This is a genomic window from Ciceribacter lividus, assembly GCF_003337715.1.
Classification (GTDB): domain Bacteria; phylum Pseudomonadota; class Alphaproteobacteria; order Rhizobiales; family Rhizobiaceae; genus Allorhizobium; species Allorhizobium lividum.
In genome coordinates this window covers 360353-591038 of sequence record NZ_QPIX01000001.1, presented here as the reverse complement: position 1 = coordinate 591038, position 230686 = coordinate 360353, and the positions used below count along the sequence as shown (strand labels likewise).

206 protein-coding genes, 1 tRNA gene, 2 other RNA genes and 1 riboswitch (1 of these 210 only partly in view) are annotated in these 230686 nt (G+C 64.3%); of the genes, 94 read left to right on the top strand and 115 right to left on the bottom strand.

What is annotated here, in order from left to right:
• Both DFR48_RS02825 and pepT read left to right on the top strand, forming a co-directional pair.
• Window positions 1-877, top strand: the 3' portion of a protein-coding gene (locus DFR48_RS02825; protein WP_114361601.1) for a TerC family protein. It extends 113 nt beyond the left edge of the window; only the last 877 of its 990 coding nucleotides appear in the window; its start codon lies off the left edge, out of view; the stop codon is at window positions 875-877.
• Window positions 878-1013: 136 nt separating this feature from the next.
• Window positions 1014-2255: a peptidase T gene (gene pepT / locus DFR48_RS02820; RefSeq protein ID WP_114361600.1), complete on the top strand. Its 1242-nt coding sequence runs from the start codon at window positions 1014-1016 to the stop codon at window positions 2253-2255.
• A gap of 37 nt (window positions 2256-2292) precedes the next feature.
• On the opposite strand, the gene DFR48_RS02815 is transcribed toward pepT, so the two are convergent.
• From DFR48_RS02815 to DFR48_RS02785, 7 genes are all read right to left on the bottom strand, one after another.
• A complete protein-coding gene (locus tag DFR48_RS02815) occupies window positions 2293-3819 on the bottom strand; it encodes a helicase HerA domain-containing protein (protein WP_114361599.1) in 1527 nt (508 codons plus the stop codon).
• Window positions 3820-3993: 174 nt separating this feature from the next.
• A complete protein-coding gene (locus tag DFR48_RS02810) occupies window positions 3994-5286 on the bottom strand; it encodes a hemolysin family protein (protein WP_114361598.1) in 1293 nt (430 codons plus the stop codon).
• Window positions 5287-5431: 145 nt separating this feature from the next.
• Entirely contained in the window at window positions 5432-6235 is an 804-nt protein-coding gene (murI, locus tag DFR48_RS02805) for a glutamate racemase (RefSeq protein ID WP_114361597.1), read from the bottom strand.
• Complete coding sequence (locus DFR48_RS02800) at window positions 6216-7043, bottom strand: RNA methyltransferase (RefSeq protein ID WP_114361596.1); 828 nt, start codon at window positions 7041-7043, stop codon at window positions 6216-6218. The genes murI and DFR48_RS02800 overlap by 20 nt, the downstream gene beginning before the upstream one ends.
• A 65-nt stretch (window positions 7044-7108) precedes the next feature.
• Window positions 7109-7672, bottom strand: coding sequence for a hypothetical protein (locus DFR48_RS02795; protein WP_114361595.1), 564 nt, complete (start codon window positions 7670-7672; stop codon window positions 7109-7111).
• Window positions 7669-8199: a hypothetical protein gene (locus DFR48_RS02790; RefSeq protein WP_114361594.1), complete on the bottom strand. Its 531-nt coding sequence runs from the start codon at window positions 8197-8199 to the stop codon at window positions 7669-7671. The genes DFR48_RS02795 and DFR48_RS02790 overlap by 4 nt, the downstream gene beginning before the upstream one ends.
• Window positions 8200-8222: 23 nt before the next feature.
• Entirely contained in the window at window positions 8223-8753 is a 531-nt protein-coding gene (locus DFR48_RS02785; RefSeq protein ID WP_114361593.1) for a hypothetical protein, read from the bottom strand.
• Window positions 8754-8982: 229 nt separating this feature from the next.
• Between DFR48_RS02785 and DFR48_RS02780 the strand changes: the two genes are divergently transcribed.
• Together DFR48_RS02780 and DFR48_RS02775 are read left to right on the top strand one after the other, a co-directional pair.
• On the top strand, window positions 8983-10197 hold the full coding sequence (locus tag DFR48_RS02780; protein ID WP_114361592.1) for an NADP-dependent isocitrate dehydrogenase: 1215 nt from the start codon (window positions 8983-8985) through the stop codon (window positions 10195-10197).
• 126 nt (window positions 10198-10323) lie between these two features.
• Window positions 10324-10947, top strand: coding sequence for a glutathione S-transferase family protein (locus DFR48_RS02775; protein ID WP_114361591.1), 624 nt, complete (start codon window positions 10324-10326; stop codon window positions 10945-10947).
• A 28-nt stretch (window positions 10948-10975) separates the two neighbouring features.
• Here DFR48_RS02775 and DFR48_RS02770 read toward each other — a convergent pair whose 3' ends face one another.
• From DFR48_RS02770 to recA, 3 genes are all read right to left on the bottom strand, one after another.
• Window positions 10976-12223, bottom strand: coding sequence for a GGDEF domain-containing protein (locus DFR48_RS02770; RefSeq protein WP_147273501.1), 1248 nt, complete (start codon window positions 12221-12223; stop codon window positions 10976-10978).
• 89 nt (window positions 12224-12312) lie between these two features.
• Window positions 12313-14976, bottom strand: a complete 2664-nt coding sequence (alaS, locus tag DFR48_RS02765) for an alanine--tRNA ligase (RefSeq protein WP_114361589.1) — start codon at window positions 14974-14976, stop codon at window positions 12313-12315.
• Window positions 14977-15132: 156 nt separating this feature from the next.
• The gene (gene recA, locus DFR48_RS02760) at window positions 15133-16221 is read right to left on the bottom strand and encodes a recombinase RecA (protein WP_112685073.1); all 1089 of its coding nucleotides are present in this window, start codon (window positions 16219-16221) and stop codon (window positions 15133-15135) included.
• A gap of 243 nt (window positions 16222-16464) precedes the next feature.
• Here recA and DFR48_RS02755 point away from each other — a divergent pair, with 243 nt between their 5' ends.
• Window positions 16465-17409: a carbohydrate kinase family protein gene (locus tag DFR48_RS02755; RefSeq protein WP_114361588.1), complete on the top strand. Its 945-nt coding sequence runs from the start codon at window positions 16465-16467 to the stop codon at window positions 17407-17409.
• A gap of 28 nt (window positions 17410-17437) precedes the next feature.
• Entirely contained in the window at window positions 17438-18364 is a 927-nt protein-coding gene (locus DFR48_RS02750; RefSeq protein ID WP_114361587.1) for a pseudouridine-5'-phosphate glycosidase, read from the top strand.
• A gap of 129 nt (window positions 18365-18493) precedes the next feature.
• Here DFR48_RS02750 and cckA read toward each other — a convergent pair whose 3' ends face one another.
• On the bottom strand, window positions 18494-21094 hold the full coding sequence (cckA, locus tag DFR48_RS02745; protein ID WP_114361834.1) for a cell cycle histidine kinase CckA: 2601 nt from the start codon (window positions 21092-21094) through the stop codon (window positions 18494-18496).
• Between the two features lie 278 nt (window positions 21095-21372).
• Between cckA and DFR48_RS02740 the strand changes: the two genes are divergently transcribed.
• Complete coding sequence (locus tag DFR48_RS02740) at window positions 21373-22638, top strand: flagellar biosynthetic protein FliO (protein ID WP_114361586.1); 1266 nt, start codon at window positions 21373-21375, stop codon at window positions 22636-22638.
• A 95-nt stretch (window positions 22639-22733) separates the two neighbouring features.
• Here the strand turns inward: DFR48_RS02740 and dksA are convergent, their stop codons facing one another.
• Window positions 22734-23153: an RNA polymerase-binding protein DksA gene (dksA, locus tag DFR48_RS02735; RefSeq protein ID WP_112685083.1), complete on the bottom strand. Its 420-nt coding sequence runs from the start codon at window positions 23151-23153 to the stop codon at window positions 22734-22736.
• 273 nt (window positions 23154-23426) lie between these two features.
• Between dksA and DFR48_RS02730 the strand changes: the two genes are divergently transcribed.
• From DFR48_RS02730 to DFR48_RS02715, 4 genes are all read left to right on the top strand, one after another.
• Window positions 23427-23936, top strand: a complete 510-nt coding sequence (locus DFR48_RS02730; protein ID WP_114361585.1) for a SixA phosphatase family protein — start codon at window positions 23427-23429, stop codon at window positions 23934-23936.
• A 135-nt stretch (window positions 23937-24071) separates the two neighbouring features.
• Entirely contained in the window at window positions 24072-25547 is a 1476-nt protein-coding gene (locus tag DFR48_RS02725; RefSeq protein WP_114361584.1) for a YcjX family GTP-binding protein, read from the top strand.
• On the top strand, window positions 25544-26632 hold the full coding sequence (locus DFR48_RS02720; protein ID WP_114361583.1) for a YcjF family protein: 1089 nt from the start codon (window positions 25544-25546) through the stop codon (window positions 26630-26632). Before DFR48_RS02725 ends, DFR48_RS02720 begins: the two co-directional genes overlap by 4 nt.
• A gap of 127 nt (window positions 26633-26759) precedes the next feature.
• Window positions 26760-27311 carry a hypothetical protein gene (locus DFR48_RS02715; RefSeq protein WP_114361582.1) on the top strand — a complete coding sequence of 184 codons (552 nt, stop codon included), beginning with the start codon at window positions 26760-26762 and terminating at the stop codon, window positions 27309-27311.
• Here DFR48_RS02715 and folK read toward each other — a convergent pair whose 3' ends face one another.
• A complete protein-coding gene (folK, locus tag DFR48_RS02710) occupies window positions 27312-27830 on the bottom strand; it encodes a 2-amino-4-hydroxy-6-hydroxymethyldihydropteridine diphosphokinase (protein ID WP_114361581.1) in 519 nt (172 codons plus the stop codon).
• Window positions 27831-27832: 2 nt separating this feature from the next.
• The gene (gene folP, locus DFR48_RS02705) at window positions 27833-28693 is read right to left on the bottom strand and encodes a dihydropteroate synthase (RefSeq protein ID WP_114361833.1); all 861 of its coding nucleotides are present in this window, start codon (window positions 28691-28693) and stop codon (window positions 27833-27835) included.
• A gap of 106 nt (window positions 28694-28799) precedes the next feature.
• Here folP and DFR48_RS02700 point away from each other — a divergent pair, with 106 nt between their 5' ends.
• Entirely contained in the window at window positions 28800-29411 is a 612-nt protein-coding gene (locus tag DFR48_RS02700; protein WP_114361580.1) for a DUF922 domain-containing Zn-dependent protease, read from the top strand.
• Window positions 29412-29714: 303 nt separating this feature from the next.
• Here DFR48_RS02700 and DFR48_RS02695 read toward each other — a convergent pair whose 3' ends face one another.
• On the bottom strand, window positions 29715-30035 hold the full coding sequence (locus tag DFR48_RS02695) for a 2Fe-2S iron-sulfur cluster-binding protein (RefSeq protein ID WP_112685344.1): 321 nt from the start codon (window positions 30033-30035) through the stop codon (window positions 29715-29717).
• A gap of 172 nt (window positions 30036-30207) precedes the next feature.
• Window positions 30208-30591: an Hpt domain-containing protein gene (locus DFR48_RS02690; RefSeq protein WP_114361579.1), complete on the bottom strand. Its 384-nt coding sequence runs from the start codon at window positions 30589-30591 to the stop codon at window positions 30208-30210.
• 469 nt (window positions 30592-31060) lie between these two features.
• Here DFR48_RS02690 and DFR48_RS02685 point away from each other — a divergent pair, with 469 nt between their 5' ends.
• Window positions 31061-36700 (top strand): apolipoprotein A-IV repeat region-like domain-containing protein, encoded by a 5640-nt coding sequence (locus DFR48_RS02685; protein ID WP_114361578.1) that lies wholly within the window; start codon window positions 31061-31063, stop codon window positions 36698-36700.
• Between the two features lie 84 nt (window positions 36701-36784).
• Here DFR48_RS02685 and DFR48_RS02680 read toward each other — a convergent pair whose 3' ends face one another.
• The 6 genes from DFR48_RS02680 to DFR48_RS02655 form a co-directional block, all read right to left on the bottom strand.
• A complete protein-coding gene (locus DFR48_RS02680; RefSeq protein WP_114361577.1) occupies window positions 36785-37405 on the bottom strand; it encodes an ABC-type transport auxiliary lipoprotein family protein in 621 nt (206 codons plus the stop codon).
• Between the two features lie 31 nt (window positions 37406-37436).
• Window positions 37437-38807, bottom strand: coding sequence for an MlaD family protein (locus tag DFR48_RS02675; protein ID WP_114361576.1), 1371 nt, complete (start codon window positions 38805-38807; stop codon window positions 37437-37439).
• 9 nt (window positions 38808-38816) lie between these two features.
• A complete protein-coding gene (locus tag DFR48_RS02670; RefSeq protein ID WP_114361575.1) occupies window positions 38817-39638 on the bottom strand; it encodes an ABC transporter ATP-binding protein in 822 nt (273 codons plus the stop codon).
• 11 nt (window positions 39639-39649) lie between these two features.
• Window positions 39650-40798, bottom strand: coding sequence for an ABC transporter permease (locus DFR48_RS02665; protein ID WP_425359232.1), 1149 nt, complete (start codon window positions 40796-40798; stop codon window positions 39650-39652).
• A gap of 167 nt (window positions 40799-40965) precedes the next feature.
• Window positions 40966-41847: a UDP-2,3-diacylglucosamine diphosphatase gene (locus DFR48_RS02660; protein ID WP_114361574.1), complete on the bottom strand. Its 882-nt coding sequence runs from the start codon at window positions 41845-41847 to the stop codon at window positions 40966-40968.
• 109 nt (window positions 41848-41956) lie between these two features.
• The gene (locus tag DFR48_RS02655; RefSeq protein WP_114361573.1) at window positions 41957-42553 is read right to left on the bottom strand and encodes a TetR/AcrR family transcriptional regulator; all 597 of its coding nucleotides are present in this window, start codon (window positions 42551-42553) and stop codon (window positions 41957-41959) included.
• 185 nt (window positions 42554-42738) lie between these two features.
• Here DFR48_RS02655 and DFR48_RS21880 point away from each other — a divergent pair, with 185 nt between their 5' ends.
• From DFR48_RS21880 to DFR48_RS02635, 5 genes are all read left to right on the top strand, one after another.
• On the top strand, window positions 42739-42915 hold the full coding sequence (locus DFR48_RS21880; protein WP_170141782.1) for a lipoprotein: 177 nt from the start codon (window positions 42739-42741) through the stop codon (window positions 42913-42915).
• 103 nt (window positions 42916-43018) lie between these two features.
• On the top strand, window positions 43019-45325 hold the full coding sequence (locus tag DFR48_RS02650; RefSeq protein WP_112685109.1) for an NADP-dependent malic enzyme: 2307 nt from the start codon (window positions 43019-43021) through the stop codon (window positions 45323-45325).
• Window positions 45326-45479: 154 nt separating this feature from the next.
• Window positions 45480-46229 carry a helix-turn-helix transcriptional regulator gene (locus DFR48_RS02645; RefSeq protein ID WP_114361572.1) on the top strand — a complete coding sequence of 250 codons (750 nt, stop codon included), beginning with the start codon at window positions 45480-45482 and terminating at the stop codon, window positions 46227-46229.
• Window positions 46230-46389: 160 nt separating this feature from the next.
• Entirely contained in the window at window positions 46390-47034 is a 645-nt protein-coding gene (locus tag DFR48_RS02640) for an acyl-homoserine-lactone synthase (RefSeq protein WP_114361571.1), read from the top strand.
• 177 nt (window positions 47035-47211) lie between these two features.
• On the top strand, window positions 47212-48279 hold the full coding sequence (locus tag DFR48_RS02635; RefSeq protein ID WP_114361570.1) for a DUF2865 domain-containing protein: 1068 nt from the start codon (window positions 47212-47214) through the stop codon (window positions 48277-48279).
• 33 nt (window positions 48280-48312) lie between these two features.
• Here the strand turns inward: DFR48_RS02635 and bluB are convergent, their stop codons facing one another.
• The 3 genes from bluB to DFR48_RS02620 form a co-directional block, all read right to left on the bottom strand.
• Window positions 48313-49005, bottom strand: coding sequence for a 5,6-dimethylbenzimidazole synthase (bluB, locus tag DFR48_RS02630; protein WP_114361569.1), 693 nt, complete (start codon window positions 49003-49005; stop codon window positions 48313-48315).
• A 46-nt stretch (window positions 49006-49051) separates the two neighbouring features.
• Window positions 49052-49255: riboswitch (cobalamin riboswitch) on the bottom strand.
• Between the two features lie 44 nt (window positions 49256-49299).
• A complete protein-coding gene (locus tag DFR48_RS02625; protein WP_114361568.1) occupies window positions 49300-50130 on the bottom strand; it encodes a TolB family protein in 831 nt (276 codons plus the stop codon).
• Window positions 50131-50158: 28 nt separating this feature from the next.
• Window positions 50159-51826: an NAD+ synthase gene (locus DFR48_RS02620; protein WP_425359228.1), complete on the bottom strand. Its 1668-nt coding sequence runs from the start codon at window positions 51824-51826 to the stop codon at window positions 50159-50161.
• 183 nt (window positions 51827-52009) lie between these two features.
• Here DFR48_RS02620 and DFR48_RS02615 point away from each other — a divergent pair, with 183 nt between their 5' ends.
• Entirely contained in the window at window positions 52010-53950 is a 1941-nt protein-coding gene (locus DFR48_RS02615) for an LTA synthase family protein (protein WP_245415494.1), read from the top strand.
• A 174-nt stretch (window positions 53951-54124) separates the two neighbouring features.
• A complete protein-coding gene (locus DFR48_RS02610; protein ID WP_245415493.1) occupies window positions 54125-55081 on the top strand; it encodes a hypothetical protein in 957 nt (318 codons plus the stop codon).
• Here DFR48_RS02610 and DFR48_RS02605 read toward each other — a convergent pair.
• Both DFR48_RS02605 and DFR48_RS02600 read right to left on the bottom strand, forming a co-directional pair.
• Complete coding sequence (locus tag DFR48_RS02605; RefSeq protein WP_114361830.1) at window positions 55015-55431, bottom strand: GFA family protein; 417 nt, start codon at window positions 55429-55431, stop codon at window positions 55015-55017. The two genes, DFR48_RS02610 and DFR48_RS02605, sit on opposite strands and share 67 nt — an antisense overlap.
• A gap of 113 nt (window positions 55432-55544) precedes the next feature.
• Window positions 55545-56921 (bottom strand): class II 3-deoxy-7-phosphoheptulonate synthase, encoded by a 1377-nt coding sequence (locus tag DFR48_RS02600; protein ID WP_114361566.1) that lies wholly within the window; start codon window positions 56919-56921, stop codon window positions 55545-55547.
• A 302-nt stretch (window positions 56922-57223) separates the two neighbouring features.
• Here DFR48_RS02600 and DFR48_RS02595 point away from each other — a divergent pair, with 302 nt between their 5' ends.
• Both DFR48_RS02595 and DFR48_RS02590 read left to right on the top strand, forming a co-directional pair.
• The gene (locus DFR48_RS02595) at window positions 57224-58093 is read left to right on the top strand and encodes an alpha/beta hydrolase family protein (protein WP_425359231.1); all 870 of its coding nucleotides are present in this window, start codon (window positions 57224-57226) and stop codon (window positions 58091-58093) included.
• Window positions 58094-58279: 186 nt separating this feature from the next.
• A complete protein-coding gene (locus tag DFR48_RS02590) occupies window positions 58280-59569 on the top strand; it encodes a vWA domain-containing protein (protein ID WP_114361564.1) in 1290 nt (429 codons plus the stop codon).
• Between the two features lie 35 nt (window positions 59570-59604).
• Here the strand turns inward: DFR48_RS02590 and gor are convergent, their stop codons facing one another.
• The 3 genes from gor to rpiA form a co-directional block, all read right to left on the bottom strand.
• Window positions 59605-60993, bottom strand: a complete 1389-nt coding sequence (gene gor, locus DFR48_RS02585) for a glutathione-disulfide reductase (protein WP_114361563.1) — start codon at window positions 60991-60993, stop codon at window positions 59605-59607.
• Between the two features lie 120 nt (window positions 60994-61113).
• Complete coding sequence (locus DFR48_RS02580) at window positions 61114-61647, bottom strand: DUF2059 domain-containing protein (RefSeq protein WP_114361562.1); 534 nt, start codon at window positions 61645-61647, stop codon at window positions 61114-61116.
• 24 nt (window positions 61648-61671) lie between these two features.
• On the bottom strand, window positions 61672-62364 hold the full coding sequence (gene rpiA / locus DFR48_RS02575; RefSeq protein WP_114361561.1) for a ribose-5-phosphate isomerase RpiA: 693 nt from the start codon (window positions 62362-62364) through the stop codon (window positions 61672-61674).
• 151 nt (window positions 62365-62515) lie between these two features.
• On the opposite strand from rpiA, the gene DFR48_RS02570 reads away from it, so the two are divergent.
• The gene (locus DFR48_RS02570; protein ID WP_114361560.1) at window positions 62516-63193 is read left to right on the top strand and encodes an HAD family hydrolase; all 678 of its coding nucleotides are present in this window, start codon (window positions 62516-62518) and stop codon (window positions 63191-63193) included.
• 18 nt (window positions 63194-63211) lie between these two features.
• Here the strand turns inward: DFR48_RS02570 and DFR48_RS02565 are convergent, their stop codons facing one another.
• A complete protein-coding gene (locus tag DFR48_RS02565; protein ID WP_114361559.1) occupies window positions 63212-65110 on the bottom strand; it encodes a L,D-transpeptidase family protein in 1899 nt (632 codons plus the stop codon).
• A gap of 382 nt (window positions 65111-65492) precedes the next feature.
• On the opposite strand from DFR48_RS02565, the gene fumC reads away from it, so the two are divergent.
• The 3 genes from fumC (at window position 65493) to DFR48_RS02550 (ending at window position 69945) form a co-directional block, all read left to right on the top strand.
• Complete coding sequence (fumC, locus tag DFR48_RS02560; protein WP_114361558.1) at window positions 65493-66884, top strand: class II fumarate hydratase; 1392 nt, start codon at window positions 65493-65495, stop codon at window positions 66882-66884.
• Window positions 66885-67042: 158 nt separating this feature from the next.
• Window positions 67043-68650 (top strand): fumarate hydratase, encoded by a 1608-nt coding sequence (locus tag DFR48_RS02555; RefSeq protein ID WP_112685141.1) that lies wholly within the window; start codon window positions 67043-67045, stop codon window positions 68648-68650.
• Window positions 68651-68874: 224 nt separating this feature from the next.
• Window positions 68875-69945 (top strand): GGDEF domain-containing protein, encoded by a 1071-nt coding sequence (locus DFR48_RS02550; RefSeq protein ID WP_114361557.1) that lies wholly within the window; start codon window positions 68875-68877, stop codon window positions 69943-69945.
• 10 nt (window positions 69946-69955) lie between these two features.
• On the opposite strand, the gene DFR48_RS02545 is transcribed toward DFR48_RS02550, so the two are convergent.
• Window positions 69956-70564, bottom strand: a complete 609-nt coding sequence (locus DFR48_RS02545) for a pyridoxamine 5'-phosphate oxidase family protein (protein ID WP_114361556.1) — start codon at window positions 70562-70564, stop codon at window positions 69956-69958.
• 45 nt (window positions 70565-70609) lie between these two features.
• On the bottom strand, window positions 70610-71542 hold the full coding sequence (locus DFR48_RS02540; RefSeq protein ID WP_114361555.1) for an alpha/beta hydrolase: 933 nt from the start codon (window positions 71540-71542) through the stop codon (window positions 70610-70612).
• Window positions 71543-71590: 48 nt separating this feature from the next.
• On the opposite strand from DFR48_RS02540, the gene DFR48_RS02535 reads away from it, so the two are divergent.
• Window positions 71591-72058 (top strand): MarR family winged helix-turn-helix transcriptional regulator, encoded by a 468-nt coding sequence (locus tag DFR48_RS02535; protein WP_114361829.1) that lies wholly within the window; start codon window positions 71591-71593, stop codon window positions 72056-72058.
• Window positions 72059-72099: 41 nt separating this feature from the next.
• Here the strand turns inward: DFR48_RS02535 and DFR48_RS02530 are convergent, their stop codons facing one another.
• The gene (locus tag DFR48_RS02530) at window positions 72100-72462 is read right to left on the bottom strand and encodes a gamma-butyrobetaine hydroxylase family protein (RefSeq protein WP_114361554.1); all 363 of its coding nucleotides are present in this window, start codon (window positions 72460-72462) and stop codon (window positions 72100-72102) included.
• A 145-nt stretch (window positions 72463-72607) separates the two neighbouring features.
• On the opposite strand from DFR48_RS02530, the gene moaA reads away from it, so the two are divergent.
• The 4 genes from moaA (at window position 72608) to mobB (ending at window position 75895) form a co-directional block, all read left to right on the top strand.
• Complete coding sequence (gene moaA, locus DFR48_RS02525; protein WP_245415492.1) at window positions 72608-73657, top strand: GTP 3',8-cyclase MoaA; 1050 nt, start codon at window positions 72608-72610, stop codon at window positions 73655-73657.
• 215 nt (window positions 73658-73872) lie between these two features.
• Window positions 73873-74748: a DMT family transporter gene (locus DFR48_RS02520; RefSeq protein WP_114361552.1), complete on the top strand. Its 876-nt coding sequence runs from the start codon at window positions 73873-73875 to the stop codon at window positions 74746-74748.
• Window positions 74745-75365, top strand: coding sequence for a molybdenum cofactor guanylyltransferase MobA (gene mobA / locus DFR48_RS02515; protein ID WP_114361551.1), 621 nt, complete (start codon window positions 74745-74747; stop codon window positions 75363-75365). The genes DFR48_RS02520 and mobA overlap by 4 nt, the downstream gene beginning before the upstream one ends.
• Complete coding sequence (gene mobB / locus DFR48_RS02510) at window positions 75362-75895, top strand: molybdopterin-guanine dinucleotide biosynthesis protein B (protein ID WP_114361550.1); 534 nt, start codon at window positions 75362-75364, stop codon at window positions 75893-75895. Before mobA ends, mobB begins: the two co-directional genes overlap by 4 nt.
• A 60-nt stretch (window positions 75896-75955) precedes the next feature.
• On the opposite strand, the gene DFR48_RS02505 is transcribed toward mobB, so the two are convergent.
• Entirely contained in the window at window positions 75956-78085 is a 2130-nt protein-coding gene (locus DFR48_RS02505) for an OmpA family protein (protein ID WP_114361828.1), read from the bottom strand.
• A gap of 364 nt (window positions 78086-78449) precedes the next feature.
• On the opposite strand from DFR48_RS02505, the gene DFR48_RS02500 reads away from it, so the two are divergent.
• From DFR48_RS02500 to DFR48_RS02470, 7 genes are all read left to right on the top strand, one after another.
• On the top strand, window positions 78450-79226 hold the full coding sequence (locus DFR48_RS02500; RefSeq protein ID WP_114361549.1) for an ABC transporter substrate-binding protein: 777 nt from the start codon (window positions 78450-78452) through the stop codon (window positions 79224-79226).
• Window positions 79227-79338: 112 nt separating this feature from the next.
• Entirely contained in the window at window positions 79339-80139 is an 801-nt protein-coding gene (locus DFR48_RS02495; RefSeq protein ID WP_114361548.1) for an ABC transporter permease, read from the top strand.
• Window positions 80136-80966 carry an ABC transporter permease gene (locus DFR48_RS02490; RefSeq protein ID WP_114361547.1) on the top strand — a complete coding sequence of 277 codons (831 nt, stop codon included), beginning with the start codon at window positions 80136-80138 and terminating at the stop codon, window positions 80964-80966. Before DFR48_RS02495 ends, DFR48_RS02490 begins: the two co-directional genes overlap by 4 nt.
• A gap of 241 nt (window positions 80967-81207) precedes the next feature.
• Window positions 81208-81474, top strand: a complete 267-nt coding sequence (locus DFR48_RS02485; protein WP_114361546.1) for an usg protein — start codon at window positions 81208-81210, stop codon at window positions 81472-81474.
• A gap of 324 nt (window positions 81475-81798) precedes the next feature.
• Window positions 81799-82608, top strand: coding sequence for a methyltransferase domain-containing protein (locus tag DFR48_RS02480; protein WP_114361545.1), 810 nt, complete (start codon window positions 81799-81801; stop codon window positions 82606-82608).
• A gap of 102 nt (window positions 82609-82710) precedes the next feature.
• Window positions 82711-83580 carry an NAD(P)-dependent oxidoreductase gene (locus DFR48_RS02475; protein ID WP_114361544.1) on the top strand — a complete coding sequence of 290 codons (870 nt, stop codon included), beginning with the start codon at window positions 82711-82713 and terminating at the stop codon, window positions 83578-83580.
• A complete protein-coding gene (locus tag DFR48_RS02470) occupies window positions 83577-84266 on the top strand; it encodes a DNA alkylation repair protein (protein WP_114361543.1) in 690 nt (229 codons plus the stop codon). The genes DFR48_RS02475 and DFR48_RS02470 overlap by 4 nt, the downstream gene beginning before the upstream one ends.
• 13 nt (window positions 84267-84279) lie before the next feature.
• Here DFR48_RS02470 and DFR48_RS02465 read toward each other — a convergent pair whose 3' ends face one another.
• Genes DFR48_RS02465 through DFR48_RS02450 form a run of 4 tightly spaced genes read right to left on the bottom strand, consistent with a single transcriptional unit; the run spans window position 84280 to window position 86690 of the window.
• Window positions 84280-84768 (bottom strand): Lrp/AsnC family transcriptional regulator, encoded by a 489-nt coding sequence (locus DFR48_RS02465; protein ID WP_112685178.1) that lies wholly within the window; start codon window positions 84766-84768, stop codon window positions 84280-84282.
• 57 nt (window positions 84769-84825) lie between these two features.
• Window positions 84826-85470, bottom strand: a complete 645-nt coding sequence (locus tag DFR48_RS02460; RefSeq protein ID WP_114361827.1) for a uracil-DNA glycosylase family protein — start codon at window positions 85468-85470, stop codon at window positions 84826-84828.
• 10 nt (window positions 85471-85480) lie between these two features.
• Window positions 85481-86092: a glutathione S-transferase gene (locus tag DFR48_RS02455; RefSeq protein ID WP_114361542.1), complete on the bottom strand. Its 612-nt coding sequence runs from the start codon at window positions 86090-86092 to the stop codon at window positions 85481-85483.
• A 19-nt stretch (window positions 86093-86111) separates the two neighbouring features.
• Window positions 86112-86690, bottom strand: a complete 579-nt coding sequence (locus DFR48_RS02450; RefSeq protein ID WP_245415491.1) for a thermonuclease family protein — start codon at window positions 86688-86690, stop codon at window positions 86112-86114.
• Window positions 86691-86812: 122 nt separating this feature from the next.
• On the opposite strand from DFR48_RS02450, the gene DFR48_RS02445 reads away from it, so the two are divergent.
• The gene (locus DFR48_RS02445; protein WP_114361541.1) at window positions 86813-88348 is read left to right on the top strand and encodes a sensor histidine kinase; all 1536 of its coding nucleotides are present in this window, start codon (window positions 86813-86815) and stop codon (window positions 88346-88348) included.
• Window positions 88349-88458: 110 nt separating this feature from the next.
• Window positions 88459-89433: an endonuclease/exonuclease/phosphatase family protein gene (locus DFR48_RS02440; RefSeq protein ID WP_114361540.1), complete on the top strand. Its 975-nt coding sequence runs from the start codon at window positions 88459-88461 to the stop codon at window positions 89431-89433.
• Between the two features lie 34 nt (window positions 89434-89467).
• Here DFR48_RS02440 and DFR48_RS02435 read toward each other — a convergent pair whose 3' ends face one another.
• Together DFR48_RS02435 and cobT are read right to left on the bottom strand one after the other, a co-directional pair.
• The gene (locus DFR48_RS02435) at window positions 89468-89875 is read right to left on the bottom strand and encodes a diacylglycerol kinase (protein ID WP_114361539.1); all 408 of its coding nucleotides are present in this window, start codon (window positions 89873-89875) and stop codon (window positions 89468-89470) included.
• Window positions 89868-90890 (bottom strand): nicotinate-nucleotide--dimethylbenzimidazole phosphoribosyltransferase, encoded by a 1023-nt coding sequence (gene cobT, locus DFR48_RS02430; RefSeq protein ID WP_114361825.1) that lies wholly within the window; start codon window positions 90888-90890, stop codon window positions 89868-89870. The genes DFR48_RS02435 and cobT overlap by 8 nt, the downstream gene beginning before the upstream one ends.
• 128 nt (window positions 90891-91018) lie before the next feature.
• On the opposite strand from cobT, the gene DFR48_RS02425 reads away from it, so the two are divergent.
• Genes DFR48_RS02425 through DFR48_RS02415 form a run of 3 tightly spaced genes read left to right on the top strand, consistent with a single transcriptional unit; the run spans window position 91019 to window position 92757 of the window.
• Window positions 91019-91801, top strand: coding sequence for an adenosylcobinamide-GDP ribazoletransferase (locus DFR48_RS02425; RefSeq protein ID WP_114361538.1), 783 nt, complete (start codon window positions 91019-91021; stop codon window positions 91799-91801).
• A 36-nt stretch (window positions 91802-91837) separates the two neighbouring features.
• Complete coding sequence (locus DFR48_RS02420) at window positions 91838-92059, top strand: DUF1289 domain-containing protein (protein WP_114361537.1); 222 nt, start codon at window positions 91838-91840, stop codon at window positions 92057-92059.
• Entirely contained in the window at window positions 92056-92757 is a 702-nt protein-coding gene (locus DFR48_RS02415) for a TIGR02281 family clan AA aspartic protease (RefSeq protein WP_114361536.1), read from the top strand. The genes DFR48_RS02420 and DFR48_RS02415 overlap by 4 nt, the downstream gene beginning before the upstream one ends.
• 16 nt (window positions 92758-92773) lie before the next feature.
• Here DFR48_RS02415 and DFR48_RS02410 read toward each other — a convergent pair whose 3' ends face one another.
• From DFR48_RS02410 to DFR48_RS02365, 11 genes are all read right to left on the bottom strand, one after another.
• Window positions 92774-93535, bottom strand: coding sequence for an ABC transporter permease (locus DFR48_RS02410; protein WP_114361535.1), 762 nt, complete (start codon window positions 93533-93535; stop codon window positions 92774-92776).
• Window positions 93532-94458: an ABC transporter ATP-binding protein gene (locus DFR48_RS02405; RefSeq protein WP_114361534.1), complete on the bottom strand. Its 927-nt coding sequence runs from the start codon at window positions 94456-94458 to the stop codon at window positions 93532-93534. Before DFR48_RS02405 ends, DFR48_RS02410 begins: the two co-directional genes overlap by 4 nt.
• Window positions 94459-94566: 108 nt before the next feature.
• Entirely contained in the window at window positions 94567-95913 is a 1347-nt protein-coding gene (locus DFR48_RS02400) for a diguanylate cyclase (RefSeq protein ID WP_114361533.1), read from the bottom strand.
• Window positions 95914-96022: 109 nt separating this feature from the next.
• Window positions 96023-96847: a response regulator gene (locus tag DFR48_RS02395; RefSeq protein WP_114361532.1), complete on the bottom strand. Its 825-nt coding sequence runs from the start codon at window positions 96845-96847 to the stop codon at window positions 96023-96025.
• A gap of 182 nt (window positions 96848-97029) precedes the next feature.
• Window positions 97030-97293, bottom strand: coding sequence for a hypothetical protein (locus tag DFR48_RS02390; RefSeq protein ID WP_114361531.1), 264 nt, complete (start codon window positions 97291-97293; stop codon window positions 97030-97032).
• Between the two features lie 112 nt (window positions 97294-97405).
• Complete coding sequence (locus DFR48_RS02385) at window positions 97406-99922, bottom strand: mechanosensitive ion channel family protein (RefSeq protein ID WP_245415490.1); 2517 nt, start codon at window positions 99920-99922, stop codon at window positions 97406-97408.
• 10 nt (window positions 99923-99932) lie between these two features.
• Window positions 99933-100373 (bottom strand): hypothetical protein, encoded by a 441-nt coding sequence (locus DFR48_RS21740; protein WP_170141781.1) that lies wholly within the window; start codon window positions 100371-100373, stop codon window positions 99933-99935.
• Window positions 100306-100710, bottom strand: a complete 405-nt coding sequence (locus DFR48_RS02380; protein ID WP_114361530.1) for a hypothetical protein — start codon at window positions 100708-100710, stop codon at window positions 100306-100308. The genes DFR48_RS21740 and DFR48_RS02380 overlap by 68 nt, the downstream gene beginning before the upstream one ends.
• A gap of 153 nt (window positions 100711-100863) precedes the next feature.
• Window positions 100864-100939, bottom strand: a tRNA-Lys gene (locus DFR48_RS02375).
• Window positions 100940-101066: 127 nt separating this feature from the next.
• Window positions 101067-101999, bottom strand: a complete 933-nt coding sequence (locus tag DFR48_RS02370) for a PhzF family phenazine biosynthesis protein (RefSeq protein WP_425359227.1) — start codon at window positions 101997-101999, stop codon at window positions 101067-101069.
• Window positions 102000-102049: 50 nt separating this feature from the next.
• Window positions 102050-102790, bottom strand: coding sequence for an NUDIX hydrolase (locus tag DFR48_RS02365; RefSeq protein WP_114361528.1), 741 nt, complete (start codon window positions 102788-102790; stop codon window positions 102050-102052).
• A gap of 320 nt (window positions 102791-103110) precedes the next feature.
• Here DFR48_RS02365 and DFR48_RS02360 point away from each other — a divergent pair, with 320 nt between their 5' ends.
• Complete coding sequence (locus DFR48_RS02360; protein WP_245415489.1) at window positions 103111-105018, top strand: CASTOR/POLLUX-related putative ion channel; 1908 nt, start codon at window positions 103111-103113, stop codon at window positions 105016-105018.
• A 98-nt stretch (window positions 105019-105116) separates the two neighbouring features.
• On the opposite strand, the gene DFR48_RS02355 is transcribed toward DFR48_RS02360, so the two are convergent.
• Window positions 105117-106343 carry an aminotransferase-like domain-containing protein gene (locus DFR48_RS02355; protein WP_114361527.1) on the bottom strand — a complete coding sequence of 409 codons (1227 nt, stop codon included), beginning with the start codon at window positions 106341-106343 and terminating at the stop codon, window positions 105117-105119.
• A gap of 185 nt (window positions 106344-106528) precedes the next feature.
• Window positions 106529-107167 carry a TetR/AcrR family transcriptional regulator gene (locus tag DFR48_RS02350; RefSeq protein WP_114361526.1) on the bottom strand — a complete coding sequence of 213 codons (639 nt, stop codon included), beginning with the start codon at window positions 107165-107167 and terminating at the stop codon, window positions 106529-106531.
• Between the two features lie 69 nt (window positions 107168-107236).
• On the opposite strand from DFR48_RS02350, the gene DFR48_RS02345 reads away from it, so the two are divergent.
• Window positions 107237-107722: a cupin domain-containing protein gene (locus DFR48_RS02345; RefSeq protein ID WP_114361525.1), complete on the top strand. Its 486-nt coding sequence runs from the start codon at window positions 107237-107239 to the stop codon at window positions 107720-107722.
• A 229-nt stretch (window positions 107723-107951) separates the two neighbouring features.
• Complete coding sequence (locus tag DFR48_RS02340; protein ID WP_114361524.1) at window positions 107952-108323, top strand: hypothetical protein; 372 nt, start codon at window positions 107952-107954, stop codon at window positions 108321-108323.
• 103 nt (window positions 108324-108426) lie between these two features.
• On the opposite strand, the gene ilvC is transcribed toward DFR48_RS02340, so the two are convergent.
• Together ilvC and DFR48_RS02330 are read right to left on the bottom strand one after the other, a co-directional pair.
• Window positions 108427-109446: a ketol-acid reductoisomerase gene (gene ilvC / locus DFR48_RS02335; RefSeq protein WP_114361523.1), complete on the bottom strand. Its 1020-nt coding sequence runs from the start codon at window positions 109444-109446 to the stop codon at window positions 108427-108429.
• A gap of 65 nt (window positions 109447-109511) precedes the next feature.
• Window positions 109512-110150 (bottom strand): TetR/AcrR family transcriptional regulator C-terminal domain-containing protein, encoded by a 639-nt coding sequence (locus tag DFR48_RS02330; RefSeq protein ID WP_114361522.1) that lies wholly within the window; start codon window positions 110148-110150, stop codon window positions 109512-109514.
• Between the two features lie 369 nt (window positions 110151-110519).
• Here DFR48_RS02330 and DFR48_RS02325 point away from each other — a divergent pair, with 369 nt between their 5' ends.
• From DFR48_RS02325 to DFR48_RS02310, 4 genes are all read left to right on the top strand, one after another.
• Window positions 110520-110768, top strand: coding sequence for a hypothetical protein (locus DFR48_RS02325; protein ID WP_114361521.1), 249 nt, complete (start codon window positions 110520-110522; stop codon window positions 110766-110768).
• 107 nt (window positions 110769-110875) lie between these two features.
• Window positions 110876-111112 carry a hypothetical protein gene (locus DFR48_RS02320; protein WP_114361520.1) on the top strand — a complete coding sequence of 79 codons (237 nt, stop codon included), beginning with the start codon at window positions 110876-110878 and terminating at the stop codon, window positions 111110-111112.
• Window positions 111113-111170: 58 nt separating this feature from the next.
• Window positions 111171-111410: a hypothetical protein gene (locus tag DFR48_RS02315; RefSeq protein WP_114361519.1), complete on the top strand. Its 240-nt coding sequence runs from the start codon at window positions 111171-111173 to the stop codon at window positions 111408-111410.
• A 152-nt stretch (window positions 111411-111562) separates the two neighbouring features.
• Complete coding sequence (locus tag DFR48_RS02310; protein ID WP_114361518.1) at window positions 111563-111952, top strand: DUF4087 domain-containing protein; 390 nt, start codon at window positions 111563-111565, stop codon at window positions 111950-111952.
• A 19-nt stretch (window positions 111953-111971) separates the two neighbouring features.
• On the opposite strand, the gene DFR48_RS02305 is transcribed toward DFR48_RS02310, so the two are convergent.
• Complete coding sequence (locus tag DFR48_RS02305) at window positions 111972-112436, bottom strand: Lrp/AsnC family transcriptional regulator (protein WP_112688210.1); 465 nt, start codon at window positions 112434-112436, stop codon at window positions 111972-111974.
• Between the two features lie 161 nt (window positions 112437-112597).
• Here DFR48_RS02305 and DFR48_RS02300 point away from each other — a divergent pair, with 161 nt between their 5' ends.
• Both DFR48_RS02300 and DFR48_RS02295 read left to right on the top strand, forming a co-directional pair.
• Window positions 112598-113317: an aspartate/glutamate racemase family protein gene (locus tag DFR48_RS02300; protein ID WP_114361517.1), complete on the top strand. Its 720-nt coding sequence runs from the start codon at window positions 112598-112600 to the stop codon at window positions 113315-113317.
• A gap of 61 nt (window positions 113318-113378) precedes the next feature.
• Window positions 113379-114308 carry a bifunctional helix-turn-helix transcriptional regulator/GNAT family N-acetyltransferase gene (locus tag DFR48_RS02295; RefSeq protein WP_114361516.1) on the top strand — a complete coding sequence of 310 codons (930 nt, stop codon included), beginning with the start codon at window positions 113379-113381 and terminating at the stop codon, window positions 114306-114308.
• Between the two features lie 12 nt (window positions 114309-114320).
• Here the strand turns inward: DFR48_RS02295 and DFR48_RS02290 are convergent, their stop codons facing one another.
• Window positions 114321-114725, bottom strand: a complete 405-nt coding sequence (locus DFR48_RS02290) for a winged helix-turn-helix transcriptional regulator (RefSeq protein ID WP_114361515.1) — start codon at window positions 114723-114725, stop codon at window positions 114321-114323.
• Between the two features lie 140 nt (window positions 114726-114865).
• On the opposite strand from DFR48_RS02290, the gene DFR48_RS02285 reads away from it, so the two are divergent.
• Complete coding sequence (locus tag DFR48_RS02285; protein ID WP_114361514.1) at window positions 114866-115747, top strand: SDR family oxidoreductase; 882 nt, start codon at window positions 114866-114868, stop codon at window positions 115745-115747.
• Between the two features lie 47 nt (window positions 115748-115794).
• Here the strand turns inward: DFR48_RS02285 and DFR48_RS02280 are convergent, their stop codons facing one another.
• Entirely contained in the window at window positions 115795-116547 is a 753-nt protein-coding gene (locus DFR48_RS02280) for a pyridoxine 5'-phosphate synthase (RefSeq protein WP_114361513.1), read from the bottom strand.
• Between the two features lie 394 nt (window positions 116548-116941).
• On the opposite strand from DFR48_RS02280, the gene DFR48_RS02275 reads away from it, so the two are divergent.
• Together DFR48_RS02275 and DFR48_RS02270 are read left to right on the top strand one after the other, a co-directional pair.
• The gene (locus DFR48_RS02275) at window positions 116942-117637 is read left to right on the top strand and encodes a MerR family transcriptional regulator (RefSeq protein ID WP_114361512.1); all 696 of its coding nucleotides are present in this window, start codon (window positions 116942-116944) and stop codon (window positions 117635-117637) included.
• A gap of 130 nt (window positions 117638-117767) precedes the next feature.
• A complete protein-coding gene (locus tag DFR48_RS02270) occupies window positions 117768-118268 on the top strand; it encodes a DUF4405 domain-containing protein (RefSeq protein WP_114361511.1) in 501 nt (166 codons plus the stop codon).
• 14 nt (window positions 118269-118282) lie between these two features.
• On the opposite strand, the gene DFR48_RS02265 is transcribed toward DFR48_RS02270, so the two are convergent.
• Together DFR48_RS02265 and DFR48_RS02260 are read right to left on the bottom strand one after the other, a co-directional pair.
• Window positions 118283-119410, bottom strand: a complete 1128-nt coding sequence (locus tag DFR48_RS02265; protein WP_114361510.1) for an ATP-dependent DNA helicase — start codon at window positions 119408-119410, stop codon at window positions 118283-118285.
• A gap of 53 nt (window positions 119411-119463) precedes the next feature.
• Window positions 119464-120510: a phosphatase PAP2 family protein gene (locus DFR48_RS02260; RefSeq protein ID WP_114361509.1), complete on the bottom strand. Its 1047-nt coding sequence runs from the start codon at window positions 120508-120510 to the stop codon at window positions 119464-119466.
• Between the two features lie 269 nt (window positions 120511-120779).
• Here DFR48_RS02260 and DFR48_RS02255 point away from each other — a divergent pair, with 269 nt between their 5' ends.
• Genes DFR48_RS02255 through DFR48_RS02235 form a run of 5 tightly spaced genes read left to right on the top strand, consistent with a single transcriptional unit; the run spans window position 120780 to window position 124296 of the window.
• Window positions 120780-121154: a COG4315 family predicted lipoprotein gene (locus DFR48_RS02255; protein ID WP_114361508.1), complete on the top strand. Its 375-nt coding sequence runs from the start codon at window positions 120780-120782 to the stop codon at window positions 121152-121154.
• Window positions 121138-121692 carry an RNA polymerase sigma factor gene (locus DFR48_RS02250; protein ID WP_114361507.1) on the top strand — a complete coding sequence of 185 codons (555 nt, stop codon included), beginning with the start codon at window positions 121138-121140 and terminating at the stop codon, window positions 121690-121692. Before DFR48_RS02255 ends, DFR48_RS02250 begins: the two co-directional genes overlap by 17 nt.
• Window positions 121692-122480 (top strand): anti-sigma factor family protein, encoded by a 789-nt coding sequence (locus DFR48_RS02245; RefSeq protein ID WP_114361506.1) that lies wholly within the window; start codon window positions 121692-121694, stop codon window positions 122478-122480. The genes DFR48_RS02250 and DFR48_RS02245 overlap by 1 nt, the downstream gene beginning before the upstream one ends.
• 50 nt (window positions 122481-122530) lie before the next feature.
• Window positions 122531-123817 (top strand): SDR family oxidoreductase, encoded by a 1287-nt coding sequence (locus DFR48_RS02240; RefSeq protein ID WP_114361505.1) that lies wholly within the window; start codon window positions 122531-122533, stop codon window positions 123815-123817.
• Window positions 123817-124296, top strand: a complete 480-nt coding sequence (locus DFR48_RS02235) for a DUF2269 family protein (protein ID WP_114361504.1) — start codon at window positions 123817-123819, stop codon at window positions 124294-124296. Before DFR48_RS02240 ends, DFR48_RS02235 begins: the two co-directional genes overlap by 1 nt.
• Here DFR48_RS02235 and DFR48_RS02230 read toward each other — a convergent pair.
• Window positions 124288-124881: a LysE family translocator gene (locus tag DFR48_RS02230; RefSeq protein WP_114361503.1), complete on the bottom strand. Its 594-nt coding sequence runs from the start codon at window positions 124879-124881 to the stop codon at window positions 124288-124290. The two genes, DFR48_RS02235 and DFR48_RS02230, sit on opposite strands and share 9 nt — an antisense overlap.
• Window positions 124882-125058: 177 nt before the next feature.
• Here DFR48_RS02230 and DFR48_RS02225 point away from each other — a divergent pair, with 177 nt between their 5' ends.
• The 3 genes from DFR48_RS02225 to DFR48_RS02215 all read left to right on the top strand — a co-directional run bounded on the left by DFR48_RS02225 (window position 125059) and on the right by DFR48_RS02215 (window position 128156).
• Window positions 125059-125904 carry an aldo/keto reductase gene (locus DFR48_RS02225; RefSeq protein WP_114361502.1) on the top strand — a complete coding sequence of 282 codons (846 nt, stop codon included), beginning with the start codon at window positions 125059-125061 and terminating at the stop codon, window positions 125902-125904.
• Between the two features lie 175 nt (window positions 125905-126079).
• The gene (locus tag DFR48_RS22375) at window positions 126080-126550 is read left to right on the top strand and encodes a metalloregulator ArsR/SmtB family transcription factor (protein ID WP_114361501.1); all 471 of its coding nucleotides are present in this window, start codon (window positions 126080-126082) and stop codon (window positions 126548-126550) included.
• Between the two features lie 262 nt (window positions 126551-126812).
• Entirely contained in the window at window positions 126813-128156 is a 1344-nt protein-coding gene (locus tag DFR48_RS02215; protein ID WP_114361500.1) for a methyl-accepting chemotaxis protein, read from the top strand.
• Between the two features lie 99 nt (window positions 128157-128255).
• Here DFR48_RS02215 and ilvN read toward each other — a convergent pair whose 3' ends face one another.
• Together ilvN and DFR48_RS02205 are read right to left on the bottom strand one after the other, a co-directional pair.
• Entirely contained in the window at window positions 128256-128828 is a 573-nt protein-coding gene (ilvN, locus tag DFR48_RS02210; RefSeq protein WP_114361499.1) for an acetolactate synthase small subunit, read from the bottom strand.
• A gap of 16 nt (window positions 128829-128844) precedes the next feature.
• Window positions 128845-130623, bottom strand: coding sequence for an acetolactate synthase 3 large subunit (locus DFR48_RS02205; RefSeq protein ID WP_114361498.1), 1779 nt, complete (start codon window positions 130621-130623; stop codon window positions 128845-128847).
• Window positions 130624-130954: 331 nt separating this feature from the next.
• Here DFR48_RS02205 and DFR48_RS02200 point away from each other — a divergent pair, with 331 nt between their 5' ends.
• A complete protein-coding gene (locus tag DFR48_RS02200) occupies window positions 130955-133009 on the top strand; it encodes an ATP-binding protein (protein WP_114361497.1) in 2055 nt (684 codons plus the stop codon).
• A gap of 25 nt (window positions 133010-133034) precedes the next feature.
• Here DFR48_RS02200 and miaA read toward each other — a convergent pair whose 3' ends face one another.
• A complete protein-coding gene (gene miaA, locus DFR48_RS02195; RefSeq protein ID WP_114361496.1) occupies window positions 133035-133928 on the bottom strand; it encodes a tRNA (adenosine(37)-N6)-dimethylallyltransferase MiaA in 894 nt (297 codons plus the stop codon).
• On the opposite strand from miaA, the gene serB reads away from it, so the two are divergent.
• Window positions 133927-134817 carry a phosphoserine phosphatase SerB gene (gene serB / locus DFR48_RS02190; RefSeq protein ID WP_114361495.1) on the top strand — a complete coding sequence of 297 codons (891 nt, stop codon included), beginning with the start codon at window positions 133927-133929 and terminating at the stop codon, window positions 134815-134817. The genes miaA and serB overlap by 2 nt on opposite strands.
• Before the next feature lie 14 nt (window positions 134818-134831).
• Complete coding sequence (locus tag DFR48_RS02185; protein WP_114361494.1) at window positions 134832-135380, top strand: GNAT family N-acetyltransferase; 549 nt, start codon at window positions 134832-134834, stop codon at window positions 135378-135380.
• Between the two features lie 131 nt (window positions 135381-135511).
• Here DFR48_RS02185 and DFR48_RS02180 read toward each other — a convergent pair whose 3' ends face one another.
• The 7 genes from DFR48_RS02180 to DFR48_RS02150 all read right to left on the bottom strand — a co-directional run bounded on the left by DFR48_RS02180 (window position 135512) and on the right by DFR48_RS02150 (window position 141242).
• On the bottom strand, window positions 135512-137053 hold the full coding sequence (locus DFR48_RS02180) for a Do family serine endopeptidase (RefSeq protein WP_114361493.1): 1542 nt from the start codon (window positions 137051-137053) through the stop codon (window positions 135512-135514).
• A 95-nt stretch (window positions 137054-137148) separates the two neighbouring features.
• A complete protein-coding gene (locus DFR48_RS02175) occupies window positions 137149-137334 on the bottom strand; it encodes a DUF2065 domain-containing protein (protein WP_112688163.1) in 186 nt (61 codons plus the stop codon).
• A 12-nt stretch (window positions 137335-137346) separates the two neighbouring features.
• Complete coding sequence (gene hflC, locus DFR48_RS02170) at window positions 137347-138273, bottom strand: protease modulator HflC (RefSeq protein WP_170141779.1); 927 nt, start codon at window positions 138271-138273, stop codon at window positions 137347-137349.
• A gap of 2 nt (window positions 138274-138275) precedes the next feature.
• Window positions 138276-139349: an FtsH protease activity modulator HflK gene (hflK, locus tag DFR48_RS02165; RefSeq protein ID WP_114361491.1), complete on the bottom strand. Its 1074-nt coding sequence runs from the start codon at window positions 139347-139349 to the stop codon at window positions 138276-138278.
• Window positions 139350-139489: 140 nt separating this feature from the next.
• Window positions 139490-140011: a dihydrofolate reductase gene (locus DFR48_RS02160; protein ID WP_210205951.1), complete on the bottom strand. Its 522-nt coding sequence runs from the start codon at window positions 140009-140011 to the stop codon at window positions 139490-139492.
• A 34-nt stretch (window positions 140012-140045) separates the two neighbouring features.
• Window positions 140046-140840: a thymidylate synthase gene (locus tag DFR48_RS02155; RefSeq protein WP_114361489.1), complete on the bottom strand. Its 795-nt coding sequence runs from the start codon at window positions 140838-140840 to the stop codon at window positions 140046-140048.
• A gap of 93 nt (window positions 140841-140933) precedes the next feature.
• Window positions 140934-141242 carry a DUF2853 family protein gene (locus DFR48_RS02150; RefSeq protein WP_114361822.1) on the bottom strand — a complete coding sequence of 103 codons (309 nt, stop codon included), beginning with the start codon at window positions 141240-141242 and terminating at the stop codon, window positions 140934-140936.
• Between the two features lie 267 nt (window positions 141243-141509).
• Between DFR48_RS02150 and DFR48_RS02145 the strand changes: the two genes are divergently transcribed.
• The 6 genes from DFR48_RS02145 to DFR48_RS02120 all read left to right on the top strand — a co-directional run bounded on the left by DFR48_RS02145 (window position 141510) and on the right by DFR48_RS02120 (window position 143984).
• Complete coding sequence (locus DFR48_RS02145) at window positions 141510-141896, top strand: AprI/Inh family metalloprotease inhibitor (protein ID WP_114361488.1); 387 nt, start codon at window positions 141510-141512, stop codon at window positions 141894-141896.
• 114 nt (window positions 141897-142010) lie between these two features.
• Window positions 142011-142235 (top strand): hypothetical protein, encoded by a 225-nt coding sequence (locus DFR48_RS02140; RefSeq protein WP_114361487.1) that lies wholly within the window; start codon window positions 142011-142013, stop codon window positions 142233-142235.
• Between the two features lie 174 nt (window positions 142236-142409).
• Window positions 142410-142788: a transfer-messenger RNA gene (ssrA, locus tag DFR48_RS02135) on the top strand.
• 123 nt (window positions 142789-142911) lie between these two features.
• Window positions 142912-143421, top strand: coding sequence for an SspB family protein (locus DFR48_RS02130; RefSeq protein ID WP_114361486.1), 510 nt, complete (start codon window positions 142912-142914; stop codon window positions 143419-143421).
• A 54-nt stretch (window positions 143422-143475) separates the two neighbouring features.
• The gene (locus DFR48_RS02125; protein ID WP_114361485.1) at window positions 143476-143679 is read left to right on the top strand and encodes a DUF4169 family protein; all 204 of its coding nucleotides are present in this window, start codon (window positions 143476-143478) and stop codon (window positions 143677-143679) included.
• A gap of 65 nt (window positions 143680-143744) precedes the next feature.
• Window positions 143745-143984 (top strand): ribbon-helix-helix domain-containing protein, encoded by a 240-nt coding sequence (locus tag DFR48_RS02120; protein ID WP_245415488.1) that lies wholly within the window; start codon window positions 143745-143747, stop codon window positions 143982-143984.
• Between the two features lie 22 nt (window positions 143985-144006).
• Here the strand turns inward: DFR48_RS02120 and DFR48_RS02115 are convergent, their stop codons facing one another.
• The 3 genes from DFR48_RS02115 to DFR48_RS02105 form a co-directional block, all read right to left on the bottom strand.
• On the bottom strand, window positions 144007-145671 hold the full coding sequence (locus DFR48_RS02115) for a hypothetical protein (RefSeq protein ID WP_114361484.1): 1665 nt from the start codon (window positions 145669-145671) through the stop codon (window positions 144007-144009).
• Window positions 145672-145771: 100 nt separating this feature from the next.
• Window positions 145772-149533 carry an AsmA family protein gene (locus DFR48_RS02110; protein ID WP_114361483.1) on the bottom strand — a complete coding sequence of 1254 codons (3762 nt, stop codon included), beginning with the start codon at window positions 149531-149533 and terminating at the stop codon, window positions 145772-145774.
• 112 nt (window positions 149534-149645) lie between these two features.
• A complete protein-coding gene (locus tag DFR48_RS02105; RefSeq protein ID WP_114361482.1) occupies window positions 149646-151055 on the bottom strand; it encodes an FAD-binding oxidoreductase in 1410 nt (469 codons plus the stop codon).
• Window positions 151056-151237: 182 nt separating this feature from the next.
• Here DFR48_RS02105 and DFR48_RS02100 point away from each other — a divergent pair, with 182 nt between their 5' ends.
• Window positions 151238-152200 carry an alpha/beta hydrolase gene (locus tag DFR48_RS02100; RefSeq protein ID WP_170141778.1) on the top strand — a complete coding sequence of 321 codons (963 nt, stop codon included), beginning with the start codon at window positions 151238-151240 and terminating at the stop codon, window positions 152198-152200.
• Between the two features lie 5 nt (window positions 152201-152205).
• Here the strand turns inward: DFR48_RS02100 and DFR48_RS02095 are convergent, their stop codons facing one another.
• On the bottom strand, window positions 152206-155334 hold the full coding sequence (locus DFR48_RS02095; RefSeq protein ID WP_114361480.1) for an efflux RND transporter permease subunit: 3129 nt from the start codon (window positions 155332-155334) through the stop codon (window positions 152206-152208).
• Window positions 155331-156494: an efflux RND transporter periplasmic adaptor subunit gene (locus tag DFR48_RS02090; RefSeq protein WP_114361479.1), complete on the bottom strand. Its 1164-nt coding sequence runs from the start codon at window positions 156492-156494 to the stop codon at window positions 155331-155333. Before DFR48_RS02090 ends, DFR48_RS02095 begins: the two co-directional genes overlap by 4 nt.
• Window positions 156495-156772: 278 nt before the next feature.
• Here DFR48_RS02090 and DFR48_RS02085 point away from each other — a divergent pair, with 278 nt between their 5' ends.
• The 3 genes from DFR48_RS02085 (at window position 156773) to DFR48_RS02075 (ending at window position 163596) form a co-directional block, all read left to right on the top strand.
• Window positions 156773-159376, top strand: a complete 2604-nt coding sequence (locus DFR48_RS02085) for an ATP-dependent helicase (RefSeq protein ID WP_114361820.1) — start codon at window positions 156773-156775, stop codon at window positions 159374-159376.
• 279 nt (window positions 159377-159655) lie between these two features.
• Window positions 159656-162238 (top strand): bifunctional lysylphosphatidylglycerol flippase/synthetase MprF, encoded by a 2583-nt coding sequence (gene mprF / locus DFR48_RS02080; RefSeq protein WP_245415487.1) that lies wholly within the window; start codon window positions 159656-159658, stop codon window positions 162236-162238.
• Window positions 162235-163596 carry a virulence factor family protein gene (locus DFR48_RS02075; RefSeq protein WP_114361477.1) on the top strand — a complete coding sequence of 454 codons (1362 nt, stop codon included), beginning with the start codon at window positions 162235-162237 and terminating at the stop codon, window positions 163594-163596. The genes mprF and DFR48_RS02075 overlap by 4 nt, the downstream gene beginning before the upstream one ends.
• Window positions 163597-163632: 36 nt before the next feature.
• Here DFR48_RS02075 and DFR48_RS02070 read toward each other — a convergent pair whose 3' ends face one another.
• Window positions 163633-163926, bottom strand: coding sequence for a DUF6074 family protein (locus tag DFR48_RS02070; RefSeq protein WP_114361819.1), 294 nt, complete (start codon window positions 163924-163926; stop codon window positions 163633-163635).
• Between the two features lie 91 nt (window positions 163927-164017).
• Window positions 164018-165070: an endonuclease/exonuclease/phosphatase family protein gene (locus DFR48_RS02065; protein WP_114361476.1), complete on the bottom strand. Its 1053-nt coding sequence runs from the start codon at window positions 165068-165070 to the stop codon at window positions 164018-164020.
• A gap of 284 nt (window positions 165071-165354) precedes the next feature.
• On the opposite strand from DFR48_RS02065, the gene DFR48_RS02060 reads away from it, so the two are divergent.
• From DFR48_RS02060 to DFR48_RS02035, 6 genes are all read left to right on the top strand, one after another.
• Window positions 165355-166944, top strand: coding sequence for an MBL fold metallo-hydrolase (locus DFR48_RS02060; RefSeq protein WP_114361475.1), 1590 nt, complete (start codon window positions 165355-165357; stop codon window positions 166942-166944).
• Between the two features lie 10 nt (window positions 166945-166954).
• Window positions 166955-168190 carry a TIGR03862 family flavoprotein gene (locus DFR48_RS02055; protein ID WP_425359226.1) on the top strand — a complete coding sequence of 412 codons (1236 nt, stop codon included), beginning with the start codon at window positions 166955-166957 and terminating at the stop codon, window positions 168188-168190.
• Window positions 168191-168335: 145 nt separating this feature from the next.
• Window positions 168336-173789: an alpha-2-macroglobulin family protein gene (locus DFR48_RS02050; protein WP_425359225.1), complete on the top strand. Its 5454-nt coding sequence runs from the start codon at window positions 168336-168338 to the stop codon at window positions 173787-173789.
• On the top strand, window positions 173789-175876 hold the full coding sequence (pbpC, locus tag DFR48_RS02045; protein WP_114361473.1) for a penicillin-binding protein 1C: 2088 nt from the start codon (window positions 173789-173791) through the stop codon (window positions 175874-175876). The genes DFR48_RS02050 and pbpC overlap by 1 nt, the downstream gene beginning before the upstream one ends.
• Window positions 175877-176093: 217 nt before the next feature.
• On the top strand, window positions 176094-177287 hold the full coding sequence (locus DFR48_RS02040) for an HlyD family secretion protein (RefSeq protein ID WP_170141777.1): 1194 nt from the start codon (window positions 176094-176096) through the stop codon (window positions 177285-177287).
• 3 nt (window positions 177288-177290) lie between these two features.
• Window positions 177291-179264 (top strand): glycosyltransferase, encoded by a 1974-nt coding sequence (locus tag DFR48_RS02035; RefSeq protein ID WP_114361471.1) that lies wholly within the window; start codon window positions 177291-177293, stop codon window positions 179262-179264.
• Between the two features lie 9 nt (window positions 179265-179273).
• Here DFR48_RS02035 and DFR48_RS02030 read toward each other — a convergent pair whose 3' ends face one another.
• Window positions 179274-180359, bottom strand: coding sequence for a cache domain-containing protein (locus tag DFR48_RS02030; RefSeq protein WP_114361470.1), 1086 nt, complete (start codon window positions 180357-180359; stop codon window positions 179274-179276).
• A 194-nt stretch (window positions 180360-180553) separates the two neighbouring features.
• Here DFR48_RS02030 and pncA point away from each other — a divergent pair, with 194 nt between their 5' ends.
• The 3 genes from pncA to panB all read left to right on the top strand — a co-directional run bounded on the left by pncA (window position 180554) and on the right by panB (window position 182969).
• A complete protein-coding gene (pncA, locus tag DFR48_RS02025) occupies window positions 180554-181180 on the top strand; it encodes a bifunctional nicotinamidase/pyrazinamidase (protein ID WP_114361817.1) in 627 nt (208 codons plus the stop codon).
• A gap of 87 nt (window positions 181181-181267) precedes the next feature.
• A complete protein-coding gene (panC, locus tag DFR48_RS02020) occupies window positions 181268-182140 on the top strand; it encodes a pantoate--beta-alanine ligase (protein WP_114361469.1) in 873 nt (290 codons plus the stop codon).
• 1 nt (window position 182141) lies between these two features.
• Complete coding sequence (panB, locus tag DFR48_RS02015) at window positions 182142-182969, top strand: 3-methyl-2-oxobutanoate hydroxymethyltransferase (RefSeq protein ID WP_114361468.1); 828 nt, start codon at window positions 182142-182144, stop codon at window positions 182967-182969.
• A 30-nt stretch (window positions 182970-182999) separates the two neighbouring features.
• Here the strand turns inward: panB and DFR48_RS02010 are convergent, their stop codons facing one another.
• A complete protein-coding gene (locus DFR48_RS02010) occupies window positions 183000-183248 on the bottom strand; it encodes a DUF2164 domain-containing protein (protein ID WP_114361467.1) in 249 nt (82 codons plus the stop codon).
• A gap of 136 nt (window positions 183249-183384) precedes the next feature.
• Here DFR48_RS02010 and DFR48_RS02005 point away from each other — a divergent pair, with 136 nt between their 5' ends.
• On the top strand, window positions 183385-184104 hold the full coding sequence (locus DFR48_RS02005) for an AzlC family ABC transporter permease (RefSeq protein ID WP_114361466.1): 720 nt from the start codon (window positions 183385-183387) through the stop codon (window positions 184102-184104).
• On the top strand, window positions 184101-184412 hold the full coding sequence (locus DFR48_RS02000; RefSeq protein WP_114361465.1) for an AzlD family protein: 312 nt from the start codon (window positions 184101-184103) through the stop codon (window positions 184410-184412). Before DFR48_RS02005 ends, DFR48_RS02000 begins: the two co-directional genes overlap by 4 nt.
• Here DFR48_RS02000 and DFR48_RS01995 read toward each other — a convergent pair.
• On the bottom strand, window positions 184402-186237 hold the full coding sequence (locus DFR48_RS01995; protein ID WP_114361464.1) for an aminopeptidase P family protein: 1836 nt from the start codon (window positions 186235-186237) through the stop codon (window positions 184402-184404). The two genes, DFR48_RS02000 and DFR48_RS01995, sit on opposite strands and share 11 nt — an antisense overlap.
• Window positions 186238-186527: 290 nt before the next feature.
• On the opposite strand from DFR48_RS01995, the gene DFR48_RS21875 reads away from it, so the two are divergent.
• Complete coding sequence (locus tag DFR48_RS21875) at window positions 186528-186701, top strand: hypothetical protein (protein WP_170141776.1); 174 nt, start codon at window positions 186528-186530, stop codon at window positions 186699-186701.
• A 223-nt stretch (window positions 186702-186924) separates the two neighbouring features.
• Here the strand turns inward: DFR48_RS21875 and DFR48_RS01990 are convergent, their stop codons facing one another.
• The 3 genes from DFR48_RS01990 to DFR48_RS21870 all read right to left on the bottom strand — a co-directional run bounded on the left by DFR48_RS01990 (window position 186925) and on the right by DFR48_RS21870 (window position 188835).
• A complete protein-coding gene (locus DFR48_RS01990) occupies window positions 186925-187800 on the bottom strand; it encodes a 50S ribosomal protein L11 methyltransferase (RefSeq protein WP_114361463.1) in 876 nt (291 codons plus the stop codon).
• A gap of 122 nt (window positions 187801-187922) precedes the next feature.
• Window positions 187923-188522, bottom strand: coding sequence for an SCO family protein (locus DFR48_RS01985; RefSeq protein ID WP_112688102.1), 600 nt, complete (start codon window positions 188520-188522; stop codon window positions 187923-187925).
• Window positions 188523-188664: 142 nt separating this feature from the next.
• Window positions 188665-188835 (bottom strand): hypothetical protein, encoded by a 171-nt coding sequence (locus DFR48_RS21870; RefSeq protein WP_170141756.1) that lies wholly within the window; start codon window positions 188833-188835, stop codon window positions 188665-188667.
• Between the two features lie 126 nt (window positions 188836-188961).
• Here DFR48_RS21870 and DFR48_RS01980 point away from each other — a divergent pair, with 126 nt between their 5' ends.
• Together DFR48_RS01980 and DFR48_RS01975 are read left to right on the top strand one after the other, a co-directional pair.
• Window positions 188962-189750 (top strand): DUF2189 domain-containing protein, encoded by a 789-nt coding sequence (locus tag DFR48_RS01980; protein WP_114361462.1) that lies wholly within the window; start codon window positions 188962-188964, stop codon window positions 189748-189750.
• Window positions 189751-190011: 261 nt separating this feature from the next.
• Window positions 190012-190476 carry a chemotaxis protein CheW gene (locus DFR48_RS01975; RefSeq protein WP_112688099.1) on the top strand — a complete coding sequence of 155 codons (465 nt, stop codon included), beginning with the start codon at window positions 190012-190014 and terminating at the stop codon, window positions 190474-190476.
• A 358-nt stretch (window positions 190477-190834) separates the two neighbouring features.
• Here the strand turns inward: DFR48_RS01975 and DFR48_RS01970 are convergent, their stop codons facing one another.
• Both DFR48_RS01970 and DFR48_RS01965 read right to left on the bottom strand, forming a co-directional pair.
• Window positions 190835-191323 (bottom strand): CreA family protein, encoded by a 489-nt coding sequence (locus DFR48_RS01970; RefSeq protein ID WP_114361461.1) that lies wholly within the window; start codon window positions 191321-191323, stop codon window positions 190835-190837.
• 122 nt (window positions 191324-191445) lie between these two features.
• Window positions 191446-192081 carry a 3'-5' exonuclease gene (locus tag DFR48_RS01965; protein WP_114361816.1) on the bottom strand — a complete coding sequence of 212 codons (636 nt, stop codon included), beginning with the start codon at window positions 192079-192081 and terminating at the stop codon, window positions 191446-191448.
• Between the two features lie 261 nt (window positions 192082-192342).
• On the opposite strand from DFR48_RS01965, the gene DFR48_RS01960 reads away from it, so the two are divergent.
• The 3 genes from DFR48_RS01960 (at window position 192343) to DFR48_RS01950 (ending at window position 196262) form a co-directional block, all read left to right on the top strand.
• Window positions 192343-192879: a GNAT family N-acetyltransferase gene (locus tag DFR48_RS01960; RefSeq protein WP_114361460.1), complete on the top strand. Its 537-nt coding sequence runs from the start codon at window positions 192343-192345 to the stop codon at window positions 192877-192879.
• Window positions 192880-193088: 209 nt separating this feature from the next.
• Window positions 193089-195155: a DEAD/DEAH box helicase gene (locus DFR48_RS01955; RefSeq protein ID WP_114361459.1), complete on the top strand. Its 2067-nt coding sequence runs from the start codon at window positions 193089-193091 to the stop codon at window positions 195153-195155.
• A gap of 270 nt (window positions 195156-195425) precedes the next feature.
• The gene (locus DFR48_RS01950) at window positions 195426-196262 is read left to right on the top strand and encodes a GGDEF domain-containing protein (protein ID WP_114361458.1); all 837 of its coding nucleotides are present in this window, start codon (window positions 195426-195428) and stop codon (window positions 196260-196262) included.
• A 46-nt stretch (window positions 196263-196308) separates the two neighbouring features.
• Here the strand turns inward: DFR48_RS01950 and DFR48_RS01945 are convergent, their stop codons facing one another.
• From DFR48_RS01945 to DFR48_RS01920, 6 genes are all read right to left on the bottom strand, one after another.
• Window positions 196309-197970 (bottom strand): U32 family peptidase, encoded by a 1662-nt coding sequence (locus DFR48_RS01945; RefSeq protein WP_114361815.1) that lies wholly within the window; start codon window positions 197968-197970, stop codon window positions 196309-196311.
• A gap of 381 nt (window positions 197971-198351) precedes the next feature.
• Window positions 198352-200505 carry an NAD-dependent DNA ligase LigA gene (gene ligA, locus DFR48_RS01940; protein ID WP_114361457.1) on the bottom strand — a complete coding sequence of 718 codons (2154 nt, stop codon included), beginning with the start codon at window positions 200503-200505 and terminating at the stop codon, window positions 198352-198354.
• Window positions 200506-200571: 66 nt separating this feature from the next.
• Entirely contained in the window at window positions 200572-201387 is an 816-nt protein-coding gene (locus DFR48_RS01935) for an endonuclease/exonuclease/phosphatase family protein (RefSeq protein WP_114361456.1), read from the bottom strand.
• A 39-nt stretch (window positions 201388-201426) separates the two neighbouring features.
• Window positions 201427-202875, bottom strand: coding sequence for a cardiolipin synthase (gene cls / locus DFR48_RS01930; RefSeq protein WP_114361455.1), 1449 nt, complete (start codon window positions 202873-202875; stop codon window positions 201427-201429).
• Between the two features lie 66 nt (window positions 202876-202941).
• The gene (recN, locus tag DFR48_RS01925) at window positions 202942-204615 is read right to left on the bottom strand and encodes a DNA repair protein RecN (protein ID WP_114361454.1); all 1674 of its coding nucleotides are present in this window, start codon (window positions 204613-204615) and stop codon (window positions 202942-202944) included.
• A gap of 35 nt (window positions 204616-204650) precedes the next feature.
• Complete coding sequence (locus DFR48_RS01920; protein ID WP_425359224.1) at window positions 204651-205460, bottom strand: outer membrane protein assembly factor BamD; 810 nt, start codon at window positions 205458-205460, stop codon at window positions 204651-204653.
• On the opposite strand from DFR48_RS01920, the gene DFR48_RS21865 reads away from it, so the two are divergent.
• Window positions 205453-205797 (top strand): hypothetical protein, encoded by a 345-nt coding sequence (locus tag DFR48_RS21865; protein WP_170141755.1) that lies wholly within the window; start codon window positions 205453-205455, stop codon window positions 205795-205797. The genes DFR48_RS01920 and DFR48_RS21865 overlap by 8 nt on opposite strands.
• Here DFR48_RS21865 and lpxC read toward each other — a convergent pair.
• From lpxC to DFR48_RS01810, 22 genes are all read right to left on the bottom strand, one after another.
• Complete coding sequence (gene lpxC / locus DFR48_RS01915; RefSeq protein WP_114361452.1) at window positions 205763-206719, bottom strand: UDP-3-O-acyl-N-acetylglucosamine deacetylase; 957 nt, start codon at window positions 206717-206719, stop codon at window positions 205763-205765. The two genes, DFR48_RS21865 and lpxC, sit on opposite strands and share 35 nt — an antisense overlap.
• Window positions 206720-207000: 281 nt before the next feature.
• Window positions 207001-208728, bottom strand: coding sequence for a cell division protein FtsZ (ftsZ, locus tag DFR48_RS01910; protein ID WP_114361451.1), 1728 nt, complete (start codon window positions 208726-208728; stop codon window positions 207001-207003).
• A 92-nt stretch (window positions 208729-208820) separates the two neighbouring features.
• Window positions 208821-210152, bottom strand: coding sequence for a cell division protein FtsA (gene ftsA, locus DFR48_RS01905; protein WP_114361450.1), 1332 nt, complete (start codon window positions 210150-210152; stop codon window positions 208821-208823).
• Window positions 210149-211075, bottom strand: coding sequence for a cell division protein FtsQ/DivIB (locus DFR48_RS01900; protein WP_425359223.1), 927 nt, complete (start codon window positions 211073-211075; stop codon window positions 210149-210151). The genes ftsA and DFR48_RS01900 overlap by 4 nt, the downstream gene beginning before the upstream one ends.
• Window positions 211063-211989 carry a D-alanine--D-alanine ligase gene (locus tag DFR48_RS01895; RefSeq protein WP_114361448.1) on the bottom strand — a complete coding sequence of 309 codons (927 nt, stop codon included), beginning with the start codon at window positions 211987-211989 and terminating at the stop codon, window positions 211063-211065. The genes DFR48_RS01900 and DFR48_RS01895 overlap by 13 nt, the downstream gene beginning before the upstream one ends.
• A gap of 365 nt (window positions 211990-212354) precedes the next feature.
• Window positions 212355-213329: a UDP-N-acetylmuramate dehydrogenase gene (gene murB, locus DFR48_RS01890; RefSeq protein ID WP_114361447.1), complete on the bottom strand. Its 975-nt coding sequence runs from the start codon at window positions 213327-213329 to the stop codon at window positions 212355-212357.
• Window positions 213326-214741, bottom strand: coding sequence for a UDP-N-acetylmuramate--L-alanine ligase (gene murC / locus DFR48_RS01885; RefSeq protein WP_114361446.1), 1416 nt, complete (start codon window positions 214739-214741; stop codon window positions 213326-213328). Before murC ends, murB begins: the two co-directional genes overlap by 4 nt.
• A complete protein-coding gene (gene murG / locus DFR48_RS01880) occupies window positions 214738-215856 on the bottom strand; it encodes an undecaprenyldiphospho-muramoylpentapeptide beta-N-acetylglucosaminyltransferase (RefSeq protein ID WP_114361445.1) in 1119 nt (372 codons plus the stop codon). The genes murC and murG overlap by 4 nt, the downstream gene beginning before the upstream one ends.
• Window positions 215857-215861: 5 nt before the next feature.
• Entirely contained in the window at window positions 215862-217016 is a 1155-nt protein-coding gene (ftsW, locus tag DFR48_RS01875) for a putative lipid II flippase FtsW (protein ID WP_114361444.1), read from the bottom strand.
• 1 nt (window position 217017) lies between these two features.
• A complete protein-coding gene (gene murD / locus DFR48_RS01870) occupies window positions 217018-218427 on the bottom strand; it encodes a UDP-N-acetylmuramoyl-L-alanine--D-glutamate ligase (protein ID WP_114361443.1) in 1410 nt (469 codons plus the stop codon).
• Window positions 218428-218434: 7 nt separating this feature from the next.
• Complete coding sequence (mraY, locus tag DFR48_RS01865; RefSeq protein ID WP_114361442.1) at window positions 218435-219535, bottom strand: phospho-N-acetylmuramoyl-pentapeptide-transferase; 1101 nt, start codon at window positions 219533-219535, stop codon at window positions 218435-218437.
• Window positions 219536-219559: 24 nt separating this feature from the next.
• On the bottom strand, window positions 219560-220993 hold the full coding sequence (locus tag DFR48_RS01860; protein WP_114361441.1) for a UDP-N-acetylmuramoylalanyl-D-glutamyl-2,6-diaminopimelate--D-alanyl-D-alanine ligase: 1434 nt from the start codon (window positions 220991-220993) through the stop codon (window positions 219560-219562).
• Window positions 220990-222450, bottom strand: coding sequence for a UDP-N-acetylmuramoyl-L-alanyl-D-glutamate--2,6-diaminopimelate ligase (locus tag DFR48_RS01855; RefSeq protein WP_114361440.1), 1461 nt, complete (start codon window positions 222448-222450; stop codon window positions 220990-220992). The genes DFR48_RS01860 and DFR48_RS01855 overlap by 4 nt, the downstream gene beginning before the upstream one ends.
• Window positions 222451-222517: 67 nt before the next feature.
• Window positions 222518-224263 (bottom strand): peptidoglycan D,D-transpeptidase FtsI family protein, encoded by a 1746-nt coding sequence (locus DFR48_RS01850; protein ID WP_114361439.1) that lies wholly within the window; start codon window positions 224261-224263, stop codon window positions 222518-222520.
• The gene (ftsL, locus tag DFR48_RS01845; RefSeq protein ID WP_114361438.1) at window positions 224263-224637 is read right to left on the bottom strand and encodes a cell division protein FtsL; all 375 of its coding nucleotides are present in this window, start codon (window positions 224635-224637) and stop codon (window positions 224263-224265) included. The genes DFR48_RS01850 and ftsL overlap by 1 nt, the downstream gene beginning before the upstream one ends.
• Before the next feature lie 3 nt (window positions 224638-224640).
• On the bottom strand, window positions 224641-225666 hold the full coding sequence (gene rsmH, locus DFR48_RS01840; RefSeq protein WP_114361437.1) for a 16S rRNA (cytosine(1402)-N(4))-methyltransferase RsmH: 1026 nt from the start codon (window positions 225664-225666) through the stop codon (window positions 224641-224643).
• Window positions 225667-225680: 14 nt separating this feature from the next.
• Complete coding sequence (mraZ, locus tag DFR48_RS01835) at window positions 225681-226121, bottom strand: division/cell wall cluster transcriptional repressor MraZ (protein ID WP_114361436.1); 441 nt, start codon at window positions 226119-226121, stop codon at window positions 225681-225683.
• A 404-nt stretch (window positions 226122-226525) separates the two neighbouring features.
• An RNA gene (rnpB, locus tag DFR48_RS01830) (RNase P RNA component class A) lies at window positions 226526-226956 on the bottom strand.
• A gap of 71 nt (window positions 226957-227027) precedes the next feature.
• Window positions 227028-228215, bottom strand: coding sequence for an NAD(P)/FAD-dependent oxidoreductase (locus DFR48_RS01825; protein ID WP_114361435.1), 1188 nt, complete (start codon window positions 228213-228215; stop codon window positions 227028-227030).
• A 180-nt stretch (window positions 228216-228395) separates the two neighbouring features.
• Window positions 228396-228878 (bottom strand): lytic transglycosylase domain-containing protein, encoded by a 483-nt coding sequence (locus DFR48_RS01820; RefSeq protein WP_374591181.1) that lies wholly within the window; start codon window positions 228876-228878, stop codon window positions 228396-228398.
• Window positions 228879-229189: 311 nt separating this feature from the next.
• Entirely contained in the window at window positions 229190-229951 is a 762-nt protein-coding gene (locus DFR48_RS01815; protein ID WP_114361433.1) for an N-acetylmuramoyl-L-alanine amidase, read from the bottom strand.
• Window positions 229948-230685, bottom strand: coding sequence for a J domain-containing protein (locus DFR48_RS01810; RefSeq protein ID WP_114361432.1), 738 nt, complete (start codon window positions 230683-230685; stop codon window positions 229948-229950). The genes DFR48_RS01815 and DFR48_RS01810 overlap by 4 nt, the downstream gene beginning before the upstream one ends.
• Window position 230686: the final 1 nt, after the last annotated feature.

Sequence of the window (230686 nt, the reverse complement as noted above, 5' to 3'; positions counted from 1 at the left end):
CCACGAAATCGGCATCAGGGAGAGCCTCCTGATGACCGGCTTCTACATGACGCTCGGCATTCTCTTTGCCGGTTTCGTTTGGAGCCAATTCGGCCAGCAGGCAAGCGTCGAATACCTGACCGGCTTCGTGATCGAAAAGAGCCTGGCGATGGACAACATCTTCGTCATCGCCATGATCTTCGGCTATTTCTCCATTCCGCGCGAATACCAGCACCGCGTCTTGCTTTACGGCATTCTGGGCGTGATCGTGCTGCGCGGCATCATGATCGGCGCCGGTGCTGCCGTCGTCGAAAACTATGGCTGGGTTCTCTACCTCTTCGCCGCCTTCCTGATCATCACGGGCGTCAAGATGATGTTTTCAAGCAGCGAGCCCTATGACGTAGAGAACAACCCGGTTCTGAAGATACTGCGTAAGCACCTGCCGATCACCGACCGGCTGCATGGCGAGAAATTCTTCGCCCGCGAAAATGACCCGAAGACGGGCAGGCTGAAGACCTATCTGACGCCGCTGATGCTGGCGCTGATCCTGATCGAGTTCGCCGACCTCGTCTTCGCCGTCGATTCGATCCCGGCGATCTTCGCGATCACCACCGATCCGTTCATCGTCTACACGTCGAACATCTTCGCGATCCTCGGCCTGCGGGCGCTCTACTTTGCGCTTGCCGCCCTCATCCACCGCTTCGCCTATCTCAAGTATGCGCTCTCGGTGGTGCTCATCTTCATCGGCTCGAAGATCTTCGTCGCCGACATGCTGGGCCTTGCCAAAATCCCGCCGCTGGTTTCGCTGGGCGTCACCGTCGCGATCCTCGCTGCCGGCATTCTCGGGTCCCTGTGGGCAACCCGCGACAGGCCGGCAGCAACCAAGCCCGCCGAGTAAGCGGCCCCTCTCGACCAACCGCCGCGCCGGAGCCTCCGGCGCGGTCTTCTTTTCCGGGGAACCGGCATTCCCGCGGCATGAATGGCACGCTAAGTTCGCCCTCACGTCCCAGCCAGAATCAATCGGATATCCACCTATGTCCCTTCCCAATGACACCGTTCTTGACCGCTTTCTCCGCTATGTCGTGATCGACACGCAATCGGACCCGACCTCGCACACGCAACCTTCGACGGAAAAGCAGAAGAATCTCGGCCGCCTCCTCGAGCGGGAACTGAAGGCGCTCGGCCTCGAAGACGCTCATCTCGACCAGCACGGCAATGTCTATGCGACGATCCCGGCCAATACAAACAAGGATGTGCCGGCGATCTGCTTCTGCTCACATATGGATACGGCCCCGGATTTCTCCGGCACCGGTGTCAAACCGCAGATTGTGAAGAACTACCAGGGCGGCGACATCCGGCTCGTCGGCGACACGAACCAGATCATCCGCGTTGCGGAGCATCCGGACCTGAAGGACCAGATCGGCCACGACATCGTCACCACCGACGGCACGACGCTGCTCGGCGCCGACGACAAGGCGGGCGTCGCCGAAATCATGTCGGCTGCACAGTTCCTCGTCCGAAATCCGGAGATACCGCACGGGCCGGTCAAGATCCTCTTCACCACCGACGAGGAGATCGGCCGCGGCGCCGACAAGGTGGACTTGGAAAAGCTCGGCGCGAAGTTCGGCTACACGATGGACGGCTCGACCGTCGGTGAGATCGAGAACGAGACCTTCTCGGCCGACGGCGTGACCATCACGGTCAAGGGCGTCGCGATCCATCCCGGCACCGCCAAGGGCAAGATGGAGAACGCCATCAAGATCGCCGCCGACATCGTTGCCCGCCTGCCGAAAGACCAGGCGCCGGAGACGACCGAAGAGCGGCAGGGCTTCATCCATCCGGTCGGAGTCAACGCCTCGATGGAGGGCGCAGAACTGGGTTTCATCATCCGCGATTTCGAGGAAAAGGGCCTCGCCGAAAAGGAGACGCTTCTGAAGGCGATCACCGAGGAGGTCATGGCAAGCTATCCGGGCTCCACCTTCACCTTCACGGTCAAGGAACAGTACCGCAACATGAAGATCGTCCTCGACCGCCATCCGGAGGTGATGGAAAACCTGCTGGAAGCGACCCGCCGCGTCGGGCTCGAGCCGAAGGTCACCAGCATCCGTGGCGGCACCGACGGTTCACGCCTTTCCTTCATGGGCCTGCCCTGCCCCAATATCTACACCGGCGGCCATGCCTATCATTCGCCGCTCGAATGGGTGAGCGTGCAGGATATGGAAACAGCGGTGAAGACGATCGTGGAACTGGTGAAGGTCTGGGAAGAGCGGGCCTGAGGGCCCGGAAGCTCCCAAGCCGGAAGAAGAGTAGGAGCTACTCCGCCGCGAAATGATCCGTCGGCGCCGGCTGGTCGTCCGCCGCATCGGCGCTTCCGGGCGCCGTTTCCGCCTCGAGCTCCGGGAAGGCGACGATGCGCTTGCCGGAAAAATCGGTGTGGACGACAACGAGCCCCTGCTCCTCGAAATAGCCGAGGAGCCTGCGGGCACGCCGCGCCGAATGGGTGCCGTAGGCCCGCGCGATCCTCAGGTCCGACGGACAGGCTTCCTTCCGGATCGCCGCCTTCGCCATCATCAGGAAGACGCCCTGCAGATCGTCTGAAACACCTTCCGCCAGCGAAAGCGCCGTCTTCCAGGCGTCGGAGGACGCCGTTTCCGCGTCAACGCCCGAGCGTACGACGGCGACCCGGCGGCGGAATTCGCCCATCGCCATCGGCGGACCGCCGATCCGGCGCATGCGGGCGCGGACGAGGAACTCCTGATAGAGGACGGAATCGGTTCGGTAGGCGGCCTGCGGATCATCAAGGATTTCGGCGAGTACAGCAGAGAGGCGCTCCTCCCGCTCCTCGGGCGACATTTCCAGAGTGCCGGGACGGGTTTCAGTCGCGACCGGGGTGGAGGCTGCAGGCGCCGCGCGCGACAGCTCGGCCAGAATATCCGTCGTCGGGCGCGGCTGTGGCGGCGCACGGCGGACGATCGGGCGGGCGAGTTCCTCCGGGTCCGGCGTGAAGATCAGGTCTTCGACGTCCTGCGGCGCCTCCGGCAGCGGCATCAGCTTGGGGCTGGAGGAACGCGCGGAAGTCTCGACCGATCCGATGACGATCGGCAGCGGCCGGCGCGACATCGCCGGGCCGAGGGCGACGAAGTTGCCGCGCTTCAGGTCGCGAAACATCTCCGCCTGCCGGCGGTCCATGCCAAGCAGGTCGGCGGCTCGTGCCATGTCGATATCGAGGAAGGTGCGCCCCATCAGGAAATTCGAGGCTTCGGCCGCGACGTTCTTCGCAAGCTTCGCAAGGCGCTGCGTGGCGATCACCCCGGCGAGGCCGCGCTTACGCCCGCGGCACATCAGGTTGGTCATGGCGCCGAGCGACATGCGCCGCGCATCCTCCGAGACGTCACCGCCCATGGAGGGCGCAAACATCTGCGCCTCGTCGACGACGACGAGCACCGGATACCAGAACTCGCGGTCCGCATCGAACATGCCGTTGAGGAAGGCGGCGGCCGCGCGCATCTGCTGCTCGATCTCCAGCCCCTCCAGCGTCAGCACGCAGGAAACGCGATGGCGGCGGATACGGTCGGCAATGCCGGCAAGCTCGGCTTCGGTGCGCTCCCCGTCGACGACGAGATGACCGTACTTGTCCGACAGCGTGACGAAATCGCCTTCCGGGTCGATGACGACCTGCTGCACCCACTGCGCCGACTGTTCCAGCAGGCGCCGCAAGAGATGCGACTTGCCGGAACCGGAATTGCCCTGCACCAAGAGACGGGTAGCGAGCAGCTCCTCGATATCGAGCTTGGCCGGCTGGCCGCCAGCCAACGTCCCCATGTCGATTCCGACCTGCAAGTGCCCTACCTCTCGTTTCGAATCAAAAGCCCGGCCTTTCCGGCCCGGCGCGCGTCCCGCCTACCTATCAAAGACCTCGGCGCATTTCGCCATTTCAATTGCAGAAACCCACAGGGAATGGAGGGCCGGCCTGTCAGGGCGAAGGCGCTCCTCGCCCTGACCGCGCGCGGGTGATCAGATCTCGCCCTGGTCCGCCGGCGAGACCAGCAGCTTGTCGATGCGCCGGCCGTCGAGGTCGATCACCTCGAAGCGCCAGCCGTCGGCGATGAAGCTCTCGCCGAGCTCGGGGATGTGCTTCAGCACGTCGATGACGAACCCGGCAACCGTCGTATAGTCCGGGTCTTCCTCCACGCGGACGCGCACATGATCGACGAATTCGTCGATCGGCATCCAGCCGGAAACGAGGAAGGAACCGTCGTCGCGCTTGACGATCGCGCGTTCCTCGGTTTCGTCCTCCAGGAAAGCGCCCATGATCGCCTCCAGGATGTCGCCCGAGGTGATGATGCCTTCGAAATGGCCGTTCTCGTCGTAGACCAGAACCATGTGAGGCGCCGCCTTGCGCATCGCCGCGATGATGTCGATTGCGCTCGAGAAATCGGAGACGATCGGCACTTGGGTGATGATCGAACGCAGGTCGAAATCCTCGCCTTCGGCGATCACGGCGTTGTAGAAATCCTTGACGAAGAGAACGCCGATGATCTCGTCCGACGTGCCGTCGCGCACCGGCAGGCGCGAATGCTGGGTGTGGCGAAGATGTTCGCGGATTTCCTCGATGCTGTCTTCGAGGTCGAGGACCTCGACGTCGCGGCGTGGCGTCATCAGCCCGCGCGCGGTCCGGTCGGCGAGGCGCATGACACCGGAGATCATCGCCGATTCCTCGGTTTCGATGACACCGGCGCTCTGGGCCTCGGCGAGAACCGACTTGATCTCCTCGTCGGTCACGGTGCCGGCGGCCATTTCCTTCTGGCCGAGCAGGCTCAGAACCAGCCGGCCGGAATTGTCGAGCAGCCAGACGAGCGGCGCCGAAACCTTGGAAAGCACCAGCATCGGGCGGGCGATCCGCGCGGCCATCATTTCGGGATTGTGAAGGGCGATCTGCTTCGGCACGAGTTCGCCGACGATCAGCGACAGATAAGTGATGAGGACGACGACCGAACCGACGCCGATGGCGTCCGAAAAGGCCGGCGACACACCCTGCGACAAGAGCCAGCCTGCAAGCCGGTTGCCGAGCGTCGCGCCCGAAAAGGCACCGGACAGCACCCCGACCAGCGTGATTCCGATCTGCACAGTCGACAGGAAGCGACCCGGTTCCTCGGCCAGCCGTATGGCGACGGTCGCGCCGTGATTGCCTTGTTCGGAGAGCACCTTGAGCCGCGCGGGGCGGGAGGAAACGACCGCCATTTCCGACATTGCGAGGACGCCGTTCAGGACGGTGAGCAAAATCACGATGATGATTTCTATGGCCAAGGCAGTTCGAGAGCTCCGTTGATCGACGCACCGCGAGGGCGCATCAGCGAACCACTAGCATACATTGAAGACGCTTTTCAAAATACCGTAGGAAAATTGAGCCTTTCCGAAGAAGGGCAAATGCGGTGAAGGGGAAAAAATTCCCTCAGCAGGTCCTGAGACCGAAACCCTGCATGAGCCGCCGGGTGGAGAAATCGGGATTGCCGGAGGTGAATACGGCAAAATCATACTGTTCCGGGTGTTCCGCATCGAGCGCCGGCGGCACCAGACGTCGCGCCTGCCGCGCGATTGCTTCCGCCGGATCCAGCCAGTCGACGGGCCAGGGCGCAAGGCGACGGAAGATGTTTGCAAGGAACGGATAGTGCGTGCAGGCGAGCACGACGATGTCGGTGCGCCGACCGTCCAGCTCGACGAAGCACGGCATGATCTCCGAGAGCACGAGTTCGTCGGAGATCGATTCGCCACGAATATAGGCTTCCGCCATGCCGGCAAGGTTCTGCGAGCCGACGAGCCGGACGTGGCACTGGCCGGCGAAGGACTGGATCAGGTCACGGGTATAGGCGCGCTTGACGGTCCCCGGCGTCGCGAGCACGGAAACGAGGCCGGAGCGGGTGCGCTCCGCCGCCGGCTTGATCGCCGGCACCGTGCCGACGAAACGCATGTCGGGAAAGCGGGCGCGAAGATCGGCGCCGGCGAGCGTGAAGGCGGTATTGCAGGCGACGATCACCGCCTCCGGCTCATAGGTTTCGATGAGTTCGGCCATCAGGTCGAGGATGCGCGACTTCAGCGGCCCCTCCTCCCATGCGCCATAGGGAAAACCGGCATCGTCGGCGACATAGACGAAGCCCCTTTCGGGCATCAGCACGCGCGCCTCGCGCAGCACGGTTAGCCCGCCAATACCGGAATCGAAGACCAGTACGGGTTTCAGATCAGTCCGTGTCGCCGCCATCGTCGCTTGTGTCCCCAGCCGTTTCCCGCCATCCGCCGCGCGGGTTCTGGCGGCTGTAACGGTCGAATGTGGCGAAAACCCCGCGCAGCACGCTGATTTCCGGCTCCGTGAAGGCGCGCCGCGACAGCACGGCCCGCAGGTTCTCCACCATGCGCGGCTTTTTGCCTGCCGGGCGGAAATAGCCCCGCGCGTCCAGCGCCTCCTCGACCTGATCGAACAGGCCGAAAAGCTGCTCCTTGGTCGCGGGCCGTTGTTCGACCGCCTGGAAGCGCGTCTCCGACACATCCTCCATGCCGGACTTCATCCACTCGTAGGACATCAGCAATACGGCCTGGGCGATGTTCAGAGAGGCGAAGGCTGGATTGACCGGGAAGGTCACCACTTCGTCAGCCAGCGCCACTTCTTCGTTGGTAAGGCCCCAGCGCTCGCGGCCAAACAGGATGCCGGTCTTCTCGCCCGCCCCGAATTTCGTCCTGAGCGTTGCGGCAGCATCCATGGGCGCACGCACCGGCTTGAAGCCGTCGCGCTCGCGTGCCGTGGTCGCATAGACGAAATTGAGGTCGGCGACGGCCTCCTCCAGCGTATCGAACACGCACGTCGCATCGATCACGTGGTCGGCCTTCGATGCCGCCGAACGCGCCTTCTCGCTCGGCCAGCCGTCACGCGGCTTGACGAGGCGCAGTTCGGAGAGGCCGAAGTTCGCCATCGCGCGCGCCACCATGCCGATGTTCTCGCCGAGTTGCGGCTCGACCAGAACGATCGCCGGACCCTCCGCCAAAAGTTCGCGCTCGCTGTTGGTGCCTGCCATCTCGTACCCTTCCAAGGAATTCGGCGTTTCCTTGGCACAAAATCGGGCGGAGGCAAAGACCGTGGCTATTCGGGAGAGAACCGGCTCGTCAGCATGTCGTCGACATACCGCTTGGCAAGCGCCGCGAACTTCGCCTTGACCGAGGTTTCGAGCCGGCCGCCGTCGTAGTCGCTGTTCCAGAAGTTGTCGATGACGTAGCGGCCGTTCTCCGAGACGACGTGGACGGTCAGGGACGGCTGATCGAGGTGCGGATCGTTCCCCCAGCAGGACGAGACGTCGAAATAGACGTCGACCGGCGTCACCTTGTCCTTCGCCGGTCGGGGAACGATCTTCAGGTCCTTCATTTCGCAAGGGTCCTGGCTGACGACGACTTCGTCCTGACCGGTCATTTCCCCTTGCAGATCGAGCAACTGGTCGCCGAGCACCGCCATGCGGTAGACCTGGGCGAAGCTCGCGCTGTAGATCGACGTCAGGAGAACCTCGTCGAAATAGTCACTCGCCTCGCTGTTGCCTTCGATGCCGTCCGCGACCGCCATCAGCGCCGCGACAGGATCCTGCGGTTCGTTTGCGAAGGCGCTGGCCACGCTCGCAACGAGGAGGGTTGCAGTAAGAACGACGGCCTTTCTCATTTCGCCAGCTCCCGGAGCTCGACGCGCAGCGGCACGTCGTTCGCGAAATGGATGTCGTCGATCACGAAGTGCTTTTCATCCACTTCATCGCCCTCCTCCACGAGGCGATAGGTCACCTGCGTGACCTCTTCCTTGGTCTCGGCGTCGCCCTCGTAGCACCAGCTGCGCTTGAAGCGGACAAGCACCTCGGTGACGGCACCCTTCGTCTCCGGCTTGCCGTAGGTGACGTCCTTGGGCGCGCAACCGTCCTGACCGCCGATCACCGGATCCCAGTCGATCAGGACCTGGCTGCCTCCTTCCTTCTGCTTGAGAAGGGCAGTGGTGAAGTCGCGAACGAAGCCGTCGCTGAAATACATGAGCAGCATGCCCGGCGCGAAATAGTCGGCATAGACCGCGTTCGGGCCGGGCTCGACGGCGGCGTTGCTGGCAGCCATATCCATCAGCACCTTGACCGGCTCGTCGGCGTCGGCGGCGAATGCCCCGCCGGCGAGCAACGAGATGCATGTGGCAACAATAATCTTCTTCATTTCCATGTCTCCCTGACCGACCGTCACTGGCCGGCAATATCTTTGAGCTCGTCCTTCAGGGACTTGCCCGACTGCCCGTCCTCGACGCGGTACATGTCGTCGATCACCGCGCGCCCCTGCTCCTCGACCACATGGAAGATCAGGACCGTGTCCTCCTTGTAGGCTGGATCGTCCCCGAGGCACTTGCGGTTGTTGAAAAGCGCCGTCACCTGGCCTTCGCCATCGTCCTCGACGCGGATGTTCTCGAAGGCGCAGCCCTCCTGGCCCCCGGCGATCGGATCGTAATCGAACGGGCTCCCGGTCGTTTCGCCTTCCGGTGGATCGTAGGCAGGGTGCTTCGACGCCTCGCGATAGGTTTTCGCGAAGTCGGCGCTGAAAAACTGTCCGAGACGCTCCTTGTCGAAGACATCGTTTGCAGTCGGACTGGTCTCCGACCAGTTGCCGGCGGCAACCTCGATGATGGTCTTGACCGGGACGGTCGGGTCGGCGGCGAACGCAACGACAGGCGCACCAGCCAGCAGGGCCAGCAGCAAGAGGGATTTGGGTGTCTTCATTGAACATGTTCCAAGGGAAGGAAAAGCCCCGCCACTCTATCTCGCAGATGACGGACGGCAATCGGCGAACCCTCGGGAATCGTGGGATATGTGCGTCCAACTTTGGTGATAAAAACCCCGATATTCGCAGGCCCGCGCCTTTGCCTGACGAGCGCGCAATGCTATAGCGCTCCGGATTTTCGCTTTAACCACCCTCAGGATTTCGATCCGCAGCGCTCAAGAGGCATTCATGAAGAAGATCAAGGTTGCAAACCCGGTCGTCGATCTCGACGGCGACGAGATGACCCGCATCATCTGGCAGTTCATCAAGGAAAAGCTGATCCTGCCCTACCTCGATCTTCCGATCGAATACTACGACCTCTCCGTCGAAAACCGCGATGCGACCAACGACCAGGTGACCGTCGACGCCGCCAACGCCATCAAGAAGCACGGCGTCGGCATCAAATGCGCCACGATCACCCCGGACGAAGCCCGCGTGAAGGAATTCGGCCTCAAGGAAATGTGGAAGAGCCCGAACGGCACCATCCGCAACATCCTCGGTGGCGTGATCTTCCGCGAGCCGATCATCTGCAAGAACGTGCCGCGTCTCGTTCCGGGCTGGACCAAGCCGATCGTCGTCGGCCGTCACGCCTTCGGCGACCAGTACAAGGCGACCGACTTCAAGTTCCCGGGCAAGGGCACGCTGACCATCAAGTTCGTCGGCGAAGACGGCCAGGTCATCGAGAAGGAAGTCTATCAGGCTCCCGGCGCCGGCGTCGCCATGGCGATGTACAACCTCGACGAGTCGATCCGCGAGTTCGCCCGCGCCTCGATGATGTACGGTCTGATGCGCAAGTGGCCGGTCTATCTCTCGACCAAGAACACCATCCTCAAGGCCTATGACGGCCGCTTCAAGGACATCTTCCAGGAAGTCTACGAGGCCGAGTTCAAGGCGCAGTTCGACGAAGCCGGCATCACCTACGAGCACCGCCTGATCGACGACATGGTCGCCTCGGCGCTGAAGTGGTCCGGCGGCTATGTCTGGGCCTGCAAGAACTACGACGGCGACGTGCAGTCCGACACCGTCGCGCAGGGCTTCGGATCGCTCGGCCTGATGACCTCGGTGCTGCTCACCCCCGACGGCAAGACGGTGGAAGCCGAAGCCGCCCACGGCACGGTCACCCGTCACTACCGCCAGCACCAGAAGGGCCAGGAAACCTCGACGAACTCGATCGCCTCGATCTTCGCCTGGACCCGCGGCCTCGCACATCGCGCCAAGCTCGACGACAATGCCGAACTGGCCAAGTTCGCGACGACGCTCGAAAAGGTCTGCGTCGACACCGTCGAAAGCGGCTTCATGACCAAGGACCTGGCGCTGCTCATCGGTCCCGACCAGCCGTGGCTCTCCACGACGGCCTTCCTCGACAAGGTCGACGAGAACCTCAAGAAGGCCATGGCCGCCTGAGCCATCGGCACCGGAAAATGACGAAAACCCGGCCTCGTGCCGGGTTTTTTTGTTGCGTGTGCTCGCGTTGAGCGCTCAACTTCCGTCCACGCGAAACCGCGATATCAGCACAGAGGAGGATTGCGCATGACGGAACTGACCTTCTACACCAATCCGATGTCGCGCGGACGCATCGTCCGCTGGATGCTGGAGGAGATCGGGGAACCGTACCGGACCGAGATCGTGCCCTTCGGCGCACCGATGAAGTCGCCCGAATATCGCGCCGTCAACCCGATGGGCAAGGTGCCTTCGATCCGCCACGGCGAGACGGTGGTCACCGAATGCGCGGCCATCTGCGTCTATCTCGCCGACGCCTTCCCGGACGCGGGTCTCGCGCCGCCGGCGAACAAGCGCGGCAGCTACTATCGCTGGCTCTTCTTCGCGGCAGGTCCGCTGGAGGCTGCAACGTCCAACCGCGCCCTCGGCTTCGAGGTTCCCGCTGACAGGCGGGGCATGATCGGTTACGGCTCCTTCGAGGACGTGATGGACACGCTCGAATATGCCGTTTCTCGAACGCCCTTCGTCGCCGGCGACCGCTTTACCGCCGCCGATGTCTATGTCGGATCTCAAATCGGCTGGGGTCTGCATATGGAGTCGATCGAACGGCGTCCCGCCTTCGAGACCTACCTCGCCCGGGTGACCGATCGGCCGGCTGCCGCGCGCGCCCGGTCGCTCGACAATGCTGCCATGCAGGCCATGCAGAAGGCCTGATCCGCAACGGATATCGGGTCGCCGTCGATCAGGAAGACGCCTGATGCTCCGCAGGCGATGTGCCGGTCTGGCAGGCCGCCTCCGCTGGCCCGACGCGCGGGAGAAGCTCACCCTGTCCTTCCGAACCATCGGCAAAGGCGATCCGGTTGCGGCCGTTTCGCTTTGCTGCGTAGAGCGCGCGGTCGGCCAGACCGAGCACGACGCCGAGATCGACGCCGGCGGGAACATCCCCACAAAGGCCGATGCTGACGGTCAACGTCAGCCGGTTCCCCTTCCAGTCGACGGGAAGGGCCTCCGCCGTCCGCCGAAGCCGCTCGCAGACGGCATGGGCCTCGCCCCGATTGCGCGCCGGCAGGTAGACCGCGAACTCCTCGCCGCCCAGCCTCCCGAAGACCACATCCTGCGGCAGGATGTCCTGAACCATCGCGACGAAGGCGCAGAGCACCTTGTCGCCCGCACCATGGCCGTAGGAGTCGTTGACGCGCTTGAAGTGGTCGAGATCGAGAAGTGCGATCGCGCCTCCCACGCCGCGACGGCGGTAACCATCGACGTGGTCGCTGAAGGCACGGCGGTTGAAGACGCCCGTCAGCGCGTCGATCTGGGATGCGCGCTTGTATTCCGCCGTCACCCGCTCGCGGCCGAGCGAAAAGAGCGCCATTCCGCAGAAGAGTGTGTTGACGACGATCTCAAAGGTGAAGACGCCGTGCCAGGCGGAAAGGGCAATGCCTCCCTGTTCCATGACCGGGGCGACCACCACTAGCGGCAATCGGACGGCGTTGATCACGCCGTGCACGGCCATCGTGCCCATCACCAGTTTGCGGGAGGGCAGCGGCTCGATCGCCTCACCCTGCCACATGCTGCGGATGAACATCACGCTGAAAACAATGATGATGACCGAAACCAGCGCTATTCGGGCGTTCACATCCTCACGGAAACCCGGCCAGAACAGGAACGCGCCGAACCAGAGGACAGTCGGAACGACCGGTACCCAGAACTTGAGCGAGAGGCCGTCGAACGCCCGAATCCCGAGCCATGCAAGCCCTGTCGCGAGGATGAGCAGGCCGTTTCCGAGCCCGATCGTGAGCCCCTCCGGCAGGATCGTCCGCAGCGACAAGAACAGGGCGCCGAGGGCGCCGAGCCAGAAGCCGACACTCCAGATCGCCAGTTCCGGGCGCTGCCGTTCCAGAGACCAGGCCATCGTCAGCAATACGGCGAAGACCACCCAGATCGCCAGCAGGCAGGCCATCAATGTCGGCACGTGAAAGAGAGTGGCCACGGCATCCCCAATTCGTCTCGACCGCCTTATACGGCAAGCATGAAGATTTCGAAAATGCCGAGCCGATTTGCGCCCGTGACGCCGCCGCCTTACGCGGCCAGCGCCTTTTCGACGGCGGCGATCGCAGCATCCGCTTTTTCGCCATCCGGGCCGCCGGCCTGGGCCATGTCGGCGCGGCCGCCACCGCCCTTGCCGCCGACGGCAGCAGAGGCGAGGCGCACGAGTTCGACTGCGCTGTAGCGGCCGGTGAGATCATCGGTAACACCGACGACGACGCTCGCCTTGCCATCCTCGGAGACGGCAATCAGCGTCACGACACCGGAACCGAGACCTGCCTTGCTCTCGTCGACGAGCCCCTTCAGGTCCTTGGCTTCGACGCCCTTGAGCACGCGGCCCAGGAACTTCACGCCGCCAACCTCGCGGGCGCCCTCGTCGGCGGCAGCCTGGCCACCGCCGCCCATGGCGAGCTTGCGCTTGGCATCGGCAAGTTCGCGTTCCAGCTTACGACGTTCCTCGACAAGCTGCTCGACGCGCGTGACCACTTCCGCCGGCTGTACCTTCAGCGCCGTCGCGACCTGCTTCACGCGCTCGTCCTGCTCGGAGAGATAGGCGCGCGCCGCCTCGCCGGTCACCGCCTCGATACGGCGAACGCCTGCACCGACCGCGCTTTCCGAAAGGATGCGCACGAGGCCGATGTCGCCGGTGGCGGAGACATGCGTGCCGCCGCAGAGCTCGACCGAATAGGGCTTTCCGGCCTTCGGCCCGTGGATGGCCTTCCCCATCGACACGACGCGAACCTCGTCGCCGTACTTTTCACCGAACAGCGCCATCGCACCCTCGGCGATGGCGTCGTCGACGCTCATCAGGCGGGTGGTAACCGGCGTGTTCTGGGTGACGATCTCGTTCGCCATCGCCTCGACGACCTTCAACTCCTCGGCCGACATCGGCTTTGGATGCGACACGTCGAAACGCAGGCGCTCCGGCGCGACCAGCGAGCCCTTCTGCGCGACATGGGTGCCGAGTACCTCGCGCAGCGCCTCATGGATGAGGTGCGTCGCCGAGTGGTTTGCGCGCAGCCGCGAGCGGCGGGCATGGTCGACGGTCATCACCACGGCATCGCCCGCGCGCAGCGTGCCTTCGGTCACCGTCGCGGTATGGACGAAGAGACCTTCGCCCTTCTTCTGCGTCTCGGAAACTTCGAGCTTCGCGTTGTCGCCGGCAATCACACCGGTGTCGCCGACCTGACCACCAGACTCCCCGTAGAACGGCGTCTGGTTGACGACCACCTGCACGGTTTCGCCCTTGGAGGCGCTGTTGACGGCCGCACCGTCCTTGACGATGGCCTGTACCTCGGCCTCCGCGCTTTCGGAGGAATAGCCGAGGAATTCGGTCGCGCCGAACTTTTCCTTGAGCTCGAACCAGACGGCCTCGGTCGCCTTGTCGCCGGAACCCGCCCAGTGGGCACGCGCCTCCGCCTTCTGGCGCTGCATCGCATCGTTGAAGCCGGTGAGGTCGACGCCGATGCCGCGGTTGCGCAGCGCGTCCTGCGTGAGATCGAGCGGGAAGCCGTAGGTATCATAGAGCTTGAAGGCGGTTTCGCCGTCGAGACTGTCGCCCTTCGAAAGATCGGCCGTCGCCTCCGACAGCAGGCTGAGCCCGCGCTCCAGCGTCTTGCGAAAGCGGGTTTCCTCGAGCTTCAGCGTTTCGGAAATGAGCGCCTCGGCGCGCGCGAGTTCGGGATAGGCCCGGCCCATCTGCTGCACGAGCACGGGCAGGAGCTTGTAGATGACCGGTTCGCGGGCACCGAGAAGCTCCGCGTGGCGCATGGCGCGACGCATGATGCGACGAAGCACGTAGCCACGGCCCTCGTTGGACGGCAGGACGCCGTCAGCGATCAGGAAGGCGGACGAACGGAGGTGGTCGGCGATGACGCGGTGGCTGGCGCGACGCTCGCCCTCCGCCTTGACCCCGGTGAGTTCGACGGAAGCCTCAATCAGCGCGCGGAAGAGGTCGATGTCGTAGTTGTCGTGCTGGCCCTGCAGGACGGCGGCAATGCGCTCGAGGCCCATGCCCGTGTCGATCGACGGACGCGGCAGGTCGACGCGCTCCTCCTTGGTGATCTGCTCGTACTGCATGAAGACGAGGTTCCAGATCTCGATGAAGCGGTCGCCATCTTCCTCCGGCGAACCGGGAGGGCCGCCCCAGATGTGGTCGCCGTGGTCGTAGAAAATCTCCGAGCACGGGCCGCAGGGGCCGGTATCGCCCATCGCCCAGAAATTGTCGCTGGTCGGGATGCGGATGATCTTCTCGTCGGCAAGGCCGGCGATTTTCTTCCACAGGCCGAACGCCTCGTCATCGGTATGGTAGACGGTAACGCAGAGCCGATCCTTGGCAAGCCCGAACTCCTTGGTGATCAGGTTCCAGGCAAGCTCGATCGCCCGCTCCTTGAAGTAGTCGCCGAAGGAGAAGTTACCGAGCATCTCGAAGAAGGTGTGGTGACGCGCGGTATAGCCGACATTGTCGAGGTCGTTGTGCTTGCCGCCGGCGCGCACGCACTTCTGCGCGGTTGCTGCCGTCTTGTAGGGACGCTGCTCGAGGCCGGTGAAGACGTTCTTGAACTGCACCATGCCGGCATTTGTGAACATCAGCGTCGGGTCGTTTTGCGGCACGAGCGGGCTCGACGACACGACTTCATGGCCATTTGCCTTGAAGTAATCGAGAAAAGTCGACCGGATGTCATTTACGCCGCTCATGTCACGCCCTTCATTGCTGCCGGATGCCGGCCAAAGCCTAAAAACCAAAGGCTTTTATCGTCCGTGACCGGCACTGTCCAGCCGCACGGAAAAAAACCGGCCCGACATCTTCCGATATCGGACCGGCGCTCTGTCGGTCGTTGAAATGATTGCGGATCACATATCCGCGGAACCATCACCGTCGCCGGCGTCCGGGCCACCATTCTGCAGGAAACGATCGGCGATCAGCCCGGCATTCTGACGCAACGCCATCTCGATCTCCTGGGCGAGCTCCGGATTGTCCCGCAGGAAAGTCTTGGCATTCTCACGTCCCTGACCGAGCCGCTGGCTGTTGTAGGAGAACCAGGCACCGGACTTCTCGACGATCCCGGCCTTGACGCCGAGATCGACGAGCTCGCCGGTTTTGGAGACGCCCTCGCCGTACATGATGTCGAACTCGACCTGCTTGAAGGGCGGCGCCATCTTGTTCTTGACGACCTTCACGCGCGTCTGGTTGCCGACGACCTCCTCGCGCTCCTTGACGGCGCCGATGCGGCGGATGTCGAGGCGAACGGAGGCGTAGAACTTGAGGGCATTACCGCCGGTCGTCGTTTCCGGCGAACCGAACATCACGCCGATCTTCATGCGGATCTGGTTGATGAAGATGACCATGCAGTTCGAGCGGGAGATCGAGGCGGTGAGCTTGCGCAGCGCCTGGCTCATAAGGCGGGCCTGCATGCCCGGCAGGTTGTCGCCCATCTCGCCCTCGATTTCGGCGCGCGGCGTGAGTGCGGCGACCGAGTCGACGACGAGCACGTCGATCGCGCCCGAGCGCACCAGCGTGTCGGTGATTTCGAGCGCCTGTTCGCCGGTGTCAGGCTGTGAAATGAGGAGGTTCTGCAGGTCGACCCCGAGCTTGCGGGCATAGACCGGATCGAGTGCGTGCTCGGCGTCGACGAAGGCGCAGATACCGCCCTTCTTCTGCGATTCGGCGATCGTCTGCAGTGCGAGCGTCGTCTTGCCCGAGCTTTCGGGACCGTAAATCTCGACGATGCGCCCCTTCGGCAGGCCACCGATGCCGAGCGCGATGTCGAGGCTCAGCGACCCGGTGGAAACCGTCTCGATCTCGACCACGCTCTCGTTCGCGCCGAGCTTCATGATCGAGCCCTTGCCGAAATTTCGCTCGATCTGCGAAAGTGCCGCTTCAAGTGCCTTGCTTTTGTCCACCGATTTGTCCTCTACGAGCCGCAAAGAATTTTGTGCCATTCGATCCACCTTTAGGTTATTGAAGCCGCATAGGCAATGAAGCAGCCGACGGACCATGTGTACACGTTTTGTTCTCATCTGGCAATCCCTGTTCAACCTGCTGAATAGACTTGCGATTTCGCAGGATGTTCACTTTATGTTTCAGGCGACATGCCATGTACCGTCGCTCATGCCCCACCGTGCTTTCGCCGCACTTGCGGCCGCTTGCGATTCGTCGCGCTTGCAATGCTCCGGGAAGCGCGCATGAGTGGTTCCCTTCTCGTCGTCGGCGGCGCCCATATCGACCGCCGCGGCCGGATCGCCGGCACGACTGTCATGGGGGCGAGCAATCCCGGCCGCTGGTTCGAGGAACCGGGCGGCGGCGGCTTCAACGCTGCCCGCAATCTCGCCCGGCTCGGCCACGAGGTCAGGCTGATCGCGCCGCGCGGCGGTGATGCGGCGGGCATGGCCGTCTCGGGCGAAGCCCTCCGCGTCGGCATCGACGATTGTCCGGTCGTCTTTCTCGACCGCGCCACGCCGAGCTACACGGCGATCCTGGAGGCGGACGGCAATCTCGTCATCGCGCTTGCCGATATGGACCTCTACGACCTGTTCGGGCCACGCCGTACCCGCACCCTCTCCTTCCGCGCCGCGCTCGGCGAAGCACGCCACGTGCTCTGCGACGCCAATCTGCCGGCGGAGACGCTCACAGCGCTCACCGACGCCGCCGCCGCGCGTGGCCTGCCGGTCTTCGCGATCGCGATTTCGCCGGCGAAGGTCGTGCGTCTGCTGCCCTCCCTTGCGGACCTCACCATGCTGTTCATGAACGCGGCGGAGGCCGAGGCCCTCACCGGCGCCCGCCCCGATGATCCGGCCGACTGGCCCGCGCTTCTGCGGGAAAAGGGCCTCAGGGGCGGCGTCGTCACCTGCGGCGCCGGGGCCGTCGTGGCGTTCGATGAGACCGCAACAGCGATCCTGTCGCCGCCGCGGCTCGACAACGTGGTCGACGTCACCGGCGCCGGCGACGCCTTTGCGTCCGGCGTCATCTCGGCCCGCATCGAAGGCTGCGGCCTCGGCGAGGCACTGCGTCACGGAGCCGCGCTTGCGGCCATTACCCTTCGCTCGCCGCACGCAACCGCGGAAAACCTCTCCCGCGATCTCGCCAATTCGTATATGCCCCTTGTGCCGGACGCGAAAATCCTGTCATGACCTGCAGTCTTGAAACCCGGAACCTCCCATGACCAAAGCCATTTCGCCCCTGCTGCCGATCGTCTATTCGAAGGAAGTCGCCGCCGCCAAGGTCCGCGGCGCGCCGATCGTGGCGCTGGAATCGACGATCATCACCCATGGCATGCCCTTCCCAGGCAATCTGGAGATGGCGCGCAGCGTCGAAGCGATCATTCGCGAGAAGGGCGCCGTGCCGGCGACCATCGCAGTCATCGACGGCATCCTGCACATCGGCCTCGAGGATACGCAGATCGCGACGCTTGCGCAGATGACCGGCGTCATGAAGCTCTCGCGCGCCGACATCGCCTTCGCGCTCGCCGAACGCCGCAGCGGCGCAACGACGGTGGCGGCGACCATGATCGCCGCGAGCCGCGCCGGCATCTCGGTCTTCGCCACTGGCGGCATCGGCGGCGTCCATCGCGGCGCCGAGGAAAGCCTCGACATCTCGGCCGACCTCGAAGAGCTCGCCCGCACGCCGGTCATCGTCGTTTCCGCGGGACCGAAGGCGATCCTCGACATTCCGAAGACGCTCGAATTCCTGGAAACGCGCGGCGTTCCGGTCGTCACCTACGACAGCGAGGAGTTTCCCGCCTTCTGGTCGCGCGATTCCGGCCTGCGCAGCCCGCTCTCGCTCTCCAGCCCCGCGGCCATCGCCAATTTCCAGCGGATGCGCGAGCAACTCGGCATCGAGGGCGGCATGCTGATCGCCAATCCGGTGCCGGAGGAACACGAAATCCCCCGCGAGGAGATGGAGATCTATATCGGTCGCGCGCTCGCCAGTGCCGAGCGCGAAGAGGTGACGGGCAAGGACGTGACGCCGTTCCTGCTCGACAACATCTTCCATCTGACCGCCGGCCGCAGCCTCAAGACCAATATCGCGCTGGTCGAGAACAATGCCCGCCTCGCTGCGGAAATCGCCGTCGCGATGAACGACTGAGCACCCTCGCGATCATAGGTAACGTAGCGGGAGATACATTCCGCTACGTCAGTCCTTCGCCGACTTGGTCACTTCTTCCCTCGTCTCTCACACGACCTGCCTGCGTGCACGACACCGAAACGTCGCTGTTCAGTCGTCCCCGTCCAGCATTTCACGAACCGCGACGGCGAGCTGCTTCAGCGAGAACGGCTTCGGCAGAAAGCCGAACTTGGCGTCGGCCGGCAGGTTGCGGGCGAACGCGTCCTCGGCATAGCCCGAGACGAAGATGAATTTCAGGTCCGGATATTTCTTGCGTAGTTCCCGCAGCAGCGTCGGTCCGTCCATTTCCGGCATGACGACGTCGGAGACGACGATGTCCACGGCGCCGTCGAGCTCGTCCATGATGTCGAGCGCCTCGACGCCCGAGCCGGCCTCGTGCACCGTGTATCCGCGGGTCTCCAGCATGCGCTTGCCGCCGCGTCGCACCGCCTCCTCGTCCTCGACGAGGAGAACGACCGCCGACTTGCCGGTGAGGTCGGCGGGCTCCGAAACCGCCGCCGGACGCGCTTCGGTATCCGCGGCTCCGGCCTCGCCGCCGGCCGGAACAGGAACGATCTCGGCCACGTGCCGCGGCAGGAAGATGCGGAAGGCGGTTCCCTTGCCGACCTCGGATTCGGGATAGATGTAGCCGCCGGACTGCTTGACGATCCCGTAGACCATCGCGAGACCGAGCCCCGTCCCCTTCCCCACTTCCTTGGTGGTGAAGAAGGGCTCGAAGATCTTCTCCATGATCTCCGGCGCGATCCCTGTTCCGGTGTCGGCCACCTCGACCAGCACGAACTCTTCGGCAGGCAGTTCACGGTAGTGGTAGGCGGCGGCCTGTTCCGCCTTGATGTTGCGGGTGGAAATGGTGATCGTGCCGCCCTGCGGCATGGCATCGCGCGCGTTCACACAGAGATTGATCAGCACCTGCTCGAACTGCGAAAGGTCGGTCTTCACCGGCCATAGGTCGCGGCCGTAGTCGACCTGGAGCTTCACCGCCGTACCCGAGATCAGGCGGTCGACCAGCATGCGCAGGTCGCCGATGACATCGGTGAGGTTCAGCACCGACGGGCGCATCGTCTGCTTGCGTGAGAAGGCGAGCAATTGCCGCACCAGCACGGCAGCGCGGTTGGCGTTGCGCTTGATCTCCATCAGGTCTGCGAAGCTCGCGTCCGACGGCCGGGCCTGCAGCAGGAGATGGTCGGAGGAAAGCAGGATCGCCGTCAGCACGTTGTTGAAGTCGTGGGCGATACCGCCGGCGAGCGTTCCGACCGCATTCATCTTCTGCGTCTGCGCCATCTGGGTTTCGAGCGCCTTCTGGTCGGTCACATCGACCGCATAGACGATCGCCGCCTCTTCCGGCGCCTCGTCGCTCTGGTCAATGACCGCGTTGACGTAGAAACGGAAATGCCGCGTCTCGTTGTTCGGATGCCGGCTGTCGATCGGCGCGATATCCACCTGACGGTTCTTCGCCGCCGCAAGCGCTTGGTTGAAACGTTCGCGTTCGCTCTCGTGGAAAACCACGTCGAGGCTCGCACCGCGATCGACGTCGTCGCGACCGACGAGGTCCGAGAAGAGCTTGAGGAAGGGCGCGTTGGTCCGGAGAATTCGGCCCTCGCCGTCGACGGAGGCGATCGCCATCGGCGTGTTGTTGAAGAAGCGCGTGAACCGCATCGAGGCGATCGACGCCGACTGGTCGCCGCTGTGGTCGTCCCGCCGCGCCAGCACGATCGAGCGGCTTTCGCCCGGCGCACCGTCGCGGGCGGCACGGACGCGATGAATGAGCCGCACCGGCAGGCTTTGGCCGTTGGCGCAGCGCAGGTCGAGATCGAAGGTCTCCGTCTTGGTCGAGCCGGGCGCCGCCTGTACCGATTCGATGAGCGCCATTCCCTCGCCCGCGACCAGTTCGGCAACGGTGAGCGAACCCGGAGAGAACTGCGTGAGATCGATGCCGAGCCATTCGGCGAGCGTCGCATTGAGATAGTAGATCTCGCCCTTTCGCCCGGCCGAGAAGAATCCCGCCGGCGCGTGATCGAGATAGTCGATCGCGTGCTGCAGTTCCTTGAAGAAGCGCTCCTGGTCCTCGCGCTCCGACGTGATGTCGGTGATCTGCCAGATCTGCAGCACCTTGACGCTGCCTTCGAGCGGCAGCAGCCGCGCCTTCAGCCGATACCAGTGGGCGCCGGAGCCGCTGCCGGTCACCGGACCGAGCGGCTTCAGGAGCCGAAACTCCTCATAGCCCTCGCGGCCCGTGCGCAAACCGTTGGCGAGCCGATAGAGTGCCTCGCTCGATTCGCGATGGCGCGAGAGCAGAGCCTCCAGCGTCTGTACTTCGGTCGCCTTCCTGGCGCCGGTGATCCGCCCGTAGGCCGCGTTTGCGAAAACGATGCGGCCGTTGTCGTCGGTGATCAGCGTACCTTCTGGCTGGCTCGCGAGAAAGCTGCGGGCCAGCGTGTCGGACTGCGACTGCGGCATCACGGCGACGAAGCCGATCATCGCCGAGACGAGGAAGAATATTCCCATCATCGCCAGCACGCCGAGGATACCGAGGACGAATTCGTTCTCGAGCTGATCCTTGAAGAGGACGAAGGCGACCGCGGCGGCGAGCAGCACGACCGCCAACACGATGATGCGTATGGCCGCACCGGACCGGTTACCCCGGTCGACCAAGGGCGCATCGCTTTCGCCGGCCTGTTGCAATCTCGTCATGAACGCCTCGTCGTTACCGCCCGACAATCCGCCTACTCGTGAAGATCGGCAGAATCGGACCTTTCTGCCATGTTTAGCAAGTTGCAGGTACGGCAAAAAGCTCCGCCCCCACAGTTTGAGGTCTGCCATACACAGGCAATCCCACAGGAAAGCCGCATTTGACGCAGAACATCCGGGCAACCGGATTGTTCGCGAGCGCCTGCGGGAGGACGTTGCCCGGTGATCGCATTGCGCTGCCGGCGGTCTTCTGCCACAAAGCGGGAAAAAGGAGGGCCGACATGATCGAAGAACTCGTCGCCGCTTACGGCAATCGTTTCCTGGTCGCGGCACTGGGTGTCAGCCTGGCGCTCCTGTGCCTGTTCATCGTACTCTGGCTGCTGCGCAAGCGGGCACCCTCGCCCTTCGTGCGCGGCGGACGCAACAGGCAGCCGCGCCTGCAGGTCCTCGATGCCGCCGCGGTAGACGCGCGCCGCCGCCTCGTGCTCGTGCGCCGCGACAATGTCGAACATCTCGTCATGATCGGCGGGCCGACCGACATCGTCATCGAAAGCGGGATCGGCGACGAACGCGCCTATCTTTCGGCCACGCCCGTGTCGCCGTCGCAGGCCGTCCCGCTCACACACGAAGACCGGCCGGGTGATCGCGAGCCTGTGGCGATCCCCAAACCGGCGGCGGCAATCGCCGCCATCCGTCCCGAGCCCGAGCTCCCGGCAAACAGGCCGGAGCCGGTCGCGGCACCCATTCGTCGCGAACCGCCGCGACAGCCGCCGGCACCGGTCAAACCGGCCGCGGCAATCGAGCCGGCGCTGAGAAAGCAGCCGGCGCCACAGCCAGTTCCGGCCGCAGACATAGCCGCGTCCGCACCGCCGCCGAGCCCGGCGCCCGTCCAGCCTGTAGCCGCCCCCGCACTCGTCAGGGATGACGCCCCGGTCACGATCGTACCGGTCGTCGCAGCAACGGAACCACCAAAGTCCGAAATGACGGCCGCATCACCGGTCGAACCTCTGCCGGTTCTGCCTCCGAGCCGCCCGTCGATGACCGCGGCGACACCTGCCGCGGTTGCGGCCCCCACCCAGCCTGTGGAAGCCGCCGCGCCGGCCGCCCCGACGCAAGACAGTGATGTTTCGCTCGCTTCCGCCCGGGCTGAGGATATCCTCGAAGCGGCTCGTGGCCGCGTCATGCCGGAATTGACGGAGACGACCGCGACGGAGCCGGAACTCGCTCCCGAGCCGCAGCCTTCCCTGGAAGAACCAAAGGTGGACGAGGCACCGACACAGCGAATCCCGAGCGATTTCGAACGGGTTCTGGAAGAAGAGATGGAGCGCCACCTCGCGGCAACTGCGTCGGCGGCGCCTGTCCCTGCGAGCGACATCGCCGCCGCACCCGCGATCAGGCCCGAACGCCCCGTCGGCATTCCGCCGGTCGTCGGCGCACCGAAGGTGGACGTCGCCGGCAACCGCCCTTCCGATGTCGCTGAAGAGCCGAGCCTGCAGAAGGAAATCGCCCGCATATTCGGAGAAATGTCGGCGAGCCGCGACGGCTGACCTTCACGATTGCCGCCGCAGTCCTGCCCGCGCCGAACGGAGAAGCGGCGGCGTGACAAAAAAGCCCGCTCCGAGGAGCGGGCTTCGAAATCCGGTCACTCGTCCCGGTAAACCTTTTCGCGTCGCTCGTGGCGCTCCTGCGCCTCGATCGACAACGTGGCGATCGGGCGGGCGTCCAGACGCTTCAGTCCGATCGGCTCACCGGTCTCCTCGCAATACCCGTAGGTGCCGTCCTCGATACGCTGCAGCGCCGCGTCGATCTTGGAGATCAGCTTGCGCTGCCGGTCACGGGCCCGAAGCTCGATGGCACGGTCCGTCTCCGACGATGCGCGATCGGCGAGATCGGGGTGGTTGGCACTTTCCTCGGCAAGATGGTCGAGCGTTTCGCGGGCCTCGCGAAGGATGTCGTTTTTCCAGGCTATGAGCTTTGCGCGGAAGTAGGCCCGTTGGTTCGCGTTCATGAACTCATCGTCTTCCGAGAGCACATAATTGCTAAGATCGATCTTCTCACTCAACGCGATTCTCCTGAAGAACATCTCAATGGGCGGCTGTATATCCTTTCGCTAAAGCGCATTCAAGCCTTACAACCGGCTTTAAACCATTTTTAATTCTGTCATATAATTAAGCTAAATGTCTATTTCTTAAGCATTATTTCCAAATTCGAGACGCTTGCTGCCGGTCGCCCCCGCACTTCCCCTTGCGTAAGGGAGCACTACGGAAGCCCAGTTGACGGCCATCCCCCAGTGAAGCTAGTCAGAGGGCACGCGCAGTCGCAGAAAGCTGAACGGATGACCTCGGTGACGCCACCCCAAAATCGTATCTACCTGCTGCGGCATGCGAAATCCGGTTGGGCACAACCGGGGGAGCGCGACTTCGACCGGGCGCTGAACGACGCCGGTCGCCAGGAGGCTGCAAGCGTCGCTGAACAGGCAATCGAGCGCGGCTACCGCCCCGACCTGATCGTCAGTTCGACTGCCCGGCGGTGCCGCGAAACCGCCGATGCCTTCCGGGGCGCATACGCGACACGGACCGAGTTTCGCTATCTCGACGAGCTCTACAACTGCCCCGCCGACAGCTATTTCGACATACTCGGCGCGCTGAAGGATTACGGCTCGGTGATGCTTGTCGGGCACAACCCTTCGATCGAGGAGGCGCTGTTCCTGCTCGCCGGCAGCGAGGCGGCCCAGGCGGCGGTACCCGAAGGCTTCCCGACGGCCGGCCTTGCCGTCCTCGATCGTGCGGCAGCGGCAACACCGGACAACAGCGCCTGGATGCTCGCGGATTTCCTGGCCGGATGAACGGCCTGAGGCGGCGAAAGGCCTCGGATATGCTGCGCTGCCCTTTCGCCTCGCCCCTCCGCTGCCTATATTTGCGCTCGGCCCGTCCTTCGGACGCTCAGCCGAAACCGTGACGCTGCCGCAGGGATACCCGACTTGCCGCCATCCATGACATCCTTCGCCGACGAGGCCGCGATCGCCTTCGACAATCTGGCAGACCGGGCGGCAAACCTTGTCAACCCGTCGATCCGTCTCGGCGTGACCGGCCTTGCCCGCGCCGGCAAGACGGTGTTCATCTCCTCGCTCATCCACAATCTCCTGCATGGTGGTCGTCTGCCGCTCTTCGAACCTCTGCAGGCGGGACGCATCTCCGCGACGAGGCTCGAGCCGCAACCGGACGACGCCGTGCCGCGCTTCCAGTACGAGGATCACATCCGCGCGCTCGTGAAGGACCGCATCTGGCCGGATTCCACCCGCGCAATCTCCGAACTGCGCCTGACGATCGCCTATGAGAGCGCCAGTGGCTGGAATCGCCTCTTCTCGCCGGGCCGGCTTTCCGTCGACATCGTCGACTACCCCGGCGAGTGGCTTCTCGACCTGCCGCTGCTTAGCCAGGACTATCGCGACTTCAGCGCCGCCACGGTGGGGCTTGCGCGGACCGGCATCCGGGCGGAACTTTCGCGCGAATGGCTGGAACGAACGGCGACGGTCGACGGCGACGCACCGGCCGACGAGACGCTCGCCCGGGAACTCGCCGAACGGTTCACCGCCTATCTCAGGGCCTGCAGGGCGGACGAGCGCTCGCTCTCGACACTGCCGCCCGGACGTTTTCTGATGCCGGGCGACCTCGACGGGTCGCCCGCCCTCACCTTCGCCCCCCTGCCGGACCTGCCGGACACCAGGGCGCCGAAAGGCTCGCTCCGGGCGATGATGGAGCGCCGCTACGAGGCCTACAAATCGGTCGTGGTCAAACCCTTCTTCCGAGAACATTTCGCGCGGCTCGACCGGCAGATCGTGCTGGTCGACGCCCTGCAGGCGATCAATCGCGGGCCGGAAGCCGTGCAGGACCTCGAACGCGCCCTCACCGACGTGCTCGCCTGTTTCCGTGCGGGTTCGAACTCGTTCCTCACGGCACTCGTTCGCCGGCGCATCGACCGGGTGCTTGTCGCCGCGACCAAGGCCGACCACCTGCATCACGAGAGCCACGACCGGCTCGAGGCGATCACCCGCCGTCTCGTCGATCGGGCGACGACCCGCATCGGCATGACCGGAGCGGGTATCGAGGTGATGGCGATCGCCTCCGTGCGTGCGACCCGGGAAGCGACCGTGAAGCAGAACGGCGACGAACTGCCTGTGGTGGTCGGCACGCCGATGGCGGGCGAGACCGTCGGCAAGGAACGCTTCGACGGCAACCGCAAGACCGCCATTTTCCCGGGCGACCTGCCGGCCGATCCCGAACGGTTCTTCCGCAGCGTAGACGATGCCGGCCACGGCGCCTACCTGCCGGAACTCAACATCGTGCGCTTCCGTCCACCACAGATCGAGGAGACCGGAGGCGGCGTTACCCTTTCCGTCCCGCACATCCGGCTCGACAGGGCCATGCAGTTCCTGCTCGGGGATAAACTGGCATGACGAAGAAATCACCGTCCCATCCGCCGGAAAACGGGCGTCGGCCCGCCGCCTTCACGGTCGAGCCACAGGAGCACGCGGTACCGGCGCAGCCGCAGGCCCGTGCGCCGCGTAGCTTCGATCACGAGGTCGCGGTGGTCGCCGAGGCGGACGATCCGTTTCTCTCGACGAACGACCTGTCGGAGATCGCGGACGCTCCGGTCGCGACACCTCGGCCCCGGCGCTTCTCCTTCGCAAAGCTGGCGCTCGGCGCTTTCTCGATCCTGCTGTCGCTGGCGCTCGGCCTTTGGGTCGACAGTCTCTTGCGCGATCTCTTCACCCGTTCGGACTGGCTCGGCTACGCCGCCCTTGCCGTGCTCGCCGTCGGCTTGGCTGCACTTGCCGTCGCCGTCGGCCGTGAAATACTCGGCGTGTGGCGGCTCGATGCCGTCCAGTCGCTGAAGACCGAGGCGGAGACGGCCGCTGCCGGCACCCGCCCGCGCGCCGCACGCGCCATCGTCGACCGTCTCGTCAAGCTGGTCGCCGGACGCCCGGAGACCGCGCGCGGCCGTGCGACGCTGGAAGCGGCTCGCGACGACGTCATCGACGCGCCGCATCTCATCGCCCTTGCCGAACGCGAGCTGCTCGCCCCGCTCGACCTCAAGGCGCGCGCGCTGATCCTCGGAAGCGCCAAGCGCGTCTCGGTCGTCACCGCGGTCAGTCCGCGGGCAGTCGTCGACCTCGCCTATGTGCTGTTCGAGGTCGTCCGGCTGATCCGGGCGATGGCCGAACTCTACGGCGGCCGACCCGGCGCCTTCGGCATGATGCGGCTCTTCAGGGACGTCCTCGCCCATCTCGCCGTCACCGGCTCGATCGCCGTCGGTGACGGGCTCGCGCAGCAGATTCTCGGTCACGGCCTCGCCTCGCGGCTCTCCGCACGGCTCGGTGAAGGCGTAATCAACGGCCTGATGACCGCACGCATCGGCATCGCCGCCATGGATCTTTGCCGGCCCCTGCCGTTCAAAGCGTTGAAACGCCCGGGGATCAGCGATTTCGTCGCCGACCTCGCGCCCCGCTTGACTTCGGCTCCCGGTGCCCGCAAGGAATAGCCGGATGGTTTCCGACGCGCTTTTCCTGCAACAGGGTAAACGGCCCGCGGCCGAGGAAACCAAGCATTAACCAATTTCGCGTTAGATGCCAGACGGGTCTTTTTGTTGCTCGTGCCAGGGTGAACCGATGTCGTTTCGTTCCTTGTCCTTTATCGGCTCTCTCGCCGCTCTCACTGTTGCCGCCGTGGTTCTGTCCACGCCGTCCGCCGAAGCGGCATCCCGCGACAAGCGTTTCTTCGATTCCGTGTCGGGCATCTGGAAAGGGCCGGGCGAGATCGTCGCCGGCAAGTACAAGGGCACCAAGTTCACCTGCAACCTGACCGGCATCTCGTCGAGCGGCGAGACCGGACTGAAGCTCGACGGCACCTGCCGCGTCGGTGTCTTCTCGCAGCCGATGAACGCAGTCATCACCCAGGTCGGCAACACCTATCAGGGCAAGTTCCTCGATGGTGCAGGGGGCAAGGGTCTCGACATCGTGTCCGGCACGGTCAGCGGCGACAAGGTCGTCATGGGCATCAACCGCGCCAAGCTGAACGGCGCCATGGTCGCTCGCGTCCAGAACGAGACGGCGATGAACATCACCATCTCGGTCAAGGTCGAGGATCGCATGATCCCGGTCATCGGCCTGTCGCTCAACCGCGAGATGGACGCGGACGCCTCCGCCTCGCTCAAGAAGTAACTACCGCCGCCACCAGTCGCCATTCTCGCTGGCAACCGTGATCCCGGTCTTGTCGCTCTCATTGAGCCATGCGGCGACGGAACGTCCGTGGACGAGCATCGAGGCCGCGATGTCGGCGAGCGGCATCAGCACAAAGGCTCGCTCACTCATCCGCGGATGCGGGACCTCGAGCCGGTCCGTCCGGCATTCCAGCGCGTCATAGCTCAGCACGTCCATGTCGATCGTCCGCGGTCCCCAGCGCTCGATCCGCACCCTTTTCATCTCCCGCTCGATCTCGAGGCAGGCGTCGAGCAACGCCTCGGGGGAAAGCCGCGTCTCGACCACCGCGCAGGCATTGTAGAAATCCGCCTGGTCGGTCTTGCCCCAGGGCGGCGTGCGATAGAGACGGGAGACCGCGACCACGCGGCAGTCGTCGCGCGCATCGAGCCGTTGTAGCGCAGCCGCCATCGCAGCGATAGGATCGCCGATATTGCCGCCGAGGCCGAGCGTCGCCCGGTGCCATTCCTGCGCAGCGTCCATATTCACCGTTTACCCGCCTTTGCCCGCCGTTCGGCCTCCAGAATGGCATCAGTAACCGCAAGCATGTCCCTGTTGATCGCGACATTATGGACCCGGAAAACGGCCGCCCCCTTCATGCGGAGCAGTACCGTCGTCGCCGCAGTCGCCGCATCACGCTCCGGTGTGCTGCGGCCGGTGATCGTCCCGAGGAAGCGCTTGCGAGAGGTCCCGACGAGAAGCGGCAAGCCAAAAGCCTTCAGTTCATCGAGGAGGGCCATGAGCTCGACATTCTCCGCTTCGGTTTCCTTGGCGAAGCCGAAGCCCGGGTCGAGAACGATCGCGCCGCGCGCGATGCCGGCCGCCTCCGCAATCTCCAGCGAACGCGTCAGGAAGAGGAACTGATCCTCGATCATGTCGGGGAGCTTCTCGCGACCACGGCCCGTGTGCATGATGCAGAGCCCTGCCCCCGTCTCGGCAGCGACCTTTGCGATATCGGGCTCACGCTGCAGCCCGTGCACATCGTTGACGATGTGGGCGCCGGCGGCAATCGCGAGCCGCGCCGTTTCCGCACGGTAGGTATCGACCGAAATCAGCGCATCGCGCTCGCGTACCAGCCGTTCGATCACCGGCAGGATGCGATCCTGCTCTTCGGCGGGAGAGACTTCGACCGCGCCCGGCCGAGTGGATTCGCCGCCGATGTCGAGAATGTCCGCCCCTTCCTCGAGGCACCGCAGACCATGAGCGACGGCACTTTCGACGCCGAAATGCTGCCCGCCGTCGGAAAACGAATCCGGCGTGACGTTGACGATCGCCATCAGCCGCCCGCGCGCGAGATCGAGGCGACGCCCGTGGGCGAGAAGCCAGTCCGTTCTGCCTGCCTGCATCGTCACGGCGAATCCTCCCGAAGCGAAAAAAGATACATGTTCGATATTGCACTTGCCGGGCCTATGCCCCAAGGTCCTATCGAATACAACATAGCGGATATCCAGCATGAAGATTGCGCGCCGCCCCCGGTATCTCGTTTCCGTCGCGGCAATCCTCGCTCTCCTGAGCAGCCAGGCGACCGCCGAGACGATCGTCCACAAGACGGTCAGCTATTTCCAGATCGGCGGCACGACCGCCCAGGATCTCGACCGCGAACTGGAGCGGCGGGGTCCCTACACGATGTCGACGGGCGCCCGCCATCCCGGCGCCACGCGCATCCGTTTCGGCGGAGACGTGACCTATGTCGAATCCGGCGGCCGTTGCCGCGTCGGCTCCGCCAAGGTGACGCTGAAGACCCAGCTCGTCCTGCCGAAATGGAAAAACCGCAAGCGCGCCGGGAAGGACCTCGCGCTGATCTGGGATGCGCTTTCCAGTGATATCCGCCGACATGAGGAGCGGCACGCGGAAATCGCCCGTCAATACGCACGCAAGCTGGAAACGAGCCTGAAAGGCCTGCGCCCGCAGGGCAATTGCCTGGCCATGGAGATCAAGGTCGCCGAAACCACCGACCGGATCATCAACGCCCATGACAAGGACCAGTTGCGGTTCGACCGCGTCGAGGCAGCGAATTTCGAGAAGCGGATGATTCGCATCCTCAACTACCGATCGAAGCGGTAACCCTGACGCTTTCGGCCGTCCGCGCGCCCTTCACCGTCCAAAAAAGCCTGATTTTCCCCGTCAAACTTGAGTGGAACTTGCGTTTCACCCTGTGAATAACCTGCTATTTCTAACAGTAGAACTTGCTAAAGAACAGAATTATACGTGTGATCAAAGAGAGTTTATCCGGCCAGATTCGGGTCTGTCAGGTTCTCCCCGGCGCATCTTCGGGTAGCAGGTGTCTCCTCCCTCGCCTGTTGGCGGTGCGCCCCCCTTGCCTCGCTCCTCGACGCACGACGAGCGAGGCTTTTTTTTGTCTGCTGCTCAGCCCTGACGCTCGGGAACCTTCACGACGAGACCATCGAGCGCCGGCGTCACCTTGATCTGACAGGAGAGGCGCGAGTTCGGCTGAACGTCGACGGCGAAGTCGAGCATATCCTCTTCCATGGCCGAAGGTGCCCCAACCGCCTCGGTCCAAGCCTCGTCGACATAGACGTGACAGGTCGCGCAGGCGCAGGCGCCGCCGCACTCTGCCTCGATGCCGGGGACGGAATTGCGCACCGCGTTCTCCATCACGGTGGAGCCGTCGGCGGCATCGATTTCGAAACGCGTGCCGTCGAACGCGATGATGTTCAGCTTGGTCATGGGGGCATCCAGATAGACTATTGAAAGACGGCCGAAGTCATTCACGAAAATCCCGAACCAGTCAACATTTCCGGGCCGCTGGAATGGGTTCCTTCACGAGACTGTGTGTCGCACCGCCGAAATGCCGCGACGTGTGCGGCCGACTTTACGATAGTCGCTTGCGCAATGCCCCTCAGCGACAAAGGCCCGAGACGAAGTTTTCCGCTTCGATGACGCGCGAGTAGACGGATTCGATCGCATCGGTGTCCGCACCGTCTCTCTCGACCGCTTCCGCCGTCGCCGACAGCGCGAAGGCGCCGACGGCAAGGGCCGCAGCCCTCAGTCGCGCCGCCGCCGTCCTGTTGGCGGCCGCGTCGCCGCCCGGCACCAGTGATCGCAGGCATTGCCGGACCTGGCTTGCGAACGCCTGCAGGACTTCGGCTTCGGTCGCGCGGTCGGCGCGCGTCTTCGCGGCCAGATAGACGAGGTCGACCGGCCTCGCCCGCGACGGGCAGCGCCCGCCGCCCTGTCCTTCCTCCGAAGGAAGTTCCGATATCTCCGCATTTGCACTTGCCATGACGGCCACCTCCCATGCTTACACCCGGCGACGATCCTCGGTTGAAATACGGCGCCACCTGCTTAAGACGTCGCTCGTTTGGCGGGAAAACCTGTCGCTATGGTTAACATCTCCTAAATGCCCGGCATTGCAGGCTTTTCGCACGTGCTATCTGTAAAATAACTGTTAACAACAACGAGCTGTCCTGGGGATGCCGGGAGCGCTTAATTGTAACGCATACCCGAATGTGTCACTACGATACGGATATGAGGGGCATAGGCTGCAAAGCTTTGCCCGAAGGTCGGATGATGATAAGGAAGCTTTTCATCGACGCTTGAAGAAGCGGGCATTCCGGCCTTGTCTGCAAGGGGATTTCCCGTGGCGTGGCGGCAGCGGGAAGATCCCGAGTTCGGCCGATCGGTGGCCCCTGGCGAAGTTGCGAGGGCAAGGCGACCGGATCGGCCTTGTATGCGTAGCGAGGCGTAACCCTATGGCGAACAAGAAGACCAACGAGTCGATTGACGAAAGCGCCTTCCAGGCTCTCGAAGCGGCATTGCGGATCGATTTCGACGAGGAAGAGACCTCGGCGCCGCAGCTTGCAAAGAAGCCTGACGCTCGGGAGAGCAAAGTGTCCGGCAAGACCCAGCAACGCCCCGCCCCCGCCAGGAAGGCGACCCGCTCCGCGGAATTCGGTTCGGAAACCGCGCCGAAGTCGCCGGTGTTCGAACCGGCCAACGACGCTTCGCGCCGCAGCCCTGCCATGATCATGAAGTCGCTCGAAGGCGCTTCGATGCGCTCGGCGCTGCGCAATGCCGCGATCGTCTCGATCCTCTGGGTCGTCTGTGCGCTCGGGCTGGCACAACTTCTCTATGGCGACCAGCTCTGGGATACATCCGGCGCCCCCGGCACGACGGCGGTTCCCGGTCTCGTCGCCATTTTCCTCGGCACGGTCATCCCCGTTCTGCTGATCTTCGCCTTCTCGATCATGATGGCGCGCGCCCGTGACCTGCGCAACGTCGCCCGGTCGATGGCCGAAGTCGCCCTTCGTCTTTCCGAGCCGGAGACGATCGCCTCCGAGCGCATCATGACCGTCGGCCAGGCTGTTCGCCGGGAAGTCTCGGCGATGAACGAGGGCATCGAACGCACGATCGCACGGGCGACCGAACTCGAAACCCTCGTCCACTCCGAAGTGACGGCACTCGAGCGCAGCTATACCGACAACGAATTGCGGGTACGCGGCCTCGTCCAGGAACTGAGCGCCGAGCGCGATGCGATCGTCAACCACGCCGAGCGCATCCGCAGCTCGATCGTCGGCGCTCACGAACAGCTGAAGGAAGAGCTTTCGCTGGCGACCGAGGAGATCTCCGTCCGTCTTGCGACCTCCGGCGAGGCCTTCGCCTCCCTGATCGACACGCGCGCGGCAGCGCTGATGGAGAAGTCCGACGCGGCGGCAACGTCGTTGGGCACGCTCCTTTCGAACAAGACCGAAAACCTCGTGCAGACGCTGTCGGCCTCCGGCATTTCGCTCGCCAGCGAATTCGACACGCGCCTGCAGCAATTGACCAGCACGCTCGCGCAGCGCGGCCAGGACCTGCTCGGCGAATTCGAGACTCGTGCCTCGTCGCTCGACACCAACACCGAGAAGCTGAACGCCGCCCTCAACGAACGAGCCCGCCAGCTCAACGAAACGCTCGTCGAGCGCACCCGCGAGATCGCCGAGAGCCTGACGAGCGGCGAGCGCGGCATCACCAGCTCGCTCGACGACGTTCTCGGCAAGCTCAACACCACCCTCGACGAAAAGGGCGCGAACTTCCGCCGGAGCCTGCAGTCCAGCGCCGACGACGCGATCGTCGACCTCGACCTGCGTTCGGGCCTGTTCGAGGACCGCCTCCAGGCGACCGTCGGCCAGATCAACGCGGCCTTCGACGAGCGCGTCGCGGAGTTTGCAAGCGCCTTCGACCAGCGCGCCGGCAGCCTTGACAGCAAGCTCATGGAGAGCCTCGCCCGGATCAACGAGACCGTCAGCGGCGGCACCGACGCGATCGACGGCATTCTCAACTCCAGCATCGAGCGCCTCGGCTCCACCCTGACGGATCAGTCCTTCGCGCTCGCGACGGCAATCGGCACCGGCCAGGAACTGATGGACGACGCCCTCGCCGGTCGCGCCAAGGAAATCGCCGATGCGTTGGCCAGCAAGGCCCAGGCGCTCGACGAGACGCTGAAGGCCGCGCAGAGCCGGATCGACGCGATCATGGAGGAGCGCAGCGGCGCACTTTACAACGCCCTCGCCTCCAACCAGACTCGTTTCGAGGACACGCTTTCGAGCCGCGCCGAATCCGTCATCAACGCACTCGCCGGCAACCAGGATCGCTTCGCCGAAACGCTGGAAAACCGTGGCCGCGAGATCGCCGAGGTTCTTTCGGAAGGTCAGCAGCGCCTCGATCAGGTTCTCGACGGTCGCGCCGAAGCATTGATGAGTGCGATTTCCGGCACCGAGAACCGCCTCGCTTCGACGCTCGAGGACAAGACCCATCAGATCGCCGCCGCTCTTTCAGAAGGCCAGCAGCGCTTGGATCAGACACTCGACGGACGCGCCGAAGCCCTCGTCGATGCGATCTCCGGCACCGAAAGCCGCCTCGCCTCCACGATCGAAGACAAGACGCACCAGATCGCAGCCGCCCTTTCGGAAGGTCGTCTGCGGCTCGACCAGACCCTCTCCGGTCGCGCGGATGCCATCGTCGACGCCATCTCGGGCACGGAAGATCGCCTGTCGAGCGTTCTCGACCGCAGGGCGGCCGCGATCACCGAAGCGGTGGCCGATGCCGACCGGCAGATCGAGGCGACCTTCGCCGACAAGGCAGAGGCGATCCGCAGCGCCTACGCGGACAACCAGCAGCGGCTCGACGAATCCCTCCTCCGCCATGCCGAGCACCTCGCCTCCACCCTCGGCGGCAGCAGCAGCCGCGTTGAACGCGCGATCGAAGATGGCGCCACCCGTATCTCCGACAGTGTTGTCACTGGTGTGGCACGCCTCGACAATGCGCTCGGCGAGAACCACGATCGCATTCGCGCGACCCTCGAGGACCGCACCAATTCGATCAGCCTCACCCTGCGGGAAGCCCGCGAGCAGATCGAGAACACGCTCGTCGAACAGGGCACGTCCTTCGGCGCATCCATCGCGGCGAGCACCGGCATGCTCGAAATGTCGCTGGAGGAGCAGGAAGCATCCCTGCGCCGCACCATCGACGAAAGCGGCAAGGCTCTCGAAGAGCGGCTCCGCGGGACAGCGGGGTCGATCGCGGGCCAGTTCAGCGAAGCCGCCGGCGAGATCACCAGGACGGCTGCCGACTTCTCCGATCGCGTCGAACGCTCGGTCGGTGGCATGACCGCCCGCCTGGACGAGACCAGCAGCAAGATCGAGACCAGCCTCGGCACGCTGGAGGATCGCATCCGTGACGGCCTCGACGGCGTCGACAGCCGCGTGGGCGATGCCGGCGAGAAGTTCGCTGCGCAGCTCTCGGAAAAGATCGAGGACATGGAGCGGGTCGGTTCGCAGGCCGCGGAGCGCGTATCGCGCGTGCTGGAGGAAGGCACGAACCGCGTCGCGGAATCCTTCGACAGCCGTACCGCGGTCATCGACGACCGCCTGTCGACCATGGACCGCGCCCTGAACATCGGTCTCGATGCTGTCAACCGGACGATCGAAGGCAAGGCGGCCGGCCTTGCCGCCGCCCTGCGCAGCGCCGTCGGGGAGGCCGCACAGGCCCTCGACACCGAAGCCATGCGCTCCGTCGAGCTCCTCAACCGCTCCGGCGCCGACTTCGCCGACACGATCGGCGCCCGCAGCGCCGAGTTCAGCCGTGCCGTCGAAGAACGCTCGGAAGACCTCGCGAACCGTATCGAGGAAACCCAGAACCGCCTCGCCGGACAGGCCGCGTCGGTCGCCCGCACGTTCTCCGAGGCAGGCGATGCGATCGCCGGCAAGATCGCGGAAGCCGAGGCGATCGTCGACACGCGGATCGCCTCGCTTGCCGATACGCTCGCCGATGCGGGCAGCACGCTCGAAGCGCGCGCTGCCGCCATCCGTGAAGCCCTCGCCGGCAACACCGAAGAACTCGCGACCACGATGGATTCCGTCGAGAAGGCGCTGGAAGCACGCGGCAACTCGATCCGCACCGTCCTCGACGAGCGGACCCGCGAACTGAACTCGATGCTCGCCGGCCGCTCTGCAGAGCTGTCTCGCATCATCGACGAGAAGGCCCTGCCCGTCATCGCCGACTATGCCGAGACCGGACGCGCCGCCGCCGAGCGGATCACCGAGGCCGCCCGCGAAAGCGCGGAACGGCTGCGCGCGGAAAACGGCGTCGTGCTCAATGCCCTGACCGAGCGCGCGGAGCTTGCCGCCCAGACACTCGGCGCCGTGGAGGCAAGCCTTGCCGAAAAGGCCGGCACGCTCATCGACCGGCTTGCCGAGAGCAACTCCGGGCTCACCGAAATGGTCGAACAGGCAGCGTCGAACATCGCCGCCGCCGACGAGCGCTTCGGCCAGACGACCGCGCGCTTCATCGACACGACCGCGCAAGCCGCCGACCTCCTGCAGACGTCGGGCCGGCTGCTCGAAGGCAAGCTCGAAAAGCTCGCCTCCGTCTCCGACCAGACGCTCTCTCAGGTTTCCTCGATCGTCGGCCGCTTCGGCGAACACTCGAGGGTGCTGAGCCAAGCCTCCGAGCTTCTCGGTGCTGCGCAGTCGAACCTCGTCGGTACGCTGGAGGAACGCCAGCAGGCGCTGCGCGACCTCGCGGTCGGTCTCGTCAAGCGTTCGGAAGAGATCGAGACGACGATGCACGGCCTCGGCTCCATGGTCGAATCCGCCTTCGAACGCGCCGAACAGCGTTCCGGTCAGGTTGCAGGCAACCTGCGCCAGAGCATCCAGTCCTCCTTCGCCGATATCGGCAAGATCCTGTCCGACACCGAGAAGCAGGCCCAGTCGACAGCTACCAACATGCGCGACGCGTTGCTCTCGGCCGGCGAGGAAGCCAACAAGTCGATCGAGAAGACGCTCTCGGAAGCCGAACAGCGCTCCGGCGAGCTGGCCGACCGCCTGCGTGGCGGGCTCTCCGCCTCGCTCGGTGACGTAGAACGGCTGCTCGGCGAAGCCGGCCGCAAGTCGGATGGTGCCGCGAACCACCTGCGGGAGGTCATGCGCCAGGCCGTCGAGGAGGCGGTTACCCGCTTCTCCGGCGCCACCGACGAGATCCGCCGATCGGCCCAGGACATCCGCAAGGAACTCGATGCGACCCGCGGCGAACTGAAGCGCGGCGCCTTCGATCTTCCGGAAGAAGCCAAGGAGAGCGCGGCTGCGATGCGCCGGGCGGTGGCCGAACAGATCAAGGCGCTGCAGGACATTTCGCAGCTCGTCGGCCGGTCCACCCAGCAGCTCGAGATCGCCGAACCCGTCGCGCGCAAGGCCGTGGAGACGCGTCCGTCCGAGCCGCCGCGGAAGGCCGCCGCCCCCGCAGCGACGCCTGCCGTCATTCCCGGGCCGCAGCCGGTGCCGCAGCGCCCGGTCGAAGCCCCTGCCCTTCGCGGCAGCTTCGGGCTGGAGCAAAAGCCCGTCGCCTCGACGACGCCGGCGAGGCAGGAGACCGGAGGCTGGATCAGCGACCTGCTGCGCGGTGCTTCCCGTGAGGAGCAGGAGCCGAGCGGGCTGCAGAGCCGCGGCGTCCCGCCGAAGGCCTCCGAGCCGGCGGCGGCACCGCGCGCGACAGACGGCCGCAACCCGCGCCACATGGTGGAATCGCTGAACTCGCTTTCGGTCGATATCGCCCGCGCCATCGACCACGACGCCTCGGTCGAGCTGTGGCGGCGCTATCAGCGCGGCGAGCGCGACGTCTTCACCCGGCGGCTCTACACGCTGAAGGGCCAGCAGACCTTCGACGAGATCAAGCGCAAGTACGACCGCGAGCCGGAATTCCGCGTCGCCGTCGACCGCTACATCGCCGACTTCGAGAAGCTGCTCGCAGACGTCGCCCGCACCGACCGGGACAAGACGGTCACCCAGTCCTACCTGACCTCGGATACGGGCAAGGTCTACACGATGCTCGCCCACGCCGCCGGTCGCTTCGGCTGAGCGGCACGAGAACGCGACAAACGAAAGCCCCGGAATGGTGAGCGCCATTCCGGGGCTTTTTCATTTCCGACGAGCGGAAGAATGTCAGAGCCGTGCCAGCGTCCAGGCGACCATCTCGCCCGTGACCTGCGCAAAGGCACGGTCGAGAGCGCGGACATAGGACGGGCTCGACACGCCCGCCGCAGGCACGCTTGCGGAGAACACCTTCTGGGCCTTCACAGTGCCGTTGCGGTCGTTAACCAGCTTCAGGGATATCTCGACGACGGCGCGGTCGCTGCCCGTGGTGTCGATCTCGAAGGCGCGGATGTCCGTGACGAGCTGATAGTCGATCGCCAGCCCCTGCCCCGGTTTGCCGACGCCGCCGATCCGGCCGGTGTTTTCGAACGCCTCGACGAGCTTTGACTGCACCATGCGCGGAAGGCGGTCGCTCCACTGCGATTTCGCCAGATACTGGATCTCGGAAGCCGAGACGCGAACCATGATCTGATCGCTGTCCAGCGCCTTCAGCGCGGAGGGATCGGCAATCAGAATCTGTCGCTTCTTCGCCTGAGCCCTGGTCTCGACGGTCGCCGCCACCGACAGGTCGAACGTGTCGTTCTTCGCCGGCGCGGTTCCGCAGCCGGCAAGCCCCGCAGCCACCAGAGGCAGAACCACCGCGCCCCGTAGAAGGCGCCGCCTGCGCAAATCGAATTCCGATTCTCCCATGCCCACCTTGTCCCTTCCGGCCTTCGAACCGTCAGCGCCGAGTCCGTCCGTCGTATTGCTTGACCGTTTCCCCGCCGAAAAGCAACCTCTGCGGGTTCTTGTCGAAATTGCTGATTGCGTCGTCGAGCCCGCGGACCGTCTGGCGCGTATCGTCGACGAGCGCCTGGATGTCGCGAAGTCCGGTGTTCGAGAAGCGCGCGAAATTGTCGGCGATCGGCCCGATCCGGGCATTCAGATTGTCCGCCGCATTGCGGATGGAGACCAGCGTCTTGCGCGCCTCGACGCTCAACGAGTCGGCTTCGCCCGAGCCGAGGAAGGCATCGACCTTCTTGAGGATGCCGTCGAGCTGGTCGGAGGCGTTGTTGAGCTTGTTTCCAAGCTGCGTGAAATCGGTGATCGCCTGGTCGATATCCTCCTGGCGCGCGGTGATCTTCTCGCTGAACTGCTGGAAGTTGGCAATGGCCGCACGGGCGTCCGCGGAGGCGACCGATACGTCGTCGACCACCTTGGAGACCTTCTGCCGGTCGACCGCGGCAACGAGTTCGCGCACCTGGGCGAGCGTCTCCCCGGCGGACACCCCGAACTTCTGGAAGGTATCGGCAGTCTCCTTGAAGCTGTCGATCGCGGGACCGATCTTGTCGGATGTCTCGGCGAGGCTGCCGGTGAACTTTTCGGTATTGGCAAGAATCGTGTCGATCTTCTCCGAGTTCAGGGCCCGGAAGAGGTCTTCCGCAGCCGACAGAGTCGAATCAAGCCGGCCGGAGAGGCTGGATACCGAGTCGGAGAGATCACCGACGCTCTTGAGGAACTTGTCGATGCCGTCAGCATTGTCGGCGAGCGACTTCGAAAAGATCTCGGCATTCTTGATCGTGTTGGTGAGCGGCCCGCGTGCATCGTTGACGAAGCCCTGGAACTGGCCGATTGCGTCGTCCGCGCGCTGCAAAATCTTGTCAGCGGTCGAAAGCAGGTTGGTGACGCTCGACTGCTCGGCAACCAGCACCGCCGGCTCGCCGGTCGAAAGCTCGCGCTGCAGAATGTTCTCGCCGCCCGCTGCGGTCCCGGAGAGTTCGATATAGGCAGCCCCGGTCAGGCCCTGGATCTCGAGAACAGCCTTGGTCGACTGGGTGACCGGCGCGTCCGCCTGGACCTCGGTGTTGGCGATCGAGAACGTCGGGTCGTCCTTGTCGATGAAGAGGCTGCGCACCGTACCGACGGCAATGCCGTTGAAGCGCACCGGCGAGCCGATGCTCAGGCCGTTGGCGGAGCCCGGTATCTTGATGGTCAGCGCGGCCACGGGGCCGCCCCTGCCGTACTCGGCCATCCAGTAGACGAATCCGAATGCGGCAGCGATGACGAAAACCGTGAAAAAACCGACGATTGCGTAATTGGCTCTGGTTTCCATGGAGACCTGTCACTTCACCGGATTGTCGCCGGAATGTCCCGGCCGTGGTATGGATCGAGCCCGCTTGCCCCTGAAATAGGTCTTCACCCATTCGTCGTCGCAGGCGAGCATATCGTCTAACGTTCCTTCGACCAAGACCCGCTTCTGCCCGAGTACCGCGATGCGGTCACAGACGGAAAACAGGCTGTCCAGATCGTGCGTCACCATGTAGACCGTGAGCCCCAGCGTGTCGCGAAGCCGGGCGATCAACTCGTCGAATTCGGCCGCACCGATGGGATCAAGGCCCGACGTCGGCTCGTCGAGGAAGACGAGGTCCGGATCGAGCGCAAGCGCACGTGCGAGTGCCGCGCGCTTGGTCATGCCACCGGAAAGCTCGGAAGGATATTTGTCGGCGGCATCCCGATCGAGGCCGACCAGATTGATCTTCAGATAGGCAAGCTCGTCCATCAGCCATTGCGGCAGGTCGAGATACTCCCGCATCGGAAGCTGGATGTTCTCCTTGACGGTGAGCGCCGAAAACAGCGCGCCATGCTGGAACAGCACGCCAAGACGGGTGTCGAGGTTCATCCGCTCCGCCTCGCTCACCTTGTCGTAGTCAGCGCCAAGAATGCGGATCGTACCGGCGCGCCGCGGCAGGAGACGCAGGACGGTGCGCATCAGCACCGACTTGCCCGCGCCGGAGGCCCCGACAAAGCCGAGGATTTCGCCGCGGTAGACGTCGAGGTCCAGGTTGTCGAGAACGACCTTGTCGCCGAAGGCGACGGTGAGGCCGCGAACAGACAGGACCGTTTCCCTCTCCTGTGTCACCGGTGCTGCGGAGGCTTCGTTCATCGTGCCCTCCGTCAGAAGTCGATCGCGGCGTAGAACATGGCGAACAGCCCGTCCACGAGGATGACGACGAAGATCGACTTCACCACTGAAGTCGTCACGTGGCGACCGAGCGACTCGGCGCTTCCGCCGACCTTCATGCCTTCGACAGCCGAGACAATTCCGATGATCAGCGCCATGAAGGGTGCCTTGATCATGCCGGAGGCGACGGTCGAATAGTCGATCGCCTGGTTGAGGCGCGTCGTGAACACGTCGAAGGTGATCCCGGAATATGCCCATGCCACCAACGCCGCCCCGTAAAGGGCCGCGAAATTGGCGACGACCGTGAGCAGCGGCAGCGCCACGACCAGCGCGACCAGCCGCGGAAAGACGAGGACGCCCACGGGATTGAGGCCGATGACCTTCAGCGCGTCGATCTCCTCGCGCATCTTCATCGAGCCGATCTCGGCGGTGATCGCGCTTCCCGAGCGACCGGCGATCATGATCGCCGTCAGCAACACGCCGATCTCGCGCAGCTGCAGGATGCCGACGAGGTCGACCACGAAGATTTCGGCCCCGAAGTAGCGCAGCTGGAAGGCCCCCTGCTGGGCGATGATCGCGCCGATCAGGAAGGACATCAGCACGATGATCGGAACGGCGCGAACCCCCATATGGTCGAGCTGGTTGACCACGGAAGCCGGCGACACGCCCGACCCGCGGCCGAGCTTCATCTGCGCGCCCCGAACGGCCGAGCCGAGCACATACATCATCGCGACCGTGTCCTGCCAGAGGTGCGCCATCATGACGCCGACAGGCCCGAAAGCCCGGATGAAGAGCGGCTCCTTTTCCTCGGCGTGATGCGGTGCCTCCACCGTCTCGGGCAAAGCCCGGATGAGTTCCTGCATGGCCGCAGTGCCGCCCGTAAGACTGACCGTGCTTCCCCCTGCCTCGCGGCCCGTGACGATGCGTCGGACGAGCCAGGCCCCCGCCGTGTCCATCCCGTCGATGCCCGAGAGGTCGAGTTCGACCGGGGCACCTCCGTCGGAGCCCAGGCGCTCGATGCTCGGCAATACGCCGGCGAGCGTGTTGTTGCACCAGGTCCCGGACAGGATCAGCCGCCGCCCGCCGCCCGGCAGGCCGCCTTCCTCGATGGCAGCGGTTCCTGGATGATCATTCAAGGTCAGACGTCTCTCACAGGCTGACGGTTCTCGTGCGAAGATTCGCGACTGCAACGGGCTTACACCACATGAGGCGGCAGTATAACCTGAGGTGCCCTCATTGGAATCCGTATCGCGGAGTTTGACGGCCTGCGTAGCCGCGAAACCACATCTTTCTCAGAGAACCCGGCCTGTCAGTGTCCGACGGAAGGCACCAGAGCGGCTTCCGCGTCTGCTTCGGCCGGTTTTGCGACACGGAGCGGGATCGCAAGCGTGTTCGCGGCACGGGTGATTCCCTTGGCCGTCGGTGTCTGGATCAGATGATCCCAGGAGATGAGTTCGAAACGGCCGTCGTGATGCTCGGCGATCGCCGTGCAACTTTCCACCCAGTCTCCGGTGTTGATGTAGCGAATGCCATCGATCTCGTCCATCACCGCATGATGGATATGCCCGCAGATCACGCCGTCGACGCCGTTGCGGCGCGCCTCCTCGACAACCACCTTCTGGAACTCGCCGATGAAGTTCACCGCCTGCTTCACCTGCAGTTTCGCCCAGGCGGAGAATGACCAGTAGGGCATTCCGAGACGGCGCCGGACGGCCGCCAGGAGAATGTTGATGGCGATCGCCGTGTCGTAGGCCCAGTCGCCGAGATAGGCGAGAAGTCGTGCGTTGCGAACCACCACGTCGAATTCGTCACCATGGAGCACCAGGTATTTCTTGCCGTCCGCCGCCTCGTGGACGATGCGCTCCGCCACCTCGATGCCGCCGAAATGGCTGCCAGGGAAACCGCGCAGGAATTCGTCGTGATTGCCGGGAATGTAGATGATCCGCGTCCCCTTGCGTGCCTTGCGCAACAGCTTCTGCACCACGTCATTGCAGTCCTGCGGCCAGTACCAGCTGCGCTTCAGCCGCCATCCGTCGACGATATCACCGACCAGCACGATCGTCTCGGCCTCGTGGTACCGGAGAAAATCGATCAGGAAGTCGGCCTTCGCGGCCTTCGAGCCGAGATGCACGTCCGAAATGAAGAGCGTCCGGAATTGGCGGGTATCCGCGTGTGTACTCACGAGGGTCATCCTCTGGGTATTGGCGTTATCAGCCTCTAAAACCAGAGTCTTGTTTCAGCTTGATGACATGCGTGGGGGATTGAACGCCCGCAAAGGCCGTCGTTCCGGCATGGCGCATTCAGTCGGAAAGCGGCGGTAGCTTCCGGGTCGCGATCGCTCTCGCTTCCTGCCGATCCACCCCGAGCGCCGCCAGCAGCAGTTCCGCCGCCTCGCTGCCGGCCTCCCGCCAGGTCTTGTGCCCCTCCTGGACGAGAAGCATGGCGGCAAGCGTGGTGCCGCCGATCATCGCCACAACCGACGTGACGTGCTCCTGCGGCACGACGTAGCGCCCCTGCTCGATCCCCTTCAGGATGTCCGCCGTCGAGGAGCCGGTCAGCAATCCATGCAGCGCGCGGTTGGTGAAACTGAAGCGGACGAGGAAACGTCCCCAATGCGGCTCTTCATGGGCTCGCCGAATGAACAGGCGGACTCCGCAGGCCAGCCGCAAAGCAGGGTCAGTGAGGTCGGCCATGCTCGCCACCACCCGGTCCTGCATCTCCCGCGCGAGGTCACCGGCGATATCCTCGAAGAGCGCACCTGGATCGGGAATGGTGTTGTAGACGGTGCCACGCGCGACACCGGCCTCGTCCGCCAGCTCGCTGACGGTGACCCGATCACCACCCTTCCTGGCAAAGAGGCAGATCGCCGCATCACGGATCCGGGTTTTGATACTCAAGACGTCCTTCCTTTCGACGCTCCCCTGCTCCCGTAAAATTGCAGGAATTCCGGCTGCGTCAATTCATCTCGTTCTTTCTATCGCATTGCCGTTGAAATTTGAACATTGATGTTCAATATAAGACTTGCAAGTTCACTTAACGGCGCGCGGATCCTCCGCGGCGGCCGACACCAGGAGCCAAGAAAATGAAAAAGATTGTCCTCGCCACGTTCGTCGCCGCAGTCCTCGCCGGCTGCTCGCAGACCACCGGCTCGATCGAGAAGACAGAAGCCTGCCAGCAGACGGCGGACGGCAAGTGCGCCACCTCCAGATACGGCATGGGCCCGACCTCGCTGCCGCCGCTCTTCACGCCGGGTATCTAAGAAGCGACAGGGAGGCGCCGGAGAGCGTCCGAAGACACTTCCCCCCGAGGACTTTTCGTGTATTCAGGAGTCTCGACTTTAGAGACATATGTTAGTGGGCACGATGAATTCTCAGGACAAGACGAAGCCGCAACCGGCCTCCGGCGATCTCGACGAGCAGGCGCTCTTCTACCATCGCTATCCGCGACCGGGGAAACTCGAAATCCAGGCGACCAAGCCGCTCGGCAACCAGCGCGACCTGGCACTCGCCTATTCCCCGGGCGTGGCGGCGCCGTGCCTCGCCATCCGTGACGAGCCGGATACAGCCTTCGATTACACCGCGCGCGGCAATCTCGTCGCCGTGGTTTCGAACGGCACCGCGGTGCTCGGGCTCGGCAATATCGGCCCGCTCGCCTCGAAGCCGGTGATGGAAGGCAAGGCCGTCCTGTTCAAGAAGTTCGCCGGCATCGACGTCTTCGACATCGAGATCAGCGCCCCGGCGGTCGACGAGATGATCTCGACCATCTCCGCGCTCGAGCCGACCTTCGGCGGCATCAATCTCGAGGATATCAAGGCGCCGGAATGCTTCGAGGTGGAGCAGCAGCTCCGCGAGAAGATGAACATTCCCGTCTTCCACGACGACCAGCACGGCACCGCGATCATCGTCGCCGCGGCAATCCTCAACGGGCTCGATCTCGCCGGCAAGAAGATCGAGGACGTCAAGATCGTCGCCTCGGGCGCCGGCGCGGCAGCACTCGCCTGTCTCAATCTTCTCGTCACGCTCGGCGCCCGCCGCGAAAACATCTGGGTCCACGACATCGAAGGTCTGGTCTATGTCGGCCGCGAAGCCCTGATGGACCGCTGGAAGTCCGTCTACGCCCAACCGTCAGACAAGCGCACGCTGTCGGAATCGATCGAAGGCGCGGATGTCTTCCTCGGCCTGTCGGCCGCCGGCGTCCTGAAGCCGGAGCTCCTCGCCCGCATGGCGGAGAAGCCGCTGATCATGGCGCTCGCCAACCCGACGCCGGAAATCATGCCGGATCTCGCACGTGCGGCGCGCCCGGACGCCATGATCTGCACCGGCCGTTCGGACTTCCCGAACCAGGTGAACAACGTTCTCTGCTTCCCCTACATCTTCCGCGGCGCGCTCGATTGCGGCGCCACGACCATCAACGAAGAGATGAAAATGGCGGCCGTGCGCGCGATCGCCGCGCTCGCCCGGGAAGAGGTGTCGGAAGTGGCGGCGAAGGCCTATTCCGGTGAATCGCCGACCTTCGGCCCGAACTACCTCATCCCCTCGCCCTTCGATCCCCGCCTGATCCTGCGCATCGCTCCGGCAGTTGCGAGGGCAGCGGCCGAAAGCGGTGTCGCCCGCCGCCCTATCGCCGATTTCGACACCTATCTCGACCAGCTCAATCGCTTCGTCTTCCGCTCCGGCTTCGTCATGAAGCCGATCTTCACGGCGGCCAAGAAGGCGCCGGCCAAGCGCGTCATATTCGCCGAAGGCGAGGACGAGCGTGTGCTGCGCGCCGCCCAGGTGCTGCTCGAGGAAGGGATCGGCCAGCCGATCCTGATCGGCCGCCCGCCGATCATCGAGAACCGCCTCCAGCGCTTCGGGCTGCGCATTCGCCCCGGCACCGACTTCGAGGTGGTCAATCCGGAAGACGATCCGCGCTACCGCGACTATGTCGAGGAATATTTCGGGCTCGTCGGACGTGCCGGCATCAACCCGGAAGCCGCCCGCACGATCGTTCGCACCAACAACACGGTCATCGGCGCGCTCGCGGTTCGCCGCGGTGATGCCGATGCGCTGATCTGCGGAGTCGAGGGCCGTTTCGACCGGCATTTGCGCGACGTCGGCCAGATCATCGGCAAGAAGCCGGGCGTCTGCGCCTTCTCGGGCCTCAGCCTGCTGATTTCCCAGCGCGGCGCGATCTTCTTCACCGACACCTTCGTGACCTACAACCCGACGGCCGCGGAAATCGCCGAAACGACGGTGCTTGCCGCAAACGAGATCCGCCGCTTCGGGATCACCCCGAAAGCGGCCCTTCTCACCCACTCGAACTTCGGCTCGCGCGATTCCGAAAGTGCCCGCAAGATGCGGGAGGCCCTGCGCCTGATCCGCGAGCGGGCTCCCGACCTCGAGGTCGACGGCGAGATGCAGGGCGGTTCGGCGCTCTCGGAAGCATTGCGCAAGCGCGCCATGCCCGACAGCACGCTCACCGGTGAAGCCAATCTCCTGGTCTTCCCGAATCTCGATGCCGCCAACATCTCGCTCGGCCTCGTGCGCACCATGATGGACGCACTTCACGTCGGCCCAATCCTGTTGGGTGCCGCCCTTCCTGCCCACGTGCTCTCGACGTCGGTCACCTCGCGCGGCGTCGTCAACATGGCCGCGCTCGCCGTCGTGGAAGCCACCCAGCCCGCGTGACGATAACGCCCGTCGCGTCGGCACTGCCCTCGCGACGGATGCTCCCTGCATCAACGAACGGGCACAGTCAGACCTCCTCCCGCGCATGAAAAATGCGCTGGACAAGCCATTTGTGCTGGACGATCCTATCCCATAGATTTGTCAGGGTCAGATAATGATTAACCAGAAGGGTTATTTTGACCTGCTGGACTGGCTGGAAAGCGAAGAGGTCGTTCGACCGCAGCCGTTTTTCAAAAGGATGCAGGCTGAGTTCGGTATCTCGAACATCCTCTACATCGATGCCATCCCTGCTGCGACCGGTGTAAGGTTGCATCGTATCCACCACACCTATGCACCGCATGTGGTCCGGGCCGTCACCGCGCTCGGTCCGCACGTCCTGACCCCGCTGCTCAAGCACGCACTCACCTCGGTGCGACCGCTCGACTGGTCCATGCTGCCGGAAACGATTCCGAGCGCACAACTCCTGTTGTCCGTCGCACGCGAACTTTCTCTCTCCACCACCGGCGTCTGCTATCCGCTCGCCTCCCGCGAGGGCCACGCGGCCCTTTTCGCGATCAACGTCGCGGACGCACGTGACTGGCGTCAGTTTCGTCGCCACTGCGACCGCGACGTTCACGCTCTCGCGGCGAAGTTCCACGCAGCGGTGCTGGAAACGGCCGACGAAGGCCGGCATCGCGAGAGCATGCGCTCCATTCTGACCGGCAGGGAAAAGGAAGCGCTGACCTGGGCAGCCGCCGGGAAGAGCTACTGGGAGATCGCCGTCATCCTCGGCATCTCGGAGCGCACCGTCCGCTATTTCATGTCGAACGCCCGACGAAAACTGAACGTCGTGAGCAATACGCAGGCCGTCGCCGAGGCGGTCTGGCAGGGCCTTATCTCCGGGCCCGACAACCGTTCTGAATAGAGTTCGCGCCGACCGCACGTTCTACATCCGGTCCCGACACTGCACGATGGGCAAGCGAGAATAATCGCAAATTGCAATGACTTAAACTGTCCCTACCGCCAGTTTCAATTTCTAGATGAAAAAGCGAACGTTTCTCCCTGACCTTAGAAGGGAGACCGGCATGATCAGGATTATCAACGGAGCCAATCGCGACCGCTACTCGAAAGAAATGGCGGACGTATTCAGCCTGCGCAAGCGGGTTTTTCACGACCTCCTGAAATGGGATGTCAAGGTGGAGGGAGACTGGGAGATCGATAGCTACGACGACGCCAACCCGATCTACGTTCTCTCCTATTCGCCCGAGACGGGGCGCCTGCGCGGTGCGCTACGGCTGCTTCCCACCCTCGGTCCGAACATGCTCGACGACACGTTCCCCGTCCTGCTCGGTGACAATCCGCCGATCCGCAGTGCCGAGATATGGGAATCGAGCCGTTTCTGCATCGACCCGGAAATCTCGCAGGACCGCGCGTCGAACCAGGTGACGATCGCCGCTGCCGAACTGATGTGCGGCGTCGGCGAACTCGGGATCGCTTCCGGGCTCACGCACATCGTGACGGTGACCGACGTGTTCCTCGAGCGCATGTTCCGCCGCATGGGTTGCCCCGGTGAGAGGATCGCCGACCCCCAGAAGATCGGCTCGGTCTACGCCGTCGCGATCGCCTGGGAGGTCAGCGACGACCTGCTCGAGCGGATGAAGGAAGTCGCGGGCATCGACCACCGCGTACTGGCGGAGCCGATGACGCTCGAACAGGCGCGGGCCGCCTGACGACGACCAGGCTCACTGGTCTGGCACCGGCCGGAGGCAAACCTTCGGCCGGGGCGCCGTCTGTTAAGCCAAAAACGAGCTTCCGGTTGGCGGAATGACGCTCGCCATCTATGATGATTGGGCCTATAGGCAAGTCGATCCGAGCAACGCCTGTCATTCGCCGATCGGGAACGCCAATTGCCGTACCGCCGTAGCCTCGTCCTGCTGTCCACGATGGTCGTTGCGACCCTTCTTGTTCCGGCTGTCTCCCATGCCTCGATGATCTGCAACAGGTTGCGGGCGAGCCTCGTGAGCGAACCGGAGGTGGTCGGAGACACCGCCGCGATGCGGCGCTTCTCGAGCGCCATCGCTAGGCAGAACTTCGAGATCCGCAAGGCTCGGCAGCGCTTCTTCGACCTGCGTTGCGGCTCGCCGAGCGTCACCGATTACGCAGCGATGAACCGTCCCGAATGCGCCGCGCTTTCCGCCGACATCAAGCGGCTGGAGGCGGAAAAGCTGCAGCTTGCCGAGAGGCGCGAGGCCGCGCGAAGCGGCGGCACGCAGCGCAACGAGGTCCGCGGGAAGATCCTCGCCATGATGGAAGCCAACCGCTGCGACGAAGAGCCGGTGGAGGCGGACGTCACGCCCGCCGACCCTCCGCGCACCCCCTATCTCGACATGGTGGCGCCGCGCCTCGGCACCGACGGTTTCCCGACCGGCGGCTGGCAGAACGGCGCCGGCGACCTGCAGACGCTTTGCGTGCGCAGTTGCGACGGCGCCTTCTTCCCGATCTCGTCGAATACCACGCCGCTTACCTTCCGGCGCGATGCCGAGCTATGCCGGCAGATGTGCCCCGGCATCGAGACCGAACTCTATTTCCGGTCGGTCACCGAGCCCGAAAGCGGCGAGATGATCTCGACCGTGACCGGCAGGCCGTACCGGCAATCGCCGACTGCCTTCTCCTACCAGAGCCGGCGCAAGGGCGACCAGCCCTCCTGCACCTGCAATCTCACGGATTTCTATCGCAAAATGAAGGCGCAGGCCGCGAGCGCGAACGTTCCCGACTACGGCTCTTCCGTCATCGATCTGAAGACCGCCGGCAAGCCGGCTCCCGAAGACGTCCGGCCATCCGCGCCCGTCGAGAGGCCCTACGACCCCACGGAGAAGAAAGTGCGTCAAGTCGGCCCCGTCTTCCTCCCCAGCGAAACGAGCGGCATCGACCTCAGGCATCCTGCGCTCTCCGGTCCGCAGCCGGTCCAGCAGTAGACCGCGTATGCGGTCCGTCTGTTCCGGCGGGTGTCAGCCGCCCGGCCCCTCCTGCCAGGTCTCGGAGAAGACCAGGTCCTGGAGCGGCAGGCGCTGCCGCCAGCCCTTCACCGCCAGTTCGGGCTCTCCGTAGAGCGTATCGACATAGCCGAGACAGAACCAGCCGATCACCTCGACATGATCCGGGATGGCGAGAATCCGCTTGAGATCGGTCTCGTGGAAGATGCTGACCCAGCCGACGCCGACGCCCTCGGCCCGTGCCGCAAGCCAGAGGTTCTGGATCGCGCAGACGGTCGAGTAACGGTCCATGCTGAAATTGTGCGTGCGGCCGAGCACGACCGGGCCGCCGCGCGTCGGATCGCAGGTTACGCAGATGCCGAGGGGTGCCTTGCGGATGCCCTCGAGCTTCAGTGCTCGGTAGTTGTCGCGCGTCTTGCCCGAGAACATTTCGGCCGCTTCGCCGTTGGCGCGGCTGAAGGCCCGCCAGACCGCCTCCCTTCGCTCGGCGTCGCGCACGAGAATGAAATTCCACGGCTGCATGAAGCCGACCGACGGCGCGTGGTGGGCAGCGGAAAGCAGCCGCCAGACGAGATCGTCCGGCAGCGGGTCCGGCAGGAACTGGTCGCGCACGTCGCGGCGGGTTTCTATGGCTCTGTAGATGGCGGCGCGTTCCTCAGCAGAAAACGCACCCGCCCGGACCATGTGGTCCATCGGTTCGTCCGGCATCGTCAAATCCCCAACAATGCAAAGGACCGCCCGCCGTCCGCGCGGGCCAGGTCTATCATGCCAGGCCGGTCTTCTGACTCGGCTTCCGCTGCCTGTCGCCGCCTTCCCGGCCGAAAGGCCAGTGACGCGAACCGAGAGACCGGTTCCTTGCGACAGGCATCCGCCACACAGCGTTGGGCACGTTCCGGATTGTCACCGGATTCCCGATTCTCCCACCTTGCCGGCGGGCACCTGACGCGTCCGATTGTTCACAGTTCGCCGCCGGTGGCAAGTCCAAGGACGTACAATCCGGTTTTACTCGACGGGGAAATAGCGGACATAAGCGAAAGCATCGCCGTCGGGAGACCAGCTCGGCACATTCAGCGAGCCCTGCCCGCCGAAGAGGTTCAGCAGTGTCTCCACCTCTCCCGTCGCGACGTCCATCCGCCGGATCGAAACTTGCTTGTCGCGCGGATGGCCTTCGACATCCCCCGCGTAGGAGAGGAAGACGAGCACGTCGCCCCTCGGCCCGGGATGCGGAAACCAGTTGGAGAAACCGTCGTCGGTCACCTGCGCGAGCTCGCTACCGTCCGGGCGGATCTTCCATATCTGCATAAGCCCGCTGCGGTCGGAGTTGAAGTAGATCCACTGCCCATCCGGCGAATAGTCGGGACCATCATTGTGCCCGCCGCCGCGGATCAGCTCGCGCTCTTCACCGCCGTCGACGGAGACCGTGTAGATGCCGAATTCGCCGTCGCGGATGCCACAATAGGCGAGCTGCCGCCCGTCGGGCGACCAGCCGTGCCAGTAGGACGGCAGCCTTGCGGTCACCTGCCGCGGCACGCCGCCCGCCGCCGGCAGGACATAGATGCAGGATTTTCCGTGCTCGGTCTTGTCGGAGATCGCAAGCATCGTGCCGTCGGGGGAAAGCCCGTGGTCGTTGTTGCAGGCGCCGGCAAACCCTGTTTCGATCCGTTCAGGAACCGCGCTCCCGTCGATCGGCACACGGTAGATGAGGCCGTCGCCATTGATCACAAGATGTCCGCCGTCCGGCGTCCAGTTGGGGGCCTCGACCAGTGCCTCCGTCTGCCAGACGACGCGAGAGGTGCGGGCCTCGCAGTCGAAGATCTCTACGGAACTGCGCATGCTCGCCTCCTTGCCGGGATCGGCGGGATCAGCGGTCCCGGAAGCGGTTGGTGATCGGGTAGCGCCGGTCGCGGCCGAAGTTCTTGCGGGTGATCTTCACGCCGGGCGCCGACTGCCGGCGCTTGTATTCGGCGAGGTAGAGCAGATGTTCGATCCGGTGCACGGTCGCCACATCATGGCCGCGCGCGACGATCTCTTCCACCGACATCTCCTGCTCCACCAGGCATTCGAGGATATCGTCCAGCACCGGATAGGGCGGAAGAGAATCCTGGTCGGTCTGGTTCGGCCGCAACTCCGCAGACGGCGCCTTGGAGATGATGTTGGCCGGAATGACCTCACCCGATGGCCCAAGTGCGCCTTGCGGCACGTTCTTGTTGCGCCAGCCCGAAAGCGCGTAGACCTGCATCTTGTAGAGGTCCTTGACCGGATTGAAGCCGCCGTTCATGTCGCCGTAGAGCGTCGCGTAGCCGACCGACATTTCCGACTTGTTGCCGGTGGTCACGACCATGGCGCCGAACTTGTTCGAGATCGCCATCAGGATCGTGCCGCGCGTGCGCGCCTGCAGGTTCTCCTCCGTGACGCCCGGTTCGGTTCCCTCGAAGAGTTCCGAAAGCGCGGAGATGAAAGCATCGACCGGCTCGCCGATCGGCACGATGTCATAGTGGCAGCCGAGCGCCTTGGCGCAGGCTGCAGCATCCGAGAACGAGCTTTCCGAGGTGTAGCGGTAGGGCAACATGACGGTCCGCACCCGTTCGGGGCCGAGCGCATCCACGGCAATCGCCGCGCAGAGCGCGGAATCGATGCCGCCCGAAAGGCCGATCACCACGCTCTTGAAGCCGTTCTTGTTGACGTAGTCGCGCAGGCCGAGCATGCAGGCACGATAATCCGCGTCCTCCTTCTCCGGCACATGGGCGATCCGCCGCTCGTCGCAACGCCAGCCGTCGGCGCCGCGCTTCCATGTGGTGACCAGGAGTTCCGCCTCGAACTGGCTCATCTGGAAGGCAAGCGACTTGTCGCTGTTGAAGGCGAAGCTCGCACCGTCGAACACCAGTTCGTCCTGACCGCCCACCTGGTTGGCATAGACAAGCGGCAGCCCGCACTCGATCACCTGCTTCAGGGCGATCTGGTAGCGCACGTCGATCTTCGCCCGGAAATAGGGCGAGCCGTTCGGCACGAGGAGAATTTCCGCCCCTGCTTCGGCGAGCGTCTCGCAGACGCCGAGATCACCCCAGATGTCCTCGCAAACCGGGACACCGATGCGGATGCCCCGAAAATTCACCGGACCCGGCATATCGCCGGGAACGAAGACACGCTTCTCATCGAATTCGCCGTAGTTCGGCAGGTCGATCTTGTCGCGGGTCGCGATGATCTCGCCGCGATCGAGGATCGCCACCGAATTGTGCCGGCCTTTCTCGCCCTGCCGCGGAAAACCGATAACGACGCCGGGCCCGCCGTCGGCAGTATCCGCCGCCAGTTGCTCCACCGCCGCAAGGCAGTTCCTGAGGAAGGCGCGCTTCAGCACGAGATCCTCCGGCGGATAGCCCGAGAGGAAAAGCTCGGTGAAGAGCACGAGTTCGGCACCGGCAGCCGCAGCCTGACTGCGCACCTCGCGTGCCTTGGCGAGATTGCCGGCGACGTCGCCGACAGTCGGGTTGAACTGCGCGATTGCGATACGGAGGGTGTCGGGACGGGTCATGGTGTCGCTCATACCTCTCGTTTAGCGCGAGCCGGACCCAGCCGCAACGCCGCAAGGCCCGATCGAGCACGGAAAACAGCGTGGAACCTTCCGATGAACGGCCGGTTCATCTGGTGTTCATGACAGTTATGTGACAGAGAAACGACAGTTTTCCGACATACCTTTCAAAATCCGGAGAGTGCCTTGGTTGAGATCGCTTCCGATCCGGCTAGTTCCATCACGCCCCGCGCCACCGTCACGTCCGCCGCTGCGGCAAATCGACGGGACGGCTATGCCTGGGCCACGGTTCGCCTCGGCAACCTGCTGATCCTCGCGATCCTCACTGTTCTCGCGACGGAGTGGATCGCCCGCGGCAATCTCCACGAAGCCTTGCGCTTTCTGATCGCTTCGGATCGTCCGGGGCTGGCAGCCGTCGGCATCCTCTTCCTGCTTTTTACGGCAACCGACGCGCTCCTGGGCCGGGCCTACCAGTCGGCACTGATCCTGGTGCCGCTCGCCGTCATTCCCGCGTTCATATCGGCGCAGAAGCAGCTCTTCCTGTCAGACCCGCTCTATCCGAGCGACATGCTGTTCGGCCGCCAGATCCTGCAATTGCTGCCGGTCATGGTGGCGGCACGGCCCTACCTCGCGGTGGCAATCGGCTGCTGCCTGGTCGCCGCGCTGGTCGCCCTGGTCTATCTGTGGTTTTTCGCCTGGCGCCGGTTCCCGTCGCTCTCACGTCCGGCGAAACTGTTCCGGCTGCTGGTCGGCCTGCCGCTCATCGGCGGCTTCCTCTCGCTGATGGACTACGCCGAATATTCGCCGCTGCGCGACCGGCTGAACATCATCCCGATGATGTGGGACCAGCGCGAGAACTACCTGCACAACGGCTTCCTGCTGGCCTTTGCCTTCAACCTGCCGATGGCGAACGTTACCGCGCCGGAAGGCTACGGTGCGCAGGCGATCGACAGCATTCCCGCCGGCAATGCGCCCGTCGCCGGCTCCGGCACGACCGGCCATCCCGACGTGATCATGCTGATGAGCGAGTCGCTCTGGGACCCGACGCGGCTCAGCAATGTCCGGCTCTCGCCAGATCCGATGCCGACGATCCGAAAGAATGCGTCCGGCAACGTCTTCTCGCCCGAGTTCGGCGGCATGACGGCCAATGTCGAATTCGAAGCGCTGACGGGCTTCTCGAACGCCTTCCTGCCCTATGGCAGCATCCCCTATCAGCAGTATGTCCGCAGACCGCTGCCGTCGCTCGCCACTTTCTTCCGCTCGAAGGGCTATGTCGCGAAGTCGTTCCACCCCTTCCAGAGCTGGTTCTGGAACCGCGCCAATGTCTACGAGGCCTTCGGCTTCGAGAGCTTCCTCTCGGAAGAGAACATGCCGGTGATGGACAAGCGTGGCATCTTCGCCTCCGACGAGGCCCTGACGAAGGAGATCATGCGCGCGGCGGACAACACCCGCGAGCCGTTCTTCTTTTTCGGCGTGACGCTGCAGGGTCATGGACCCTACGAGCCGCATCGGTACGGCAAGAACACCATCGCGATCGACGGCCCCACGCTTTCGGCCTCCAGCACGCAATCGCTGGCGACCTACGCCCAGGGTGTCCGCGAGGCCGACCAGAGCCTCAAGATGCTGATGGACTGGGCGAAGAAGCGCCGCCGCGAGACGATCGTCGTCATCTTCGGCGACCACTTGCCGCCGCTCGGCAACGTCTACCCGGAGAGCGGCTACATGCCTGACCAGGTCGCGACCCGTTCGGCTCCGGTCGACGTCATGAAGCGCGAACACGAGACCCCGCTGGTCGTGTGGTCTTCGAAGCGCGGGGTACAGAAGGACCTCGGCTCCATCAGCCCCGCCTTCCTGCCCTATCACGTGGTGAAGCTCGCCGGCTACGAACACCCCTTCTATACCGGTGTGCTGGGTGCAGTGCACGACCGCTACGACGCAATCGACCGCTATCAGCTCGTCGACAGCTCCGGCGGAGCCACGTCCGACTGGTCGAAGGCCGGCAAGACGGTAGATCCACTCGTCCGCGACTACCGCTACCTGCAACACGACGCGATCTTCGGCGACGGGTTCGGCACTGAACGCTTCTTCCCCGAACAGGCCGAACGCGTCACCGCACCGACCTCCTGACGGCACATCTGCGGGTCGGCGTTTTTCGCAAACCAGAAAAACGTTGACATACAAAGGATCTACAAATCTCTTAGGAGGAGAAGATGATCTTCTCCGGGCCTTACGGCGCGTCCCCAACGCAAGGTACGGCCCACGTTTTCTGATGACGCGCTGATTTTGTTTTCGAGCATCCCCATGCGAGCCCTTACCCGTGCCGAAATCGTTGGCCACCCGCTGTTCCCTGCTATCGAAAAGCAGATCGCAGACCATTTGATCGGTATTCACCTGCGCACGCCGCGGCTCTCCCGGCTGAAGGCATCCCATCGAAAGTGGCTGATGACGCAGTCCCTTTACGCGCTCAACCTGCAGCGCACCGAGGGCGATCCGCTTTCGGGCCTCACCGCGACGCGCTTCGTGGAAGTCGTGATGAAGGTCGGGGCGGCGAGCCGCAACACCGCAACCGCCTACCTGGCGGAACTCGTCGCCTACAAGTTCCTGCGCGACGTGCCCGGCGTACCGGACCGCCGTGTGCGGGTTCTCGAAGCGACGGAGCCCAGCAATGCGGGCATGATCAGCTGGTTCACGGCGCATATGGCCTGCCTCGACCGGCTGGACGGCGGCGACCGCGAGGCAACCAGCATCGCCGACCCGCGCATCTTCCGCATCGCCCAGCCGTACGCGGCGGCCAAGCTCGTCGAACATCCGGACTGGCGCGACCCGCCGGAGACGATCGGACACTTCTTGTGGTCCGATCTCGGCGGCATTGTCCTGCACGACCTGATCTCGCGTATCGGTGAATACGATCCGGCAGCCGAGAGAACCTTCGTCGGACCGACGACGCTGGCGGAGCTCGGAGAAAGCTACACCGTATCGTCGACGAACCTGAAACGCATGTTCAAGAAGGCCGAAACGGACGGACTGCTCGGCTGGGAGCTGCCGCGCCGCCGCGGCAGCCTCTGGCTTTCCCGCCGCTTCACCGGCGACTATTTCCACTGGCAGTCGACCAAGTTCGCGGCGCTGGAAGAGGCTTTCCACCACGCCGTGGAAAAGCTCCGACGAGAGGACGAAAGCCTCGCCGGAGGCGGTCAGCCTCCGATCGGTTGCGACGTCGAGCCGACGGAGAATTTCGGCGCGGCGTCCGCCACGTCGTAGTAGTCGCCCTTGTCGGCACAATAGATGTGGTAGCCGAAACGGAGCCCCGTCGGCTGATCGAAAGCACCCGCCATCACCGACACGTAGTCAGCACCATCCGCTTCCCAGAAGAGAGCCGAGCCGCAGGTGCGGCAGAAGCCCCTGCGCGCCTTGTCGCTGGAACGGTACCAGGTGACATTGTCCGCGCCTTCGATCTCCAGCCGATCCTTGTCCACATTCGTCGCTGCGTAATAGAGGCCGGTCTGCCGCCGGCATTGCGAGCAATGGCAGCCGATGAGATCCTCCAGCTCACCCTTCGCGCGGAAACGGACAGCGCCGCAATTGCAGCGCCCGGCGTGGACTTCAACCATGAAAACCTCCAGAAACAAAGACCGGGCCAGCTTCGCCAAGCCGGCCCGGTCCGTCAACTTCAGTCTTCTTCACCTAGCGATCAGCCGAATTCATCGACCTCACGCCGCAGCCGTCAGGCATTCGCAGCCATCATCCGCTTCTCGTCACGTCCGCCCTTCATCCGTTCGGCGAGCAGGAAGGCGAGTTCCAGCGCCTGGTCGGCGTTGAGCCGCGGGTCGCAGTGGGTGTGGTAGCGGTCCTGCAGATCGTCGGCCGTGACCGCACGGGCGCCGCCGGTGCACTCGGTCACATCCTTGCCGGTCATCTCGATATGGATGCCGCCCGGATGCGAGCCTTCGGCGCGATGGATCTGGAAGAAGCTCTCGACTTCCGACAGGACGCGCTCGAACGGACGGGTCTTGTAGTTGTTGAGCGTGATCGTGTTGCCGTGCATCGGGTCGCACGACCAGACGACCTTGCGGCCTTCCCGCTCGACGGCACGAATGAGGCGCGGCAGGTGTTCCGCAACCTTGTCGTGGCCGAAACGGCAGATCAGCGTCAGACGGCCGGCTTCGTTCTGCGGGTTCAGGATGTCGATGAGGTTCAGCAGATCGTCGGCCTGCAGCGACGGACCGCACTTGAGCCCGATCGGATTCTTGATGCCGCGGCAGTATTCCACGTGCGCGTGGTCCGCCTGGCGGGTGCGGTCGCCGATCCAGATCATGTGTCCGGAGGTTGCGTACCAGTCGCCCGACGTGGAATCGACGCGGGTCAGCGCCTCTTCATAGCCGAGAAGCAGCGCTTCGTGGCTGGTGAAGAAGTCGGTCTCGCGCAGGCTTGGATTGTTCTCCGACGAGATGCCGACCGCCTTCATGAAATCCATGGTTTCGGAAATGCGGTCGGCGAGCTTGCGGTAGCGCTCCGCCTGCGGGCTGTCCTTGACGAAGCCAAGCATCCACTGATGCACGTTCTCGAGGTTGGCATAGCCACCCATCGCGAAGGCACGCAGCAGATTGAGCGTCGCAGCCGACTGCCGATACGCCATGATCTGGCGTTCCGGATTGGGAATACGGGCCTCGCTGGTGAACTCGATGCCGTTGATGATGTCACCGCGGTAGCTCGGCAGTTCGATCCCGTCCTGCTTCTCGAAATCGGAAGAGCGCGGCTTGGCGAACTGGCCGGCAATGCGGCCGACCTTGACCACGGGCAACTGGGCGCCGAAGGTCAGGACGACGGCCATCTGCAGGAAGGCACGGAAGAAGTCGCGGATCGTATCGGCACCGTGCTCGGCGAAGCTCTCGGCGCAGTCGCCGCCCTGCAGCAGGAAGCCGTTGCCTTCGGCGACGTTGGCGAGCGCCTTTTTCAGGCGACGGGCTTCACCGGCAAAGACGAGCGGCGGATACTTGGCAAGACGAGCTTCCGCATCGGCAAGTGCTGCCGCATCCGGATAGGCCGGAACCTGCTTGATCGGCTTCTGCCTCCAGCTGTTCGGGGTCCAATTCTGTGCCATGATCGTAACCTAACCTGTTCACGCAGTGCGACGGCCTCCTGCCGTCGAATGGGCGGCTTATAAACTCTTATCATCGACTTGCAAAGCCGAACTTCGGGCGCGACCCGGACCTTCCGCGCTGCCCGTTGCGCCGGTTCAAACTCCTCCACGTGATCGCGGCATTGCCGGCCGCCGCAGGTCGGCGCACCGCAGACAGACGCGCCTCGCAAAAAACTTACATTGACGTAAACGTTAGTATCGGTGCATATCGATGGCCGCGTAGCGCCGAACGGGAGGAGCCAATGTCGAGCGATGCCGCAGTGATCGGGAAGGACATCACATTCGAGGCCGCTGACGGCTTTCCGCTCAAGGGAACTCTCTTCGCCGGCACCGGCGAAGGCCCCCTCGCCCTCATCTCGTCGGCCGCAGCCGTCCCGCGCGGCTTCTACAATCGCTTTGCCACCTATCTCGTCCAGGACCGCGGCTTCCGCGCCGTTCTCACCTACGACTATCGCGGCGTCGCGGCATCGAAGGCGCCCTCGGGCTGGAAACGCGAGCCGCTGATGGCGGATTGGGCGGAACGGGACATGCCGGCAGCCGTCGACGTCCTCGACGCGGTCGCGCCCGGTCATCCGATGGTCGGCGTCGGCCAGTCCTTCGGCGGGCAGGCACTCGGCCTCTGCGGTCGGCACCGGCGCTTCCTGCGCTACCTGATGGTGGCGGTGATGTCGGGTCACTGGCGCTACACCAACGTTCCCCTGAAGGTCTTCACGGCGATGAACCTCATCGGCGTTCCCCTTGCCACGGTGACCGGCCGGGTACCTGGCTGGATCGGCCTCGGAGAGACCCTTCCCGGGAGCGTTTTCCGTCAATGGGCGCGATGGGGCCGCAATCCCGAGTATTTCTTCGCCGACCCGTCCATGGATGCGGCCCGCCGCTATGGCGAGGTCGAAACGCCGATCCTTGCCATCGGGCTCACCGACGATCCCTGGGGAACGCCACGGGCCCAGCAGGCGATCCTGAAACACTATGTTCGCGCACCGCTGCAGACCGCGTGGATATCGCCGGAGCCTTCACAGGTGCCGATCGGTCACCTCGGCTTCTTCCGCTCCGCCCATCGCGAACGACTGTGGACGCCTGCGGCGGACTGGCTGGAGGTCGGTGCTGGCGACGTACCCTCCGTCGGAGGCTGATGCCCCTGCATCGACATATCGTCATTAATCGATTTTTAGGTATACCTTTCGAAGGCGACACACTGCCAAGGCACAATTAACCCCAAGATAATCAGGGAGGCGCAAGAAGGGTCATGCCCGAAATGTTGCTCGGGCGGATTGCGACGCCATGAAGGCGTGCAGATCCAAAAGATCAGGTAGACTGAAATGTATGTTTCACTTGCGCAGTACTTCAGGGATCGGTCCGGAAATTTCGCGACAACGACAGCCCTTCTTGCCCTCCCGCTCCTCGGTACGATCGGCATGGCCGTCGACGTCGGCTATGCGATAGAACAGCGGGCGGCCCTGCTTGCCGCCGCCGATGCCGCGGCGATCGGAGCGCTCTCGACCCAATCGGTCGGCGTGTTGGCAGCGATCAACTCCTCCGCGAACGGCACGATCGTCGTCGCAGAGAAGGACGCCCGCAAGCTCTTCGAGGGACAGTTGCCCGAGGGCATGGTCACGAAAGTGACCGATCTCGCCATCGACATCACAAAGAAGGACGACACGATGAACTCGGTCGTCACGTTCAAGGCGCAGGTGCCGACGAGCTTCCTGAGGCTTCTCAGCCACGACATGATTGAAGTGACCGGAACAGCCACGGCGACATACAACACCGGCACCTTCATGGATTTCTACATGCTGCTCGACAATACCCCGTCGATGGGTGTCGGTGCGACGATGGCGGACATCGAGACGATGGAACGCCACACCCCGGACAAGTGTGCGTTCGCGTGCCACGACGAATCGAAGAGCTACGACTATTACGACCTCGCCAAGGATCTCGGCGTCGCCATGCGGATCGACGTCGTTCGCGAGGCCGTCCAGCAGCTAACCTACAGCGCCGCAAAAGCGGCACGCTATCCGAGCCAGTACCGGATGGGCATCTACACCTTCGGCACCTCGGCGAAAGACACGAAGCTCACGGAGATTTCCACGCTGTCGTCGGACATGAATGCGGTGCGCACTGCGGCGAACGCCATCGACCTGATGTCGATCCCCTACCAGAACTACAATCACGACCAAGCGACAGATCTCGACAACGCCTTCAAGAACCTCGAGAAAATCATCAAGAAGGGCGGCAGCGGCAAGAACAAGACCGACCCGGAAAAGGTGATCTTCTTCGTGTCGGACGGCTTGACGGACAGTGCCAAGGGGTCGTCCTGCACCAAGAAGACGACCGGCACACGCTGTCAGGAGCCGATCGACTATTCGGTTTGCGAGCCGTTGAAGAAGAAGGGCATCAAGATCGCGGCCCTCTACACGACCTACCTGCCCCTGCCGCAGAACGCTTGGTACAACAGCTGGATCAAACCGTTCCAGAGCGAGATCGCCAACCGGATGCGCTCCTGCGCCTCACCCGGCCTCTACTTCGAGGTGAGCCCCACGGAAGGTATCGCCGAGGCGATGGAAGCCCTCTTCCAGAAGGTCATCGGCACGCCGCGGCTCGCCAGTTGACCAGAGGAGCGGCTTGACCAACGGGAGCGCGTCGGTCAGACGCGCTCGCCGTTCCTGACACGGTAGCTCGGCGTGTACATGGTCACGAGCTCTTCTGCCGCGGTCGGATGTACCGCCATCGTCCGGTCGAAATCGTCCTTGGTGCAGCCCGCCTTCAACGTAATGCCGAGAAGCTGCGCCATCTCGCCGGCGTCGTGACCGAGCACGTGCGCCCCGATGACCCTGCGGTCGGCGGCATTGACGATCAGCTTCATGATCATCTTCTCGTTGCGGCCCGAAAGCGTTGCTTTCATCGGCCGGAACTGCGCGCGGTAGACCTCGATCTCCGGATAGCGCCTGGCGGCCTCCTCTTCGGAGAGACCGACCGTGCCGATCTCCGGCTGCGAGAATACCGCCGTGGCGATGAGGTCGTGGTCCGGGCGGGTCGGATTGTTCTTGTATTCGGTCTCGATGAAGCACATCGCCTCGTGGATCGCGACCGGGGTGAGTTGTACCCGATCGGTGACATCCCCGAAGGCGAAGATGCCCGGCACGTTGGTCCGCGAATACGCGTCGACGACGATCGCACCGCGCTCGTTGGTGACGACACCGGCCGCCTCGAGGCCGAGCCCGCTGGTGTTCGGATCGCGGCCAAGCGCCAACATCACCTGATCGGCGGACAACGTGCCGTTGTTCTTCGTCGTCACCCTGAGCCCGTCAGCCGGAGTCTTTTCCACCTTCTCGATGACGTCGTGGCAGAGGATTCGAATGCCCTTGGCCTCCATCGCCTCGTGCAGGCCGCGCCGCATGTCCTGATCGAAGCGCGAAAGGATCTCCTTGCCGCGATAGATGAGTGTCGTGTCGACACCGAGGCCGTGGAAGATGTTGGCGAACTCCACCGCGATGTAGCCGCCGCCGGCAATCACGATCGAGCGCGGCAGTTCCTCGAGATGGAAGGCCTCGTTGGACGAGATGCAAAGCTCGTGCCCCGGCAAAGAGGCGTGCGGATTGGGTGCGCCGCCGACGGCGATGACGATTCGCTCGGCAGTGACGACCCGGCCGTTCTTCACCAGTCGCACGCTGTTCGGTCCGGCAAGTTCGGCCCGCGTCTCGAGGATTTCCGCCCCTGCGCTCTCCAGCCCCTTGCGATAGAGGCCTTCGAGCCGGGCGATTTCCTTGTCCTTCGCGGCGATCAGCTTCTTCCAGTCGAAGCTGGTTTCACCGACGGACCAGCCGTAGCCCACGGCATCCTCGAAGTGCTCGTGATACTGCGAAGCGTAGACGAACAGCTTCTTCGGCACGCAGCCGCGGATGACGCAGGTGCCGCCGAAACGGTATTCCTCCGCGATCGCCACGCGCTTGCCGAGCGAGGCCGCGAGCCGTGCGCTGCGCACGCCGCCCGAACCGCCGCCGATCACGAACAGGTCATAATCGAAATCCGCCATCAGAAACTCCTGGAGAACAACAAAAGGCCGGTGAAACCGCCCCCGATATAGGGCGGGTACCGGCCAAAAGAAAAGCCCGGAAGAGCTTCCGGGCTTTGCGAAAACGAATTCGTGATCGCCTTACGGCTTCGGTGCAGCGGCGGGAGCCTGCTCACCGACGACGCTCAGGAGGGCATCGTTGGTCTGCTTCTCGAGGTCGCGCGCAACGCCGGCGGTCCAGATGTCGGCGGCCTTCATCAGTTCGCGGGTGGCAATCGGTCCGTCCTTCAGGAGCTTCTTGCCCGCATCGCTGCTGTAGAAGTCGGAAATCACCTTCAGCTCTTCGGCCGTGAAGGCCTTGGCATAAACCATCGCCGCCTCCTTCTCCAGGTCACCGCGGCGGGCGGCCAGCGAAAGCGCCTGCTTGTCGACCTCGCCGTAGATCTGGTCCTGCAGGTTCGGATAGGCCTGGATCAGCTGCGTCTTGAGGCGATCAGCGACAGCCGGAAGGATGCTGTCGAAGCGATCGGTCACACCGAGAACGGTGATCGCGGTCCGCGCGGCCTGCAGATGCTCCGGAGAAATATCCTGCGCACTGGCGGAGGCGCCGAGCATGAGCCCTCCGAGAACGACGGCGGCAGACGCAAGACGGCCGAAACCGGAATACTTGATCATGAAATTCAATGCTCCTGTCTAGTATTATGCCTCAAGCACACGCGCGCCGGCCGGACCAGCGATGATGGCGAGCGTTGCCAGATTGATGAACAACCCGTGTTCCACGACGCCGGGGATGGAATTCAATTCTCTCGCCAAGGCCTCTGCATCAGGAATGCGGCCAAAAGATGCGTCGACGATGAAGTGTCCGCCGTCCGTTTTGAAAAGACCGTCGCCCGAGGCGCGCATCTTGAGTTCGCCGGAAAGCCCCAGTCGCGCTGCGACCTTCTCGATGGCAATGAGGGTGGCAGCCTGGCCGAACGGATTGATCTCGATCGGCAGCGGGAAACGGCCGAGCGTGTCGACGACCTTGCTCTCGTCGGCAATCACGATCATGCGCTGCGAGGCCGCGGCGACGATCTTTTCGCGCAAGAGCGCGCCGCCGCCGCCCTTGATGAGGCGCAGCCGGCCGTCCACTTCGTCCGCGCCGTCGATGGTGAGGTCGAGTTCCGGAAGTTCGTCCAGCGACTTCAGCGGCACGCCGAGTTCAAGGCAGAGCCGTGCCGTCCGCTCGGATGTCGGAACCCCTTCGACCCGAAGGCCCGCGGAGACCTTTTCCGCAAGAAGCCGGACGAACTCTTCCGCGGTGGAACCGGTTCCGATGCCGAGACGCATCCCGTCGCGCACATGCTCCAGTGCCGCCGCGGCGGCTTTGATCTTCATTTCGCGGGCGTCCATACGCCGTCAGCTCCAGTCTGTTTCGTCGTGAAGCTGTTTACACGGCTCATGGAACAAACGAAAGCCCCCAGCATGCGGCATCGTGGTTGCAATTCGCCTGTCCATGCCATAACCGGCTCTCAGGAACACCTCGTACCAGCGGAGACCCGAATTGACCGCGCCCATCATCGTCTTCGATCTCGACGGCACCCTGATCGACACTGCACCGGACCTGATCAGCAGCCTCAACCACACCATCGCCGCCGCCGGGCTCGCCCCCGTCGGCTATGAGGACGTCACGCACCTCGTCGGGCACGGCGCGCGCGTGATGATCGAGCGTGCCTTCCGGCTTCGAGACGTGCCGCTGACGCAGGAGGATCTGGGGCCTCTGCTGGACCGCTTCATCGCCCATTACAAATCGGAAATTCCCGGCGAGAGCCGACCTTTTCCCGGGCTTTCCGAGGCTCTCGCCAGGCTGGCCGAAGCGGGCTACGGGCTCGCGGTCTGCACCAACAAGATCGAGGAACTGGCGATTCCGCTGATCGAAAAGCTCGGCCTTTCCGGACATTTTGCGGTGATCGCCGGCGGCGACACCTTCGCGGTCCGCAAGCCGGACGCGGGCCATCTAACCGGCACGATCGAGAAGGCGGGCGGAGATCCACGGCGCGCCATCATGGTCGGCGACAGCATCAACGACGTGCTCGCCGCGAAAAACGCCGGCGTCCCGTCGATCGTCGTGCCCTTCGGCTATTCGGATAAGCCGGTCGAGGAGCTGGGCGCGGACCGTCTCATCAACCATTTCGACGAGCTGACGCCCGCCCTGATCGAGGACATGCTCGCGGGGAGATGACCTCCCCGCGGCGCCCGCTCAGCTGCGCGCCGAGCGAGCCTCGCTCGTCACCGCAAAGGCCTTTCGGGTGAACTCGTCGCGGCCGTAGACGTCGTCGAAGTATTCCACCACGCCGTCCTTGTTCGGCCATGCCGTGAAGTAGGAGACATAAACCGGGATCTTCTGCGGCACCTGGACCGCACGGTTCTGGCCGGCCGCGATCTGCGCGCCGATGTCCTCGACGGTCGTCCCCATCACCGCGGCAGCCATCCGGCGCGGCTCGGAGAGACGCACGCAGCCATGGCTCAGCGCCCGCATGTCACGCTTGAAGAAGCTCTTCGACGGCGTGTCGTGCATGTAGATCGAATGCGCGTTCGGGAAGAGGATCTTCAGCTCGCCGAGCGCATTGTCGCTTCCCGGCGGCTGGCGGACGTCGACATTGTGCGTGGAATTCCAGTCGACGGCGCTCGAAGAAACCTTGCGACCACCATAGCTCACCTCGTAGCCCAGACGATCGAGATAACTCGGATCCCGGCGGAGCTTCGGCAGCATCTCGTTGATGATGATCGACTTCGGCACGCCCCAGTAGGGGTTGAACTCGACGGTCTCGATCTGGTCGTTGAAGAAGTAGGTCTGGTTCGCCTTGGAGCCGACCACGACCCGCATCGACAGCTCCGGCCGCCCCTCGTTCACGTAGTAGGCCATGAAGGCCGGCTGGTTGATGAAGACGTAGCGGGAGCCGAGATCGGCGGGCAGCCAGCGCAGCTCCTCCATCGCCACCACGAGCTTCTCGATCTTGGCGGAATTGCTGTCACCCATCAGCGTCCGGATGGTCGCCTTGCCGACGACGCCGTCGGGATGCAGGCCACTTTCCTTCTGGAAGCCTTCGACGAGCGCCACGAGTTCCGGCGTGTATTCCGGCGTCCCCGTATAGGCGGCAAGCGTCGCGGCATGCTCCGTCTTCAGTGTCTCGGAGGCCCGCAGCCTGATGGCGGCGACGACGTTCGCGAGCTCGGGATTGCTGACGCCCGGCTTCAGGAGCGTGCCCGGGGCGATCGAGATCGTCTGCGCCGGATCGTTCTGCGCGGCCTTGAGACGGACGAGCTCTGCCTGCAACGCCTGGAACTGCGGGTTCGCCGGCATGCGGCTCTTGAGGTAGGCGCCAACATCGGGGCTGAGCCGCATCATGTTGAGGAGCGGCTTGAAGTTGACCGTCTTGCGCTTGATGTCGTGGTATCCGGAGAGCTTGTTCGGATCGATGCGGCCGCGCACCGTGTCGCCGACATAGGTCAGCGCCTTGATCGACATCGAAAGCTCGAAGGCCATGAGTTCGCGCTGACGGGCGAGCGGGTCTGCATCCGCGGTCGCTTCGGCCGGCTCCGCGACAAGGTAGTCCTCGGGGACCAGCCCGACGAGATCCGCCTCGGCGAAGGCGGCGAGCGCCGAACGGGCACGGTCCGATATGCCATTCTCGGTCACCCAGATCATCGGTCGGCCGGCATTGTAATAGGCCTCGGCGGCGGCGGCGATATCGTCAGGCGCACGCAACTTCGTCTCGGAGAGCAGCCGGCGCTGCTCCGACTGCGGATCGACCGGCGCGATGCTCGCGGTCGTCGAAGCCTCGGAACCGGTGACTGCAGGCTGAGCGGCGGCCGAGGCTGGCGCGAAGATCGTTACCGGGCGCGTCGCTTCCGGCTTGTAGGTATAGTAGCGCGGTCCGCTGACCTTCGGCAGCGGTTCGGGATCGGCCGTCGGATCGGAGACGCCGGGAATACGCCGGCCGAAGAAGGTATCGTTGCTCCGCTGGCGATTGTCGGCGCCCGGACCACCGCGCAGCATGTCGAGCAGGGTGACTGCGGACGCGGGGCGCGGCGCGGCACTCAGGGCCGTGAATGCAGCAAATGCCGCCGTCAGCGCGATGATCTTGTATCGGGTCATTCGTTCTCTCAATTTCCAGTCAGGTGCTGCGGCAAGCCGGATTCGCCCATGATCGACGTTTCGCGGACGACTAGCCCAACGGCTCTCCAATGAAAAGGTCGCGCGGGCTGGTCAGAGCCGTCGGCCCCGTAAAAATTATGTGACTGCCCGCGCGGCGTTCAGGGGAAACAGCGCGTATTCTAGTCGAATATATCGTTAATTTTTCCCAAACAACCGACCGGACCGGGTCGTCGCCGCAGGATGACGGCAACCCTGGATGGAAATTGAGAACGACCGCGGCCATGGTCGCTCCTCAAATTCACGTCAGGCGATTGCGCCCGCGCGACGCCGGACTAGATTAACAACTGAAGGACGCGACAATCTCGGGCGAGAAGGTGCAGTCATGACGAAAACACGCACGGAAACCGACACTTTCGGCCCTGTCGAGGTGGCGGATGATCGTTATTGGGGCGCTCAGGCTGAGCGTTCGCGCGGCAACTTCAGGATCGGCTGGGAGAAGCAGCCAAAGTCGATCGTGCGGGCGCTCGGCATCGTCAAGCAGGCGGCGGCGCGCGCCAACATGGTCCTCGGCATCCTCGATCCGGTCCTCGGCAACGCGATCGTCGATGCGGCCCAAGAGGTGATCGAAGGAAAGCTCGACGACCATTTTCCGCTCGTCGTCTGGCAGACAGGGTCCGGCACGCAGTCCAACATGAACGCCAACGAGGTGATCTCCAACCGGGCGATAGAGATGCTCGGCGGCACGAAGGGCTCGAAAAAGCCGGTGCATCCGAACGACCACGTCAACATGAGCCAGTCGTCGAACGACACCTATCCGACGGCGATGCACATCGCCTGTGCGGAGCAGATCGTCCGCCACCTGATTCCAAATCTCAAACATCTGCACCAGACCCTTGATGCCAAGGCGAAATCCTTCTCGCACATCATCAAGATCGGCCGCACGCACACGCAGGATGCCACCCCGCTCACCCTCGGCCAGGAGTTCTCCGGCTATGCCGCGCAGGTCGCCTCGGCGATCGGGCGGATCGAGCTCACGCTTCCGGGTCTCTACGAGCTCGCCCAGGGCGGCACCGCCGTCGGAACCGGCCTCAACGCGCCGAAAGGCTTCGCCGAGAAGGTTGCGGAGGAGATCGCCACGATCACCGCCCTGCCCTTCGTCACGGCGCCGAACAAGTTCGAGGCGCTCGCCGCCCACGACGCCATGGTCTTCGCCCACGGCGCGATCAACGCCGCTGCCGCCGCCTGCTTCAAGATCGCCAACGACATCCGCTTCCTCGGCTCCGGCCCCCGAGCGGGACTCGGCGAACTCGCCCTGCCGGAAAACGAGCCGGGGTCGTCGATCATGCCGGGCAAGGTGAACCCCACCCAGTCGGAAGCGATGACCCAGGTCTGCGCCCACATCTTCGGCAATCACGCGGCGATTACCTTCGCCGGAAGCCAGGGCCATTTCGAACTCAACGTCTACAATCCGATGATGGCCTACAACTTCCTGCAGTCGGTGCAGCTTCTCGGCGACGCCGCCCGATCCTTCACCGACAACTGCGTCATCGGCATCGAGGCGCGCGAGGACAATATCAGGAAGGGCGTCGAGAACTCGCTGATGCTGGTGACCGCGCTTGCCCCGGTGATCGGCTACGACAATGCCGCCAAGATCGCCAAGACCGCTCACCGGAACGGAACGACACTAAAGGAGGAAGCGCTCGCGAGCGGGCTGGTCAGCGAAGAGCAGTATGATGCGATCGTGCGCCCGGAGAAGATGATCGGCCCCTCCTAACCGGCCACCTTGCCGCGATCCGGCAAGACAACCGCGACAGGCGTCCCCGCGGCGTCGCAAGGCGTGGGCGGCACCGCAACCTTAGAATCATTGATCTTTGCGGTGCGTGCCCTTAAACCACCGCCATCGCATCCCATCCCTTCCAAGGTTTTCCGAAAATGGCTGACGATCTTTTCCCGCTTGGCGAAGACAAGACCCCCTATCGCAAGATTTCCTCGGACTACGTGTCCACGGCCACCTTCAACGGTCAGGAAATCCTCACCGTCGATCCCGAGGGCCTGCGCCTGCTCGCCGAGACGGCCTTCGCCGATATCAACCACCTGCTGCGCCCGGGACACCTGAAGCAGCTCGCTTCGATCCTCTCGGACCCGGAAGCGACCGACAACGACCGCTTCGTCGCCTATGACCTCCTGAAGAACGCCAATATCGCCGCCGGTGGCGTGCTGCCGATGTGCCAGGATACCGGCACCGCGATCATCATGGCCAAGAAGGGTCGCAAGGTCTGGACCGAAGGCGGCGACTACGAGGCGCTGGCGCATGGCGTGCGCGACGCCTACGAGAAGAAGAACCTGCGCTATTCGCAGCTCGCGCCCTTGAAGATGTTCGAGGAGAAGAATACCCGCACCAACCTTCCCGCGCAGATCGATATCTACGAGGAAGGCGAAGACGCCTACAAGTTCCTGTTCATGGCCAAGGGCGGCGGTTCGGCCAACAAGACCTACCTCTATCAGGGCACGCCGTCGCTCCTGACCCACGACCGCCTGATCGACTTCCTCAAGGAGAAGATCCTGACGCTCGGCACGGCCGCCTGTCCTCCCTATCATCTGGCGATCGTCATCGGCGGCCTCTCAGCCGAGATGAACCTGAAGACGGTCAAGCTCGCCTCCGCCCGCTATCTCGACGACCTGCCGACCGAGGGGTCCGAATCCGGTCACGCCTTCCGCGACCTCGAGATGGAAAAGGAAATCCACAAGCTCACCCAGCAGATGGGGGTAGGCGCGCAGTTCGGCGGCAAGTATTTCTGCCACGACGTCCGCGTGATCCGCCTGCCGCGCCACGGCGCCTCGCTGCCGATCGGCCTCGGCGTTTCCTGTTCCGCCGACCGCCAGGCCGTCGGCAAGATCACCAAGGACGGCATATTCATCGAGCAGCTCGAAACCGATCCCTCGAAATACATGCCGGAGATCGACGAGAAGGCTCTTTCGTCGAATGTCGTGAAGGTCGACCTCAATCAGCCGATGAGCGCGATCCTCGGTGAGCTCACGAAACACCCGATCAAGACCCGCCTTTCGCTCACCGGCACCATCATCGTCGCCCGTGACCTCGCCCACGCCAAGATCCGCGAACGGCTGGAAAAGGGCGAAGGCATGCCGGACTACATGAAGAACCACCCGGTCTACTATGCCGGTCCGGCGAAAACCCCGGCCGGCTACGCCTCCGGCTCCTTCGGCCCGACGACGGCCGGCCGCATGGACAGCTATGTCGACCAGTTCCAGTCCTTCGGCGGCTCGATGGTGATGCTCGCCAAGGGCAACCGCTCGCGCGCGGTGCGTGAGGCCTGCAACAAGCACGGCGGCTTCTACCTCGGCTCGATCGGCGGCCCGGCCGCCCGTCTGGCCAAGGACTGCATCAAGAAGGTGGAGGTCCTGGAGTATCCGGAGCTCGGCATGGAAGCCGTCTGGAAGATCGAAGTCGAGGACTTCCCGGCCTTCATCGTCACCGACGACAAGGGCAACGATTTCTTCCAGGAGTTCAAGCTCGACTGAAAATACAACTCGGAAGAGATTAACGGCGGAGTGCCAGACGGCGCTCCGCCGTATCTTAATTGAAGACGAGATTTCAATATTATCAGTAGCTTAAAGAACTTCCATAGATACTTATAAGCATGAAACCCGACTATAATTGGGGCTTGCGGAATTAAGCATTTCCAAAGAGTTGAAGTTTATCTTAACAAGACAAATCAGGGGACTCGGAAAGGGGGGATTTCGCGATGAACACGGGCGTGACGCCGAAGGCGCCGGTTCCGGACATCGCCGCACAGATTACCTACGCCATGCGCACCATGGGCGTGGCACCGATCCCGCGCAACTACGAGCTGTTCTATGAAGCCTATATCGGCTCCAATCCAGCGCTGACGCGCGACCTCTCGGCACTCGGCAGCAAGGCGACGCAGGAAGAACTCGACACACTCGGTGAACAGTATTTCGGCCGCCACCACCAGTCCCGCCTGATCGAGAACGTTCACAGCCGGATCGTAACCGAGCTCGACGGACTGATGGGGCTCCTGAAGCAGGAGCAGAGTTCGCTCGAAAGCTACAACAAGCTTCTCGGCGAAACCTGCAATCGCATCGATGCCAAGAACAAGAACAGCGCCGAACTTCTGCGCAGCGCGATCGCGCTCCTGCAGGAGGCGACCGGCGACACGATGGCGCACGGCGAGAAGACCGTCGAGAGTGTCGAGCAGAAATCCCAAGAGATGGCCGAGGTCCGCAAGGAGCTCGACGAGTACAAGCGCATAGCCAACACCGACTCCCTGACGCGGATCGCGAACCGACGCGCCTTCGACGAGAAGCTCGCGGCAATCTATGACGGAAGCTTCAATCTGCCGCTGACAGGCCTCGTGCTCGCCGACATCGACCACTTCAAGAAGATCAACGATGGCTACGGCCATCCCGTCGGCGACAAGATCCTCGCCTCCGTCGCCACCGTTATCCGGACGAATGTCCGCAAGGATGTCTTCGTGTCCCGTACCGGCGGCGAGGAATTCGCCATCATCGTCGACGGAAATACGCCGGACGAGATCATACAGATGTGCGAGCGCGTGCGCCTGGCGCTGGAGACGACCCCGTTCAAGAACTCCAGGACCGGCGTCAATTACGGTCCGATCACGATCTCCCTCGGCCTATGCATGGCGAACGCCGCCGAGGACCCGGGCGAGCTTTACGCCAAGGCGGACGTCGCCCTTTATTGCGCCAAGAATGCCGGCCGCAACTGCACCCGGCAGTTCGAGGACGGCATGAAGAAGGACTTTACCAAGAGCTGGCTCATCTACCGTCGCTGACGGAGACCGCCTACCACATCGTCCTGGCGGCGCGTGCCGGCCATTCCCTGTCATAGGCATCCTTGTCGAAATCGGCCTTCGCCGCCTGCAGCATCTCACCCGGCGTCGGCAGGCTCTTCGGATCGACGAAGCGGTCGAAATTCCACAGGTCCGCGCGCATGACTGCCCGGGCACACTGGAAATAGACCTCTCCGATGGTGACGACCACGACGCTGCGCGGATGCTTGCCCTCCATCTCGAAACTGTCGATCAGTGCCTCGTCGACCGATACCACGGCCTTTCCGTTGACCCTCACCACGCTGTTCGAGCCCGGTATCAGGAACATCAGCGCGACGCGCGGATCCCGCACGATGTTCCTGAGAGAATCGATGCGGTTGTTGCCGCGCCAGTCCGGCAGGGCGAGATGGCGTTCGTCCTCGATGCGGACGGCACCGCCGAGGTCCCCGCGCGGCGAGCAGTCGAGCCCTTCCGGCCCGACAGTCGCAAGGGCGACGAAGGGCGAGGCTTCGATCATGCGCCGATAGGCCGGCGTGAGGAACGACGTCACCTTCACCAGAGAGGCCTCGCCCGGCTCGCCGTAGCGAGCCATGAGTTCTTCGACGGTGCGGATCGTCTTCATCGGAACCTCCCGGAGATACAAGCGTCCCGATCTATAGCCGATTCCCTATCGGGATGACGACAGTCGCCGCTCCGGTTCGTCAGCGATCCCTTCGTTGTCATCGAAGACGAAGGACGCGACCTCGGCGATGATTTCCGGAGCCGCCACGATCCTCCGGTGACCGAGGCCGTTCGCCCACCGCACCCTCACATAATTACCGGCCCTTTCCAAACGGCGGGCATGCTCGGCACGCACCTCCTTGTCCTCTTCGGCATGCAGGACAAGGATGTCGCGCCCAATCCGCGCTGCAATCGGGACGGTGTCGAGTGCATCGACCGGGCAGCCCGCAACCGCTTCGGCGCGCTTCACCATGGCCTGCCGCACGGCGGGGCGAAGCTTCAGCATCCCGCAGAAGCCGTCGATCACCCAGTGTATGTTGCTCGGCGCAGCAAGGAGCACCACCCTGCCCGGCTCGAAGCGACAGGCACCGGGAAAGACGCCGCCGATCGCGGTCATCACCGCGGCCCCGCCGAAGGAATGGCCGATGGCGACGTCGAAGAAGCCGAGCCGTTCCTGGACAGCGCAGATCGCCTCCGCCGCGAGGCGCAGGTTCAGCTGCCGACCCGAGGAATGCCCGTGCCCCGGCAGATCGAGCAGCACGACCTCCGCCCCGCCCCGGTGGAGACCGGTCGCGAGCGTCGCGAGATATTCGGCGCGCGAACCCCAGCCGTGTACGATAAGCACCCGCGGCGCGTCGGCATTCTCTGCACCCAGACGGCGGGCGGCGATATTACCCGAGGAGACCGGCAGCATGATCCGCTCGGCTCCCGTCAGTTGCTCGGCGCCGCTGGCAAGCACGGACACGGCCTTGCCGTCCTTCGGCCGGCGGGGCGGCGTGCGGCAGAAGAGCGAGAACGCCAATCTCCCGGCGAGATCGGGAGACGCGAGACCGGCGAGTGAGAAGCCGAAGCGGGTGACCTCGAGCGCGAAGGATGCCATAGTGGGATTCCCCTGAAATGTTCAATGCTGAACGATAAAAGTACAACGATGAACAAAAATCAATCCCTCCCCTGGGACCATCCGCGTTTTCGAAGCTGGATCGCCGTCGGCCGTGCCTGCCAGATGATGCAGACGGCGCTCGGCCGCGCGCTGGCGCCGCTCGACATCAAGACGCCGCATCTCGATATCCTGATCAATCTCTATCGGCACGAAGGCATTTCGCAGCAGGAGCTGGCGCGCAAACTGCTGGTCGGCCGCTCGAACATGAGCATGCTGCTGCCGCAGATGGAAAAACGTGGACTGATCTCCCGGCGCGACGACCCGAAGGACAAGCGCGTATTGCGCCTGTTCCTGACCGAGAAGGGTCGTGACGTCACCGAACGGGCCATGACGATCCAGACCGACCTGATCGAAAGGACGCTTTCGGTGACGCCGATCGACGAATGCCTGCGGCTTGCAACTCACATGGAAGCGCTGATCGCGAGACTTCACGCGGACAGTATCGAGGAAGACTAGGGCATTTCCGGCCAATTCGGGCCGGACAGGTCGCCGAAAGGTCACCGCCCGTCCCGGCTCAGCCCCTTCTCGGAAAGCTTGCATTCGTATTCGGCGAAGAGCTCGGCACCCTTCTCCCCGAGTTCCCGGAGATACGACCAGGTGAAGATGCCGCTGTCATGGCCGTCGTCGAAAGCGATGCGCACGGCGTAATTGCCGGTCGGATGCACCGCGGTGATCGCAACATTGCGCTTTCCGGGCACCGTTACCTCCTGCCCCGGCCCGTGCCCCTTGACTTCGGCGGACGGCGACAGAACCCGCAGCATCTCCGCCGGCAGCGAGTACGCTGCACCGTCGTCGAATGCGACCGACAACTGCCGGCGATCCTTGGAAACCTTCAGCTCGGTCGGCCAGAATTCACTCATGATCGGTTCTCTCCCATGGCAGGGGGACCAGAACTAAGCGGCGCTCCTTGCCCATGCAAGCCATTTTGCCGTCGTCCTGCTCGACCTGGTTGCTTGACGAGCGGAGAGGATGCCACCAAATTACCCTCAATATGGAGGAGACACATTGAACTACAGCCCAGGTTCGTTCGGAAAGGCCGCAGGCCCGGCGCCTACAAACGCGCCCATAGTCGACCCGTTCGGCCGCTCGATCTCCTATCTGCGTGTCTCGGTCACCGACCGGTGCGATTTCCGCTGTACCTACTGCATGGCGGAAAACATGAACTTCCTGCCGAAGAAGGATCTCCTCACGCTGGAGGAGCTCGACAGGCTGTGCTCGGCCTTCATTGCCAAGGGCGTGCGCAAGCTGAGACTCACCGGCGGAGAGCCGCTGGTGCGCAAGAACATCATGTTCCTCATGCGCAACCTTGCGCGGCACCTGGACGGCGGCGGCCTCGACGAACTGACGCTGACGACCAACGGTTCGCAACTCGCCCGTTTCGCCGGCGAGCTTGCCGACTGCGGCGTGCGGCGCATCAACGTCTCGCTCGATACGCTCGATCCGCGGAAATTCGCCGAGATCACTCGCTGGGGCGATTTTGCCAAGGTGATGGAGGGCATCGACGCCGCGCGCAAAGCGGGCATTCGCGTCAAGATCAACGCCGTTGCGCTGAAGGATTTCAACGAGGACGAGATTGCCGACCTGCTGCGCTATGCCCACGGCAACGGCATGGACCTGACGCTCATTGAAACCATGCCGATGGGCGAAACCGGCGAGGACCGCACGGACCGCTACCTGCCGCTCTCGACCGTTCGGCAACGGCTGGAGACCCAGTTCACGCTCTCCGACATCCCCTATCGCACCGGTGGCCCTGCCCGCTATGTCGAGGTGAAGGAGACCGGCGGACGGCTCGGCTTCATCACGCCGCTTACCCACAATTTCTGCGAGAGCTGCAACCGGGTGCGCCTCACCTGCACCGGCACGCTCTACATGTGCCTCGGCCAGGAGGATGCCGCCGACCTCAGGGCGGCGCTGAGGGCCTCCGACGATGACACCCTGCTCGCTGCGGCGATCGACGAGGCGATTTCCCGCAAGCCGAAGGGCCATGACTTCGTCATCGACCGCGATCACCGCCGCCCTGCCGTCGCCCGACACATGAGCGTGACCGGCGGTTGACCCTGCCCGTTCCGCCTGCCATTCCTTCTCCGCCGCGATGCTCGCGATCGCGGCCTGCAAGCAAATTCGAAATTGGTGTTGCACGACGCGGCATTGCCGTGTCCTCTCCACGGCGTGACGATTTCGGAGATTCGCCGGTGGGCGGTCTGCGCTCTTCGTTGCCGAAGAACACATCCAGATCCCGGAAGCGGGGTCCTCCCCCGGAAAGACGACGCATGGCACTGTCCAGCAATACCAAGGGCGCCATCCTGATGATGCTGTCGATGGCGGGCTTCACCTGCAACGATGCCGTGATCAAGGCCGTGACCCCTTACATGAATGTCGGCCAGATCATGCTGATCCGCGGGGTGATGACGAGCCTGCTCGTCTACATGATCGCCCGGCGCATGAATGCGCTCGATCACATCCGAACGCTCTTCCAGCCGATGGTTGCGCTGCGCGTTCTCTTCGAGGTGACCGCGGCGATTGCCTATCTCTCGGCACTGGGGCAGATCCCGCTCGGCAACGCCGCGTCCATCCTGCAGTCCCTGCCGCTTGCCGTCACGCTCGGGGCCGCCCTTTTCCTCGGAGAGCCGGTCGGCTGGCGGCGCTGGACGGCGATCATCGTCGGCTTCATCGGCGTCATGATCATCATCCGCCCCGGACCTGAAGGCTTCACGCTTGCCTCCCTCTACGTCGTCAGCAGCGTCTTTTCCGCCGCTGCCCGCGATCTTGTGACGAAGCGCATCCATGCGGGTGTGTCCTCGCTCAGCGTCACACTCTTCTCGGCGGCGGGAAACGCCGTGGCGGGCGCCCTGCTCGTCCAGCCCTTCGGTGGATGGCAGCCGATGTCCGGCGAGTTGTTCGGGCTTCTCGCACTCGCCTCGGTGCTCGTCTTGATCGGCTACCAGGCGATCATCATGGCGATGCGCACCGGCGAGATCTCCTTTATCGCGCCATTCCGCTATACCAGTCTCCTCTGGGCGGTCGGCCTCGGAATTGTCGTCTTCGGCGAAGTACCCGACGTCTGGATGATGACCGGAACAGCGATCGTCATCGCGTCGGGACTCTATGCCTTCTATCGTGAAAACAAACGAAGGATGGGCGGATGACCAGGCCGCCGGGCATCATTCTCGCAGGCGGTCTCTCCCGCCGCATGGGTGAGAACAAGGCGGCCGTACTGCTCGGCGGCAAGGCGATGATCCGGCATGTCGCCGAGAGGCTCGCTCCGCAGGTTTCGTCGCTCGCCGTCAATGCGCCCGAGGGGGCCGATGCCGGCCTCGGCCTGCCGCTCGTACCGGATACCATCGCCGGCCATCCGGGACCGCTCGCGGGCGTGCTCGCCGGTCTGCGTCATGCCGAAAAGCTGGCGCGGCCGCCCCGACACATCGTGACGGCGCCGGCGGATACGCCCTTCCTGCCGCGTGATCTTGTGGAACGACTGGAAGCCGCCCTGCCCACCGCGGATGCGATTGTCGTCGCCTCGTCTGCGGGACGAGGACATCCGGTCGTCGCACTCTGGCCGCTTGCGCTCGCCGACGATCTCGAAAACTGGCTCGCCAATCCCGAGAACCGCCGGCTCCAGGCCTTCATCGCGCGCCATCCGTCGGCCTCCGTCGATTTTGCGCCGATCGAAACACGACAGGGACCGCTCGATCCGTTCTTCAACGTCAACACGCCGGACGATCTCGCCCTCGCGAAAGCCCTTCTGGAGGAGGAAGACGGATGACCGCAACGCCAAGGATCTTCGGCATTTCCGGCTGGAAGAACTCCGGCAAGACCGGGCTCGCCGTCCGCCTGGTCGCAGAATTCACCCGCCGCGGCTACCGGATCTCGACGATCAAGCACGCCCACCACGACTTCGACATCGACAAGGTCGGCGCCGACAGCTACCGCCATCGCGAGGCGGGCGCCCACGAGGTGACGATCGTCTCGGGAACGCGCTACGCCATCATGCACGAGTTGCGCGGGGCACCGGAACCGAGCTTTGCGGAAATCCTGGCGCGGATCGCACCCTGCGATCTCGTCCTGATCGAGGGATACAAACGCGAACCGGTTCCGAAGATCGAAGCGCGACGGCTCGAGGCGAAAAGCCGCGAGCCGCTGGCGCCCACCGATCCGCATATCGTCGCAATTGCGGCGGACCATCCGGTCACCGATACCGAGCTGCCGGTGTTCGACCTCGACGACACGGTGGCGATCGCGGATTTCGTCGCCCGCGTCACCGGGCTGCCGCCGCTCCCCTCCGCCGCCGCCTGAACAGACGAAAGGGCCGCCGGCGGATGCCGACGGCCCTTTTCTTTTGCCTGACCGGTGTGCTTACCGGTTCGCCGCGACCGGCCGCACCAGCGGCGTCACACGACGGATCGTCACGCGACGGTTCTGCTGTTCGGCAGCCTGCGTGCGGATCTTGAGATACCGCTCGCCATAGCCCTGAACCGTCATGTTTTCCGGCGGAATGCCGTAGACTTCGGTGAGCAGATTGGCGACCGTTTCCGCACGACGGTCCGAAAGCACGAGGTTCGAGCGGTCGGAACCGACGGCATCCGTGTGGCCTTCGATGAGGAAGACCTCGCCCGGGTCCTTCGCCAGCACCTTCTCCATCGCATCGGCGACCTTGCGGAGCGTCTTGGCCTGCGAAAGCGGCACTTCGGCCGACCCCGAGGCAAAAGTGACGGTATCCAGATCGATGCGCCGGACCTTGTCGCGCAGGCGGGCCGACGACTTCACTTCCTCAATCGAATAGACGCGCTCCACCCGCTCGACCGGCGGCTGGGCGAGGAAGTCGTAGTAGTCGCGGTCCGGAGCGTCCGACATCGTGACGATATAGTCGTCGAGCGGGACGGTGAGACGCATCGGCGGCAGGCTGTAGCCGACATCGACATAGACGCGCGGGCGATCCGTATCCGCCTCCGGAGCGTAGAACAGGACGTATTCGTCGCCATCCTCGGTGATCCGCGAGCGCTGGATGATGTCGCCGTAACGGCTATAGACGGTCACGATGCGAGAGCCGTTCGGCCGGACGATGGTTTCGCGAACCCGGCCGCGCGGCAGTTCCTCATAGTAGCTCTCCTCGGCATCGTAGCGAATACGCTGACGCTCATCGCCGCGAACGACCACCTGGTTGCCGACGTTGATGATCGTGCGGTCGTCGACCTGATCGATGACCTTTACCTCGGTGACCTGGTTGGACACGTTGTTCTGGATCACCGTGTTGTTGGTCACATTGGTGACGTTGGTCACGTTGTTGATGACCGTCGGCGGAACCTGGAAGGTGGGGGCTGCCTTGAGCCTCGTTCCCTCTTCCTTGATCGCCGCATCGAGGGTCTGTTGCTCGACCTGGATCGCTTCGGCCTGAGCCGCGGCGTCGCTTTCCGGCGGCGGCGCAACCGGCTCCGCCGACCTCAACTGCATACGCTGCTGGCGTACGCCCTCGCCTCCGGTGTTGTCGGCATCCTTGTCGCTGTCGAGAACGGCGGCACCATTGTCGACCGGCAGCACGACCGTCTCCGCGGTCTTGGACGGGTCCTCGGCGATCTGCTGCTTCTCTTCTTCGCTCCGGGTGTCGACGATTTCCGGAACAGGAGCCTCTTCCGGGGGCTCGACGGCCGGGATCACGGCCTGCTCGCCCTGCTGCTCCGGAGCCTGGTCGGCGGTCGACTGGTCGGGAGCGGCCGGAGCCTCGCCCTGCGTCGCGTCCGGCGCAGGTGCCTGCTGTTCCTCTACCGGCGGCTGCTCCTCGGCCGGAGCCTGTTCTTCGACGGGCGCCTGCTGCTCTTCGGCAGGTGCCTGCGGTTCTTCGACCGGGGCCGGCTGCTCCTCTACCGGGGCCTGTTCCTCGGCCGGAGTTTGCTGCTCTTCGGCAGGCGCTTGCTGTTCTTCGACCGGAGCTTGCTCTTCGGCAGGAGCCTGCTGTTCTTCAGCCGGGGCCTGCTCCTCGGTCGGAGCCTGTTCCTCTACGGGCAGCGGCTCCTCGACTGGCGCCTGTTCTTCTGCGGGGGCCGGCTCTTCGACCGGGGCCTGCGGCTCCTCGGCCGGCGCCTGCTCTTCTACGGGCGCCTGCTCTTCTGCCGGAGCCTGCGGCTCCTCCGCAGGTGCCTGTTGTTCCTCAACCGGGGCCTGTTCTTCCGCAGGTGCCTGCTCCTCGGCAGGCGTTTGCTCATCGATTGGAGCCTGCTCCTCTACGGGCGGCGGCTCCTCGACCGGAGCCAGCTCTTCAGCGGGCGCTTGCTCTTCGGCGGGCGCCTGCGGGCAGGCGTCAGCAGACTCGGCCTCGCTACCGTCGCCGCAGGTTACCTGCGCGACCAGTATGCCCTGCTCCTCGGCGCGGGAGGGGGTGCTAGCCTCATGGGTCTGCGACACGGCCCGCGCCGCGACCGGCTCCACGATGACGGCCGCCGAGAGAACCGGCAGGGCGACCGTGGCGAACAATTTGGATCTCAAAGTCATTTTGTCTTCCTTGTGACGCGTGTCTCCACGCACGTCCGAGGAGCGAACAAGAAAGGACGGCATTGTTGTGTCCGCCCCACTAGTCCTCCCGCTCCTGATCAACGGACCCTAGTTCGCGGCAAATTAACCGTAGCTGAACGGAAAAGGTTTCATGCGCCGCCGGAATTGGGCGCCAAGAGCAATACTGTTGCTCGACATGCCGCGAACTCGACAGTCTCATGCGTTTTTTGGATAACGGCGTCTTTGCTGTTGATTTTCCGTAAAAAAGAGTAGGAATATCCTCGCAGGCCGGGCACGCTCGGTGCCGCCTTCCCAGTTAGCGCGGGAATGACAACCGCGCGGATGACCAACAGAGAGGATCACTATGCGTATCTCCACCCGTTTCTTTGCAGCGGTGTCCATTGCCGCGTTGTCGCTTTTCGCGGGCAGCGCCATGGCCGAAGGCGAAAAGCTGATCATCGGCACTGAAGGTGCCTACCCGCCCTTCAACAACCTGGAATCTGACGGTACCCTGGTCGGCTTCGACATCGATATTGCCAAGGCTCTCTGCGAAGAAATGAAGGTCGAATGCGAGTTCGTCACCCAGGACTGGGACGGCATCATCCCCGCCCTGCAGGCGAAGAAGTTCGATGCCATCATCGCCTCCATGTCGATCACGCCGGAACGGCTTGAAAAGGTCGACTTCTCGAAGAAATATTACAACACCCCTCCGGCGATCGCTGTTGCGAAGGACTCGCCGATCAAGACGGTCGAGGACCTGAAGGGCAAGGTTCTCGGTGCACAGTCCTCGACGACTCATTCCAACTATGCCGAAAAGCACCTCGCCGATTCGGAACTGAAGCTCTACCCGACCGCAGACGAATACAAGCTCGACCTCGAAGGCGGTCGCGCCGATGCCGTCATCGACGACATCGTCGTCCTGTCGGAATGGGTCAAGAGCGACGCCGGTTCCTGCTGCAAGATCCTCCAGCCGATGCCGGTCGACATTGAAATCAACGGCGAAGGCGCCGGCATCGCCGTCCGCAAGGGCGAAACCGCACTTGCCGACAAGTTCACGGCAGCGATCGCCGCGATCCGCGCCAACGGCAAGTACAAGGAAATCAACGACAAGTACTTCGACTTCGACGTCTACGGCGAATAATCGCCGGACTCGGAAATTGCACAGGAGTGGCGGAAGGCAGGTTCTTCCGCCACTTATGTTACGTTAAGCAGACAAAAAGACAAAGCGGCGCAGACCGCAACAGGGGACAGGCATGAGCGGATTGCTCTCCGCCATCGGCGCACTCTGGGCCTGGGTGCAGTATACGTTTGATCCGCTTTGCGGACCGGCAGGCCTCTTCACGCTCTTCGGATCTTCATTGGTGTCCTGCGGCCCCGAGGGCTGGGGAGACGAGATCGCCTTCGGCGTCAAGGTGACGGTGACGCTGTCGCTGGCGACGTTGCCCGTCGGGCTTCTGATGGGGTTCCTGATCGCGCTCTCCATGCAATCGCAGGACAAGGTCCTGAGACTGGCCGGCGGCATCTACACGACGATCTTCCGCGGCCTTCCGGAACTTCTGACGCTCTTCATCGTCTATTACGGCCTGCAAATGGCGATCCAGGCTTTTCTCAACGCCTTCGGCTATGACGGGCGCATCGAGATCAACGCCTTCGTCTCGGGCATGATCGCCCTGTCGGTCGTGTTTTCCTCCTACTGTTCGGAAGTGCTGCTTTCGGCCTTCCGCGCCATTCCGCAGGGACAGTACGAGGCCGGCGACGCGCTTGGCCTGCGTCGGGGGCGCACGATGCGGCTCGTCATCCTGCCGCAACTGATCCGGATCGCCCTTCCCGGCCTCGGAAACCTCTGGATGAACCTTCTGAAGGACACCGCACTCGTCTCGGTGATCGGCCTCACCGACATCCTGCGCCAGACGGGCGTCGCGGCAAAGGTCAGCAAGGAAGCCTTCTTCTTCTACGTGCTCGCCTGCGGCCTCTATCTCGGGCTCGCCGTTCTTTCGTCGGGTGGCCTCAGTCTGATCGACCGCTGGAGCCACCGTGCGGAGGCCCGCCGATGAGCTACACGACCGAACTCATCGCTCCCCGCCCCGCCCCCGTCGTGCCGCCCAAGCCGCCGACCGCGGGCCGGATGATCGGCTATGCGGGGCTTGCCCTCTGGACCCTCCTGGCGCTCTCGCTGATCTACATGATGGTCAGCAACTGGGACACCGACAAATTCGTCAAGTACGGGCCACGCTACCTTTCCGGCCTCTGGGTGACGGCAACCCTCGTCTTCGCCTCCATCCTCTTCGGCGCCCTCCTTTCGATGCCGATCGCCTTTGCCAGGATGTCGAAGAACCGGGTGCTGAACGCGATTTCCTACGCCTACGTCTACGTGTTCCGCGGGACGCCGCTGCTTGCCCAGATCTACCTCATCTATTACGGCCTCGGCAGTTTCCGTCCGCAGATCGAGGCGGTCGGGCTCTGGTGGTTCTTCCGCGAGGCCTGGTATTGCGCCCTCCTGTCGATGACCATGAACACCGCCGCCTACCAGGCCGAGATCCTGCGCGGCGCCATCCAGAGCGTTCCGAACGGCCAGATCGAGGGGGCCAAATCGCTCGGCCTTTCGCCGTTCGTCACCTTCTGGAAGGTCATCCTGCCGCAGGCCCTCATCGTGGCGCTTCGCCCTTACGGCAACGAGATCGTGCTGATGATCAAGGGCTCGGCGGTCGTCGCAGTCGTCACCGTGCTCGATCTCATGGGCCAGACCCGCTACACCTTCTCGCGCACCTTCGACTATCAGGCCTATCTCTGGGCCGCGGTCTTCTATCTCTCGATCGTCGAAACGATGCGGCACGTCTGGGCGGCCCTCGAAGCCCGCCTGACCCGCCACCTGAAGCGCTGACGACCCCGCATCCGCCCTGCACGAAACAGCGGGGCGGACGTGGCAGCACTCGTGTCGGAGCGCTGCTATCCAACTGAATGAAAATGATATTTTTCGTCATCTCTCCGGATATTAAGCTTCGCTTAAGCAAACCGGTGCTTCCATGATCATGTCTGGGAAAGACCCCATCGGGGTGCGACAGAAGCGGCAAACGCCATTCGTTCCGGCGGGAAAGCAATGGGAACAGCGTTGCGAGGCTGCGATGAACCACGACATGGAAATGATGCTGAAAGGCTACGGCCTGACCACCGCACAAATCCTCTACCGGATGCCCGATCACCCCGCCGTGCTGCAAACCTATGTCTGGCAGCACTATGATCTCGCGCCGGAATTTCCGGAGATGAAGAGCTTCCTGAAATTCTGGCAGGAAGAGCTCGACGGCCCGCTGCATTCCGTCTGCTACGTCCACCGCCGGCTGATCGGCGCGAACGAATGGCGCGCGCTGAAGGGCGAGTTCATCCTCCACTGACGGGAAGTCACACGCGGACCTCGCCGTGGGCGAAGTCGCCCTCGTCGGGTTCCCTGAGGAGGGTGACGTAGAGGATTCCGGTGCCAGGGGCCGACGATCGCCGGCACGACCCGGAAAGGCACGGCTCCGAGCGCCGCCATCCCGATGATGCTTCGTCCGCCAAAGCGCCTCCAGTCGGAGGCGTTCTCCGGTCACCATCCGCCCGACGGATGGGCCGCCCCTGTGGTTCCATGCGCCCGCATTGCCAAATCCGCGCGGAGTCTGTAGACCCGGGCCACGCGGCGCCAGGCGCCGGAGAACGAACGCCTTTCGAGGAGCTCCCCCATGGCAAAGATCGATGAAGAAGCATTGGCGGAGGCCTACAACCGCGCACTGGCGCTCGAAAAGGCCGGCGATATCGACGCCGCCGTCGAGGCCTACCGGCACGTTCTCGAACTCGATCCCGAAGACCATGGCGGAGCGGCTGTCCGCATCGCCGCCCTCGGCCGCGGCGAGACGCCGCCGAAGGCCCCCGATGCCTATGTCGAAACCCTTTTTGACCAGCATGCCGAGGCCTTCGAGGACATCCTCGTCGAACAGCTCGGCTATGCCGTGCCGATGATGGTGCGCCAGCGCCTGCAGGCGCTCGGCCTCGGTCCGTTCCGGCGCATGCTCGATCTCGGCTGCGGCACCGGGCTCACCGGCGGCGCGCTGCGCGACATGGTCGGCGACATCACCGGCATCGACATCTCGGAGAACATGGTCGAGCTCGCCCACGAGAAGGACCTCTACGAAACCCTCTACGTCGCCGAAGTCGAGGACTTCCTCGAGGACAACGACGAAGAAGCCTTCGACCTCATCACCGCGACGGATGTGCTTCCCTATCTCGGCGCACTCGAGCCGCTCTTCTTCGGGGCCGCCGAGAACATGGTACCGGGCGGCATCTTCGTCTTCTCCTCCGAGACGCTCTCTGCCGAGGACGGCCGAGCTTACATCGTCGGCCCGCACCAGCGGTTCCTGCACACCGAGGCCTACATCCGTGAACGCCTGGAACAGACCGGCTTCGAGATCGTCGAGATCGGTGAGATCAACGTGCGCATGCAGGACGGCGAGCCGAGCCCCGGCCATCTGGTCATCGCGCGCCTGAAGGGCTGAACGGTCGCCGACGATCGGTCCGCCTCTCCCGGAATCGCGATTGAGGAGCCGGCGTCTTTCCTCTAAAGCTTTCGCTGCAAACGAACTTTCGGGAGAGACGGCATGGCCAAGATTGCATTCATCGGACTGGGCGTCATGGGGTATCCCATGGCCGGACACCTGAAGGCGAAGGGGGGCCATGACGTCACCGTTTACAACCGGACAGCCGCCAAGGCCGAGAGCTGGGTGAAGCAGCACGGCGGCCGGTCGGCGGCCACGCCGGCGGACGCAGCGCGCGATGCCGATTTCGTCTTCACCTGCGTCGGCAACGACGACGACCTCCGTTCCGTGACGATCGGCCCGGACGGCGTTCTTGCCGGCATGAAGGCCGGCGCCGTGCTGATCGACAACACCACCGCCTCTGCCGAGGTCGCCCGCGAGCTCTACGAGGCTGCGAAGGCCAGAGGCTGCGACTTCATCGATGCCCCTGTCTCCGGCGGTCAGGCGGGTGCCGAGAACGGCGTGCTGACCGTGATGTGCGGCGGTGATGAAGCGGTCTTCGAGCGCACCCGGCCGGTCATCGACGCCTACGCGCGGATGGTCGGGCTCATGGGCCCCGCTGGTGCTGGGCAGCTCACCAAGATGGTCAACCAGATCTGCATCGCCGGCCTCGTCCAGGGCCTCGCCGAAGGGATTCACTTTGGCAAGAAAGCCGGCTTGGACATTGAAAAGGTTATCGAAGTCATCTCCAAGGGCGCGGCCGGCTCGTGGCAGATGGAAAACCGCTACAAAACGATGAACCAGGGCAAGTACGATTTCGGCTTCGCTGTCGACTGGATGCGCAAGGACCTCGACATCGTGCTCTCCGAAGCCCGCCGCAACGGAGCCGCCCTGCCCGTCACCGCGCTCGTCGACCAGTTCTACGGCGAGGTGCAGAAGCTCGGCGGCAAGCGCTGGGATACCTCCTCGCTTCTCGCGCGGCTGGAAAAATGACCCTCGGACCGGCCGCGACCACCGACGAGATCATCGCCTTCCTGCAAACGCTCAGGAATGATGAGAACATCGCCGGCATGGGCCGGTTCGGGATCGCGACCGACAATGCGCTCGGCATCTCCAATCCGGTGATGCAGAAGATCGCCCGGCAGGTGAAGAAGAACCCTGCCCGGTCGCTCGAACTCTGGGAGACCGGCATCCGTGAAGCACGGATGCTGGCACTCTATACGCTGAACCCGAAGACGCTGGAGGCCGCAACGGCGCGCCGTCTCGCCGGCGATTTCGTATCCTGGGAGATCGTCGACGCTGCCGCCGACCTCTTCGTAGCCGCCCGGCTCGAAGATCTCATTCCCGAATTTGCCGAGGATGCGCGCGAGTTCGTGCGCCGCACCGCCTTTTCGATGATCGCCTCGGCGGCGGTCCATCTGAAACGGGAGCCCGACGGCTTGATCCTCGGCTATCTGGCACTGGTCGAAGCGCATGCTACGGACGAGCGCAACTTCGTCCGCAAGGCGGTGAACTGGGCACTCCGCAACATCGGCAAGCGCAACCGGGCCTGCCACGGGCCGGCGCTGGCACTCGCGGAAAAGCTCGCCGCCAGCGAAGACAGGACCGCCCGCTGGATCGGCAAGGATGCCGTGCGCGAGCTTACGAGCGAAAAGGTGCTGGAACGCCTGAAGGACTGAGCCTCGAACGAGATCAGTCCTCCTGGGACTTCTGATTGTCGAGGATCATGTAGTCGAGCGGCAGCTCGGTCGTGTACTTGATCTGCTCCATGGCGAAGGCCGAGGAGACGTCGCGGATCTCGATGCGGGCGATCAGGCGCTTGTAGAAGGCGTCGTAGGCGGCGATGTCCGGAACGACGACGCGCAGGAGATAGTCGACGTCACCGCTCATGCGGTAGAATTCGACGACTTCCGGAAAATCCACCACCACTTCGGAGAAGCGCTTCAGCCATTCGATCGAATGGGTGTTGGTGCGGATCGACACGAAGACGGTGACCTTGGTGTTGACCTTGCCGGGATCGAGCAACGCTACCCGACGGCGAATGACGCCGTCCTCCTCCATCTTCTGGATACGGCGCCAGCAGGGGGTCGTGGAAAGCCCGACCTTCTTGGCGAGATCGGCCACGGCAAGCGTGGAGTCTTCCTGGAGTATGCGCAAAATCTTTCGGTCGAGACGGTCCATGCCCTGATCCTTCGGAAAATTATTTCCGGTATAGCGGAGATTTTCGGTTTTGAAAGCTCACAAAGGCGAAGAACACAAACGATCCACTTCCTCGCGCAGGACCGGAAGCAACTCCTGCTCGAACCACGGATTCTTCTTCAGCCAGCCCGTGTTTCGCCAGCTCGGATGTGGCAGCGGCAATACGGGCAGCACCGGCGATTCGACGTCGTTGCAGTACTCTCGCCAATGTCGCACCGTCTCGTCGAGCGTTCGCTTGCGCCGGCTGCCGAGATGCCAGGCCTGCGCATATCGGCCGACGGCGAGGACGAGCTCGATCTGCGGCATCGCGGCGATCACGCGGTCGCGCCAGGCAGGCGCGCATTCAGGCCGCGGCGGCAGGTCGTGACCCTGACTGTTGTAGCCGGGAAAGCAGAAACCCATCGGAACAATGGCGAAACGATCCGGGTCGTAGAAGGCCTCGCGATCCACCCCCATCCATTGCCGCAAGCGGTCGCCGGAGGCGTCGTTGAAGGGCAACCCCGTTTCGTGGACCCGAAGACCGGGCGCCTGACCGGCAATCAGGATGCGCGCCGTCCCGGAAAGGACGGCGACCGGGCGCGGCTCGTGCGGCAGGCGGTGCGCCATGCCGCCTCGCGGCCGGTCACGGCAGATACGGCAAAGCGCGATCTCCCCGCGCAACGTCTCCAGCCCGTCGTCCGCCATCGGCAGGCCGTCAGAGCGCCGCACTCGGACGAGAGGCGACCTCGCGGTACCAGCGCCACACATGGGTGAACTCGTCCGGGCAGGTGATACGCGCCGGCTTCATGAAGTCGAAGGCGATCATCGTCGTGATGTCGGCGATGGTATAGCGCTGTCCGGCGACATAGGGCCGGCCGGCAAGTTCGTCGTTCAGGAACCGCAGGAACTCGACAGCCTTCGGCTTGTTGACCTCGCCCCATTCCGGCACCTGCGGCACTTCCCACGACACCATCGCCGGATGGATGTGCCGGAAGGCCGCGGCGACGGCCGTCAAGTAGATGAGCTCGGCGCGGCGGTTCCACATCTCGACGATCGCCCGGTCCTTGGCATCGATCCCGAAGAGCGGCGGATCGGGTTGAAGCTCCTCGAAATAGCGGCAGATCGCGACGGATTCGCAAAGCACCGTACCGTCGTCGAGTTCGAGGATCGGAAGGCGCTGCAGAGGGTTCTTGGCGGTGAGTTCCGGCGCCTTGTGACCGAGGGTGTTCATGTCCACCGGCACGATCTCGACCTCGATGCCCTTTTCTTTCAAAAACACCGTCACCCGGCGCGGATTGGGCGCCCGTCCGCCATCGTAAAGCTTCATCGGTTTCCTCCGTGGTCGGTCAATTGATACCAAAGAGCCGCCGGAGAAAAGCGAAAAGAAGGTCGCCGAAGTCGGCCGACGCCATCTCACCGGCATCCAGGCTGTTCGCGCGTCTCCACACCTCCGGCCGGTCGAAGGAGCCGTTCCAGATGCCGGAGCCTGCGCGCCGGGCGGCCGCTTCCTCCGCCGAATAGTCGCCGTAGGAAACGGCAAACCCCTCCCTGACCATGAGCGCGTTGACGTCGGTCTCACCTGACCGGCAACGCGCCAGCCGCCGTCCGTAGCGGTCGTCGGCCCTCCCCGTGCAGACGAAACCCGGGCTCGCCAGAAACGTGGCCAGGCGGTGCTTCGCCTCGACACCGCAAGGCCAGGTCCGGCGGTCTGGTCGCCGGCATTTCTGCGAGAGCTCGGGCGCATCGATGCCTTCGAGCCTCGCCCGGCCCTTGCCATTGGCGAGCGTATCCCCGTCGATGGCGACGAGGTCGCCGGAGAAGTCCCGTTCCCCGTCCCGATCGAGTTTGGCGATGATCAGCAGCGCGAGCAGCAACATGGCGACGCCGACCACGCCGTCGCGAAAGACGCGCCGAAACCCGGTCACAATCCCGCCTTCTTCACAAACGAAGGCTTTTCGAGCATGGCAAACAAATCCTTTTCGAGAGCATCTTCTTAATCTTTTGCCTCTAGTCTCGCATGATCGCGCGACAGATGACATTTTGAAGCATGAGTAAAGGCGTCCCGACCACGGCCGACAAGAACATCGTCGACCTTTCCCGCAGCCACCGAAACAAGGCTGTGTCGAAAGCGGTTCGCACGATGCGCGAACGGCTACAATCGAGCCATTCCGGCTCCCCGGCCTTTGATCGCGAATTGCTCGGAATGCACGTCGACTCGGCCCTGCAGGGAGCGGCGGTCGTGCCGTTCATGGTCCTGCTCGCCGGCGGCCTCGGGGCCTATGTCAGCCTTGCGCCCTGGATCTATTCCTGGGCACTGCTGACCCTCACGGTCCACTCGCTCAACATCCTGCTCGCCCGCCACATCTCAAAACGCGATCGGGCGACGCTTGCGATCAAGGGATGGCGTCGCCTTCTGCTCCTCGGCCAGGCCGGCATGGGCATGTGTTGGGCGATTTTTGCCCTGCAGGGCTGCGACAGTTGTACGGGCGATACCTTCGTCCTTTTCAAGGGCGCGGTGCTGCTCATCGTCCTGTCCGTCACTGCGATGGCCAACATACTCCTGCGTGGCGCCGTGGTGTTCGGCTTCCTGCCGACCGTAGCAGCCCTCATCTACACCACCTCTGCGACGCGCGCGCCGCTCGAGGCGGGCCTCCTCGGCATGTTCACGATCGCGCTGGTGTTCTTCTTCTTCATCACGCTCCGCCTCTACCAGAACAACCTGAAGCTCCTCTCCTTCCAGAGCGAGAAAGACGATCTCATCGCGGAACTCGAAGTCGCGAAATCCCTTTCCGACGAGGCGCGCCGGCGGGCGGAAGAGGCGAACCTCGCAAAATCGCGCTTCCTCGCCTCGATGTCGCACGAACTGCGCACGCCGCTCAACGCCATCCTCGGCTTTTCCGAGGTCATGGCCACGGAAGTGCTCGGACCGCTCAACAACCCTCTCTACAAGGAATATTCCGACGATATCCACCGCTCGGGCCAGCATCTCCTCAACCTGATCAACGAGATCCTCGACCTGTCGCGCATCGAGGCCGGCAAGTTCGAACTGAACGAAGAGGCGGTGTCGCTGCTCGATCTCGCGGAGGACTGCATCGGCATGGTGCAGCTGCGCGCCAAGGGCAAGAGCATCACCATCGAAGAGCAGTTCGAGCAGGCCCTGCCCGACGTCTGGGCCGACGAGAAGGCGATCCGTCAAGTCATCCTGAACCTGCTGTCGAACGCGGTGAAGTTCACGCCGCAGGGCGGTGAAGTTCTGGTGAAGGCCGGCTGGACAGCGGGCGGCGGCCAGTACGTGTCGATCCGTGACAACGGCCCCGGCATTCCCGAAAACGAAATCCCGATCGTGCTTTCGGCCTTCGGACAGGGCTCGGTTGCAATCAAGAGCGCAGAACAGGGTACCGGTCTCGGCCTGCCGATCGTGCAGGCGATCCTTGCCAAGCACGGCGGCGAGTTCAAGCTGAAGTCGAAGCTGCGGGAAGGCACCGAGGTGATCGCCATCCTGCCGGCACGCCGCGTGCTGCAGAGCATCCCCGCCTTCTCCGAAACGCAGGCCGTCCAGCCGCGCAGGCGCCAGTTCGCCTGAACATGAGGGCCTGACAGCGATCGCGCAGTATCCCCGGAAGGCTTCGCGCATCTGTCATCGAAACGCGCTAGCGTCACGCTGTCTCGTTCATCACCCTTCCCGGAGCTACCATGAATACGTACCTGAGCGCGGTCGCGCTGAGCGCCACTCTCCTCGCATCCACCGCGTCCCTGTGCCACGCCCAGGGTGCCGTCACGGAATTGACCGTAATGAGCTTCAACATCTGGGGCGGTGGCGCCAACGAGGGAAAGGACGTCGCGGAAACTGCGGCGGTCATTCGCGCCGCCGGCGCCGATATCATCGGCATTCAGGAAACCAAGCCCGAGCCGGAGGTTTGCGAGGCGGATGACTGCAAGCCGGTCGGCGAGAGCGTCGCGGCAAAGCTCGCTGAAGCGCTCGGCTTCCACTACTACGACCAGGCGCAGGACAATCCGGCACTCTGGGCAAACGCCATCCTGAGCCGCTACCCTATCGGCAAGGCGACCGCCCACGACACCGGCGCGGCAATCAACGTCGACGGCCGCAAGGTCTATGTGTTCAACATCCACCCGACCGACTACCCCTACCAGCCCTACCAGCTTCTCAACATCGAGTATGGTCCGGCGCCGTTCCTGAAAACGGCAGAGGAAGCGGTCGCAGCCGCCAGAGCCGCCCGCGGCCCGGCGATCGACCTCCTGATGAGCGATCTCAAGGAGGCCGACAACGCGGACGCCGTATTCCTGTTCGGTGATTTCAACGAGCCGTCCTTCCGCGACTGGACCGACGCCTCCGTAACGGCCGGCCACCAGCCGATGGCCGTGCGATACCCGACCACGTTGCGCGTCGAGGAAGAAGGCGGCTTCACCGACCTCTACCGCGCAGCCTTCCCCGAGGAAGTCGCCAAGCCCGCCTATACATGGACCCCGACGAGTGAAACGACGGATCCGGAGGACCATCACGACCGGATCGACTTCACCTTCGGCAAGGCGAAAAACCTGACGGTGGTAAAGGCCGGCATCGTCGGCGAGAAGGCGCCCGAAGCGGACATCGTCGTCACGCCCTGGCCTTCGGATCACCGCGCCTCCGTCGCCACGGTCCGCTTCTGAGGAGCGACGACGCGCGAAAGCTCGCGGCGGGCGGTCAAAAGAAAATCACGGCCGCCGCGAAGATGCCGTTCACGAGGATCAGGCAGAAGACTGCGAAGGAGCCCAAGTCCTTGGCATTGCGTCCGACGGTCGAAATCTCCGGGGATACCCGGTCGACCAGTTCCTCGATCGCCGTGTTGAGGGCCTCGACGGCAAAGAGCAGCAGCATCAGGACCGCATAGGTCACGATCTCGCTGAAGCTCGCGCCGACCAGCCAGAACAGGACGAACCCGGCGGCGAACGCCAGGAGTTCATGGCGGAAGGCCGATTCCTCGTAGAGTCTCAGAAAGCCCTGCAGCGAATAGCGTGCGGCCGCAAAGAAATGCGCGACGCCCGTTTCCTTGCGGACAGAACTGGAGCGGTCCTCTGCCGAGGCCGCGCTTCGGTGCTCTTCCTCAGCCATCGGTCTGATTGCTCACGCCCGCGCTATCGAATGTCGCCATGCCGGAGTGGCAGGCGGCAGCAGCCTTGACGATCCCGGCGGCGAGAGCAGCACCCGAGCCTTCGCCGAGGCGCATGCCGAGCGCCAGAAGCGGCGTCTTGCCGAGCTTCTCGATGGCCTTCAGGTGGCCCGGCTCCCCGGAAACGTGGCCGATCAGGCAGTGGTCGAGTGCCGAAGGGTTGGCGGCCTTGAGGATCGCTGCGGCCGAGGTCGCGACGTAGCCGTCGATCAGGACCGGAATGCGCTGCACGCGGGCGGCCAGGATGGCGCCGGCCATGGCAGCAATCTCGCGTCCCCCGAGTCGCCTCAGAACCTCGAGCGGGTCGTCGAGATGGGCGCGATGGAACTCGACGGCCGTCTTCACGGCGTTGATCTTGCGCTCCAGCAGCTCGCCGTGCGAGCCGGTGCCGGGACCGACCCATTCCTCGGCCGTGCCGCCGTAGAGCGCGAGGTTGATCGCCGCGGCGATCGTCGTGTTGCCGATCCCCATCTCACCGATGCAGAGAAGATCGGTGCCGCCGGCGATCGCTTCCATGCCGAAAGCCATGGTCGCAGCACAGTCGCGCTCCGAAAGCGCGGCCTCGCAGGTGATGTCCCCGGTCGGGTATTCAAGCGCGAGGTCGAAGATCTTGAGGCCAAGGTCGTAGGTCGCGCAGATCTGGTTGATCGCAGCACCGCCGGCAGCGAAGTTCTCGACCATCTGCTGGGTGACGGACGGCGGGAACGGCGTGATGCCATGCTTGGTGACGCCGTGATTGCCGGCGAAGATCGCCACCAGCGGACGGTTGACCGCCGGCGGCCGACCGGTCCAGGCGGCAAGCCACATCGCGATTTCTTCGAGCCGGCCAAGCGCGCCCGGCGGCTTGGTCAACTGCTTGTCCCGATCACGCGCAGCGACGAGCGCGGCCGTTTCCGGCCCCGGGAGATCGCGCAGCAGCGCACGGAAATCGTCGAACGGCAGGCCGGTCACAGTCATGAAGGAGGCTTCCTTGTCTTTTTCCGCCAAATCGGCTTTGTGGGTTCCTCTAATACTGAGCGCCGGCCACCGCAACACCCGAAATTGCGGCCAATGCTGTCGCGAACAAAACGGAGCACGGACCGGCGATGGCTTTGCGCGCATTCCTGAACGACACGGCAAGGGCAGTCGGCTTCCTGAGCCGTATTCCCGTTCCGGCGTATGTCTTCGAGGGAGATGACGGCAGGCTCTCTCGAACGGTGCGCGCCTTTGCCGCTGCCGGGGTTGTGATCGCGCTGCCCGGTGCGGCGGTGCTCGCCGTCATGCTTGCGGCAGGCGCCGGCCCGCTACTCGCAGCGGTCTGCGCCGTCACGGCGCAGGTGCTGACGATCGGCGCCCTCCACGAGGATGCCCTCGGCGACGCGGCGGACGGTTTCGGTGGCGGTCGCGACCGCGAACACGCGCTTCAGATCATGAAGGACAGCCGCGTCGGCTCCTACGGCGCTGTGGCCCTCGTCCTCATTCTCGGCCTCAGGATCGCCGCGCTTTCCCAGCTCGCGATGGAGACTTCGTCGCTCCGCGCGGCCGCCTGTGTCATCGGCGTTGCCGCGCTCAGCCGGACGCTGATGGTCTGGCACTGGTCCGCGCTGCCCTCGGCCCGCACGCAAGGGGTGGCCGCCGGTGCGGGCATGCCGGAGAAGCCCGCCCTGCAGACGGCGCTCGTGAGCGGCGCGATCCTCGCGGTCCTCTTCGTTCTGCCCGCCACGTCGCTCTTCACGACGATCGTCACCCTGGCGACAGCGGCCTTCGCCGCCGCCGTCTTCACCTCCCTGACCAGGAAGAAGCTCCAGGGCCATACCGGCGATACGATCGGCGCGACGCAGCAGGTCTGCGAGGCCGCAGCGCTCATCGCCCTTGCAGTGAGTTCCTGACCGGACGATATAGAGGACGCACCACAAGGAACGCCGATGGAATCGCCCTGCATCCTCGTCTGCTCGATCGACATGAAGACCGGCTTCTGCTTCGGCTGCGGCCGGACCAGGGACGAGATTGCACTCTGGACCTCCTATACGGATGCCGAGCGCCGGGAGATCATGGCCACTTTGCCCGCGAGGCTCGAGACCGTCGAGCGCAAGCCGCGCCGAGAAACCCGCCGCAGCCGCATGGCGCGGGAGCGTGAGAACGGCTGATGCGGCTCCTCGTCGTCTTTCTCATTCTCGGCTTCGGCCTCGTCGTCCTCCTGTTTGCCAACGGCGGCGCCCGCAACTTCGGCATGGACGACGACAGCTTCGGCGAGATGATCCGGCTGCTGCCATTCGCCCTGCTGCTCTCGGCCGGCATACTCGCAAGCCGGCGAAGCCTCGGCGAAACGGTGCGCCAGATAGCGCTTTGGCTGCTGATCATCCTCGCACTGGTCACGGGCTATCTCTATCGCGGCGAGCTCCGCTCGGTCGGCGAACGGCTGCTTGCCGGGCTCGTCCCCGGCAGGGCCGTCGTCGTGACCGCGAGCGACGGCGGAAATGAAGTCGTGCTGCACAAATCGCTTGGCGGCCATTTCGTGACGAGCGTCGATGTCGACGGCGTATCCGTGCCGATGGTCGTCGACACGGGCGCGAGCTCGGTCGCCCTGAGCGACGAGGACGCCTTGCGGATCGGCATCGATCCGGCGAGCCTCAGCTTCACCCGGACGATCCTGACGGCCAACGGTCGCGCCATGGTCGCCCCGGCGCGGCTCCGGCAGGTGGCGATCGGTCCGATTCTTCGCACAGATGTCGAAGGACTGGTGGTCGAGGAAGGCAAGCTCGACCAGAGCCTGCTCGGCATGAGCTTCCTGTCCACCCTGCACTCGCTGCAGATGCAGTCGGACGAGCTGCGTCTCAGAGACTGAAGAAATCACTCCCCCGTCAGTTGCGAAGCTTGTAGCCCGTCCGAAAAATCCACGAGAGAAAGCCGAGGCAGAGCGAGAGGAAGACGCCGATCATCAGGACGCTGATCAGCGGGTCGACGTCCGATACCTCGAAGAAGCTCCAGCGGAAGCCGCTCACCAGGTAGAGAACCGGGTTGAAATGGCTGACGCTCTGCCAGAACGGCGGCAGGACATCGACCGAATAGAAGGTGCCGCCGAGAAAGGTGAGCGGCGGAACGACCAGCATCGGAACGAGGCTCAGCTGCTCGAAATTCTTGGCCCAGATGCCGATGATGAAGCCGGCGAGACTGAAGGTGACGGCGGTCATCAGCATGAAGAACAGCATGAGGACGGGGTGTGCGATCGACAGGTCGACGAAGAAGGCGGCCGTCGCCAAGATGATGAGCCCGATGATCATGCCCTTGGTGGTCGCCGCCCCGACATAGCCGATCAGGACTTCCGTCATCGCGACCGGGGACGAGAGAACCTCGTAGATCGTGCCGGTGAATTTCGGGAAATAGATGCCGCTCGACCCGTTCATGATGCACTGGGAGATCAGCGTCAGCATGATGAGACCGGGCGTGATGAAGCCGCCATAGGCGACGCCGCCGATCTCCTGCATGCGTGAGCCGACGGCAGCACCGAAGACGATGAAGTAGAGCGCCGTGGAGACCACCGGCGACACCACGCTCTGAAGCAGTGTCCGGCGGGTACGCGCCATCTCGTAGAAATAGATCGCCTTGATCGCCTCAACGTTCATGCCTTTTCTCCGATGAGCGAAACGAAGATGTCCTCGAGCGACGACTGCCGCGTCGAAAGGTCGGCAAACCGCACCCCTGCCGCCTCGATGGCGGAGAGGAGGCCGGTGATGCCCCCGTGATTGGTCTGCCGGTCGTAATCGTAGATGAGTTGCGTGCCGCCGGGGGAAAGCTCAAGCTGCCAGGCGGCGAGATGCGGCGGCACGGCATCGATCGGCTCGACGAGATCGATTGCGAGCTGTTTGCGTCCGAGCTTGCGCATCAGCGTGTCCTTGTCCTCGACCAGGAGCAACTCGCCGTGGTTGATGATGCCGATCCGGTCGGCGATCTCCTCAGCCTCCTCGATATAGTGCGTCGTCAGGATCACCGTCACGCCACCCTTGCGCAGCCGCGCGACGAGCTGCCACATGTCCTTGCGCAGGTTGACGTCGACGCCGGCCGTCGGCTCGTCGAGGAAGAGAAGGCGCGGCTGGTGCGCCAGCGCCTTTGCGATCAGCACGCGCCGCTTCATGCCGCCGGAAAGTTCACGCAGCGCGTTGTTGCGCTTGTCCCAGAGCGACAGCTCGCGGAGGATGCTCTCGATATAGGCAGGATCCGGCTTCTTGCCATGGAGCCCCCGCGAGAAGCTCACCGTATTGAAGACGGTCTCGAAGAGGTCCGTCGTCAGTTCCTGCGGAACGAGGCCGATGATCGACCGTGTCTTCCGGAACTCGCTGACGACGTCATGGCCGGCCACCAGCACCTGACCGCCGCTCGGATTGGCAATGCCGCAGGCGATCGAGATCAGCGTGGTTTTGCCAGCGCCGTTCGGGCCGAGAAGTGCGATGATCTCCCCTTCCGCGATGTCGAGGGAGACGCCCTTGAGGGCTTCGAAACCGTTGGCATAGGTCTTCTTGAGATCACGAATGGATAGGATCGGAGACATGGGGGAAGAAGCTCCTGGAGGGTCGTGAACCCTCTATATAGAGACCTCGATGCGGGATGCCAGCCCCACCCCCTCCGGTCGCGTCGCTCCGTTTCGCGCTCGCCGGCTTCAGGTCCCGACGGGCTTCAGCGTCAGTTCCTGCAGGATCGCGAGCTCGGAATAGACACGATTTCGGCCGTAGCGCTTGGCGAGGTAGAGGAACTGATCCGCGGCGTTGAGGTAGTTGCTGAAGTTCTCGTGCCCCTCGACCTGCGCCACGCCGATCGACGCGGTGACTCCGAGGTCGGCGTCGTCGAGGGCAACCCTCACCTCCGCGATCTGGTGGCGCAGCATCTCGCAGAAATCGCTCGCCTGCTGTATGTCCAGGCCCGTCAGCAGGATGCCGAACTCCTCGCCGCCGAGCCGGGCGAGCATGTGATCCGTATCGTCGAGCGTCTCCCGCAGCCGGGTCGCCACCGCCTTCAGCACCCGGTCGCCGATCTCGTGACCGTAGGTGTCGTTCAGCCGCTTGAAATGGTCGATATCGAGCATCGCCATGCTGCAGGCCTCGCCGCGATCGAGGCAGGAGGCGACGATCGCAGGTCCCTCGTCGAAGAAATGGCGACGATTGCGCAGGCCCGTGAGGTAGTCACTGAAGGCTGCCAGCCGCAATTGCCGGATCTGCGACAGCGTCTCGACATTGTGCCCGATCCTGCACTGCAACTCCTCGACGACGAAAGGCCGGTAGACGAAATCGTTGGCGCCGGCCTTCAGGAAGCTTGCCGAGAGCAGGCGGTCGGACGAAGAGGAAATGCCGATGATCCGCACCCGGTCGGAGGTATGCACACGCCGGATGCGGCGCGTCAGTTCGTAACCGTCCATATCGGGCATGTTGTAGTCGGTAACGACGAGTTCGATGCCGGGATGCTGCTCGAGCATCGTCATCGCCTCCGTTCCCGTCGAGGCCTCGAAAACCTGGAACTGCTGCAGCCTGAGGAGATCGGCGAGCATCTTGCGGGCGGACGGAACGTCGTCGACGACGAGAACGCGCACGCTGCGGTTGGCGAGAATGCGGTCGACAGCGGCGATCACCATGTCGATCGCCCGTTCGTTGTTCTTGATGACGTAATCGGCGACGCCGCGCGCAACCACCCGCTCGCGCATGTGGCGATTGAAGTCGGCCGTGAAGACGACCGCCGGGATATCGTGTTGAACCACCTGATCGAGGATCTGGCCGTCGGGCGAGTCGGGCAGGTTCAGATCCACCACCGCGACGTCGTATTGCCGGGCCCTCCCGGCGACGGCGTGCCGGAAGTCCTCGGTCGTCGCGCAGTGGGTGACCCTGAGGCCATGTTCCTTTTCGAACCGGTGCGACAGGATCGAGGAAAGCGTTCGCGAGTCCTCTATGACCAGAACATGCCCCTTCTTTCGCGAGGGAGGTCTGGTATCCGCAGTCATTTCGGTTGGCAAAGACATTGCTCTTACTTCCATAAGCCGAATGAGTGGCACTACGTCGATAGATGCAGGTATCGGTCGGGCGCTCGCGCACCCGACCCCATTCTCGTCATTTGCGTGCGGCCAGCGCTCAGGGGAGTCTTTGCTGTGCCGCCTTTATCTGGGTCAGAGTGTCGAGATTCTGGTTCACCCGGCAGTAGAACTCCTCGTCGATGAACGGCCGCAACATGAAGTCGTTGCCGCCCACCTTGAGGAAACGTGCCGACAGCAGGCGATCATTCGAGGAGGACACCCCGATGATCCGCAGTTCGTGAGACCCCCTCGCCCCCCTTATACGTCTCGTCAGTTCGAAGCCGTCTACATCCGGCATGTTGTAATCAGTGATGACCAGCCCGATATCCTGATTTGCCTTAAGTATTTCCAGCGCCTTCGCCCCGCTTTCCGCCAGACTGACGCGAAAGTTGTAGCGTTTCAACCGGCTAGACAACAAAGCCCGCGCTGTCGGACTGTCATCCACAACAAGAACGTGGTGACGATGATTCGTGAGGAAGCGACAGACCGATTCCGCGAGCATTTCGACCGCGAAAATATTGTCCTTCAAAATATAGTCGACGATGTCCTTGGCGAGCAGTTTTTCCCGCAACTGCTCCTGGAAGGTGCCGGTGAAGATGATCGTCGGAATGTTGAGATCGATCAGGTATTCCAGCGCCTCGCCCTTCTCGGCTCCCGGCAGATTGATGTTGGAAATCGCCAGGGTCACCGGCTCATCCGAAAGCTCGTTCGCGGCCTGCAAGTCCTCGAAAGAGCGACAGATTTCCACATCAATGTTGAAGAGCTCCTTGAGCCTGGTGCGGATCATCGAGGTGAAAACGTTCGAATCTTCCGCGACGATGATACGCGCATCCGGAAAGGATTCTCCGGTATACTGCATGCCCGAAATACCAAGGAAAGTCATGGAGCGCCTTTGCTGCTTTTTATCGACGCCGGACGTTAGACCGAATGGTTTGCGGAACTATTAATCGGAGATCCTTCAGACAACACTTGCCGACAAGCCGAGGAGCGGCATTTGGCCGCTCCTCGTTTGCTCCCGTCGGAAAATGCTGTCTCGGATTCGTTCGGCGCAGCAGCGCGCCCTTCTCACTTGACGGTGGCCGCGCCGTCCTTGATCTCGATGGTCTCCCCACCCTCGAGGCCGATGCGATCGCCGCTCGGCAGCGTCACGAAACAGCCGGAAGGGCAGAAACTCTCGGTCTCGCCGGCGTCGACGGCAAGCTCGACGCGCGAACCATCCTCCACGACCTGCAGAACCACGGTCGACGATCCGCTGTTGGTTACCGTTGCCGCCAGGGCAGCGGAGGCCATGCACGTCGAAAGGAGAACACTCAGTACCAGTTTCGTCATCTTTTCGCGGCGTCTCGCGGACGCCTCCCCCTGCTCGTCGTCGGAGTCCGGTCATCCCTTCATCCGACACTCCTCTTTTATCGCGGCCAGCCTGAACGCCGCCTGAACACCCCTACCGTGGCAAACTGCCACTCGCCTCGTCGGCGGGCAACCCGTCGCCCGCCATCCGCGGCAATTCGTCGACCGCAGCAAGCATCGGGCCGCCGCTCCCCGGCGTCTCGCCCGGACGCCCTGCGTCGCCGGCGGAGCGCACGCGCAGGTGAACATCCTGCTGCGGGAACGGTATTTCCACCCCTTCGGCCCGGAACCGCTCCAGGATCATGACATGGATGTCGTTCTTGACCCCGCGGGCATTCAGCACATCGCCGATGAAGAAGCAGAGGCGGAAATCGAGCGAGGACGCGCCGAAGCCGTCGAAAATGACGAAAGGCTCGGGGTTGCGCAGGACACCCTCATGCGTCTGGGCGATTTCCTCGAGGATCGCCATCACCTTTCGCGGATCGCTGTCGTAGCCGACACCGACCGGGATATCCACGCGGCCGAGACTGTTGCGATGCGTCCAGTTGCCGACCGAAGCATTGATGAGTTCGGAGTTCGGCACGATGATCGACTGGCGCTGGAAGGTCTCGATTTCGGTCGCACGCACGGAAATACGCCGAACGAATCCTTCCGTCGTGCCGGTGGCGACCCAGTCACCGACCTTGAACGGCCGTTCCGCCAGGAGGATGAGCCCGGAGACGAAATTCGATACGATGTTCTGGAGGCCGAAGCCAATGCCGAGAGAGAGCGCACCGGCAACAAGCGCCAGGCTCGACAGATCGATGCCGGCGGCCGAGACACCGATGAGCCCGGCCAGCGCCGTGCCCAGGTAGCCGATCGCTGTGCGGACCGAATTGCGCACGCCGGGATCGACCTGCGAGCGCGCCATGATGCTGCCGTCCAGCCACTTCTGGAACCACCGGGTGCCCACGAGGCCGAGGACGAAGAGCAGGATACCACCGAGGATACCGAACACCGAAAAGCGGATGCTGCCGACATTGACCTCGGTGAACATGGTGAAGAGCCATGCCTCGATGTCGCGCGGCTGAAAGCCCCAGGAGATCAGGATCAGCGGAATGCCGATCGAGAGCGCAAAAAGGTAGATCAGCAGACCAGCCGCCATGCCGGTCTGGTCGAGAGCCACGGGATGCAGCAGGAAACGCCGCTCGAGATAGCGGCCGACCCGCGTGTCGCCGAAGCGATCGGGTTCAGAGATCGCCTTTCCCGACAGGATGCCGATATACATCGTGACGACCACCGCGCCGTTGACGATGATCTGCGTCGCGAGGAAGCGCGCGAGGCCAACATAGCCGACGGCGCTCAGGAAGATCAGCCCGAGACCGACGAGCCGCAGCAATATCGCCACCCATCGCGGCCACGGCCGGCCCGGCGCGCGAGGATCACCTGTTTCGGCGACAATCGGCGTCATGAAGGAGACGGCGAAGATGATGAGACCGACCAGCGTCGACGACAGAAAGCTCTTGAACACCGTCAGGACGATCGGCGATCCAAGTGCCTCGCTGACGGTTCCGAAGACATAGTCGAGGCCGTTGATAACCGCCATCAGGAGGACGGCCGTCACCAGGTGGCGCGCGCCGCGGTCGGAGACCCGGATCAGCCTCCAGCTCGGCGCTTTCGGCGCCAGCACCGCTTGCGTCAGCAGGCCGACGAAAACGACGAGCCCCACGAAGGCGAGCGAGACAGCCATCATCGGAGCGATGTCCTGCCGGAGCACCTTGAACGTATCGAGAAAGAAATAGGTCGCCGCCAGGAAGACGCAGAGCGCCAGCGTCGGCAGGATGGTCGACCAGAATGCGACCGACAGGCGGCTCATGTAGCTCGGCGCCTCGTTCGCCGGATCGCGCTTTATCAGCCGCCCGAACAGCCGATACTCGACGAACATCAAAACGAGAGCGAGCGACAGCGACAGCATCACGGCGATACCGAGCGGCGCGCGCTTGAACTTCAGGATGAAGGTCACCCAGCTGCTGAGCGTGCGCTGGAAGTCCGAGGCTTCCTGAGAGAACGAACTCGCCGCCTCCGAGAACACGTCCATCGATATCTCTGTATGGGCGAACAACTGCTCGGCAAACAGATCACGGCGCATCTTCGTGATTCTGTTCGACAGCTCGGAGGCCTTGATCGAGATATCCTCGGCCTGTCCCGTCAGCGTGTTGATCTCCAGCCGTCCGGCCGTCAGCCTGTGCCGCTCCTGGGTAACTGCCGCTGCCTCCGGCGGCTGCCCGTCCTTCGGCGGTTCGCCGAGCTGGTCGAGCCGCGACTTGATCTCGTTCAGGCGCGGCCGCAGATCGACGGACACCTTCAGGACGTCGCGGATCAGCGAATCGACGCGCGCCTTGATATCGGTCAGTGCGGCATCGTCGCTCGCCCGGCGCTCGACGTCCGCGGCGAGCGCGTCCAGCCGCTTCCTTACATCCGCGATGTGATCGGCCGCCTCCTGCTCCGGGGTTGCGTCCGGTGCAACAACCGACTCCTGCGCCTGTGCGAGGCGTGTCCCGACGGGTGACAGGAGAAAAGCCCCTGCCCCCGCCGTCAGCAGGAGGAGGAAGAGAATGCGGAGAAACGACAAGGCTGATCCTTCATTCGCTGGTGGCGGAACGAGGCGGACAATAGTACCGGACGCCGCGAAAGAAAAGAAACGGCTCCACGATCCCGGCAGCATCATGGCGCAAACGACGCGCCATCGGAGAATTGGCATGGAGAGCGCCGGCAACGGCGGACACGAAGTTATCCACAGTTATCCACAGGCAAAAATCATGAATTCGGGGAGAATGGCGAGAACGCAGCATGAACATCAAGAAGGCGATGAGAACATAAGGCGACCATCCGCCAGCGACCGGCTTCCTCCCCGACAGCACCACCCGGACGCAAAAAGGGGCGGCTGATTGCCACCCCTCGAATTCCATCTCCGCACCAGTGTCGGAAATCTTGTCCTGCCCGACCTGCTGTCGATCAGTCGTCGTCGCCACCATCGTGGTCGCCACCGTCATGATCGCCGCCACCGTGGTCGCCGCCATCATGGCTGCCGCTGTCGTGACTGTCGCTGTCGTGGCTGCCGCTGTCGTGGCTGCCGCTGTCGTGGTCGTCACCGCTATCGTCGGAACCGCTGCCATCGGAACCATTATCGTCGTCCGAACCGTTGTGGTCGTCGTCGGAGCCGTTCACATCGTCGTCGGTACCGTTGTCGTCGTTGCTTGCGGTAACCCGATCACCACCGCCGGAACCGCCCGTGCTGGACGAAGACGACAGACCGAGACATGCAGCAACCGTCGAACAGCTGCCGGCATGGGCCGGGCCGGAGACGAGAGCAGAAGCCATCAGGGTGAGCATTGCAGTGGTTGCCAGAAACTTGTTCATTTTGTGTACTCCTCGTTGAACACAGGAGCCGTCATAACGAACAGAAGCTGACAGATAGCTGACCGAAAAACATAGAATTTTTCATAACCGTCGATTTTCTTTACTCGACGGTCCTCAGCGGAAATGATGAAATTTCAATGATTAAGAGAAAAATGGTGGGTGATGTAGGGCTCGAACCTACGACCCGCTGATTAAGAGTCAGCTGCTCTACCAACTGAGCTAATCACCCGACCGTTGCGCCGTCTGGCGGCGTGAGGGGGCGTATAAACAGGATCGGAGAACTTGTCCAGCGCCGAAGCGAAAAAACTTTCGCCACGGCGGGAAAAAATTCACACCATCAACGTAACCATTTGTTTTCACAGATCTAAAAACCCGGACGCCACGCGCACGGCTTGACCGCCGATACGCGCCCGCGCAATTTCACCGTCCGTGACGTCGATATGGAGATGGATGTAGGAAGGCCGGCCCATTTCTACGCCCTGCTCCACCAGCAGCGGGTGGTGACCGTCCGGAAGCGCATCGAAATGGTGGATGGCGCCGGAGAGCGCCGCGACCGCCGAACCCGTCGCCGGGTCCTCGCCGATGCCCATGTCGGCACTGAACATGCGTGCGTGAAACTTTGCTCCGTGATGAATGCCGCCGCGGCAATAGACATAGGCCGAAGCGAGGCCTCCCTCCGCAAAAGGCGCGATCCTCTCCCAGAACTGCGGATCGAAATCGACCCTCTCGACCGCGCCAATGTTCTGGACGGGAATCATGATGAAGGGAACGCCGGCGCTCCAGAGCGAGGGTACGTGGTTCTCGAACCCGATCTGCTGCGGTTTGAGCGAGAGGGCCTCGGCGAGGGCCTGCCGGTCGAAGGCGAGATCGATCCGGCTCGAATTGCGCGGCAGGTCGAATTCGGCAAAGCTCGCCTCGCCTTCCCGCAGCCTGATGGCGCAGCGCACCGGCCCGACATTTTCCTCCAGCACCGAGACGAGTTCGGTGGCACCGTTCTTCGCCCCTTCCCTCTCGGCGAGCGCGATCGCCGTTCCCACCGTCGGATGTCCCGCGAAGGGCAGTTCCCGCGCCGGCGTGAAGATGCGGATGCGCGCGGTATGCGTCGCATTTGCCGCCGGCATCACGAAAACCGTTTCGGAGAGGTTCGTCTCGCGGGCGATCGCCTGCATTTCCGGATCGGACAACCCATCGCCGTCGAAGACGACACAAAGCGGATTGCCCGCAAGTCTGCTGTCGGTGAAAACGTCATAGATGCAGTATTGCCGCACCAATCTCTCTCCTCGCCGCATTTCGTCGCCCGCACACTGCCCCAGCCGCAGCGGCGGTGCAAGCGAGGGCGTCAGCGGCCCCCGGAGAAGAACCAGTGGATGAGCGGCAGCATGGCGGCGGCGTAACGATGGGCGGACGGATCGGCCGAACGGATCGCGACGGCACCGGCAATCTCCGCCCGTTCTTCGCCGCGCATGTGCTCCTCGATTCGCTCGACAAGCTCGCGGGCGTTCTCGCGCCGCCGGAAGAACTGATAGATCGTCACCCGCCGCCGCTGATGGCTGGCGAACAGCCGGTCGTCGGTCTCGTCAGCCGCAAGCTCGAGACCGGTCTCTTCCCTGACTTCGCGCAGCATGTTGCCGGTGAGGTCGCAGTAGCCATCGACGACATCACCGTCGTCGAGCGAGCCTGCAGCGCAGTAGACCTGTCCGGGATTGGCCGTGTGTTCAGACATCCTGACGGCGATGATCGCCCCGTCCGAGGAAACGATCACCGGGAAGCCGAAGAGGTGGAAGCCGCTTGTCGGGGCGGGCTGGCTGCGCCACCAGAGAAAGGTCGAATAGGGAATGATGTGTCCTGTCCCGCAGATTGTTCCCTCCTGAAGATCCAGGCGCCGCTGGAACACGATCTTCCCGTCGAACAGGGCCGGATTGCGCGAAACCTCCTCGCGCCAGTTGCGCGCCGCAGCCTCCCGCTCCGCCAGATGAAAGGGATGATCCCCCGGCTCCACCGCCAGCGTGACCTGCCGCACCGGAAAGAGCGTCTTCTCCGGCGGCCACAGGAGTTCGGCATGATCCGGCGCAAGGTTCATAGGACAAGTCCCGACATGGCGAAGCGAATTGGTGCGGGCACCGCCGGAGGCGGAGCCTGAACGGTCCGGGGTGGAACACGCGAACGAAAGGTGATGAGGCCGGGATCAAATGTCAAATCATGCGTCGCCGCACCTCGGATCGCCACCTTCTCATCAGGCCCCGCAGGGCGCCCGGATGAGGGATTGCGACACGGTCGCCCGACAGGTCTCCGCCGGTCCCGGACTTTTATTGGGCCGACATCGCCCAGGAGCGGCTATCCTGTTGATGTGGGGAGAAAATTCCTGCGATCACCTTCTCTATCCGAAAAATGGACGAAGGCATGAGCATGAGGACGAACACCAACTGGCGGGCGCGGTTGCGCTACGAATTCGACAAGAGCATGGCGGCAGGCACCGTCGCGCTGATCGGCTGGCTGGCGCTCGTCTCGATTGTCGTCATCATCATCGCGGCTGCGTTCCTCTCATTGAGCGGAATAGGCCCCGACGACGGTTCACCGGTGACCTTTGTCGAGGCGGCGTGGGAATCGCTGATGCGTACCATGGACGCCGGCACGATGGGCGGCGACCAGGGCTGGAGCTTTCGCGGGGTGTCGCTCGCCGTGACGTTCGCCGGCATCTTCGTTTTCTCCGCCCTCATCAGCGTGATCAGCTCCGGCCTCGAGGGCAAGCTCGACGAGCTGCGCAAGGGCCGCTCCCACGTGATCGAGAACGACCACACGATCATTCTCAACTGGTCGGCCTCGATCTTCGACATCATTTCGGAACTGGTGATCGCCAACCAGAGCCGCAAACGCCCCCGCATCGTCGTCATGGCAGGAAAGGACAAGGTGGAGATGGAGGAGGAGATCGCCGCCAAGGTCGGCGACCTCAAGAACACCAGGATCATCTGCCGCAGCGGCGATCCGACCGACCTCTACGACCTCGCCATCCTGAGCCCCCAGACCTCGCGGTCGGTGATCGTCCTCTCGCCGGAAACCGCCGATCCGGATTCGCAGGTCATCAAGACGGTCTTGGCGCTGGTCAACGATCCGAACCGCCGTGCGGCACCCTACAAGATCGCCGCCGAAATCCGCGGCGGGGCCAATGCGGAAGTCGCCAGGATCGTCGGCGGGCGGGAAATGCAGCTCGTGCTCGCCGACGACCTGATCTCGCGGATCGTCGTCCATTCGAGCCGCCAAGCCGGTCTCAGCGCCGTCTATTCCGAACTCCTCGACTTCGACGGATGCGAGATCTACACGCTCGACCAGCCGGGCCTCATAGGCAAGCCGTTCGGCGCCGCCGCGATGTCCTACGACAGCTCGACACTGATCGGCATCTGCGACACGGAAGGCAAGGTGCATCTCAATCCGTCGCCGAACCGCGTCTTCGCGCCCGGAGAAAAGGCGATCGTCATTGCCGAAGACGACGCCTCGATCAGAATATCGGCCGCACCGTCCGTCTGTGCCAAGGATGCGATCCTGCCCGTCGTCGTACGCGAGCGCCGCCCCGAGCGGACGCTCATTCTCGGCTGGAACCGGCGCGGCCCGCTGATCGCCACAGAGCTGGCGCGCTACGTTGCTCCCGGCTCGCTGCTGACCATCGCGGCAGACACGCCGGAATTCGAACAGGAGGCGTCCTCTCTCGTCGCCGCCGGCTCGAGTTTCTCGGTCGACTACCGGGTGATCGACACCAGCAGCCGCGCCGCCCTCGATGCTCTCGACGTACCCTCCTACGACCACGTCCTCGTGCTCGGCTATAGCGATCACATGAGCGCCCAGTCGGCTGACACCCGGACGCTCGTCACCCTCCTGCAGCTTCGCAAGATCGCCGAACGGGCCGGCAGGCACGTCAGCGTCGTCAGCGAGATGATCGACGTGCGCAACCGCGAGCTCGCGGAAGTGACGCGCGCGGACGATTTCGTCGTCAGCAACAAGCTGGTCAGCCTGATGCTCGCGCAGGCCTCGGAGAACGAGTACATGGCGGAGATCTTCGGTGAACTGCTCGACGAGGAAGGATCGGAAATCTACCTCCGTCCGCTGTCGGACTATGTCGCGATCGACAGGCCGGTGAACTTCCATACGATCGCGCTCTCGGCGCTACGTCGCGGCGAAATCGCGATCGGTTATCGTCGTCAGCGCGAGAACGATCCCGACGAGCGTAATCTCGGCGGCGTTACGGTCAATCCGAACCGCAATGACATGATCTCTTTCGACAAGAACGACATGGTGATCGTCCTCGCCCGCGACTGACCGACGCCATCGTCACGGCGGTTCTCCGCAACGTCCCGCATGACAAAGGCCCGTCGTCTCCGACGGGCCTTTGTCGCATCAGCTTGCCTGCAATGAACTCAGGCGGCAGCGGCGATCGCTCCGCCGATCAGCCGCCCGAGCCGCCTGATGCCTTCGTCGATCATCGCCTCGTCGGCGCAGGAGAAGGAGAGCCGGATCGTGTTGGTACCCGAACGATCGGCGAAGAACGCCTGACCCGGCACGAAGGCCACCTTTTCCGTCTCGACGGAGCGGGCGAGAAGCGCGGCCCCGTCCATGCCTTCCGGCAGCGTGACCCAGATGAACATGCCGCCCTCCGGCCTGGTCCAGACCGTGCCGGCAGGCATGTACCGGTCGAGCGCGGCGAGCATGGCGTTGCGACGGGCGCTATAGGCGGCCCTGATCTTGGCGACCTGCTCATGGAAATAGCGCTCGGCGACGTGCGCGATGGCGATCTGGTTGATGGTCGAGGAATGCAGGTCGGCTGCCTGCTTGATCAGGACCAGCTTGCGAATGACCGGCGTGGCGGCGACGACATAGCCGACCCGCAGACCCGGCGCGAGCGTCTTGGAAAAACTGCCGCAATAGATCGTGCGCGTATTCTCGATCGAGCCCTTCCGCGCGATCTCGAGCGAAAGGATCGGCGGGATCGCTTCGCCCTCGTAGCGCAGGTGCTGGTAGGCCGCGTCCTCGATGACCGCGACGTTGAGTTCCTCGGCCATGTCGAGAAGACGCTCGCGTCCCGCACGATCGACCGTCTCCCCGGTCGGATTGGCGAAGTCGGACGAGAGATAGGTGAACTTGACCTCGCCGCCCGCCTTCTGCGCCGCCGTCCGGTAGCTCTCCGGTGTCCGGTTGCCGGAAAGGGTCAGCTGATCGAAGGTCGGCTCGTAGGCATTGAAGGCCTGCAGGGCACCGAGATAGGTCGGCCAGGTGACGAGCGCCGTGTCCTTCGGCGACAGGAAGAGCTTGCCGATGTAATCGAGCGCCTGCTGCGAACCTGAGGTGATGAAGATGTTGTCGGCCGTGCAATCGATACCGATCCGGCCCATCTCGCGCTGCAGCCATTCGCGCAGCGGCTTGTAGCCCTCGCTCACCGAATATTGCAGTGCCGCGCCGACACCTTCGCCCGAAAAGATGTCGGCATAGGCCGCCCTGAACTGCTCGTCCGGAAAGAGCTTCGGATCAGGAATCCCGCCGGCGAACGAAATGATGTCCGGCTTGTCGAGCAGTTTCAGGAGTTCGCGGATTTCTGATGCGCGCATACGCATCGAACGCGTCGCGAAGATCGCTTCCCAGTTCAGCATGGGTGTTTCCTCGGTATGTTCTGGAAGCTCAACAAGACCATGGATGCTTCATTAAGTCAATAATACTGACCTATATTGCAGCACAACAAAAACGATGTGACTCGTGGTCCGGAGCGGGTCCTGACGCGACGCAGCGGCAGCGGCAACACTCCGGAGAGCGCGGCGCCCGGATCCGCCGGTCGGGCCTACCGCGGGCCATGCGACGCCCACTCTCCTGCTGTTTCGACGGCCCCGCCCAACGCACCCGCGACCAGGACCTTTGCCGCCCAGAGGACGACTTCTTGGGCGTCGCCGGGTTTGAGGTCGCAGACATCCTTCAGAACCACAAGCGTTTCAATCCCGGTCATCAGGGCCAGGCCGTGAACCAGCCGCCGAAATTCGTCGGGCGGAAGCGTCTGTCGTAGAGGTTCGAGCGCCGCAGTCAGCCATGCAATGCGACGTGCACCTCTCTTGGCCTCGCCCTTGCCGCTGACGCTGCTCGCCAGCAGCGCCCTGAACATCGCTTCGTTCGCTTCCACCATGTCGTAGACCTGCCGGACGACGCTCTCCACCCGGAGGGGCACCGAAGCAAGCCCGTCGCCCTCCTTCGGAAGTTCGATGCTGATACCGCTTGCCACCGCGTCGAGTGCCGCCTCCCGGATCATATCTTCCGGGGTCGAGAAATAGCGGTAGGCAGTCGCCCGGGAGATGCCGGCATGATCGGCCACGTCGGCGACCGACGGCTGCTGGCCCTTCGCAGTCAGGTCCTGCGCAGCGCGCAGCAACTCGGCGCGGGTCCGACGCTTCTGATTTACACGTTCGAAACTTTTTTCTTGACCGCTCATTTCTACCTCTTTATGAGACACAAATCTCATTAAGATGCAAATGTAGCATAAAGCCAGGAGGACGCAACCATGGATGCCACAGTTGAAAATCCGGACGGCATGACCGTTCCGTCGAAGACACTTCACTTTCTCGGCAATCTTCTCACCTTCCGTGCGCGGTCGGCCCAGACCGGCGGCAGTTTCTCTCTCACGGAATGCCTGACGGCGCCCGGCGCCGGTTCACCACCCCACACGCAAAAGGACGAGGAGGCCTTTCTGGTCATCGAGGGGCAGTTCGAGTTCATGCTCGATGGAAAGACGCGCCTCTGCGGCCCGGGCGATTTCGTCCATGTCGCGCCGAACACGCCACACGCCTTCCGCAATCCCGGCGACAGGCCGGCAAGAATGTTGATCATCAACCTTCCGGGCGGTTTCCACGAAGGCTTCTTCGACGCCGTCGGCGACGTCGTTGACGCGGCGACGACAAGCTTTCCGCCAATGTCGCCTCCCGACATCGCCATGATCGCAGCCGCAGCTTCACGCTACGGGATCGAGCTTCTGCCGCCATCAGCCTGACCGGCAACGGCAGTCGGGCCGAAACGCTTAGGGAAGTTTTAGGAAGCACCCGAAGCCGCCAGCGGCTAAGAGCCTTTCGCCCGGCGGCGCGCCCGTCCTTTGGAAGTCCTTCGGGCCGAGAAAACGGGACGAAGACGTCGCGAATACCTTGTTGTACAGTAAAAATCCGGGGGTCGATAAGCAGAGGGGATCCTGCGGCGCCTCCGCAAAAAGGAGAGGAGAAATCACAATGCGTGGACTACCGTTCTTCTGCCTGGCAAGCGCCAGTCTTTACGCTCTCGTGGCGATGTCGCTCGGCATCTACATGGGGGCCAGCCATGACCATGTGCTCGCGCCCGCCCACGCCCACCTGAACCTCGTGGGCTGGGTTTCGGTGGCGCTTTACGGCCTCTATTACCACGCCGTCCCGACGGCAGCGGAAACAAGACTGGCGAAGATTCATGTCGCCGTCGCCTCACTCGGCGTCGTGCTGCTGGCGCCCGGAATTGCGCTGGCGGTTCTCGGCATCACGGAAGGCCTGGCCTCGATCGGCTCGCTGGTCACCATCCTGTCGATGCTGCTGTTTACGACCGTGATCTTCACCGGTCGCAAGACCGCCTGAGACGAACAGCCCCGGCGAGACGCCACCCCCGATTTACGAGAAAGGCCGGAGAAGTCACCCTCTCCGGCCTTTTGTCTGTCGGCTCGCTGTCGGCGAGAACCGCTTAGTTCTTCGACTTGTCGACGAGCTTGTTCTTGCCGATCCACGGCATCATGCCGCGCAGCTTTTCGCCGACTTCCTCGATCTGATGCTTGTCGTTCATGCGGCGGATCCCCTTGAAGCGGGCAGCACCCGAATGCCATTCCTGCATCCACTCGGAGGTGAACTTGCCGGTCTGGATGTCGTGCAGGACGCGCTTCATTTCAGCCTTGGTTTCAGCCGTGATGATGCGCGGGCCGGTGACGTACTCGCCCCACTCGGCGGTGTTGGAGATCGAGTAGTTCATGTTGGCGATGCCGCCTTCGTAGATCAGGTCGACGATCAGCTTCACTTCGTGCAGGCACTCGAAATAGGCCATTTCCGGTGCGTAACCGCCTTCGACCAGCGTTTCGAAGCCGGCGCGGATGAGTTCGACCAGACCGCCGCAGAGAACGACCTGTTCGCCGAAGAGGTCGGTTTCGCACTCTTCCTGGAAAGTGGTTTCGATGATGCCCGAACGGCCGCCGCCGACGCCGCAGGCGTAGGAGAGAGCGAGTTCAAGGGCATTGCCTGAGGCGTTCTGGTGAACGGCGACGAGGCACGGCACGCCGCCGCCCTTCTGGTATTCGCCGCGAACGGTGTGGCCCGGGCCCTTCGGCGCGATCATCACGACATCGATGGAGGCCTTCGGCTCGATCAGTCCGAAGTGGACGTTGAGGCCGTGGGCGAAGGCGATTGCCGCGCCGTCACGGATGTTCGGGGCGATTTCCGACTTGTAGATGCCGGCCTGGAGTTCGTCCGGGGTCGCCATCATCATCAGGTCGGCCCAGCCGGCCGCTTCGGCGACCGTCATGACCTTGAAGCCGTCGGCTTCGGCCTTCTTGGCGGTCGCAGAGCCCGCCTTGAGGGCGATGGCGACGTTCTGCGCACCGGAATCCTTGAGGTTCAGCGCATGCGCACGGCCCTGCGAGCCGTAGCCGATGATGGCAACCTTCTTCGACTTGATGAGGTTCAAGTCGGCATCACGATCGTAATAGACGCGCATTGTCTTTCCTTCCCTATGCTTTGTCCGTTTGTACCTGTTTGTGTCCGGCGACCTTCGGGAAAACCTCAGTCCGCCAGCATCTTCTCCGTGCCGTAGAGCGTCAGGAAGGACGAAACCGCCCTCGCCGCCCGGGCTCCGAAACTTTCGACATCCGGCTTTTCGCCGAGCAGCATGCGCACATGCATGTCCGAGACGATCAGGCCGTAGAGGGTGCGATAGGCTTCCTCGCCGTCGGAAAAGCGCAGCAAGCCGTCACGCTGCCCGCTCTCCAGAAGCGCGCGCGCGCGCCGGTCGATCTGGCGCCGGCCGCGCTCGAGCAGCATCCGGCCGAGCTTCGATCCATCCCGGCTCGTCTGGCCGATCGCCAGCCGGTTGAGCGCGAGCGAAACGTCGCCGGCGAGCACGCCGAGGAGATCCCGGGCGAAGAGCTCGAGATGCTGCGTCAGGCTTTCGCCCGTCAGTCGCTCGCCGGAACGCTCGAAGGTTCGCACCTTGCTCGCCTGATAAGAGATCATCGCCGAAAGCAGGCCGTCGCGATCGCCGAACCACTTGTAGAGGCTCTCCTTCGAGCAGTTGGCCGCCCGCGCCAGTCCCGCCGTCGTCAGGGCCTTGTCGCCGCCCTCGACCAGAAGACGCAACGCCTCCGCCAGCACGGCGCTCTGGCGCGGCGTGAACTCGGTGGACGTGGAGTCGTCGGTCTGCAAGGCTACCCCCTCAAGTACCGTACTGTACGGTACTGTTTGTTTACCGCCTCACCTCCATCCCGTCAAGGGGCATGGCGAACAGGCGGCCGCCGACGGAAAAACCATCAATGAGAACGGGCGTCGCAGTCACATTAAGTTGAAATCGATTTGTGAGAAATCAGTCATATTCAATAACAAAATGCATGCATCGCAACTTTAAACCATTGTTTTTGTTTCATTTTCTTTTCAAGAGGAAACGAATGAAACAAGTCACGGGATCGAACCAAGCGGTTCTATGGCGCACAATTCGATCTTGTAAATGCAGAAGAACGGAGCCAAATACCTCTCATCGAACCGACGAGTTCGATAGAACGACGAAAGGAATTGGCCATGAAGACTCTCGCAACGGCAACCGCACTGGTCGCCTTCCTCGCAGGTGCCTCCATGGCCTTCGCCATCGAACCGATCCCCGGAAGCCTCACCTATGGCGGTCACGTATCCGTCCTTGAAGAGGCCCCGGCCGGCTCGAACTTCCAGCACACCTTCTTCGCCGCGAACGGCGACAGGGTAAAGGAAGTCTACCGCGTGAATGTCGACCACACGGTCGAACTGGTCGCCCGCACGTACGTCGACAGGTGACCCCGATCAGAGCGTACGGACGATCTTCGCCCGTCACCACAACGCTAGATTTTATTCATGCGGAAGAATTACCCGCATGACGAAAAACACCGAAAAGGAATGACATCATGAAGACCATCATCGCAGCAGCAACCGTCCTTGCTACTCTCGCCACCTCCGCCTTCGCGCTCGAGCCGACCAACGGCCGCACCGTCTCCGGCGAACCCCAGGCGAGCTATGAGCAGGCACCGGCCGGTACGAGCCTCTTCCGCACCGGCTCCATCACCAACCAGGGCCGCAACGACTACCAGACCACGGACGACCACGGCGCCTTGTCGCTGGAACCCAGCCACGGCCACAACTGATTTGTTTCGTGCGGGAGAACCGCCCGCATGACGAAAAACACCGAAAAGGAATGACATCATGAAGACCATCATCGCAGCAGCAACCGTCCTTGCTACTCTCGCCACCTCCGCCTTCGCGCTCGAGCCGACCAACGGCCGCACCGTCTCCGGCGAACCCCAGGCGAGCTACGAAAAGGCACCGGCCGGCACCAGCCTCTTCCACACCGGCTCCATCAGCAACCAGAACCGTGACGACTACCGTTACACGAACGACCGCAGCGCCACGTCGCTGGAACCCAGCCACGGCCACGAAGGCTGATCCTCCCCGGTCTGAATCGGCCCACGGTCCCGGAGCGCAAGCCCCGGGGCCCAAAGATGTCCGCTGAGCTTCGCCCCAGTTTTGGCATTTGGCGAGGCACCGGTTCCGCGCTATGGCTTCTCCCCGACGTCAATCCTCCACGGAGCACATCGATGCGGACCCAAATCTCTTCATTGTTGATCGCCGCCGCCCTCGCCGCGCTGCCGACCTCGGTCTTCGCGGCCGAAAACCGTTGCGGCTGGGTCCAGAACCCCACCCCCGGCAACTACTGGCTCGACGACCGCGACGGCACCTGGATCATAGCGACCCAGGGCTCGGAGAACGAAGCGCTCGGCATCGAGAACATGGGCGATCTCTCCGCCGGCGATTTCGTCAAGACCAACGGCTATTACGGTTATGCCTGCGGCTGCATGAAGGTCGAGACGGAGCGCAACACCGATCCGCAGGTCTCCTCGGCCGGCCGGATCACCGCGATCTATTCGTTCAAGCAGCTCAAGATCGCCAAGTGCAGCGCCGACAAGAGCCTGCCCAAGCCGGAATAGGACCGATCGACCCTACTCCTCATTCCGCATAGTTGACCGGGACCGCCTCGCCGGCCTTCAGGGTCTCCATCGAGATGAAAGCCGAGACGTCGAAGAGTTCGATACGGCGCACCAGTCGCCGGTAGACGACATCATACTGCTCGACCCGAGGAACGGCGATCTTCAGCAGGTAGTCATAGCTGCCTGTCAGCCGATGCGCCTCCACGACCTCCGGAATATCGCTGATTGCCCGACGGAAGGCTTCCGTCCAGTCTTCCGAATGGTGCGAGGTCTTCACCAGCGCGAAGACGGTGGTCGGCACGCCGACCCTGTCACGATCGAGGATCGCGACCCGCCGCGCGATATACCCGGCCTCCTCCAGCCGCTGGATGCGGCGCGAGCAGGCCGAAGGTGACAGCGAAACCAGATCGGCAAGCTCGGAAACTTGTATTGCCGCGTCATGCTGCAGTGCATCCAGAATCTTTCGATCACGTTCGTCCAGCATCTCCAACCTCGATTCGAGATAGTTCACGCACGCCGCGCGCGCGTTCAACGTTTCTTGCGCAATCCTGATGCATACATTAGCAGCCCGCCTCCGAAGTTTGCAATCCGGTTGCTCGGAATCGGCCGGATAATTCCGGCAAAGTCCAGCAAGGAAACGCGACCATGAAGACAATCGGCCTCATCGGCGGCATGAGCTTCGAAAGCTCGGCAGTCTACTATCGTCACATCAACGAGATGGTTCGCAACCGTCTGGGCGGCATCGCCTCGGCCGAAGTCCTGATGCACTCGGTCAACTTCGCCGAAATCGTCGGCTACCAGAAGGCCGGGCGCTGGGATCTCGCCGAAAACCGCCTGGCCGAATGCGCCCGCGGCCTCGAAAGGGCAGGCGCCGATTGCGTTCTGATCTGCACCAACACCATGCATCTCGTCGCGGATGCGGTGGCCGCGCGCGTCGATATTCCCCTCATCAACATCATCGACGAGACGGCCGCGGCGATCCGCACCGCGGGCTTCAAGCGCCCGCTCCTCCTTGCCACCCGCTACACGATGGAGCACGGCTTCTATACCGAGCGCATGCGCAAGCAGGGCCTCGACCCGATGGTGCCCGGCGAGGCGGACCGGCAGACCGTGCACGACGTCATCTTCGACGAACTCTGCGCCGGCAAGGTCAACGATGCCTCCCGCGAGGCCTATCTCGCGATCATCGACAAGGCGAAGGCGGCAGGTGCCGATTGCGTCATTCTCGGTTGCACCGAGATCTGCCTGCTGATCGACCCGGACCAGCTTTCGCTGCCCGGCTTTGATTCCACGCGGATTCACGCGGCCGCCGCCGTCGAATTCGCCATGTCCGAGGTCGAACCTGGCGAACAGTTAGTTGCCTGAGTCAACCAATTAGTTGCCAAAGTCTCATTTCTGTTTTATCCGGCATTCGAGGGAGAAAACGATGCCGGACAGACGAGACCTGACGACCATAGATGCCGTGCGTGCCTTCAACCGGTTCTACATCGACCGCATCGGCATTCTCGACCGCGCCTATCTCAAGGCGAACTGCACGCTGGCGGAAGCGCGCGTGATCTACGAACTCGGCGCCCGCGGGCGAGCCTCGGCCGCCGAGCTCGTCCGCGACCTGCACCTCGATCCCGCCTATCTCAGCCGCATCCTCAAGGCCTTCCGGACGAGAAGGCTGGTCGAGCAGACCCGCGACCCCGCCGACGGTCGCAGCCAAGTCATCACGCTGACGCCGGACGGCATGGCCGAATTCGAGGCTCTCGCAAATCTGTCCAGAGAACAGCTCGCAACCATGCTGGAGGAGCTCGGCCCCGCCGAGCGAGGAATGCTCGTCGAGGCGATGGCAACGGTGACCCGTCTGCTCGACGCCGACAGGCGCAACGCCGTCCCGCCCGTGCTGCGGCCGCACCGGCCAGGCGATCTCGGCTGGATCGTGCAGTCTCAGGCGGAGTTCTACACCCGCGAATTCGGCTGGAACGACCAGTTCGAGGCGCTCGTCAGCGATGTCGCCTCGAAGTTCCTGGCGAATTTCGATGCCGCGAAGGAGCGTTGCTGGATCGCCGAGCGACGCGGCGTCCGGATCGGCTCGGTTCTGGTGATGAACGGCGGCGACGGCGTCGCCAAGCTGCGACTGCTCTATGTCGACGAAGCCGCCCGCGGGCTCGGACTCGGACGCCTGCTGGTCGACCAGTGCATCGAGTTCGCACGCCGCAGCGGCTACCGTCGCATGACGCTATGGACCAACGACATTCTGCACGCGGCGAGGCACATCTACGTCAAGGCCGGGTTCACGCTCGAATCGGAGCAACGTCACACACTGTTCGGCCCGGAGCTGAACGGCCAGACCTGGACACTCGATCTCTAGCGCCGCCGGACTTCAGGCACCCTCGACGTCGAACCGCTGCCTTGCCTCACGCACGGTGAGGTAATTGTCCTCCGCCCATTGCAGCAGGCCCGTCAGCGCGCCGTAGAGCGAGCGCCCGAGGTCGGTCAGGCGATACTCGACGCTCGGCGGCTTCGTCGGAAACACGGTCCGGTGGACATAGCCGTCGCGCTGCAGGTCGCGCAGCGTCTGGGTGAGCATGCGCTGAGAGATATCTGGAACGAGCCGCCGCAACTCACCGAAACGATAGGGTTTTTCGGACAGCGTCGACAGGATGAGCGTCGACCATTTGCCGCCGATATGGTCGATGACCGTCCGCACCGGGCAGTTTTCCAAGGGAGAGTCTTCGCGCCCGAAACCGGACATCTTGGTTTTGAAATCGAAGCTCGCGACGGTCATGGTGGTTCCCTTTCGGTAACGTGGTCACGAAAAACTGCCTTCTTTACAAGCGCACGTCAATTCCCAAATTAGCGCTACTCTCATTTTGAGAGCGCAAAATCGCGGACGGTGTCGCCGTCCAAGCATCAAGGGAATTTACCATGAGCAAGATCCTCGTCAGCGGCGCCTCCGGTCATCTCGGCCGCCTCATCATCCAGAACCTTCTCGAGTCCGGCAAGGTCGCCCCCGCCGACATCGTCGCCGGTAGCCGCGATACGACGAAGCTCGCCGATCTGGCAGCGAAGGGCGTCGAAACCCGCCGCGTCGACTTCGACGACGCAAACCTCGCCGCCGCCTTCTCCGGCATCGACCGGCTGCTGGTCATCTCAACGGACGTGCTCGATCGGCCCGGTCACCGCATCGGCCAGCACCGCGCGGCCGTCGCCGCCGCCAAGGCCGCCGGCGTCGGGCGGATCTATTACACGTCGATGATCAACCCCGAGACCAGCCTCGTCAGCTTCGCGCCGGACCACGCCGGGACCGAGCAGGCGATCCGCGAAAGCGGCCTCGCCTACACCATCTTCCGCAACGCCTGGTACATGGAAAACCTCTTCATGAGCCTGCCCCATGCGCTGGCGTCCGGTAGCTGGTACACCTCGGCCGGCAAGGGTCGCAACGCGCATGCAGCCCGCGCCGACATCGCCGGCGCCATCGCCGGCGCGCTCGTGTCGGAGGCATCCGCGAACGCCGTCTACAATCTCACCGGTCCGGCCGCACTCACCACCGACGAAATCGCCGCCCTCGTGCGCGAGGTCACCGGCAAGTCGCTCGCCGTAGTCCACCTGACCGACGAACAGCTTGCGGGCGGAATGAAGGCAGCCGGAGTGCCCGAACCCTTCGTTCCGGTTCTCATCTCGTTCGATGCGAACGCCCGCGAAGGCGGCTTTGATGTCGCCACGAAGGATATCGAGACGCTTTCGGGCAAGGCGTCGCAGGACCTGAAAAGCTTCCTCGTGACCAACAAGGCAACACTTCTCGGCTGATCTTCGGCCTTGCGACGGGAAGGGAACGGGACGATCAAGCCGCCGTCTCAGACCTTCTGGCCGCAGGCATGGCGGAAACGGCGTACCGTTTCCGCCATGCCGTATTCCAGCGCATCGGCCGTCAGCCCGTGGCCGATCGAGACCTCGGCGAGCTGCGGGATGCGACGGGCGAGCGGCGGCAGGTTCGCGACCGTCAGGTCATGCCCCGCGTTGACGGCAAGGCCGTGGGCGATCGCCGCATCTGCGGTCCGCCCGAGAAGATCGATCTCCTTGGCCGCACGCTCCGGATCGTCGTAGCAGCCGCCGTAGGGGCCGGTATAGAGTTCCACCCGGTCTGCACCGGTCTGCGCGGCGAGCGCCATGGCTTCTGCATTGCCGTCGCCGTCGGCGAAGAGCGAAACGCGCATGCCCTTCCCTTTGAGGCGGCCGACGACATTCTTCAGAAAATCCTGCTGCCCGGCGAAATCCCAGCCATGGTCCGATGTCGCCTGGCTCGGATCGTCCGGCACCAGCGTCACCTGTTCCGGCTCGGTCGCCTCGCAGAGCGCCAGGAACTCCTCCGTCGGATAACCTTCGATGTTGAATTCGGCCTCGGGGAACTCGTCGTCGATCAGCGCCCGCAGGACCGGCAGATCGCTGAAGCGGATGTGACGCTGATCCGGACGCGGATGAACCGTAAGCCCGCTTGCGCCGGCAGCGAGGGCTATGCGCCCGAAACGGGCGAGATCCGGCCAGGGCAGATCCCGGCGGTTTCGCAGCATCGCGATGGCGTTCAGGTTGACGGAAAGCTTGGCGGGCATCGGCGCGGTTCCATGAGGGCGTGGGTCTTGCAGATCGTCATTTACGGCATCGCTCGAAAGAACGCCAACGACAAAAACACATGGCTTCATGTGAAGTCTTGATGGAAACCGCCCATGGCCGGTTGCAGCAGGCACAGCCAATTGCAATCTTCGATAGGGACGAGAAGTCGAAAAACGACCCATTCCGACCGGCGCGGTTGCAATTACCAAAGTTGGGCACCTGCAGAGGTTTACAACCTTCGCAGGAGGTCGTTAATCTGCACGTTTATTCAGGAAGCTCCATGTCCAAAAGCCTTGCGCCGCCGCGCCCGAAAGGCTTGATACGGATCATCGAGGGTCAAGCAGGAAAGACGTAGACGAGACGATGTAGACGCGAGAAAGCAAGGGGGACATCATGGCGGAACGGTTGCAGGAGGGCCCGCGACAGGGCAATCGATCACTGTCCTCTGGCGGCGGCGTTCCCGGCTACTTGCCGCAGATACCGCTTCCCGGCAACGTGCCGGCGGAGCCGGTCGCCATAGCCGACATGGCGAACATGTTCCGCATCACCCATCGCACGCTGCACTTCTATGAGGAGAAGGGTCTCATCAAGGCGGGGCGCATCGGCCTCATGCGTGTCTATACCCACGCCGACATCGCACGCATGGCGCTCATCAATGCGTGCCGGGAAATCGGCATGCCGGTCGCCGTCATCCAGGAGCTGATGGAGGAACTGGCAGCGGCAGGCTCGCAGGAGGACGCGAGCGCGATCTTTCAGCAGGCGCTCGTCGCCCGCAAGCGCGAACTCATCGCCGCGCTCTCGACCATTCGCCGCCAGATGCAGCAGATCATCGCCCTTCTCTTTCCCGACGGCGCAGCCGACCAGGCCTCCGTTGCCGACCTGGGCGACAGCGTCGAGCTTTCCGATCTGGAACGGCGTTGCCTGGAGCTGATAGCCGAGGGCTACACCCCAACGCGGATCGCCCGCACCCTCGATATGGCAGGTGAAGAGATCACGGCCATAGAGGCCACTATCATCCGCAAGTTCGACGCCAGCAATCGCTTCCAGGCCGTCGCCAAGGCAGTCCTGTCCGGGGTGATCGCCTCGTAACTCCTGCTGAGAGCCGTGCGGACAGGTTGCCGCATAGTTGACAATTGTCGTACCTGACAACTTTGTAACACGACTACAGGGTCGACTCCGACTATCACTGGTCCGTCGCCAACAACGATGGACAACGAAAATGCCCGCGCTTCTTTCCCGCTACGCCACGCCATTTACCACCGGTCTTTTTCTCATATCGCTCGTCTCCGGTGTTGCCCTCTTCTTTCACTTCGGCACGAGCGCGTTCCGGGAGATGCACGAACTGCTGAGCATGGTGCTGATAGCACCCTTCCTGCTGCACGTCTGGCGAAACTGGCGCCCCTTCGTCAGCTACTTCAAGCGTCCGCCGATGGCGATTGCGCTCGGCCTCTCGCTCGCCGCCGGGATCGCCTTTGCCTGGCCGGCGATGACCGGAACGACGAGCGTCAGCCCGCAGGTGGCAATGATCGAACTGGTGGTCGGAGGCACGCCGGCGCAGATCGCGCCGCTCTACGGCCAGACGGAGGAGGCCTTCGTCGCAACGCTCAAGGAAAAGGGTTTTGCCGCCGCGGAGGCCGGCAAGCCGCTGACCGAGATCGCCACCGCCTCCGGCAAGACGGAGCGTGATGTCGTGATGACGCTGACGACGCTAAAGCCGTAAAGTGCCTGAAACGCTCACCGCACGATGGTGAGCGTTTCCGCCGCGCGGGTGACCGCCGTATAGAGCCAGCGCTCGCGCGTATCGCGGAAGGCGAAACTCTCGTCGAAGAGAACGACATTGTTCCACTGCGAGCCCTGCGCCTTGTGCACCGTCAGCGCATAGCCGTAATCGAACTCGTCGTAACGCTTGCGGGTCGTCCAGGGAATTTCCGTCTCGATGTCCTCGAAGGCTGCCTTCAGGAGCTTGATCTTGGCCGCGCCCCGGTCCATGTCGTCGTCTTCGGGCTTGATCAGCAGGTTGATGCCGGGCTTTACGGTCTCGCGCGACGACGTCATGACCTGCCAGAGAGAACCGTTGAGCAGCCCCTTCACCTGGTCGTTGCGTAGGCAGACCAGCTTGTCGCCCGCCTGCGGGTACTCGGCGGTGAAGCCCTTCAGCTCCCGAAGCCGCTTGTTGTAGCGCCGCCGCGTGCGGTTGGTGCCGACCAGCACCTGATCGGCTTCGAGGACGAGATCCTGCGAGACCTCGTTCTTGGAAATCACCCTCGCCGTCCCGTAGTCGCCGTACATGATCTCCTTGCCCTCGCGGATGTGCATGGCAAGTTCGATGATCGGATTGTCACGGGCCTGGCGGTGGATGTCCGTCAGCAGGAAATCCGGCTCGTGATCGGTGAAGAAGCCGCCGCCCGATACCGGCGGCAGCTGGCCGGGGTCGCCGAGCACGAGGATCGGCGTTCCGAAGCTCATCAGGTCGCGGCCGAGCTGCTCGTCGACCATCGAGCACTCGTCGATGACGATCATCGCAGCTTTCGCCACCGGGCTCTGGCGATTGATCGCAAACATCGGCGAGATCGAGGTCTTGCCGGTCTCCTCGTCCTCGACCGCCTCCTCGCCGCGCGGCCTATAAATCAGCGAATGGATGGTCTTGGCGTTCGACGCACCACGCGAGCGCAGCACCTGCGCCGCCTTGCCGGTGAAGGCTGCAAACAGCACATCGCCTTCGACGTGTTCGGCAAAATGTTTCGCAAGCGTCGTCTTGCCGGTGCCGGCATAACCGAACAGGCGAAAAACCGGCTGCCTGCCCTCCTTCAGCCATTTCGAAACGGCTTTCAGGGCGTCGTCCTGCTGGGGTGCGAACTGCATGCGCCGTGCTTGGCAGGATTCGTACTGCCAATGCAAGCAAATTGCTCCCGCGCTCAACTGTCCGCGGGCCGATTCGGCAGCGCGGTAAGCCCGTAGTAGCGGCTGAGACCGATCCAGATCGCAGAAACCACCAGGAAAGACACTACTCCGTCGAGCAGGTAGTGCCAGCCCGTGTAGACGGAGCTTACGCCGATGACGGTCGCGTACACCCAGCCGATGACGGCCAGCCATCGATGATGACTCGTCAGGAACCATGCCGTCAGCACGGCCACCGCCACGTGCAGGCTGGGCATTGCCGATATACCGGAACCGAGTTGTGGTTGATTCTCACGGTAGCTCCACAGGAGAAAGTCCGCGTATTGACCGACGTAAACGATACCCGGATTTGCCCGCAAGGCGTCGGTGAGCTCGGCAAAGCGATTGCCCGCATAGAAGTCGTCATAGAAAATCGGACCGACGCACGAAAAGACCAACGCGAGGATCGAACCGAGACCCGCGTAAATCGCCAGTGCAGTCCACATAAAGCGCTTGAAACGTGCGCCCTCCTCGATGACCGCCGCAAAGGCATAACAGCAGATCAGCCCGACGAACCAGAATTTCGAATAGATGAAATCGACCACGCCCGCGACACGATCCGGAACTATCGCGTGGGCAAGCCTCCATGCGTCGACACCGAGAATTGTTCGCTCGAGGCCCGCTATGTATCCGTCTGCATAAAACGGAACCACGTTGGGGATATTCACCTTTATGGTGGAGAATGCCGACAGTCCGAAGACGAGCGCACCGAAGGCGGCAAAGACGACCAGGCCGCGTCTCCTTACATACGCGCGAAAGGACGACCAAGGCGATGCAGGCGTCCGTATGACGGAGACGAAGACCACAACCAGAATGGCGAACGAGAACGCCGTCGCGAGATGATGAACCTTGGCCGTCCAGAAATGTGCGTAGGTCTCAGGAAAGAAGACGATTGCGCATGCAACATAACCGGAGAACGCCACAAGAAGGCGTTGGGAACGGGCAGGTTTCAGCCATGCAACAAACGCTGCACTCACCCCTTCATTCGTCCGAACCGTCGTATCTGCCGACTGTTCAAGGCTCATAGAATACCCCCCTCTAAAGATGAACGTGCACAACGTCTGCAATCATAAGTGATATGGAAAATCTTAAAGGGAACTAAACCTGAGGTGGCAGAATTCACTAATGAACGCCCGCGTGCATAGAGGGAGCCGGCGAGCGAGAACCTGCCCCTTGCATCGGTCCCTCTCTTTTTTCGTCAAGCCGGGAATAAAACGCGCCGCTCCGGTGTCTTAGACATCAGGCACGGCCGATCCGGACGTGCCCGACAACCGCAGACTCGGAGGATCCCGCCATGAAATCCCGTCTCCTTCTTTCTCTCGCCATCGTAGCGCTCGCCGGTCCGGCCCTTGCGCAGGCGCCGGTCAAGACCGTCAAGACCGACAAGGGCGAGGTCGTCGCCGGAGACAACGGCATGACGCTCTACACGTTCCAGAACGACCAGAAAGGCGTCTCGAACTGCTATGACGACTGCGCCAAGAACTGGCCTCCCTTCCTCGCCGCTTCCGGTGCCAAGGCCGAAGGCGCATACTCGCTGGTGACCCGCAAGGATGGCGCAATGCAGTGGGCGAAGGACGGCATGCCGCTCTACTTCTGGGTCAAGGACATGAAGGAAGGCGATGCCACCGGCGACGGCGTGAAAGGCGTATGGGATGCCGCAAGGCCCTGACAGGGAGAATGCGACGCCGGGGAGCCCAGCCCCCGGCACCAGCCCTTTCGAAGAGGGCATGCTGGCGCTGCTGCCCGGCCTGCGGCGCTATTCGCGCAGCCTCACGCACTCGGATCCCGACGGCGAGGACCTGCTGCAGGACTGCGTGGAAACGGCGCTCGCCAAACGCGGGACGTGGCGTGGCGGCAGCCTGAAGGCCTGGGTCTACACGATCATGACCAATTTGCACCACAATCGCGGCCGCAATGCCCGCCGGTTTCCCGCCGTCGACATCGGCGAGGCAGAACACCTCGAAGCGCCGACGGCCGCGGCCGATCCGCTCGAGCGTGATCGCCTGCACGCCGCCCTCGACGGGCTTGCCCCGGAATATCGCTCCGTCCTGATGCTCGTCGTCGTCGAAGGCTACGCCTATCAGGAGGTCGCCGACATGCTCGGCGTTCCGATCGGAACGGTCATGTCGCGCCTCTCCCGCGCCCGTGAGCGGCTGTGGCTCGTACTGGCCGAACAGAATATCGTTACTCTCCGGAGACCAAAGTAATGCCCGATCCCGGCTCCATCGACGAAAAAGACCTGCACGCCTATGTCGACGGACAGCTCGACGCCGCGCGCAGCTGCGAGGTCGAAGCCTGGCTCGCGGCGCACCCGGACGACGCCGCCATGGTCGCCGACTGGCGGGCGCAGAACGACGGCATCCGTGCGCTCTTCTCCAATTACGCTCGCAGCGAGCCGGGCGATCCGGAACTCCTGCGGAAGCCGGAGACGAAGGCAGTGCGACGGCCACGCCCTTTCCCCCTCCGGCAGATGGCCGCATCCCTGGTCCTTCTCGGCGCCGGCATCGCGATCGGACAGGTGATGCCCTCTCTCCTGGGAAGAGCGCCCCTTTCGGTGCAGCAGACGGCTGCCGCCTTGCCGCAAGAGGCCCGCTCCGCCTTCCTGATCTATGCGAGCGATGTCCGCCATCCGGTGGAGGTCGGCGCCGACGAGCAGGAGCATCTTGCCGCCTGGCTCGGCAAGCGGCTCGATCATCCGCTCCGCATCCCCGATCTCTCCCGCTTCGGTTACCGCCTGGTCGGCGGCCGGCTGGTGCCTGTCGGCGGGAAGGCCGGCGCCATGCTGATGTACGAGGATGCCGGCGGTGAGCGCATCACCGTGCTCGCAGGGCGCAACGACGCCAACCGCACGACGAGCTTCCGTTACGCGACCGAAGGCACCATCGAGACCTTCTACTGGATAGACGGACCGGTCGGCTATGCGCTGAGCGGCGAAATCTCCCGCGAACGGCTCCGCGAGATCGCCGAGGAATGCTACCGGCAGTTCGAGGGGTAATCGGCCCAGCCCTGGTCTGACGGCATGCGTCTGACCTGCTAGTCTCGGCCATGCACATTCTGATTCTCGGCGGTACAGGTTTCATCGGTTCGGCGGTCATGCGACGGCTGGCCGGCGACGGACATGCGGTCACCGGGCTCGCCCGCACCGTCGCGCAAGCACGCGCCCGCTGGCCGCAGGGCCGGTGGATTGCCGCCGACCTGGCCGAACTCCAGACCGCGGAATCCTGGCAGCCGCACCTCGACGGTTTCGAAATCGTCGTCAATTGCGCCGGCGCGTTGCAGGACGGCCTCGCCGACGATCTCGCCGCCTCCCAGCAGAATGCCATGGTCGCGCTCTACGAAGCCGCGAAGACGAGCGGCATCCGCCGCATCGTGCAGATCTCCGCCCGGGTCGACGGCGGCGGCGCCGACCTGCCGTTTCTGGCGACCAAGCGCCGGGCCGATACGGCGCTCGCGGAAAGCGGCCTGTCGTTCGTCATCCTGCGGCCGGCGCTCGTCGTCGGGCGCAATGCCTTCGGCGGAACCGCCCTGCTGCGAGCGCTCGCCGCCTTCCCCTTCGTCCAGCCGCTCATCCACGCCGAAAGCCCGGTCGAGACGGTGGATGTCGAGGATGTGGCAGCCGCCGTCGCGCTCGCCGTCGAAGGCGCGATCCCTGCCGGCAGCGACCTCGAGCTCGCGGCACCGGAGCGGCTGACGCTTGCCGCGACACTCGCGCTGCATCGCCGCTGGCTCGGCCTCGCCCCCGCCCCGACGGTCGTCGTGCCGGCGATCCTCGGGCGAGCGGTTACGGCACTGGCCGACCTCGCCGGCCGTCTCGGCTGGCAGTCGCCGCTGCGATCGACCGCCATGACCGTGATGGAAGGCGGCGTCACCCGCCGCAATGACGGGGAACCGGCACCGTTCGCCATGCGGACGCTGGCCGAAACGCTTGCCGCCCAGCCGGCCGGCGTGCAGGACCTCTGGTTTGCTCGCCTCTATCTCTTGAAGGCGCCGGTGATCGTCACCCTGTCGCTCTTCTGGCTGCTCTCCGGCCTCGTGCCGCTTGCCGATGTCGAGCGCGCCGCAAGCCACCTCCTGCCGCTGTTGCCGCCGGCGGCCGCGACGGCTGCGACACTGCTTTCCTGCCTTCTCGACGTCACGCTCGGGATCTGCGTCCTCCTGCGTCCGCTCGCCCGCCGCGCCCTCCTCGGCATGCTCGCCGTCACCGCGCTCTACCTCGCCGCCGCATCCGTCGTGGAACCGGCCCTCTGGCTCGATCCGCTCGGCCCGCTGGTCAAGGTCCTGCCGTCGATCCTGCTCACCCTCACAAGCCTTGCCATCCTGGACAACCGCTGATGCCCGTCGACATTCTCCTCCGCTTCCTTCATGTCGTCGGTGCGACGGTGCTGCTCGGGACGGGCGCCGGCATCGCCTTCTTCATGGTGGTCGCGCAGCGCACACGCGATCCGGCGGTCATCGCCCACGTCGCCGGCACAGTCGTGCTTGCGGATACGGTCTTCACGGCAACCGCCGTGATCGTGCAGCCGATCACCGGATATCTGCTCGCCAAAACGATAGGCTGGCCGCTCACCGAGGGCTGGATCGTGATCGCGCTGGCACTCTATGTCGTCACCGGTCTTTTCTGGCTGCCGGTCGTCTGGATTCAGCTGAAGCTGCGCGATATCGCGCGTGCGGCGGCCGCGGCCGGCACGGCTCTGCCGCCGGCCTTCACATCGCTCTACAGGATCTGGTTCGCCTGCGGCTTCCCCGCCTTCTTCGCCGTCCTCGCGATCATCTGGCTGATGCTCGCGAGACCGTCGATCGCGTTATTTTAGCATCGGCCACAAACTCGCGACCAGCAGCACCGCCATGGTGATGTTGAACCACTTGAGCCTGACGGGATCGGACAACCAGCCCTTGAGCGCCGAGCCGAAGCCCACCCAAGCGGCCGTGCAGAAGATGCCGACCGACATGAAGGCGAGAAAGATCAGCGTGGAGTCGCGGATGTAGGAATTGGGGCTCTGATAGGCGGCGACCGCGCCGGCCGCCATGACCCAGGCCTTCGGGTTGACGAACTGGAAGAGAGCTGCCTGAACGAAACTGAACGGGCGCGCCTTACTGGCCGCCTCCCCCATCTGCCGCGTCATGGCGATGTGCCAGGCCATCCAGAGAAGATAACCGCCGCCCAGCACCTTGAGGCCGAGATAGAGCCGGGGTTCGGTCGACAGGATCGTCCCGACGCCGAGGCCGACGGCGAGGATCAGCGCTCCGAAGCCGAGCTCGATCCCGAGAATATGGGGAACCGTACGCCGGAAACCGAAGTTCACGCCCGAGGCAAGCAGCATCATATTGTTCGGCCCCGGCGTGATCGAGGTCGAGAAGGCAAACAGCATCAGCGCGATCAGCATTTCCGAGGTCATGACTATCCCCTTCGGAGACTTGTTTTTCGTCAGGTCAACATAGCTGACCCAATTTGTCGGTCCAGCGCGGAATTGTTGCAGTGACACACGAGCCCGACCCGATCCGGCAATGTCGGCTGCTTGCCGGTCCGACACCGCCTGCTATGCTCTACTGACAGATGCCAGAAGGAAGAAGCGATGCACGACCCCATCCCGACCGTCACCCTGCCCGGCGGCGTCTCCGTTCCCGCGCTGGGGCTCGGCACCTGGCAGATGGGCGAGATGAAGGCCCGCGCCAACGAAGAGATCGACAGCATGCGGCTCGGTCTCGACCTCGGCATGACGCTGATCGATACGGCCGAGATGTATGGCGAGGGCGGCGCCGAGCGCGTGGTCGGGATTGCCCTCGAAGACCGGCGCGACGATGTATTTCTGGTCAGCAAGGTCTATCCGTGGAATGCCAGCCGGTCCGGCACGATCGCCGCCTGCGAGAACAGCCTCAAGCGCCTCAAGACCGATCGTCTCGACCTCTATCTCCTGCACTGGCGCGGCGAACATCCGCTCGCCGATACGATCGCCGCCTTCGAGGAACTGAAGGCTGCCGGCAAGATCGGCGCCTGGGGCGTGTCGAATTTCGACGTTGCCGACATGGAGGAGCTTTACGCCCTGCCCGACGGCGTCAATTGTGCGGCCAACCAGGTGCTCTACAATCTCGGCCAACGGGGCATCGAATACGACCTGTTGCCCTGGTGCCGGGCTCATGATGTCGCGGTCATGGCCTACTCGCCGATCGAGCAGGGCCGACTGGCCCACCATCCGGAGCTGATCCATATCGCCAAGGCCTACCAGGCGACGCCCGCGCAGGTCGCCCTCGCATTTCTTCTGAGGCGCGAAGGCGTGATCGCCATCCCGAAATCAGCGAACCTCCGCCGTGTGCGCGAAAACCGCGACGCCGTCGATCTCCACGTGACCGAAGAAGACTGGGCGGCCCTCGATGCGGTCTTCCCCCGGCCTGAGCACAAGATGCCGCTGGCGATGAGCTGAGCGGTGCCCGAAAGCACGACGCTCTGCCGTGACGCTGTCGGGGACCCCATTCAACACGAATTACCGAATTAGGTTGTTAACTAACCGTCACCCACCCATCTGGAGGTGCTGGAGGGGATTGCCTGACGCCGCGATTCCGGAAATATCTGCGTCGATGCAAACAGGGCGACGGGACATGCAGAAGCGCGGCAAGAAGACGGCAGCGGCCAGCAGGGACGAAAAGCGGGAGCAGAAGATCTTTCAGGCGCTGGCAGCAGCACCGCGCCGGGCGATCCTGAGGCATCTCGCCGCCTCCAGCCTGACTGCCGGCGAGATCGCCTCGCACTTCACCATGGCGAAGCCGTCGATATCGCAGCACCTTGCGATCCTCGAAGGCGCCGGTCTCGTCTCCCGCGAAAAGCGCGGCCAGTTCGTCCACTACGCACTGGCGCAGAAGGTGCTGGAACCATGCCTTGCGGGATTTCTGCAGGACGTCGACATGACCGGGCGTGCGACCCCGGCGCCGCCCGAGGACGAGAAGCCGGCAGGACCCCGCGCAAGAGGCGCCGCGAGATCCGCTTCGACGGAGAAGGCCACGCCGACGGAACCCGAGGCGGACGCAGGACCTGCAGAGAAGCCGGCTCCGGCCCAGATGTCGATGTTCTAAAGCATGATAACGAAAAGTTGCAACCAGAGACACGGCGCAAGCGAAGCGCTCACGCACGCCCATAAAGCATGATCATTACAATACCGATGAATTTCTAATTTATAACCGTTGAAATAAAGTACATTTCCATATTCTCACGGAAAAATGTCGGGAAGTTACTGGTATTGGCGTCACACTTTAAGTTTGATTAAGGATAAAATTCTAAAGTCGTGCTTACCGCGGCAGATACCTTGAGCCGCGCCATGATCTTTGGAAAGCCGAAATGGGACTGCCGCTACTTCAAGAGACTCCTTCCTCCGAAGCACATCAGGTGGACATGCTCACAGCACTGCGAAGGGCAGCTGCCGGAGACTACAATTCCGTCGTGGAGGGTAGCGACGACGTCGCGGCCGCCCTCAACGGACTTCTCTCCCGGCTTGGAAGTCAGGCCGCCACCGTCCTTACGAGCGTCGTAGACACGTCCGTCGCCGTAAACGAGACCGTCGTCCAGGGGGCGAACCTGCTCTACGGCCTTCGCCGGGTAGACGACTACTCCCAGTCGATTGCCGCTGCAGCGGAACAGATGGCCGCAACCGTTGCCGAAATCGGCCGCAGCGGCGAGGAGATCTCGGCAAGCGCGCTCCAGGCGAACGAAAGCGTCGCGAAAGGCGCGACGGCACTCTCGACGGTCGAACAGGAGATCGGCAAGATCTCGGCGTCGGTCTCGGAAACCGGGGAGCGCCTCAGTGCCGTCCACGCCCTGACCGGCAATATCGCCACCATTGCCGACACCATCAAGAAGATCGCCGCACAGACCAACCTGCTCGCCATCAATGCCGCGGTGGAGGCCGCCCGCGCCGGCGACGCCGGCAAAGGATTTGCCGTCGTCGCAAACGAGGTGAAATCACTCTCGGACCGAACATCCGCGGCGACGCGGGAGATCGGCGAAATCGTGTCCCTTCTGACCGACGGCATGCAGAGTATGATGCAGGCGATGCAGGCAAACACCGCCTCCGTCGGAGCGGGCGCCACGGCTGTCGGGCAGCTTGGAACTGCGATGGGCGCAATCGACGGCAATATTTCCGCAGTGGTCCGAAACAGCCAGGACATCGCCATTGCGCTCGAACAGCAGAAGGAAGCCGCCGAGAGCGTTGCCGGCGGGGTCGCACGCATTGCGAGTCATGCCGGCAAGTCGAGCACTGCGCTGGAGACCGTCCTTGCCACCATGGACAAGGGTCAGGGTGCGGTGAACGTGCTCCTCGGCGTCGTCGCCGAGACGCAAGTGCCGAACAGGCTGGTGAAGCTTGCACAATCCGACCACGTCATCTGGAAGCGGCGGCTCGCCAACATGATCATCGGGCGCGAAGGTTTGCGGGCGAACGAACTCGCCGACCATCACCATTGCCGGCTGGGCAAGTGGTACGACCAAGTAGAGGACGTCCGGTTCAGGCGACATCCGGCCTTCGCCGCACTCGAGGCGCCGCACTGCAGGGTGCACCAGCAGGGAATCCAGGCAGTCGAATGCTTCAACAACGGCGACATCAGAGGGGCACTCGAACGGATATCGGCGGTCGAGACAGCCTCGCACGAGGTGCTCGATCTCCTCGGCAAACTGGAAATCGAATAACACCGGATCGCGGCACGCGAACGTCGCGCATACGGCAGGCCCCAGAAAGAAGACGGGCGGCACAAGGGCCGCCCGTCCAGTCGATCGGCAGAGATTGCCTCACATTCCCTGCGAACCGCGGTTCATCGCGGCAATCCCGGTGCGGCAGATCTCGTTCAGGCCGAGCGGCTTCATGATCGCCACGAACTGGTCGATCTTCGAGGATTTCCCGGTGATTTCGAAGATGAAGTGATCGACGGTCGCGTCCACCACCTTCGCCTGGAAGGCGTCGGCAAGACGCAGGGTCTCGGCGCGCATCTCGCCGGAACCGGTGATCTTCACCAGCGCCACCTCGCGTTCGATCGGCCGCTCCTGGCCGAGCTCGCGGGCACGTACCGTCAGGTCCACCACCCGATGGACGGGAACGATGCGCTCGAGCTGCGTCTTGATCTGCTCGAGCACGCTCGGCGTCCCGCGCGTGACGATGGTGATCCGCGAGAGGTGCGCCTCGTGCTCGGTTTCCGAGACGGTAAGGCTTTCGATATTGTAGCCGCGGCCGGAAAAGAGGCCGATGACGCGGGCAAGGACGCCCGGCTCGTTGTCGACGAGAACCGAAAGCGTATGGCTTTCGACACTCGCCGTTTCCGGGGCGATGAAGTAGGCGGAGCCCGTGGGCTGAAGGTGTGCGTTCATTGTAAACCCCTTGAAATCAAACGAGCTGGCGGCCCTTGGCGTCGATGGCGTTGGCGACCGCCTCATCGGTGGCCTCGTCGGGCAGCAGCATTTCGTTGTGTGCCTTGCCGGACGGGATCATCGGGAAGCAGTTGGCGAGATTGGCGACGCGGCAGTCGAAGATCACCGGCTTCTTGACGTTGATCATCTCCAGGATGGCGGCGTCCAGGTCGCCCGGCTTCTCGCAACGCAGGCCGACGGCGCCATAGGCCTCGGCGAGCTTCACGAAGTCCGGCATCGCCTCGGTATAGGAGTGCGACAGACGGTTGCCGTGCAGGAGCTGCTGCCACTGGCGGACCATGCCCATGTACTGGTTGTTGAGGATGAAGATCTTGGCCGGCGCCTCGTACTGAACGGCGCACGACATTTCCTGGATGCACATCTGGATCGAGGCGTCGCCGGCGATGTCGATGACGAGGCTTTCAGGATGGGCGATCTGCACACCGATTGCCGCCGGGAAGCCGTAACCCATGGTGCCGAGGCCGCCCGAGGTCATCCAGCGGTTCGGCTCCTCGAAGCCGAAGAACTGTGCCGCCCACATCTGGTGCTGGCCGACTTCGGTGGTGATGTAGGTGTCGCGGTCCTTGGTGAGCGCCGCAAGCCGCTCGATCGCGTATTGCGGCATGATGACGTCGCTCGACGGCGTGTAGGCGAAGCTGTTGCGCGCCCGCCAGCGGGCGATGCTGTCGCGCCATTCCGCCGTCTGACCGGCATCCGGTTTCTTCGGAAGCGCCCGCCACAGGCGGACCATGTCTTCCAGCACATGCCCGACATCGCCGGCGATCGGAACGTCGACCCGGACGTTCTTGTTGATGTTGGACGGATCGATGTCGATGTGGATTTTCTTGGAATTCGGCGAGAAGGCGTTGAGGCGGCCGGTGATGCGGTCGTCGAAACGGGCACCGATGCAGACCATGACGTCACAGTCGTGCATGGCCATGTTGGCCTCGTAGGAGCCGTGCATGCCGAGCATGCCGAGCCAGTTCTTGCCCGAGGCCGGATAGGCGCCAAGCCCCATCAACGTGGAGGTGATCGGAAAATCGGTGAGCGAGACCAGTTCGCGCAGCAGCTTGGAGGCTTCCGGACCGGAATTGATGACGCCACCGCCGCTGTAGATGATCGGGCGACGGGCGTTCGCCATCAGTTCGACGGCAGCCTGGATCGCACGGGCATCGCCCTGGACCTTCGGCTGATAGCTCTTCTGGATCCGGTGGGCCTCCGGCGGCGTGTAGGTGCCGGTCGCGAACTGGACATCCTTCGGAATATCGACGACGACCGGACCCGGACGACCGGTTCTCGCGATGCGGAAGGCTTCATGGATGATGCGGGCGAGATCGTTGACATCCTTGACCAGCCAGTTGTGCTTGGTGCACGGCCGGGTGATCCCGACGGTGTCGCATTCCTGGAAGGCGTCGGAGCCGATGAGCGGCGTCGGAACCTGTCCCGAAATGCAGACGATCGGGATCGAATCCATCAGCGCGTCCTGCAGCGGCGTAACCGCGTTGGTCGCGCCGGGACCGGACGTCACGAGCATGACGCCGACCTTGCCGGTCGAGCGGGCATAGCCTTCGGCCGCGTGGCCGGCTCCCTGCTCGTGGCGCACGAGGATGTGCTGGATATCGTCCTGCTGGAAGATCTCGTCATAGATCGGAAGCACGGCGCCGCCCGGATAGCCGAAGATGTGCTCAACTCCGTTGTCCTTCAGCGCCCTGATGACGATCTCCGCGCCGGTCATCTGATTGTCTGTACCCGTCATGCCTGTTTCCGTTTGCCTTCTGGATTTCTTGTCAGGGCTTTCACCCGGTTCTGGCCATAAAAAAAGGCCCCTTGAGGAGCCTGTCATCTAGCGCATGGGTGGCTGTCGCCGGATGGTTACACCATCCTGCCCATGCGCTTTCCCACCACGATAAGAACTGCCGAAATAGTCATGGCCGAGAGTGATAGACAGAAATTCAGACCCCGTCAACGCGCATTCGCCGCAAAAAGCGTCGTTGTGCTCGAAAGGACGGCACGCCTTGCGACCGTCAAGCCCTTACACGGCTTATTAAACCTCTCTTGCTACAAGTTGTCGTAGCAGGAGTTTATTATTGCGTAACAACGACCTCCATACGTCGGGCACGGCCGGCGAACAGGATCGCCGCGACCAGCAGCGGCCCGGCAACCGCATGCTGGGGCGCGTCGTCGCATGCAACGGATCGCGCGCGACCATCGCCGCCGTCGCCGAAGCGGGCGGCACCGAGCTCAGCGAACTCTGGTCGGTCGGCCGCCTGATCTCCATTTCCGTCGGCAGCAATCGCGTCGTCGCTCTGGTCTACTCCATGCAGACGGACACCAAGGCCTGGGGCGAGAACCTCGACAACACCTTCCTGATCGAGGTCGAGCTTCTCGGCGAGGTGCATGTCGGCATGAACGGCCGCGAGGAGTTCTCGACCGGTATCTCGCGCTACCCCTATCTCGGGGCGATCGCCCACCGCATCCGCACCGCCGACCTCTCGCGCATCTACGACACCGGCAAGAACGATGTCTGCGTGATCGGCAAGCTCACCCAGGACGAGAGCATCGATGCGACGATCCATGTCCCCTCGATGCTGTCGAAGCACTTCGCGGTGGTCGGCTCCACCGGCGTCGGCAAGTCGACCGCCGTGTCGCTGCTTCTGCGCCAGGCAATCAAGGCGGACCCGAAGCTGCGCGTGCTGATCCTCGATCCGCACAACGAATTCGCCGCCGCATTTCCCGAGCACGCCGTCGTCATCGACACGGAGACACTCGATCTTCCCTTCTGGCTGATGAAGCTCGAGGAGTTTGCCGAGGTCATCTTCCGCGGGCGCCCGCCGGTGCCCGACGAGCTCGACATTCTCCGCGACCTGATGCCCGAGGCAAAGCGCGCCTTCCGCGGCAGCGACACCGGGTTGATGCGCCGCGCCAACGAGAAGAGCTCGGTCACCGCCGACACGCCCGTGCCCTATCGCATCGCCGACCTTCTGGCCCTGATCGACGAACGCATCGGACGGCTCGAAGGCCGCGGCGAGAAGCCCTTCCTGCGGTCGCTGAAGATGCGGATCATGTCGGCGATCAACGATCCCCGCTACCACTTCATGTTCTCCAACAACACGATCAACGATACGATCCTGGAGACCATAGGACATATCTTCCGCATTCCCGGCGACGACCGGCCGATTTCGACCTTCCAGCTCGCCGGCATCCCCTCCGAGGTGGTGAACTCCGTCGCCTCGGTGCTCTGCCGCATGGCCTTCGAACTGGCGCTCTGGTCGAACGGCGCCGTTCACATGCTCGTCGTCTGCGAGGAAGCGCACCGCTACGTGCCGGCAGATCCCAATCTCGGCTTTTTCCCGACGCGCCAGGCAATCGCCCGGATCGCCAAGGAGGGCCGCAAATACGGCTGCTCGCTCGGCATCATCACCCAGCGACCCGGCGAACTCGACCAGACCATTCTCTCGCAATGCTCGACGCTGTTTGCGATGCGGCTTTCCAACGACCGCGACCAGGAGATCATCCGTTCGGCCATTCCCGATTCCTCGATCTCCACCACCAGCTTCATCTCCTCTATCGGCAACGGCGAAGCGATCGCCTTCGGCGAGGCGATCTCGGTGCCCATGCGCATGCGCTTCACCCGCGTCGAGCAGAACCACTTGCCGAAGGCGAACGGGGTCACCGTCAAGGGCTCCGACGAAACCCCGGACACGGTCGACCTGCGCAATGTCGTCAGCCGTATGCGCGCCGTATCCGGACCGGACATCTCCGCCTTCCAGCGCAGCTACGAGGCGGCCGAACAGCCAGCGTCGTTCGTGGACGACCTGCCGATGCCCGCAGACGTGCACCGTAGCGATCCCTTCGCAGCCTCCACGCCCTCCATGCTGCAGGACACGCCCTCCATCGAGCCCTACCGTCCGGACATGCTGCCCATGGGGAACGGCGCGGGGGACGAATTGCAGCCGCTGCGGCGCCGAACCGACTTGTACGAGCCCGCAGCGCCCCGCCACGAGTACCAATCCCGCCTTCAGCCCTCCGACAGGACGATCGAACCGCCGCAACCGGCTTCGAGCTTGCGCCGGGAGCCCGGCCTGTCGCTTCGCGAGAGCATCCTGAAGAAGCCTCTCTCCAGCCTCTACCGGAAGGACTGAGGCGGCCGAAGACAAAGACAGCGTCTCAGCCGATCCTCTCCCAACTCTCGTCCATCTGGTTTCGGAACCAGGTCATCTGACGCTTCGCATATTGCCGAGTGGCGGCAGACGCCCTTTCGATGACCTCCTCGCGGCTCATCTCGCCTTTCAGCATTGCGGCAATCTGTGACACGCCGATCGCCTTCATCACCGGCATTTCCGACGGCAGGTCGAGTGCCAGCAGCGCTTCGACCTCCTCGACTGCGCCGCTCTCGAGCATCGTCGAAAAGCGCCGGTCGATGCGAGAATAGAGAATATCCCGCTCCGGCAGCACGACGAGCTTCCGCGCTCGCCCGGGATCGACGACCATCGGCCCGGCCTTGCCCTGGAACTCGGAGATCGACCGGCCGGTCACCGTGACCACCTCGAGCGCCCGGAGAATCCTCTGCCCGTCCTGCGGATTGAGCTTCGCCGCCATTCCCGGATCGGCACGTTCGAGCAGCGCGTGCAGCGCGGCAGTTCCCACCTCCGCCAAGCGGCACCGCAAGTCCTCCCGAATTTCGGCCGGAATAGGCGGCATGTCGGAAAGCCCGCCGGTCAGCGCCTTGAAGTAGAGGCCGGTGCCGCCGACGATCACCGGAAGCGTCCCCTCGGCCTTGAGACGCGCGAGAAGCTCGCCCACCTCCCTCAGCCAGTCGCCGGTCGAATAGGCTGCGCCTGCCGGCACGTGGCCGTAGAGATGATGGGGGATGCCCTCCATCTCCTCCTCGGATGGTCGTGCCGTCAAGAGCCGCAGCGTATCGTAGACCTGCATGCTGTCGGCATTGACGACCACGCCACCGTGGCGTTTCGCCAGCTCAAGCGCCAGCGCGGACTTGCCGCTGGCGGTCGGCCCGGTTATCAGGATCGCGTCGATATCGTCCACAGGGTTCCTCATCATGGCCTTCGTTGCCACGCTTCTTGCCAATCCGTCAAATCCCGCCGTCACCCCGGCACTCACCGAAAAGGCTGCGGAAGCGGTCGGCGCCTCCGGCCTCTACTGGCTCGCCGACGGCGTCGCCTGCGACATCGTGCTGAAGGACGGCAGCGATCCGGTCGAAGCGAACGTCGATATCCGGGCAATCCTCGACACAGCTCCGGTCGACCTCGCGATCCAGGATGCCGACAGCCGGCGCAAGAAGTTCCTGATCGCCGACATGGATTCGACGATGATCGGGCAGGAATGCATCGACGAGCTCGCCGCCGAAGTCGGTTTGAAGGACAAGGTCGCGCAGATCACCGCGCGTGCCATGAACGGCGAAATCGCCTTTGAGCCGGCATTGCGCGAACGCGTGGCGCTCCTGAAAGGCCTGCCGATCTCCGTTGTCGACGAGGTGATCGAGAAGCACATCACGCTCACGGCCGGCGGACCGGAACTGATCGCCACCATGAAGGCGCGCGGCTTTCACACGGCGCTCGTCTCCGGCGGCTTCACGGTGTTCACCAACCCCATCGCCGACCGTCTCGGTTTTCACGAGAACCGCGCCAACATCCTGCTCGAGAAGGACGGCTACCTGACCGGCGAAGTGGCCGAGCCGATCCTCGGCAAGCAGGCCAAGGTCGACGCGCTGGTGGAGATCTGCGAGCGGCTCGGGATCACCCCGCACGACGCGATCGCCGTCGGCGACGGCGCCAACGACCTCGCCATGCTCGGTCTCGCCGGCAGCGGCGTCGCCCTGCACGCGAAGCCCGCAGTAGCGGCCCAGGCGAAGATCCGCCTCGATCACTGCGATCTCACCGCCCTTCTCTACCTGCAGGGCTATCGCAAGACCGACTTCATACTCCCCTGACAGACGGGAGCGCCATGATCATCACCGAAACGCCGCGGCTCATCATCCGCAACTGGAGGGACACCGACCGTGACCTCTTTCGCGAGATCAACGCCGACCCGAAGGTGATGGCATTCTTTCCGATGCGTCGCACCCATGCGGAGGCCGATGCGATGATGGACCTCGTTCGAGCGATGACCGAGGAGACCGGCTACGGCTTCTATGCGCTGGAGCTGAAGGAGAGCGCCGAGCCGATCGGCTTCTGCGGCCTTGCCGAAGCGAAGATCGCCCCTGTCCTCCCCGAAGGCACGGTCGAGATCGGCTGGCGGCTTGCCACACGCTTCTGGGGCAACGGCTACGTGACGGAGGCGGCCCGTGCGCTGCTGCGGTTCGCTTTCGAGGAAAAGACGCTCGACGAAGTCGTCTCCTTCGCCGTCGCAGCCAACATCCGCTCGCAGGCAGTCATGCAGCGGATCGGCATGAGGCGCGATGCAGCCGGCGATTTCGACCATCCGCGCGTCCCCGACACCCATCCGTACCTGAAGCGCCACGTGCTCTACCGGATCGGCAGAGGCGACGTCTGATCGTCCCGCAGACGCACCGTTGCACCGGCTTCAATTTCAGAAAACGGATTCGCCGCCAAAGGCTTGATGCCCAAAGTGCGATCACAGGATCAGGCAAGCGGGCTGGAACCCACTCGCTCTGATACCTGGCTCTATTCGAGCGGGATTGCCACGAAGCGCAGGTCGCCGACGGGATTTGCGATCATCATGTGGGCGCTGCGACGTCCCTCGCCTTTCAGGCGCTGCAGCACCTCGGCGACGCGGTCCGGCGTTTCCATGAACTCCTGGGCCACCTCGACGATCACCTCGCCGGCGACAAGCCCCTTTTCAGCGGCCGCCGAACCGGCCTCGACGGCGGTGATCACCACGCCTTCGACACTCTCGGCGATCGAGAACTTCTGGCGTGCCGCGTCGTCGAGCGCAGCAAGCGACAGCCCGAGCCTTTCCACGCTCGCCGGCGCATCGGGTGTTGCCTCGTCGGACGGCTGGTCGCCCGGCTGCTGCTCGCCGGTCTCCGGCGACGGCGTCCCCTCACCCTGCGGGGCCTCCGTCACGTCGCTCTGCGAATCGGCCGGCTCGTCTTCGAGACGGCCGAGCTTGACCTTGACCGTCTGTTCCTTTCCGTCACGAACGAGCACGACCTCGACCTCGGCGCCGACCGTGCTCTCGGCCACGCTCCGCATGAGATCGCGGCTCTCGCTGATGTCCTTGCCGTCGAAGCGAAGGATCACGTCGCCGGTCCGGATCGGGCCGTTTTCGACCGGACCGCCCTTGATGACACCGCTGACGAGTGCGCCCTTGCTGCTCTTCAGCCCGAGGCTCGCCGCAACGGCGTCGGTCACCGGCTGGATGCGCACGCCGAGCCAGCCGCGCCGCGTCTCGCCGAACTCCTTGAGCTGCCGGATGACGTTTTCGGCAAGTTCCGTCGGCACGGCGAAGCCGATGCCGATCGAGCCGCCGCTCGGCGAGATGATCGCCGTATTGATGCCGATGACTTCGCCGTCCATGTTGAACAGCGGGCCGCCGGAATTGCCCTTGTTGATCGCCGCGTCGGTCTGGATGAAGTTGTCGTAAGGTCCGGCATTGATATTGCGGCCGCGTGCCGAAACGATGCCCATCGACACCGATCCGCCGAGCCCGAACGGGTTGCCGATGGCCATCACCCAGTCGCCGATGCGCATCTTGCGCGAATCACCGAACTTCACCGCCGTCAGCGGCTTCGGCGGCTCCACCTTGAGCACCGAAAGATCGGTCTTCGTGTCCGTGCCGACCAGCCTGGCCTTGAGCTTGGAGCCGTCCGAGAAGATTGCCTCGATGTCGTCGGCGTTTTCGATCACGTGGTTGTTGGTGACGATGAAGCCGCTCGGATCGATGACGAAACCGGAACCCAGCGAATTGACCTTCTGATTGCCGCCGCCCTCGCGGTTCTTGTAGAAATCGTCAAAGAACTCCTGGAAGGGCGAGCCCTCGGGCACCTGCGGCATCGGCCCGCGCTCCTCCTCCTTGACGTTCTGCGAGGTTGCGATGTTCACGACCGCACCGATCAGGCCCTCTGCGAGATTGGCCACCGACTCCGGTCCGGTCGGCTGTGCCTCTGCCACCGCGACAGGCCCCATCGTCGCGCCGAACGCGAAGGCCGCCCCGACAAGGCCGGTGATGAGGCGCTTCGATCTCGTGGAGGCGTTCGCAGTCATGAGGTTTCCCCGTTTGTCATCGTTGGTTCAGTGCCCGAACTGATTTGGCCCAGTGCCCGAACCATAAGGCGGATTGATGACCGGCGAAACGGCTTTTACCCGCGCACCAGCCAGACGATCACGACCCCGAGCGCCACCGCGGCAAGACCCGAAAACCTCAGGTGCTGCTCGGGTATCTCCGGCAGGAGTTTCGCCATCGCCACCAGAAAGTGAGGGGCCAGTGCGTACACCAGCCCCTCGATGATCAGGAAGAATGCAAATCCGGTGACCAGATCCGACATCGTCAGACCCGGTCAGTTGCCGGTCTGCGGTTCAGGCTGCGCCGGCGGGGCGGACGGCTTGCCGTCCGAACCGTTGAAGAAGCGGAAGAACTCCGACTTCGGCGACAGCACCATGCTGCTTCCCTCCGGCGTGTCGAAGGCGCCGGTGTAGGCCTGCATCGAGCGATAGAACTCGAAGAAGGACGGATCGCGGGTGAATGCCTCGCCGAAGATACGGTTGCGTTCGGCATCGCCCTGACCGCGCAGGATTTCCGAATCCCGCTGGGCCTCGGCCTGAAGCTCGACGACCTGGCGGTCGGCGATCGCGCGGCGGCGCTGGCCTTCTTCGTTACCGCGGGCGCGGATCAGTTCGGCTTCGGCCAGACGCTCCGCCTTCATGCGCTCGAACGTCTGCTGGGAGACTTCCTGCGTCAGGTCGGTGCGGCGGATGCGCACGTCCTCGATGGTGAGGCCGAGCGACTCGGCGTCGGTCTTGAGGTCCGCTGCGACCTCCTGCATCATTGACGAACGCTCGTCCGACAGTGCGGCTTCGAAGCCGCGCAAGCCGTAGACGCGACGCAACGATGCGTCGAGGCGGGTACGCAGACGTGCCTCCGCGGACTCGCGGTCACCGGAGACCGTCTCGCGGAAGCGGCGGGCGTCGGTGATCTTGTAGACGACGAAAGCATCGACCTCGTAGAACTTGCCGCCGGAAACCTGCACGCGGATGTTGTCGAGGTCGAGGCGCAGGGCGAGGTCTTCGACATACTGAACCCGGTCGGCATCCATGAAGGCGAACGGCAGTTTGAAATAGAGGCCCGGCTCCTTGTGTACGGCCTGGATCTGGCCGAAGCGCACGACGATCGCCTGCTGGCGCTCGTTGACGACGAAGACCGACGAATAGACCAGAAGCAGCAGGGCTGCGAAAGCGATCAGGAAATAGGGCAGACGATTGGACATGATCAGTTGCCCCCCTGCGACTTGCGGCCAAGTTCGTTGAGCGGCAGGTAGGGAACGACCCCCTCCTGCTCATCGATGATCACCTTCTGCGAATTCTTCAGAACCTGCTCCATGGTTTCGAGATAGAGACGCTTGCGGGTGACGTCCGGCGCCTTCGTGTACTGCTCGTAGATCGAGACAAAGCGCTGGGCCTCACCTTCGGCCTCCTTGACAACGCGGTCCTTGTAGGCGGCCGCCTCTTCACGGATCTGCGCCGCCTGGCCTCGCGCCTGGCCGAGCTTCTGATTGGCGTACTTGTTCGCTTCCTCGACGAAGCGGTCCTCGTCCTGCTCGGCCCGCTGTACCTCGTCGAAGGCATCGGCGACCTCGCGCGGCGGTGCCGCATCCTCGATCGCGACCGCGTTGATCGCGAGGCCCGCGCCGTAATGGTCCATCGTGCCCTGGATGATGCCCTTCACGTCGGCGGCGATCTGCTGACGCGCGTCACGGAAGATGTCTTGCGCCGGGCGACGGCCTACCACTTCGCGCATCGCGCTCTCGGCGACCTGCTGCAGCGTTTCCGGCGGGCTTTCAAGGTTGAACAGGTACGCCTTCGGGTCGGTCACGGTGAACAGCACCGAGAACTGCACGTTGACGATGTTCTGGTCCCCGGAGAGCATCAGGCCGGCCGTCGAGGTCGAGGACGCCTTGGCGCCGATGTTCTGCTGCTGCTCGGTCACCTTGACGATTTCGACGGTTTCGAGCGGCCAGAAATGGAAATGCAGGCCCGGCATCGAGACCTCGTCCTTCGGCTTGCCGAAGCGCAGCTCGACACCGCGCTCGTCCGGCTGCACCGTATAGATGGACTGGATCAGCCAGAAAGCGGCGAGCACGACGACCAGAGCAAAGATGACGCCACCGTTGAATCCGCCCGGAATGATGTTCTTCAAGCGGTCCTGGCCCCGGCGAATGAGCTCCTCGAGATCCGGTGGGGTATTGCCGCCGCCGCGTGGACGGTTCGGCCCCTGCCCCCAGGGACCCTGATTATTGCCGCCGCCGCCCCAAGGGCCGCCGCCGTTCTGATTGCTCCAGGGCATCAAGACCTCTTCTGTTGAAAATGCTCCCAGCCTCGCCCGCATCACGGGGATGCGCCGATCCTCGGACCGTTATAAGTATCGCGCGAGCCGCTTTCAACGGAACGGCGCGAACTTCTTCGGAAGAACGGTAAAATAGTCGACTATGCCGCAGTCCGCCGGCGATAAATGGCGTAACGTGTTGGGTACGTATCCTTTTCGCCCGCAGGCACGGAGGTCTCCGTTACCCTTTCGAAAAGCGCGGGATCGATCGGCGGAAAGGTCGTGTCTCCTTCCACCTCGGCCTCGACATGGGTCACGTGCAGTTCGTCCACGAAGGGGAGCACCTGCCGATAGATCTCGCCGCCGCCGACGATACAGATTTCGCCGGCACCGGTCTCGGTCGCGATGACCCTGGCACGCGTGATGGCGGCATCGACGGTTTCGAAGACTTCGACGCCCTCGGGACGGAAATCGGCACTGCGACTAACGATCAGGTGCGGACGACCCGGCAACGGCCGCCCGATCGATTCAAACGTCTTGCGCCCCATCACGAGGGGCTTGCCGAGCGTCAGGGCCTTGAACCGCCTGAGATCGGTGGAGAGCCTCCACGGCATGTCGCCCTCGCGGCCGATGACGCCGTTCTCGGCGACGGCAACGACGATCGTGGTCTTGATGGGGCTCACGCCATTCTCCCGCATGTTGTTCGCACGGCAAACGTCAGACCGCGATCGGTGCCTTGATGGTTGAATCGGCTTCGTAGCCTTCGAGCGTAAAGTCCTCAAACTTGAAGGAGAAAATGTCCTTCACCTGCGGATCGATCCGCATCCGCGGCAGGGCTTTCGGCGTGCGCGTCAGCTGCAGCTTCGCCTGTTCGAAATGGTTGGAATAAAGATGGGCGTCGCCGAACGTGTGGACGAAATCGCCGGGCTCGAGACCGGTCACCTGCGCGACCATCATCGTCAGGAGCGCGTAGGAGGCGATGTTGAACGGCACGCCGAGGAAGATATCGGCAGAGCGCTGGTAGAGCTGGCAGGAGAGTCGCCCGTCGGCGACGTAGAACTGGAACAGGCAGTGGCAGGGCGGCAGCGCCATGTCGTCCACTTCCGCCGGGTTCCAGGCGCTGACGATGTGACGGCGCGAATAGGGATTCTTGCGGATGCCCTCGACCAGATTGACGATCTGGTCGATACGGCGACCATCCGGCGCCGGCCAGGAGCGCCACTGCGCACCGTAGACAGGGCCTAGATTGCCGTTCTCGTCGGCCCATTCATCCCAGATCGTCACGCCATGCTCGTGCAGGTAGGCGATGTTGGTATCGCCCTTGAGGAACCAGAGAAGCTCGTGGATGATCGAGCGCAAATGCAGCTTCTTGGTCGTCAGGACCGGAAAGCCCTCCTGAAGATCGAAGCGCATCTGGTATCCGAAGACGGAACGCGTGCCCGTGCCCGTACGGTCGCCCCGGTCGCTGCCGTGTTCCAAGACGTGGCTCAGAAGGTCGAGATATTGCTTCATGGTTCCGCCGCTGATTCATCCAGGCCCCCATACTAGAGGCCGTTCACGGCAGAACCAAGCTTCTCGCGCTCTTTTCCCCGGGAACTCGATGCCTCAGACGGCGTCGAGCTTCCCGAGTTGCTTGGCGACCAGGTAGTAGAAGGTCACGCGCGACTTCGAGCGGTCGTCGGCCATGGCGAGGCAGGTACTCTTGATCGCTGCGTCGGCCGCATCGCCGTCGACGCCTAGCTTCTTGCCGCACCAGCTTTCCTTCACGCGGGCAAGCTCCGATTCGGACGAGCAGGAAACCAGAGCGGAATCCCTGTCGCGCAACGCAATCCCGAGATGACGGACGATCCGACCGACCGTCCCTTCATCTGCAGCACTGTCGTACTTATGAACATCTGCAAGATAGTCCTTCATGTCCCTGTCTCCGCCGATACTCGATGCCGCGTTCTTTGCATTCATTGCAGGTGAAGGATGCTCCCGGCAGAGAAAACCGTCAACAAGTTCGGTTGACGCACCCGGACGGAGGCCCCATTGCCTGCAGAAACACCGGTTACATCATCCGCGTCACGGGCGGACACCAATGTCCTTTTTCGGGCCTTTCTTGAAAACGCGGCGAAAAGGCTGGCGAATACTTAGCGAATTCGGCAGAAGATCCGAACCGAAGAGAAGGACGAGAGGCCGATGGCTGGTAGTGTATTGATGTCTGCGTTCGCGTCCCGCACCGCCACGAGCCTTTGGGTCATCATCGCCATGCTGTTTGCCGCACCCGGCGCCGACGCCGGCCCCGCCCCCGGACAGTTCGCCGGCCGATGGGTCATTCAGTCCGGTGGCACGGATGGATGCACCCTCGAGCTGCAAAGCGAGCGGAGCGGCGGTCGCCTCGTCGCCCGCAGCAAAGGCTGCAAAGGAACACTTGCGTCGGTTCGTGCGTGGAAGCCGGTCCCCCGCGGCCTGTCGTTGCTCGACAAGGACGGAACCGCGATCGTCACCTTCGAACCGGTCCGCGGCATCCTCTTCGGCCGGCTCGTCGACGGCACACTGGTCGCGATGCGACGTATTCACGATTGAGCCGTGCAGTTGAACCTTTGGATGTATTTCATATTGACACAACTATAGATGTAAATCATCCTTCCTCTCAGCCTCGGCGTGGGCTTTGAAGCAAGCGAAACGAGAGGTGTTGAGATGAGAGTGGAATACGAACCGTCCGGCCTGAGCGCCGTTCAGACCCTTGGCCTCGATCCGATAGCCTTTGCCGGCGCCGTGCCGGTATGGGTCAACAACAACAAGGAAAACATCAATCCGAAAGGCGACAATGCCAGGATCTCCTTTCAGAACCACACCTACACGGTGACCTACACCGTTAACGGCAACATGACGGTGTTCTTCATCGTCAACGTACAGCCCTGAGGAGCACGGCGCCCCACTGTTCCCTACAGTGCCGGCACGCGGCAGGGGCGGCGAAGGCCGCCCTGCATCCGCCGGAGAGCACCCGCGGAGGTGCCACCCCTCGCCCTCCGCGCGTACCCTGTCCGGCCACCTTTCCCCCTTCGCACACCGGGACTGAAAAAACGGCAGCGTCCCACCCTTTTCATCCGCCCCGGAACGACCTATATGGGGAGTGCCGGCTCTCGGGCCGGCTATGGCAATAAACGGTCGGTGTAATAAACCTATTGGACCCGGGGGCGGTACCCGGCGCCTCCACCAAAAACCGGTCGGTGACGGAGCTCTTTCCGGACCGGCTTTTGATGGGGGCGAAATAGGATCGACAAGGGCGTAAAGATCGAACTTTTGCTCGGCATGATACCGCCGTTATCGGGTCACAAGAGTAGTTGCAAACGACAACAACGCTCAGGGTTATGCTCTCGCTGCCTAATGGCGGTGCGGGAAACCCACACTAAAGCCCTTCTGGTTAGCACCTGAAGGCGGGGTTCGAAGGCACCTGGCAACAGAAGCCTTCACCTACTCCCCTGATGACAATTCATGTATTATGCTTCCGTAAGACTCGCCAACCGGGGCTTTCCCCGCATCCGGTGCCATGGCATATAGCCTTGGAAAAGACGTCACAGAAGAAAGACAGGATCACATGGGGCAGGACCATATTCGCTACGACATTCTGGCTCAGGACGCGCTGCGCGGTGTCATTCGAAAGGTTTTGACGGAAGTGGCGGCGACAGGCCGCCTGCCGGGTGATCATCACTTCTTCATCACCTTCCTGACCGGTGCGCCGGGTGTCAGGATTTCCCAGCACCTGAAGGCGAAGTATGCCGAGCAGATGACCATCGTCATCCAGCACCAGTTCTGGGACCTGAAGGTCACCGAGACCCAGTTCGAGATCGGCCTTTCCTTCTCCGACACACCGGAAAAGCTGGTCATCCCGTTCAACGCGATCCGCGGCTTCTACGATCCGTCCGTCAACTTCGAGCTGGAATTCGACGTTCCGCTCGCCGACGAGGACGAGGAGAGCGCCGAAATCACCGCCTACCCGCTGGCCGCCGCTGAGGAACCGCAGGAGCCGGTCGCCACCAAGGACGGCGAGGAAGACAAGAAGCCGGCTTCGGTCGTTTCCCTCGACGCCTTCCGCAAAAAGCATTAGCCGGCCTGCGCGGGCGGGAACGTCCCGCCTGCAAGCCTTGCCCGGAGCCGTGTCATGGCCGCAGACGTCGTCAACCTTCGCCAGTACAAGAAGACGAAAGCCCGTGCCGAAAAGGACAGGACGGCGGAGCAGAACCGTATCCTGTTCGGACGCACAAAGGCGGAAAAGGAACTGACACGGGCGGAGCGGGAAAAGGCCGAAAAGACGCTCGACCAGGGCAAGCTCGAACGCCCGGCACCGGACGACAGCAAATCCTGATAGAGATTCAGCCTCAACATCTTACGGGCAGTTCGGGACTCATTTTCTCAGGGACTTGAATCAGTTTGGCAACGGCGACGATTCGCAAACGCTCGGCGACCCTTCACGGCCACCGCACGAGCTTTTCCCTCGAGGATGCCTTCTGGGACGAGCTGAAGATCATCGCGGCAGAGCGCGCCCTGCCGCTTGCCGCCCTCGTCGCCGAGATCGACGACAAACGTCCGCCTGGCAGCAATCTCTCCTCCGCCCTCAGGCTCCACGTACTCGACTGGCTGAAGAGCGGCCGGCATTTCCAGGAAGGATAGGAAAGGCAGGCCGCCCGGCCACTTACGGCTTTGCCGGACAGGGCGCGGCCTTGACCGGCGTCAGCCCCGCCTCCATGCGGCTCATCGAATGCTGCCAGATGTCGGCGCCATCCTTCTCGAAGATCTGGCGGTCGAGCCAGTATTCGCCCTCGCCCGTGCAGAGCGCCCCGGTGACCACGCTGTCGTGCAGCACGTCGGCCCGACCGATATGACAACTGTATTCGTAGCCGCTGACGGCGACGATCCCCTTCGCCCGCGCCTCCTCGAAGCGGGTCGGCCCCATCGCGCAGCCGCCCTCCGTCGTGTCGCCCGGCGCGCTGTAACCCGTCTTCGTCTTGGCGAGCTCGCCGAAAAACGCCGCCGCCGGTTCACTGATCGCTGGCTCGATGTCGTAGCCCCAGTCCTTGAGCCGGAAGGCGACCGCCTCCTGGAAGTCATTGAAGTTTCCCCTTCCCCGGCAAGCCGCGGAATCGGAGCACTTGAGATAGCTGTCCTCGAGCTTCGGGTTGATCTCGTCGAAGACCATGAACTCGAAGGCGCTGCTGTAGAGGCCGAGAAGAGCGGCGTTGGCGAGCGCGCCCGCACATGCGCCGGGATACTGCTCCTCTCCGCACAACTTCATCGTTCGCAGCAGAGCCCGCTCGACGACCGGCCGGTATGCCGCCTCCTTGGTCACGTCGACGAACTTGCCGTCGCGGAGCGCCTGGACCTGAACCGGAGGCACCGATCCCGCATAGGGTGCGAAGGCATAGAGGAAACGCTGGTCGGCAAGCTCGAACTCGTAGATGCCGTCGCCATCGAGATCGACCGGATGGACCACATCGCCATCGAACTGGCCGAGTTCGACGACTTTGATGCCGTCATCGGTCGAGAGCGCCACCCGCGCCTCGATGCAACAGTGGGCACCGCCCGTGTAGGAGGTGAAGAGGACCGCCGGATCGGACCAGTCGAACTTGTAGATGCCGAGCGTTCCGAAGCCACGCCCCTCGGGGACGCTCTCGGCCTTGATCGTCGCAGACCCCTTCCCTTCGCGGGAAACTTCGAGGTAGGCGGTCGCCGTACCGTCGACATTGTCCTGGCCCTTGAGCGTCAGCGTCCATCCTTCGGACGTGTAGCTCTTGCCGAAGTCTTCCGACTTCCACGACACGAGATCGTTCATGCCGATGTAATCGGGTTCGGCCGGCTTGAACTCGCCACGCTCCACCGCCTGTGCGCAGCCGAGGATCTGTTTCAGCGTGTCGCTCGATCCGCCGAGCGAATAGGGTCCGTAGTTGACGTTATCCACCCGCAGGCTGAGCCGCGACGCGCCCCTCAAGGCGGACATGAAGCTCTCGCTCGGATCAGAGACATAGAGGCCTCCGAAGCCCTCGTCGGTATCGGCCCGCATGGTTCCGTCCCAGCGCTGCCGGTCAGTGCGGATCTCGACCTTGTAGTCCTTCTCGTCGGTCACCCAGGCGAATTTCGGCCCGGCGATCATGACGACGATCTCGCGGCTCGACGGGCGGATGAAATAGAGCCCGTCCGAGGCCTTCGGAACGGCGATACAGTTGTTCTGCTGCCGGTCGTAGCTCACCGTCCAGCCGCGGTTCTCGGCGAAGGTGACATAGCGTTCCTCCGCCCGAACCTCCGCGGCGAAGAGGAACGGCATAACCAGGATCGCCTGAACGAGATATAGAAGTATGCGCATGTCATGTCCCCCTGTCCTCAACGCGCCGGAACGCCATCGCCCGGCGCCCTGACCACCCCTCTGCCGTCCCCCCTCGCACGGTCGAGATCATTGATACCGGTCAGTTCACGCCCGGCAGATCCTCGAACCGTAATTTCGGCGGGGTCCCTCCGGTCGTCGGGCCGGCCGGCGGTGGTTCCTCTGCCGGCGACGTTGCGGCGCCCGCAGGCGGTTGCGCCGTTCCGGCACCCTCTTCGATCGCCCGCTGCCGCGCCGCCTCTTCCTCCGCAGCCCGGCGCTCAGCTTCCTCCTCCGCCGCCTTGCGGGCCAGGGCATCGGCCTCCGCCTGCCGGCGAGCCTCTTCCTCCAGCCGGGCCCGTTCGGCCGCCGCGACCTTCTCGCGTTCCGCCGCCCGGAACTTGTAGAGCGCCGCCTCGCGTCTCAACCGCTGCTTCTCGAGGACGTTGGATTGCAGTGTCTCTACCCGACGGCGCTCCCGCTCGAAGGCCCGCAGCGAAAGGTAATTGGTGACGTCCGTGACATCGAGGGAGCGTTCCGGCGCTGGCAGCCGGCCGGAAAACCTGACGCGAATGTCGGGATCGGCGCCGGCGAGATCGCCCGTTCCCACCTCCGGTGAAACGGTGACGACGGCTTCCGTCGCACCGCTGCGCAGGTCGATCCTCGCATCGCCGCCGAGCCTGGCGAGCGCATTGTCGGCGACGAGATTCTGCGCCCGCACGACGCCGTCACCGATGTTGAAGGGAATGATCAGCGCCCCGAAGGAGGCACTCCTTTCAGACACCAGATTCTCCACGAGCGGCCGCACCTTGCTTTCGTCAGGTTCTCCCTCGATGAGGTCGGCGGCGGCGAGCAGCGGCGGCAGATAGCCGAGGTCGAAGTGCGGCACGACGACGTCCGAAAGCCGTATCTCGCCCGAGCCGTTGATCGACGAGACGAGGCCCGCGACGGTCCCGCCGGTCGCCTCGGCGACCGCAGTGAGGTCGAAGCGCCCGGTAATCTGCGGCGGCGTCACGCCCTCGCCGGCGCCGGCGAAAACGGTCGCGAGATCGCCGTTCTCCAGCGTCAGGCGGCTCTGCAGGAAAGCCGTCTTCTCGGCATTGGAAAGACTGATCCGCCCCTTGAGATCGCCGCCCAGCCACTTGCCTGCAGCATCCTCCAGCACCAGTTCGCCGGTGCGGCCGGTCAGATGGCCGGAGAAATCCTCCACCTTTCCGAGAACGCTCGGCCAGAACGTCGACGAACGGAGCGAGAGATCGAGGTCGGGGACCTCGATCGGCGCGGCGATGGCGCCGGTCGAGAGGCCTCCGGTCGCAGGGTCGGTAACGGGCCCTGCCACTGCCTCCGCCAGCCAGGCGAGGTCGACCGTATCGAGGTCAAGCGCACCGCCGGCGCGCAGGCCCGGCTCCTTCCAGTCGAGCGAGAGACTGCCATGGACGGTATTGCCGGCAAGGGCTCCGTCGATCGCGTCGATCTTCGCCGTACCGTCGCCGATCTCCGCCGCGGCCGAGAGCGCCACCGGCAGGCCGGCGCCGGATTGCGGAAGCCCGATGCCTGCGATCATCAGATATGGTTCGAGATCGGAGCTGCGCAGCGATGTCTGCAGGCTCCCCTGCAGGAACCGCCCTGCCCGGAGATCGAGCCGACCTTTTGCCGTCAGCAAGGTCTCGGTCCCGGAGAATGTCACCACCGTGTCGGCCGGGGCATCCGCTTGCGCCCTGAGCGAGACCGAGAGACGGCCGGGCTCGGAAGACGGGATCGGCAACGGGTCCAGTCCGGCCTGTCCGAAAAGGATTTGCGCGTCCGGGTTTTCGAGACTCGCCTCGAGTGTCATGGCGCCCGGCAGTGGTGGAATCGTCTCCCGGCCGTAGTCGAGCGCGACACGGCTGCCGTTCGCCACGCCGCCCAGCTTGACCGACATGGCGGCATCCGCCCCCGAAAGGACAACATGCGCCTTGAGGTCCGCCCCGGCGTACCAGCGGGCGTTGCGAACGAGCGTGTCGAGCGCCGGGTGAGCCGGAACACGCGCCTTCAGTATGGCGAGAAACGGGCCGGGGTCTGCCGCCGCAAATGCGAGGTCGGCCTCGCCTGTCGGATCCGAAAACCCGCCCTCGATCGTCCCGGTCGCGGAGATCTTCGCGCCCGAAAGGTCGCCGATGTTGAGACGCTCGACCGCCATCCTCTCGCCGTCGGCCGTAAAGACCGCGTCGACATTCTTAGCGACGATGTCGGAGGCGGCCAGCCTCTCGACCTTGAGACGGCCCGCAATCCGCTGCGCGAAAAGGTTTGCTCCGGCCTCGTCGCCAGCGACGAGCGTCGCAAGCGCACGGACCGCGTTCAGGTCGATCTCGTTCCCGGTGAGGTCGACCGACAGGTTTGGCGCCGTACCGTCGCGCGACTCGCGTTCGACACGGCCGTTGAGAATACCCGCTCCCATCGCAAGCTCCAGCCGCTCGAAGCGCTGGAGCTCGGGCGTCAGGTCCACTTTCGCCGAGAAACCGGCAGTCTTCATCTCGCGGATCGCCGGATCGACATCGCCGGTAATCCACGCGGCGAGCCCCGAAGGTTGCGTCGAGGCAACCAGCAGGTCGCCGCGAAAAGACGGCTCGCCCTTGAGGTCCAGCGTTCCGCTCGCCTCGACCTGCGTTCGGCCGGGGAGCGTCGCGAGCACGCGCTCGACCGTCCAGCCGGTGCCGGCGGGCCGCACGTCGAGCCGGATGTCGCGCAACACCGTGTCGCCGGCGACGATCGCCGGCAGTGCGAGGCTCGCCTTGCCCGGGACCGATGGGATCGGGATACGGGCGGCAATGGCGACCAACCGGTCAAGACGCTCGCGGACCGAGACCACGACGTGCCGACTCGTCTTTCCCTTCTGAGCCCCCTCGCCGATGCGGTTGACGTCGATCTGCTGGCCGTCGGCCGTCAGCAGGAATTCCGGGTGCGCGCCGGTATCCAGCGTCGCCTCGCCGGTGACGGCGTAGGGATTTTCGGCATCGCCGAGCTCAAGGCGATAGGAAGGGACGCGGACGCGCTCGTTCGTCAGCTCGAATTCGCCCTTGACCTTCGGCGCGACCGGATTTGCGCCGCCCACCTGAGGCTCGGCAGCGGCTGCGTCACCCTCAGCTATCTGCCACGCGGCCTGGAAATTGCCCTTGTAGAGTGGTTTGCCGTCGCTGAGCGTCAGACCGCCGGAAAGATCGATCTCGAACGGCCGCGTGTCCGGCAGGAGACGGACGTTCAGCGGCACGGCGCCGGTCTTCGTGTCCGGCTGCAGGCTCGAAAGGTGGAAGCGGCCGGCCTCGCCGTCGACGGAGGCGTGCCCGTCCACGGTCCAGGGGCCTGCGAGCGAGCGAGCGGACATGTCAGCGTCGAAGCCAGAAACGATGCGGGTGCGGCCCGACTGCTCGTCGATGAATTCGACCACGCCGCCGCTCACATGCACGCGCTCCAGCACGACGGTCCGCGCCGGGATCTCGGCCGCGCTGCCGCGCGCCCAGTCGAGCGTCCCGTCGGAAAGCAGGCGGATGCGGGCCTTCGGCTCCTCGATGCGCATGTCGAAGATGCGCGCCTCGCCGGAGAGGAACGGCGCCAGTTCCGCATCCATCGAAAAGCGGGCGACACTGACGAGCGGCGAGCCGTCGCGGTCCGATCCGACGGTGACGTCATGCAGCGTGACGGAGGGGAACGGCAGGATGCGGGCCTCGACCGCCCCGTGGACGGTGACCTTCTTGCCGAGGATACGGCTCGCCTGGTCCTCGAAGTCGGATCGGAAATTCGTCCAGTCGACAAAGAACGGCGCCAGCAGCGCCGCGAAGAGCGCCGCCACCAAGAGACCACCGAGTGCCACCAATATGCGTCCGAGCACGACCCGTCGACTCCCGTTGCTCCCTACCCAAGATACCAGTGGTCCAGGGCAAATATTTGCATTCCGCTACGGCAATCGCCAGCCCAAATGTCGGATTCGGCACTCCTTTCCGTCACAGGCGGAAGATCTTGCCAGGGTTGAAGATATTGTTCGGATCGAGGCTCTTCTTGATCGCCCGCATGACCGGAAGCGCCGAGCCGAGCTCCTGTTCGAGGTAGGACATCTTGCCCTGTCCGACGCCGTGCTCGCCGGTGCAGGTGCCGCCCATCGCGAGCGCCCGGCCGTTCAGGCGGGCCATGAACGCCTCGGCGCGGGCGAGATCCGCCGGCTTCTTGTCGTCGAAGAGCATCAGCACATGGAAATTGCCGTCGCCGGCATGACCGACGATGGGTGCCAGAAGCCCCGTTTCGCGGATATCCGCCTGGGTCTCGGCCACGCAGTCGGCGAGCCGCGAGATCGGCACGCAGACATCCGTCGAAAGGCCGTTCAGCTCCGGCGCCAGCGCGCGCCCTGCCCAGTAGGCGTTGTGCCGCGCCTTCCAGAGCTGCGCGCGTTCCTCGGCATTGGCGGTGTAGCGATATTCGTCGGCGCCGCACTCTGCGGCGATTTCGGAAAACTGCTCCGATTGCAGTGCTACTGTCTCCTCGGTGCCGTGGAATTCGAGAAAGAGCGTCGGTTTCTCCGCATAGGAGAGCTTCGAATAGGCGTTGCAGGCCTTGATCTGCATCTCGTCGAGAAGTTCGATGCGGGCGACCGGGATGCCCATCTGGATCGTCATGATGACCGCATCGCAGGCGGCTTTCAGGCTCGGGAAGGCGCAAACGCCGCCGCCGATCTTCGCCGGTATGCCCTGCAGCTTCAGCGTCACCGAGGTGATGATGCCGAGCGTTCCCTCCGACCCGATATAGAGCCGCGTGAGGTCGTATCCGGCCGACGACTTCTTCGCCCGCTGCGCGGTGCGGATTTCCTCGCCGTCGGCGGTCACAACGGTGAGCGACAGCACATTGTCCTTCATCGTGCCGTACCGCACGGCATTGGTGCCGGAGGCCCGCGTCGCCGTCATACCGCCGATCGAGGCGTTCGCACCCGGATCGATCGGGAAGAAGAGGCCTGTATCGCGCAGATAGGTGTTGAGTTCCTCGCGCGTCACACCCGGCTCGACGGTGCAGTCGAGGTCCTCGGCATTCACTTCTAGCACGCTGTTCATGCGGCTGAAGTCGACGGATATCCCGCCGCTAGGCGCGTTCAGGTGCCCCTCCAGCGAAGAGCCGGTGCCGAACGGGATCATCGGCACCTTGTGGGCTACGCATGTCTTCACCACCGTCTTCACGTCGTCGGCGCTTTCCACGAAGACGACGCCGTCGGGAAGCTGGGCCGGCAGGTAGGTGGTCGTGTGGGTGTGCTGCTCGCGGAACGACTGACCGGTCTGGAAACGCTCGCCGAAGGTCTGTTTGAGGATGCCGAGGACGGCCGCGATCCCCTCCTCGTTGCGCGTTCCCGGCTGCACGTCCTTCATCGCCATGTCGTCGCTCTCCCTGTCCCGACGTCCCGGCGCGCCGCGCCATTCAACGTCTGTCCAATGTGGTATGGGACAGGAGTTCACCCCTTGTCCAGTGACGAGGCCCGGCCGCGAGAGCCAATTCACAGCGCTGCCGCGTCCCGCCGCATTGCGGAGACCGCCGGCGATCGCCTATGAATGCGGGGATGGTCAGGTTCCTCAAATATCTCGCCCTGGTGTTCATCGCGATCGGTATGGCCGCCGGCTATGCTTGGTGGAACTACGACGCCATCGTCGCGGCGATCCTGCACCCGCAGACGAGCGCGGCAAGCGCTTCCGACGACAGCTTCTCGCTCGTCACCGCCGACGGCCACCACTTCGCCCTTTCGGAGCTCGACGCCGCGATCGCCAGCTTTCCTGCCGCTGACGTTCAGCAAAAGCCGCTCGTCCTCTACGTCCACGGCTTCGGCCCCGAACCGGACGGCGATTTCGGCCTCTACACCATGGAGGAACTCGCCAAAGGTGCCGGCGCCGACGTCATCATGTTCCGCTGGCCCTCCTGGATATCGGTGAGGGAGTTTCCGGTCCTCAATGCGAAAGCGGCAAGCGAGCGGCTCGTCGCGCTCCTGCGCCAGGTGGCAGAGCGCCGGGAGCCCGGCGGAACGCTTGCCGGAAGGCCACTCGTGATCGTCGCCCATTCGCTCGCCGGAGAGGTCCTTCGCCATGTCGGAGAGGCCGACGCCGCGCTGCCAACCGGGCTCGCCGCACGCATCCTCTTCGCGGTCCCGGAGACGGGGCTGCCCGGCCACCGTGCCTGGATGGAGAAGCTCACCTTTGCGGACGAGATCTTCGTCTTCATCAACAAGGACGATCCGGCGCTCCAGGTGGCGACGACCATGTTCGGCGAGGCGAGACTCGGACGCTCTCTCGAAAACCTCGACGGCAGCGCCGAACCGCTCGCCGCCAATGCCGACTACATCGTTCTCGATCCGGAAAGCTGGCGACACTACTTTTTCGTTTCGGGCCAGCGCAACGAGGCGATCGACGAAGTCTTCGGCGAGATTCTTCGCCGCGGCAGCGCCGCGCTCTCCAACCGCTACCTGCGCCGTGAGCCGGCCGGCAACGCCTACACGGTCGTCGGCCCCGGCACCGAGCAGCCGGAGGGCTGACGCGCCTACTCGCCGGCCTCGACCTTGGCCGCGATCGCCATCTCCTGATGCAGGCGCTTTTCCTCGTCCGCATGCGGTTTCGAGAAGCGCGCCAGTGCCAGATAGGCGACGGGCGTCACATAGAGCGTTACCGCCGTGGCGAGCCCGAGCCCGCCGACCATGACCCAGCCGAGTGCGACGCGCGCCTCCGCCCCCGCCCCCGTCGCCAGCACCAGCGGCACACCACCGAGCACGGTGGAGATCATCGTCATCATCACCGGCCGCAGGCGAAGGTTGGCCGCATTCTCGATCGCCTCGCGCACCGACTGTCCGCGGTCACGAAGCTGGTTTGCAAACTCGACGATCAGGATGCCGTTCTTGGCCATCACGCCGACCAGCAGGACCAGGCCGATCTGGCTGTAGACATTGAGCGACGAACCCGTGAGGAGCAGCGCGAAGACGGCGCAGGCAAGGCCGAGCGGCACGGTCGCCATGATGATGAGCGACGAGATGACGCTCTCGAACTGTGCCGCCAGGACCAGGAAGATGATGACGATCGCAAAGCCGAAGGTCGCACCCATGCCCTTCGAGTTCTCGGTCAGCGTCTTCGCTTCGGCGAGCGGCATGACGCGCACGCCGGGCGGCAGCAGCGGAGCGGCGATCGTCTGCGTCTCGTTGAGCGCATCGCCGAGCGAAAGCCCCGCCGGCAACCCGGCCGTGATCGCGACCGACGCGAGCTGCTGCTCGCGGGTCAGCGACGGCGCCACCGCCTTTTCCCGAAGCGAGGCGATCACCGACATCGGCACGATCTTGCCGTCCGCGGTCCTCAGGAAGACATTCTCGAGATCGGTCGGATCGTCGATCGGCCGGGTGGTGGAGGCAAGCTTCACCGGATAGGCCTCGCCGTCGACGAAGACGTCGCCGATCGAACGACCGTCGAGGAGCGACTGCAGCGCCTGCGACAGCCCTGTGAAGTCGATGCCGAGTTCGGCTGCGCGTTCGCGGTCAACGGTAACGGAGAGCTGCGCCTGACTGATGTCGTTGGTGAGCCGCGGACCGTCGAAACGTCCGCTTTCCTCCATCGCCGCAACGAGCCGGGTCGCAGCACTCGTCAGGGTCTGGTGGTCCGCGCCGACGAGCGCGAACTGCAGGCCGCTGCCGCCGCCGCGGATCCTGAGGCTGTTCGGCTGCATGGCGAAGGCCCTGACCGCCGGCACCCGTGCTGCGGCGGCGTTGACGTCTGCGGCGATCTCGTCCTGGCTGCGGCTGCGCTCCTCCCACGGGGCGAGCGTCAGCACCATGAAGCCGCTGTTCTTGCTGCTGCCGAAACCCGAAATGGAAAAGAGGTTGGCAACTTCGCCGCTCTTGCGGAGCGGTTCGAGATTCTCCTCGATCCGCTGCATCTGGTCGCGCATGAAGTCGAGGCTGACCCCCTGCGGCGCCGTCACCCTCAGCATCAGCGCCGAGCGGTCTTCCCGCGGCGTGAGTTCGCTGGTGATCAGCGAGAAGGCGGCGAGCGCGGAGAGCGAAAACAGGGCCGCGACGACGAAGACGATCAGCGGCGCTGCAAGGCACGCATGAAGGGTCTTGCGGTAGAAGCGCGAAAAGGCGTCGCCGAAGCGGCCGAGTGGATCGCCGCCCTCCCGGTGCTCGTGCGGCTTCAAGACCCGCGAGGCGAGCATGGGGCAAAGCGTGAGCGCCACCAGCGAGGAAAGCGTGACGGAGAAGGCGAGCACGAAACCGAATTCGCGGAAAAGCCCACCGACTTGGCCCGGCAGGAAGGAGAGCGGCACGAAGACGGCAGCGAGCGTCGCCGTTGTCGCGATGACGGCGAAGAACACTTCCCGTGTGCCTAGGACGGCGGCAGCCCGCGGGCCGAGCCCCTGCCCGCGCCTTCGCACGATGTTTTCCAGCACCACGATCGCGTCATCGACCACCATGCCGGTCGCAAGCACGACGGCAAGCAGCGTCAGGATGTTGATCGAAAATCCGGCGAGATAGATGGCGGCCACCGTACCGATCAGCGCGACCGGCATGGTGACGGCGGGAATGATCGTCGCGCGCGCGTCGCGCAGGAAGAGATAGATGATCGCGACGACGATCACTGCGGCAAGCACCAGCGAGCGCACCACTTCCTCGATCGAGCCGCGGATGAAGACGGCGTCGTCGCTGGTGATGCGCAGCTCGGTGCCCTCCGGCAGCGTCTTCGAAAGCTCGGCGACCGCCGCCGCAACGCCTTTTGAGATGCTGAGCGTGTTCGACTGCGCCTGCCGGATGATCCCGAGACCGATGCCGGCGCGGCCGTTCGAGCGCAGGCTCGTCGTTCCGGTGTCAGCGCCAAAGGTTACCGTGGCCACGTCTCTCAGCCGGACCCGGTTCTGCACGATGAGACTGCCGAAATCCTCGGGTGTCCTGAGGTCGGCGGTCGCGCGCACGACGATGTCCTGCGTCGGGCTGGTGAGCGAGCCCGCCGGCACGTCGAAGGCGAGATTGGAGAGCGCGGATGTCAGCGATGCGATGGTGAGCCCGCGGCTTGCCAGCGCCGCCTGGTCGACGTCGATGCGGAAGATCTTCTCCTGATCGCCGTAGATTTCGATGTCGGCGACACCGTCCACCGTCGAGAGACGGTCGGAAATCTGATTGTCGACCAGCAGCGTGAGATCATCGAGGCTCATCCGGTCCGAGGTTACGGCGAGCCGCATGATCGGCTGCGAGTCGGAGTCCGCCTTGACGATGCGCGGCTCGTCGGCATCGTCCGGCAGGTCGTTAGAAACCCGAGAAATCGCGTCGCGCACATCCGTCGACGCGACGTTGAGATCGGTGCTGTCGGAAAATTCCAGCGTGACGCGGCTCTGCCCGAACTGCGAGGTCGAGGACATGCTCTTCAGCCCCGACACGCGCGCGACCGCCCCCTCGATGACCGTCGTCACCTCCTGGTCGATCGTCTCGGGCGAGGCGCCGGAGAAAGTCGTGCGCACGGTGATCACCGGCTGGTCGACGTCGGGGAGCTCGCGAACCTCGATGCCATAGAAGGCCGCAAGCCCCGCGACGACGATCAGCGCGTTGAAGACCAGCGCGAGGATCGGCCGCCTGACGAAGAGGGCAGTGAAGCCCGCGCTGCCGCCGCCGGGGAAATCGGAAAACGGCCCGTTCATTGACTTGCGACCGGAACGCCGGTCTCCTCTCCGGCCGGCCGGACCGTCCCGCCCTGGCGCACCCGCTGGATACCTTCCGTCACGACCCTGTCGCCGGGGCGCAGGTCGGCATCGACCAGCACGGCGTCGGGATTGCGCTGGACGATCCGGACGCGGACCTTCTCCGCCTTGCTCTCGCTTCCGATGCGCCAGACGAATGCGCCTTCGCCGTCCCATTGCACGGCGAGCGGATCGACGGAGGGATAGTTCTCCCCGGCAAACGCCATGGTGACGGTAAACGACATGCCGGCCCTCAGGTCGTCATTCGCGTTGGCGATGCGGGCGCGCACGTGCAGCGTGCGGCTCGCCTCGTCGATGCGGTTGTCGATCGCCTCGACCGTCCCGCGATAGAGCTGCCCGGGGCGTGCGACCGCGGTCGCCTCGACCGCCTGCCCGACCTTGAGGATGGGCGCGAAGCGCTCAGGCACCCAGAAGTCGACGAGGATTTCGGAACGGTCGTCGAGGGTGGCGATCACCGTTCCCGTGGTGACGTTGTCTCCCGGATTGATGGTGATGATGCCGGCAATGCCGTCGATCGGGGCGACGATGTCACGCCGCTTCAGGTTGAGTTCGGCGGTGTCGAGTGCAAGCTTCGCCGCCTCGACGGCGATCTGCGCATCGAAGGCGTCGATGCGCGACACCGTGGATTTCAGATTGGCGTAGAGGTTCGCCTTCTCGGTCGCGCTCTTCAGCGCCACCCGCGCCTGGTCACGCGCGATCGTCTGCTCGTCGTTGTCGAGCTGGGCGAGGAGATCACCCCTCGTAACCTTCTGCCCCGAAACGATCGCCACCTTGGCGAGCGTGCCGTCGACCTGCGGCGTGACCGCGACGGACTGCACGGCGTCGCCGGTGCCTATCGCCGAGAGCCGGTCGTTGACGGTGCCGAGGCTGACGGGTTGCACGACGACCACGGGCGCGCCGTTGCCGCCCCGACGGTTGCCTTCGCCACCCTTGGCATCCGGTCCCGCAGTCTCCCCGGCCGGCGCCAGGACCGCAACCAGCCCGGCGGGCGTCCCAATCCGCAGCAGCAGGTCTCCGGCTCCCGGCACGAACCTTGCCCAGCCGACGACGAAGGCGGCAACCACCGCGAAAATGACGATCACCTGTTTCCAGAGGGGCATTTAAAAGCTCCGGCAAGGACTGCCGGACCGCGGCGGATGTGCGGGCGGTCGAAGGCGTCCAAATTCGGTCGACATATGCGCCAATATTTCCGCGGGGTCGACTCTCGGCAAGGCCTGCCGGCCAACATTACCAAATTGTCATCGGCCACCCGAGACGGATGCGGACCGGCCGCGGTCACCCGATATTTCCTGTAGAAGAGCCGGGAACCGGCCCGAGCCGGAATGAAACCAGAACGTCTTGACTCGCCTTTCCGGTCCGAATCACTACATTGGGCGCCATGAGTAACGGTTACGACGACATTCCCTTCTTCGATGAAGAGCCGCCGCCGCGCAAGCCGGCAGGACCGGCGACAGGCGGAATTGCCGCCCGTGCCATGGCCGCCCGCGATCAGGCCCGCACCCCGGACTATCTGTCCGGCCTCAATCCCGAACAGCGCGAAGCCGTGGAAACGACGGAGGGTCCGGTGCTCGTCCTCGCCGGCGCCGGCACCGGCAAGACCCGTGTGCTGACCACGCGCATCGCCCACATTCTTGCGACAGGCCGGGCCTTTCCCTCGCAAATCCTCGCCGTGACCTTCACCAACAAGGCCGCCCGCGAGATGAAGGAACGCATCGGCATGCTGGTCGGCGGCGCCGTCGAGGGAATGCCCTGGCTCGGCACCTTCCACTCGATCGGCGTGAAGATCCTTCGCCGCCACGCCGAACTGGTCGGACTGAGGTCCGATTTCACCATTCTCGACACCGACGACGTCATCCGCCTGATCAAGCAGCTGATCCAGGCCGAAGGGCTCGACGACAAGCGGTGGCCGGCCCGCCAGTTTGCGGCGATGATCGACACCTGGAAGAACAAGGGTCTCGATCCGGCGCAGATCCCGGAGGGCGACGCCCGCGCCTTCGCAAACGGCAAGGGACGGGAGCTCTACGCGGCCTACCAGAACCGGCTCAAGACTCTGAACGCCTGCGATTTCGGCGATCTCCTGCTGCATCCGATCCGCATGTTCAGAGCCAATCCGGACGTTCTGCGCGACTACCATCAGCGCTTCAAGTACATCCTCGTCGACGAGTACCAGGACACCAACACCGCCCAGTACATGTGGCTGAGATTGCTGGCACAGAGGTCGGCGGCATCCAGGAACAGCCCCTCATCCGGCCTGTCGGCCACCTTCTCCCCGTCAAACGGGGAGAAGGACGGTGCGGCGGGCGCCAGCCCCCCCCTCGCCCCGCCTGCGGGGAGAGGGTCCCGCGGAGCGGGGGGCGAGGGGCCGGCCCCCACCGTCAATATTTGCTGCGTCGGTGACGACGATCAGTCGATCTACGGCTGGCGCGGCGCGGAGGTGGACAACATCCTGCGCTTCGAGAAGGATTTCCCCGGCGCCAAGGTCATCAAGCTCGAACGCAACTACCGTTCCACCGAGCACATTCTCGGTGCCGCCGGCCACCTGATCGCCCACAACGAGGGACGCCTCGGCAAGACGCTGTTCACCGACCGCACCGAGCCCGACGACGAGAAGGTGATCGTCCACGCCGCATGGGATTCCGAGGAGGAGGCCCGCGCCGTCGGCGAGGAAATCGAACGGCTGCAGCGCGGTGACGCCGACGGCAAGAAGCACGCCCTCAACGGAATGGCGATCCTCGTGCGCGCCTCCTTCCAGATGCGCGAGTTCGAAGACCGTTTCGTGACCCTCGGCCTCAACTACCGCGTCGTCGGCGGTCCGCGCTTCTACGAGCGCCTCGAAATCCGCGACGCCATGGCCTATTTCCGCCTCGTCTGCCAGCCGGCCGACGATCTCGCCTTCGAGCGCATCGTCAACACCCCGAAGCGGGGCCTGGGCGACACCACGGTCCGGGCGCTGCACGACTATGCCCGCGCGCGCGACATTCCGATGCTCGCAGCCGCCGCCGAGATGGTCGAGACCGACGAGTTGAAACCGAAGGCGCGCAAGGCGCTCTTCGACGTGATTCAATACTTCCGCCGCTGGTCGGAACGCCTTGAAACGACTCCGCATACCGAGCTGGCCGAGCAGATTCTCGACGAGTCCGGCTATACCGACATGTGGAAGAACGACAAGTCGGCGGAAGCGCCGGGCCGGCTCGAAAACCTCAAGGAACTCGTCCGCTCGATGGAAGCCTTCGAATCGATGCGCGGCTTCCTCGAACACGTCTCGCTGGTCATGGATACCGAGCAGAACGAGGACATGGACGCCGTTTCGATCATGACGCTCCATTCCGCCAAGGGGCTCGAATTCGACACCGTCTTCCTGCCCGGCTGGGAGGAAGGCCTCTTCCCCCACCAGCGCGCCCTCGATGAAGGCGGACGCTCAGGCCTCGAGGAAGAACGCCGCCTCGCCTATGTCGGCATCACCCGCGCCAAGCGCCGTTGCCACATCTGGTTCGTCTCCAACCGCCGCATTCACGGCCTCTGGCAGTCAACCATGCCCTCGCGCTTCCTCGATGAACTGCCGCAGAGCCATGTCGAGGTCGCCGAAGCCGAAACGTCCTACGGCGGCTACGGACGCGGCGGCTACGGCCAGTCCCGCTTCGATCGCGCAGATCCCTTCGCCAACTCCTATTCGACGCCCGGATGGAAACGCGCCCAGCAGAACAAGTCGGACGCCACCCGCGACAACTGGGGTACCCGCTCCGGCCATGCGGTGGAACGCATCGGCTACGGCGAGAGCGGCCCGCGCGGCAGGACGATCGAGGGCGAACTGGTGGCGAAATCCACCAGTTCGGAGCCATCGAAGTTCAAGCTCGGCGACCGCGTCTTCCACGTCAAGTTCGGCAACGGCAACGTCTCTGCGATCGAGGGCAACAAGCTTACGATCGATTTCGACCGCGCCGGCCAGAAGCGCGTGCTGGACGGCTTCGTCGAGCGGGTGTAAGTCCCCTCGCGACCTGCCGCCGGATACAATCCCGTGACCGTCCGGCCGCTTGCCACTATTCCTTCGCATTCCCGTTGTCTGAAAAAGACCTGAACCAAGCGCGTCCCCGCCCCCGGGGCTGCGTCAGCCTGGACAAGGATCGACGAGAGATGATGCCGGCCGACCTCCGCCAACCCGGCTGCACGCAAAAGTCCCCTGCCCGGTCCGCGTCCGATCATTGGCACGGGCCTGTCATCGAATCATGCGAAACCCGCCAGACCTTCCGCAATGGATAAAGGCATGCTGCCCGACAGTGAAACGCAATCCGGTGCTAGCCGGCTCCTTTCCCGCTATCGCGGCTATCTGACGGCCGTCGCCGTCGTCGCCGTGTTCACGATGATGATCTTCGCGATCCACCGCCTGACCGCGGAGGTGCGCTATGACGACGTCCTCGCCGCCCTCGGGGATACCTCCTGGTGGTCGCTTCTCTGGGCAGCGTTCTTCACCGCGCTCAGCTACGGCGCGCTCGCCTTGTACGACGCCAACGCCATCGACTACATCGGACGCAAACTGCCGCTGCCGTCGGTCGTGACAACTGCCTTTATCGCCTACGCCGTCGGCAATACCGCAGGCTTCGGCCCCTTGAGCGGCGGCGCGATCCGCTATCGCGCCTATTCGCGGATGGGGCTCCAGCCAGGCGAAATCGCCCGCGTCATCGCGTTTGTAACGCTCTCCTTCGGCTTCGGGCTCGCCGCTGTGAGCGCGCTCGCGCTGCTGGTCGTCGCGCCGCGGGTCGCCGATATCGTCGGCCTGAACGGTCCGGCGCTTCGCTTCGCTGCCGTGGCCGTCGTCGTGGTGCTGGCCGTTCTCGTCTTCCTCAGCAGAAACGGACGCGAGATCACTATCGCCGGCGTGACGCTCCGCCTGCCTGACACGCGCACGTCGTCCCGGCAATTTCTCGTCACCGCCTTCGATCTCGCAGGCTCGGCATCGGCCCTTTACGTCCTGCTGCCGGAAACACATATCGGCTGGCCGGCCTTCTTCGCGATCTACGCGACAGCCGTCGCGCTCGGGGTTCTGAGCCACGTTCCCGCCGGCCTCGGCGTCTTCGAGACGGTGATGATCGCCGGCCTCGGCAACGCGATCAGCGCCGACCAGCTCCTCGGCAGCCTCGTCCTCTACCGTCTGGTCTACTACTTCCTGCCGTTGCTGTTTGCGCTCGCGCTTGCCGTCGTCGGCGAACTGCGGAGCTTCGCGAAACAGCCGCTCGCCGCCGAGATCGCCCAGATCGCCGCGCGGCTCGTGCCCGCGCTCCTCTCCACCTATGCGCTGATGCTCGGCGCCATGCTGATCTTCTCGAGCGTCACGCCGACGCCCGACGGCGACCTGGACCTTCTGGCCGGGCTCCTGCCCCTGCCGATCGTCGAGGCGGCACACTTCCTGTCGAGCATCCTCGGCCTCGTCCTCGTCATCGCCTCCCGCGGCATCGCCCAGCGCCTCGACGGCGCCTGGTGGGTCGGGCTCGCAGCAGCGGCGATCGCCTTCCTCTTCTCGCTGATGAAGGCGCTCGCCGTCTTCGAAGCCATCGCGCTCGGCCTCTTCATCGCCGCGATGCTCGTCAGTGCCGGCAGCTTCACCCGCCACGCCTCGCTCTTCGGACAGGCGCTGGGTCCCGCCTGGCTGACGGCGATGGCCGTCACGGTTGTCGGCGCCGCCGGCATCCTGCTCTTCGTCTACCGCGACACGCAGTACAGCCACGAACTCTGGTGGCAGTTCGAGTTCTCCGAGGAAGCCCCGCGCGGCCTGCGGGCGCTGCTTGGCCTTGCGATCAGCTCGGCGGCGGTGGCGATGTTCAGCCTGCTGCGCCCGCTTGCCCACCGACCTGACGAGGCGATTGAAGACGATCTCGCGCGTGCGGTGGCGATCGTCGAAGACCAGGATGTCGCCGACGCCAACCTCGTGCGCATGGGCGACAAGAGGCTCCTCTTCTCCGGGAGCGGCAAGGCATTCATAATGTACGGCATCCAGGGACGGTCCTGGATCGCGCTCGCCGACCCCGTGGGGGCGGAAGAGGATTTCGCCGATCTCGTCTGGCAGTTCGTCGACTTGGCCCGCGCCTCGGGCGGCCGCGCCGTCTTCTACCAGATCACGCCGGCGCTCTTGCCGTCCTGCATCGACGCGGGCCTGCGCGCCTTCAAACTCGGCGAACTCGCGACCGTCGATCTCGGACAATTCGACCTCGCCGGCAGCCGCCTTGCGGGCCTGCGCCAGTCCTATAACCGCGGCCAGCGCGACGGCCTCGTCTTCTCGATCGTCGAGCCGCCGGACGTACCGCCGATCCTCGACGAACTGAAGGCGATCTCGGATGCGTGGCTCGCTCATCACAACACGCGCGAGAAATCGTTCTCGCTCGGCGCCTTCGATCCTGAATACGTGCTTTCGCAGCCGGTGGCGATCCTCACCAAGGACGACCGGATCGTCGCCTTCGCCACCGTGATGACGACGGATACGAAGGCGGAAGCGACGGTCGACCTGATGCGGTTTGCGCCCGACGCGCCGCGTGGCGCCATGGATTTCCTCTTCATCAGCCTGATGAAACATGTGCGCGAGGCGGGCTTTTCCCGCTTCAATCTCGGCATGGCGCCGCTCTCCGGCATGTCGCGCCGCGAGACCGCGCCGGTCTGGGACCGCATCGGCGGCCTGGTCTTCGAGCACGGCGAGCGCTTCTACAACTTCAAGGGGCTCAGGGCCTTCAAGTCCAAGTTCCACCCGCAATGGGAGCCGCGCTACCTCGCCGTCACCAACGGCACCGGCGCGGCGCTGGCGCTCATGGACATCACCTTCCTGATCAGCGGCGGCATGAAAGGCGTGGTAGCGAAATGAAATCTATCGGACTCTCCGGCTTTAGCCTGGCTGCAAGCCTTCTCGTCTCCTCCGGCATCGCCGCTGCCCAGTCGCCGACCTATCAGCCCGGCATGATCCCGGCCGACCATATCCTGCTGCCGAAGGGCGAAGTGCGCGCCGACATCTTCCTGATCTCGGACACCGGCGGCTGGGGCGACAACGAGGAGCAGCAGGCGCAGGCGCTCGTCGACAAGGGCGCGATCGTCGTCGGCATCGACTTGCCCACCTACCTCAAGGCACTGCGCGCCGACGACGGCGACTGCGTCTACATGATTTCGGATGTGGAATCCCTCGCCCACCAGGTCCAGCGGGCGGCGGAAACGAGCGTCTTCAATCCGCCGATCGTCGCCGGCATCGGCGAAGGTGCCGCACTGGCGCTCGCGATGATCGCCCAGAGCCCGGCAGCCACCATCGGCGAGGCGATCGCCGTCGATCCGGTGGCCGGCATTCCGCTGGACAAGGAGCTTTGCACGCCCGCCACCAAAGAGCGGGTCGGCGACCGCATGGTCTACGGTCTGACCGACGGCCCGCTGCCGGCTCCGGTGACGGTTCTCTTCTCGCCCGCAGCCGACAAGGCCGGTCGCGACCACGTCGCCTCGCTGGTGAAGGATCATGGTGACATCGAGGTTCGCGATGTCGAGGATACCGCTGGCGACGCCCTTGCCCAGGCGCTCGGCGACCGGGTCGATGCCGGCGGCAATGCCGACGACCCGCTCGGGCTTCCGCTCACGCTCCTCGATACGACGCCCGCCATGGACACGATGGCGATCATCTACTCGGGCGACGGCGGCTGGCGGGACCTCGACAGGCAGGTCGGTGCAGTATTGCAGGAAAAGGGTATCCCTGTCGTCGGCGTAGACTCGCTGCACTATTTCTGGTCGCAGCGCACTCCCAAGGAGACCGCCGAGGATCTCGCGCGGATCATCGACACCTATCGCCGCAAATGGAAGGTCCGCCATGTGCTGCTGGCCGGCTATTCCTTCGGGGCCGACGTCCTGCCGGCGACCTACAACCTGCTGCCGCCGGACGACAAGGCACGGATCGCCCAGGTAACCCTGATGGCGCTGTCGCATCAGGTCGACTATGAAATCTCGGTCGAGGGCTGGCTTGGCGTTTCAGGGCAAGGTGCCGGAGATCCCGTCGACGACATCGCGAAGATCGATCCGAAGCGCGTCCAGTGCATCTACGGCACGGAGGAAGAGGACGACCCCTGCCCGACGCTCAAGGACCGCGGCGTCGAGAGCATCGGCATTACCGGCGGACACCACTTCGACGAGGACTACGAAGCCCTCGCCGGACGTATCCTCGCATCGCTCAAGACACGGCTCGGCGAGTAGAACGGCACGACCGGCGTTTCGAAATAGCGCTTTCGCTCAGCTGTCGGCGCGGCCCTGGCGGCGGTCGCCGCAATGCAGCCACTGGAGTTCCTGCTGGACCATGTCCTGGAAGTCGAGGATCTGCCGGCGCATCTCCGGCTCCGGGCAACCACGCTCCAGAAGCTCGGCCCCGAGCCCGCGGCAGGTCGTGCGCCAATAGGTGAGCGCAGCCTCACCGTTCCTCTCGTCGAGTTCGCGGGCGCACCGACGAATGAGGGCACGACGCCCCTTGAGGGGGAAAAATGCGACCTTCGGCGTTGCGGCCGGATACTCGGTCTTGATTACGGTCATCCATACCATCCTGACGTGATGCTTCCGGTCTAGGACGGTCATGGTTAACGTTCGGTTTCCTCACCTTGAAAATGGATCGTTTTCGGTCATTTCACGCCCCGAGCTCGTCGAGATAGGCGTCACTGTCGTCCACCTGGAACTCGACCCACATCGGCAGGTGGTCGCTCATCTGGTAAGTGCGCCAGTCGCGAAAACTGCGGCCGGGCTTCTCCTGCCGCTCGGCGGCATAGTCGGCCTCCTGGTCCTCGCAATAGACGCAGTCGTAGAAATCGAAGACGCCCGCCCTGCCGGTCGGCTTCATGCTGCGGAGCTCCCTGTAATAGGCGATCTGGTCGTAATGCTTGTCCTTGGTGACGTTCGAGCCGGGAATGGTCTGCAATGCCTCGGGAACGCGGAAGCCGGCCGTAGTCAGGGCTTCCATCGTCACGTCCTTGCGGTTGAAGATGTTGAAATCGCCGAGCAGCAGCAGGTTGTCGCGCTTCGGCTTGTCCTCCGGACCGTAGACGTTGGCGCCGGAAAAATCGCCGGCATAGCTCGCGATCGTCTTGCCGAGTGCGGTGATTTCGGCAAGTCGCCGGGCATCGACCGGCGTACCTTCGCCGTAGTAGATATGGACCGTGACGAGCGTGAAATAGGCCCAGCCCGCCCGGAAGCCGGCGACGTAGGGCGAGCGGGCGAACTGCACCTGCCGGTCCGCGGCGGGGATCGCCTCCTCCAGCACGAGTTCGGCGGCAAGCCCGGTGAAATCGACCTTGCGGCGATCGTAGAAGAAGGCCATGCGCTCGGAATTACCGGACCGGCCGAGCGTCACGTCGGTGACGAGAAAATCCCACCAACTCCCCAGCATGCGCTTCAGCTGCTGCAGCGGGAACAGGCTTTTCCGAACCTCCTGGATCGCGACGATGTCGAAGCGGTTTATGATCTCGGCGATGTAGTGATAGGGCTCGACATCGCGGTAGCGGTACTTGCCGGAGTCGAATTCGCGGAGGTTCCAGGAGGCGAGCAGCAGCGTGTCGGACGCCGTTTTCGGCGGGATCGCGCCGCCTTCCGCATTGATCCCCGCCCTGAGCGCCTTGAGGCCGCGGACGATCCGCTTGCGCTTGTCGATATCCGGTATCCGCTTGAGGTCGGCATAGTTCGGCATCACACCCCCTCCGGCACAGCCGCCACCTGTCGGCGCGGCTCGGCAGGCATCATACACGTATGGCGCGAATTTTCCAGCCGGAACCAGGGACGTCCGTCTGCGAAGAAGACCCAGGTCCATCGTCATTGCTTCGGCAGGGCGGCGGCGATCCGGGATGTTTTCCACCGTCGGCCTGTGGACGCGAACACCTCTTGCGGCTTATCAGGGATTGATGCCTGTCAAATGACCGGTAGCCGATCCCGGCTATCCTGGTGCCGTTGAACCGCAATTTGGAGGAGCCGCCCATGAACGACCATCCCGTCCTGCGTTTTCATGGCGCTGCCGGAACCGTCACCGGATCGTGCTTCCGGCTCGACATCGGCAAGCGACAGATCCTCGTCGACTGCGGCCTCTTCCAGGGTTCTAAGACCGAGAAGGAACTCAACTACCGCGATTTCCCGTTCGACCATTCGGCGATCGACGCGGTGATTCTCACGCACGCCCATATCGACCATTCCGGCCTGCTGCCGAAGCTCGCCAAGGCGGGGTATCAGGGGCCGATCTACGCGACGAGAGGAACAATCGACCTCTGCTCGGTCATGTTGCCGGATTCCGCCCACATCCAGGAAAGCGAAGTCGAATTCCTCAACCGGCGCAACCTCCGCCGCGGCCGTGATCCGGTGACGCCGATCTACGAGGCCCGCGATGCGGCGATCGCCGTCACGCTGCTGCGCCCGGTGGAACTCGAAACCTGGCAGCGCGCGACGGATGGCGTTCGCTTCCGCTTCTGGAACGCCGGCCACCTCCTCGGTTCGGCCTCGGTCGAGATGGAGGTCGAGACGCCGGAGAAGACGCTCCGCATCCTCTTTTCCGGTGACATCGGCCCCAGCCACAAGCTGCTGCAATACGCTCCCGAAGCACCGTCCGGCTGGGACTACGTGATCTGCGAAAGCACCTATGGCGATACCGACCGCGAGGAGGCGAACGACGCCACGCGCCGGGAGGCCCTGCGCGCCGAGGTCGCCGACGCCTATAACCTGGACGGGGCGCTCCTCATCCCCTCCTTCGCGGTCGAACGCACGCAGGAACTGCTCGCAGACCTCATCTTCCTGATGCGGTCGGAGAAGATCCCGACCTGCCCCGTCATCATCGATTCACCGCTCGCCACACGCGCGAGCGAGATATTTCTTCGCCACGCCCGCGAGCTGGAGGACGGTCATCTCCTCGCCGACGCGCTGCATGCCCGCAACGTGCGGTTCACGGAATCGGTCGAACAGTCGAAAGCGCTCGACCACATGCGCGGCTTCCACATCGTCATCGCTGCAAGCGGCATGTGCGAGGCGGGCCGCATTCGTCACCGGCTGAAGAACTGGCTCTGGCGCGACGAGGCAACGGTTCTGCTCGTCGGGTTCCAGGCGACCGGCACACTCGGCAGGATTCTCGAGGAAGGCGCCTCCGTCGTGCGCATCCAGGGCGACGAGATCAATGTGCGGGCCCGTATTCGCCGCCTCGACATCTACAGCGGCCACGCCGACGGGCCGGAACTCGCCGCATGGCTGCGGACGCGCCAGCCGATCCGTGCCGGCCTCTTCCTCGTCCATGGAGAAGAGGACGGCATCGCCGGCCTGCGCAAGCGCGCTTCCGCCTTCCTTGCCGAGGAGATGATCAACGTGCCGCACCTCGACAGCGCCTTCGAACTCAGGCCGGAGCGTGCCGTCGATATCTCGGAGAAGCTGCCAGAACCACGCATCGACCCCGCGCGGGTCGGTCACCGCGACTGGCACAACGACTTCCAGTCCCTCGTCCTCGACCTGCAGCAGGAACTGGCGAAGGCTGCCGACGACAAGGCCCGCGGCGTCATCCTGCGCAAGCTGCGTCGCGCGCTGACCGAGTAACGGATAGCGGATGGTGGTTTCGGTGGAGCAGACAGATGTCGCGATCGTCGGCGGCGGGCCGGCCGGCCTCGCCGCCGCGGAGCTTCTGTCGCGCGACGGCTACGCGGTCACCGTCTACGACGCCATGCCGACCGTCGCGCGCAAGTTCCTGCTCGCCGGCAAGTCGGGCCTCAACATCACCCATTCCGAGCTGTTCGAGCGCTTTGCCGAACGCTTCGGCAGCGCTTCACCAAGGCTTCGTGCCGCCCTCGATGCCTTCACCCCGCAAGAAGTCCGCGACTGGGCCGCAGGGCTCGGGACGGAAACCTTCGTCGGTTCGTCGGGCCGCGTCTTCCCCAAGGTGATGAAGGCCTCGCCGCTGCTGCGCGCCTGGCTGCGGCGGCTCGACACCCAGGGCGTGACGATCCGCACCCGCCACCGCTGGACAGGCTTTGCGAGCAGCGATCTCCTCTTTGAAACGCCGGACGGGGAGAAGCGCGTCGCGAGCAAGGTCACACTCCTCGCTCTCGGCGGCGCGAGCTGGCCGAAACTGGGGTCGGACGCAGCCTGGATCGGGGCGCTTCGCGAAAAGGGCGTCGACATCGCCCCCTTCCGGCCGGCCAATTGCGGCTTCGATGTCGCTTGGAGCGAGAGCTTCCGGGAACGCTTCGCCGGCGAACCGGTCAAGGCGGTCACCGCCTCCTCGGCCGCCGGCACGCTGCCGGGCGAATTCGTGATTAGCCGCCACGGCATCGAGGGCAGCCTCGTCTACGCCCATGCCGCAAGCCTCCGCGACACGCTGGAGCGGGAGGGCCAGGCCTCCCTCCTTCTCGACCTCGCACCGGGGCGCCCCCTCGAACGGCTCGCCCGCGACCTTGCGAAACAGGACCCGAAGGCAAGTCTCTCGACGCGGCTGCGCAAGGGCGCCGGGCTCGCGGGCGTCAAGGCCGCGCTCGTCCGGGAATGTGTCCCGGAGGCCGGCAGGGCGACGGCGGAAACGCTCGCCACGGTGATCAAGCGGCTGCCGATCCCGCTGCTTCGCCCGCGCCCGATCGCCGAAGCCATATCCTCCGCCGGCGGCGTCCGCTGGGACGCCATCGACGAGCATTACATGCTGAAGGCGCTGCCGGGCATCTTCGTCGCCGGCGAGATGATCGACTGGGAGGCCCCGACCGGGGGCTATCTCCTGACCGCCTGCCTTGCCACGGGAAAGGCCGCCGCCGAAGGCATGAAATCCTGGTTGCACGACCAGGCAAGTCACGGTTGAGCGTCAGACACGCCTTCCACGTCAACGTTCACCCAGTTTTCGACGAAGGCTGACGCATGACTTGCGCATGCGCGCGATTGACAACCGACCGCTTTAGTCAGAACACTTTAGCCGTCTGGACAGACAGCATGGAGGAGGCATGTCGATGCGCAGGTCTATCGGTTTCTTCGTTTTTGCCTTCAGCCTCTTGAGTTCGGCGCTCGCCGCCGGCGCCGCCGAGCCGACGCGCTCGGTCGTCATCACCAGGGACGGCGACTATTTCGGGTTCGATCTCAGGACCGAACAGAACGTCTCCCTCGACCAGTGTCGCGAGAGCTGCATCGCCGACCAGTCCTGCCGCGCCTTCACCTACAACCCGAAGGTGAAGTGGTGCTTCCTGAAATCCGACTTCAGCCGCCTCGACACTTTCCCCGGCGCCATCGCCGGCAAGATCGTCGTCACTGCCGCCGAACCGGACATCGGCGCACCGTCCCGTCTGCCCTTCGTCTCCGACCAGCTGCGCCAGGATGCGCAGGCGATGCGCGACAACCTCTCGATCACCGAGGAGCAGGAGCAGCTCGGGCAGGCCGGCCTCCTGATGCTCGCCAACAACGAACTCTCCGCCGGCAACTACGATTCGGCGCTCGCCGTCTTCAAGGCCGCACTGTCCGTCACACCGGACGACGCCGCACTGTGGACGGAAACTGCCCGCTCACTCAATACCGTCACTGGCCGGACCGACATCGCCGCCGAAGCCGCAGCAATGGCGCTGAATGGCTATCAGCTCACCCGCACCGCGCAGGCGCGCGCCGACGTGCTCGCCGTGCTCGCCAAGGCCTTCGAAAACAGCGAGAACTACCGCGCCGCGCTCAGCTCCTACAAGGCGAGCCTTGCACTGGTGACGGCGAAGACCGTCCAGACCGCCTACAACGAACTGCGCGAGACCAAGGGCTTCCGCGTCGTCGAGCATACGATCGACACCGACAGCGCGACCCCGCGGGCCTGCGTCCAGTTTTCCGATCCGCTCGTCAAGCGCGGCGTCGACTATGCACCCTTCGTCCTCCTCGACGGCGCTCCGGCCAAGGCGGTGGAGGCCAAGGACAACCAGATCTGTGTCGAGGGCCTGCAGCACGGCGCGCGTTATACGCTTGCGCTGCGTGCCGGCCTGCCCTCTTCCGTCGACGAGCCGCTGCTCTCCCAGGTCGACCTCTCGATCTACGTCCGCGACCGTTCGCCGACCGTCCGCTTCACCGGCGACAGCTTCGTCCTGCCGTCCACCGCCCGGCGCGGCATCCCGATCATCTCGGTCAACACCGACGGCGCCGACCTGAAACTCTACCGCATCGGCGAGCGCAACATCGCGCCGCTGCTTGCACAGTCGAAATTCCTGACCCAGCTCGACGGCTATGATGCGAGCCGCATCGAGGACGAATCCGGCGAACTCGTCTGGCAGGGCAAGATCGAGATCGGGAGCGAGCTCAACAAGGACGTCGTGACGAGCTTCCCCGTCGACGAGGCCCTGCCGAAGCGCCAGCCGGGCATCTACGTCCTGACGGCGGCCGCCGCCGGCAGCCGCGTCGAGGACTGGAACCAGCGCGCCACGCAGTGGTTCCTCGTCTCCGACATCGGGCTGCAGACCTTCGCCGGCACGGACGGGCTGAACGTCTTCGCCCGCTCGCTCGCAAGTGCCAAGCCGCTTTCCGGGGTCGAACTGCAACTGCTAGCGACCAACAACGAGGTCCTCGGCACGGCGGTGACCGATGCCGACGGCCACGCGCGCTTCGATGCCGGACTGATCCGCGGTGGAGCAGCACTCGCGCCCGCTGCAATCACCGCGAAGAAGGGCGAGGACGACTACGTCTTCCTCGACATGAAACGCGCAGGCTTCGACCTCTCCGACCGCGGCGTGACGGGCCGTCCGGCGCCGGGCGCGATCGACATCCTGCCCTGGACCGAGCGCGGCATCTACCGCCCCGGCGAGACGGTCCATGCCGCTGCACTTGCCCGCGACACCGGTGCAAGCGCCATCACCGACCTGCCGCTCACCTTCGTCTTCACGCGGCCCGACGGCGTCGAATACCGCCGCATGGTCGAGACGGACTCGAAGCTCGGCGGCTACGCCGTCGACCTGCCGCTGCTCGCAAGCGCCATGCGCGGCACCTGGACCATGCAGATCTACACCGACCCCAAGAAGGCGGCGATCGGCCAGAAGCAGTTCCTCGTCGACGATTTCGTGCCCGACCGCACCGAGTTCGACCTGACGAGCGAGGCGAAGGACATCGCGATCGGCACACCGGTGACCGTCGACGTCGACGGCCGCTATCTCTACGGCGCGCCGGCGGCGGGCCTTATGCTCGAAGGCGAGGTCAACCTGAAGCGCAGCCGCACCAGCGCAGCGTTCGAGAACTACCAGTTCGGCCTCGTAGACGAGGAAACGGATGAAGAGACCCGCCTGACGCTCGAAGACCTGCCGGTCCTCGACGAGGAAGGCAAGGCGAGCTTCGAAGTGTCGCTGGACGAGGTGCCCTCGACGACGCAGATGCTGAACGCCGACATCGTCGTGCGGATGCAGGAAGGCGGCGGCCGCGCCGTCGAGCGGACGCTGACCCTGCCCGTCCGCCCCGAAGGGCCGATGATCGGCATCAAGCCGGAATTCTCCGGCGATCTCGCCGAAAACACGCAGGCCCGCTTCCACGTGATCGCGATCGACGCGGAGGGCAAGAAGCAGCCGCTGCAGGGTGCCAGGTGGCGCCTCGTCAATCTCGAGCGTAATTACCAATGGTATCGCGACGGCAGTTCCTGGACCTATGAGCCGATCATCACCACCAAGCAGATCGCCGACGGCACCGTCGACGTCACCGCCGACGGCGCTGCGATCTCGGTGCCCGTCGCCTGGGGGCGTTATCGCCTCGAAGTCGAGTCCGCCGTTGCCGACGGACCCGCGAGCAGTGTCGAGTTCGAGGCGGGCTGGTACGTCGAGGCAAGCTCGACCGAAACCCCGGACGCGCTGGAAATCGGGCTCGACAAGGAAAACTACGCGATCGGCGAGACGGCCAAGCTCAAGGTGTCGCCGCGCTTCGCCGGCGAACTGCTGGTGACCGTCGGCACCGACAACCTGATCACCACGCAGACGGCGACGATCCCCGCCGAAGGCGGCGAGGTCGACCTGCCAGTCACCGACAAGTGGGGTGCCGGCGCCTATGTGACGGCGACCCTCTTCCGCCCCGGCGAGGCCCAGGAAAGCCGCATGCCGATGCGGGCAATCGGCGTCACCTGGCTCGCCGTCGATCCGGGTGCCAACAAGCTCGAGGTCAGCCTCGCGCCACCGGAAAAGACCCTGCCGCGCCAGCCGCTCACCATTCCCGTTCAGGTGAAGGGCGCCGGCATCGGCGAGGAGGCCTATGTCACGATCGCCGCCGTCGACGTCGGCATCCTGAACCTGACACGCTACGAAGCGCCCGATCCGGAGGGCTGGTATTTTGGCCAGCGCCGCCTCGGCCTCGAGATCCGCGACCTCTACGGGCGGCTGATCGACGGCTCGCTCGGCGCCATGGGCCGGCTTCGCACCGGCGGCGACGGCGCGCAGATGCCGCTGCAGGGCAAGCCCCCGACCGAAAAACTGGTCGCCTTCTTCTCCGGACCGCTGAAGCTCGACAGCGAAGGCAAGGCGGAAGTGAGCTTCGATATTCCGCAGTTCAACGGCACGGCCCGCGTCATGGCGGTCGCCTGGAGCAAGACCGGCGTCGGGCATGCCAGCACCGATGTCGTCATCCGCGATCCGGTCGTCGTCACCGCCAGCATGCCGCGGTTCCTGAGCCCCGGCGACGAGAGCCGCCTGAGGCTTGAGATCGCCGCGACCGACGCGCCGTCCGGCGACTACCAGCTTGAGGTCACGACGAACACCGCGCTTGCGGTCGACACCACGGCCGCCAGCCAGACGGTGAACCTGACCCAGGGCGGAAAGACCGCGATCAACCTGCCCCTCACCGGTACCGAAGCAGGGACCGGACGCATCGACATCGCGCTCACCGGCGCCGGGCTTTCCATCGACCAGTCGCTGGAAATTCCCGTCCGTCCGGCCGCGCTCCCCGTCACCGAGCGCCGCTCGCTGACGATTGCCGCGGGCAAGAGCCTGATCGTCGACGGCGAACTGCTTGCCGACAGCATCCTGCAGGATGCCTCGGTCAGCCTGAACGTCATGCGCGCCGAAGGCTTCGACATCCCTGCCCTGCTGATGAGCCTCGACCGCTACCCCTACGGTTGCGCCGAGCAGACCACCAGCCGCGCCCTGCCGCTCCTCTATTTCAACGAGCTGTCGGCCGTCTCCGGCCTGCCGCAGCAGGAGGAGATCACCAAGCGCGTGCAGGATGCGATCTACCGCGTCCTTTCCTACCAGTCGTCGAGCGGCAGTTTCGGCCTGTGGTCGCCGGGCTACGGCGACCTCTGGCTCGACTCCTACGTCACCGAGTTCCTGACCCGTGCCCGCGAGCAGAATTTCGAGGTGCCGGACCAGGCGATGATCCAGGCGCTCGACAACCTGCAGAACCAGACCGGCTACGACATCGACATCAAGGACCGCGGCGACGAGCTGGCCTATGCGCTCTACGTGCTCGCGCGCAACAAGCGGGCGGCCATCAGCGACCTGCGCTACTATGCCGACACCCGCCTCGGCGAGTTCCCGACGCCGCTCTCCAAGGCCCATCTCGCCGCGGCGCTTGCGCTTTACGGCGACGGCCAGCGCTCCAAGGCGATCTTCACCGAGGCCGCCGGCATGACGGAAAAGGCCGTTCTGACCAAGGTCAGCTTCAACTATGCCGACTATTACGGCAGCACGCTGCGCGACGGCGCGGCGATCCTCGCGCTCGCCGCCGAGAGCCGGCCGGTGCCGCCGATCCTGTCGGGGCTCACCAAGACCGTCTCCCGCGAGCTTTCGACGAAGCGCTACACCAGCACCCAGGAGCAGACTTGGACGCTGCTCGCCGCCCGCGCCCTGCAGAAGGGTGACGATGCGCTCAAGGTCGACGTCAACGGCGCGAGCCATACCGGCGGCTACATGGCGACCATTCCCGGCGACCAGCTGCTCGCCCAACCGGTCGTGCTCACCAACCGCAGCAGCGCGCCGATCACCGCGGCAGTGACGACGGTCGCCGCACCGAAGGAAGCGCCCCCGGCCGGCGGCGAGGGCTTCACCATCGAGCGTACCTACTACACGCTCGACGGCGAGGAGGCGAACGTCACCGAAGCGCAGCAGAACGAGCGCTACGTCGTCGTGCTGTCGGTCACCGAAGCCGACAGCTGGCCCTCGCAGATCCTTATTAGCGACCTGCTGCCGGCAGGCTTTGAGATCGACAATCCGAGCCTCGTCGACAGCGCACAGCTCGAAAACTTCGACTGGATCGGCGAGACCGAGCCGGCGCATCTCGAATTCCGCAACGACCGTTTCGTGGCGGCGATCGACCGCCCTGCCGACAACGACGAGGAAATCACCCTCGCCTATGTCGTGCGCGCCGTGACGCCGGGCAGCTACGCCCATCCAGCGGCGCAGGTCGAGGACATGTACCGGCCGGAATACTCCGCGCGGACCGCAACCGGCCGCATGGAGGTCAAGGCGGCCCCCTGATGCCCGGCTGGAAGAAAATCGCCGCTGCCGCCGGCCTCGCCGTTCTCATGGCGGCGGGTGCCCTTTGGGGGCTCGACGCCCTCGACGCGGCATATCCGCCGCCGATTGCGGCGGACGACGCCGTATCGGCGGAACTTCTGGATGCAGACGGGCAACTGCTCCGGGCCTTCGCCACCCGCGAGGGACGCTGGCGGCTGAAGACGACGAGCGCCGACGTCGATCCGCGCTTCGTCGAGATGCTGATCGCCTACGAGGATCGCCGGTACTACGACCATCCGGGCGTCGACGTCGTCGCTCTCGCGCGCGCCGCGCTGCAGTTTGTCTCGAACGGTCGCATCGTGTCCGGCGGTTCGACGCTGTCGATGCAGGTCGCCCGCCTCATGGAGCCGCGCCGGGAGCGCTCCTTTTCGGCAAAGTTCCTGCAGATCCTGCGGGCGCTGCAGATCGAGCGCCGGCTGTCGAAACAGCAGATCCTCGATCTCTACCTCACCCATGCCCCCTACGGCGGAAACCTGGAGGGCGTGCGCGCCGCAAGCCTCGCTTATTTCGGCAAGGAGCCGAAGCGGCTGACGGTCGCCGAGGCGGCCCTGCTGGTGGCGCTGCCGCAGCTTCCCGAACTGCGCCGGCCGGACCGCAACCCGGAAGCCGCACACACCGCCCGGCAGCGCGTCCTCGAACGCATGCAGGCCTACGGCATGATGGAGGCGCGCGAGGTCGCCCGCGCGGGCATAGCACCCGTGCCGAAGGAACGGCTGGCGCTGCCCGCCCTTGCCGCCCATCTCGCCGAGGCGGCGCGGCGCAGCGACCCGCAGGCCCGCATCCATCACTCGACACTCCGGAAATCCGTGCAGGCGGAGCTGGAAGCCGTCGCCGGTCAAGCGGCCGTCGACCTGCCGGCACGGACCTCGCTCGCCATGCTGATGGCCGATGCCACGACCGGCGAAATCGTCGCGGAGGTAGGCTCCGCCGACTATTTCGATGCCGCCCGTTCCGGCTGGATCGACATGACGCGCGCGGAGCGTTCGCCTGGCTCGACCCTCAAGCCCTTCATCTACGGTCTCGCCTTCGAGCAGGGCCTGATCGCGCAGGAGACGATCATCGAGGACCGGCCCGCCGACTTCTTCGGCTACCGGCCGCGCAACTTCGACATGACCTACCAGGGCGACGTCAGCATCCGCCAGGCGCTGCAACTCTCGCTCAATGTGCCGGCTGTCCGCCTGCTCGACGCCGTCGGCGCGGCGGAACTGCTGTCCCGGCTGCGCCGGACCGCTGTTCGTCTGGCACTGCCGACCGGCGAGGCGCCGGGATTGGCGATCGCGCTCGGCGGTGCCGGCGTGACGCTCAAGGGCCTCGTCCAGGCCTATGCGGCTCTGGCCAATCGCGGCTCGCCGATCCACCTCGGTGACGGGGTGCGCGACACTGCCGAAACGATCATCGACGGCGCGCCGCTGATGGAGCCGGTCGCCGCCTGGAACGTCACGGATATCCTGCGCGGCGTCCTGCCGCCGCTCGGCAGCCGTCCGCTCGGCATCGCCTACAAGACCGGCACCAGCTACGGCTACCGCGACGCCTGGTCTGTCGGCTATGACGGGCGCTACGTGCTCGGTGTCTGGGTGGGACGGCCGGACAATGCCGCCGTTCCCGGCATCACCGGCTATGGTTCGGCCGCACCGATACTCTTCCAGGCTTTCGCCAAATCCGGTGTCGGCGGCACGCCGCTGCCCTCCCCGCCGCCCGGCGCTGAACGGATCGCGCAGGCCGATCTGCCGCCCGCCCTCCGACGCTATTCGATGGGCGCCAACGGCCTGCTCGCGACATCCTCGCGGGAGAAGGCGCCACGCATCGTCTACCCGCCGGAAGGCGCCCATGTCGAACTCGGAGCCGGCCCCGACGGCAAGCCGCTTCCCCTCGTCGTCAAGCTGCAGGCCGGCCGCGCGCCGTTCCGCTGGCTTGCGAACGGCGTCCCGCTGGGCGACCGCTCGCGCAGGCGCACGACGGAATGGACGCCCGAGGGTATCGGCTTCTCGACGCTGACGGTCATCGACGCCGCCGGGCGGGCAGCGAGCGTCGGCGTCTTTCTCCACTGAAGACGGCCGTTCGCCGCGGTTGTAACGGAATGGCACGCGATCTCCTCATCGAGGCCACCTCAAGCTCCTGTTCATTGGAAAGAGATGGCGCCATCCCGTTAACCTGATTCAACTTTTGCGGTTAACAACCGCTCTTTCCAGCTGCAGCGCTCCCCGTTTACCGCTATCTTGAATGGCCGACCAGACAGTCCTCAACACGGAATACGGGAGGCGGCGGATGAGACTTGCACAGCTGACAATCGGGGTCCTTCTGGTCGGACTTGCGCTGTTCGTGATCATCGGCGAACATTTGGCCGGTGCCAGCGCGGATGCGGTCATCAATGCCAGGCTGACCACGGCGAGAGCGCCGATCGCCGGTCTGCTGACCTTCGACGCGCCGGTCCTCGGCGCACGGGTGCGCGCCGGCCAGACGCTCGGCTTCATCGACGACGATCTCGCCAACAATTCCCGCCTCTCCGACCTCGCCGACGAAAGGGCGAGGGCCGAGGCCGAGCGCACGCGGCTCGAAGGCGCACTCGGCGCGGTTCGCGAGGCGATCGCCAAGCTGCAAGAGCGCGCCAACGTCTATCAACGCGAGCGGCAGGAACAGATGAAGGCGGAGCTTGCCGCGTCGAAGGCCGCCGAAGAGGCGTGGCAGGCGCAGATCCATCTCTACCAACATATGCTGGACCGGGCGAGCAAGCTCACCACGACCGGGGCCGAGAGGATGAGCGAGCTCGAACAGGCCGAATCCCGCCTGCAGGTCGCCGAGCGCGAGCTCGAAAGGGCGCAGGCGGAAACCGCCGCCGCACAGGTCGGTCTCAACGCCGGAGGGCGCGGTGTCTTCCTCGGCGACGGTTACAACGACGCGCCCTATTCCGAGCAGCGGATCAGTGAACTTCGCTGGCAGGAATCGGAACTGACGACTGCCCTCACCGCACAGATCGCCATCCTTGCGGCACAGCGCGAGCGCCTGAATGCCGAACGCCTGCGCTTTACCCGGACCTCCCACGCCACCCTCTCCGCCAATGTCAACGGCATCCTCTGGACGCTGATGACGACCGGTGGCGAGCGGATCGGGCAGGGACAGGAGCTGTTCCAACTGGTGGACTGCGATTCCACCATGGTGACGCTGAGTGTGAGCGAAAGCACCTACAACACCCTGCAGCACGGGCAGCGGGCGCAGTTTCGCCCGACCGGGGAAACACGCGTCTTCGATGCCACGATCATCCGTCTCGCGGGTTCGGGTGCGGAGAGTGTCTACCGAAATCTCGCCGTCGCCGCGAGCCCGCGGCATCTCGAGCGATTCGATGTCACCCTTTCCGTTCCCGGCCTCCTCGGCGACGACAAGCTGCGCTGCGCGATCGGTCGCACCGGCCGGGCCTTCTTCGAGGCACGGCCGCTCGACTGGCTGCGGCGGCTCTGGCGGTAGCCCATGCTCGAGCTGCATCCGACGGAGCTGCAATCGGCTTACGCAGTGGTCGCGATCGTCTTCGGCATCACCCTCGTCGCCCCTTTCGTGTTGCGCCGGGAGACCGTCTCCCACCGGGCTCTGATCTTCGCCGTCGCCATCATCCTTTCGGCCCGCTACATCGTCTGGCGCGCGACCGAGACGCTGGCGCCCTTCGGGGCGACCTGGGACTGCGTAGTCACCTGGAGCTTCTTCCTGATCGAGGCCGCCGCCCTCGTCTCCTCCTTCAGCGCCTTCGTCATCCTGATGCGCCGCAAGAACCGATCGCCTGAAGCGACGGCGGCCCGCAACTGGTGGCACCCCGCCCCTCCTCCCAAGGTCGTTGTGCTGATTGCCACCTATAACGAAGAAGAGGAGGTGCTCGCCCGCACGATCGCCGGCGCCAAGGCACTCGACCACCCGCACACCGCGGTCTACGTCCTCGACGACGGCCGGCGCGACTGGCTGGCGGACTATTGCCGGGAACAGGCGGTGAACTATCTCCGCCGACCGGACAACAAGGGCTCGAAGGCCGGCAATCTCAATCATGCGATCGCCTGGCTCACCGAGCGTGGCGAGGTCCCCGACTTCGTCGCCGTCCTCGACGCGGACTTCGTACCGCACCGCAACTTTCTCACGCGGGCGCTCGCCCTGTTTCATCGCCACAATGTCGGGCTCGTCCAGACACCACAGCACTTCTTCAATCCGGACCCGATCCAGCACAATCTCGGGCTGAGTCGCTCCTATCCCGACGAACAGCGCTTCTTCTTCGATCACCTGCAGCCGAGCCGCGACGGCTGGGACATCGCCTTCTGCTGCGGTACCTCCTCCGTCGTCCGCTGGACGGCACTCGTCGATGTCGGCGGTTTCCCGACCGAAAGCGTGACGGAGGATTTCCTGATGACACTGGTGCTGGAGGCCAAGGGCTGGCACACCGCCTACCTCAATGAGGCGCTGACGGAGGGCCTTGCGCCGGAGGGCCTCAAGGAATACGTCACGCAGCGGGCACGCTGGTGCCTCGGCCTGATGCAGATCGTCCGCAGCGACTACGGCCCGTTCTCGTTGCGCAAGCCTCTACGCCTGCGCGACCGCTGGAGCGTCCTCGACAGCCTGCTCTACTGGGTGACGACCTATCCCTTCCGTCTCGCCGCCTTCGTCTACCCCCTGCTTTACTGGTATTTCGGCACCATCGCCGTCTATGCCTCGGTGCCGGAAATCCTCTCGCATTTCGGCGCCTACTACGTATGGACGCTCTTTGCCCTGAACTTCATCTCGCGCGGCCTCGTCATCCCGATCGTCAACGACGTCAGCCAGTTGCTCGGCGCGATCCCGATCATCCGTGCGACCTGGACCGGCCTCATCCGACCTAGGAACCGCAGTTTCAAGGTGACGGCGAAGGGCGGCGATCGCAGCCAGTTCGTCGTGCAGTGGCGCATGATGGCGCCGTTCCTCATTCTCGCGGCGCTGACGCTCCTCGGCCTCGTCATAGGCCTCCTCTCCGACCGCTTCGTCTTCAGCGACGCCGGAGAAGGCAAATCCATCGTACTCTTCTGGAGCCTCTACAACCTGATGACGCTTGCCGTGACGATGACGGTCTGCGTGGAGATGCCCCGCATTGAGAGCCATCTCGACGACCGGCCGCAACGGGTGCTGATGCGCCTCGACGACGGTCTGCACCGCGTCTGGCTGACCGACCTTACCCAGCAATCGGCTCGCGTGCGCGGTTTGGTTCTGGCGGAGGGTTCGTCTGTCGAAATCGCGGTAAGGGATGTCGGGGATGTCTCGGGCTACGTCATCGAGACGACGTCCGACGGTGGCCTGATCTCGCTCGATACCACCGACCGGCAGTACGAAGCACTGCTCCGTCGCCTCTACGCCGAGGGATCGGCGCCGGGTGTCACACGGACCCGGATCGGCGCGATCCTGCACGATCTCGTCATCGGCCCTCACGCGCGGTAAACGTCGGGCTCAGTGCCGGTGCAGCCGGGTCTGGAGGCGTACGATCGCCGCCGTGATCATCTGCAATTCACGTGTGCGATTGGTGTCCGGCGGATAGATCTCGGCACCATCGGCGATCTTGCTTGCGATCCGCGCCAGCACACCGAACGGACGGATGAAGGACTCCACGAAGATCATCGTCAGCAAGAGCAACATCAATCCGAAACTCGCGAGGTAGAAGATCATGCCCCGGGAAAGCCGCTCAGCCGGCACCGCCGCCACGTCTGCCGGAATGCTCGCAACGAGGCTCCACCCGAGCGAGGGAAGATCGCGGTAGGAAATGCTGGGAACCGATGCGCTGAAATAGAGCCGGCCGTCCGGCCAGCGTTCGAGACTGATGGCCGGCGCTCCTGTTTGCGCCGCCCGAACACTGGGGAGATCAGGCATTTCCTCGACGTCTCCACCCGTCGCCACGATGATATTGCCCTTGGAATCGATGAGCAGAACCTCGATATCCAGCGCCCTTGCAACGTCCCGCAACTGTCCAGCGGCCCACGACCGATCGAGATGAGCAGAAAGCACGCCGCGAACCTGACCGTCGGCGTTGCGGACAGGTGCAGCCAACAGCACGAACGATGGCAGCCTTCCATGCCCTCGCGGCAGTTGAAGGGCTTGCGGCCCATCCTGCGCCGTAGGTTTCGTAACGCCGGTCTCGAACCACGACGTCGTGGACACGTCCTCGCCGAGCAAGACGTTATTGTAAGATGCCTGAATTGTTCCATCGAGACCGGCATAACCCGCCCACGAGAGCCGCCTCCCCTCGCCCACCAGCATCTGCAGCTTCTGGTGGATCGTCTCGGGGTCGTCCGTGGCCACATCCTGCGCCATGGCCTTGACGGTCGACCACTCCTCGTGCAGGAGCTGGGCAAGCGCTGTCTGAACACCTGTTGCGCGGATACCGATCTCCGTCGCAATGGTCTCGCGTCCATAGGTTTCGAGGCGCTCGCGCATCAGCAGGAACAGCAAGAGGCCGGCGACGACGACACTGGCCGCCACGAAACCAAACGTGACGGCGGTGAGCGACGGTGCCTTCCGGTGTAGTCTCCGTATCGACATCTGCGTTGTTTCCTCGCCTCCCGTTCAACCACCGGAAGCATAGCGCCAGCGGTCCATGGCGCAATAGATGCGATCGAAATCCCTTTCGGTCTCAGTCATTTGTCGCCAGTTTCCCGCAGAAGGACACGCTTTCACCCTTGATCCCGGACGAAGCGGTCGCCATCCTGCCGTCAGAACGCAAAAGAGGAACCACGATGGCCCGAGCCCTGCTGCTGATCGATATCCAGAACGGCTTCTGCCCCGGCGGAAACCTGCCGGTCGCCGGCGGCGACGAAATCGTACCGGTCGCCAACGCCCTGATGGCGACCGGCAAATACGACCTCGTGGTCGCCTCGCAGGACTGGCATCCACCGGGCCACGGCAGCTTCGCCTCCTCCCATCCCGGCAAATCGCCCTTCGAGATGGGCGAACTCTCCGGCAAGCCGCAGATGCTCTGGCCGGACCATTGCGTGCAAGGGACGCAGGACGCCGCCTTCCATCCGGACCTCGACGTGGGCCGCATTGACCATGTGCAGCGCAAGGGTCAGAACCCGGCCGTCGACAGCTATTCCGCCTTCCGCGACAACGACCGTGCGGCGCTCACCGGGCTTACGGACTACCTGAAGGCAAAGGACGTCAGAGAGGTCGACATCTGCGGCCTTGCAACCGACTATTGCGTGAAGTTCTCGGCGATCGATGCCGTGGAAATGCTGCCCGGCGTGAAGGTCCGCTTCGTCGAGGATGCGAGCCGCGGCATCGACCCGGAAGGCGTCAAGACGGCGATCGCCGAGATGCGGGAAAAGGGTGTCGAGATCGTCCGCAGCGCCGACATACTCCTATAGCCGAAGGGCTGCACCCGATTTCATCAATTGCCTTTTTTTCACGCGCGCGCTAGTGAGCCTTCGCAAGTGCGAAAAGGAGGAGGCCGGATGGAAACGGTCAGCACCATCGAGGAGTTGCGCCTGCGCCTGGCACCGCTCAGAAGGGCGGGAAAGACGGTCGGCTTCGTGCCGACCATGGGCTACCTCCATGACGGGCATATGACGCTCGTGGCAAATTCCAGGACTGGGAACGACGTGACGGTGGTCTCCATCTTCGTCAACCCGCTGCAGTTCGGCGCCAGCGAGGACCTCGACAAGTATCCGCGTGATCTCGCGCGCGACAGCGCGCTGCTCGAAGCCGCCGGCGTCGATTTCCTCTTTGCCCCGACCGTCACGGACATGTATCCGCGGCCGATGGAGACGGTGGTCGATGTGCCGAAGCTCGGTGGCGAGCTCGAAGGCGCGGCCCGCCCCGGCCACTTCGCCGGCGTTGCGACGGTCGTCACCAAGCTCTTCAACATCGTTCAGCCGGACACCGCCTATTTCGGCGAGAAGGACTACCAGCAGGTCGCGGTCATCCGCCGCATGGTCGAGGACCTCGCCCAGCCGGTGCGGATCGTTCCGGTCCCGACCGTGCGCGAGGCGGACGGCCTCGCCTGCTCGTCGCGCAACGTCTATCTCTCGGCAGAGGAGCACCGCGCGGCCGTGATCGTGCCGCGGACCCTCGACGAAGCCGACCGCCTGATCCGTGAGGGTGTCCGTAACCCGGCCGAGCTCGAAGCGAAGCTCGACGCCTTCATCCGCGGCGAGCCGCTCGCCACGCCGGAAGTCGTCGCCGTCCGTCACCCGGACACGCTGGCGCCGCTCGACACGATCTCCGGCGCCGCCTTGATCTTGCTCTATGTGCGCATCGGCAGGACAAAGCTGCTCGACAACCGCGTGATCGACATCGCATCCGAAACCGGCATGGAGGCCGCCTGACATGAGCACCCCGCCCCGCCAGAAGCGGCTGACCCCGAATGACATCACGGCACTCAAGGGTGAGCGTCCGGTCGTTTCTCTCACCGCCTACACGACGCCGATGGCGCGCCTGTTCGACCCGCATTGCGACCTGCTGCTCGTCGGCGACAGCCTCGGCATGGTGCTCTACGGCATGGACACCACGGTCGGCGTCACCGTCGAGATGATGATCGCCCATGGCCAGGCCGTCATGCGCGGCGTCAACCGCGCCTGCGTCATCGTCGACCTGCCCTTCGGCTCCTATCAGGAATCAAAGGAACAGGCCTTCCGCACCGCCGCCCGCATCATGAAGGAAACCGGCTGCGACGGCGTCAAGCTCGAAGGCGGCGAGGAAATGGCGGAAACCGTCGCCTTCCTCGTATCCCGCGGCGTACCGGTCTTCGGCCATGTCGGGCTGATGCCGCAGCAGGTCAACACCTCGGGCGGCTACCGCTCCAAGGGCCACACCGACAAGGAAGCCGACAAGATCCGCAGGGATGCCCGCGCCATCGACGAAGCCGGCGCCTTCGCCATGGTGATCGAGGGAACGGTCGAGCCGCTGGCCCGGGAGATTACCGGGGCGGTATCGGCCGCGACGATCGGCATCGGCGCGTCGCCCGCCTGCGATGGCCAGGTGCTCGTGTCGGACGACATGCTCGGCCTGTTCAACGATTTCAGGCCGCGCTTCGTCAAACACTTCGCCGAACTGGCCGACGTCATCTCCAGGGCGGCCGAGGACTATGCGACGGAGGTCCGCGCGCGGACATTTCCAGGCCCCGAGCATACCTTTCAGGTCCGCCCGAAGAAGTAGGACCGGAGGCACGATCTGGCCCGGCACCCTTCAGTCGCCGGGCGTCTTTTCGAGCTGGTAGATTGCGTCGTTGATGACGTCCACCTGGTTCACGATCACCGACTGCGCGTCGTAAAGTCCGCGATTGTAGAAATGCGCGCCAATCTCCTTGGCGAAAAAGGTCAGGATCGCCTCAGCCTCGAAGCGCCCGACGTCGAGGTCGAATTCGGAGAGGAAATAGTCCCTCACCCGCGCGACGATCGCCGCCTGATCGTCATTGGAGAAATCGAGTTTCGGCATCCGCCTGCTCCTTCGGAGAGGATCGCTGTCGCCGGAGCCTGCCACGACCGGTAAGGCGAATCAATCGATCCATCAGGCAAATTCAATTGTCCGGCAGGCGCCTCGCCTCTATCTGTTCGGCAAAAGGAAGCCTTCCATGAAATCCGACCTTTTCGACGGCCTGCGCGGCAGTTCGCCGATCCTGATCTCGACAATTCCCTTTGCCGCGCTCTACGGAGCCGTCGCCGTCGCCAACGGGCAAACGGTCGCCGAAGCGACCCTGATGAGCGCGATCGTCTTTGCCGGGGCGAGCCAGCTCGTCGGCATCGAGCTTTTCGGCCACGACGTGCCGATGTGGGTGATCGTGCTGTCGATCTTCGCCGTCAACTTCCGCCACATCCTCTATTCGGCGGCGATCGCTCCCTTCATCCGGCATTTCTCGCCGCTCCAGAAGGCGCTTTCCTTCTTCTTGCTGACCGATCCGCAGTTCGCCGAGACGCTGACGCGCGGCGAGACCGGACGGTCCGTCTCGTTCGCCTGGTACTTCGGATTCGCCGCGACGATCTATGTCGGCTGGGTGGCGACGACGACGGTGGGCGCCTACTTCGGCAGCATGATCGGTAATCCGGCGGCGATCGGCATCGACGTGCTGCTGCCGATCTATTTCATGGGGCTCGTCCTCGGCTTCCGCCGCCGGGCGAACTTCCTGCCGGTGGTCGCCGTCAGCGCCGCCGTCTCCATCGTCGCCTACCGCATGGTCGGCACGCCCTGGCATGTCAGCATCGGCGCGCTCGCCGGCGTGGCGCTCGCAGCACTGCTGCCGCCGAAGGCAGCAACGCCGGTGCCCGCACCGGCCAGCGCGGAGGCCGGCGAATGAGCGAGTTCCTCCCCCCCTACATGACGCTCCTGATCGTCGCCGCCGCGGTCGCGACCTACCTCACCCGCATCGGCGGCTATCTGCTGATCGCGCGGCTGAAGACCGTGCCGCCGCGCCTGGAGGCAGCACTCAGTGCCGTGCCGGCGGCGGTGCTGACGACGCTCGTCGCGCCCGCCTTCTTTGCCGGCGGCACCGACGTCAAGGTCGCCATGGCGGTCGCCCTTGCCGTCGGTCTGCGGTTCTCCGCCATCCCGCTCCTCCTTTCCGGATGGGTCGCGGTGATGGCGATGCGTTATTTCATCGGCTGAACGGCTCGGTCACCCGTTCGAGCCAGGCCCGCGTCTCTTCATCCGAGATGAGCGGCATCAGCTCCTCGCGCGTGCGGCGATGATAGGCATCGAGCCAGTCGAGCTCCTCCGCCGTCAGGAGGTCGGTGACGACGAGGTACTTGTCGATCGGCACATAGGTCAGCGTCTCGAAGCCGAGCATCGGCATGTCGCCGCCCTCGACCGGCTCGGCGTCCCGCACATAGACGAGATTTTCGATGCGGATACCGAAGGCGCCGGGGCGATAGTAGCCGGGCTCGTTCGAGAGGATCATGCCCGGCAGCAGTTCCTGCGTCGAAAGTCTTGCAATGCGCTGCGGCCCCTCATGAACCGAAAGATAGGAGCCGACGCCGTGGCCGGTTCCGTGGGCGAAATCCGCCCCCGCCTTCCAGAGCGCGATGCGCGCAAGGGGATCGAGGTCGCAGCCACGCGTCCCCTTCGGGAACCGTGCCGTGCTGATCGCGATCATGCCCTTGAGCGCCAGCGTAAAGAAGCGCTTCTTCTCGTCCGACACCGGCCCGACGGCGACGGTGCGGGTGATGTCCGTCGTGCCGTTCACGTATTGCGCACCGGAATCGATGAGGAAAAGTTCGCCGGAATCGATCGTCCGGTCGGTCTCGGTCGTCACCCGGTAGTGCATGATCGCTGCATGGTCGCCGGTGCCGGAAATCGTGTCGAAGGAAATGTCCTTGAGCGGGTTCTGCATGCGCTCGCCGACCCGCCGGCGGGCCTCTTCGAGCGCCTGGATGGCACCGATCTCCGTCACCGTGCCCGGCCGCTGGCGGTCGAACCAGGAAAGGAACTCGACGACGGCAACGCCATCCTGCACATGGGCGACGGCCGAGCCGTTGAGCTCGACGGTATTCTTGACCGCGCGCGGGATCTTCGCCGGGTCGTTGCCCTCCACCACCGTGCCGCCGTGATCGCGGATCAGTTCCGAGAGAGCGAACGGCGTCAGGTCGGGATCGACGAGGATGCGGGCACCGGAGGCGGCGAGCGCCTGCAGCCGCGGCGAAAGCTCCAGCGGCTCGACCTGCGTGCACAGCCCGGCGAGATAGGTTTCCGCCTCGAGCCCCGTCTTGCGCTTGTCGAGGAAGAGCACGGCATGTCCGTTCGCCTCGATGATCGCGCGGGCCAGCGGATGCGGCGTATGCGGCACGTCGCTACCGCGAATGTTGAAGATCCAGGCGACCGACGAGGGATCGGTGACGAGGGCGGCGGACAGGTCCTTCTCCCCGAGCTCCCGGGCAATGCGGGCGATCTTCTCCTCGGCCGGAACACCGGAATAGGACTGCGACTGGATCGAAACGGCGCCGAGCGGCTCGGCCGGCCGGCCGGTCCAAAGGGCATCCAGCGGGTTCTCCCTGAGCAGCACCAGCGCGCCGTCCTTCTCCGCGAGCGCCTTCTCCAGCCGTCGGACTTCCGCGCCGGTGTGCAGCCACGGATCGATGCCGAAGCGGAACCTCTTCGGCGCGCGGGCCGCGATCCACTTGTGCGGCGGCTCGCCGACGAGATCCCCGCCCTTGAAGACGGAAGGATCGACCTGCTCGGCAAGCTGCGTCACATAGCGGCCGTCGACGAAGACGATCGCCTCCGCCATGGTGACCAGCACCTGCCCCGCCGATCCCGTAAAGCCCGTGAGCCAGGCGAGCCGCTCGGCGGATTCGGGAACATACTCGCCCTGATACTCGTCGGCACGCGGCACCAGGAAGCCGTCGATGCCGAGCGCGGCAAACCGCGCCCGTAGCGCCTCGACACGCGCGCGACCGAACTGTGGAGTGGACTTCACCTCGAAGGACTGGAACATGGCGGACTCGCTCTGACTGATGACTGATTTGCCTTATAGCAAGAGCCGAGCCCGGTTCATCAGGTTTTCTCGGATCGGCGCACGCGGGACAAAGCAGCGTCAGCCGACATCAGCGGCAGCCTGCCTCGTTTTTGTTCAGAACAGCAGGGGCAGTGCCCAAGCGGCGAGCCATCCATGCACAAAACGCATAACACCCATGAGGGATTACCCTCTGCCGCCCCGCGCCGGAGTCACTATATTCAACTCATCGAACGGGCGGGATCGCCGCCCGGCACGAAAGGAATACGAAGATGGCAAGCTCTTTCCTTCGCAGGGCGTATCAGCGGATCATCGAAGCGCGCGAGCGTCAGGCCAGCCGTTATGTCAACGACGCGCTGCTGTCTCTGGACGACAAGACGCTGGAAACCATCGGCACCAGCCGCGCGGAACTCCGCCGCAAGCGGGCGACAGGCTCCGTATTCTGATTGAACGCCGCGCAGGCCCCTCCTCCTCCTCCTCCCAGGTCTGCGCCGGTGCCGGAATACGCGACACGCATGGGCTTCTCCTCCTCCCAGGCCCATGCATCGATCAGTCGATCTGATCGGAAAGGCGGCATCCCCGGATGCCGCCTTTCGTATTTCGGGACCTGTATTGAGCCATGCATCAGAAGCAATACTGCAATGCAGCAGAACTTCGACCCCACCCGCCTCAGCCGCGCAGGTGGATCGTCACCCAGCCGTTGCGCCAGATCGTGCGGACGTGCTTCAGCCCGGCGCCGTTATAGGCGGCGATCACCTTCCACCGCTGGCTTGCGAGAATCCCCGACAGGATGACCGAACCGCCGCTCGAAAGGTTGGCGACCAGTTGCGGCGCCATCTTCATCAGCGGTCGTGCGAGAATGTTGGCAATGATCAGGTCGAACGGGCCGTATTTGCCGAAAGCGGTGGAGTGAAAGCCGGGAGCGACCCGGAATTCGATGCCGGTAGCAATGCCATTTCGGCGCGCGTTTTCCTTGGCGACCCGGACCGCGATCGGATCAATGTCGGTCGCAAGCACCGGGATCGGCAGCAGGCGTCGCACGGCAATCGCCAGAACGCCGCTTCCCGTGCCGAGGTCGAGCGCATTGCGGGGGCGCTCCGCCCGCGTAACGTCGGCGATCATTTCGAGGCATCCCGCCGTCGTGCCGTGATGGCCGGTCCCGAAGGCCTGGCCGGCGTCGATCTCGATGGCGAGGTCGTTGACCTGGACCTTGTCGCGGTCATGCGAGCCGTGGACGAGGAAGCGCCCGGCGCGGACCGGCGTCAGTCCTTCGAGCGACTTGGCGATCCAGTCGATGTCGGGGATGACTTCGCGCTCGATCTCGAGCGACGAAAAATCTTCGGCGAGCATTTCTCGCAGGCGTTCGTGGACCTCCGCCTCCTCCTCCGCCATCAGGTAGATCGAGGCTTCCCAGACGTCGTTCTTCTCGTCGACCTCGGTGGTCGCGATCGCGTAATCCTCCTCGCCGAAGAAGTTGGTCATCAGCTCGAGGATGTCGTTCGCCACTTTTTCGGTGACGGTTACGTAGAGGCGGATTTCACTCACGACGGGCCTTCCTGGTCATGGAAACGGGCAGGACCACCGGCCCTGCCCTCTGTCGTCGTCTCCGGTACAACGCCCGGCCGCCGCTGGCAACCTGGGAGATGCCGGCGAGGCCGGCGTCGGCATCAGCCGTTCTTGAGATTTTCGAGCTTCTGCACCGCCACGTCGGGGTTCTCGCCGTAGGAGATGGTGCCCTTGAACCGGCCCTCGGCGTCGAGCAGGAAGACGGACGCCGTATGATCCATCGTGTAGTCGCCGTTCGGGTCCTTCTCGTCGAGCGGGATCTTCTTGGCATAGACCCGGAAGCCCTTGACGACCTCGGCCACCTTCTCCGGCGGGCCGCCGATGCCGATCACGCGCTTGGTGACGTTGGAAATGTAGTTGTTGAGCATTTCCGGCGAATCCCGCTCCGGATCGACGGTCACGAAATAGGCCTGCAGCCGGGTGCCGTCCGGATCGACCTTCTCCAGCCATCCGTTGAGTTCGAAGAGCGTCGTCGGGCAAATTTCCGGGCAATGGGTGAAGCCGAAGAAGAGCGCCGTCGGCTTGCCGCGGAAGGCCTGTTCGGTGATGGGCTTGCCGGTCTGGTCGATGAGCTGGAACGGCACGCCGAACGGCGCTTCCGCGATCTGCTCCTTCGACTGTGTGACCTGGAAGGTCAGCCATCCGAGCAGCCCGGCGAAAACCAGAACGCCTCCCCAGAGAATGATCCGCAGCGTCTTCATGTATCCCTGTCCTGTTTCTATCGGGCCGAACGCACGGGAGTCGTTCCACCGCACATGATGTCCCGCTGATACAACCCGGCGGCGGCCGGCGCAATTCAATAGGTGGTTATCCGGGAAAAGCGCGCGGATTTGTCTCGCCGGCTCAGAAGCAGCTGGAAAGCCCGTTTTCCATATAGGCGAGCACGATCGCCGAGCCATAGTTCAGCCAGCCTGCGAAAACCGCACCCGTCGCCGCTGCGCCGGCGCCGAAAAGCGCGGCCCATAGGGCGATCCGCGGTGATTTTGAGGCCGGCTGCTCCATGCGCCCATACATATCGCCTCCTGCCGCCTCGGAGAAGTCCCAATCTTGCTCTTAAGCCTTGCGAAAAGCGATGGACAACGGCCACCGATCTGCAATCCTGTGTTCCGGAATGTCTGCCGGAAGTCTTGGGAGGGACGCATGGGAAAACAGGCAATCGGCGCGGCACCGCCGCACAAGATCCGCATCAACACCATAGGCCTCGCCGATGTCCGGGCGGCGTTGCGGGAGGGCTGGAAGGATTTTCGGCGCTACCCGCTTTTCGGCCTGTTCTTCGGCGGCATCTATGCCGTGGGTGGTGTCTTCATCGTCGCCATGCTCAGCCTCTATCACCAGCCGTGGATGATCATCCCGATCGCGATCGGCTTTCCGCTGATCGGCCCCTTCGTCGCGGTCGGACTCTACGAGATCAGCCGCCGGGACGAAGCGGGGCAGCCCGTCACGTGGCGCGGCATCCTCGCGGAGGTTTTCCGCCAGCGCGAGCGGCAACTGTCCTGGATGGCCTTCGTGGTGCTCTTCGTCTTCTGGGTCTGGATCTACCAGGTACGCCTGCTGCTCGCACTTTTCCTCGGCTTCAAGATTTCCGCCTCGCTGCCGGCCTTCCTCACGGTCGTGACCACGACACCGGAAGGCCTGCTCTTCCTGGCGGTCGGCACGATCGTCGGCGCGGTGATCGCGACCGTACTCTTCACCGTGACGGTGATCTCGATGCCGCTGCTGCTCGACCGCGACATCGACTTCGTCACGGCGATGATCACCAGCGTGCGTGCTGTCGTCGAGAACCCCGTAGCGATGCTGGGCTTCGGCGTCATCGTCGCCGCGGCGGCGATCCTGGCGATGGTCCCGCTGTTCGTCGGCCTGCTCGCGGCATTGCCGATTCTCGGACACGCGACCTGGCATCTCTACCGTCGCGTCGTGGCGCTCAGTTGAGGCGACGGCCGGCAAAGCCCCTCGATTAGCGGATGTTTAAGAAATCTCTGCCAGTGTCGCGGGGCGAAGATGATTCCGCAAGGATCGTTTGGACATCATGTCCGCCGGGATGGCCGACCCATCTCCTCGGCTCTCCGCAGTGATCATGCACCACCGACGCGAAAGCGGGGCACGGCTCCGTCGTGACGCAGCGGACGACGCAATGCCGCCGCGCAGACAGGACCCGATCCGCACGGCCGACAAACCGGGAAGAGTTCAGACATGACGAACGCAATCAAGCAGTCAGGCGCCTATCTGGAGATCGTATCCTTTCATCTCGGCGACCAGGAATTCTGCATCGACATCATGGCGATCCGCGAAATCCGCGGCTGGGCGCCGGTAACGCCGATGCCGCACACACCGCCATATGTCCTCGGCCTTATCAACCTGCGCGGCGCCGTCATCCCGGTCATCGACATGGCCTGCCGGCTCGGCATGAAGATGACGGAACCCTCCGAGCGCGCCGCCATCATCGTCACCGACATCGCCGGCAAGCTGGTCGGCCTGCTGGTCGAACAGGTTTCCGACATGATGACGATCCGCGCCGAAGACCTGCAGCCGGCGCCGGAAATCATTCCGGAAGCCCAGCGTGCCTTCTGCCGCGGCATCGTCGCCCTCGAAAAGTCGATGGTCTGCTTCCTGAACCTCGACACCGTCATCGCCGACGAGCTGGCGCAGGCCGCCTGAGCCTGACCGGCCTTCCTGACTGATGCGCTCGGCCGCCTCCGCGAGGCGGCCTCCGGCGGCATCACCGCATCCGCATGAACATCCCCGGAATGGAAAAGGCCCTGGAAACGGATTGTTTCCAGGGCCTTCATTTTTCAACGACCTCGGACGCAAGCCCTCGGCCGAGCAATACTGGCAAGACATGCCTGTGAAATATGGTGATGGGGTAGATCGCCGATTCCACAACACATCGGTTGTATCCTGCCTCAAATCCCATCACATCTGAAGGTAAAAGATGGGGCCGTGCCGCGTTTTCGGCACGGTTGACCGACCTTTTTTGGGTCATTTTGGAACACCGGGCCGTCGCCGGCATCCCGTCTCACCGCGGTTTGCCGTTCTTCCACGTCACCGGCTGATCGAACAGGGGAACGGTCGAGATCGCCATCTTCGCGGATCCGTCCACCACCTGGCGCGAATGCACGAGATAGATGAGCGTGTCGTTCGCCTTGTCGTAGATGCGGTTGACGACGAGCTTTTTCCAGATGAGCGACATGCCTTCACGGAACACCTCATCGCCCTCTTCCGACAGGTCGATGTCGCCGATCTCGATGGGGCCGGTCTGCCGGCAGGCGATGGAATTGTTCGACGGGTCCTCGAACCAGTTGCCCTTGGAAAGGCGGTCGATGATCGAGCGGTCGAAATAGGTCACGTGGCAGGTGACGCCCTTCACCTCTGGATCGGTGACGGCCTCGATGACGATGTCGTTGCCGACCCAGTCCACGCCCACCTTTCCGACCACCTCGGCGGCGGCGGGAATCGCGCCCGCGAGAACGAGCGCTGTGGCGAAAATCGGTTTGCGGAAGGGCATGGCTTCGCTCCTGTACTTGTCTGCGGGTCTTGGGTGAGGATACGACCCGGTCGCGCCTTATGTGGCGTCGGAGCCCGCCCGCGACAAGCTCTGCGCTCCGTGCCGACGCGGTGTGGTCACCATCACTGCAGGACAGGCGCCCTTCGCGCCCGCTTGACGAAGGAACAGGCCTCGTAGCCGTCCCTGTGCAGACGTCCGGGCCTGACGCCCGTCCGCTCGGCGAGCGCACCGATCCCGCTGACACCGGCCTCCTCGGCCATGGCAAGCGTGGCGAGCGCGCAGACGCGCGCGTCCTCGGCCGCATTATGATGGTCGAAGGAAAGCCCGAGATGATCGGCGAGGCAGTTCAGCCGGTGAGACGGCAGGTCCGGCCAGTGGCGCTGCGCGAGCTTGACGCTGCAGTAGTAGGAGAGTTCCGGATAGGCGAGCCCATAGAAATCGAGGCTCGCCCGCAAGACCGAAAAGTCGAAGGACGCGTTGTGCGCGATCATCGCCGCTCCGTGGAAGTCCTCGAAGAACTCCGCCATCACATCGGGGAATTCCGGCTGGTCGGCGACGTCTTCCGGGCGGATGCCGTGGATCGCGATGTTGAAGGACGAAAACCGCATGCCCGGCGGGCGGATCAGCCGCTCCTCGACGCGCACGACCTCACCGTCTTCGATCCATGCCAGCCCGATCGAGCACGCGCTGGCGCGGGCTTCGCTCGCGGTTTCGAAGTCGATGGCAATGGTCTTGCCGGGGAACGGATAGCTGGACATCATAAAGCCATAGGGCGGACCGGGGATTCGGGCAAGATCACTCCGCATGAGCTTCCGAGCTTGACCCGGCTGCCGACAGCCTCCATTCTGAGACAATGTTCGCCATCCGACAGACCGCAGTGATGACCCTCGTGGCAGTCACCCCTTATCAGGGTGTCTGGGTCGGGTCGCGTCGGTAAGGAACGAACCATCTCAGAAACCCTGCGGAGGCGAGCAGGGTTCGAGACGCCTGCTCTCCCCGCGCAAGCCTAGGAGAGTGCAATGTCCCTTCAAAATCCGAGTTCAAGCGCCCCGTCGAATTGGCCGGACGGGCTGCAGATCCGCGCGAGGACTGCGACGGATGTAGCGGGCTTGGCGGACTTGCACAACATGCCGGGTTGCCGGTCCGGAACGCTACGCCTGCCCTACCAGAGCGCCGACGACGTCAGGCGCGCAATCGAAGCTCAAGGCTCCAGCGTCACGGCTCTCGTCGCCGTAATGGACGGCCGGATCGTCGGAGATGTAGGCCTGCATGGTTTTCAGGGCCGCAGAGCACATGCCGGCATGATCGGTATGGGTGTGCATGACGACTACATCCGTCGAGGGATAGGACGCGCGCTCCTCAGCGAGATCGTCAGGATCGCCGACGAATGGCTGAACATCCGGCGCCTAGAACTGACGGTCTTCATCGACAATGCTGGCGCGATCGCCCTTTACGAAAGCTTCGGTTTCGAGCGCGAGGGTATGCACCGCGCCTTCGCCTTCAGGGGTGGCCGGTACGTCGATGCGCTTGCGATGGCGCGGTTTCGGCCCGAGTGACCGGCAACCGGACCTTCCGGACCGCCTTTTCGGGCCGTCGAGTGGCTTTTCTCGCCTTGCGGCCCGATTCTGCTCTATACTTTGTCGTGATTGCAAAGTACGTACGCCGCATGAATGACCCGCCATGTGTGGGAAGCAGCGTATCAATGCTGCCCGATCGCATCATCGGTTAAGGATGCGACAGACCCGAATTTCGAAAGACGACTTCCATGACTGATTTTGACGGCATCGTTCCGGCGATCGCCGAGGCCTTGCGCAAGCGCGGCTACGAGACGCTCACCCCCGTGCAGCAGGCCATGCTCGATCCCGAGCTCGAGGGACGCGACGCGCTTGTCTCCGCCCAGACCGGCTCCGGCAAGACCGTCGCCTTCGGGCTCGCGCTCGCGTCGACGCTGCTGGCCGGCGAGAGCCGCTTCGGCCGTGCCGAGGCGCCGCTCGCGCTCGCCATCGCCCCGACGCGCGAACTCGCCATGCAGGTGAAGCGCGAGCTCGAATGGCTCTACGAGTTCACCGGCGCGACGATCGCCTCCTGCGTCGGCGGCATGGACATCCGCAACGAGCGCCGCGCGCTCGAACGCGGCGCCCACATCGTCGTCGGCACGCCGGGTCGCCTGCGCGACCACCTCAACCGCGGCGCGCTCGACCTCTCGGCGTTGCGCACCGTCGTCCTCGACGAGGCGGACGAGATGCTGGATCTCGGCTTCCGCGAGGATCTCGAGTTCATTCTCGAAGCCTCGCCGGACGACCGCCGGACGCTGATGTTCTCGGCGACCGTGCCGCGCTCGATCGCCGACCTCGCCCGGAGCTACCAGCGCGATGCACGCCGCATCGCCACGACCTCCGAGCAGAAGCAGCATGTCGACATCGAATACCGGGCGCTCGCCGTTGCCCCTTCTGACCGCGAGAATGCCATCATCAACGTGCTGCGCTACTACGAGGCGCGCAATGCGATCGTCTTCTGTTCGACCCGCGCGGCCGTGAACCACCTGACGGCGCGGCTCCACAATCGCGGCTTCTCGGTCGTCGCCCTCTCCGGCGAACTCAGCCAGAACGAGCGCACCCACGCGCTGCAGGCGATGCGCGACGGCCGCGCCCGCGTCTGCATCGCGACCGACGTTGCCGCCCGCGGCATCGACCTGCCGGGGCTCGAACTCGTCATACACGCCGACCTGCCGACCAATTCCGAGACGCTGCTCCATCGCTCCGGCCGCACTGGCCGCGCCGGCAACAAGGGCATCTCGGCGCTCATCGTGCCGGTCAACCAGCGCCGCAAGGCCGAGCGCCTGCTCTTGGGCGGACGAATCACGCCCGTCTGGGCGAACCCGCCGTCCGCCGACGAGGTTCTCGCCCGCGACGGCGAGCGCATCCTCGCCGACCAGGCCTTCGCCGAGACCGTGGCCGAGGACGAGCAGCCGATGATCGCCGATCTTCTCGCGGCGCACGGGCCGGAGAAGGTCGCTGCCGCCTTCCTCCGTCTCTATCGCGCCGGTCGCTCGGCACCGGAAGACCTTCTCCCGGTCAATCTCGAAGCAAGCAGGCAGCGTCGCGAGCCGGACTACGCCAATCCGTCGAGCGCCGCTACCAAGCCACGCGGCGATTTCGGCCCGAGCGTCTGGTTCTCGCTCTCGGTCGGCCGACGGCAGAACGCCGAGCCGCGCTGGCTGATCCCGATGCTCTGCCGCAACGGCAAGATCACCAAGAACGAGATCGGCGCGATCAAGATGCAGCCGGAAGAAACCTTCGTCGAGATCGCCCAGGACGGCCTCGACACCTTCCTGCAGGCGATCGGAACGAGCGGCGCACTGGAGCGGGGCATCACCGTCCGGCAGCTTCCCGGCACGCCCGACTTCTCCGCACCGCCCAAAGAGAGAGCGCCGCGGCCGCCGCGCGAACGCGAGGAATTCGCACCGCGGGGTGACAAACGACCCTACGCAAAGAAAGCCGAGGAAACCGGTCGCCGGCCGCGCAGGGACGATCTTTCGGCGGTGGATGCCGAAGTCTGGGCCGATGCTCCGGCACGGCCGAAACGCTTCGACGACCGCAACGACCGCCCCGCGCAGAAGCCTTACGCCAAGAAGGCGAAACCCGAATGGTCCGACCGGAACCGGGCCTCCGACGATCGCAGGAGCGACCGGCCGAAGGGCGACGGGAAAGCCTTTGCCGGCAAGAAGGATTTTTCCGGCAAAAAGGACTTCGCAGGAAAGCCGAAAGGCAAGTTCGGCGGGGCCGGCAACGGTGCGCCGAAGAAGGGAAAGCCTTCGGGGAAGAGGGGCTGACGCGCCCGCGGCGTATCACCTCGCTTCTCGACCGGATATGTGCTCGCTCGCCGTCGAACGAGCATGTCTGTCGCGGCCGTTTACCGTTCCTTCATCATCGGGTGAGGGAACGTCCGGCGTGACGCGGCCCATGAAGGCGCCGTTAACGGATGGCGCGGTAGTCATGTCCACAAATCTGCATCGAAGGTTGATGGCAATCGATCAGAGATAACCCATGATTGAATCTCTGGCCGATCCGGTATCAAAGGCCTTACGTTCTCGCGAGCGCGCATGCTGATGGATTTCCTGGAACGATGGCTGACGCCGAACATCAGCCTGATGGACTTCAACGACCGCGCGATCGTGCTGCGATATGCGTGGCACCTCTCCGCCCGCATGGCCCTCGTCGCCTGGGTGCTGATCGTCCTCCTCCACCTCCTCTTCCACGCACTCGGCCTGCTGCCGTACTCTGTCTGGCAAGGCATCGTCATCGGCACGGTCATGGGCGTCCCGCTCACGATGGCACTCGGCGTGTTCACCACCCACGTCGTTGGACGCTCGATCGCGGCACTTGCGGATGCACGGCTCGAATACCTCCGCCAGAGCCGCACCGACATGCTGTCCGGGCTCCCGAACCGGCGCGCCTTTACCGAGGCGCTCGCCGCCGACGAGCGCGGGGTCCTGTTGTTGCTCGATATCGACCGCTTCAAGCAGATCAACGACCGTTACGGCCACCTCGCCGGTGACGAAGTCATCGTGGCCGTCGCCCGCGCGCTTGCCGGCCTCGCCGGAGACCACCACCTCGTCGCCCGCATCGGTGGCGAGGAGTTCGCGATGTTCTTCCGCAGCATGACGATTGAAGAGGCGAAACGGGCGGCCGACAAGGCGCGGCAAACCGTCGAGACAAGGGCGATTTCCGCAGGCGGTCAGACGATCCGCGTCACCATCTCCGGCGGTCTTGCGGCGATCGGCCCCGGACGCGACTACGCGGCGGCCTACTCCGCCGCCGACAAGGCGCTCTATCTCGCCAAGGGTTCGGGCCGCAACCGGATCGTCGATGAAGGCGAACTCACCGCGCTGGCGGCAGCCAACCTGCCGGCGACGGAATCCTCCGCGCAGGCGGGATGAGGCAGTAGGGAACAACCGGCGGCGTTACGCCACGGCTCCACTTCCCTCACTCCGCTGCCGGAGCGACCTCCCGCATATCCCGCTCCAGCATCTCGCCGTGCTTCTTCTTCGCCAGGAGTTCGCGGGCCTTGGCGTATTCCGGGTCGTTCCAGAACATCAGACAGCCGTTGCAGCCGCGCCCGCAGCAGCCTTCCGCGCCCTTGCGCGAGGTCTTGGAGCGCTTCTCCATAACGTCCTCGGAAATCGCCTCCTGCAGCTTCTTCACGCCGTTGCGATAGGCGCCCTCGTAGACCGTCTGGCCGAGCTCGATCTTCTGCGCCACCTTGTCGACGCGCAGGCGCTGCCATTCCTCCTCGGTGAGCGGCGCCTCCTTGCGGATGATGGTGAAGGGCGGGAACTTGGCGATCAGGTCCTCGACCTTTTCGCGGTCGAAGGCGGTAAACGGAACGAGGATCGGCCGCTGTGGCCCGGCATTGACGGTTTCGAGCGCCACGTCCGGCGCATCGGCATGGCGGAACTCGTAAAGCCGCAGGAAGACGGTCTCGTCCGTCGCCTTCGGCGGGATGAGTTCCAGCACATCACCGGCTTCGAGCTTGTTCTTCACGGAGACGACGAAGCCGTCCTCGCGAACCTCCTGGATGATGCCCGCGAACTCCCAGGTGCCGAAGGTCTTGGTGTTCTCGTAGTTGTGCGCGTAGTTCTGCAGCCGCCCCTCGTGGAAGGCGATGGTGAAGCCGCGGCTGCCGACGGTTTCCAGCTCGCGCATATACGGTTCCGGCGACCAGCTCTCCGGATCGGCATAGTAGTCGTCGATCGCGCGGCGATAGGTGCGCGCGACCGTCGCGACGTAATAGGGCGACTTGTTGCGGCCCTCGACCTTCAGGCTGTCGATGCCGAGCTTCAGGTAATCGTCCAGCTTCGGCATCAGGCACATATCCTTGGAGTTCAGGATATAGGAGCCGCGCGAATCCTCCTCGATCGGCATCAGTTCGCCGGGGCGAGCGCCCTCCTCCAGCACGAATTCGAAGAGCCCCTCATTGTGCTCGTTGATCTCCAGCTCCTTGATCGTCCCGTCGCGGAGCCTCAGGTGCACCTTGTACTGCCAGCGGCAGGAATTGGCGCAGTTGCCCTGGTTCGCACCGCGCTCGGCCATGAAATTGGAGAGCAGGCAACGCCCGGAATAGGTCATGCACATGGCGCCGTGGACGAAGGTTTCGAGCCGCACGTCCGGGCATTTCTCCCGGATCTCGGTAAGTTCGGAGAAGGTCACCTCGCGGGCGAGCACCACGAGTTCGGCGCCCTGCTCCTTCCACGCATCGACCGTGAGCCACGAACAGACATTGGCCTGCGTCGAGACATGCAGCTTCAGTTCCGGCGCGTGCTTGCGCAGGTAATGGAAGACGCCGGGATCGGCGACAATGACGCCGTCCGGCTGCACATCCTTCAAGATCGCGACGTACTCGGCGACCTTCGGCACGTCCTTGTTGTGGGTGAAGAGGTTGAGCGTCAGGTAGACCCGCACGCCATGCTCATGGGCGAAGCGGATGCCCTCCTTCACGTCGTCCAGCGAAAGCTGCGACTTGGTCCGGAGCGACATGTCGGGCGTACCCATGTAGACGGCGTCCGCCCCGTAGAGTACGGCCACCTTCAACCGCTCGAGCGAGCCGGCGGGCATCAGGAGTTCGGAACGTCTGGCATTTGCTGTCATCGGATGGATCAACCTTCTCGCGCGCGCCCTTGGCCCGCAATCTGGCAGGCCTATACACCAGAAGCGACGAAGGGGCCAGCGAGACGCGACCTGTTCGCAAATGCCGCGGCCCCTAGGGCCGATCGACATTCAGGATTTGGAGCGTGGTATGAGGGAAAATCGTTCATGGCCAGGAGAAAAACCGAAGGTGGAGTCGATCTCCATCGAGGTTTTGCGACGCCGGCATGGGCGATTTTCACCATATCCCTTCGGGACGCGGCGGATTTTTCCTCCGGATGCGTCGGAACGGCCTTGTGGAGGTGAGCTCCACTGCGGCCGCTCCTCCTGTCCGGCGACAAAATCCGTCACGCGCCACGCCCGAAACCTGAATGTCGATCGGCCCTACCCCCCGATCAGCGCCAGCCACTCGTCCTCGTCCATCACCGCGACGCCGAGTTCGCGCGCCTTGTCGAGCTTCGAGCCGGCTCCGGGACCGGCGACCACATAGTCGGTCTTCTTCGACACCGAGCCGGCGACCTTGGCGCCGAGGCTTTCCGCCCTCGCCTTCGCCTCGTCACGGGTGAATTTTTCGAGCGAGCCGGTGAAGACGACGGTCTTGCCGGCGACCGGGCTGCCGGCGGCGACCGGCAGTTCGGCGGCAAGCGGCGTCACCTCGTCGAGCAGCCGCGAGACGACTTCCATGTTGCGCGGCTCCTTGAAGAACTCGATGATCGAGGTCGCGACCACCTCGCCGATGCCTTCGACGGCGTTGAGCTCGTTCCAGGCGTCGCCGTGCATCGGCGCCGCCTCCTGCATCGCGTGCTGGAACGCATCGTAGGTGCCGTAGGAGCGCGCGAGCAGCTTGGCCGTCGTCTCGCCGACATGCCGGATGCCGAGCGCGAAGATCAGCCGGTGGAGCGCGATCTCGCGCCGGCTGTTGATCGCCTCGAAGAGCTTGGCGACGCTCGTGCGCCCCCAGCCGTCGCGGTTCTCCAGCTTGTTCAGCGCCGCCTGCTGCCGCCGTTCGAGCGTGAAGATGTCCGGCGCGGTCTTGATCTCCAGCGAGGGATCGCCGCAATCGAAGAAGAAATCGACCTGCTTGGTGCCGAGTCCCTCGATGTCGAAGGCGTTGCGGGAAACGAAGTGCTTCAGGTGCTCCTTCGCCTGCGCGCTGCAGACGAAGCCGCCGGTGCAGCGGCGCACGGAATCCATGCGGCCGGTCTTCTCGTTAGCTTCGCGTACCGCATGGCTGCCGCAGACCGGGCAGGTCTGCGGAAACTCGTAAGGCACGGCATCGGCCGGCCGCTGGTCGAGAACCACGTCGACGATCTGCGGGATGACGTCGCCCGCCCGCTGCACGATCACCATATCGCCTTTCCGGATGTCGCGGCCCTCGCGGATCGGTTCACCGGAATTGCCGATGCCCTTGATGTAATCCTCGTTATGGAGCGTCGCATTGGTGACGACCACGCCGCCGACGGTGATCGGCTCCAGCCGCGCGACGGGGGTCAGCGCGCCGGTCCGCCCGACCTGAATGTCGATGTCGAGAAGCCTGGTCAGCGCCTGCTCCGCCGGGAACTTGTGCGCGGTCGCCCAGCGCGGGCTCCGCGAACGGTAGCCGAGCCGCTCCTGCAGGTCGAGGCGGTCGACCTTGTAGACGACGCCGTCGATGTCGTAGTCGAGGTCGGCGCGCATCAGGCCGATTTCCCGGTAGTGCGCGAGAATCTCCTCGATCGAATGCAGCCGCTTCATCAGCGGATTGACCGGGAAACCCCATTCGCGGAACCTCTCGACGATCCCCATCTGGGTCTCCGCCGGCATGTTGGTCATCTCGCCCCAGGCATAGGCGAAGAACCTCAGCTTGCGGCTTGCCGTCACTTTGGGATCGAGCTGCCGCAGCGAACCCGAGGCGGTGTTGCGCGGATTGACATAGGTCTGTTTGCCTTCGGCCTCCATCTGCGCATTGAGCGCGAAGAAGTCGCTTTTCGCCATGTAGACCTCGCCGCGGACCTCGACGACGTCCGGCGCCCCCGCCGGCAACTCGCGCGGAATCTCGCGGATCGTCAGGATGTTCGCGGTGACGTTCTCCCCCGTCGTTCCGTCGCCGCGGGTTGCCGCCGTCACCAGGCGGCGGTTCTCGTAGCGGATCGACATCGACAGGCCGTCGATCTTCGGCTCGGCGGTAAAGGCGATCGAATTGTCCGGCAGCCGGCCGAGAAAGCGGTAGACCGAGGCGACGAAATCGGCCACGTCCTCGTCGGTGAAGACGTTGTCGAGCGAGAGCATCGGCCGCGCATGGGTGATCTGGGCAAAGGCGCCGGCGGGCGCCGCCCCGACACGCCGCGATGGGCTGTCCTCGCGGACGAGTGCGGGGAACCGCGCCTCGATCGCGTCGTTGCGCAGTTTCAGCGCATCGTAGGCGGCGTCGGAAATCTCCGGCCGGTCCTTGCCGTGATAGAGTGTGTCGTGATGGGCGATCTCTTTTGCGAGCCGCGCGAGCTCGGCGGCTGCCTGCTCCTCGGTCAGATCTTCGACTGCTATCGTGTCATTCGCCATCGCCGCTCTCCAGAATGGGACCTGCCGGTATTAGCCGAATTCTCGCGAATGAAAAGACACCTCCGCTCAGCCCAGCACTGCTTTCGAAATGTCGATCCGGGCGGTGATCGGCAGGTGATCGGAGGCCTCGCGGGCAAGTGGCGAATCGTGCACGACGACATTGGCGACCAGCCCCGACCGGTTGGCCATGATGCGGTCGAGGGCAAGCACCGGCAGACGCGCCGGATAGCTCGGCACCGGCGGAGGCAGCGGGCCGAAGACCTTTTCGAACCGCATGAGCGAGGAGCCTTCGCCGAGCCGCCACTCGTTGAAATCGCCCATCAGCACCGTCGGCTTTTCCTCCCGCTCCGTCATGATGTCGACGATCACGTCCGCCTGCTGGCGCCGCGCCCAGCGCAAGAGCCCGAGATGGGCGGCGATGACGCGAAGCCCCAGCCCTCGGTGAAGATCGATCTCGGCCACGACGGCGCCGCGCGGTTCAAGCCCCGGCAGCGCGACCTGGTGGACGTCCTTGACCGCCCCTTCCTTGAAGAGCAGCACGTTGCCGCGCCAGCCGTGGGATTTCGGCTTGTGCAGGACCGGAATGTGCGTGAGCCCCAGCTCCAGCCTGAGCCGCGGCAGGTCGAGGAGGCCCGAACGTTCACCGAAGCGCTCGTCCGCCTCCTGCAGCGCGATGACGTCCGGGTCCATCTCGCGGATCACTTCCATCACCCGTTCGGGATCGAACCGTCCGTCGGTGCCGACGCATTTGTGGACATTGTAGGAGGCGACGACCATGCTCTCCTCGGAGCGGTGATGCGGCGTGTGCGCCGCCGGCCGGTCGTGCCGGTTCCGGATCGAGGTGATCATCGTCCGCGCGATGTTCCCGGTCTTTCTTCTCATGCCTGAACCGCTCTTTCCCAAGACAAACATCGACCTTCCTCAAAGATAGGGCGAACCGAGCCAGAGAACACGGTCGAAAAGCCTCAAGACGAAAGGTCGGAGCCGAAGCGCCTCGAGCGTGATCTCCTCCGCGCCGCCTCGCGCGGCGGCGATCCTAGCGTCGATGTGTTCGGCGAAATGCCGGTCGTACACTTCGAGGTCCACCTCGAAATTGAGCCGCAGCGAACGAGAATCGAGGTTTGAGGAGCCGATGAAGCTCCATTGCCCGTCGATGGTCATCAGCTTGGAATGGTCGAACGGCCCCTTGGCGCTCCAGATCCGGCAGCCGTCCTTCAGGATCTGGTCGAACTGCGCCATCATCGCGTGGCTGACGATGGCGAGATTGTTCTGCGAGGGAACGATGATGTCGACCGCCACCCCGCGCCTTGCCGCAGTCGCGAGCGCCCCGAGCAGGATGTTGTCTGGGAGGAAGTACGGCGAGACGATGCGGATCGAGCGCTCGGCGACCGAAAACGCGCCCATCAGGACCTTGTGATTGCATTCGAGGTTGGTGTCCGGCCCGGATGAGATCACCCGGACATAGGACGGCGTTCCCGGTGCCGCCTCGCCGACCGACACGTTCCAGGCATCGCTCTTCAGTTCCTCCCCCGTCTCGAAGGCCCAGTCCTCCGCCGCCACCGCGAACAGATCGGCGACCACGGGTCCGGTCAGCCGGAAATGCGTGTCGCGGGCGCCCCCCTTGCCCATGAACCCTTCGCGGATATTCATGCCGCCGGCGAAGGCGACCGCGCCGTCCACCACCGTGATCTTCCGGTGCGTGCGAAGATTGGCGTAAGGCAGGCGGAGCCCGAGGATGACCTTGCCGTTGAAGGCGGCGGCCGCGACGCCGGCGTCCTTCAGATAGCTCAGAATGCTCGGCGTGCTGTAGCGGGCGCCGACCGCATCGACCAGTACCCGCACATCAACGCCGCGCCTGTGGGCGGCGATCAGGCAGTCGGCGATCCTGAGCCCCGCCGTGTCGCGATCGAAGATGTAGGTTTCGACGAGGATCGAGCGCCGTGCGCCCTCGATCGCCGCCGCCATGGCGTCATAGGTCTCGTCGCCGGAGGAGAGGATCGAAAGGCTGTTGCCGGACGAGAGCGAATAGCCGGTCACCCGATCGCCGAGGACCTTCAGCGCCGCCATCGGCCGGCCGAACTGCCGCTCGACCTCGCCGGCCGGCAGGTGGAACTGCGACAAGACGCGACGGAGCGCCTCGTGGCGGTGGGTCCGCCGCTGCAGGATGGACTTCCGGCGCATGCGATTGACACCCACGAGCGCATAAACGAGCGCACCGACGATCGGAGACAGGATGATGATGCCGACCCAGCCGATCGCCGAACGCACCTCGCGCTTCGTCATCGCCGCGTGAACGGCCGCGATCGTGCCCATCCCGATCGACAGGACGGCAAGGACCTCCGGCCAGTAGCTTTGCAGCGTTTCGAACATCGAAGCGGAGGGAAACAGGTTTGCAGAAGGAATGCAATCGTCGGTTACCGCGAAAGCGGCCCGCCGTCAGTTTTCTCCGGCGAGAAGCCGTGCCGCCGCCGCCCGCGCCTCGTCGGTCACCGACGCGCCGGCGAGCATGCGCGCGATCTCCTCGCGACGGTGCTCGGGTTCCATGGTGGCGACCCTGGTCGCGATCTTGTCGCCGGCGTCGCCGACCGGCCCCTTGGAAATGAGCAGATGGGTCGCGGCACGGGCGGCCACCTGCGGCGCATGGGTGACGGAAAGCACCTGCACCGTCGAGGAGAGCCGCTTCAGGCGCTGGCCGATCGCATCCGCCACGGCGCCGCCGACGCCGGTGTCGATTTCGTCGAAGACGAGCGTCGGCGCGGAACCGCGATCGGCGAGCGCCACCTTGAGCGCGAGCAGGAAGCGCGAGAGTTCGCCACCCGACGCCACCTTCATGATCGGCCCCGGCCGCGTGCCAGGATTGGTCTGGACGTGGAATTCGACGGTATCGATGCCCTCGGCGGTCGCAGCCTCCGGGTCGGACATCACCTCGACCATGAAGCGGGCACGCTCGAGCTTCAACGCCGGAAGCTCCGCCATTACCGCATCGGAAAGGGCCGTCGCCGCATTCACCCGCTTCGAGGAGAGTGCGGTCGCACGGTGGTCGTAGGCGGCCTTCGCCTCGGCGACCGCGGTCTCCATCTGCCCGAGGCGCTCCTCGCCGGCGTCGAGATCGGCGAGCTCCGCGACCATCCGCTCGGCGAGCGCCGGAAGCTCGGTGACCGGCACGGAGTACTTGCGGCCCGCCGCCCTGAGCGCGAACAGCCGCTCCTCGACCCGCTCCAGTTCGCGGGGGTCGAATTCGGTCCGGCGTAGCGCCGCCTCGACCTCCATCTGGGCGTTGGAGAGGCTGTCGAGCGCCGCATCGAGAAGCTGCACGGTGTCTTCGAGAAGGCCGGGCGCCTCGTGGCTCTTGCGCTCCAGGCGCCGCATCAGCGAGGCGATCATCGGCACGGGGGAACTGTTGCCGTTCAGGAATTCGGATGCCTCGGCGATATCGCCGGCGATGCGCTCCGCCTTCTGCATCTGCGAGCGGCGGTCGGCGAGTTCGTCCTCCTCGCCGTCGCGCGGCGAGAGGATCTCCAGTTCCTCGACGGAGGCTCTCAGATATTCCGCCTCGCGGGCTGCTGCCTCGACCCGTGCGCGGTGCGCCTTCAACTGCCGATCGGCATCCTTCCAGCGGCGGTAGGCCTCGGAGAGGTCGCCCACCTCGTCCGTCAGTCCGGCAAAGGCATCGAGAAGGGTACGGTGTGCGTCGGTGTCGACGAGCGCACGGTCGTCGTGCTGGCCGTGGATCTCGACGAGCAATTGCCCGGCCTGGCGCATCAGCTGCACGCTCACCGGCTGGTCGTTGATGAAGGCGCGGGTGCGGCCGTCCGCCGATTGTACCCGCCGGAAGATGAGGTCACCGTCCTCGTCGACGCTGTTTTCCTGCAACAGCAGGCGCACCGGATGGGCGTGAGCCACGTCGAACACGGCCGTTACCTGGCCCTTGTCCTCGCCGTGGCGCACCAGAGAGCCGTCACCACGGCCGCCGAGCGCCAGCGAGAGGCTGTCGAGCAGGATCGACTTGCCGGCGCCCGTCTCGCCGGTCAACACCGAGAGCCCCGCCTCGAAGGACAGGTCGAGCCGCTCGATCAGAACGATATCGCGGATCGATAGCTGGACCAGCATGGGCTTTCAGATCTCGCCTGGTTTGAGACTGACGATCAGCTCCCGAGCAGGAGCTTCTTGCCGGCACGGGAGATCCAGGAGCCGGCGTTCTCACGCGGTTCCAGACCACCGGTCTTCAGGAGCTTGTAGGAGTCGGCATACCACTGGCTGTCGGGATAGTTGTGCCCGAGCACGGCCGCGGCGGTCTGCGCCTCCTCGACGACGCCGAGCGCGTAATAGGATTCCACGAGACGGGCAAGTGCCTCTTCGACCTGGTTCGTCGTCGGATACCTCTCGACGACGACGCGGAAGCGCGAGATCGCCGCCAGATATTCCTTGCGCTCCAGATAGTAGCGGCCGATCTGCATTTCCTTGCCGGCGAGCTGGTCGCGCGCGAAGCGGATCTTCGCCTGCGCGTCGTCGACATATTCGGAGTCCGGATACTCGTCGACCACCTTCTGCATGGCTTCGATCGTCTGGTTCGAGGCCTTCTGGTCCTGCGTCACGTTGGTGATCTGCTTCCAGTAGGAAAGGCCGACCAGGTACTGCACATAGGCCGAGTCGTCCGCACGCGGGTAGAGGCTGAGATAGCGCTTGCCTGTCGCGGTCGCTTCCGTATAGCGCCCGAGCCGGTACTTCACGAAGGTGCTCATCACCAGCGACTTCTGTGACCATTCCGAGAAGGGGTGCTGGCGGTCGACTGCGTCGAACTTGCGCCCCGCCTCGGCCATGTTGCCGGCCTTGATGTTGGCAAGGCCCTGATTGTACAGCACTTCCGCCGGCTCGGTTTCGGCCGCGAGCTTGGTGATGTCGATGTCGGGATCCGACTGGCACGATGCCAGCAGGGAACCTGTCGCAGTGATCATCAAGAACACGCCGGCGATCCGAGCGGCGGTTCCAAGCATTCCCGACTTAACTTCACTCATTCGACAGTTCCCGATTGCAGCGCTGCGTGAATACCGCCGCTTCCAACTGGCGTTTCTAGCCATAAAAGCGTGGAGAGAGCAACGCAATGATGGTGATTTGACGCAATTTTGTGGCAGGCTCCGAAGGAAATCCCGAATTTGGACGATCGCCCGCAGAGGCTCTGCCGCAGTTCTTCTCTTCCCCGCCGTTCAAAAAAGAAAAGCCGCCTCGACGGGCGGCCTTTCGTGTCATCTGCGCGATGTCAGGCAGACCATGGCGCGAATTCTGGAACATTGACCGCCACGAACTCCCGCGCGCGCACCTGCTGGCTGCGCACCGGCGCTTCCACGACCTCGTAGGCGCTGCGGTCGTCGAGCAGGGCCTTGAGCGCATTGGCGTTCAGCTTGTGGCCGCCGCGGTAGGAACGGTAGCAGCCGATGAACTGTGCGCCCGCCATGGCGAGATCGCCGACGGCGTCGAGCGTCTTGTGGCGGACGAATTCGTCGCCGGCATAGCGCAGGCCTTCCATGTTGATGACGGTGTCGTCGTCGGAGATGACGACCGAGTTTTCGAGCGACGAACCGAGCGCGAAGCCGGCCGCCCAGAGCCGCTCGACGTCGCGCATGAAGCCGAAGGTACGGGCGCGCGACAATTCGTTGCGGAAGGCCGCAGCCGTCATCTCGCCCTGCCACATCTGGCGACCGATCAGCGGGCTATCGAAATCGATCTCCACCTCGAAGCGTGTGCCGTCATGCGGGCGGAACTCGGCCCAGGAAGCACCCGATTCAATACGCACCGGCTTGGTGACGCGGATGTAGCGGCGCTTCACGCCGAGATTCTTGACGCCTACTTGGTCGATCGCCTCGATGAACGGCGCCGAGCTGCCGTCCATGATCGGCATTTCCGCCCCGTCGACCTCGATGATCAGGTTGTCGATGCTAAGCGCATAGATCGCCGCCATCACATGCTCGACCGTCGCGATCGAACTGGCCGCCGAGGTCCCGAGCACGGTGCAGAGATCGGTATTGCCGACCTGCGAGGAAACCGCCCTCAGTTCCGTGATCGCCCCGTTCCCATGCTGACGATGGAAGACAATACCCGTGCCGGCCTCGGCCGGCAGGAAGCTGATGGTTACTGGCGTCCCCGAATGCACGCCGATCCCGGTCAGCGTGACCGGCGCCGCGATGGTGGTCTGAAAACCCAGCAATCCGATTGCCATAGAAGAGTGCCTTTATCTGCCGCGGCGGCGTCTCGCCTGGCGAACGCGCCTGCCGTTTATCGTTCTGGGGGGCATGACATCGGCATTGCACACCGAATCCACCCCTGTCCCGAACCCATACATATGGAGAGCGCTCCGATAGCACAAATCACTGTTTCTTTCGTATTGTTACGAAGGCAAACAATTGGAACCATTGCACAATCACTGCTCTTTCGCAGGTGCGGAAAATGGAAGCGCCCGGGCCTTGCGACCCGGGCGCCGAAATCACTCCGCTTCGAGACTCAGTTCGACTGGCGGCGCAGGAACGCCGGGATCTCGAGCTGGTCGTCCTCATGCGCCACGCGCGTCTGCGGCACCGTGCGGCCCTGGTCGTCGAGCTGGCCGCGGCGCGGCGCATAGAGGCTCGCTTCCGGAGAGAGCGTGCGGCGCTGCTGCGAGGCGGCGGCCGGAGCGGACGTCGTCATGTCGGCGTTGACCGGTTCTTCCTCGTGATGACGGCCGAGCGAGCTCGTGATCCGCTTGAGGAGACCCATCGGGCCGCGTTCGTCCTGCGGGGCCGGAGCGACGCTCGCCCGCTGATCCATCTCGGCGCGGACGACCGGCGGGAAGTCCTCGACCTTCGGCATGCGGACCGGCTCGACCGTCTGGCGGACCGGCTGGGCGACCGGCTCGATGCGGGCCGGGGCAGCCTCGACCGGCGCGGCCGGACGGCTCATGACCGGAGCCGGAGCGACGACCGACTCACGGACGACGGGCTGCTGCGGAGCGGCCGGTGCCGGTGCGGTGAAGAGCTTGCTCTGCGGGCGGAACTCCGGCTGCGCTGCGGCTGCGGCCGGGGCCGGAGCCATCTGGCGGGCCATAGCGATCTCGAGTTCACGCTCCATTTCCGCCTCCGCGGAACGGATGGTGTCGGCAACCGGATCGGCGGCCTTCGGAGCCTGTGCCACGACGGGGCGAGCCGGGGCCGGAGCGACGGCTGCGGCCGGGCGCATGACCGGCCGTGCGGCCGGCGCTTCGTAGGTCTTCGGAGCCATGGCACCGGCGGTGCGGTCGATGCCGGTCGCGACGACCGACACGCGGATCAGGCCTTCCAGCGCTTCGTCGAAGGTCGCGCCGAGGATGATGTTGGCGTCCGGATCGACTTCCTCGCGGATGCGGGTCGCGGCTTCGTCGACTTCGAAGAGCGTGAGGTCGCGGCCACCGGTGATCGAGATCAAGAGGCCCTGTGCACCCTTCATCGAGGTCTCGTCGAGCAGCGGGTTGGCGATCGCTGCTTCCGCCGCCTGCATCGCACGGCCCGGGCCGGAAGCTTCGCCGGTTCCCATCATCGCGCGGCCCATCTCGCGCATCACCGAGCGGACGTCGGCGAAGTCGAGGTTGATCAGGCCTTCCTTGACCATCAGGTCGGTGATGCATGCCACGCCGGAATAGAGCACCTGGTCAGCCATGGCGAATGCGTCGGCGAAGGTGGTCTTGTCGTTGGCGATGCGGAAGAGATTCTGGTTCGGGATGACGATCAGGGTATCGACGGACTTCTGCAGTTCCTCGATGCCGGCTTCCGCCAGCCGCATGCGGCGCTGGCCTTCGAAGTGGAAGGGCTTGGTGACGACGCCGACGGTGAGGATGCCCTTGTTGCGGGCGGCCTGGGCGACGACCGGAGCCGCACCCGTGCCGGTGCCGCCGCCCATGCCGGCGGTGACGAAGCACATGTGGGTGCCGTTCAGGTGATCGATGATCTCATCGATGCATTCCTCGGCGGCTGCGCGGCCGACTTCCGGCTGCGAACCGGCGCCGAGACCTTCGGTGACGCTGGCGCCGAGCTGAATGATCCGCTCGGCCTTCGTCATCGTCAGCGCCTGCGCGTCGGTATTTGCGACGACGAAATCGACGCCCTGGAGCCCGGCGGTGATCATGTTGTTGACGGCGTTGCCGCCACCGCCACCGACCCCGAATACCGTGATCCGAGGCTTCAGCTCGGTGATGTCTGGCTTCTGCAGCTTAATGGTCATGTTACCCGTTCCTTCTTTCTCCGGCCGCATCGCCACGCCGGCCTGATCTCTTCAACTCTTCTTGCCTTGCGCCGCCACGGCGAGGCAGAAACTCAAAAACTCTCTTTCAGCCATTGCCCGACACGGGCGATCCGGCTGTTTCCGTTGCCGAAGGGCGAGAACAGCCCGCCCTGCCCTGCATGTGTCTCCTGGTCGGCGACCTGCGGATAGATCAGAAGACCGACCGCGGTCGAAAACGCCGGCCCCTTGGCCGCCACCGGCAGGCCCGCGACCCCCATCGGGCGGCCGATCCGCACATTGCGTGCGAGCACGCGGCGGGCGGCTTCCGGAAGGCCGGTCAGCTGGCTTGCGCCGCCGGTCAGGACCACGCGCTTGCCGACGACCGGGCTGAAACCCGACTGCTGGATCCGGTCGCGCAGCATTTCGAGAATTTCCTCGATACGGGCGCGGATGATTCGCGTCACCAGCGAGCGCGGCACCTGAGTCGGCTGGTCGCGATCGTCCTCGCCGATCGGCGGAACGGAGATCACGTCGCGCTCGTCGGTGCTGTTGGAGAGCGCCGAGCCGTGGACGACCTTCAGGCGCTCGGCATCCTCGATCCGGGTCGACAGACCGCGTGCGAGGTCGGTGGTGACGTGATGGCCGCCGATCGCGATCGCATCGGTATGGATGAGCTTGCCTTCGGCGAAGACGGAGATGGTGGTCATGCCACCGCCCATGTCGATTGCCGCGCAGCCGAGTTCGACTTCGTCGTCGACGAGGGCCGCCAGCCCGCTGGCATAGGGGGTCGCGACCACGCCTTCGACCGACAGATGCGCACGGTTGATGCAGAGTTCGAGATTGCGCAGCGCCGGCCGTTCCGCGGTGACGACGTGCATGTCGACACCGAGCTCGTCGCCATACATGCCGAGCGGATCGCGGATGCCGCGCTCGCCGTCGAGCGAGAAGCCCGTCGGCAGCGAATGCAGGACGATGCGGTCGTGACGCTGCGACTGCTGGCCGGCGGCGACGAGGACCTTCTTCAGGTCGCTCGATTCGACTTCCTGGCCGCCGAGATCGATGGTCGCCGTATAGACGTTGCTGGCGAGCCGCCCGGCCGAGACGTTGACGATCAGGCTCTCGACGGTGAGGCCGGCCATGCGCTCGGCCGCATCGACGGCGAGCCGGACGACGCTCTCGACGGCATCGAGATCGGCGATCACGCCGCACTTCACGCCGCGGGAGCGCTGGTGGCCGATGCCGATGATCTCGACATTGTGGGTGCGACCCGGCAGGACCGAACTTTCCTTGCGTGGCGTAAGCCGGCCGATCATGCAGACGACCTTGGTCGAGCCGATGTCGAGGACCGACACGACATGCGACCGCTTCGCCGAAAGGGGCTTCATGCGCGGCAGACCGAAACTGGAGCTACCGAAAAGGCTCATATACTCTGCTCCGCCTTCTTGAGGGCCTTGGCCCGCTGTTCCAGCACCACCTGACGACGCGCCTGTGCTTCGGGCGTCAGCTGGATCGTCGTGCGATCGGGAAGCCGCAGGTCGATCGCCGCGATGTCGCGTGCCAGCACCTGCTGCTCGGCATCGAGCTTGGAGAGCAGTGCCAGCGCGTCGTCGAGGTTCTCCTCGGGAAGTTTCACCACCACGCCATTGTCGAGATGGATGTCCCACCGGCGGCTTGCGACGCGAATGAAGGCCTTCACGCGGCCGGCGATCTGCGGCCACTTGGCAAATTCCTGCTCGACGGAAGCGGCCGCCGTCTCGGCGTCACGGCCGACGAAGAGCGGCAGCGTCGCGAACTTGTTGTCGCGCAGCGGGCCGATGACGCTGCCGTTGCGCTCGATCAGCGAAAGTTCCGTGCCGTGCTGCCAGATTCCGTAGGCCTTGCGCTCATGCAGCGCGACCTGGATCGTCGAGGGGTAGACCTTGCGGACCTCGGCACTTTCCACCCAGGGAAGCCTGGAAAGCTGGTCACGGGCAGCATCGATGTCGAGGGAGATGAGCGACGTCGTGCCGTCGAGCCCGAGCAGCTGCAGGATGTCGATTTCCGAGGTCTGCTCGTTGCCGGCGACCTTGACGTCCTCGATGGCGAAGCCCGCGAACGAGGTCAGCGACTGTGCAACCTGCGCCCCATGCCCGCCCGCGACGACGCCGTAGACGCCGACGAAGGAGCAATAGCCAACGAAGGAGAGACGCCCGACATAGTGCGGGATGCCGATTCGACCGGAGCAGAGCCCGAGCGCGAAGCGCGTGGCACGGCGCAGCGGACGCGGAAGCACCACCGCCTCGCCTGCCGGCGACGCAGCCGAAATCCCGGCCCGGGACTTATGCTTTCTGCCGCCTAGCGCAAGCACGATGCTTCCTCCACCATCCAACGAACGAATTCACCAAAGCCGAAACCGGCGTGAGCGGCCATCTCAGGAACCAGCGAGGTCGGGGTCATGCCCGGCTGGGTATTGATCTCCAGCCAGATGAGCTCACCGTCTTCGGAGAACCGGTCGTCGTAGCGGAAGTCCGACCGACTCACGCCGCGGCAGCCGATCGCCTGATGCGCCTTCATGGCCAATTCTTGTATTTTTTGGTAAATTTTCGGTGAAATTTCCGCCGGCAACACGTGCCTGGAACCGCCGGCGACGTACTTCGAATCATAGTCGTAGAAGCTGTGCCCCTGCGGTACGATCTCGGTGACACCGAGCGCCCGGTCGCCCATGACGCCGCAGGTGAGCTCGCGGCCGGCCACGTAGTGCTCGACCATGACCCGGTCGCCGTAACGCCATTCGGACGACGTCAGGACTTGCGGCGGATGGGACTGATCCTCCTTGACGATGACGACACCGAAGCTCGAGCCCTCGCGCACCGGCTTGACGACATAAGGAGGCTTGATCGGATGCTCGGAACCGATGTCGAAGCGCGACATCACCCGCGCTTCCGCAACCGGAATCCCGGCGTTCGCCGCAACGATCTTCGCCTGCCCCTTGTCCATGGCGAGGGCCGAGGCGAGCACGCCAGAATGGGTATACGGGATCTGCAGATATTCGAGGACACCCTGGATGGTGCCGTCCTCGCCGAAGGGACCATGGAGCGCATTGAAGGCGACGTCCGGCCGCAGATCGGCAAGCACCTGACCAATGTCACGACCGACGTCGATCTTGGTGACGCGATAGCCCTCGCCTTCCAGCGCCTCGGCGCATGCATTCCCGGAGGACAGGCTCACAGGCCGCTCCGAAGAAAGACCACCCATCAGGACGGCTACATGCTTGCCACTCATTTACGCCCCCGGCTGCGAAAGACCGAACATTGTTGAGGTCCGCCGCCATCTGGGCGAGACATGACCCGTTGCCTGAGTAAAACGACATTAAGGTTAATGAAGCGTTTACTTTCGTTAACCGGCGCGCATCGGGTGCTGATTTTTTTTCAAGCGCCGGACACCGGACGCACTTGCTATGATGTTGATATCTATTTGTTTTTATTGATTTCCGCGGACGAACGGAAGAAGCCGGCGGCAAGCCTCCGACGCTCCACGGCGACGGGCAAGAGGGGCCGGAAACGAAAAAACGGGCGGAATCGCCGCCCGTTTTCGATGATTCCCTCGATGACCGGAGGGACCTGTCCGCCCCTCGCCCTCGGGCGTATTTATTCTTCGGTGACGCCCATGAACGGCTTGATCTCTCGTCCCGGCATGAAGATGCCGAGCCGCTTGATCTCCCACTGCAGCTTGGTGCCGGAATTCTCAAAGACTCGCTGGCGCACGGTCTCGCCGAGATATTCGAGATCGTAGCCGGTCGCGTGGCCGATATTGATCATGAAGTTGCAGTGGAGCGACGACATCTGCGCGCCGCCGATCATCAACCCGCGGCAACCCGCCTCGTCGATGAGTTCCCAGGCCGAATGGCCTTCCGGATTCTTGAACGTCGAGCCGCCGGTCTTTTCCTTGACCGGCTGCACGGTCTCGCGGTGATGGCGCACGGCATCCATGTCGGCACGGATCTTCGCCTTCTCCTCGGGATAGCCTTCGAAGACCGCGCTGGTGAAGATCAGGTCCGCGGGCGCCGTGGAATGCCGGTAGCTGTAGCCCATGTCAGCCGCGGAAAGCACGTGGATGTTGCCCTTGCGGTCGACCGCCTCGACCTCGACCAGACGTTGGGAGGTGTCGCCGCCATTGGCGCCGGCATTCATGCGCAGCGCGCCGCCGATGCTTCCCGGAATGCCGTAATAGAAGTGGAAGCCGCCGATATTGTGGTCCATCGCCATGGCGGCGAGGTGCTTGTCCGGGGTGATGGCGCCGGCGCGGATGCGGTTCTCGCCCGCAAGCTCCACCTGACCGAAGCCCTTGGCGGAGAGCCGCAGCACGACGCCCGGTATCCCGCCGTCGCGCACGAGCAGGTTGGAACCGACACCGACCACGGTCAGCGGCACATCTTCCGGCAGAAGCTTGAGGAAGGTGACGAGGTCGTCGAGGTCGTGCGGATGGAACATGAGCTCGGCCAGGCCGCCGGCCTGGAACCAGGTGACCCGGTCCATCGGCGCATCCGGCGTCAGACGCCCGCGCAGTTGATTGACGCCGTCCCCGAGCGAGGCGAGCAGCTTTTCTCCATCGACCTGTTTCATTTCCGACCTTCCGAAATCGCTTCCAGTTCCTTGGGCAAGGCGGCAGCCCACTGGGTTATGTTGCCCGCTCCGAGGAGCACGACGAAGTCACCGGGTTTGGCCAGCTCCGCGACGATCGGCGCGAGACCTTCCGGTCCCGGCAGATACCGTGCGTCGCGGTGGCCGCTCGCCTTGATGCGCGAGACCAGCGCCTCGGCGTTTACCCCTTCGATTGGGTCCTCGCCCGCCGCATAGACCGGCGCCAGCATGATGCAGTCGGCATCGTTGAAGCAGTTGGCGAAGTCCTCGAAGAGGCTTGAAAGACGGGTATAACGGTGAGGCTGGTGGATAGCAATGACCCGTCCGCTACACGCTTCGCGTGCTGCCTTGAGCACGGCTTTGATCTCAACCGGGTGATGGCCGTAGTCGTCGAAGATCGACACGCCGTTCCAGGTCCCGGTCAGCGTGAAGCGGCGCTTGACGCCGGAAAAGCCCGACAGGCCCTTACGGATCGCCTCTTCCGGAATGTCGAGCCGGTTGGCGACGGCAATTGCCGCGCAGGCGTTCGAAATGTTGTGACGGCCGGGCATCGGCAGCGTCAGGTCCTTGAAGGTGAAGACCCGGCCCGTGCGCCGCCGGCGGATCTCGACGTCGAAGGTCGAGTGGGTTCCTTCGAGCCGGACGTTGGAGAAGCGGACATCGGCCTGCGGGTTCGCACCATAGGTGATGACCTTGCGGTCCTCGATCTTGCCGACGAGCGCCTGCACTTCCGGATGGTCGAGGCACATCACGCCGAAGCCGTAGAAGGGCACGTTTTCGACGAACTGGCGGAAGGCCGCGCGCACCGCGTCGAAATTGCCGTAGTGGTCGAGGTGCTCGGGATCGATGTTGGTGACGACCGCCACTTCCGCCGGCAGCTTCAGGAAGGTGCCGTCCGATTCGTCGGCCTCGACGACCATCCACTCGCCCTCGCCCATGCGGGCATTGGTGCCGTAGGCGTTGATGATGCCGCCGTTGATGACGGTCGGGTCGAGACCGCCCGCCTCGAGAAGCGCGCCGACCATCGACGTAGTCGTCGTCTTGCCGTGGGTACCGCCGATGGCGATCGCGTTGCGGAAGCGCATGAGTTCGGCGAGCATCTCCGCCCGGCGCACGACCGGCAGCAGCTTTTCGCGCGCCGCGACGAGTTCCGGATTGTCCTTCTTGATGGCCGTCGAGACGACCACGACTTCCGCATCACCGAGGTTTTCCCCCTTGTGACCGACGAAGACCTCGATGCCCTTGGCGCGCAGGCGCTGGACGTTGGCGCCGTCGCTCTGGTCGGAGCCCTGCACGCGATGGCCGAGATTGTGCAGGACCTCGGCGATCCCGCTCATGCCGATCCCACCGATGCCGATGAAATGGACCAGGCCGATTGTCGTCGGCATTTTCATGATTTGGCTCCCTTCACATGCGCTCGCGTCTTGCCGGCAATAGCCTCTACGAGATCGGCAAGCAAGTTCGATGCATCAGGCATGCCAGATCGCCGCGCCGCCGTTGCCGTCTCGGAAAGACGCTCCGGCTCGCTCATCGCCGCCTTCAAGAGGCCGGCGAGCCGCTCGACGGAAAGGTCCTTCTGCTGAATCACCTCGGCGCCGCCGTTCGCCGCGAGTGCGGCGGCATTCGCCGCCTGGTCGTGGTCGAGTGCGTAAGGATAGGGCACGAGGATCGAGGGTCGCCCGATGATCGAGAGTTCCGACACCGTCGAGGCGCCCGAGCGGCAGACGACGAGATGGGCGGCGGCGATGCGCGCCGCCATGTCGGTGAAGAACGGCGAGACGTCCGCGGTGATCCCGAGCGCCCGGTAGCGGGCGGCCACCTGCTCGGCATCCTCCGGTCGCGCCTGCTGGGTCACCGTCAGCCGGTGCCGAAGCGGTTCATCGAGAAGCGCGACGGCGTCCGGTACGGCGGAGGAGAAGAACTGCGCGCCCTGGCTGCCGCCGAACACGACGAGACGGAAGGGCTGCCCTTCCCGCGACGGGGCGTAGGGAATGCTCGACGCCGCGACGACCGCCGGCCGCACCGGATTGCCGGTGACCGTCGTCTTCTCCGAGTATGCTCCGCCTTCCGGCAGGAAGCCGCCCGCGATCGCCGTCACGCGGCTTGCGAGCACCTTGTTGGCGCGGCCCATGACGGCGTTCTGTTCATGGATCGCCGTCGGTATGCCGAGACGGACCGCCGCCATCAGCGGCGGCAGGGTCGGATAGCCGCCGAAGCCGATGACGGCGAGCGGCTTCAGCTCCCGGATCAGCCGCCGGGCGGCCCGATAGCCGCGCCAGAGCGTCAGGAGCGCTTTGGCCACCGCGACCGGGCTCTTGGAGCCGATCGTCGCGGACGGCACGGTGTGGATGATCTCGGCGGGGAACATGCCGGCATAGCGTTCGGCCCGGTTGTCGGTGACGAGATGAACCGTATAGCCGCGATCCACCAGCGAGTGGCTGAGCGCTTCGGCCGGAAAGAGGTGTCCGCCGGTTCCGCCGGCGGCGAGAAGGATAAGGCCCTTTGCCATTGCCATTACTCCGCCGGAACGCCGTGGACCGAGCGGAACAGGCTCCGCTCCTGCGCACGCTTTTCCGGCCGCCGCCGCGTGAGCGCCAGGATGAAACCCGCCGTCACGCAGATCGCGATCATCGACGATCCGCCATAGGAGATCAGCGGCAGCGTCATGCCCTTCGCCGGCAGCAGTTCGAGGTTCACGCCGATGTTGATCAGCGACTGGACACCGATCTGCAGCACGAGGCCCGCAACCGCGAACCGGTTGAAGTCGTTGCGTTCCTTGAAGGCGTGGTTGAGGCCGCGCAGCACCAGGAAGGCAAAGATCGAGACGAGAACGATGCAGAAGACGATGCCGAATTCTTCCGCCGCGACGGAGAAGATGAAGTCGGTATGGCTGTCGGGAATGATCCGCTTGACCATGCCCTCGCCCGGCCCTTGTCCGAACCAGTCGCCGCGGATGATCGCCTCGCGTGCGGTATCAACCTGGAAGGTGTCGCCTTCGCCCGTCAGGAAGCGGTCGATACGGCCCGCGACGTGCGGCAGCGTCAGATAGGCGCCGACGAGGCCGACACCGCCGAGCCCACCGAGCACCATGATCCAGAGCCACGGCATGCCGGCCATGAAGAACATCCCGCCCCAGACGACCGAGGTCAGGATCGTCTGGCCGAGGTCAGGCTGGGCAATCAGCAGCGCGGCGACCATGCCGAAGAGGATGATCGCGAAGAAGTTGCCGGGGATTTCGGGCTGGCGGGCATGTTCGGCGAAGAGCCAGGCGCAGACGACCACGAAGGCAGGCTTCATGAACTCGGACGGCTGGATCGAGATGCCGGCGAGCGTCACCCAGCGCCGTGCGCCCTTGACCTCGATGCCGAAGAACAGCGCCAGCACCATCATGAGCAGCGAGACGGCCAGGATGACGATCGCGGTCCGCCGCACCTGCCGCGGCGAGAGGAAGGACAGGCCGAACATCACGCCGAGCGCCGGCAACATGAACGCCGCGTGGCGCTTGACGAAGTGGAAGCTGTCGAGGCCGAGGCGCTCGGCAACCGCCGGCGAGGCCGCGAAGGAGAGCATGAAACCGATGCCCATCAGCAGGACGAATGTCACAAGGAACAGACGGTCTATGGTCCAGAACCACTCGGCCACAGGCCCCCTCTCAACGCGGCTCACCATGTCAGTTGCCTCCTTCAGGAGCGTCGATCAGCATTTCGATCCCTTCGAGCGCCGCAACGTGGCGGACGAAGGCATCGCCGCGGACCTCGAAGTTCTTGTACTGGTCGAAGCTTGCGCAAGCCGGGGAAAGCATCACCGCGACGGGCTGGCCGTCCGCCGCCGCATCGGCGGCGGCGTGGGCGACCGCCCGCTCGAGCGTGCCGGAAATCTCGTAAGTCACCGCCTCGCCGAGCGTGGCCGCAAACGCGGACGCCGCCTCGCCGATCAGGTAGGCCTTGGCGATGCGCGGAAAGAGCGGTGCGAGGCTCGCGATGCCGCCCTCCTTGGGCAGGCCGCCGGCGATCCAGTAGATACGGTCGTAGCTCGAAAGCGCAGGTGCGGCCGCTTCCGCATTGGTCGCCTTGCTGTCGTTGACGAAGACGACCTCGCCGCGGCGGCCGACAGGCTGCATGCGATGCTTGAGGCCCGCAAACGAGCGAAGCCCGGCCCGGACCTCGTCGGGGGAGACGCCGACGGCGAGACAGGCGGCGATCGCCGCCGCCGCGTTCTGGGCATTGTGGCTGCCGCGCAGTGTCTGGATACCGTTGAGATCGGCGACGACCGAGGTCGCGCCGCCTTGGGCCTCGATGATCCGGTGGCCGTCATTGTAGAAGCCATCGGCGAGCGGCTGCCGCTTCGAAATGCGCACGACCCTGGTTCCGGCGCGCTCGACGCGATCGGCGATCAGCTCGCAATAGCTGTCGTCGACGCCGATCACCGCCGTATCGCTGCCGGCGACGAGACGCTCCTTGACGTCGGCATAGTGCTGGATCGTGCCGTGGCGGTCGAGATGGTCCGGCGTGACGTTGAGGAGGATGCCGGCGGTGGGGTCGATCGTGGGCGCAAGGTCGATCTGGTAGGAGGAACACTCGACGACGAAATAGCGTCCCGCCTTCGGCGGATCGAGGGTCAGCACCGCCCGGCCGATATTGCCGCCGAGCTGCGTGTCCCTGCCGCTCGCCGAAAGGATATGGGCGATCAGCGCCGTGGTGGTAGACTTGCCGTTGGTGCCGGTGATCGCGATGAACGGACAATCGGGGGCGTGAGCCCTCCGCTCGCGCACGAAGAGCTCGACGTCGCCGATCACCTCGACGCCCGCGGCGCGCGCCAGCCCGACCGTCCAGTGCGGTTTCGGATGGGTGAGCGGCACGCCCGGCGACAGCACGAAGGCAGCAAAGGTGTTCCAGTCAGCGTCATGCAGGTCCTGCGTCACAACCCCTTCAGCGCCGGCCTTCGCCACGCTGTCGGGATTGTCGTCCCAGGCGATGACCTCGGCCCCGCCCGCAATCAGCGCCTTCGCGGTCGCGAGCCCCGACCCGCCGAGCCCGAAGAGTGCGACCTTCCTGCCCCTGAATGTGGAGACCGGGATCATCGCCCCCTCACCGGAGTTTGAGGGTCGAGAGGCCAAGCATGGCGAGCCCCACGGCGATGATCCAGAAGCGGATCACCACCTGGCTCTCGGTCCAGCCGAGTTTCTCGAAATGATGGTGGATCGGCGCCATCAGGAAGACGCGCTTGCCGGTCATCTTGAAATAGCCGACCTGGATGATGACCGACAGCGTCTCCATGACGAAGAGGCCGCCGATGATCGCCATGACGATCTCGTGCTTGGTGGCGACGGCGACGGTGCCGATGAGCCCGCCGAGTGCGAGCGACCCGGTGTCGCCCATGAAGATCGCCGCCGGCGGGGCGTTGAACCAGAGGAAGCCGAGGCCCGCACCGATGACGGCGCCGAGAACGACGGCGAGTTCGCCGGTGCCCGGCACGAAATTGATCTGCAGATAGTTCGAAAAGACCGCGTTACCGGTCAGATAGGCGATGATGCCGAAGGACGCCGCCGCGATCATCACCGGCACGATCGCCAGCCCGTCGAGGCCGTCGGTCAGGTTGACGGCGTTCCCCGCGGCGACGATGACGAAGCCGCCGAAAAGCACGAAGAAGATGCCGAGGTCGATCAGGAAGTCCTTCAAGAACGGAAAGGCGACCGAGGAGCCGAAGGTCGAACCCTGCGGGCCGGAGGTCAGCGCCGTGTTCATCATGAAGTAGACGGCAATGCCGGCAATGACGAATTCGATGCCGAGGCGCGCCTTGCCGGAGAAGCCCTTTTCCGTCTGTTTCGTCACCTTCAGGTAGTCGTCGTAGAAGCCGATCGCGCCGAAGCCGAGGGTGACAAGCAGCGTCGAGACGACGTAGACGCTCGAAAGATCCGCCCAGAGCAGCGAGGAGACGACGATCCCCGCGAGGATCATCAGACCGCCCATCGTCGGCGTTCCGGCCTTCTTGAAATGGGTCTGCGGTCCGTCGGCACGGATCGGCTGTCCCCTGCCCTGCCGAATGCGCAGCGAGGCGATCATCGCCGGCCCGAAGAGAAAGACGATCAGCGCCGAGGTGAACAAGGCAGCACCGGTCCGGAACGTGATGTACCGGAAGAGATTGAAAAATTGGAGGTGGTCCGCCAGTTCCACAAGCCAGATCAGCATAAGAGCCCTTTCCGAAACCCCTGATTAATCGCGGCGCCCGATGTCGGCGACCGCCGGAAACTTGTCAAGCAAGGCCGAGACGATCTTCCCGAAACCGGTGCCGAGCGAGGACTTGACCATCAGCACGTCGCCGGGGCGGACGGACGCCACCACGAAATCGGCAAGCTCCGCGGTCGTCTCGCGGTATTCCACCTGAACGCTCTCCGGAAGCGCATCGCGAAGCGCCGCCATTTCCGGACCGGCGAGCCAGACATGCTCGATGCCGGCAGCAAGCAGCGGCCCGGCAAGCTCGGCATGGACCTTGGCTGAAAACTCGCCCATCTCCAGCATGTCGCCGATGACGGCGATCCGCCGTCCGTCGCCCGAGGGATGAGCCGCCGCGAGCACGGCGATCGCCGCGCGCATGGAGGCCGGATTGGCGTTGTAGCTCTCGTCGATCAGCGTGAAGCTGCCGTTGCCGGCCTTCAGCGTATGCCGCTCGCCGCGTCCCTTGACGGCGGAAAGCGATCCGAAGGCATCCGCCGCCGCGGCGACGTCGGCGCCGACGAGCGACACGGCCCCGAGCACCGCAACGGCGTTCTCGGCGATGTGGCGGCCCGGCGCACCGATGACGATTTCCCGCGTTTCGCCGCCGAAGGAGACCCATAGCGTCGAGCTTTCCGCAGCGCCGTCGAACTCCGCCAGGCGGAACTCCGCCTTGGCGTGCTGGCCGAAGCTGTGGACGTTCTCGACGCCTGCCTCCTGCGCCGCCTTCTCGAGAAAGCCGAACTGCGCGTTGTCGCGATTGAGCAGCACGTGCCCGTCGGGCTCGACGCCCTCGAATATCTCGGCCTTGGCTGCGGCGATCTCCTCGAGGCTCGCGAAGTTGCCGAGATGGGCGGCGGCGATGGTGGTGACGATCGCCACATGCGGACGCACGAGCTGCACCAGGGGGCGGATTTCGCCCGGATGGTTCATGCCGATCTCGAAGACGCCGAATTCGGTATCCGCCGGCATGCGGGCGAGCGTCAGCGGCACGCCCCAGTGATTGTTGAACGAGGCGACGGCCGCGTGCACCTTGCCCGACGGCTCCAGCGCGCGGCGCAGCATCTCCTTCGTCGTCGTCTTGCCGACCGAGCCGGTGATGGCGACGATTTTCGCGGACGAACGTTCACGCGCGGCGGCGGCGAGCTTCTCCAAAGCCGCCAGCACGTCCTCGACGACGATCATCGGAACGGTGACGCGGCCGAGCGCCGGAAGCTTCGCCTCGGCGACGACAAGCAGGGAAGCGCCGTTGGCAACGGCAAGGCTTGCGAAATCGTGTCCGTCGACACGGTCACCCTTGATGGCGAAGAAGGCCTCGCCGGCGGTGATCGTGCGGCTGTCGATCGAGATGCCGATGATCCCTTCGGGCGGCGTGCCGAACGGCCGGCCCGCCATCGCCTCGATCATCTCGTCCGTCGTCCAGAGAAACGTCAATGTCCAAGCTCCTCCAGTGCCTTGCGCAGTTCGGCATGATCGGAGAACGGCAGCGTCACATCGCCGACCACCTGCCCTTCCTCATGCCCCTTGCCCGCGACGATCAGGGTGTCGCCGGAAGACAGCATCGAGACCGCATGGCGGATCGCTGCGGCGCGGTCGCCCATCTCGATCGCGGTCGGCGCGGCGGCCATGATCTCCGCGCGGATTTCGGAGGCGACCTCCGAGCGCGGATTGTCGTCGGTCACGATCACCACGTCGGCGAGCCGGCAGGCGATCTCGCCCATGATCGGGCGCTTGCCGCGGTCGCGGTCGCCACCGCAGCCGAAAACGACGATGACGCGGCCGGTGGTGAAGGGACGGACCGAATTGAGGACGTTTTCGAGCGCATCCGGCTTGTGGGCGTAGTCGACATAGGCGAGCGCCCCGTCTTCTGTATGCGCGACGAGTTCGAGACGACCGGCCGCGCCCTGCAGCTTTTCGAGCGCCTTCATCGCGATTGCGACCGGAACGCCGGTGGAAATCGCGAGCCCCGCCGCGACCAGCGCGTTGGCGACCTGGAAATCACCCGCGAGCGGAATGTGGACCTCGTGGATCTCGTCGCCGAAATGCACTTCGGCCACCTGCTTGTGACGCAGGTGCTCGACACGCTTCAGCGCCAGGAAATCGCCGTTGCGGCCGACGGTGCGCACATCATGGCCGGCGGCGCGTGCGACGCGGATCGCCTCGCCCGACCAGGGATCGTCGGCGAAGATCACCGCCGGAGCCCCCTTGGGCAACAGGGTGTCGAAGAGCCGCATCTTGGCCGACATGTATTCCTCGACCGTCGGATGGTAGTCCATGTGGTCGCGGCCGAGATTGGTGAAGGCGGCGGCCGAAAGCCGCACACCGTCGAGGCGGCACTGGTCGAGACCGTGGCTGGAGGCTTCCATCGCGGCGTGGGTCACGCCTTCCGCCGCAAGCTCGGCGAGCAGCTTGTGCAGCGCCACCGGATCGGGCGTGGTGAGCGAGCCGTAGTCGTTGCGCGAGGGCGAAACGACGCCGGTGGTGCCGATCTGCGCGGCCGGATGGCCGGCCTCGGCCCAGATCTGCCGGGTGAAGGAGGCAACCGAGGTCTTGCCGGCCGTGCCGGTGACGGCGACCATGGTCGCGGGCTGGGCACCGTAGAAGCGAGCGGACGCGAGCGCCAGGAAGCGGCGTGGATTGGAAACCGTGAAGACCGGAACGTTCGCCTCGACGGCATGGCCCGCGACGACAGCGACCGCACCGCGTGCGACGGCATCCGCCGCGTAGGCCGCACCGTCGGCTTTCGTTCCCGCGACGGCCACGAACAGCATTCCGGGCGTGACCTTGCGGCTGTCGGCGGAAATGCCCGAGATCGCGAGTTCCCCGACCTCGCCGCCAAGCTGTTCTTTCAGCGTTCCAAACTCGTCATCGGCCAGATCGCGCAGTCGCATGTATTTTCGTTTCCTTGCAGAACAGGCGACTCGCGTGCGAATCGCCTGCATAATTCGAGCATTATTTCTAATAAGAGACGAGCAGCGCCGAGCCGTCTTCCCCGAATTTGGGTTCTACACCGAGAATTGCGGCGCTTCTGCGAATGATGTCCGCCACCATCGGAGCGGCCGAATTGCCTGCGAGCGCCGCGCCGTTGCCCTTGTCCGTCCTCGGCTCGTCGATGACGGTGAGCACGACATACTGCGGATTGTCGATCGGGAAGGCAGCGAGGAAGGCGTTGAAGTTCTTGTCGCTGACATAGCGCCCGTTGACGACCTTGTCCGCCGTGCCGGTCTTGCCGCCGACGTTGAAGCCCTCGACGCGCGCTTTCTTGCCGGAACCCTTGATGCCGTTCACCTCGAACAGATAGCGCATGTCGTCGCTGGTCGACGGACGGAGGACCTGCTGGGCCACCTGGTCGGCCTGTTCCCGCGTGCGCGTCAGGAAGGTCGGCTGAATGAGCTTGCCGCCGTTCATCAGCGCGACGCCTGCAACCGCGGTCTGCAGCGGCGTCGTCGAGACCCCGTGACCGAAGGAAATGGTGATCGAGTTGATCTTCTTCCATTCGCGCGGCTGGCTCGGGGTCGCGACCTCCGGCAGCTCGGTCTGCATGCGCGTGGTGAGGCCCAAACGCTCCAGGAACGCCTTGTGCCCTTCCGTGCCGACCGTGTCGGCGATCTTGGCGGTGCCGATGTTGGAGGAATACTGGAAGATCTCGGGCACGCTCAGGATGCGGTTCTTGCCGTGGAAGTCCTTGATCGTGTAGCGGCCGATGCGGATCGGGTAGCGGGCGTCGAAGGTGTCGGAGAGCTTCACCTTGCCCGAATCGAGACCCATGGCCAGCGTGAAGGACTTGAAGGTCGACCCCATCTCGAACGTGCCGTTCGACATGCGGTTGAGCCAGCCTTCCTGGGCGCTCGCCGCCGGATTGTTGGGATCGAAATCGGGAACAGAGACCATCGCCAGCACTTCGCCGGTATGGACGTCGAGGACGACGCCGCCGGCGCCGAGCGCCTCGAATTTCTTCACCGCGTCGACCACCACGTCATGCACGATGTTCTGCACGCGAAGGTCGATCGACAGGCGAACCGGTTCGAGCGGCGTATCGGTCGTCATGCCGAGCGCGGTGAGGTCGGCCAGCCCCTGGCTGTCGATGTAGCGCTCCATGCCGGCCATGCCGCGGTTGTCGATATTGACATAGCCGACGATGTGCGAGGCCGTGGTGCCGCCGGGATAGAAACGGCGCTTCTCGGGGCGGAAGCCGATGCCCGGAATGCCGAGTGCCAGGATCTGGCTCTGCTGCTTCGGCGTGAGCTGGCGGCGCAGCCACTGGAAGCGGGAGTCGGAGGAGAGCTTCTTGTAGGTTCCCTTGATGTCGAGATCGGTCAGCACCGTCGCGAGCTTCTCGACCGCTTCGTCGGGATCGACGATCTTGTGCGGCTCGGCAAAGAGCGAGACGGTGCGGATGTCAGTCGCCAGCACCTCGCCGTTGCGGTCGAGGATGTCCGGTCGCGACGCCATCAGCCGGTCCGCCGGCACGATGCTGGAGACGGTCTCGGGGTGGGCGTAACCGTACTGGACCAGCCGCCCGCCGATCACGCCGTAGGCGACGACGAAGCCGGCGATCATCAGGCCGACGCGCTTGCGGGCGAGTTCCGACTTGCGTTTGCCGGTCCCCTTGATGGCGACGGTCTTGCCGACGACGGCGCGGTCGCCGCCGGTCGCGAAATGCGCCTGGCTTTTCAAGAGCATGATGCGTGAGAGGAAAGACATCAGGGCTTCACCGATCCTGTTGTGATGAGATCCGAGACGGGATCCTTGCTCTTCTCGCCCTCGGCCACCTCCGGCTTGGGCAACTCACTCTTCAACATCGGCAACTCGACGGGCCGCACGAGCTGTTCGGGCGCCGTCGGCTGCAGCTGCAGTTCCGGCCCGTAGACGGCAAGCAGCCGCTCGAGCCGGTTCGGCTGGGTCAAGAGCGCCCAGTCGGCCTTCAGGAGATCGATCGTATCCTTCTCGAGCTTGATCTCGGCCTCGATACGGCGAACCTCCTGCAGTTTCTCGTCCGCATGATGCTTGATCGAATAGGTGACGGTCGCCGCCGCGACCATGGAACCGATCATTATGAGATCAAGGGTTTTCAGCATGTCTCATCCTCCGATCCGGTCGAGGCTGGCGAGGTCCGGCAGGTCGAAGATCGACATGTCCGCCTTCGGTACCGGCGCGTGGGTGCGGATACCGGCCCGAAGTTTGGCGGAGCGGGCGCGCGGATTGGCCTCGGCCTCCGCTTCGCTCGCCGCGACCATGCCCTTGCCGACGGGCTCGAAGGTCGCCGGCATCCCCTGCACCATCGGCAGGTGGCGCGAGCCGGACGCCTTGCCCGAACGCTCGGTGAAGAATTTCTTGACGATGCGGTCTTCGAGCGAATGGAAGGTCACCACCACGAGCCGGCCGCCGGGCTTCAGCGCCCGCTCGGCGGCAAAGAGCGCCTGCGCAAGCTCGCCGAGCTCGTCGTTGACGAAGATGCGCAGCGCCTGGAAGACGCGGGTCGCCGGATGGATCTTGTCCTTCGCCTTGCGCGGCGTCACGATCTCGATCAGGCCGGCAAGGTCGCGCGTCGTACGGAACGGCTCGCTCGCCCGCTTCTTCTCGATAGCGCGGGCGATGCGCCCCGCCTGCTTTTCCTCGCCGAGGAAACCGAAGATGCGGATGAGGTCGCCGACCTTGGCACGGTTGACGACGTCCGCCGCCGAGACCCCCTCGGCCGACATGCGCATGTCGAGCGGACCGTTCTTCTGAAAGGAGAAGCCACGCTCGGCCTCGTCGATCTGCATCGAAGACACACCGATGTCGAGCACGACGCCGTCGAGCCCGTCTGCGGGCGCATGGAGGTCAAGCTCGGAAAAGCGGGAATGGATGAGCGTGAGATGGCCGCCGCGCGCCGCCACCAGCGGCTGGCCGGCGGCGATCGCCGTCGGGTCGCGGTCGAGCGCAATCACGTCTGCGCCGGCATCGAGGATGGCGCTCGTATAGCCGCCAGCCCCGAACGTTCCGTCGAGGATGATCTTGCCGGATGCCGGCTCGAGCGCCGCGAGCACCTCGGGCAGCAGGACTGGAATGTGGCGAACCGGTCCGCCATCGGCACCAGAGATTTCCGCGCCAGGATTAGCCACCATTCCAAGTCCCCGCCTTACTGTGGCCGCAACCCTCGTAGCTTGCGTGCCTGCCTCGCCGCCGCCTGCGCCTCGAGAAAGGCCTGCGGCTGCCAGAGCTGAAAATGATCCGCCCGCCCGACGAACGCGACCTCCGAGGTGATGCCCGTGAAGTCGCGAATGAAGTCGGTCACCATCAACCGCCCTTCGGCATCGAGCTTCATGAAGACACCGCCACCATGCACAAGCAGCGACATCTCGTTCGCCAGCGGCGAAAACGGATCCTCGACGGAAATCTGCCGCTCGTAACGCTCCAGCAGATCGGGCCCGCCGACATTGATCGCCGGAAACACGAAATCCTGGAGACAATAGAGCTCCTGAATATCGCGCTTCGCGAGGACAGACCTGAACGCCGCCGGAACGGACACCCGCCCCTTCGTATCGATCCGGTTTGTCACATTGGACAAGAAGCGGTCCATCAAAGCCTACCGCCGCTCCTTCAGACGGGAGGCGAACCATCCACCCCCCGAAACGCGAGAACACGTACACCGTGCCCGAAGGCAGGGAGAACTGCCGATCACCCGCCGCGGGTGACGTTCCCTGAACTTCGATTCTTGGGGTGGAGAACCACCCTGAAACGGTACTCGTATGGGATAGCATGGGACAGTATGGGCGTCAATGGGACAGGGTGGTTTGAAGCTCTCGAAGAGCGTCAAACGTTTATAAGCGGTTAAGCTTAACGAAAGGTTATGGAGACGCCCGCCGACAGCCGATCGCACCGCCCTGCAGGGCTTCGATCGGACACGCGTTCCTCGAAGGCTTTCAATAAGTTGGCGACGAAGGCGCCGACGACCGCCAAAGCCGCCGCGGGAGAAAAAGGGAAAGTGCCAGTCGGCCTGTAAGCCGGGTTCTGTATGGCTCCGGTCGCCCGGAACGTGGCAGCCATTCATCTGGGACAGCGTTTGCACGCTGCCTCACGCAACCCACCCGGATGACTGGCCCGGAAACAGGCTGTGGCACCGCTTGCGCAGCACCCGCGTCATCCCTATTCGGTCTTGCTCCCGGTGGGGTTTACCGTGCCGTCCCTGTTACCAGCGACGCGGTGGGCTCTTACCCCACCCTTTCACCCTTACCCCGCCGACTTTTGCGTCCTCATGCGGACGGAAAAGCAGGCGGGGCGGTTTGCTTTCTGTGGCACTATCCCTAAGGTCACCCTCGCCGGACGTTATCCGGCACCGTGTTTCCGTGGAGCCCGGACTTTCCTCACCCTACCGCCTTTCGGCACTGGTAGAGCGCGGCTGCCCGGCCGACTGGCAAGCGCTAGATAGTGGACTGCCGCGGCAAATGCCACAGAAAACGTCAGTCCGGACGTGCTGTCGCGCACTTTATTGGACACGGGGTGCGAAAACCGCCTGGTCCTCCGGCGACAATGCGCCGTCGAGCAGCAGCCGGGCGCCGAGCCGGCCGATCTCGTCGGAACTCTTCGCCGCAGCCCCGCAGCCTCCGGTGAGGACCGCGATCCGTTCCTCGTCGACATAGCCGATCGCCGGATAGCCGCTCGGGGTGAACGAGGTAACGCAGGCACCCATGGTGACCGTCGCCTTCGCGACGCCCGGCACCAGCTCGGCCGCGATTCGCGCCAGATGCCTGCGGGTCGTCTCGCGCCCGCCGCTGCGATACCAGGCACGGACCTCCGGCTCGCTCGTGAGTTCGAGGTCGTCGGGATCGCCGCCGATCTTCAGGTAGACCTTGCCGTCGGGATAGCGAACCGGCGGCAAGAGATAGATGTGGTCGAGCGGATCGTCGGGATGGTGGATGAGCGACGGCATGCCGGCGAAGGCTTCAAGATCGGCTTCCGGTATCTCGAAGAAGGCGACGGTGCGGGCATAGACCTTGAGGTCGACCGGCCGCGGCAACAGGTCCTTTGCGATTGAGAAGCCGCCCGTGGCGACCAGCACGCGGTCCGCATAATAGGTGTTGCCCTCGGCGGTCCGGACCGCCACGCCACGGATGTCGTCGCGGACGGAAACCACAGTCTCCGCGATCAGCGTCGCCCCTTCCCTGTGCGCGAGACAGGATTGCGCCCGCACCATCTGCCGCGGATTGACGTATCCCGCCCCCGCCGCCTCGTGGACGCCCTCCTGCCCGGCGCCGAAGGAAAAATAGGGAAAGCGCTCGGCAAGGGTCGTGCATTCGAGCATCTGCGGCGCAATGCCGGTGCGATGGGCGGCCTCGCAGATGCGCTCGATATAGGGATCCCGCCCGCCCCGCTTCGGCCCGACGATGAGATTGCCGACCTCGTGGTAGAAATCGATACCGCTCTCCCTTTCGAGGTCGCGGTAGCGCGCGATCGAACGGTTGGCGAGTGCGGCCCAGACAGGGTCCGGATCAATCGTCCGGGTGATCCGCGCCTCGTCGTAATGGCTGGCGAAGACGCCTTCGTGGCGCGCGGGATCGGTCGGCTCGTCCGGTCCGATGACGGCAACGCCTTCGCTCTCGAGGCTCAGATGCCGCGCGGCGGCGGCCCCCATCATGCCCCGCCCGACGACGATGAATTTGAAGCGATCGCTCATGCCCGTTCCCGCCCGATCATCCATGATTATGATTCTAGTTCAGATATTTGCCAATCCAACTTGAATCAGTCTCTCACAAATTGCGAGTTCGGTTCACGACGAAGATCAAACTCCGGGACATCGCCGTCGGCGGCGTGTTCTCCCGCGGGTGATCCACCGCGGGAGCGGATCGCTCGGCGGTCAGCTGCCGATCAGCGCCAGCACCTTGCCGCAATAGCGCTTCGAGACGGGGTTCATGCGCTTTGCCGCGTGGCCGGCATTGTATTTGAGGATCGTCGAGCAGGTCCTGCCGTCACCGAGCTCATGGGCAGCAGCCAGATACTTCATGCCGTAGCGAATATTGGTTTCCGGGTCGTAGAGCCCCTTCGAGGAGCCGGAATAGCCCATCATGCGCGCCGTCGAGGGCTTGATCTGCATGAGGCCGATTTCGCCGGCGCTGCCGTGTGCCCTGGGATTGAAGTTGCTTTCGATGCGGACGACGGCATGGGCGAGGTTCACCGGAACGCCGTAGGCCTTGGCATATTTCGAAATGATCTGGGTGTAGGGGCTCTGGGAAAAGGATGGCGCGCTTGGAAAACCTGCGTCTCGTTTGACGACCTTCAGCGGCGCCGAGAAGCTGCGTTTGTCGTCGTTGCGGGCATGTGCCGCGCCGATACCGGACATGAGGATAGCGGTGCATGCCGCGGCAGCAACAATCAATTTCTGCATGTGAAAAGCCAGTCTCCGAACCAGTGGGGCTATGGCGCGTATTTTTCCTTGCGCAAAAGCGTCCTACCGCGCCATCCCGTTCAGGGAGCGACGCCGCACCTGCCCTCATCGTTGTTATTTGCGGCCGTCACCTCGTTGGGAACTTTGCCGCCGTTTCAGCGAGAGCTTTTAAAGCCGGGCAATATGGAATTCCTGTGACCTGCCGGGATTTAGGGGGATTCAGCGCCGCGGCGGCAGCGGGCGGACGGTCTTCGTCCGAGGTCGTTTCAGGCGTATTTCGCAAGCGCGGAGAGCAGCCGGTGCAGCGTCTCTATGGTCGAGCTGTCGGCGATGCCGTCGACCCGTTCAGGACGGAAATGACGCTGGAAGGCGGCGACGACGCCTTCCGTTGCCTCGGAATATTGTCCTGAAATTTCAATATCGTAGCCGTAGAGTGAGAGCATCGATTGCAAAGCCTCGACGGGCCGGCCGCAATCACCCTTTTGGAAAAATCTTCCACCACTGACCGGCGCGGGCGCCACCCAGTGGCCGACGCCTGCGGCGTAAAGCCTCTCCCATGGAAAATTTTCGCCCGGATCGACCTTGCGAACAGGGGCCACATCGGAGTGCGCGAGCACCCGTTCCGGGGCGATATTCCACCGTTTGCCGCAATCCTGACACAATTCGACGACTGCTTCGATCTGTTCGTCGGTGAAGGGCGGCAGTCCGGCCGGATGACCGGGATTGGCGATCTCGATGCCGATCGACATAGAATTGACGTCGCTTTCGCCCGCCCAGCAGCTCTTGCCCGCGTGCCAGGCGCGGCGGTTCTCCGGCACCAGCTGCACGATCCGCCCGTCCTCGTGGACGAAATAGTGGCTCGAAACCTGGCTCTCCGGCCGACAGAGCCATTCGAGCGCCCCCTCCTCCGAGGGCATCCCGGTATAGTGGAGCAGGATCATGTCCGGCAGCCGCCCACCGGCGCGCTCGCCATGGTTCGGCGACGGCCGGACCCGCGCACCCTTGAAGTCGGGAATGAAGACGGTCATGCGGCGCGGCGTTCTTTCTCGATCGCCGCGTAGGCTGCGTTGAGCCTGGCCATCCGGTGATGGGCGACGGCGTGGAACTCGGTGGGCACGCCGCGGGCATGCAGCCGGTCCGGGTGATGTTCGGCGGCGAGCGCCCGGTAGCGCTTGCGGATCGTCGCGAAATCGTCCGAAGGCTGCACGCCGAGCACGGCATAGGGATTGCCGTCCGGGTTCACGTGGCGCTCGGTGATCGCTTCGAACCGCTCCTCCGAGATCTCGAAGATGTCGGCGATGCGCGAGAGGAAGGCCATTTCCTTCTCGTGCACCAGCCCGTCGGCCTTGGCGATGTGGAAGAGGCCGTCGACGATGTCCTCGAGAACGGGACAACCCTTCTTGCCCGTGCCGCACATCTTCATGATCTTGCCGGCATAGGCCTCGTAGCCGGCGACGTCCTGGCGTGCGAGGTTGTAGAGGCGGGCGACGTTCTGCGCTTCCTTTGCGGGAAAATCGAAGATCTCGCGGAAGGCGTCGACCTCGCTCACCGTCACCACACCGTCGGCCTTGGCCATCTTCGCGGAAAGGGCGATGATCGCCACCGAGAAGGAGACCCGCCGGCGGGTTTCGGGATCGCCTTCGAACACCGTGCGGACGGCCTCGACGATGCTCGAAAGAACATTGCCTGCTGCGTCGCCGATCGCGCCGAGCAATTTGTCCCACAACGACGATATCTGTTCGCAGGCGAAATCGAAGAGCATG

Coding starts and splice junctions, on each gene's coding strand:
- DFR48_RS02065 (WP_114361476.1), bottom strand. CDS start 165,070: ATGCCGAACTATGCCGACCTCAAGCGGATACCGGATATCGACAAGCGC.
- ftsL (WP_114361438.1), bottom strand. CDS start 224,637: ATGCTGAAAACCCTTGATCTCATAATGATCGGTTCCATGGTCGCGGCG.
- DFR48_RS02310 (WP_114361518.1), top strand. CDS start 111,563: ATGCGGACCCAAATCTCTTCATTGTTGATCGCCGCCGCCCTCGCCGCG.
- pbpC (WP_114361473.1), top strand. CDS start 173,789: ATGCCCGGCTGGAAGAAAATCGCCGCTGCCGCCGGCCTCGCCGTTCTC.
- DFR48_RS02295 (WP_114361516.1), top strand. CDS start 113,379: ATGCCGGACAGACGAGACCTGACGACCATAGATGCCGTGCGTGCCTTC.
- DFR48_RS02040 (WP_170141777.1), top strand. CDS start 176,094: ATGAGACTTGCACAGCTGACAATCGGGGTCCTTCTGGTCGGACTTGCG.
- DFR48_RS22375 (WP_114361501.1), top strand. CDS start 126,080: ATGCAGAAGCGCGGCAAGAAGACGGCAGCGGCCAGCAGGGACGAAAAG.
- DFR48_RS02440 (WP_114361540.1), top strand. CDS start 88,459: ATGAATACGTACCTGAGCGCGGTCGCGCTGAGCGCCACTCTCCTCGCA.
- DFR48_RS02350 (WP_114361526.1), bottom strand. CDS start 107,167: ATGAGCGGTCAAGAAAAAAGTTTCGAACGTGTAAATCAGAAGCGTCGG.
- DFR48_RS02240 (WP_114361505.1), top strand. CDS start 122,531: ATGCACATTCTGATTCTCGGCGGTACAGGTTTCATCGGTTCGGCGGTC.
- mraZ (WP_114361436.1), bottom strand. CDS start 226,121: ATGGACCGCTTCTTGTCCAATGTGACAAACCGGATCGATACGAAGGGG.
- ftsA (WP_114361450.1), bottom strand. CDS start 210,152: ATGAGCCTTTTCGGTAGCTCCAGTTTCGGTCTGCCGCGCATGAAGCCC.
- DFR48_RS02150 (WP_114361822.1), bottom strand. CDS start 141,242: ATGAAGGACTATCTTGCAGATGTTCATAAGTACGACAGTGCTGCAGAT.
- DFR48_RS02360 (WP_245415489.1), top strand. CDS start 103,111: ATGAGCATGAGGACGAACACCAACTGGCGGGCGCGGTTGCGCTACGAA.
- DFR48_RS02390 (WP_114361531.1), bottom strand. CDS start 97,293: ATGACGAAACTGGTACTGAGTGTTCTCCTTTCGACGTGCATGGCCTCC.
- DFR48_RS02125 (WP_114361485.1), top strand. CDS start 143,476: ATGGCCGCAGACGTCGTCAACCTTCGCCAGTACAAGAAGACGAAAGCC.
- DFR48_RS02520 (WP_114361552.1), top strand. CDS start 73,873: ATGGCACTGTCCAGCAATACCAAGGGCGCCATCCTGATGATGCTGTCG.
- DFR48_RS01955 (WP_114361459.1), top strand. CDS start 193,089: ATGACTGATTTTGACGGCATCGTTCCGGCGATCGCCGAGGCCTTGCGC.
- DFR48_RS02140 (WP_114361487.1), top strand. CDS start 142,011: ATGAGAGTGGAATACGAACCGTCCGGCCTGAGCGCCGTTCAGACCCTT.
- DFR48_RS02645 (WP_114361572.1), top strand. CDS start 45,480: ATGATTAACCAGAAGGGTTATTTTGACCTGCTGGACTGGCTGGAAAGC.
- DFR48_RS02145 (WP_114361488.1), top strand. CDS start 141,510: ATGGCTGGTAGTGTATTGATGTCTGCGTTCGCGTCCCGCACCGCCACG.
- mobA (WP_114361551.1), top strand. CDS start 74,745: ATGACCAGGCCGCCGGGCATCATTCTCGCAGGCGGTCTCTCCCGCCGC.
- DFR48_RS02205 (WP_114361498.1), bottom strand. CDS start 130,623: ATGACGGGTACAGACAATCAGATGACCGGCGCGGAGATCGTCATCAGG.
- DFR48_RS02320 (WP_114361520.1), top strand. CDS start 110,876: ATGAAGACCATCATCGCAGCAGCAACCGTCCTTGCTACTCTCGCCACC.
- DFR48_RS02355 (WP_114361527.1), bottom strand. CDS start 106,343: ATGCTGAACTGGGAAGCGATCTTCGCGACGCGTTCGATGCGTATGCGC.
- ilvN (WP_114361499.1), bottom strand. CDS start 128,828: ATGAACGCACACCTTCAGCCCACGGGCTCCGCCTACTTCATCGCCCCG.
- DFR48_RS02670 (WP_114361575.1), bottom strand. CDS start 39,638: ATGAACGAAGCCTCCGCAGCACCGGTGACACAGGAGAGGGAAACGGTC.
- folK (WP_114361581.1), bottom strand. CDS start 27,830: ATGGACGCTGCGCAGGAATGGCACCGGGCGACGCTCGGCCTCGGCGGC.
- rpiA (WP_114361561.1), bottom strand. CDS start 62,364: ATGGACGCCCGCGAAATGAAGATCAAAGCCGCCGCGGCGGCACTGGAG.
- DFR48_RS02180 (WP_114361493.1), bottom strand. CDS start 137,053: ATGACTGCGAACGCCTCCACGAGATCGAAGCGCCTCATCACCGGCCTT.
- DFR48_RS02285 (WP_114361514.1), top strand. CDS start 114,866: ATGAGCAAGATCCTCGTCAGCGGCGCCTCCGGTCATCTCGGCCGCCTC.
- DFR48_RS02690 (WP_114361579.1), bottom strand. CDS start 30,591: ATGGCAAGTGCAAATGCGGAGATATCGGAACTTCCTTCGGAGGAAGGA.
- mobB (WP_114361550.1), top strand. CDS start 75,362: ATGACCGCAACGCCAAGGATCTTCGGCATTTCCGGCTGGAAGAACTCC.
- DFR48_RS02405 (WP_114361534.1), bottom strand. CDS start 94,458: ATGTCTCCGATCCTATCCATTCGTGATCTCAAGAAGACCTATGCCAAC.
- DFR48_RS02090 (WP_114361479.1), bottom strand. CDS start 156,494: ATGCCCCTCTGGAAACAGGTGATCGTCATTTTCGCGGTGGTTGCCGCC.
- lpxC (WP_114361452.1), bottom strand. CDS start 206,719: ATGGCAATCGGATTGCTGGGTTTTCAGACCACCATCGCGGCGCCGGTC.
- DFR48_RS02070 (WP_114361819.1), bottom strand. CDS start 163,926: ATGACCGTAATCAAGACCGAGTATCCGGCCGCAACGCCGAAGGTCGCA.
- ligA (WP_114361457.1), bottom strand. CDS start 200,505: ATGGCGAATGACACGATAGCAGTCGAAGATCTGACCGAGGAGCAGGCA.
- rsmH (WP_114361437.1), bottom strand. CDS start 225,666: ATGGTGGCTAATCCTGGCGCGGAAATCTCTGGTGCCGATGGCGGACCG.
- DFR48_RS02315 (WP_114361519.1), top strand. CDS start 111,171: ATGAAGACCATCATCGCAGCAGCAACCGTCCTTGCTACTCTCGCCACC.
- DFR48_RS02600 (WP_114361566.1), bottom strand. CDS start 56,921: ATGGCACAGAATTGGACCCCGAACAGCTGGAGGCAGAAGCCGATCAAG.
- DFR48_RS02305 (WP_112688210.1), bottom strand. CDS start 112,436: ATGCTGGACGAACGTGATCGAAAGATTCTGGATGCACTGCAGCATGAC.
- DFR48_RS02275 (WP_114361512.1), top strand. CDS start 116,942: ATGGCGGAACGGTTGCAGGAGGGCCCGCGACAGGGCAATCGATCACTG.
- folP (WP_114361833.1), bottom strand. CDS start 28,693: ATGCAGGCAGGCAGAACGGACTGGCTTCTCGCCCACGGGCGTCGCCTC.
- DFR48_RS02565 (WP_114361559.1), bottom strand. CDS start 65,110: ATGACCCGATACAAGATCATCGCGCTGACGGCGGCATTTGCTGCATTC.
- DFR48_RS02495 (WP_114361548.1), top strand. CDS start 79,339: ATGAGCGGATTGCTCTCCGCCATCGGCGCACTCTGGGCCTGGGTGCAG.
- DFR48_RS02225 (WP_114361502.1), top strand. CDS start 125,059: ATGCACGACCCCATCCCGACCGTCACCCTGCCCGGCGGCGTCTCCGTT.
- DFR48_RS02740 (WP_114361586.1), top strand. CDS start 21,373: ATGATCGAAGAACTCGTCGCCGCTTACGGCAATCGTTTCCTGGTCGCG.
- DFR48_RS01950 (WP_114361458.1), top strand. CDS start 195,426: ATGCTGATGGATTTCCTGGAACGATGGCTGACGCCGAACATCAGCCTG.
- DFR48_RS01920 (WP_425359224.1), bottom strand. CDS start 205,460: ATGATCACTGCGACAGGTTCCCTGCTGGCATCGTGCCAGTCGGATCCC.
- mraY (WP_114361442.1), bottom strand. CDS start 219,535: ATGCTGATCTGGCTTGTGGAACTGGCGGACCACCTCCAATTTTTCAAT.
- DFR48_RS02610 (WP_245415493.1), top strand. CDS start 54,125: ATGCGAGCCCTTACCCGTGCCGAAATCGTTGGCCACCCGCTGTTCCCT.
- DFR48_RS02530 (WP_114361554.1), bottom strand. CDS start 72,462: ATGAGTGAATTCTGGCCGACCGAGCTGAAGGTTTCCAAGGATCGCCGG.
- cobT (WP_114361825.1), bottom strand. CDS start 90,890: ATGACTGTGACCGGCCTGCCGTTCGACGATTTCCGTGCGCTGCTGCGC.
- DFR48_RS02540 (WP_114361555.1), bottom strand. CDS start 71,542: ATGGCATCCTTCGCGCTCGAGGTCACCCGCTTCGGCTTCTCACTCGCC.
- DFR48_RS01980 (WP_114361462.1), top strand. CDS start 188,962: ATGGGAAAACAGGCAATCGGCGCGGCACCGCCGCACAAGATCCGCATC.
- DFR48_RS02155 (WP_114361489.1), bottom strand. CDS start 140,840: ATGAAGCAATATCTCGACCTTCTGAGCCACGTCTTGGAACACGGCAGC.
- DFR48_RS02775 (WP_114361591.1), top strand. CDS start 10,324: ATGACGGAACTGACCTTCTACACCAATCCGATGTCGCGCGGACGCATC.
- DFR48_RS02605 (WP_114361830.1), bottom strand. CDS start 55,431: ATGGTTGAAGTCCACGCCGGGCGCTGCAATTGCGGCGCTGTCCGTTTC.
- DFR48_RS02095 (WP_114361480.1), bottom strand. CDS start 155,334: ATGAACGGGCCGTTTTCCGATTTCCCCGGCGGCGGCAGCGCGGGCTTC.
- DFR48_RS02505 (WP_114361828.1), bottom strand. CDS start 78,085: ATGACTTTGAGATCCAAATTGTTCGCCACGGTCGCCCTGCCGGTTCTC.
- DFR48_RS02175 (WP_112688163.1), bottom strand. CDS start 137,334: ATGTCGGATCTGGTCACCGGATTTGCATTCTTCCTGATCATCGAGGGG.
- DFR48_RS02545 (WP_114361556.1), bottom strand. CDS start 70,564: ATGAAGACGATCCGCACCGTCGAAGAACTCATGGCTCGCTACGGCGAG.
- DFR48_RS02030 (WP_114361470.1), bottom strand. CDS start 180,359: ATGTCGATACGGAGACTACACCGGAAGGCACCGTCGCTCACCGCCGTC.
- panC (WP_114361469.1), top strand. CDS start 181,268: ATGGAAACGGTCAGCACCATCGAGGAGTTGCGCCTGCGCCTGGCACCG.
- pepT (WP_114361600.1), top strand. CDS start 1,014: ATGTCCCTTCCCAATGACACCGTTCTTGACCGCTTTCTCCGCTATGTC.
- ftsW (WP_114361444.1), bottom strand. CDS start 217,016: ATGGTGAGCCGCGTTGAGAGGGGGCCTGTGGCCGAGTGGTTCTGGACC.
- panB (WP_114361468.1), top strand. CDS start 182,142: ATGAGCACCCCGCCCCGCCAGAAGCGGCTGACCCCGAATGACATCACG.
- DFR48_RS02245 (WP_114361506.1), top strand. CDS start 121,692: ATGCCCGATCCCGGCTCCATCGACGAAAAAGACCTGCACGCCTATGTC.
- DFR48_RS01975 (WP_112688099.1), top strand. CDS start 190,012: ATGACGAACGCAATCAAGCAGTCAGGCGCCTATCTGGAGATCGTATCC.
- DFR48_RS02800 (WP_114361596.1), bottom strand. CDS start 7,043: ATGGCAGGCACCAACAGCGAGCGCGAACTTTTGGCGGAGGGTCCGGCG.
- DFR48_RS02465 (WP_112685178.1), bottom strand. CDS start 84,768: ATGGACCGTCTCGACCGAAAGATTTTGCGCATACTCCAGGAAGACTCC.
- DFR48_RS02290 (WP_114361515.1), bottom strand. CDS start 114,725: ATGACCGTCGCGAGCTTCGATTTCAAAACCAAGATGTCCGGTTTCGGG.
- DFR48_RS02370 (WP_425359227.1), bottom strand. CDS start 101,999: ATGCGGCGAGGAGAGAGATTGGTGCGGCAATACTGCATCTATGACGTT.
- DFR48_RS02660 (WP_114361574.1), bottom strand. CDS start 41,847: ATGACCCTCGTGAGTACACACGCGGATACCCGCCAATTCCGGACGCTC.
- bluB (WP_114361569.1), bottom strand. CDS start 49,005: ATGCCGGACGAACCGATGGACCACATGGTCCGGGCGGGTGCGTTTTCT.
- DFR48_RS02490 (WP_114361547.1), top strand. CDS start 80,136: ATGAGCTACACGACCGAACTCATCGCTCCCCGCCCCGCCCCCGTCGTG.
- DFR48_RS02265 (WP_114361510.1), bottom strand. CDS start 119,410: ATGCAGTTCGCACCCCAGCAGGACGACGCCCTGAAAGCCGTTTCGAAA.
- DFR48_RS02695 (WP_112685344.1), bottom strand. CDS start 30,035: ATGACCAAGCTGAACATCATCGCGTTCGACGGCACGCGTTTCGAAATC.
- murD (WP_114361443.1), bottom strand. CDS start 218,427: ATGATCCCGGTCTCCACATTCAGGGGCAGGAAGGTCGCACTCTTCGGG.
- DFR48_RS02260 (WP_114361509.1), bottom strand. CDS start 120,510: ATGAGCCTTGAACAGTCGGCAGATACGACGGTTCGGACGAATGAAGGG.
- DFR48_RS02780 (WP_114361592.1), top strand. CDS start 8,983: ATGAAGAAGATCAAGGTTGCAAACCCGGTCGTCGATCTCGACGGCGAC.
- DFR48_RS02250 (WP_114361507.1), top strand. CDS start 121,138: ATGCCGCAAGGCCCTGACAGGGAGAATGCGACGCCGGGGAGCCCAGCC.
- fumC (WP_114361558.1), top strand. CDS start 65,493: ATGACGAAAACACGCACGGAAACCGACACTTTCGGCCCTGTCGAGGTG.
- DFR48_RS21880 (WP_170141782.1), top strand. CDS start 42,739: ATGAAAAAGATTGTCCTCGCCACGTTCGTCGCCGCAGTCCTCGCCGGC.
- DFR48_RS01850 (WP_114361439.1), bottom strand. CDS start 224,263: ATGTCTTTCCTCTCACGCATCATGCTCTTGAAAAGCCAGGCGCATTTC.
- hflK (WP_114361491.1), bottom strand. CDS start 139,349: ATGCCCTGGAGCAATCAGAACGGCGGCGGCCCTTGGGGCGGCGGCGGC.
- DFR48_RS02470 (WP_114361543.1), top strand. CDS start 83,577: ATGACCCTCGGACCGGCCGCGACCACCGACGAGATCATCGCCTTCCTG.
- DFR48_RS02580 (WP_114361562.1), bottom strand. CDS start 61,647: ATGATCAAGTATTCCGGTTTCGGCCGTCTTGCGTCTGCCGCCGTCGTT.
- DFR48_RS02445 (WP_114361541.1), top strand. CDS start 86,813: ATGAGTAAAGGCGTCCCGACCACGGCCGACAAGAACATCGTCGACCTT.
- DFR48_RS02485 (WP_114361546.1), top strand. CDS start 81,208: ATGAACCACGACATGGAAATGATGCTGAAAGGCTACGGCCTGACCACC.
- murI (WP_114361597.1), bottom strand. CDS start 6,235: ATGGCGGCGACACGGACTGATCTGAAACCCGTACTGGTCTTCGATTCC.
- DFR48_RS01935 (WP_114361456.1), bottom strand. CDS start 201,387: ATGAGAAGAAAGACCGGGAACATCGCGCGGACGATGATCACCTCGATC.
- DFR48_RS01960 (WP_114361460.1), top strand. CDS start 192,343: ATGTCCCTTCAAAATCCGAGTTCAAGCGCCCCGTCGAATTGGCCGGAC.
- DFR48_RS02555 (WP_112685141.1), top strand. CDS start 67,043: ATGGCTGACGATCTTTTCCCGCTTGGCGAAGACAAGACCCCCTATCGC.
- DFR48_RS02105 (WP_114361482.1), bottom strand. CDS start 151,055: ATGGCGATGAAGGACGTGCAGCCGGGAACGCGCAACGAGGAGGGGATC.
- DFR48_RS02650 (WP_112685109.1), top strand. CDS start 43,019: ATGAATTCTCAGGACAAGACGAAGCCGCAACCGGCCTCCGGCGATCTC.
- DFR48_RS02785 (WP_114361593.1), bottom strand. CDS start 8,753: ATGAAGACACCCAAATCCCTCTTGCTGCTGGCCCTGCTGGCTGGTGCG.
- hflC (WP_170141779.1), bottom strand. CDS start 138,273: ATGTCCAATCGTCTGCCCTATTTCCTGATCGCTTTCGCAGCCCTGCTG.
- DFR48_RS02730 (WP_114361585.1), top strand. CDS start 23,427: ATGACCTCGGTGACGCCACCCCAAAATCGTATCTACCTGCTGCGGCAT.
- pncA (WP_114361817.1), top strand. CDS start 180,554: ATGGCCCGAGCCCTGCTGCTGATCGATATCCAGAACGGCTTCTGCCCC.
- DFR48_RS01945 (WP_114361815.1), bottom strand. CDS start 197,970: ATGACAGCAAATGCCAGACGTTCCGAACTCCTGATGCCCGCCGGCTCG.
- murB (WP_114361447.1), bottom strand. CDS start 213,329: ATGAAACAGGTCGATGGAGAAAAGCTGCTCGCCTCGCTCGGGGACGGC.
- ftsZ (WP_114361451.1), bottom strand. CDS start 208,728: ATGACCATTAAGCTGCAGAAGCCAGACATCACCGAGCTGAAGCCTCGG.
- DFR48_RS02550 (WP_114361557.1), top strand. CDS start 68,875: ATGAACACGGGCGTGACGCCGAAGGCGCCGGTTCCGGACATCGCCGCA.
- DFR48_RS02325 (WP_114361521.1), top strand. CDS start 110,520: ATGAAGACTCTCGCAACGGCAACCGCACTGGTCGCCTTCCTCGCAGGT.
- DFR48_RS02425 (WP_114361538.1), top strand. CDS start 91,019: ATGGCTTTGCGCGCATTCCTGAACGACACGGCAAGGGCAGTCGGCTTC.
- DFR48_RS02715 (WP_114361582.1), top strand. CDS start 26,760: ATGTCGTTTCGTTCCTTGTCCTTTATCGGCTCTCTCGCCGCTCTCACT.
- ilvC (WP_114361523.1), bottom strand. CDS start 109,446: ATGCGCGTCTATTACGATCGTGATGCCGACTTGAACCTCATCAAGTCG.
- murC (WP_114361446.1), bottom strand. CDS start 214,741: ATGAAAATGCCGACGACAATCGGCCTGGTCCATTTCATCGGCATCGGT.
- mprF (WP_245415487.1), top strand. CDS start 159,656: ATGCTGCCCGACAGTGAAACGCAATCCGGTGCTAGCCGGCTCCTTTCC.
- DFR48_RS02680 (WP_114361577.1), bottom strand. CDS start 37,405: ATGGGAGAATCGGAATTCGATTTGCGCAGGCGGCGCCTTCTACGGGGC.
- DFR48_RS02535 (WP_114361829.1), top strand. CDS start 71,591: ATGAACAAAAATCAATCCCTCCCCTGGGACCATCCGCGTTTTCGAAGC.
- DFR48_RS02400 (WP_114361533.1), bottom strand. CDS start 95,913: ATGTCTTTGCCAACCGAAATGACTGCGGATACCAGACCTCCCTCGCGA.
- DFR48_RS01995 (WP_114361464.1), bottom strand. CDS start 186,237: ATGTTCCAGTCCTTCGAGGTGAAGTCCACTCCACAGTTCGGTCGCGCG.
- DFR48_RS02055 (WP_425359226.1), top strand. CDS start 166,955: ATGGTGGTTTCGGTGGAGCAGACAGATGTCGCGATCGTCGGCGGCGGG.
- DFR48_RS02050 (WP_425359225.1), top strand. CDS start 168,336: ATGCGCAGGTCTATCGGTTTCTTCGTTTTTGCCTTCAGCCTCTTGAGT.
- DFR48_RS02005 (WP_114361466.1), top strand. CDS start 183,385: ATGAAATCCGACCTTTTCGACGGCCTGCGCGGCAGTTCGCCGATCCTG.
- DFR48_RS02365 (WP_114361528.1), bottom strand. CDS start 102,790: ATGAACCTTGCGCCGGATCATGCCGAACTCCTGTGGCCGCCGGAGAAG.
- DFR48_RS02685 (WP_114361578.1), top strand. CDS start 31,061: ATGGCGAACAAGAAGACCAACGAGTCGATTGACGAAAGCGCCTTCCAG.
- cls (WP_114361455.1), bottom strand. CDS start 202,875: ATGTTCGAAACGCTGCAAAGCTACTGGCCGGAGGTCCTTGCCGTCCTG.
- DFR48_RS02435 (WP_114361539.1), bottom strand. CDS start 89,875: ATGGCTGAGGAAGAGCACCGAAGCGCGGCCTCGGCAGAGGACCGCTCC.
- DFR48_RS02700 (WP_114361580.1), top strand. CDS start 28,800: ATGAAGATTGCGCGCCGCCCCCGGTATCTCGTTTCCGTCGCGGCAATC.
- DFR48_RS02075 (WP_114361477.1), top strand. CDS start 162,235: ATGAAATCTATCGGACTCTCCGGCTTTAGCCTGGCTGCAAGCCTTCTC.
- DFR48_RS01970 (WP_114361461.1), bottom strand. CDS start 191,323: ATGCCCTTCCGCAAACCGATTTTCGCCACAGCGCTCGTTCTCGCGGGC.
- DFR48_RS01815 (WP_114361433.1), bottom strand. CDS start 229,951: ATGACCGTCTTCATTCCCGACTTCAAGGGTGCGCGGGTCCGGCCGTCG.
- DFR48_RS02640 (WP_114361571.1), top strand. CDS start 46,390: ATGATCAGGATTATCAACGGAGCCAATCGCGACCGCTACTCGAAAGAA.
- DFR48_RS02590 (WP_114361564.1), top strand. CDS start 58,280: ATGTATGTTTCACTTGCGCAGTACTTCAGGGATCGGTCCGGAAATTTC.
- DFR48_RS02455 (WP_114361542.1), bottom strand. CDS start 86,092: ATGAAGCTTTACGATGGCGGACGGGCGCCCAATCCGCGCCGGGTGACG.
- DFR48_RS02300 (WP_114361517.1), top strand. CDS start 112,598: ATGAAGACAATCGGCCTCATCGGCGGCATGAGCTTCGAAAGCTCGGCA.
- serB (WP_114361495.1), top strand. CDS start 133,927: ATGGCCTTCGTTGCCACGCTTCTTGCCAATCCGTCAAATCCCGCCGTC.
- DFR48_RS02475 (WP_114361544.1), top strand. CDS start 82,711: ATGGCCAAGATTGCATTCATCGGACTGGGCGTCATGGGGTATCCCATG.
- DFR48_RS01810 (WP_114361432.1), bottom strand. CDS start 230,685: ATGCTCTTCGATTTCGCCTGCGAACAGATATCGTCGTTGTGGGACAAA.
- alaS (WP_114361589.1), bottom strand. CDS start 14,976: ATGAGCGGCGTAAATGACATCCGGTCGACTTTTCTCGATTACTTCAAG.
- DFR48_RS02750 (WP_114361587.1), top strand. CDS start 17,438: ATGACCAAAGCCATTTCGCCCCTGCTGCCGATCGTCTATTCGAAGGAA.
- DFR48_RS01820 (WP_374591181.1), bottom strand. CDS start 228,878: ATGTCCGGTATCGGCGCGGCACATGCCCGCAACGACGACAAACGCAGC.
- cckA (WP_114361834.1), bottom strand. CDS start 21,094: ATGACGAGATTGCAACAGGCCGGCGAAAGCGATGCGCCCTTGGTCGAC.
- murG (WP_114361445.1), bottom strand. CDS start 215,856: ATGGCAAAGGGCCTTATCCTTCTCGCCGCCGGCGGAACCGGCGGACAC.
- gor (WP_114361563.1), bottom strand. CDS start 60,993: ATGGCGGATTTCGATTATGACCTGTTCGTGATCGGCGGCGGTTCGGGC.
- DFR48_RS02060 (WP_114361475.1), top strand. CDS start 165,355: ATGAACGACCATCCCGTCCTGCGTTTTCATGGCGCTGCCGGAACCGTC.
- DFR48_RS21875 (WP_170141776.1), top strand. CDS start 186,528: ATGGCAAGCTCTTTCCTTCGCAGGGCGTATCAGCGGATCATCGAAGCG.
- DFR48_RS02460 (WP_114361827.1), bottom strand. CDS start 85,470: ATGGCGGACGACGGGCTGGAGACGTTGCGCGGGGAGATCGCGCTTTGC.
- DFR48_RS02130 (WP_114361486.1), top strand. CDS start 142,912: ATGGGGCAGGACCATATTCGCTACGACATTCTGGCTCAGGACGCGCTG.
- DFR48_RS02620 (WP_425359228.1), bottom strand. CDS start 51,826: ATGACCCGTCCCGACACCCTCCGTATCGCAATCGCGCAGTTCAACCCG.
- DFR48_RS02500 (WP_114361549.1), top strand. CDS start 78,450: ATGCGTATCTCCACCCGTTTCTTTGCAGCGGTGTCCATTGCCGCGTTG.
- DFR48_RS02340 (WP_114361524.1), top strand. CDS start 107,952: ATGCGTGGACTACCGTTCTTCTGCCTGGCAAGCGCCAGTCTTTACGCT.
- DFR48_RS21870 (WP_170141756.1), bottom strand. CDS start 188,835: ATGTATGGGCGCATGGAGCAGCCGGCCTCAAAATCACCGCGGATCGCC.
- DFR48_RS02255 (WP_114361508.1), top strand. CDS start 120,780: ATGAAATCCCGTCTCCTTCTTTCTCTCGCCATCGTAGCGCTCGCCGGT.
- DFR48_RS02795 (WP_114361595.1), bottom strand. CDS start 7,672: ATGAGAAAGGCCGTCGTTCTTACTGCAACCCTCCTCGTTGCGAGCGTG.
- recA (WP_112685073.1), bottom strand. CDS start 16,221: ATGGCACAAAATTCTTTGCGGCTCGTAGAGGACAAATCGGTGGACAAA.
- miaA (WP_114361496.1), bottom strand. CDS start 133,928: ATGATGAGGAACCCTGTGGACGATATCGACGCGATCCTGATAACCGGG.
- DFR48_RS02235 (WP_114361504.1), top strand. CDS start 123,817: ATGCCCGTCGACATTCTCCTCCGCTTCCTTCATGTCGTCGGTGCGACG.
- recN (WP_114361454.1), bottom strand. CDS start 204,615: ATGCTGGTCCAGCTATCGATCCGCGATATCGTTCTGATCGAGCGGCTC.
- DFR48_RS01825 (WP_114361435.1), bottom strand. CDS start 228,215: ATGAGCGATCGCTTCAAATTCATCGTCGTCGGGCGGGGCATGATGGGG.
- DFR48_RS01985 (WP_112688102.1), bottom strand. CDS start 188,522: ATGAAGACGCTGCGGATCATTCTCTGGGGAGGCGTTCTGGTTTTCGCC.
- DFR48_RS21740 (WP_170141781.1), bottom strand. CDS start 100,373: ATGATGGCGGCGACCACGGTGGCGGCGATCATGACGGTGGCGACCACG.
- DFR48_RS02410 (WP_114361535.1), bottom strand. CDS start 93,535: ATGAACGTTGAGGCGATCAAGGCGATCTATTTCTACGAGATGGCGCGT.
- DFR48_RS02115 (WP_114361484.1), bottom strand. CDS start 145,671: ATGCGCATACTTCTATATCTCGTTCAGGCGATCCTGGTTATGCCGTTC.
- DFR48_RS02010 (WP_114361467.1), bottom strand. CDS start 183,248: ATGCCGAAACTCGATTTCTCCAATGACGATCAGGCGGCGATCGTCGCG.
- DFR48_RS02085 (WP_114361820.1), top strand. CDS start 156,773: ATGAGTAACGGTTACGACGACATTCCCTTCTTCGATGAAGAGCCGCCG.
- DFR48_RS01965 (WP_114361816.1), bottom strand. CDS start 192,081: ATGTCCAGCTATCCGTTCCCCGGCAAGACCATTGCCATCGACTTCGAA.
- DFR48_RS02230 (WP_114361503.1), bottom strand. CDS start 124,881: ATGACCTCGGAAATGCTGATCGCGCTGATGCTGTTTGCCTTCTCGACC.
- DFR48_RS01895 (WP_114361448.1), bottom strand. CDS start 211,989: ATGAGTGGCAAGCATGTAGCCGTCCTGATGGGTGGTCTTTCTTCGGAG.
- DFR48_RS02270 (WP_114361511.1), top strand. CDS start 117,768: ATGCCCGCGCTTCTTTCCCGCTACGCCACGCCATTTACCACCGGTCTT.
- DFR48_RS02000 (WP_114361465.1), top strand. CDS start 184,101: ATGAGCGAGTTCCTCCCCCCCTACATGACGCTCCTGATCGTCGCCGCC.
- DFR48_RS02035 (WP_114361471.1), top strand. CDS start 177,291: ATGCTCGAGCTGCATCCGACGGAGCTGCAATCGGCTTACGCAGTGGTC.
- DFR48_RS02480 (WP_114361545.1), top strand. CDS start 81,799: ATGGCAAAGATCGATGAAGAAGCATTGGCGGAGGCCTACAACCGCGCA.
- DFR48_RS02185 (WP_114361494.1), top strand. CDS start 134,832: ATGATCATCACCGAAACGCCGCGGCTCATCATCCGCAACTGGAGGGAC.
- DFR48_RS02420 (WP_114361537.1), top strand. CDS start 91,838: ATGGAATCGCCCTGCATCCTCGTCTGCTCGATCGACATGAAGACCGGC.
- DFR48_RS02100 (WP_170141778.1), top strand. CDS start 151,238: ATGGTCAGGTTCCTCAAATATCTCGCCCTGGTGTTCATCGCGATCGGT.
- DFR48_RS02280 (WP_114361513.1), bottom strand. CDS start 116,547: ATGCCCGCCAAGCTTTCCGTCAACCTGAACGCCATCGCGATGCTGCGA.
- DFR48_RS02625 (WP_114361568.1), bottom strand. CDS start 50,130: ATGCGCAGTTCCGTAGAGATCTTCGACTGCGAGGCCCGCACCTCTCGC.
- DFR48_RS02675 (WP_114361576.1), bottom strand. CDS start 38,807: ATGGAAACCAGAGCCAATTACGCAATCGTCGGTTTTTTCACGGTTTTC.
- DFR48_RS02215 (WP_114361500.1), top strand. CDS start 126,813: ATGGGACTGCCGCTACTTCAAGAGACTCCTTCCTCCGAAGCACATCAG.
- DFR48_RS02380 (WP_114361530.1), bottom strand. CDS start 100,710: ATGAACAAGTTTCTGGCAACCACTGCAATGCTCACCCTGATGGCTTCT.
- DFR48_RS01855 (WP_114361440.1), bottom strand. CDS start 222,450: ATGCGACTGCGCGATCTGGCCGATGACGAGTTTGGAACGCTGAAAGAA.
- DFR48_RS02395 (WP_114361532.1), bottom strand. CDS start 96,847: ATGACTTTCCTTGGTATTTCGGGCATGCAGTATACCGGAGAATCCTTT.
- DFR48_RS02345 (WP_114361525.1), top strand. CDS start 107,237: ATGGATGCCACAGTTGAAAATCCGGACGGCATGACCGTTCCGTCGAAG.
- DFR48_RS02720 (WP_114361583.1), top strand. CDS start 25,544: ATGACGAAGAAATCACCGTCCCATCCGCCGGAAAACGGGCGTCGGCCC.
- DFR48_RS02755 (WP_114361588.1), top strand. CDS start 16,465: ATGAGTGGTTCCCTTCTCGTCGTCGGCGGCGCCCATATCGACCGCCGC.
- DFR48_RS02790 (WP_114361594.1), bottom strand. CDS start 8,199: ATGAAGAAGATTATTGTTGCCACATGCATCTCGTTGCTCGCCGGCGGG.